This is a genomic window from Natrinema thermotolerans, from assembly GCF_031165565.1.
In the GTDB taxonomy this organism is placed as follows: Archaea; Halobacteriota; Halobacteria; order Halobacteriales; family Natrialbaceae; genus Natrinema; species Natrinema thermotolerans.
The window spans coordinates 3573641-3794413 of record NZ_CP101873.1 but is presented as its reverse complement, the minus strand read 5'-3'; the positions used below and the strand labels follow the sequence as shown (position 1 = coordinate 3794413).

227 protein-coding genes, 5 tRNA genes and 1 pseudogene (1 of these 233 running past the window's edge) are annotated in these 220773 nt (G+C 65.3%); 113 read left to right on the top strand and 120 right to left on the bottom strand.

Annotated features, from left to right (window positions below):
* A protein-coding gene (locus NP511_RS19495; protein ID WP_162834904.1) for a hypothetical protein crosses the window boundary here: on the top strand, positions 1–118 show its 3' portion. 23 nt of this gene lie to the left of the window's left edge; the window shows 118 of its 141 coding nt (coding positions 24–141); its start codon lies off the left edge, out of view; the stop codon is at positions 116–118.
* Positions 119–139: 21 nt separating this feature from the next.
* Here the strand turns inward: NP511_RS19495 and NP511_RS19490 are convergent, their stop codons facing one another.
* On the bottom strand, positions 140–1318 hold the full coding sequence (locus NP511_RS19490; RefSeq protein WP_049966753.1) for a redox-regulated ATPase YchF: 1179 nt from the start codon (positions 1316–1318) through the stop codon (positions 140–142).
* Between the two features lie 203 nt (positions 1319–1521).
* Complete coding sequence (locus tag NP511_RS19485) at positions 1522–2250, bottom strand: GNAT family N-acetyltransferase (RefSeq protein WP_049966752.1); 729 nt, start codon at positions 2248–2250, stop codon at positions 1522–1524.
* Positions 2251–2428: 178 nt separating this feature from the next.
* On the opposite strand from NP511_RS19485, the gene NP511_RS19480 reads away from it, so the two are divergent.
* Positions 2429–2878 carry a hypothetical protein gene (locus tag NP511_RS19480; RefSeq protein WP_006650793.1) on the top strand — a complete coding sequence of 150 codons (450 nt, stop codon included), beginning with the start codon at positions 2429–2431 and terminating at the stop codon, positions 2876–2878.
* 28 nt (positions 2879–2906) lie between these two features.
* Here NP511_RS19480 and NP511_RS19475 read toward each other — a convergent pair whose 3' ends face one another.
* The 3 genes from NP511_RS19475 to NP511_RS19465 all read right to left on the bottom strand — a co-directional run bounded on the left by NP511_RS19475 (position 2907) and on the right by NP511_RS19465 (position 5862).
* Complete coding sequence (locus tag NP511_RS19475) at positions 2907–3464, bottom strand: DUF7344 domain-containing protein (protein ID WP_006650792.1); 558 nt, start codon at positions 3462–3464, stop codon at positions 2907–2909.
* Positions 3465–3862: 398 nt separating this feature from the next.
* Complete coding sequence (locus NP511_RS19470) at positions 3863–4570, bottom strand: helix-turn-helix domain-containing protein (RefSeq protein WP_006650791.1); 708 nt, start codon at positions 4568–4570, stop codon at positions 3863–3865.
* A 368-nt stretch (positions 4571–4938) separates the two neighbouring features.
* Positions 4939–5862: an HhH-GPD family protein gene (locus NP511_RS19465; protein WP_049966751.1), complete on the bottom strand. Its 924-nt coding sequence runs from the start codon at positions 5860–5862 to the stop codon at positions 4939–4941.
* A 113-nt stretch (positions 5863–5975) separates the two neighbouring features.
* On the opposite strand from NP511_RS19465, the gene NP511_RS19460 reads away from it, so the two are divergent.
* Positions 5976–6299: a ribbon-helix-helix protein gene (locus tag NP511_RS19460; RefSeq protein ID WP_006650789.1), complete on the top strand. Its 324-nt coding sequence runs from the start codon at positions 5976–5978 to the stop codon at positions 6297–6299.
* A 141-nt stretch (positions 6300–6440) separates the two neighbouring features.
* Positions 6441–6569: a hypothetical protein gene (locus tag NP511_RS19455; protein WP_006650788.1), complete on the top strand. Its 129-nt coding sequence runs from the start codon at positions 6441–6443 to the stop codon at positions 6567–6569.
* A gap of 150 nt (positions 6570–6719) precedes the next feature.
* Here NP511_RS19455 and NP511_RS19450 read toward each other — a convergent pair whose 3' ends face one another.
* The 3 genes from NP511_RS19450 to han all read right to left on the bottom strand — a co-directional run bounded on the left by NP511_RS19450 (position 6720) and on the right by han (position 9582).
* The gene (locus NP511_RS19450) at positions 6720–7106 is read right to left on the bottom strand and encodes a MaoC family dehydratase (protein WP_006650787.1); all 387 of its coding nucleotides are present in this window, start codon (positions 7104–7106) and stop codon (positions 6720–6722) included.
* A gap of 180 nt (positions 7107–7286) precedes the next feature.
* Positions 7287–7577, bottom strand: a complete 291-nt coding sequence (locus tag NP511_RS19445) for an amphi-Trp domain-containing protein (RefSeq protein ID WP_006650786.1) — start codon at positions 7575–7577, stop codon at positions 7287–7289.
* Between the two features lie 97 nt (positions 7578–7674).
* Entirely contained in the window at positions 7675–9582 is a 1908-nt protein-coding gene (han, locus tag NP511_RS19440; RefSeq protein WP_049966750.1) for a Hef-associated nuclease, read from the bottom strand.
* Positions 9583–9985: 403 nt separating this feature from the next.
* Between han and NP511_RS19435 the strand changes: the two genes are divergently transcribed.
* From NP511_RS19435 to NP511_RS19425, 3 genes are all read left to right on the top strand, one after another.
* A complete protein-coding gene (locus tag NP511_RS19435) occupies positions 9986–14158 on the top strand; it encodes a hypothetical protein (protein WP_049966749.1) in 4173 nt (1390 codons plus the stop codon).
* Positions 14159–14230: 72 nt separating this feature from the next.
* Positions 14231–14725, top strand: a complete 495-nt coding sequence (locus NP511_RS19430; protein ID WP_049966748.1) for a Mov34/MPN/PAD-1 family protein — start codon at positions 14231–14233, stop codon at positions 14723–14725.
* A gap of 94 nt (positions 14726–14819) precedes the next feature.
* The gene (locus tag NP511_RS19425) at positions 14820–15248 is read left to right on the top strand and encodes an FAD synthase family protein (RefSeq protein WP_049966747.1); all 429 of its coding nucleotides are present in this window, start codon (positions 14820–14822) and stop codon (positions 15246–15248) included.
* A 15-nt stretch (positions 15249–15263) separates the two neighbouring features.
* On the opposite strand, the gene NP511_RS19420 is transcribed toward NP511_RS19425, so the two are convergent.
* From NP511_RS19420 to NP511_RS19410, 3 genes are all read right to left on the bottom strand, one after another.
* Complete coding sequence (locus NP511_RS19420) at positions 15264–15419, bottom strand: hypothetical protein (protein ID WP_162834903.1); 156 nt, start codon at positions 15417–15419, stop codon at positions 15264–15266.
* 125 nt (positions 15420–15544) lie between these two features.
* Positions 15545–17272 (bottom strand): dihydroxy-acid dehydratase, encoded by a 1728-nt coding sequence (ilvD, locus tag NP511_RS19415; protein ID WP_049966746.1) that lies wholly within the window; start codon positions 17270–17272, stop codon positions 15545–15547.
* 289 nt (positions 17273–17561) lie between these two features.
* Positions 17562–17705 carry a hypothetical protein gene (locus tag NP511_RS19410; RefSeq protein WP_158413764.1) on the bottom strand — a complete coding sequence of 48 codons (144 nt, stop codon included), beginning with the start codon at positions 17703–17705 and terminating at the stop codon, positions 17562–17564.
* A 147-nt stretch (positions 17706–17852) separates the two neighbouring features.
* Here NP511_RS19410 and NP511_RS19405 point away from each other — a divergent pair, with 147 nt between their 5' ends.
* The 13 genes from NP511_RS19405 (at position 17853) to NP511_RS19345 (ending at position 30283) form a co-directional block, all read left to right on the top strand.
* Positions 17853–18839 (top strand): beta-ribofuranosylaminobenzene 5'-phosphate synthase family protein, encoded by a 987-nt coding sequence (locus NP511_RS19405; protein ID WP_049966745.1) that lies wholly within the window; start codon positions 17853–17855, stop codon positions 18837–18839.
* 195 nt (positions 18840–19034) lie between these two features.
* Positions 19035–19871, top strand: coding sequence for an RAD55 family ATPase (locus tag NP511_RS19400; protein ID WP_049966744.1), 837 nt, complete (start codon positions 19035–19037; stop codon positions 19869–19871).
* 67 nt (positions 19872–19938) lie between these two features.
* Positions 19939–20187, top strand: coding sequence for a hypothetical protein (locus tag NP511_RS19395; protein ID WP_049966743.1), 249 nt, complete (start codon positions 19939–19941; stop codon positions 20185–20187).
* Positions 20180–20680 (top strand): DUF8135 domain-containing protein, encoded by a 501-nt coding sequence (locus NP511_RS19390; RefSeq protein WP_049966742.1) that lies wholly within the window; start codon positions 20180–20182, stop codon positions 20678–20680. The genes NP511_RS19395 and NP511_RS19390 overlap by 8 nt, the downstream gene beginning before the upstream one ends.
* 48 nt (positions 20681–20728) lie before the next feature.
* Entirely contained in the window at positions 20729–21058 is a 330-nt protein-coding gene (locus NP511_RS19385; RefSeq protein WP_006180664.1) for a transcription factor S, read from the top strand.
* A 96-nt stretch (positions 21059–21154) separates the two neighbouring features.
* Positions 21155–21886 (top strand): GNAT family N-acetyltransferase, encoded by a 732-nt coding sequence (locus tag NP511_RS19380; RefSeq protein ID WP_049966741.1) that lies wholly within the window; start codon positions 21155–21157, stop codon positions 21884–21886.
* Positions 21887–21967: 81 nt separating this feature from the next.
* The gene (locus NP511_RS19375) at positions 21968–23278 is read left to right on the top strand and encodes a DNA polymerase Y family protein (RefSeq protein ID WP_049966740.1); all 1311 of its coding nucleotides are present in this window, start codon (positions 21968–21970) and stop codon (positions 23276–23278) included.
* Between the two features lie 144 nt (positions 23279–23422).
* A complete protein-coding gene (locus NP511_RS19370; RefSeq protein ID WP_049966739.1) occupies positions 23423–24739 on the top strand; it encodes a J domain-containing protein in 1317 nt (438 codons plus the stop codon).
* Positions 24740–24829: 90 nt separating this feature from the next.
* Positions 24830–25351, top strand: coding sequence for a helix-turn-helix domain-containing protein (locus NP511_RS19365; protein WP_049905944.1), 522 nt, complete (start codon positions 24830–24832; stop codon positions 25349–25351).
* Between the two features lie 77 nt (positions 25352–25428).
* Positions 25429–26295 (top strand): alanyl-tRNA editing protein, encoded by an 867-nt coding sequence (locus NP511_RS19360; protein WP_049966928.1) that lies wholly within the window; start codon positions 25429–25431, stop codon positions 26293–26295.
* A gap of 638 nt (positions 26296–26933) precedes the next feature.
* On the top strand, positions 26934–27725 hold the full coding sequence (locus tag NP511_RS19355) for a PQQ-binding-like beta-propeller repeat protein (RefSeq protein WP_049966738.1): 792 nt from the start codon (positions 26934–26936) through the stop codon (positions 27723–27725).
* Between the two features lie 94 nt (positions 27726–27819).
* Positions 27820–29058, top strand: coding sequence for a mandelate racemase/muconate lactonizing enzyme family protein (locus NP511_RS19350; RefSeq protein WP_049966737.1), 1239 nt, complete (start codon positions 27820–27822; stop codon positions 29056–29058).
* 46 nt (positions 29059–29104) lie between these two features.
* The gene (locus NP511_RS19345) at positions 29105–30283 is read left to right on the top strand and encodes a S1C family serine protease (RefSeq protein WP_049966736.1); all 1179 of its coding nucleotides are present in this window, start codon (positions 29105–29107) and stop codon (positions 30281–30283) included.
* Positions 30284–30372: 89 nt separating this feature from the next.
* Here the strand turns inward: NP511_RS19345 and NP511_RS19340 are convergent, their stop codons facing one another.
* Complete coding sequence (locus tag NP511_RS19340; RefSeq protein WP_006650767.1) at positions 30373–30567, bottom strand: hypothetical protein; 195 nt, start codon at positions 30565–30567, stop codon at positions 30373–30375.
* A gap of 157 nt (positions 30568–30724) precedes the next feature.
* Here NP511_RS19340 and NP511_RS19335 point away from each other — a divergent pair, with 157 nt between their 5' ends.
* The 3 genes from NP511_RS19335 (at position 30725) to NP511_RS19325 (ending at position 32503) form a co-directional block, all read left to right on the top strand.
* A complete protein-coding gene (locus tag NP511_RS19335) occupies positions 30725–30904 on the top strand; it encodes a protein translocase SEC61 complex subunit gamma (protein ID WP_006180673.1) in 180 nt (59 codons plus the stop codon).
* A complete protein-coding gene (locus tag NP511_RS19330) occupies positions 30904–31341 on the top strand; it encodes a transcription elongation factor Spt5 (RefSeq protein ID WP_006180674.1) in 438 nt (145 codons plus the stop codon). The genes NP511_RS19335 and NP511_RS19330 overlap by 1 nt, the downstream gene beginning before the upstream one ends.
* A 361-nt stretch (positions 31342–31702) precedes the next feature.
* Positions 31703–32503, top strand: a complete 801-nt coding sequence (locus NP511_RS19325) for an alpha/beta hydrolase (protein ID WP_049966735.1) — start codon at positions 31703–31705, stop codon at positions 32501–32503.
* A gap of 67 nt (positions 32504–32570) precedes the next feature.
* On the opposite strand, the gene NP511_RS19320 is transcribed toward NP511_RS19325, so the two are convergent.
* Positions 32571–32858, bottom strand: coding sequence for a DUF7565 family protein (locus NP511_RS19320; protein ID WP_006180676.1), 288 nt, complete (start codon positions 32856–32858; stop codon positions 32571–32573).
* Positions 32859–32995: 137 nt separating this feature from the next.
* Here NP511_RS19320 and NP511_RS19315 point away from each other — a divergent pair, with 137 nt between their 5' ends.
* The 3 genes from NP511_RS19315 to NP511_RS19305 all read left to right on the top strand — a co-directional run bounded on the left by NP511_RS19315 (position 32996) and on the right by NP511_RS19305 (position 35562).
* Positions 32996–33748: a PHP domain-containing protein gene (locus tag NP511_RS19315; protein ID WP_049966734.1), complete on the top strand. Its 753-nt coding sequence runs from the start codon at positions 32996–32998 to the stop codon at positions 33746–33748.
* Positions 33749–33906: 158 nt separating this feature from the next.
* Positions 33907–35130 carry a mandelate racemase/muconate lactonizing enzyme family protein gene (locus NP511_RS19310; RefSeq protein WP_049966733.1) on the top strand — a complete coding sequence of 408 codons (1224 nt, stop codon included), beginning with the start codon at positions 33907–33909 and terminating at the stop codon, positions 35128–35130.
* A 159-nt stretch (positions 35131–35289) separates the two neighbouring features.
* Positions 35290–35562: a hypothetical protein gene (locus tag NP511_RS19305; RefSeq protein ID WP_136396920.1), complete on the top strand. Its 273-nt coding sequence runs from the start codon at positions 35290–35292 to the stop codon at positions 35560–35562.
* Positions 35563–35663: 101 nt separating this feature from the next.
* Here NP511_RS19305 and NP511_RS19300 read toward each other — a convergent pair whose 3' ends face one another.
* From NP511_RS19300 to NP511_RS19290, 3 genes are read right to left on the bottom strand one after another with little or no spacing between them, the layout of a single operon-like run.
* Complete coding sequence (locus NP511_RS19300) at positions 35664–36128, bottom strand: Mut7-C RNAse domain-containing protein (RefSeq protein WP_049966731.1); 465 nt, start codon at positions 36126–36128, stop codon at positions 35664–35666.
* Between the two features lie 17 nt (positions 36129–36145).
* Positions 36146–37897 (bottom strand): DNA polymerase/3'-5' exonuclease PolX, encoded by a 1752-nt coding sequence (polX, locus tag NP511_RS19295; protein ID WP_049966730.1) that lies wholly within the window; start codon positions 37895–37897, stop codon positions 36146–36148.
* On the bottom strand, positions 37894–38334 hold the full coding sequence (locus NP511_RS19290; protein WP_049966729.1) for a DUF5788 family protein: 441 nt from the start codon (positions 38332–38334) through the stop codon (positions 37894–37896). The genes polX and NP511_RS19290 overlap by 4 nt, the downstream gene beginning before the upstream one ends.
* 145 nt (positions 38335–38479) lie before the next feature.
* Between NP511_RS19290 and NP511_RS19285 the strand changes: the two genes are divergently transcribed.
* The 3 genes from NP511_RS19285 to NP511_RS19275 all read left to right on the top strand — a co-directional run bounded on the left by NP511_RS19285 (position 38480) and on the right by NP511_RS19275 (position 41533).
* Positions 38480–39439: a rhomboid family intramembrane serine protease gene (locus tag NP511_RS19285; protein WP_049966728.1), complete on the top strand. Its 960-nt coding sequence runs from the start codon at positions 38480–38482 to the stop codon at positions 39437–39439.
* 60 nt (positions 39440–39499) lie between these two features.
* A complete protein-coding gene (locus tag NP511_RS19280; protein WP_049966727.1) occupies positions 39500–40291 on the top strand; it encodes an endonuclease V in 792 nt (263 codons plus the stop codon).
* Positions 40292–40576: 285 nt separating this feature from the next.
* Complete coding sequence (locus tag NP511_RS19275; protein ID WP_049966726.1) at positions 40577–41533, top strand: SDR family oxidoreductase; 957 nt, start codon at positions 40577–40579, stop codon at positions 41531–41533.
* Positions 41534–41561: 28 nt separating this feature from the next.
* On the opposite strand, the gene NP511_RS19270 is transcribed toward NP511_RS19275, so the two are convergent.
* Positions 41562–42092: a DUF7097 family protein gene (locus NP511_RS19270; protein WP_049966725.1), complete on the bottom strand. Its 531-nt coding sequence runs from the start codon at positions 42090–42092 to the stop codon at positions 41562–41564.
* 102 nt (positions 42093–42194) lie between these two features.
* Between NP511_RS19270 and NP511_RS19265 the strand changes: the two genes are divergently transcribed.
* The 3 genes from NP511_RS19265 to NP511_RS19255 all read left to right on the top strand — a co-directional run bounded on the left by NP511_RS19265 (position 42195) and on the right by NP511_RS19255 (position 45060).
* Positions 42195–42875, top strand: coding sequence for a CPBP family intramembrane glutamic endopeptidase (locus NP511_RS19265; RefSeq protein ID WP_049966724.1), 681 nt, complete (start codon positions 42195–42197; stop codon positions 42873–42875).
* An 88-nt stretch (positions 42876–42963) separates the two neighbouring features.
* A complete protein-coding gene (locus NP511_RS19260) occupies positions 42964–43341 on the top strand; it encodes a DUF192 domain-containing protein (RefSeq protein WP_006650753.1) in 378 nt (125 codons plus the stop codon).
* A gap of 117 nt (positions 43342–43458) precedes the next feature.
* Positions 43459–45060, top strand: a complete 1602-nt coding sequence (locus NP511_RS19255; protein ID WP_371827952.1) for a (R)-citramalate synthase — start codon at positions 43459–43461, stop codon at positions 45058–45060.
* Between the two features lie 99 nt (positions 45061–45159).
* Here the strand turns inward: NP511_RS19255 and NP511_RS19250 are convergent, their stop codons facing one another.
* From NP511_RS19250 to ppc, 4 genes are all read right to left on the bottom strand, one after another.
* Positions 45160–45360: a hypothetical protein gene (locus NP511_RS19250; RefSeq protein WP_049966722.1), complete on the bottom strand. Its 201-nt coding sequence runs from the start codon at positions 45358–45360 to the stop codon at positions 45160–45162.
* A gap of 83 nt (positions 45361–45443) precedes the next feature.
* Positions 45444–47102, bottom strand: coding sequence for a 4Fe-4S ferredoxin N-terminal domain-containing protein (locus NP511_RS19245; RefSeq protein ID WP_049966721.1), 1659 nt, complete (start codon positions 47100–47102; stop codon positions 45444–45446).
* Between the two features lie 470 nt (positions 47103–47572).
* A tRNA-Ser gene (locus NP511_RS19240) sits at positions 47573–47657 on the bottom strand.
* 99 nt (positions 47658–47756) lie between these two features.
* A complete protein-coding gene (ppc, locus tag NP511_RS19235; RefSeq protein ID WP_049966720.1) occupies positions 47757–50447 on the bottom strand; it encodes a phosphoenolpyruvate carboxylase in 2691 nt (896 codons plus the stop codon).
* A 153-nt stretch (positions 50448–50600) separates the two neighbouring features.
* On the opposite strand from ppc, the gene NP511_RS19230 reads away from it, so the two are divergent.
* From NP511_RS19230 to NP511_RS19220, 3 genes are read left to right on the top strand one after another with little or no spacing between them, the layout of a single operon-like run.
* Positions 50601–50882 (top strand): DUF8044 family membrane protein, encoded by a 282-nt coding sequence (locus NP511_RS19230; protein WP_049966719.1) that lies wholly within the window; start codon positions 50601–50603, stop codon positions 50880–50882.
* A complete protein-coding gene (locus NP511_RS19225; RefSeq protein ID WP_049966718.1) occupies positions 50879–52000 on the top strand; it encodes a DUF4350 domain-containing protein in 1122 nt (373 codons plus the stop codon). The genes NP511_RS19230 and NP511_RS19225 overlap by 4 nt, the downstream gene beginning before the upstream one ends.
* On the top strand, positions 51997–53034 hold the full coding sequence (locus NP511_RS19220) for an AAA family ATPase (protein ID WP_049966717.1): 1038 nt from the start codon (positions 51997–51999) through the stop codon (positions 53032–53034). The genes NP511_RS19225 and NP511_RS19220 overlap by 4 nt, the downstream gene beginning before the upstream one ends.
* 12 nt (positions 53035–53046) lie before the next feature.
* On the opposite strand, the gene NP511_RS19215 is transcribed toward NP511_RS19220, so the two are convergent.
* From NP511_RS19215 to NP511_RS19205, 3 genes are read right to left on the bottom strand one after another with little or no spacing between them, the layout of a single operon-like run.
* The gene (locus NP511_RS19215) at positions 53047–53937 is read right to left on the bottom strand and encodes a DUF7982 domain-containing protein (protein WP_049966716.1); all 891 of its coding nucleotides are present in this window, start codon (positions 53935–53937) and stop codon (positions 53047–53049) included.
* Complete coding sequence (locus tag NP511_RS19210; protein ID WP_049966715.1) at positions 53934–54443, bottom strand: DUF8163 family membrane protein; 510 nt, start codon at positions 54441–54443, stop codon at positions 53934–53936. Before NP511_RS19210 ends, NP511_RS19215 begins: the two co-directional genes overlap by 4 nt.
* On the bottom strand, positions 54440–55951 hold the full coding sequence (locus NP511_RS19205; protein ID WP_049966714.1) for a DUF58 domain-containing protein: 1512 nt from the start codon (positions 55949–55951) through the stop codon (positions 54440–54442). The genes NP511_RS19210 and NP511_RS19205 overlap by 4 nt, the downstream gene beginning before the upstream one ends.
* A gap of 105 nt (positions 55952–56056) precedes the next feature.
* Here NP511_RS19205 and NP511_RS19200 point away from each other — a divergent pair, with 105 nt between their 5' ends.
* From NP511_RS19200 to NP511_RS19190, 3 genes are all read left to right on the top strand, one after another.
* Positions 56057–58147 carry a DUF4129 domain-containing protein gene (locus NP511_RS19200; protein WP_308986948.1) on the top strand — a complete coding sequence of 697 codons (2091 nt, stop codon included), beginning with the start codon at positions 56057–56059 and terminating at the stop codon, positions 58145–58147.
* Positions 58148–58250: 103 nt separating this feature from the next.
* Positions 58251–59360 carry a DUF1616 domain-containing protein gene (locus NP511_RS19195; RefSeq protein WP_049966712.1) on the top strand — a complete coding sequence of 370 codons (1110 nt, stop codon included), beginning with the start codon at positions 58251–58253 and terminating at the stop codon, positions 59358–59360.
* Positions 59361–59577: 217 nt separating this feature from the next.
* A complete protein-coding gene (locus NP511_RS19190; RefSeq protein WP_084158321.1) occupies positions 59578–60849 on the top strand; it encodes a glycosyltransferase family 2 protein in 1272 nt (423 codons plus the stop codon).
* Between the two features lie 204 nt (positions 60850–61053).
* On the opposite strand, the gene NP511_RS19185 is transcribed toward NP511_RS19190, so the two are convergent.
* A complete protein-coding gene (locus NP511_RS19185) occupies positions 61054–61221 on the bottom strand; it encodes an HVO_A0556 family zinc finger protein (protein WP_158413763.1) in 168 nt (55 codons plus the stop codon).
* Positions 61222–61380: 159 nt separating this feature from the next.
* Here NP511_RS19185 and NP511_RS19180 point away from each other — a divergent pair, with 159 nt between their 5' ends.
* Positions 61381–64446, top strand: coding sequence for a LamG-like jellyroll fold domain-containing protein (locus tag NP511_RS19180; protein ID WP_049966711.1), 3066 nt, complete (start codon positions 61381–61383; stop codon positions 64444–64446).
* 113 nt (positions 64447–64559) lie between these two features.
* Here NP511_RS19180 and rfbB read toward each other — a convergent pair whose 3' ends face one another.
* Positions 64560–65495, bottom strand: coding sequence for a dTDP-glucose 4,6-dehydratase (rfbB, locus tag NP511_RS19175; protein WP_049966710.1), 936 nt, complete (start codon positions 65493–65495; stop codon positions 64560–64562).
* 52 nt (positions 65496–65547) lie between these two features.
* Here rfbB and rfbD point away from each other — a divergent pair, with 52 nt between their 5' ends.
* Positions 65548–66435, top strand: a complete 888-nt coding sequence (gene rfbD, locus NP511_RS19170; RefSeq protein WP_049966709.1) for a dTDP-4-dehydrorhamnose reductase — start codon at positions 65548–65550, stop codon at positions 66433–66435.
* Here rfbD and NP511_RS19165 read toward each other — a convergent pair.
* The 6 genes from NP511_RS19165 to NP511_RS19140 form a co-directional block, all read right to left on the bottom strand.
* Positions 66432–66611 (bottom strand): hypothetical protein, encoded by a 180-nt coding sequence (locus NP511_RS19165; RefSeq protein WP_049966708.1) that lies wholly within the window; start codon positions 66609–66611, stop codon positions 66432–66434. The genes rfbD and NP511_RS19165 overlap by 4 nt on opposite strands.
* A 2-nt stretch (positions 66612–66613) precedes the next feature.
* Entirely contained in the window at positions 66614–67687 is a 1074-nt protein-coding gene (locus NP511_RS19160) for a glucose-1-phosphate thymidylyltransferase (RefSeq protein ID WP_049966707.1), read from the bottom strand.
* A gap of 3 nt (positions 67688–67690) precedes the next feature.
* Complete coding sequence (locus NP511_RS19155; protein WP_049966706.1) at positions 67691–68155, bottom strand: dTDP-4-dehydrorhamnose 3,5-epimerase family protein; 465 nt, start codon at positions 68153–68155, stop codon at positions 67691–67693.
* Between the two features lie 187 nt (positions 68156–68342).
* Positions 68343–69902 carry an asparagine synthase-related protein gene (locus NP511_RS19150; protein WP_136396919.1) on the bottom strand — a complete coding sequence of 520 codons (1560 nt, stop codon included), beginning with the start codon at positions 69900–69902 and terminating at the stop codon, positions 68343–68345.
* Entirely contained in the window at positions 69903–71345 is a 1443-nt protein-coding gene (locus tag NP511_RS19145; protein ID WP_049966704.1) for an oligosaccharide flippase family protein, read from the bottom strand.
* A gap of 93 nt (positions 71346–71438) precedes the next feature.
* Positions 71439–72365 carry a glycosyltransferase family 4 protein gene (locus tag NP511_RS19140; RefSeq protein WP_158413762.1) on the bottom strand — a complete coding sequence of 309 codons (927 nt, stop codon included), beginning with the start codon at positions 72363–72365 and terminating at the stop codon, positions 71439–71441.
* 485 nt (positions 72366–72850) lie between these two features.
* Here NP511_RS19140 and NP511_RS19135 point away from each other — a divergent pair, with 485 nt between their 5' ends.
* The 4 genes from NP511_RS19135 (at position 72851) to NP511_RS19120 (ending at position 77850) form a co-directional block, all read left to right on the top strand.
* Positions 72851–74440 carry a hypothetical protein gene (locus NP511_RS19135; RefSeq protein WP_136396918.1) on the top strand — a complete coding sequence of 530 codons (1590 nt, stop codon included), beginning with the start codon at positions 72851–72853 and terminating at the stop codon, positions 74438–74440.
* Positions 74441–74566: 126 nt separating this feature from the next.
* Positions 74567–75685 (top strand): glycosyltransferase family 4 protein, encoded by a 1119-nt coding sequence (locus NP511_RS19130; RefSeq protein ID WP_158413761.1) that lies wholly within the window; start codon positions 74567–74569, stop codon positions 75683–75685.
* Complete coding sequence (locus NP511_RS19125) at positions 75675–76595, top strand: glycosyltransferase family 2 protein (RefSeq protein ID WP_084158318.1); 921 nt, start codon at positions 75675–75677, stop codon at positions 76593–76595. Before NP511_RS19130 ends, NP511_RS19125 begins: the two co-directional genes overlap by 11 nt.
* A 118-nt stretch (positions 76596–76713) precedes the next feature.
* On the top strand, positions 76714–77850 hold the full coding sequence (locus NP511_RS19120) for a glycosyltransferase family 4 protein (protein ID WP_049966703.1): 1137 nt from the start codon (positions 76714–76716) through the stop codon (positions 77848–77850).
* A 319-nt stretch (positions 77851–78169) separates the two neighbouring features.
* Here NP511_RS19120 and NP511_RS19115 read toward each other — a convergent pair whose 3' ends face one another.
* Positions 78170–78427 carry a MarR family transcriptional regulator gene (locus NP511_RS19115; RefSeq protein ID WP_211249120.1) on the bottom strand — a complete coding sequence of 86 codons (258 nt, stop codon included), beginning with the start codon at positions 78425–78427 and terminating at the stop codon, positions 78170–78172.
* Positions 78428–78652: 225 nt separating this feature from the next.
* On the opposite strand from NP511_RS19115, the gene NP511_RS19110 reads away from it, so the two are divergent.
* Positions 78653–79075, top strand: a complete 423-nt coding sequence (locus NP511_RS19110) for a hypothetical protein (protein WP_049966702.1) — start codon at positions 78653–78655, stop codon at positions 79073–79075.
* A gap of 160 nt (positions 79076–79235) precedes the next feature.
* On the opposite strand, the gene NP511_RS19105 is transcribed toward NP511_RS19110, so the two are convergent.
* Positions 79236–79379: a hypothetical protein gene (locus NP511_RS19105; RefSeq protein ID WP_158413760.1), complete on the bottom strand. Its 144-nt coding sequence runs from the start codon at positions 79377–79379 to the stop codon at positions 79236–79238.
* Between the two features lie 266 nt (positions 79380–79645).
* A complete protein-coding gene (locus NP511_RS19100; protein WP_049966701.1) occupies positions 79646–80575 on the bottom strand; it encodes an NAD-dependent epimerase/dehydratase family protein in 930 nt (309 codons plus the stop codon).
* A 185-nt stretch (positions 80576–80760) separates the two neighbouring features.
* Here NP511_RS19100 and NP511_RS19095 point away from each other — a divergent pair, with 185 nt between their 5' ends.
* The 4 genes from NP511_RS19095 to NP511_RS19080 all read left to right on the top strand — a co-directional run bounded on the left by NP511_RS19095 (position 80761) and on the right by NP511_RS19080 (position 83728).
* Positions 80761–82083, top strand: a complete 1323-nt coding sequence (locus tag NP511_RS19095; protein ID WP_049966700.1) for an MFS transporter — start codon at positions 80761–80763, stop codon at positions 82081–82083.
* An 80-nt stretch (positions 82084–82163) separates the two neighbouring features.
* Positions 82164–82619 carry a MaoC family dehydratase gene (locus NP511_RS19090; RefSeq protein ID WP_049966699.1) on the top strand — a complete coding sequence of 152 codons (456 nt, stop codon included), beginning with the start codon at positions 82164–82166 and terminating at the stop codon, positions 82617–82619.
* Between the two features lie 2 nt (positions 82620–82621).
* Positions 82622–83146: a carboxymuconolactone decarboxylase family protein gene (locus NP511_RS19085; protein ID WP_049966698.1), complete on the top strand. Its 525-nt coding sequence runs from the start codon at positions 82622–82624 to the stop codon at positions 83144–83146.
* Positions 83147–83227: 81 nt separating this feature from the next.
* Complete coding sequence (locus NP511_RS19080) at positions 83228–83728, top strand: molybdopterin-dependent oxidoreductase (protein ID WP_049966697.1); 501 nt, start codon at positions 83228–83230, stop codon at positions 83726–83728.
* A 24-nt stretch (positions 83729–83752) separates the two neighbouring features.
* Here NP511_RS19080 and NP511_RS19075 read toward each other — a convergent pair whose 3' ends face one another.
* Positions 83753–85009 (bottom strand): cytochrome D1 domain-containing protein, encoded by a 1257-nt coding sequence (locus tag NP511_RS19075; protein WP_049966696.1) that lies wholly within the window; start codon positions 85007–85009, stop codon positions 83753–83755.
* Between the two features lie 234 nt (positions 85010–85243).
* Here NP511_RS19075 and NP511_RS19070 point away from each other — a divergent pair, with 234 nt between their 5' ends.
* The 6 genes from NP511_RS19070 to NP511_RS19045 all read left to right on the top strand — a co-directional run bounded on the left by NP511_RS19070 (position 85244) and on the right by NP511_RS19045 (position 89588).
* Positions 85244–85738: an adenine nucleotide alpha hydrolase family protein gene (locus NP511_RS19070; protein WP_049966695.1), complete on the top strand. Its 495-nt coding sequence runs from the start codon at positions 85244–85246 to the stop codon at positions 85736–85738.
* 100 nt (positions 85739–85838) lie between these two features.
* On the top strand, positions 85839–86300 hold the full coding sequence (locus NP511_RS19065; protein ID WP_049966694.1) for a DUF2267 domain-containing protein: 462 nt from the start codon (positions 85839–85841) through the stop codon (positions 86298–86300).
* Between the two features lie 92 nt (positions 86301–86392).
* On the top strand, positions 86393–86794 hold the full coding sequence (locus NP511_RS19060; protein WP_049966925.1) for a universal stress protein: 402 nt from the start codon (positions 86393–86395) through the stop codon (positions 86792–86794).
* Positions 86795–86853: 59 nt separating this feature from the next.
* Entirely contained in the window at positions 86854–87768 is a 915-nt protein-coding gene (locus NP511_RS19055) for a universal stress protein (RefSeq protein WP_049966693.1), read from the top strand.
* A gap of 151 nt (positions 87769–87919) precedes the next feature.
* Complete coding sequence (locus NP511_RS19050; protein ID WP_049966692.1) at positions 87920–88348, top strand: universal stress protein; 429 nt, start codon at positions 87920–87922, stop codon at positions 88346–88348.
* A gap of 166 nt (positions 88349–88514) precedes the next feature.
* Positions 88515–89588: a CNNM domain-containing protein gene (locus tag NP511_RS19045; protein ID WP_006650736.1), complete on the top strand. Its 1074-nt coding sequence runs from the start codon at positions 88515–88517 to the stop codon at positions 89586–89588.
* A gap of 118 nt (positions 89589–89706) precedes the next feature.
* Here the strand turns inward: NP511_RS19045 and NP511_RS19040 are convergent.
* A tRNA-Glu gene (locus NP511_RS19040) sits at positions 89707–89781 on the bottom strand.
* 120 nt (positions 89782–89901) lie between these two features.
* On the bottom strand, positions 89902–91128 hold the full coding sequence (locus tag NP511_RS19035; RefSeq protein WP_049966691.1) for a helix-turn-helix transcriptional regulator: 1227 nt from the start codon (positions 91126–91128) through the stop codon (positions 89902–89904).
* Positions 91129–91286: 158 nt separating this feature from the next.
* Here NP511_RS19035 and NP511_RS19030 point away from each other — a divergent pair, with 158 nt between their 5' ends.
* Positions 91287–91865 (top strand): MBL fold metallo-hydrolase, encoded by a 579-nt coding sequence (locus tag NP511_RS19030; RefSeq protein WP_049966690.1) that lies wholly within the window; start codon positions 91287–91289, stop codon positions 91863–91865.
* A 21-nt stretch (positions 91866–91886) separates the two neighbouring features.
* Here the strand turns inward: NP511_RS19030 and NP511_RS19025 are convergent, their stop codons facing one another.
* A complete protein-coding gene (locus NP511_RS19025) occupies positions 91887–92717 on the bottom strand; it encodes an ATPase (RefSeq protein WP_049966689.1) in 831 nt (276 codons plus the stop codon).
* On the bottom strand, positions 92714–92980 hold the full coding sequence (locus NP511_RS19020; RefSeq protein ID WP_006650732.1) for a DUF5827 family protein: 267 nt from the start codon (positions 92978–92980) through the stop codon (positions 92714–92716). Before NP511_RS19020 ends, NP511_RS19025 begins: the two co-directional genes overlap by 4 nt.
* 186 nt (positions 92981–93166) lie before the next feature.
* Between NP511_RS19020 and NP511_RS19015 the strand changes: the two genes are divergently transcribed.
* A complete protein-coding gene (locus NP511_RS19015; protein ID WP_049966688.1) occupies positions 93167–94945 on the top strand; it encodes a sensor histidine kinase in 1779 nt (592 codons plus the stop codon).
* A gap of 9 nt (positions 94946–94954) precedes the next feature.
* Here the strand turns inward: NP511_RS19015 and NP511_RS19010 are convergent, their stop codons facing one another.
* A complete protein-coding gene (locus tag NP511_RS19010; protein WP_049966687.1) occupies positions 94955–96085 on the bottom strand; it encodes an RNA ligase in 1131 nt (376 codons plus the stop codon).
* Between the two features lie 121 nt (positions 96086–96206).
* Here NP511_RS19010 and NP511_RS19005 point away from each other — a divergent pair, with 121 nt between their 5' ends.
* Positions 96207–96893: an RNA ligase partner protein gene (locus tag NP511_RS19005; RefSeq protein WP_006650729.1), complete on the top strand. Its 687-nt coding sequence runs from the start codon at positions 96207–96209 to the stop codon at positions 96891–96893.
* A gap of 219 nt (positions 96894–97112) precedes the next feature.
* Here the strand turns inward: NP511_RS19005 and NP511_RS19000 are convergent, their stop codons facing one another.
* The 8 genes from NP511_RS19000 to NP511_RS18965 form a co-directional block, all read right to left on the bottom strand.
* Positions 97113–100199, bottom strand: a complete 3087-nt coding sequence (locus tag NP511_RS19000) for an FAD-binding and (Fe-S)-binding domain-containing protein (RefSeq protein WP_049966686.1) — start codon at positions 100197–100199, stop codon at positions 97113–97115.
* A 176-nt stretch (positions 100200–100375) separates the two neighbouring features.
* On the bottom strand, positions 100376–100978 hold the full coding sequence (sod, locus tag NP511_RS18995; RefSeq protein ID WP_006650727.1) for a superoxide dismutase: 603 nt from the start codon (positions 100976–100978) through the stop codon (positions 100376–100378).
* A 286-nt stretch (positions 100979–101264) separates the two neighbouring features.
* Positions 101265–101672 carry a DUF7344 domain-containing protein gene (locus NP511_RS18990; RefSeq protein WP_049966685.1) on the bottom strand — a complete coding sequence of 136 codons (408 nt, stop codon included), beginning with the start codon at positions 101670–101672 and terminating at the stop codon, positions 101265–101267.
* A 176-nt stretch (positions 101673–101848) separates the two neighbouring features.
* Positions 101849–102313: a nucleoside-diphosphate kinase gene (ndk, locus tag NP511_RS18985; RefSeq protein WP_049966684.1), complete on the bottom strand. Its 465-nt coding sequence runs from the start codon at positions 102311–102313 to the stop codon at positions 101849–101851.
* Positions 102310–102660, bottom strand: a complete 351-nt coding sequence (locus tag NP511_RS18980) for a 50S ribosomal protein L24e (protein ID WP_049966683.1) — start codon at positions 102658–102660, stop codon at positions 102310–102312. Before NP511_RS18980 ends, ndk begins: the two co-directional genes overlap by 4 nt.
* Complete coding sequence (locus NP511_RS18975) at positions 102660–102884, bottom strand: 30S ribosomal protein S28e (protein ID WP_006064297.1); 225 nt, start codon at positions 102882–102884, stop codon at positions 102660–102662. The genes NP511_RS18980 and NP511_RS18975 overlap by 1 nt, the downstream gene beginning before the upstream one ends.
* 11 nt (positions 102885–102895) lie before the next feature.
* Positions 102896–103258, bottom strand: a complete 363-nt coding sequence (rpl7ae, locus tag NP511_RS18970) for a 50S ribosomal protein L7Ae (RefSeq protein ID WP_006182179.1) — start codon at positions 103256–103258, stop codon at positions 102896–102898.
* 308 nt (positions 103259–103566) lie between these two features.
* Positions 103567–105165, bottom strand: a complete 1599-nt coding sequence (locus NP511_RS18965) for an oleate hydratase (RefSeq protein ID WP_049966681.1) — start codon at positions 105163–105165, stop codon at positions 103567–103569.
* A gap of 330 nt (positions 105166–105495) precedes the next feature.
* Between NP511_RS18965 and tmcA the strand changes: the two genes are divergently transcribed.
* The gene (gene tmcA / locus NP511_RS18960) at positions 105496–107763 is read left to right on the top strand and encodes a tRNA(Met) cytidine acetyltransferase TmcA (protein WP_049966680.1); all 2268 of its coding nucleotides are present in this window, start codon (positions 105496–105498) and stop codon (positions 107761–107763) included.
* Positions 107764–107794: 31 nt separating this feature from the next.
* On the opposite strand, the gene NP511_RS18955 is transcribed toward tmcA, so the two are convergent.
* Positions 107795–108067 carry a HalOD1 output domain-containing protein gene (locus NP511_RS18955; protein WP_049966679.1) on the bottom strand — a complete coding sequence of 91 codons (273 nt, stop codon included), beginning with the start codon at positions 108065–108067 and terminating at the stop codon, positions 107795–107797.
* Between the two features lie 79 nt (positions 108068–108146).
* Positions 108147–108887, bottom strand: a complete 741-nt coding sequence (locus tag NP511_RS18950) for an SDR family NAD(P)-dependent oxidoreductase (RefSeq protein WP_006650719.1) — start codon at positions 108885–108887, stop codon at positions 108147–108149.
* A 77-nt stretch (positions 108888–108964) separates the two neighbouring features.
* On the opposite strand from NP511_RS18950, the gene NP511_RS18945 reads away from it, so the two are divergent.
* Positions 108965–109450 carry a DUF456 domain-containing protein gene (locus NP511_RS18945; RefSeq protein ID WP_049966678.1) on the top strand — a complete coding sequence of 162 codons (486 nt, stop codon included), beginning with the start codon at positions 108965–108967 and terminating at the stop codon, positions 109448–109450.
* 44 nt (positions 109451–109494) lie between these two features.
* A complete protein-coding gene (locus NP511_RS18940) occupies positions 109495–109659 on the top strand; it encodes a DUF8014 family protein (protein ID WP_162834902.1) in 165 nt (54 codons plus the stop codon).
* A gap of 55 nt (positions 109660–109714) precedes the next feature.
* Here the strand turns inward: NP511_RS18940 and NP511_RS18935 are convergent, their stop codons facing one another.
* From NP511_RS18935 to NP511_RS18920, 4 genes are all read right to left on the bottom strand, one after another.
* Positions 109715–111457: a glutamate--tRNA ligase gene (locus NP511_RS18935; RefSeq protein ID WP_049966677.1), complete on the bottom strand. Its 1743-nt coding sequence runs from the start codon at positions 111455–111457 to the stop codon at positions 109715–109717.
* Positions 111457–111873, bottom strand: a complete 417-nt coding sequence (locus NP511_RS18930; protein WP_049966676.1) for a hypothetical protein — start codon at positions 111871–111873, stop codon at positions 111457–111459. Before NP511_RS18930 ends, NP511_RS18935 begins: the two co-directional genes overlap by 1 nt.
* 105 nt (positions 111874–111978) lie before the next feature.
* Positions 111979–113031: a geranylfarnesyl diphosphate synthase gene (gene idsA3, locus NP511_RS18925; protein ID WP_006182169.1), complete on the bottom strand. Its 1053-nt coding sequence runs from the start codon at positions 113029–113031 to the stop codon at positions 111979–111981.
* A gap of 1 nt (position 113032) precedes the next feature.
* Complete coding sequence (locus NP511_RS18920; protein WP_006650714.1) at positions 113033–114379, bottom strand: ribonuclease J; 1347 nt, start codon at positions 114377–114379, stop codon at positions 113033–113035.
* A 357-nt stretch (positions 114380–114736) separates the two neighbouring features.
* Here NP511_RS18920 and trkA point away from each other — a divergent pair, with 357 nt between their 5' ends.
* Entirely contained in the window at positions 114737–116068 is a 1332-nt protein-coding gene (gene trkA / locus NP511_RS18915; RefSeq protein WP_049966675.1) for a Trk system potassium transporter TrkA, read from the top strand.
* Between the two features lie 127 nt (positions 116069–116195).
* On the opposite strand, the gene NP511_RS18910 is transcribed toward trkA, so the two are convergent.
* The 4 genes from NP511_RS18910 to NP511_RS18895 form a co-directional block, all read right to left on the bottom strand.
* Positions 116196–116399, bottom strand: coding sequence for a hypothetical protein (locus NP511_RS18910; RefSeq protein ID WP_049966674.1), 204 nt, complete (start codon positions 116397–116399; stop codon positions 116196–116198).
* Positions 116396–117946, bottom strand: a complete 1551-nt coding sequence (locus tag NP511_RS18905) for a TrkH family potassium uptake protein (RefSeq protein ID WP_006650711.1) — start codon at positions 117944–117946, stop codon at positions 116396–116398. The genes NP511_RS18910 and NP511_RS18905 overlap by 4 nt, the downstream gene beginning before the upstream one ends.
* A gap of 127 nt (positions 117947–118073) precedes the next feature.
* Complete coding sequence (locus tag NP511_RS18900; protein WP_049966673.1) at positions 118074–118760, bottom strand: potassium channel family protein; 687 nt, start codon at positions 118758–118760, stop codon at positions 118074–118076.
* A gap of 118 nt (positions 118761–118878) precedes the next feature.
* Positions 118879–119124 (bottom strand): hypothetical protein, encoded by a 246-nt coding sequence (locus NP511_RS18895; RefSeq protein ID WP_049966672.1) that lies wholly within the window; start codon positions 119122–119124, stop codon positions 118879–118881.
* A 200-nt stretch (positions 119125–119324) separates the two neighbouring features.
* On the opposite strand from NP511_RS18895, the gene NP511_RS18890 reads away from it, so the two are divergent.
* Positions 119325–120869 carry a TrkH family potassium uptake protein gene (locus tag NP511_RS18890; protein WP_049966671.1) on the top strand — a complete coding sequence of 515 codons (1545 nt, stop codon included), beginning with the start codon at positions 119325–119327 and terminating at the stop codon, positions 120867–120869.
* A 127-nt stretch (positions 120870–120996) separates the two neighbouring features.
* Here NP511_RS18890 and NP511_RS18885 read toward each other — a convergent pair whose 3' ends face one another.
* Positions 120997–121731, bottom strand: coding sequence for an isopentenyl phosphate kinase (locus NP511_RS18885; protein ID WP_049966670.1), 735 nt, complete (start codon positions 121729–121731; stop codon positions 120997–120999).
* Positions 121728–122714: a mevalonate kinase gene (gene mvk, locus NP511_RS18880; protein ID WP_006650706.1), complete on the bottom strand. Its 987-nt coding sequence runs from the start codon at positions 122712–122714 to the stop codon at positions 121728–121730. Before mvk ends, NP511_RS18885 begins: the two co-directional genes overlap by 4 nt.
* A gap of 134 nt (positions 122715–122848) precedes the next feature.
* Here mvk and NP511_RS18875 point away from each other — a divergent pair, with 134 nt between their 5' ends.
* Genes NP511_RS18875 through NP511_RS18860 form a run of 4 tightly spaced genes read left to right on the top strand, consistent with a single transcriptional unit; the run spans position 122849 to position 126428 of the window.
* The gene (locus tag NP511_RS18875; protein WP_049966924.1) at positions 122849–123763 is read left to right on the top strand and encodes a phosphate/phosphite/phosphonate ABC transporter substrate-binding protein; all 915 of its coding nucleotides are present in this window, start codon (positions 122849–122851) and stop codon (positions 123761–123763) included.
* A gap of 11 nt (positions 123764–123774) precedes the next feature.
* Positions 123775–124476: a phosphonate ABC transporter ATP-binding protein gene (locus NP511_RS18870; protein ID WP_049966669.1), complete on the top strand. Its 702-nt coding sequence runs from the start codon at positions 123775–123777 to the stop codon at positions 124474–124476.
* Complete coding sequence (phnE, locus tag NP511_RS18865) at positions 124469–125425, top strand: phosphonate ABC transporter, permease protein PhnE (protein WP_049966668.1); 957 nt, start codon at positions 124469–124471, stop codon at positions 125423–125425. Before NP511_RS18870 ends, phnE begins: the two co-directional genes overlap by 8 nt.
* A 58-nt stretch (positions 125426–125483) precedes the next feature.
* Complete coding sequence (locus NP511_RS18860; protein ID WP_049966923.1) at positions 125484–126428, top strand: thiamine-phosphate synthase family protein; 945 nt, start codon at positions 125484–125486, stop codon at positions 126426–126428.
* Here NP511_RS18860 and NP511_RS18855 read toward each other — a convergent pair.
* From NP511_RS18855 to moaA, 15 genes are all read right to left on the bottom strand, one after another.
* Positions 126425–126841 (bottom strand): hypothetical protein, encoded by a 417-nt coding sequence (locus NP511_RS18855; RefSeq protein WP_049966667.1) that lies wholly within the window; start codon positions 126839–126841, stop codon positions 126425–126427. The two genes, NP511_RS18860 and NP511_RS18855, sit on opposite strands and share 4 nt — an antisense overlap.
* Positions 126842–127003: 162 nt before the next feature.
* Complete coding sequence (gene rpsB / locus NP511_RS18850; protein WP_049966666.1) at positions 127004–127807, bottom strand: 30S ribosomal protein S2; 804 nt, start codon at positions 127805–127807, stop codon at positions 127004–127006.
* The gene (eno, locus tag NP511_RS18845; protein WP_049966665.1) at positions 127804–129009 is read right to left on the bottom strand and encodes a phosphopyruvate hydratase; all 1206 of its coding nucleotides are present in this window, start codon (positions 129007–129009) and stop codon (positions 127804–127806) included. The genes rpsB and eno overlap by 4 nt, the downstream gene beginning before the upstream one ends.
* Positions 129006–129188 (bottom strand): DNA-directed RNA polymerase subunit K, encoded by a 183-nt coding sequence (locus NP511_RS18840; RefSeq protein WP_006182151.1) that lies wholly within the window; start codon positions 129186–129188, stop codon positions 129006–129008. Before NP511_RS18840 ends, eno begins: the two co-directional genes overlap by 4 nt.
* 3 nt (positions 129189–129191) lie before the next feature.
* Entirely contained in the window at positions 129192–129386 is a 195-nt protein-coding gene (locus tag NP511_RS18835) for a DNA-directed RNA polymerase subunit N (protein ID WP_006182150.1), read from the bottom strand.
* A 12-nt stretch (positions 129387–129398) separates the two neighbouring features.
* Positions 129399–129797 (bottom strand): 30S ribosomal protein S9, encoded by a 399-nt coding sequence (locus tag NP511_RS18830; protein WP_006650701.1) that lies wholly within the window; start codon positions 129795–129797, stop codon positions 129399–129401.
* The gene (locus NP511_RS18825; protein WP_006650700.1) at positions 129791–130240 is read right to left on the bottom strand and encodes a 50S ribosomal protein L13; all 450 of its coding nucleotides are present in this window, start codon (positions 130238–130240) and stop codon (positions 129791–129793) included. The genes NP511_RS18830 and NP511_RS18825 overlap by 7 nt, the downstream gene beginning before the upstream one ends.
* Positions 130237–130590 carry a 50S ribosomal protein L18e gene (locus NP511_RS18820; RefSeq protein ID WP_006182147.1) on the bottom strand — a complete coding sequence of 118 codons (354 nt, stop codon included), beginning with the start codon at positions 130588–130590 and terminating at the stop codon, positions 130237–130239. The genes NP511_RS18825 and NP511_RS18820 overlap by 4 nt, the downstream gene beginning before the upstream one ends.
* Positions 130591–130718: 128 nt before the next feature.
* Positions 130719–130803: transfer RNA gene (locus NP511_RS18815), tRNA-Leu, on the bottom strand.
* Between the two features lie 129 nt (positions 130804–130932).
* Complete coding sequence (locus NP511_RS18810) at positions 130933–131682, bottom strand: DNA-directed RNA polymerase subunit D (RefSeq protein ID WP_006182146.1); 750 nt, start codon at positions 131680–131682, stop codon at positions 130933–130935.
* A gap of 3 nt (positions 131683–131685) precedes the next feature.
* The gene (locus tag NP511_RS18805) at positions 131686–132075 is read right to left on the bottom strand and encodes a 30S ribosomal protein S11 (RefSeq protein ID WP_006182145.1); all 390 of its coding nucleotides are present in this window, start codon (positions 132073–132075) and stop codon (positions 131686–131688) included.
* Positions 132076–132078: 3 nt separating this feature from the next.
* The gene (locus NP511_RS18800) at positions 132079–132600 is read right to left on the bottom strand and encodes a 30S ribosomal protein S4 (RefSeq protein ID WP_049966664.1); all 522 of its coding nucleotides are present in this window, start codon (positions 132598–132600) and stop codon (positions 132079–132081) included.
* The gene (locus NP511_RS18795; protein ID WP_006650698.1) at positions 132600–133124 is read right to left on the bottom strand and encodes a 30S ribosomal protein S13; all 525 of its coding nucleotides are present in this window, start codon (positions 133122–133124) and stop codon (positions 132600–132602) included. The genes NP511_RS18800 and NP511_RS18795 overlap by 1 nt, the downstream gene beginning before the upstream one ends.
* A 72-nt stretch (positions 133125–133196) precedes the next feature.
* A tRNA-Ser gene (locus NP511_RS18790) sits at positions 133197–133279 on the bottom strand.
* Positions 133280–134277: 998 nt separating this feature from the next.
* The gene (gene moaA, locus NP511_RS18785; RefSeq protein ID WP_049966663.1) at positions 134278–135294 is read right to left on the bottom strand and encodes a GTP 3',8-cyclase MoaA; all 1017 of its coding nucleotides are present in this window, start codon (positions 135292–135294) and stop codon (positions 134278–134280) included.
* A gap of 220 nt (positions 135295–135514) precedes the next feature.
* On the opposite strand from moaA, the gene NP511_RS18780 reads away from it, so the two are divergent.
* The gene (locus NP511_RS18780) at positions 135515–135724 is read left to right on the top strand and encodes a hypothetical protein (RefSeq protein WP_006650696.1); all 210 of its coding nucleotides are present in this window, start codon (positions 135515–135517) and stop codon (positions 135722–135724) included.
* Between the two features lie 16 nt (positions 135725–135740).
* Here the strand turns inward: NP511_RS18780 and NP511_RS18775 are convergent, their stop codons facing one another.
* From NP511_RS18775 to NP511_RS18765, 4 genes and pseudogenes are all read right to left on the bottom strand, one after another.
* Positions 135741–136004 (bottom strand): AbrB/MazE/SpoVT family DNA-binding domain-containing protein, encoded by a 264-nt coding sequence (locus NP511_RS18775; RefSeq protein ID WP_233274368.1) that lies wholly within the window; start codon positions 136002–136004, stop codon positions 135741–135743.
* Positions 136005–136068: 64 nt separating this feature from the next.
* The gene (locus tag NP511_RS22990) at positions 136069–138609 is read right to left on the bottom strand and encodes an RtcB family protein (protein WP_425608233.1); all 2541 of its coding nucleotides are present in this window, start codon (positions 138607–138609) and stop codon (positions 136069–136071) included.
* Between the two features lie 48 nt (positions 138610–138657).
* Positions 138658–138966: pseudogene (locus NP511_RS22900) on the bottom strand (RtcB family protein); the annotation flags it as partial.
* 194 nt (positions 138967–139160) lie between these two features.
* Positions 139161–139604, bottom strand: a complete 444-nt coding sequence (locus tag NP511_RS18765; RefSeq protein ID WP_049966661.1) for an archease — start codon at positions 139602–139604, stop codon at positions 139161–139163.
* A 159-nt stretch (positions 139605–139763) separates the two neighbouring features.
* Between NP511_RS18765 and NP511_RS18760 the strand changes: the two genes are divergently transcribed.
* Positions 139764–140240 (top strand): GNAT family N-acetyltransferase, encoded by a 477-nt coding sequence (locus NP511_RS18760; RefSeq protein WP_049966660.1) that lies wholly within the window; start codon positions 139764–139766, stop codon positions 140238–140240.
* 27 nt (positions 140241–140267) lie between these two features.
* Here the strand turns inward: NP511_RS18760 and NP511_RS18755 are convergent, their stop codons facing one another.
* A complete protein-coding gene (locus NP511_RS18755; protein ID WP_049966659.1) occupies positions 140268–140810 on the bottom strand; it encodes an ArsR/SmtB family transcription factor in 543 nt (180 codons plus the stop codon).
* Between the two features lie 292 nt (positions 140811–141102).
* Between NP511_RS18755 and NP511_RS18750 the strand changes: the two genes are divergently transcribed.
* The 7 genes from NP511_RS18750 (at position 141103) to NP511_RS18720 (ending at position 148169) form a co-directional block, all read left to right on the top strand.
* Positions 141103–141315 carry a heavy-metal-associated domain-containing protein gene (locus NP511_RS18750; protein WP_049966658.1) on the top strand — a complete coding sequence of 71 codons (213 nt, stop codon included), beginning with the start codon at positions 141103–141105 and terminating at the stop codon, positions 141313–141315.
* 6 nt (positions 141316–141321) lie between these two features.
* Complete coding sequence (locus NP511_RS18745; RefSeq protein WP_049966657.1) at positions 141322–143253, top strand: heavy metal translocating P-type ATPase; 1932 nt, start codon at positions 141322–141324, stop codon at positions 143251–143253.
* Between the two features lie 30 nt (positions 143254–143283).
* Positions 143284–143943, top strand: coding sequence for an FmdE family protein (locus tag NP511_RS18740; protein WP_049966656.1), 660 nt, complete (start codon positions 143284–143286; stop codon positions 143941–143943).
* A 118-nt stretch (positions 143944–144061) separates the two neighbouring features.
* Positions 144062–145237 carry a DNA primase small subunit PriS gene (priS, locus tag NP511_RS18735; protein ID WP_049966655.1) on the top strand — a complete coding sequence of 392 codons (1176 nt, stop codon included), beginning with the start codon at positions 144062–144064 and terminating at the stop codon, positions 145235–145237.
* Positions 145234–146181 carry a hypothetical protein gene (locus NP511_RS18730; protein WP_049966654.1) on the top strand — a complete coding sequence of 316 codons (948 nt, stop codon included), beginning with the start codon at positions 145234–145236 and terminating at the stop codon, positions 146179–146181. Before priS ends, NP511_RS18730 begins: the two co-directional genes overlap by 4 nt.
* A gap of 131 nt (positions 146182–146312) precedes the next feature.
* Positions 146313–146792, top strand: coding sequence for a peroxiredoxin (locus tag NP511_RS18725; RefSeq protein ID WP_049966653.1), 480 nt, complete (start codon positions 146313–146315; stop codon positions 146790–146792).
* Positions 146793–146897: 105 nt separating this feature from the next.
* Entirely contained in the window at positions 146898–148169 is a 1272-nt protein-coding gene (locus NP511_RS18720; RefSeq protein ID WP_049966652.1) for an MFS transporter, read from the top strand.
* Between the two features lie 75 nt (positions 148170–148244).
* Here NP511_RS18720 and NP511_RS18715 read toward each other — a convergent pair whose 3' ends face one another.
* Together NP511_RS18715 and NP511_RS18710 are read right to left on the bottom strand one after the other, a co-directional pair.
* The gene (locus tag NP511_RS18715; RefSeq protein WP_006182129.1) at positions 148245–150509 is read right to left on the bottom strand and encodes a CDC48 family AAA ATPase; all 2265 of its coding nucleotides are present in this window, start codon (positions 150507–150509) and stop codon (positions 148245–148247) included.
* Positions 150506–150754 carry a DUF7127 family protein gene (locus tag NP511_RS18710; RefSeq protein ID WP_006650683.1) on the bottom strand — a complete coding sequence of 83 codons (249 nt, stop codon included), beginning with the start codon at positions 150752–150754 and terminating at the stop codon, positions 150506–150508. The genes NP511_RS18715 and NP511_RS18710 overlap by 4 nt, the downstream gene beginning before the upstream one ends.
* 237 nt (positions 150755–150991) lie before the next feature.
* Here NP511_RS18710 and NP511_RS18705 point away from each other — a divergent pair, with 237 nt between their 5' ends.
* Positions 150992–151768, top strand: a complete 777-nt coding sequence (locus tag NP511_RS18705) for an alpha/beta fold hydrolase (RefSeq protein ID WP_049966651.1) — start codon at positions 150992–150994, stop codon at positions 151766–151768.
* Between the two features lie 63 nt (positions 151769–151831).
* On the opposite strand, the gene NP511_RS18700 is transcribed toward NP511_RS18705, so the two are convergent.
* Entirely contained in the window at positions 151832–152032 is a 201-nt protein-coding gene (locus tag NP511_RS18700; RefSeq protein ID WP_006650681.1) for a DUF7511 domain-containing protein, read from the bottom strand.
* A gap of 177 nt (positions 152033–152209) precedes the next feature.
* On the bottom strand, positions 152210–153022 hold the full coding sequence (gene panB / locus NP511_RS18695) for a 3-methyl-2-oxobutanoate hydroxymethyltransferase (RefSeq protein ID WP_006650680.1): 813 nt from the start codon (positions 153020–153022) through the stop codon (positions 152210–152212).
* Between the two features lie 98 nt (positions 153023–153120).
* Here panB and NP511_RS18690 point away from each other — a divergent pair, with 98 nt between their 5' ends.
* On the top strand, positions 153121–153354 hold the full coding sequence (locus NP511_RS18690) for a DUF5822 domain-containing protein (RefSeq protein WP_006182124.1): 234 nt from the start codon (positions 153121–153123) through the stop codon (positions 153352–153354).
* Between the two features lie 29 nt (positions 153355–153383).
* Here the strand turns inward: NP511_RS18690 and NP511_RS18685 are convergent, their stop codons facing one another.
* The gene (locus NP511_RS18685) at positions 153384–153923 is read right to left on the bottom strand and encodes an HAD family hydrolase (protein WP_049966650.1); all 540 of its coding nucleotides are present in this window, start codon (positions 153921–153923) and stop codon (positions 153384–153386) included.
* Between the two features lie 234 nt (positions 153924–154157).
* On the opposite strand from NP511_RS18685, the gene NP511_RS18680 reads away from it, so the two are divergent.
* Complete coding sequence (locus NP511_RS18680) at positions 154158–154931, top strand: FxLYD domain-containing protein (protein ID WP_049966649.1); 774 nt, start codon at positions 154158–154160, stop codon at positions 154929–154931.
* Here NP511_RS18680 and NP511_RS18675 read toward each other — a convergent pair.
* From NP511_RS18675 to NP511_RS18665, 3 genes are all read right to left on the bottom strand, one after another.
* Positions 154928–155851: a dihydrodipicolinate synthase family protein gene (locus NP511_RS18675; protein ID WP_049966648.1), complete on the bottom strand. Its 924-nt coding sequence runs from the start codon at positions 155849–155851 to the stop codon at positions 154928–154930. The genes NP511_RS18680 and NP511_RS18675 overlap by 4 nt on opposite strands.
* Before the next feature lie 95 nt (positions 155852–155946).
* Positions 155947–156627 carry a helix-turn-helix domain-containing protein gene (locus tag NP511_RS18670; RefSeq protein WP_006650676.1) on the bottom strand — a complete coding sequence of 227 codons (681 nt, stop codon included), beginning with the start codon at positions 156625–156627 and terminating at the stop codon, positions 155947–155949.
* 296 nt (positions 156628–156923) lie between these two features.
* A complete protein-coding gene (locus tag NP511_RS18665; RefSeq protein WP_049966647.1) occupies positions 156924–158222 on the bottom strand; it encodes an HAD family hydrolase in 1299 nt (432 codons plus the stop codon).
* A gap of 164 nt (positions 158223–158386) precedes the next feature.
* On the opposite strand from NP511_RS18665, the gene NP511_RS18660 reads away from it, so the two are divergent.
* On the top strand, positions 158387–159511 hold the full coding sequence (locus NP511_RS18660) for a glucose 1-dehydrogenase (protein ID WP_006650674.1): 1125 nt from the start codon (positions 158387–158389) through the stop codon (positions 159509–159511).
* Positions 159508–160161, top strand: coding sequence for a transcriptional regulator GfcR (gfcR, locus tag NP511_RS18655; RefSeq protein WP_049966646.1), 654 nt, complete (start codon positions 159508–159510; stop codon positions 160159–160161). The genes NP511_RS18660 and gfcR overlap by 4 nt, the downstream gene beginning before the upstream one ends.
* Positions 160162–160329: 168 nt before the next feature.
* On the opposite strand, the gene NP511_RS18650 is transcribed toward gfcR, so the two are convergent.
* Complete coding sequence (locus NP511_RS18650; RefSeq protein ID WP_308986947.1) at positions 160330–161292, bottom strand: transcription initiation factor IIB; 963 nt, start codon at positions 161290–161292, stop codon at positions 160330–160332.
* Positions 161293–161454: 162 nt separating this feature from the next.
* On the opposite strand from NP511_RS18650, the gene rnhA reads away from it, so the two are divergent.
* Both rnhA and NP511_RS18640 read left to right on the top strand, forming a co-directional pair.
* The gene (gene rnhA, locus NP511_RS18645) at positions 161455–162048 is read left to right on the top strand and encodes a ribonuclease HI (protein ID WP_006650672.1); all 594 of its coding nucleotides are present in this window, start codon (positions 161455–161457) and stop codon (positions 162046–162048) included.
* 364 nt (positions 162049–162412) lie between these two features.
* Positions 162413–163057, top strand: coding sequence for a DUF7108 family protein (locus tag NP511_RS18640; protein ID WP_049966645.1), 645 nt, complete (start codon positions 162413–162415; stop codon positions 163055–163057).
* Here the strand turns inward: NP511_RS18640 and NP511_RS18635 are convergent.
* Positions 163051–163410, bottom strand: coding sequence for a PadR family transcriptional regulator (locus NP511_RS18635; RefSeq protein WP_006650670.1), 360 nt, complete (start codon positions 163408–163410; stop codon positions 163051–163053). The genes NP511_RS18640 and NP511_RS18635 overlap by 7 nt on opposite strands.
* Before the next feature lie 204 nt (positions 163411–163614).
* On the opposite strand from NP511_RS18635, the gene NP511_RS18630 reads away from it, so the two are divergent.
* The 8 genes from NP511_RS18630 (at position 163615) to NP511_RS18595 (ending at position 170657) form a co-directional block, all read left to right on the top strand.
* Positions 163615–164145: an inorganic diphosphatase gene (locus NP511_RS18630; RefSeq protein ID WP_006182111.1), complete on the top strand. Its 531-nt coding sequence runs from the start codon at positions 163615–163617 to the stop codon at positions 164143–164145.
* Between the two features lie 140 nt (positions 164146–164285).
* On the top strand, positions 164286–164420 hold the full coding sequence (locus NP511_RS18625) for a hypothetical protein (protein ID WP_006650668.1): 135 nt from the start codon (positions 164286–164288) through the stop codon (positions 164418–164420).
* Between the two features lie 145 nt (positions 164421–164565).
* Positions 164566–165909, top strand: coding sequence for an alkaline phosphatase family protein (locus NP511_RS18620; protein ID WP_049966644.1), 1344 nt, complete (start codon positions 164566–164568; stop codon positions 165907–165909).
* A gap of 62 nt (positions 165910–165971) precedes the next feature.
* Complete coding sequence (locus NP511_RS18615; RefSeq protein ID WP_049966643.1) at positions 165972–166346, top strand: hypothetical protein; 375 nt, start codon at positions 165972–165974, stop codon at positions 166344–166346.
* Between the two features lie 60 nt (positions 166347–166406).
* Positions 166407–166820 (top strand): DUF371 domain-containing protein, encoded by a 414-nt coding sequence (locus tag NP511_RS18610; RefSeq protein WP_049966642.1) that lies wholly within the window; start codon positions 166407–166409, stop codon positions 166818–166820.
* 75 nt (positions 166821–166895) lie between these two features.
* The gene (locus tag NP511_RS18605; protein ID WP_049966641.1) at positions 166896–167819 is read left to right on the top strand and encodes an endonuclease III domain-containing protein; all 924 of its coding nucleotides are present in this window, start codon (positions 166896–166898) and stop codon (positions 167817–167819) included.
* A 99-nt stretch (positions 167820–167918) separates the two neighbouring features.
* Complete coding sequence (bluB, locus tag NP511_RS18600) at positions 167919–168653, top strand: 5,6-dimethylbenzimidazole synthase (RefSeq protein ID WP_006650663.1); 735 nt, start codon at positions 167919–167921, stop codon at positions 168651–168653.
* Between the two features lie 306 nt (positions 168654–168959).
* The gene (locus NP511_RS18595; protein ID WP_049966640.1) at positions 168960–170657 is read left to right on the top strand and encodes a sensor histidine kinase; all 1698 of its coding nucleotides are present in this window, start codon (positions 168960–168962) and stop codon (positions 170655–170657) included.
* A 118-nt stretch (positions 170658–170775) separates the two neighbouring features.
* Here the strand turns inward: NP511_RS18595 and NP511_RS18590 are convergent, their stop codons facing one another.
* Positions 170776–172710, bottom strand: coding sequence for a beta-CASP ribonuclease aCPSF1 (locus NP511_RS18590; RefSeq protein ID WP_049966639.1), 1935 nt, complete (start codon positions 172708–172710; stop codon positions 170776–170778).
* 298 nt (positions 172711–173008) lie between these two features.
* Between NP511_RS18590 and NP511_RS18585 the strand changes: the two genes are divergently transcribed.
* The gene (locus tag NP511_RS18585; protein WP_049966638.1) at positions 173009–173503 is read left to right on the top strand and encodes a DUF7984 family protein; all 495 of its coding nucleotides are present in this window, start codon (positions 173009–173011) and stop codon (positions 173501–173503) included.
* 54 nt (positions 173504–173557) lie between these two features.
* Here NP511_RS18585 and NP511_RS18580 read toward each other — a convergent pair whose 3' ends face one another.
* Positions 173558–174166, bottom strand: a complete 609-nt coding sequence (locus tag NP511_RS18580) for a hypothetical protein (RefSeq protein ID WP_049966637.1) — start codon at positions 174164–174166, stop codon at positions 173558–173560.
* Positions 174167–174291: 125 nt separating this feature from the next.
* Between NP511_RS18580 and nucS the strand changes: the two genes are divergently transcribed.
* On the top strand, positions 174292–175035 hold the full coding sequence (gene nucS / locus NP511_RS18575) for an endonuclease NucS (RefSeq protein WP_049966636.1): 744 nt from the start codon (positions 174292–174294) through the stop codon (positions 175033–175035).
* A gap of 147 nt (positions 175036–175182) precedes the next feature.
* Here nucS and NP511_RS18570 read toward each other — a convergent pair whose 3' ends face one another.
* From NP511_RS18570 to gvpA, 7 genes are all read right to left on the bottom strand, one after another.
* Positions 175183–175326: a hypothetical protein gene (locus NP511_RS18570; protein WP_006182099.1), complete on the bottom strand. Its 144-nt coding sequence runs from the start codon at positions 175324–175326 to the stop codon at positions 175183–175185.
* Positions 175327–175434: 108 nt separating this feature from the next.
* Entirely contained in the window at positions 175435–178167 is a 2733-nt protein-coding gene (gene mutS, locus NP511_RS18565; protein ID WP_049966635.1) for a DNA mismatch repair protein MutS, read from the bottom strand.
* 95 nt (positions 178168–178262) lie between these two features.
* Positions 178263–178601 carry a CHY zinc finger protein gene (locus tag NP511_RS18560; protein ID WP_049966634.1) on the bottom strand — a complete coding sequence of 113 codons (339 nt, stop codon included), beginning with the start codon at positions 178599–178601 and terminating at the stop codon, positions 178263–178265.
* A gap of 338 nt (positions 178602–178939) precedes the next feature.
* Positions 178940–179365, bottom strand: coding sequence for a hypothetical protein (locus tag NP511_RS18555; RefSeq protein ID WP_049966633.1), 426 nt, complete (start codon positions 179363–179365; stop codon positions 178940–178942).
* A 476-nt stretch (positions 179366–179841) separates the two neighbouring features.
* Positions 179842–180375 (bottom strand): gas vesicle protein GvpO, halophile-type, encoded by a 534-nt coding sequence (gene gvpO, locus NP511_RS18550; protein WP_049966632.1) that lies wholly within the window; start codon positions 180373–180375, stop codon positions 179842–179844.
* A gap of 45 nt (positions 180376–180420) precedes the next feature.
* Positions 180421–181446: a gas vesicle protein GvpN gene (gvpN, locus tag NP511_RS18545; protein WP_049966631.1), complete on the bottom strand. Its 1026-nt coding sequence runs from the start codon at positions 181444–181446 to the stop codon at positions 180421–180423.
* Between the two features lie 6 nt (positions 181447–181452).
* On the bottom strand, positions 181453–181737 hold the full coding sequence (gene gvpA / locus NP511_RS18540) for a gas vesicle protein GvpA (protein ID WP_006182094.1): 285 nt from the start codon (positions 181735–181737) through the stop codon (positions 181453–181455).
* Between the two features lie 229 nt (positions 181738–181966).
* On the opposite strand from gvpA, the gene NP511_RS18535 reads away from it, so the two are divergent.
* The 8 genes from NP511_RS18535 (at position 181967) to gvpM (ending at position 186714) form a co-directional block, all read left to right on the top strand.
* Positions 181967–182590, top strand: a complete 624-nt coding sequence (locus tag NP511_RS18535) for a GvpL/GvpF family gas vesicle protein (RefSeq protein ID WP_049966630.1) — start codon at positions 181967–181969, stop codon at positions 182588–182590.
* 2 nt (positions 182591–182592) lie between these two features.
* The gene (gene gvpF / locus NP511_RS18530; RefSeq protein WP_006650650.1) at positions 182593–182847 is read left to right on the top strand and encodes a gas vesicle protein GvpF; all 255 of its coding nucleotides are present in this window, start codon (positions 182593–182595) and stop codon (positions 182845–182847) included.
* Positions 182847–183440 (top strand): DUF7127 family protein, encoded by a 594-nt coding sequence (locus NP511_RS18525; RefSeq protein ID WP_006650649.1) that lies wholly within the window; start codon positions 182847–182849, stop codon positions 183438–183440. The genes gvpF and NP511_RS18525 overlap by 1 nt, the downstream gene beginning before the upstream one ends.
* Positions 183437–184396: a hypothetical protein gene (locus tag NP511_RS18520; protein WP_049966629.1), complete on the top strand. Its 960-nt coding sequence runs from the start codon at positions 183437–183439 to the stop codon at positions 184394–184396. The genes NP511_RS18525 and NP511_RS18520 overlap by 4 nt, the downstream gene beginning before the upstream one ends.
* A 101-nt stretch (positions 184397–184497) precedes the next feature.
* Positions 184498–185079, top strand: coding sequence for a gas vesicle protein GvpJ (gene gvpJ, locus NP511_RS18515; protein ID WP_049966922.1), 582 nt, complete (start codon positions 184498–184500; stop codon positions 185077–185079).
* Positions 185076–185420, top strand: coding sequence for a gas vesicle protein K (locus NP511_RS18510; RefSeq protein WP_049966628.1), 345 nt, complete (start codon positions 185076–185078; stop codon positions 185418–185420). Before gvpJ ends, NP511_RS18510 begins: the two co-directional genes overlap by 4 nt.
* Positions 185417–186364 (top strand): gas vesicle protein GvpL, encoded by a 948-nt coding sequence (gene gvpL / locus NP511_RS18505; RefSeq protein ID WP_049966627.1) that lies wholly within the window; start codon positions 185417–185419, stop codon positions 186362–186364. The genes NP511_RS18510 and gvpL overlap by 4 nt, the downstream gene beginning before the upstream one ends.
* Positions 186361–186714, top strand: a complete 354-nt coding sequence (gvpM, locus tag NP511_RS18500; protein ID WP_049966626.1) for a gas vesicle protein GvpM — start codon at positions 186361–186363, stop codon at positions 186712–186714. Before gvpL ends, gvpM begins: the two co-directional genes overlap by 4 nt.
* Before the next feature lie 81 nt (positions 186715–186795).
* Here gvpM and NP511_RS18495 read toward each other — a convergent pair whose 3' ends face one another.
* The 5 genes from NP511_RS18495 to NP511_RS18475 all read right to left on the bottom strand — a co-directional run bounded on the left by NP511_RS18495 (position 186796) and on the right by NP511_RS18475 (position 194824).
* Positions 186796–187011 (bottom strand): hypothetical protein, encoded by a 216-nt coding sequence (locus NP511_RS18495; RefSeq protein WP_006182085.1) that lies wholly within the window; start codon positions 187009–187011, stop codon positions 186796–186798.
* Between the two features lie 398 nt (positions 187012–187409).
* The gene (locus tag NP511_RS18490) at positions 187410–188447 is read right to left on the bottom strand and encodes a Gfo/Idh/MocA family protein (protein ID WP_084158317.1); all 1038 of its coding nucleotides are present in this window, start codon (positions 188445–188447) and stop codon (positions 187410–187412) included.
* A gap of 367 nt (positions 188448–188814) precedes the next feature.
* Positions 188815–189876, bottom strand: a complete 1062-nt coding sequence (locus NP511_RS18485; protein ID WP_049966625.1) for a zinc-dependent alcohol dehydrogenase family protein — start codon at positions 189874–189876, stop codon at positions 188815–188817.
* 692 nt (positions 189877–190568) lie between these two features.
* Positions 190569–191876, bottom strand: a complete 1308-nt coding sequence (locus NP511_RS18480; RefSeq protein WP_049966624.1) for an MFS transporter — start codon at positions 191874–191876, stop codon at positions 190569–190571.
* 692 nt (positions 191877–192568) lie between these two features.
* Positions 192569–194824 (bottom strand): NADP-dependent malic enzyme, encoded by a 2256-nt coding sequence (locus NP511_RS18475; protein WP_049966623.1) that lies wholly within the window; start codon positions 194822–194824, stop codon positions 192569–192571.
* Positions 194825–195613: 789 nt separating this feature from the next.
* Here NP511_RS18475 and rdfA point away from each other — a divergent pair.
* Positions 195614–196240 (top strand): rod-determining factor RdfA, encoded by a 627-nt coding sequence (gene rdfA, locus NP511_RS18470; RefSeq protein ID WP_211249119.1) that lies wholly within the window; start codon positions 195614–195616, stop codon positions 196238–196240.
* A gap of 61 nt (positions 196241–196301) precedes the next feature.
* On the top strand, positions 196302–198257 hold the full coding sequence (locus NP511_RS18465) for an archaea-specific SMC-related protein (protein ID WP_049966621.1): 1956 nt from the start codon (positions 196302–196304) through the stop codon (positions 198255–198257).
* Between the two features lie 422 nt (positions 198258–198679).
* On the opposite strand, the gene NP511_RS18460 is transcribed toward NP511_RS18465, so the two are convergent.
* Complete coding sequence (locus NP511_RS18460; RefSeq protein WP_049966620.1) at positions 198680–200137, bottom strand: MATE family efflux transporter; 1458 nt, start codon at positions 200135–200137, stop codon at positions 198680–198682.
* Between the two features lie 167 nt (positions 200138–200304).
* On the opposite strand from NP511_RS18460, the gene NP511_RS18455 reads away from it, so the two are divergent.
* Positions 200305–200718, top strand: coding sequence for a hypothetical protein (locus NP511_RS18455; protein WP_049966920.1), 414 nt, complete (start codon positions 200305–200307; stop codon positions 200716–200718).
* A gap of 9 nt (positions 200719–200727) precedes the next feature.
* Here NP511_RS18455 and NP511_RS18450 read toward each other — a convergent pair whose 3' ends face one another.
* Complete coding sequence (locus NP511_RS18450) at positions 200728–200868, bottom strand: hypothetical protein (protein WP_006182074.1); 141 nt, start codon at positions 200866–200868, stop codon at positions 200728–200730.
* 192 nt (positions 200869–201060) lie between these two features.
* Here NP511_RS18450 and NP511_RS18445 point away from each other — a divergent pair, with 192 nt between their 5' ends.
* A complete protein-coding gene (locus NP511_RS18445) occupies positions 201061–201546 on the top strand; it encodes a metal-dependent transcriptional regulator (protein ID WP_049966619.1) in 486 nt (161 codons plus the stop codon).
* Positions 201547–201661: 115 nt separating this feature from the next.
* Here the strand turns inward: NP511_RS18445 and NP511_RS18440 are convergent, their stop codons facing one another.
* The 3 genes from NP511_RS18440 to NP511_RS18430 form a co-directional block, all read right to left on the bottom strand.
* On the bottom strand, positions 201662–201871 hold the full coding sequence (locus tag NP511_RS18440; protein WP_049966618.1) for a hypothetical protein: 210 nt from the start codon (positions 201869–201871) through the stop codon (positions 201662–201664).
* A 151-nt stretch (positions 201872–202022) separates the two neighbouring features.
* Positions 202023–202373: a DsrE family protein gene (locus tag NP511_RS18435; protein ID WP_049966617.1), complete on the bottom strand. Its 351-nt coding sequence runs from the start codon at positions 202371–202373 to the stop codon at positions 202023–202025.
* Between the two features lie 158 nt (positions 202374–202531).
* Entirely contained in the window at positions 202532–203230 is a 699-nt protein-coding gene (locus tag NP511_RS18430) for a helix-turn-helix domain-containing protein (RefSeq protein ID WP_233274367.1), read from the bottom strand.
* 352 nt (positions 203231–203582) lie between these two features.
* Here NP511_RS18430 and NP511_RS18425 point away from each other — a divergent pair, with 352 nt between their 5' ends.
* From NP511_RS18425 to NP511_RS18415, 3 genes are all read left to right on the top strand, one after another.
* The gene (locus tag NP511_RS18425; RefSeq protein WP_049966615.1) at positions 203583–203870 is read left to right on the top strand and encodes a hypothetical protein; all 288 of its coding nucleotides are present in this window, start codon (positions 203583–203585) and stop codon (positions 203868–203870) included.
* A gap of 987 nt (positions 203871–204857) precedes the next feature.
* Entirely contained in the window at positions 204858–205631 is a 774-nt protein-coding gene (locus NP511_RS18420) for a hypothetical protein (RefSeq protein WP_049966614.1), read from the top strand.
* Between the two features lie 17 nt (positions 205632–205648).
* On the top strand, positions 205649–206179 hold the full coding sequence (locus NP511_RS18415; RefSeq protein WP_136396915.1) for a hypothetical protein: 531 nt from the start codon (positions 205649–205651) through the stop codon (positions 206177–206179).
* A gap of 343 nt (positions 206180–206522) precedes the next feature.
* On the opposite strand, the gene NP511_RS18410 is transcribed toward NP511_RS18415, so the two are convergent.
* Positions 206523–206597 (bottom strand) — tRNA-Val (locus NP511_RS18410).
* Between the two features lie 40 nt (positions 206598–206637).
* The gene (locus NP511_RS18405) at positions 206638–206913 is read right to left on the bottom strand and encodes a DUF7553 family protein (RefSeq protein WP_049966613.1); all 276 of its coding nucleotides are present in this window, start codon (positions 206911–206913) and stop codon (positions 206638–206640) included.
* Positions 206914–207049: 136 nt separating this feature from the next.
* On the opposite strand from NP511_RS18405, the gene NP511_RS18400 reads away from it, so the two are divergent.
* The 3 genes from NP511_RS18400 (at position 207050) to NP511_RS18390 (ending at position 209816) form a co-directional block, all read left to right on the top strand.
* The gene (locus NP511_RS18400) at positions 207050–208819 is read left to right on the top strand and encodes an adenine deaminase C-terminal domain-containing protein (protein WP_049966612.1); all 1770 of its coding nucleotides are present in this window, start codon (positions 207050–207052) and stop codon (positions 208817–208819) included.
* A 235-nt stretch (positions 208820–209054) separates the two neighbouring features.
* A complete protein-coding gene (locus tag NP511_RS18395) occupies positions 209055–209471 on the top strand; it encodes a DoxX family protein (protein ID WP_049966611.1) in 417 nt (138 codons plus the stop codon).
* A gap of 156 nt (positions 209472–209627) precedes the next feature.
* Positions 209628–209816, top strand: a complete 189-nt coding sequence (locus NP511_RS18390; protein ID WP_049966610.1) for a hypothetical protein — start codon at positions 209628–209630, stop codon at positions 209814–209816.
* Positions 209817–209922: 106 nt separating this feature from the next.
* On the opposite strand, the gene NP511_RS18385 is transcribed toward NP511_RS18390, so the two are convergent.
* On the bottom strand, positions 209923–210456 hold the full coding sequence (locus tag NP511_RS18385; RefSeq protein WP_006179301.1) for a cob(I)yrinic acid a,c-diamide adenosyltransferase: 534 nt from the start codon (positions 210454–210456) through the stop codon (positions 209923–209925).
* A 92-nt stretch (positions 210457–210548) separates the two neighbouring features.
* Here NP511_RS18385 and NP511_RS18380 point away from each other — a divergent pair, with 92 nt between their 5' ends.
* Positions 210549–210725: a DUF7838 family putative zinc beta-ribbon protein gene (locus tag NP511_RS18380; RefSeq protein ID WP_015298880.1), complete on the top strand. Its 177-nt coding sequence runs from the start codon at positions 210549–210551 to the stop codon at positions 210723–210725.
* 112 nt (positions 210726–210837) lie between these two features.
* On the opposite strand, the gene gcvPB is transcribed toward NP511_RS18380, so the two are convergent.
* On the bottom strand, positions 210838–212331 hold the full coding sequence (gcvPB, locus tag NP511_RS18375; RefSeq protein WP_049966609.1) for an aminomethyl-transferring glycine dehydrogenase subunit GcvPB: 1494 nt from the start codon (positions 212329–212331) through the stop codon (positions 210838–210840).
* Entirely contained in the window at positions 212328–213665 is a 1338-nt protein-coding gene (gene gcvPA / locus NP511_RS18370) for an aminomethyl-transferring glycine dehydrogenase subunit GcvPA (RefSeq protein WP_049966608.1), read from the bottom strand. The genes gcvPB and gcvPA overlap by 4 nt, the downstream gene beginning before the upstream one ends.
* Before the next feature lie 214 nt (positions 213666–213879).
* On the opposite strand from gcvPA, the gene NP511_RS18365 reads away from it, so the two are divergent.
* Positions 213880–214593 carry a DUF2270 domain-containing protein gene (locus NP511_RS18365; RefSeq protein ID WP_049966607.1) on the top strand — a complete coding sequence of 238 codons (714 nt, stop codon included), beginning with the start codon at positions 213880–213882 and terminating at the stop codon, positions 214591–214593.
* A 16-nt stretch (positions 214594–214609) separates the two neighbouring features.
* Here the strand turns inward: NP511_RS18365 and NP511_RS18360 are convergent, their stop codons facing one another.
* The 5 genes from NP511_RS18360 to NP511_RS18340 form a co-directional block, all read right to left on the bottom strand.
* Positions 214610–215725 carry an AI-2E family transporter gene (locus NP511_RS18360; RefSeq protein ID WP_049966606.1) on the bottom strand — a complete coding sequence of 372 codons (1116 nt, stop codon included), beginning with the start codon at positions 215723–215725 and terminating at the stop codon, positions 214610–214612.
* A gap of 91 nt (positions 215726–215816) precedes the next feature.
* The gene (hmgB, locus tag NP511_RS18355) at positions 215817–217154 is read right to left on the bottom strand and encodes a hydroxymethylglutaryl-CoA synthase (protein ID WP_006650617.1); all 1338 of its coding nucleotides are present in this window, start codon (positions 217152–217154) and stop codon (positions 215817–215819) included.
* 154 nt (positions 217155–217308) lie between these two features.
* Positions 217309–219018, bottom strand: a complete 1710-nt coding sequence (locus tag NP511_RS18350) for a hypothetical protein (RefSeq protein ID WP_136396914.1) — start codon at positions 219016–219018, stop codon at positions 217309–217311.
* A gap of 92 nt (positions 219019–219110) precedes the next feature.
* Positions 219111–219689 (bottom strand): DUF2150 family protein, encoded by a 579-nt coding sequence (locus tag NP511_RS18345; RefSeq protein ID WP_006650615.1) that lies wholly within the window; start codon positions 219687–219689, stop codon positions 219111–219113.
* A 178-nt stretch (positions 219690–219867) separates the two neighbouring features.
* Positions 219868–220710 (bottom strand): TatD family hydrolase, encoded by an 843-nt coding sequence (locus tag NP511_RS18340; RefSeq protein ID WP_049966604.1) that lies wholly within the window; start codon positions 220708–220710, stop codon positions 219868–219870.
* Between the last annotated feature and the right edge of the window lie 63 nt (positions 220711–220773).

The window sequence follows — 220773 nt, the reverse complement described above, 5'->3', positions numbered from 1 at the left end:
GTCCGATTCTCCCCTCGATGAAGTAATGGACGACATCCGACGAGAACTCGTCCAGCGGGTGGCAGCAGCTGACCGGGACGCGAACCGCAAGATCTACGACGCCCTCGAAAACGAGTAACGCGCTTCGACTCTACTGTTATCAGTTCGTACTCACGATCTTGATCACGTCGCCCTCCTCGAGTTCGTACTCCTCGCTGATCTCGCGGTTCGATTTCGCGTTCACGGCGTGGAGGTAGCCGTCGCCGATGTCGGAGTGGACGCTGTAGGCGAGGTCGACCGGGGTCGAGCCCTCGGGCAACAGGAAGGCGTCGGGGAGGACGTTGCCGCTGCCGTCGGACCACTTCGAGGCGTCCTCGACCGGGTAGGCGGTGAGGTGATCGAGCAGGTCGTAGACGGCGTGGTCGAGTGCCGCCTGCACGCCGGTGCCGCCCCACTCGGTCATGGTGTCTGCCAGTCCCTCGAGGGCCTCGCGCTGGGCGTCGTTGACGTCGTCGCCGACCTCGAGCGTCTCGTCGCCGGGATCGTAGTCGACCAGCCCGTTCTCGGCGGCCCGGCGCAAGGCGAGTTCGCCCTCCGCCGTGGTCGGGATCACGGGCTTGTCCAGGTCCAGCAGGCGCTCGACGTTCTCCGCGGGTGCGACGTCGATCTTGTTGGCCGCGACGACGATCGGTTTCGTTCGCTCGCGGACCAGTCGTGCGAGTTCCTCGCGGTGGTCGTCGTCCCACTGGATCGGGTCGTCGGGATAGTCCAGTTCCCGCAGGACCGTCGCGATCTGCTTGGGAGAGGCACCGAAGCCCGAGAGCATGTCCGCCAGCGCGTCGTCGATGTCGAAGTCCGGGGAGCGCGATTTGCGCTCGACGGACTCCCAGTTGCGGTCGACGATGCCGGCCAGCCAGAGATCCATCTCCTCCTCGATGAAGTCGATGTCCTCGAGCGGGTCGTGGTCGCCGATATCGACCGGTTCGCCCTTCTCGTTGGTGCCGCCGGAGGCGTCGACGACGTTGACGATCACGTCCGCGTTCGTCAGTTCGTCGAGGAACTGATTGCCCAGTCCCTTCCCCTCGTGAGCGCCGGGGACCAGCCCCGCGACGTCCAGCAGTTCGATCGGCACGTAGCGCTTGCCGTCCTCGCAGTTCTCGGCGTTACAACGGTCCTCGCGCTCGAGGCAGGGACACTCGGTCCGGACATAGCTCACCCCGCGGTTGGCGTCGATCGTCGTGAACGGATAGTTGGCGACGTCGACCTCCGCCATCGTCGCCGCGGTGTAGAACGTGGACTTGCCGGCGTTCGGTTTCCCGGCAAGCGCGATCGAAAGCATACCTCCCGATAGCGCCGTCCGGAGGAATTGTCTTTCGATTCGACCGACCTCGGCGGTCACTCGCGTCGGTCGGGCCGGCGGAAGCGGCGGACACGTCGCGTACGGCGGTCGATTCCCCTCGTCCCCCGTACTCGAACCGCGTGGGGGGCACGTCGTGCGTTCTACCCCGTTTCGGGGGCGGTCAGATAAATCGGGCTGTCAACTCAGAGTTCGGCAGCCATCATTACCTCGTCGACGTAGTGGCCGTTGAGTTTGTAGTGGTCCTCGCGGACGGCTTCCGTCTCCCAGCCGTGACCCTCGAGGAAGGCGATCGCCCCCTCGTTGGTCGAGGGAACGCTCTGGTAGAGCTTCTCGTAGCCGTTCGAACCGGCCCACTCGAGCCCCCGGGAGAGGAGATGCGAGCCGATGCCGTGGCCACGGTACTCCTCCAAGACGCCGACGGTGAGTTCGGCGGTGTGGCTCAACTTGTCGATTTCGGGCGCATAGAGGTGGACCCAGCCAACGACGTCGTCCTCGACGGTGGCGACGAAGAACATCCGCGACTCGAGTTCGTTGTGGCGGAGCAGGGCCTCCTCGTGATCGATCTCGTCGGCGACGCTCTCGGCCTCGATGTAGGTTCGTTCCTCGGCAACTTGCCGGATCGCGCCGACGATCCCCGTCAGGTCCTCCTGGCGGGCGGGTCGGATGTGGAACTCGAGGTCCGCCGAGACGTACTCCTCCTCGGCACCGGCGTCGATCGTCACCCGGAGTTTGCCGTCGCCTTTCTCGAGTCGCCCGTCGCGTTTGAGGATCGCGACGTGGTGTCGGAAGCCGCTCGGATCGATCCCCAACCGTTCCCGCGTGTCGTCGGGATCGACCGCGCCGTGTCGCTCGACGTACTCGTAGATCCGTTTGCGGTCCTCGTGACCGAACTCGAGTGTCTCAGTGGCCATGGCACTCGCTACCACGAACCAATACTTAATCCTTGCCTGGCGGATACGACCGGTCTCCGGCGTGACCTTAAGCCGGCAACTGGTACAGCCGGCCCCCCTTGCACCGGGAGTCCATCGATCCGATCGCGTGAGACGATCGCCGCCCGGTTCCCGGCGGCAGACGTGTCGCGCGCTCCCCATGATCGGATCGGACGTGGTGGTTGCTGGATCGGCCCTCGCGATCGCGGTAGCGGTCGGACTGGTCGCCCACGAATGGTCACACGCCGCGGTTCTGCGGCTCGCACGCGTCGAGTACGCCGTCTCCTACTTTCCCGGTCGTGCCGACGGCCTCGTCGCACTGGTCACGACACGGCCGTGGGCCGCCGTCCACCCCCGACCGACCGGTACCGAACCGCCCTGGGCACTCCGCCTCGCGGCGCTCGCGCCCGCCCTGCTCGCCGTGCCCGTCTTCGGACTGGGACTGTCCGGCCACCTGACCACGGAGACGCCGGTCGTCGCCGCGGCGGCGATCGGGTGGCTCGCCTGTGCCCTGCCCAGTCCGCAGGACTTCTCGGTCGCCTTTCACGCCGGCCGACTCCTCGAGCGGTCCCGAGAGCGGACCGGAACGGCCCACTCCCGCGCCGACTGACGGTCGTCGCCGGGTCGTTCCCGTCGCTCTACGAGTCGGTCCACGCGTGTGCGGCCGTTACGGCTGCGAACGAACCCAAAACGAGTCCCGCGGCGACGAGCCCGTCGATCGGAGCGAGCCCGGCCGCCACCGCGCCGAGGAACACAGTACCGAGCCCGACGGTCGCCCCGTACCGGCGGGGCCACGGGTCGCTCGAGTCCGTTTCGGTCGGCCCCTCGAGATACGGCTCGAGCTGACCGGTCCGCGGCGTCGAGTCGACCCGGCCGCGATCCTTGTCGTACTCGATGATCCCGTGATTGTCGAGTTTCGGCAGGTGGGATTGGTACAGCGAGATATAGACGCGCTGGCGTTCATCGGATCGGAGTTCCTCGACGGTCGTCTCCTGTTCCCAGGCGGCGACCTGTTCGGCGAGTTCGCGCAGTCGGACCGGCCCCTCGGCGTCCCGCAGGTATCGCAGGACGTCCCGGCGACGCTTCGTCTGGAGGAGGTGATGGACGTCGTCCAGTGACAGTTCGGCGGGGATCGCCCCTCCGTCCGCGTCTCGGGCGGCATCACCGGGGTCGTCGGTCCGGCCGCGATCGATCACGTTCGTGTGATTGTATACCAGGCGGACGGATAAACATACTGACCTCGACGGTGTGTCTCGGTGATTGACGGCAAAAGCGAACGCTCGGGTCGTGAACGACCCGGAGCGGCCGACAGCAACGCGGTCATACAGCCACGAATGACCGCGAATCGTGATTGAGTACGGGTGATCCACCGGCGCTCACAGCGACGGTCGGTCGTCGGGCGGTCGGCGTCTCGCCGACATAACTCTCATTGGGCTATCGGGCAATAAATCTATCCATTGGAACAAGAACGTCATTGTCTGCCGATAGAAAGAGGATGTATTGGGTATTACTCGGCGAGATATGTTTCACCCAGGAACCTACGAGCGCAGAGGTGCGGGAAAACTGCTAGCGTGTCGACCGAGGCCCGGCGGACTCAGGGGTCGATCGCCATCGGTGCGGTCCGCTCGGAGAGTTCGGCACTGACCAGAGCCGCGTGGCTTCGGCGGAGTCGTTCGGACAACGCCTGATGGGAGACGTCGAGTTCGGCCGCCAACTCCTTGAGTGTCACCCCCCTCGGCACGTCGAAATACCCCAGTTCGTGGGCCTTGCAGATCGTCTCGTACTGGGTTTCGGTCAGGGGAGTCTGTGCGCTCGCGAGGTCGTCGACGCCGCTGATCCGGGTGACGGTCGCCCGGTATTCGTATTGCTCGAGCAGGTCGTGACACGCCGACACCGACTCCCGGTCGTGAAAGAGCAGTTTCACCAGCCACCGACCGTTCCGTCCCCGAGCGGTCAGGATCGCGCCGTCGTTGTCGGTCACGATCTCGGTAAACAGTTTCGCCGCGTCCCCGAACTCGGTCCTGAACAGCCAGCGATCGCCCGGGCCGACGTCCGTCCCGGCGCCGTCGGACGCGCCGGTCGGCGACTCCCCGCCGTCGCCGAGGCTGGCGATTACGTCGACCGACGGATCGGCCTCGAGCGCCCGAGCGACGGCGTCCCGATCCGGACCGCCGGCCCAGATCAGCGGCGGCGAGTCACCGATCATCCCCCCGACCTGAAACTCGAACGTCGATACCCGATCGAAGGTCCGGTCGAAGCCGAGTCGCGCTGCCGGAATCTCGAGTTCGACGACTGTGGTCATCACCGAACCCCACCACGAAGACGTATAGACGGATTTCGCTACCGGTAGCCTTTCCCGCCACCCAAATCGGATGACTGTCATGTCGAATCCAATTTCAGCCGGGACGATATGCGGGGTATGACCGTGTTATAGGAGACTACCGGCCATTTGTGTGTGAATTTTAACACTCTCATCGGGGTGCGACTCTCTACGAAGAGACGAAACGACATCGATGCGTTCTCAATTCCTGTAATTTCCGGTCAAGTACAAGTCCCTCCGTGTCTTCCTTCTAGGTGGCCAAGAACCGATATTTGGCTGACAGGGAATACGAAACCACGGCGCTCCGTCGCCGCCGTTCTCGCCGATTTCTCCACACGATCGGCACGTAACTACCGTCGCAGCCGAGCGACGGGTCCGTCCGCACCGTCGCGGTCGAACTCGACCAGCCCGTCGGCCTCGAGGTCCTCGAGCAGGCCGGTCAGCCACTCACGGCCGTACTCGCCGTCGGGGACGTAGTCGACGCGGATGCGGTGACCGAGCGTATCGATCTCGAGTTCGCCGTGTTCGCGGAGGGTGCCGATCACGCGACCGCGGAACTGCCGGCGGCTCCCCTCGAAACTCGGCTGGGTCGGGACGTCGGGGGCGGTGAAGTCGCCGCTGGCGTAGGCCGAACACCATTCGCGCCACGGACAACCGGCTTCGTCACACGAGGGCGTCTGTTCGCAGGCGACCCCGCCCAGTTCCATGATCGCGTTGTTCCAGACTCGCGACTCGCCGTCGGGCATGAGATCGTTCGCCGCGTCCTCGAAGACCGCGTCGTCGTCGGGCACGTCGAACGCCCGATAGAGGACTCGCTTGACGTTGGTGTCGACGACCGCGTCCCCGTTGTTGAACGCGAAGCTCGCGACCGCGTTGGCCGTGTACGGACCGACGCCCATCAGTTCCTGTAGCTCCGCGGGGGTCTCCGGAAAGTCGCCGTCGTACTCCTCCTCGACCTGCCGAGCCGCCTCGTGGAGGTACTTGGCTCGGTTGTTGTAACCCAGACTGTGGTCCGTCCAGAAGCCAACCACGTCCGCCCGGTCGGCCGCCGCGAGGGCGGCTGTCGTCGGCCAGCGCTCGAGGAACCCCTCCCAGGCCTCGACGACCCGACCGAGCTGGGTCTGCTGGCTCATCACTTCGCTGACGAGGATTTCATAGGGGTCGTCGGTCCGCCGCCACGGGAACTCCCGATGGTCGTCCTCGTACCACGCGATCAACGCCTCGCGAACGGCCTCGCGGTCGTCGGGTAGCTGCGCCCCATCCCCTGCTGTCATCGGCTGGGGTTACGCCGTCGGCTGTAAGTCAGTGTCGCAATGGGGCGGCCCCCGGCGACGTGGTCCGACTCGAACTGGAAAGGCCTATCCGGCCCGCTCGAGTCCGCACGGGTATGAGCCTCGACGATCTCAACGACGACGTAACGGCCACCTACACCGACATCGGCGACGAACTGGCGCTCTCGCTGGACCGCGAGACGCGCAACGAACTCGCCTTGCTCGAGACGGCCCTCGAGCCCGAGGAGACCGACGAACTCGTCCGGCGGGCGATCCACATGCTCTTTCAGTCGACCGTCGACACCGGGAAACTCGACTTCCAGCTGCGGACGGCCTACGACGTGACCTACGACGAGTACCTCTCGGGGATGACCTTCGAGGAGATGACCGGCGCGGACCAGTATCCCTCGATGGACGACGAGCGACGCTACCAGTTCTGAATTCGCGTGTCCGTCGCCAGCCGGCGACCGATCGGAATTTCCGACGTTCAGGCCGCTGAACTACTATGAGTCATAGGAACACGATATGATTTCACCGTCATAATAGGTGAGCTTATCAGCGCTCGGCTCCTCGGATCGCACATGGCAATCTCCCAGCATTCACTCGAATCCGAATACCAGTGTCCCGACTGTTCGGGTGCGCTCTCGACCCGATACGAATCGCTCGTCTGTGACGACTGCGGCTACACGCCGCGTCACGGTGCCGACTGATCGGTCCGCGACAGTGTCGTAATCGAATCGATGACCGACCGCCCGGTTTTCAGTTCCCTCCACGCTCGAGAGAGTCCGCTCAGCAGTCGGGACGTTTCACGCCGCAGTCGGTGCGAAGCGCGGGCTCGATTCCCTCGGACCTTGCTCGAGTCACTCGTCTTTCCAAATGAGGCCTTCAGTCTCCGCGGTCAGGACGGTCTCACCGGCCGCGTTCTCACAGACGACGTCCGAGACGAATTCGTACCGGTCATCTCGTTCTCTAACGGTGTCGAACGTCGAGCGACACGTGATCGGTTCGCCGGTGTAGACCGGCTGGTGGAAGTTAAACTCCATCGTACTGGCCAACACTTCGTTATCGCTCCCGAGTTTCGTTGGCAGCGTCGCGGTCAACAACCCCTGGACCATCACTCGTCCATCGTCGTCCGGCTCGGTGTGGCGCGGTTGGTCGTCACCGGTGAGGTCCGCGAACCGCTGTACGTCGTCGACCGTGAACGTTCGCTCGAACGTCCTCGTCTCGCCCTCGGTTGGGTGCGTCATCGGAACTGATCTCCGCGTTGAAACTACAACAAAATAGCGGTGCCGGGACGACGCGTCGGCTGCGACCGTTTCGCCACGGTCCTCGCTCGCTCGAGTCACGCGCGGAATCCGGATCGTAACGGCCGTTCGTGTCCGCTCCGATCTCGGACAACTCTCTCGGGAACTCCGTCTGCTAATCGCTCACTCGATTTCCAACTGGCCGCCGCTCCCGCCGTCCCCCTCGTTGCCGTCCTCGTTCCATTCGAGTTCGAACTCGACACTCAACTCACCGGGCCCGCTCGTTGGCCCCTCGCGTTCGGCTTTGACCTCGAACGTCGGTCGGGCCGGCGGCTCCATCGTCACGGACTCGGAACCGGACTTGAGCGTGATTGCATCCCCTCGTTCGAGCTTGTCAGCAACACGCCGGAGATACGACGCGATGTCCGCTCGGCTCTGGTCGCTCTCCGATTTGAACAGGACTTCTTCGGGCATACAGCATCGCTACACTTCCCGTCCCGATAAATGTATTCGCCGTACGTACCGCAAGTTCTACTGGACTGAAGAGGGGCTCCTGCGACCGTCGGAGCCGTCAGTCGTCGATCGGGGCCGCGCTCGAGAGCGCCTCGTCGATGTCGGCCTCGGCCATCTTCTCGACCAAGGCGTCGATCACTTCCTCGCGCTTGCCGCTGACGAACTTGATCGAGCCGACGACGAGGTGGCCGCCGCCGGAGACGCCGCCGCCCGCGATTTCGGCTTCCAGTTCCGAAACCATGTTCGGGATGTCCAGCCGGACGCCGTCACTGCGAAGCACGGCGAAGTCGGGCCCGTAGCCGACCGTGATCACCGGATCGCCGGTCTCCTCGATCTTGCGGTCGTGGATCTCGCCGGTGGTCTTGCCCGGCGCGGGGTAGGTAAAGCGGTGGGCGTAGTTCTCGACGTCGATCCGATAGAGGTGCGCGCCGTTCTCGAGGGTCTCGTGTTCGAGGTGGGGCATGGCGGCCTCGAGTTGCTCGTCGACCTCCTCGCGGCCGCGGTCGGCGAAGAACTCGACGAGTTCGCGGTGGCGATCCTCGTCGTCGCTGTCGACCTGCAGCAGGTCCTGAATCAGCTGGTCGCCGGAGTTATACCGCAGCCAGAAGGCGGCGTAGTCGAGCGCCTCGCTGAGGTCTTGCAGTCGGTTCTCGTCGTAGCCTTCTTCGGCGGCCAGTTCGAGGTAGTCGTCCATCGCGTCGGCCTTCGAGCGGTCCGAGAGGCCGGCGACGGCGGGGACGTGGCGGAGTTCCTCGCCGAGTTCGGGATAGATCATCCGCGCGAGTTCGACACAGAGCATCCCGGTGGTGATCCGGTAGTCCTCGTCGTGGAGGTAGGGATTGACGTGGGCGTCGAGCAGGTCGCCGACCGCGTCGGGATCGGGGTGGTGGTGGTCGACGGCGACGATCGGGATGTCGTAGTGGGCCAGCGTCTCGTAGGCCGGGACGTCCTCGGCCGTCGAGCCGTTGTCAAGCATCAACAGGAGGGGAAGCTGCTGGCCGTGTTTCTCGCGGTCCTCCAGGGCGAAGTTCAGGTCCCGCGTGGCGTCTTCCATCTCGTAGAACGGCGCTTTGGCCGGCAGCCGCTTGATGAGATGGCGCGGCGCGTCCGCGTCCTCGTGGACATCGGCGATAAAGCGCTGCAGCGCGATCTGGACGGGGACGGCGGCGCACATCCCGTCGCCGTCGGCGTGGTGGCGCACCCGGATCGGGCGTCCCTCGAGGACGGTCCGGCGAAGCAGTCGCGCGACTTCCTCGAGGTCCTCGCGGAGCTTTTCGAAGGCCGGCCAGTCGATCAGCGGCTCGACGTCGTGGGGTTCGGCCCGTTCCTCGAGGGCCGCCTCGAGGCGGTCGCGCGCCTCGGTGGCGTCTTTCCCCTCGAGTTTCGAGAGGCCCTCGACCTCGATCTGGACCGAGCCCTCGCGGTGTTCCGGCGTCCCGGTGACCCGGACGACGTCGCCGACCTCGATCGAGGGATAGGCGCGGACGCCGGCCTCCTCGAAGGCGGCACAGGGGACGACGCCGTTCTCGTCGGCGACGTGGAAGATCGTCGGGCCGCCGGTCTGTTTGACCTGGGTCACCTCGCCCTCGAGGTGGACCTGGTCGCCGATCGATCCCTCGAGGCCGTCGGTGCCGGTCAGCGAGTAGTCGCGGCTGACCGACTCGGTCTCGTAGTCGTCGCTGACGTCGACCGGCTCGAAGGCCATGTCGCCGTTCTCGCGGACGCTCTCGAGTTCGACGACGAGTTCGTCGCCGACGGCGTAGGTGCCCTCGAGGACGGATTCGTGGACGAGTCCGGAGACGGAATCGGAGAGATCGACGAAGACGCCGTAGTCGACGATGCCGTTAATTTCGGCAAGATAGGAGCGGCCGGTCTCAACGTCGTCAGCGGTACAATCGGGAGCGAGATCGTAAACGACGGAACCCCCGTCGTCTGCGCCGGGTTCCCCGGCGGAGTCACGCGTCATCTTGAGTCGGATTTTGGAGGTGGTCGCGTATAACCCTTGTCAAGAAGCGATGGCGACTCGCGGCGCGGATCGCATCAAGAGCCGTTCGGTGCGAGTACGTCCGCGCCGAGTGGTTCCGGGCCCGTCGCTGCTCTGCTCGGCGACGAGGCGCTGCCAACTCGTCGCCGTCGAACCCGCCTGCGGAGCGACTGCGCGAGACGTCGAGTGGCCGGGAGCGCACGGTTGCCCCTCGGTCGATGCTCTGTCGGTGCTTCTCGGTCGCGATCGGACCACCCGTACCGTCGGGGCGAGACGACGATATCACGGCAGGTATTTTATATGAGGAAGTTTAAAATGAACAAGGTATCCCGTCGGAACCGACAGGTCGCGTTTGATCGTCGGTAGCGTCGGTTAGAGTATTCGCATGGAAACCGATATACAGGAGATTAGGCCGGTTGAACTGTCTGATTCGATCGAGTCAGGTGAGGTAACCCTCGTTCTCGGCGCACCATGCGTCGGCAAGTCCCACCACGTAGCGGCCGTCGGACACACCGTCACGCGACTGCCGGCGGCCGCGGCTGTCGACGATGACGAACTGGTGATCGTCGATGACTTCGCGACCGCGATCTGCGATCTGACCGACGAAGCCTGGTCGACGTACGGTGACGAACGCAGCGAGAAATCGTTGCTCACTCGAGCGGGCGGCGCGGCGTTCGTGACCCGACCCCGAAGTTTCGACTGGCTATGCCGGTCCGAGTCGGACGTGTCCGCGGCGTTCGTCGAGGCGGTGGATACCGTTTTGATGGTCAGAACGCCGCCTGCTGCGGGTACCAACGCGATCGAAACGATTCGAGACGCCGTCGCGTCGAGGCGAACGTCCCCACTGGGTGACGAGAGACGGGCCCAGCTCGGATCGCGGATCGCGTATCCGACGTATCGGTTCGAGAGCGACCCACTCCGTGCCCGGTTGGGCTGGTACGACGCAACGGTCACTCCCGCGGCGTTTCTGTCGCTGACTTCCGCCGGATCGACGCCGGTACTCGTCGGTGCGGACGTGCGGCGAATGCTTCAGGACCGAGACGTTTCGATCGAGCCACTCGGCAACGCACTCGTCGACATCGGCCGCCCCCTGGTACCGAGTGGCGACAAACCCGGGCGACGGTTCAACGAGCGGGCCCCGCCCGTCACCGCAGCGGCGTCGCTTATCGCTGCTGCACTGGTCGATGACGCGAACTGGTTTGGGCCGCTCGTCCGGTGTCGACCACTCCCAGCGGCCGCTGAGGCCCTCGAGGCTGCGTTCGACCTCCCGCCGGGTACCGTCGGCTTCCTCCGAACGTTCGCGGCCGAACCCGCGAGGGGAGCGATTCGCGATCGACTCGCGGCTCGAGCCGACGACGAGGCCGCAATCGCCGACTTCCTCGAAGACCGGGCCGAGGCGTTCCGTACTATCGACGCGGTGTTCTCGTCGCTCGAGGCGGTCTCGACATCGCCTGAGACGTACGGTTCGTCGCCGTTGGTCAGTGCCTGGCAGTCGGAGGGGCTCGACGAACTGCGGGCAGCGGCGACGGCGCACGAACTTCCCGATCGGACCGACGGCTCGGACGGGAGCGCCGATCGACCGGGAACGGACCCGCAGTCGGACGTCGACTCCACAGCCCTGCTTGAGGCGCTCGACGGCGGGATCGTGGTCCTCACCGGGACGAAGGCGAGCGGGAAGCGACGACTCGCCTCCCGCGTCGCCGCGGAACTGAGCGACTGGGGGGCGACGATCATGCTCCCCGATCTCCGACGGCCCGATCGGGTTCGCCGCGGGATCGATGCCACGCCCGATGCCGTCGTGGTTGCGACGTACGCGGCAGAACCGGCCCAAATCGTCGGCGACGACGGCGTTCGAGCGATCGTCGACTGGGTCGACGAGGGCGTGTGTACGGGCGCGATACTCATCTGCGATACCAGTAATCGCGACCGGTTCGATGCGAGCTGCGAGCGAGCCGGCTGTGACGAGCGGGAGGCGTGGCTAGACCGCACCGACGTTTCACTCGACGAGCCAGCCGTCCCCGCCGATCGAGACCCAGCGACGATCGCCGAAGACCTACTCGACGCGATGGACTGGAACGAGACCCAAACGCCGTCCCGCGACCCCATCGATGTCGAGCCAGTTGCCGACCAGAGTACGCTCGCGGCCGTTGCTGGCGTCCCGGACAACGCTTTGGACGAGGCGTTCCTCGGTCGGATCGTCGCCGAAACGGTCCACGGGTTCGCGACGACCCACCGGCCGAACGCGGGGTCGCCGTGGCTCGACCTCGTCGACGAACTCGTTCGCGATGTCGGGCGGAATCGGTGCGCCGATTCCGACGAGGCGATACGGTTTCGCGGCGGGGTCTACGGGACCGCGATGGCCGCCATCGCGACCGCGGATCCGACGACCGACGAGTGGATCGGTGCGATCGCACAGCACGCCGTCGCCGCCACGAACGAGACCGCGACTCCGGTGGGACGGGAATCGGTCGGCGGCGACCAAGAACCGTTCGCGACCGCGTTTGCGACGGCACTGGGGAAACTCGCACTCCCCGGGGACGAGACGAGGGTGAACATCGGTGCCGTCGCGTGCGTCGACGAGGCCCTCCACGAGGTCGTTCCGACCGACGGGTCGGACTATTGGCTTCACGTCGTGTACGGACGAACGGTGGGGGAAATCGCCCGCGAGAGCGACGACCCCGCCACGGCCGAAGCTGCCCTCGCCACCATCGAGTCGCACGTCCGACAGCACGCAAACGACATCGACGACCGGGAGACGGCACGTGTACTCGCTGGCAGCTTCGCGTCCATGCTCGGCGCTATCGCGGGCCTCGAGCGGTCTCCCGAGGAACTGCTGGCGTGGACGAACGAGTTGGAGACACGAGTCAGGGAATCGGCCACGCTGATCGTCGATCCGGACGTCCAAACGACGATGCTACAACAGGTCTACGTCGACTCGATCGGACGATGGGCGTTCGAACACGACTGTCCAGCGGATCGGGTCGGCCCCTGGTTCGAGGCGGTCGGTCGGAGTCTGCGCCGAACCGCTGCGCTCGCGGACATCGATGACTCCGACGCGTTCGTCTCCGAGGCGTACGGACAGGCCGTTCACGCCATCGTCGCGGACGGCGACCTCGAGCGGGCCGAACTGTCGTTTGCGGGCTACGACCGGCTTGTCGACGCTGTCGCCGAGTCGGACCGCTCGGACGACGAGTGGGAGAGCCGAGCGGCCCTCCACGCCGACGCCCTCGCAGCGTTCGCCGCCGTTGAGCAGGACAACCACGAGGGCGTCAGGAGCTACCCCTACGGCCACCAGACGATTCCCTCCGAGGACGCTCTCGGATTCACGGACTGGCTCGAGTTGTACGACGACACCGTGACTCGAGGGGCGGCCGCAGACGCGTCCGGAGCGACGCTCGACTCGTATCTGGCAGCGGTTTACAGCGGTGCGCTGTCGGCGCACGTGCGGGGGTTCGACGCCGATTCGTCGACCGGTGTCACGCCTCGCAGCGAGCATACCTGGTGGACGGGGATTACTGACCGACTGACCGTCGCGGCGACGGAGGTAGTCGAAGAGCCGTACTCGTTCCTGACCGAGGTCTACGGCGACGCGGCAGTGGCCTGGGCGAACGAGGGCGACGCCAGCCGCAGTCGCGAGTGGATCGCGTCCCTCGTCGAGTCGTACCGGAGCCGTCGCGACGCGATCGACGAACCAGACCGGACGGCGTGGTTCGAGGCGTTCGCAGCCACGGACGCGGCGATTCTCGCGGCCGTACTCACGCGAACCGATACCGGCGAACGGACGCACGATCGGCTGGTCGAGACGGTGCTGTCACAGATCGAGACGGCGGCGACGGCGGCGGACAATCCGTGCCGGCCGCGGGACTACGCGGTCTCGGTATTCGGCACCGCGCTGGCGCGTGCGGCCGACGCCGAGCGCGACGCGGTCCGGTTCGGGGTCAGCGAAGTAGTGGCGACCGTGATGACGGAGTCGGCGCTCGAGTGGCTCGATGTCGACCGAACGACTTTCCTCGAGCGGATCTACGGCGACGCGTTCGCGGCGGTCGGTCGCGAACACGCCGACGGGACGAACGTGGACGAGTGGCTGGCGGCCGTCGGCGAGCGGACGGAGGTGATGGCGACGAACGCGGCATCCGACGATCCCTCGAGCGTGCTCGTCGCCGTCTCCGCTCGCGCAGTCGCTGCAGCGATCCGCGACGGAGCCGACGCGTGGTGTCGCCGCGTCGACTCGACGCTTCATGGGTGGGCGACGGGCTCGCTCGTCGACGACCCGGAGACGTTTCTGGTAACGGTCTACGCGGCGGCGATCGTCGAAGTCGCAACGGACCACGACACGGAGGTCGCGATGGAGACCTGTCTCGACGCCGTCGACGACTCGATCGCGAGGGCGACCGAGGCGGGACTCGTCCGCTCCGACGAGACACTCGAGCGTACCGTCTCGCGGGCCGCGACCGCACTGTCGACGGGCGACGGCCCGGCGGACGCGACCTCGAGAGAGTCTCTCGGTCGTGCCCTTCGAGCGGCCGACGACCGGTCGGCAACCGACGGGAAGGAGTAGGCGGCGTCGGTCGGGTCGATTCCGAACCAGCGCATCGGAACGTTTAGCAACCGCAAGGCCCCAGCGTAGACCATGGGGCTGTTCGACGCGCTGTTTCGCTCGAGCGAGATCCTCGGCATCGCGGAGGAAACGCTCGAGTTTGCCCTCGAGTCCTCCGAGGAGACTCACCCGAACGAGTACATGGGATTTCTCCGGGGGACCGAGGCCGACCGGTTGGGGCTGGACCGCGAGGGGCTGGTCATCACGGACATCCTCGTGGTGCCCGGCACCGAGTCAAACAGCGTCAGCGCGACGGTCAAGACGAACCAGATTCCCAACGACGTGAAGGCGTTGGGTAGCATCCACTCCCATCCGAACGGCGTCATCAGCCCGAGTAACGCCGATCTGGACACCTTCGGTCGGGGCAGCGTTCACGTCATCATCGGCGCGCCCTACCGCCGGACCGATTGGAAGGCGTTCGATTCGAAGGGCCAGCCGACCGGACTGAACGTGATCGACGTCGACCTGCCCGAGACCGAGGACTTCTTCGATTTCACGCAGGCGGATATCGACGAGGAACTGCGATGACGAGACTCGCCATGCTCGAGACGATGCCACGTACCGGACCGACGACGGGATCGCCACGAAAACCACGTACCGCCGGATCGACCGCGGGGGCGACATGAGCCGGACCGTCATCGCGCAGGGGACCTTCGACATCATCCATCCCGGCCACGTCCACTACCTGGCGGAAGCCGCCGCGATGGGCGACGAACTCTACGTGATCGTCGCCCGCAAGACGAACGTCGATCACAAGGAGAAGCCGATCTGTCCGGCGACCCAGCGCCGGGACGTAGTCGGCGCACTCGAGTCCGTCGACGAGGCGCTGCTGGGCCACGAGGAGGACATCTTCGTCCCCATCGAGGAGATCGACCCCGACGTGATCGCGCTGGGTCACGACCAGCACCACGACGACGAGGCAATCGCGGCCGAACTCGAGCGGCGGGGGATCGACTGCGAGGTGCGCCGTGCGAGCGCCCGAGAGACCGACGACGAGCAACTGCTCTCGACCCGGCTGATTATCGATCGGGTCCTCGAGCGCCGCGGCTGAGCGGCGACGCGGAGATCAGTTCTGACGGATCACGGGCGGCGGGAGCCGCAGCGAATCGACCGTGTGTCCCGTCTCGACGAAGTGGTCGATCGCCTCTTTGGACACCTCTTTTTCGGTGTAGCCGTCGGCGGTGCTGACCTGCCAGTCGCACTCGAGACAGTATTTGCGCATGCGGGAGTCTAGCTGGTACTCGGTCTCAAGGGCGGGAAAGAGCGGTGCAGGAAATCGAAGGGACCGCCCCGCGGTCGGGACGAACACGGCCCGGACGGTGAGACGCCGCGAGCCGGTTGCGGCCGCTACTCGTCTTTGACGCCGGGGTTGGTCACGGCACCGTTGGCCGCGGAGCCAAAGGCCTGCCCGTACTTCGCCAGCACGCCGCTGGTGTACTGGCGGTCGGGCTGTTCCCGGTCCGCGAGTCGCTGCTCGATCTCTTCGTCGGAGAGGTCGACGGAGAGTTCGAGGTCGTCGATGTCGATGGTGATCGTGTCGCCGTCTTCGAGGGCGGCGATGGGACCGCCGGCCGCCGCCTCGGGGGCGACGTGGCCGATAGAGAACCCGCGGGTCGCACCGGAGAAGCGGCCGTCGGTAAAGAGCGCGACGTCCTCGGCGTGGCCCTGGCCGGCCACGGCTGAGGTGACGCCGAGCATCTCGCGCATGCCGGGACCGCCGCGGGGACCCTCGTTGCGGATCCCGATGACGTCGCCGGATTCGACGTTACCCTCCTGGACGTAGGCCATGGCCTCCTCCTCGCGCTCGAAGATCCGGACCGGTCCCTCGTGGTGGAGGTGGTCCTCGCCGGTGATCTTGATGACCGCCCCCTCGGGCGCGAGGTTGCCGGTGAGGATGCGGATGGCGCCGCGCTCGTGGATCGGGTCGTCGACGGTATGCAGGAAGTCGGCGTCGAGATCCGAAATCGCGGGCGGATCGACCCGCTCGATGGCCTCGGCCATCGTCTCGCCGGTGACCGTCAGCGCGTCGCCGTGGAGCAGGTCGGCCTCGAGCAGTTCGCGCAGGACGACCGGCACGCCGCCGACCTCGTGGAGGTCGTTCATCACGCGCTTGCCGCCGGGCTGGAGGTTGGCGATCTTCGGCGTGCGGGCGCTGATCTCGTTGAACGTCTCGATGTCTAAGTCGACGCCGGCCTCGGCGGCCATCGCCAGCAGGTGGAGGACGGCGTTGGTCGAGCCGCCGACAGCGACCTGCAGGGCGATCGCGTTCTCGAAGGAGGCCTCGCTGAGGAAGTCGGAGGGTTTCCGCCCCGCTTCGACGGCTTCGACGGCGATCTCGCCGGCCTCGCGGGCGACCTCGTAGCGCGACTCGGCTTCGGCGGGCGGGCTGGCGCTACCAAGCGGTGCGAAGCCGATCGCCTCGGAGATCGAGGCCATCGTGTTGGCGGTGAACATGCCGCCACACGAGCCCGCGCCGGGGCAGGCGTTGCGCTCCATCTCGTCGAGTTCGTCCGGGCTCATCTCGCCGTCGGCGACGGCACCGACGCCCTCGAAGAGGTTCTGGACGGTGATCTCCCGGCCCTCGTGTTCGCCGGGCATGATCGAGCCGCCGTAGAGGAAGACGCTGGGGAGATCCGTTCGAATGGCGGCCATCATCATTCCGGGCATGTTCTTGTCACAGCCGCCGATCGTGACCAGCCCGTCCATGCGCTCGCCGAACGACACCAGTTCGACGGAGTCGGCGATCACTTCCCGGGAGATCAGCGAGGCCTTCATCCCCTCGGTCCCCATCGAGATGGCGTCCGAGATCGTGATCGTTCCGAACTCGATCGGCATCCCGCCGGTGTCGTCGACGCCCTCGAGGGCGGCGTCGGCGACGTCATCCAGATGGACGTTACACGGCGTGATGTCGGCCGCGGGGTTTGGAACGCCGATCATCGGCGCGCCGAAGTCCTCGTCGTCGAACCCCATCGCACGGAACATCGCGCGGTGTGGGGCCTTGTCCGCGCCCTCGGTCACCTCGCGACTACGTAACTCCTCGTCCTTGCCGTAGTCGAATTCGGTATCGCTGCTCATGGTCTCACGTCGCATCGAAACGGTATAAGTTACCCTTTCTCGGCCAATGGTTCGGAAACTCGGAAAAAGCCGAATACGTTCGTCCGCGAGGCCAACGGCTGCGAGCAGCGACGGACCGGAACCGACGCAGGGACTCACGCGCTCAAAAGGATAGGAGCCGCTGAAACGATTGACACACTGATCGCAGCGCTGTCGTGTGATCAGGTGTGCAATGACTTTCAGCGGCAACTATAGTCCCGCGTCGGCGACCGTCATGGCAGGACGTACTCGAGGTCGCCGACCGGATACGTCAGGAACAGTCCCGCGTAGTCGACCCGCTCCTGCCGACGGGACAGGTCGGATCGTAGACGACCGTTTCCTCGCGGCGCAGCCGCAGGGAGAGGTCGGCCTCGTCACAGGCTGGCACGATTACCGAGGCGTCGGGACGCGCCATCGTGGAAGCGTGTCCGCGGAATCGGTATCGGCTGTGTCCCGCTGCCCTCGAGTCCACGGTCCCGTCGAGTGGTCCGTCAGAGCCATCGTCAGGCGTTGCCACCGTCGAAACCCCCTTGCCGGGGGGCTCCGTAGCGAGGCCACGATCATGCCGAGCGCGACCGTCAGCACCGGGGCGCGACTCCACGTCGGCTTCCAGAACCTGTCGCTTGCCCGCGGGCGGCTCTACGGGGGCATCGGCGTCGGGCTCGCGGAGCCGCGGGCGACCGTCACCGCCGAGCCCGCCACCGAGGTCGCGACCGACGACCCGCTGGTCGGAGAGTACGCCCGCCGTGCCGTCGACGTGCTGGACCTTCCCGGCGTCGCGGTGGCACTCGAGGAGCGGCTGCCGCGCCACGTCGGCCTCGGGAGCGGCACCCAACTCGCGCTGGCAGTGCTGACGGCGACGGCACGGGCCCACGGACTCGAGCCGCGGGTCCGCGAGAACGCGCCCGCGATGGGGCGGGGCGGCCGCAGCGGCGTCGGCGTCGCGACCTTCGAGAGTGGCGGGTTCGTCGTCGACGCCGGCCACCCGACGAACCGCTTTACCACGGAGCCGCCGGCGGAGGGTGACTGGACGGTGCCGCCAGTCGTCGCCCGCCACGACCTGCCCGATGACTGGCGCTTTCTGGTCGTCGTCCCCGACGCCGAGCCCGGCCGCAGCGGCGACGACGAGGACGAGAGCATGCGCGCGGTCGTCGAGCGGGCCGACCCCGCGATCGCCGACGAGATCGCCGGCGTCGTCACCCGGAAACTGCTGCCCGCCGCGGCCGGCGGCAGCCTCGAGCCCTTCGGCGAGGCCGTCGCCGAGATCGGCCGCAAGAACGGTGCCTGGTACGCCGACGCACAGGGCGGGGTCTTCCGGCCGCCCGCGGGCGAACTCGTCGACGCGCTCGAGGACTGCCCGGTCCTCTCGGGCGTCGGCCAGTCCTCGTGGGGCCCGGTCGTCTACGGCGTGACCGATACCCCCCACGCCGGGGAGGCTGCGGCCGCGGCTCGGGACGCGCTCGCGGACCGCGGGCTCGAGGGTCGCGTGATCCTCGCCGAAGCGGCCGAGAGTGGGGCTCGAGTCGAGACGGATGTCGGTCGCCGATAGTGATGGAGATATTGTCACCGCGAGCGAACGAAACCGCGGCGCTACGCGCTGCGGTAAGACGAGCGGCCGACGGCCGCGAGTCAATGAGCGAGCGGGCCGACGACCGACCTGAAGCGAGTGAAACGAGCGACGCGAGGGAGCGGAGCGCAAACGGTCGGCCGCAACCGGTAAAGGGACGCGAGCGAACGACCCCGTATGAAACGGATGCCGCTGGGCGTCTCGCGGCTCGATCGGATGATCGGTGGCGGCGCGCCAACCGGCAGCGTCGTCTTACTGGCCGGCGAGTCCGGTGCCGGCGCGCGGGAGTTCTGCTACACCAGCGCCGTGCTGAACGGGCTCGTCGAGGCCGACCCCGATCTCTTCGACCTCTACTACGGCGACCTCGCATCCGACGTGACCCTCCCCGAGGACGTCCACTACGTCTCGTTTACCGACGAACCGAGCGCCGTCGTCGACGAGATGCAGTTCGTCATGGACGAGGCCCTCGTCGACGCGGGGATGGACGACGTCCGGTTCGTCGAACTCGCCGAGGAGTACTTCCAGCTGACGCCGGTGCCGACCGACTGGTACGCCGACGGGATGGCCGACATCACCGAACTCGGCAGCCACAACGAACGTACTGACGTCCTCGAGGCGCTGGGCGAGTACCTGACCGACCACGCTACCGACAACCTCGTTGTGATCGACTCGCTCACCGATCTCGTGGCGGCGGCCGATGATCGGCTGAACTGGTCGGACCTGACCGTCCTGCTGAAGGGACTCAAACGCGCCTCACATCGCTGGGGCGGCGTCATCCTCCTGCTGGTCAACGCCGAACTGCTGGGGCCGACGGAACTCGGCCGGCTCAAGGAGGCTACCGACGGCACGCTGCTGTTCGAGTGGGAAAGCGGCGGCTCCGAACGCGCCCGCACCCTCGTCGTCGAGCAGTTCCGGGGCGTCCTCTCCCGGCTCGAGGACGAGGACATCGTCCGCTTCGAGACGGAGATCCACGACGGCGGCTTCGACATCAGCAACGTCCGCAAGATCAGGTGACCGGCGGCGCGGCTCCCCCTCGAGTTCGGACCAACGCTTATACGCTCGATATCCCAAGTACGGACAGATGTCCAGCCGAAACCACGATGAGCGCGCCGTTTCCTTTGCCGTCCCCGACGAGGCCGATGACTGGCTGGCCGACGAAGCCGCCCGGCGCGGCGAGAGTCGTGACGAGATCTGTCGGCGGCTGGTGACCGCTGCGGCCGCGGTCGCGACCGACGACGACCCGACGCCGACGGCCGAATCGACCGACTCGGCAGTGGCGACGCACAACGACGACACCGGCCCCGAGACCGGCGGTGAGTCCGATGACTGACGACACCGGAGACGACGAGAGCGAGTTCGAGACGGATGCCGGAGCTGAATCCGCGGACGGAGACGCCGGAATCGAGATCACTCACGACGCGGACGCGGCTCCGCTCGAGTCCGACGATTCCGAATCGGACGACCATGCCGATCCTCCCGATGACCTCGCCTCGACCGTCGCGGAACCGGACGACAGCGCCTCTGAGACGACCGAGTTCGACGACCTATTCGATCGGCAGGACACCGCCGATATCGACGCCGACCGACTCTGGGAGCAACTCGAGGGCGACAATCTGCCGGCACCGACGGACGCGGACGACAGCGAGGTCCGCGAGGTCGACAAGCGAGCCTACTGTCAGGGGTGTGAATACCTCACCGAGCCGCCCGACGTCGCCTGCACCCACGCGGACGCCGAGATCCTGGCGGTGCCGACGATCGAGACGGTCCGGGTCGCGGACTGTCCGTTCGTCCTCGCGGACGAGGCGGGCGACCGGGAGCGGTGACCCGCCGATCTCGAGTGTTTTTGCCGCTCGGGCACGTACCGGCCGGGTATGCAATTCTGCGACGACTGCGGCTCGATGATGAAGGCTCGCGGTGACCGCATGGTCTGTACGAACGACGACTGCGGGGCCTCGAGCGAACGCGACCGCGAGCAGGAAGACGCCTTCGTCACGACGGAGTCCCAGACCGACGACGACGTGATCGAATCCGACGAGAACGCCAACTTCGAGGGGAAACCGAAGGCAAACGACGTGATCTGTGACGAGTGCGGTGCCGAAGAAGCGTGGTACACGCTCAAACAGACCGCGTCGGCCGACGAGCCGCCGACGCGCTTTTTCAAGTGTACCGAGTGCGGGAATCGGTGGCGGGAGTACAACTGACGACGCTACCGGGTCCGTTCGGCGTTTCTGACTGGATTATCGTGCTAATCGACACCAATGGGCAAGGAATAAGCGCCGGTCCCCCGTATCGGTCGTATGGATGCGCTCGAGCGGCCGACGTTTAATTCCGAGGCCAGCCGGCGTCTCTACGAGTACGTCGAGCGCCACGGGACCGTCGAACGGCACAAACTGCGCGAGATCGTCTCCCTCCCGGTCGAGGAGTTCCAGACCCGTCTCGAGGAGCTAAAGCAGGACGGCTATCTCGCGGAGGACGGCGGGACCCTCCGACTCGCGCTCGAGTTCGGGGCCGTCGAGAAACACGAGTTGGACGAGTTCACCGTCACCGTCCGCCCCGCCAGACAGGACGACTTCGACGGGCTGGTCGAGACGATCAGGGACGTCACGGCCGAGGAGACCTACGTCGTCGCCGAGACGGTCGCCGAGCAACTGCTCTCCGACGACACCGTCACAAGACACACCGCGATCGAGACCCGCCAGTTCTTCGTCGCGACCGTCGACGGCGCGGTCGTCGGCTGGACGCACCTCGATCTCCACCGGCTCGAGCCGGTCCGGGAGGTCGCCCAGCAGACCGTCGGCGTCCGCGAGGCCTACCGGGGCCACGGAATCGGGAGTACCCTCCTGCAACGCGGGATCGAGTGGGCCGAGGCCAACGGCTACCGGAAGCTCTACAACAGCGTCCCCGTCGTCAACGACACCGCGCTCGAGTTCCTGACCGTCCACGGCTGGGACACCGAGGCGATCCGCAAGGACCACTACACGATCGACGGCGAGTACGTCGATGAGGCGATGATGGCCTACGAGTTGTAGCGGCGTCGATCCGGGCGGACCGCGGCCGCCGACGGCGGGCGCAACGTTCACGTCGGTCCGGACGAATCGACCGGTAGACGAATGTCCGACGGGCCCCGGCTGCCGGGCGTCGAGCGCGAGGCCGACGAGGACCGGATCGTCTGTCACGTCGACGCCGACTGTTTCTACGCCTCCTGCGAGCGGCTGCGCGAGCCCGAACTCCGGGGCGAGCCGGTCGTCGTCGGCATGGGGTACGAACCCGGCGAGACCGTCGGTGCCGTCGCCACCGCCAGCTACGAGGCCCGCGAGTTCGGCGTCGAGAGCGCCCAAGCGATTTCGACGGCCCTCGAGCGGTTGCCCAGACGCGCGGCGCACGAGGTCGGCGACCTCGACGGGGGGACGGACCGCGAGGAGACCGGCCACTACCGCCCCGTCGACATGGACTACTACGAGTCGGTCGCGGCCGACGTCCGGGAGATCCTCCACGACTGCGCGGACGTGGTCCGGGAGGTCAGCATCGACGAGGCCTACCTCGACGTGACCGAGCGGACGGCGTGGGAGGTCGCCGACGGCTTCGCCCGGCATATCAAGGACCGCATCCGCCGGGAAGTCGGCGTGGCCGTCAGCGTCGGCGTCGCGCCGACGATGAGTACGGCCAAGATCGCCAGCGACTTCGACAAACCCGACGGCCTCACCGTCGTCCGACCCGACGAGATCCGCGAGTTTCTCGCCCCGCTCGCGGTCGACCTGCTGCACGGCGTCGGCCCGGTAACGGCCCGCGAGCTTCGGGAGATGGGCCTCGAGACGGCCGGCGACGTGGCGGCGGCCGACCCGGAGCCGCTGGTCGAGCGGTTCGGCGAGCGCGGCCGAGAACTGTACGACCGCGCACGCGGCGACGACGACCGCCGCGTCGAGCCCAAGGGCGACCCCAAGAGCTTCTCGCGGGAGTCGGCCTTCGCCGAGGCCGTCGCGGAACCCGAGCCGAAGTACGACCAGATCGAGACGCTCGCGGCCGCCGTCGCCGACCGCGCCCGCCGGGAGGGTGCGCTGTACCGAACCATCGGCGTCAAGGCGGTCACGCCGCCGTACGACGTGAACACGCGCGAGCGATCCCTCCCCGGCCCCGTCGACGACCCCGAACTGGTCGACCGCGTCGCGCGCGATCTCTTCACCGAGTTCGAGTCCGAACCCGTCCGCAAGGTCGGCGTCCGCGTCGCCAACCTCGAGTTCGCGGCCGCCGATCAGGCCAGCCTCGAGAGTTGGGAAGGGGGCGGGAACGATGCCGACGGGGGGTCGAACCTCGAGCCGACCGACGACGAATCAACTGCCGACACAACCGACGACGAGCCGGAACCGGGGGCGCTCGGCGGCGATCGCTCGAGCGGACAGTCGTCGCTCGCGGACTTCTCGTGACTGCCCGTCCGCGTCCGATCCGACCGGCGGCGGCCACAACGCACTCGGCGCTCGAGACCGAGCCTCCGCTCGGATCGGCAATAACATTGAAACTATAACCCCTCCCCCACAACTCGGGGACAGACTACACTTCCCTACGCTCATATGACAGAGGACTTCTACGATCTGCTCGAGATCTCGCCCGACGCCGATCAGGACGAGATCAAGGACGCCTACCGCGAGCAGGTCCGTGTCTATCATCCTGACGTGAACGACGACGACCGCGCACAGGCGCAGTTCACCGCAGTCAAGACCGCCTACGACATCCTCGGCGATCCCGTCGAACGACAGGCCTACGACCGACTGGGCCACGAGGACTACGTCGCCAAACGGACCAGCGGCCTCCCCTCACCCGACGTCTGGCAGAGCGACGACGGCGACGACGAGGGAACGGAGGTGAGCTACTCGGAGTCGGAGACGGCCTCCGCGTCGGCGTCGGCCGCCGGCGCGTCGGCGGCCGGCTCCGCGAGCAGTAGCGCCGGGACCTCGAGTCACGGTTCGACGTCGACCTCGAGCGCCGGTACGAGTGCCACTAGCTCGGCCGCCGGAACCGGTGGCGCTGCCTCGAGTACGGACACGTCAGCAGCCGGCGCGACGGCCGACGCCTCGAGTGCGACCGCCACCGGAACCGCGACGGGGACCGGCGGCGGGACGGGTTCGGGAACGAGCAGTCGGACCGGCGGATCGGGTAACACTGCCGGCGGTACCGATCGATCACAGACGACCGACAGTGACGACGGGTCGACGGCCAATCCGATCGCCCGCTGGTGGCGGCGACGGAACGTCTCGCTGCCGCTGCTCTGGCTGTCGGTGATCGTCTACGCCGCCGGCCTCGTCCAGTTCGCGCTCGCGAACGAGGGCGCGCTTCGCTCGCTCCGGGCCGAACTGGCCGGGATCGGTGCCGACCCGCAAGGGCTCTGGACCGCGCTCTCGGCCGACCGTGGGGGCGTCGAGACGACCGTCGCGTTCATGCGCGGTCTCGAGGTCGTGACCCCGCCCCTCGAGCGGCCGCTGTGGTACGGCGCGCTGGTGGGCGTCGTCGCCCTCGCCGCCCTCGGACTGCTCGTCTCCCGGGTCGTCCGCCGGGAGGAGACCTGGGGACCGGTGACGATCGACGAGACGATCGTCGTCGCGCTGTCGGTGGCGGTGCCGACGACGCTGATCGGCGGCCCGCTGCTTGCCGGTGCGGTCCTCATGCCGCTGCTGTTCGGCGTCGTCGTCCGACACACGCGACGCGGCCCGGGGTGGACGCCGTCGTATCTCTACGTCCTGCCCGTCCTCGCGCCGCTCGCGGCCGTCGGCGCGGCGGCAGCGGGCGTCGCCAGCCTCCCGCTCGACATCGCGGCGGTCGTCGTCCTACCGTTGCTCGGCGGGCTGGGGCTGCCGTTGCGAGCGACGATCAGGAAACGGTTCGGGCGCTGATTGACCGACGGAATCCCCCGCGGCCCGTGTCCGTCGCGACGGCGTGTACGCTACCGAACCGTTGAAATGCGGCAGATGCCAAACGTCCGCATGGCCAAATACTCGACCGGTTCGTCCGGCGGTGGCGGCGGGACGAACTGCGAACTCTGTGGTACCGAGAGCGACTCGCTGACGCTCGCGTCGGTCGCCGGCGCGGAACTCGAGGTCTGTCCTGACTGCGCGCCACACGACGATTCGAAGGCCCACGGCGGGGGAGACCGAAAGCGAAGCGAGCAGGACGCGGGCTCGACCGACGAACCGAACCGCAAGCGGAAGGCGGCCCAGAACGTCGCGAAGGCCAATCCGGTCTGGGACGGCGACTCCGAACACTGGGAGAGCGAGGGTACCAACTACGACGACGACCCCCTTCCCTACCTCGTCTCGGACTACGGCGAGGCCCTCGTCGAGGCCCGACGGGAGGCCGGCCTCCAGCGCGAGGAACTCGCCGAGGAACTCGGCGCACCCGAGAAGGACATCCTCGCGGTCGAACAGGGTCGAGCGACCCAGGCCGGCGTCGGCGGCGGCCTGATCGACGCCCTCGAGGAGCGACTGGACGTGACGCTCGCGGAGTAAGCGACCGGTAGTTTTTCTCGCGTCGGGCGACGGTCTCGGCGGGCAGACTTTTAGTGACCGAGAACCGACTGGAACCGATGACCGGGCAACGGGCGGCGGCGGAGCCGTACGCGACGCGGTTCGAGACCGAGGTGACGTCGATCGACGGGCGACGGGTCTGGCTCGAGCGCAGTCACTTCTTCGGGGCGAGTGCGGGCCAACCGGCCGATAGGGGGACAGTCGCCGCCACCGCGGTCACCGACGTCGAACTGGTCGACGGCGAACAGGTCCACGTGCTGGCCGACGCCCCCTCGTTTTCGGTCGGCCACCGCGTTCTCTGTTCGGTCGACTGGTCCTTCCGGATGTACTGCATGCGGGCCCACACCGCCAGTCACGTCCTGCTCGGGGTCGCCGACCGACTGCTTCCCGACAGCTCTTATGCCGGCCTCGAGATCGGCCCCGAGAGGGTCCGGGTCGACCTCGAGACGGCGGCGACGGTCGACGACGAGCGCCTGCTCGAACTCGACGAGGCGGTCAACCGCGTGGTCTGGGAGTCCCGGCCGGTATCGTGGGACGACGAGCCGGTGTCGGCGGTCCGCGAGCGTGACGCCGTCGTCTTCGACGACCACGCCGACGACGCCGCCGTGGAAGAGGGCCGCGTCCGAACCGTTTCGATCGAGGACGAGAAGGACCGCCAGCGAACGGGTCGATTCACCGCGACGACCGGCTCCCCGGAGCCGTGGGACGCGCGGGCCTGCGGCGGGACCCACGTCCGCAACACCCGCGAGATCGGTCCCGTCACCCTGCTGGGTACCTCGAGTCCCGACGCGGACGTGACCCGGATCGAACTCGCCGTCGGACCGGCGGCGATCGAACGGCGAACGGCCGAAAAGCGGGCCGCCTTCGCCGCGATGGAAGCGACCGACGCCGCCCTCGAGGACGTGCCCGACGACCTCGAGTCGTAGCCGATACTGACGTCGCCTGTCGTATTTTCGCTATCATACATGATTAGTAGGATTCAATTGGGACAGTGTGTGACTGAAGCTACAAATAGCTCTGAAACGTTTTTCTCGTTTATACCAACATACGGATATCAGCTATCATGGATCGGTGAGGTAGTATAATGATACTGCACCAGTGATTTTTACTGCCTGATCTTACGTTAGATATGGTCGAAATATCGCGTCGGAGGGCGGCATTACTGCTTGGTGGTGGTAGCGTACTGGGCTACGGAACGCTCGCCATCACAGGTGGCGTCGGTTCGAATGAGCCGTTGATACCGAACTCCATCCCAGTAGACGGGTGCAGTGAGCGAGCCGCTTGGCCGACGCTCCAGCGCGATCCAAAACGAAATGCTGCCATCGACCAATCGATGAAGCGTCAGCTCGCGTTGCGAAGCGAAGGGGAGCCTGTGAATTCTATTTCGGGACGGGCAATGGTTGTGTGTACCGACGAGTACGTTATTTGGCATCTCGAGCAGGGAAAGACCGTTCATCGGTATCATATACCGTCGGGTAGAGTCGACTCACTCTCGCTGCAATCTCGGTTACGTGTCTATCCGGCAATCCACTGCTCGCTGTTGGGAGTCCACACGAAATCAGCAGTGTACTGGATCGATATCGATGAGTGGAACATCGTCTCGAAGACATCCGCGAGTACACCGCTCATGGACGTGCTTGTTGACGACGACTTCGCCTATCTTCAACTCGGCGGCGGAATCCAGACGTTTGCAGTCGACACGGGCGAGCCGGCGTGGTCGTTCGAACCCGAGTGGACGGCAGTCGGTATCAGCAGCTCGGACGAGAGGGTTTTCGTGATCGACGCTACCGCGGGCGAGGGCGGGACGCTCACTGCCCTCGAGAAGGGAACGGGGGAGATCCGCTGGACGACCGACGTGATCGGCGAAACGTATTCGTCGCCGGTCGTCGGCAACGCCGTCTACGTCCTGAACAACGAGGGAACGCTGTACGCGCTCGAGGCGGAAACCGGCGACCTCGAGTGGCGGGAGCGCGTGACTGACACGCCCGACCGGTATACGATCCCAGCCGTTCGGGACGGGACCGTCTACGTCTCGGACGAGTCCGGCGGACAGACCGTCGCCCTCGACGCCGAAACCGGCGAGCGAACGTGGGAGGCGCCGATCCCGCGCGACGACGGAACGGGCGAGTCGTCAACGACGCTGTCGGCCCCTGTCTGTACACCCGAGTCAGTGTTGGTCGGGGCTGCACCCGGCGGACTGGTCGCTCTCTCGCAATCGGACGGCTCCACTCAGTGGCAAGCGTCGTCGCACTCGATCGTCTCGAATCTCGTCATGAACGCGAACGGGGTGTACGCACTCTCGCCCGACGGGGTGGTAGCGGCGACGGACGCCGTTTCGGACGAGTCCAGTACGTGAACCGGCCAGGATACTCCGTCCCGTCCGGCACGACTGCGCAACCCCGCCCACCGCAGGTGACAGTTATTACTACCGTGCGAGTGAACGTCCGACTATGGGAGTCGATTACTCGAGGCTGCACGACCCGAACGCCGAGTACACGATGCGGGACCTCTCGGCGGAGACGATGGGAGTCACGCGCGAGCGCGGCGGCGGGCGCGATATCGAGATCACTGACGTCCAGACGACGATGGTCGACGGCAACTTCCCGTGGACGCTCGTGCGGATCTACACGGACGCGGGGATCGTCGGCACCGGCGAGGCCTACTGGGGTGCCGGCGCGCCGGAACTGATCGAGCGGATGACGCCGTTCCTGCAGGGCGAGAACCCGCTGGACATCGACCGACTGACCGAACACCTCGTCCAGAAGATGTCCGGCGAGGGCTCGATCGGCGGCGTCACGGTCACCGCGATTTCGGGCATCGAGGTCGCCCTGCACGATCTGGCCGGCAAGATCCTTGAGGTGCCGGCCTACCAGCTGCTGGGGGGCAAGTACCGCGACGAGGTCCGGGTCTACTGTGACTGCCACACCGAGGAAGAGGCGGATCCGATCGCCTGCGCCGACGAGGCCGAGCGCGTCGTCGAGGAGTTGGGCTACGACGCCCTGAAGTTCGACCTCGACGTGCCAAGCGGCCACGAGAAGGACCGCGCGAACCGCCACCTCCGAGCTCCCGAAATCGAACACAAAGCCTCGATCGTCGAGGCGGTCACCGAGCGCGTCGGCTCGCGCGCCGACGTGGCCTTCGACTGCCACTGGAGTTTCTCCGGCGGCAGCGCCAAGCGGCTCGCGAAGCGCTTGGAGGAGTACGACGTCTGGTGGCTCGAGGACCCCGTGCCGCCGGAGAACCACGACGTGCAACGCGAAATCACGCAGTCGACGACGACGCCGATCACCGTCGGCGAGAACGTCTACCGGAAACACGGCCAGCGCCGCCTGCTCGAGGAGCAGTCCGTCGACATCATCGCGCCCGATATGCCGAAGGTCGGCGGGATGCGCGAAACCCGCAAGATCGCGGATCTGGCGGACATGTACTACGTCCCGGTCGCGATGCACAACGTCGCCTCGCCGGTCGCGACGGTCGCCAGCGCCCACGTCGGCGCGGCCATCTCGAACGCCCTGGCCGTCGAGTACCACTCCTACGAACTCGACTGGTGGGAGGACTTGGTCGAGGAGACGGTCATCGAGGACGGCTCCATCGAGATCCCCGAGGAGCCCGGCCTGGGCGTCACGCTCGACATGGACGCCGTTGCGGAACACGCGGTCGAGGGCGAAGACCTCTTCGACGAGGCCTGACCCTGCTGTTCGGGGCCGATCGGCTGCCCCTGCCGGCTCCCGTTTTATGTCGCTCGTCGGGGTGGCTATCCGCGTGCCATCGAACGAACGGACGCGACGACGGTTCTTGCGGACGGCTGGAACGATCAGCACCATCGCGGCGCTGGGCCTCGGCGGGGCGGGAACCGGCGCTGCACAGGACGACGGCGACTCGAGCGCGGCGGGAGACGGCCCCAACGTCGACAGCGAGTACGCGGCGGTGTACGAGGCGGCGATCGACTCCGTCGTACTGGTGTCCGTCGCCGGAATGGGCGCGCCAGACGGTGGTGGTCGAGGCGGGATCGGTACTGGATTCGTCCTCGAGAACGGATACGTCCTGACGAACAACCACGTCGTCGAGGCTGCCAGTGAGGGCGGGATCGAACTCCAGTTCAACAACGGCGAGTGGCGGACGGCCGCCGTCGTCGGTACCGACGTCTACAGCGACCTCGCCGTCCTCGAAGTCGAGGACGTGCCGGATGTCGCCGACGGGCTCTCGCTGGCCGACTTCCGGCCGGTGATCGGGCAGGAAGTCCTCGCCATCGGCAACCCGCTGGGGCTCGACGCCTCCGTCTCACAGGGGATCGTCAGCGGGCTCGATCGGGCGCTTCCCAGCCCGACCGGGTTCTCGATCCCGGCCGCGATCCAGACCGACGCGCCGATCAACCCCGGCAACAGCGGCGGGCCGCTGGTGAGCCTCGACAACGAGGTGCTGGGCGTCGTCTTCGCCGGGGCCGGCCAGACGATCGGCTTCGCGATCTCCGCACAACTGGCGAACCGCGTCGTCCCCGCGCTCATCGAGGACGGCGACTACGAACATCCCTACATGGGCGTGGGAGTCCGACCGGTCGGCCCGAGCGTCGCCGAGGAAATCGGCCTCGAGGAGGCGACCGGCGTGCTGGTCGCCGAGGTCGTCCCGAACTCCCCCGCGGACGGCGTCCTCGAGCCGGCGGCAACGGGACGGCCCGGGACCGGCGACGTAATCGTCGCCATCGAGGGGACGCCGATCCCCACGCAGGACCAACTCTCCTCGTATCTCGCGCTCGAGGCGTCGCCGGACGAGACGGTCGAGGTCGAGATCGTCCGCGACGGCGAGCGGGGGACCGTCGAACTGACGCTTGGTTCCCGGCCGGAGCCGGAACGGCAGCGGCCCCCGATTCCGGGCGGTCCGGGCCCGGGCGAGCGACCGCCGGGCCCCCGGCCCTGATCGCCGTTGATCTTGGTCACAAAAACCGGCACGTCCCGGTTACTGCCGTTTCCGACCCGCTTTCGTCGCGGTCTGCGAGTCGTTCGGCGTTACTCCTCCTCGGCTTCGCCTTCCGCTTCCTCGAGGGTCTCCGCGTTCTCCCGGGGCGCGTTCTGCGTCCCGAGAGTACCGTCGCCGTCGTCGACTTCGTCGGGGTCGCGGTCGATCCGCTCGAGTTCGTCTTCGATTTCGGCTTCCCGTTCGGCCTCGTACTCGTCGGTTCTGTCGGTATCGTCTTCAGCCATGCGGCGGCGCTTGGGGGGCGAGCGGTTTGGACGCCGGGCCGTCGAGTGCAACGTCGATAGCTGCCTCGAGTCGGCCCGCTGAGCGGGGGGCACTCGTGGCAACACTTCGGCTGACACGAAAGACAGATAAAAGACCCCGCGCTGTGAATAGACAGATATGGACGTTCCCTACGACCTCACCTCGTACGTTCGGGTGTTGAAAATGGCGACGACACCCACGACCGAGGAGTTCCTCCAAGTGTCGAAGATCGCCGGTGCGGGGATCTTCCTGGTCGGCCTCGTCGGCTTCATCATCGGCGCGATTATGCTGTTCATCTCGGGCGGTGGTGGCATCTAATGGGGATCTACGCTGTCAAAACGACGGCGAGTCAGGAACGAACCGTCGCCGACATGATCATCAACCGCGAGGAGCCGGAGATCCACGCGGCGCTGGCCCCCGACTCGCTGACCTCCTACGTGATGGTCGAAGCCGAGGGCAACGCCGTCCTCAACCGCGTCCTCGAGGACATTCCCCACGCCCGCAGCATCGTCCCCGGCGAGTCCGACATTTCGGAGGTCGAACACTTCCTCTCGCCGAAGCCGGACGTCGAGGGGATCGCCGAGGGCGACATCGTCGAACTCATCGCCGGTCCGTTCAAGGGCGAGAAGGCACAGGTACAGCGAATCGACGAAGGCAAAGACCAGGTGACCGTCGAACTGTACGAGGCGACGGTTCCGATTCCGGTGACGGTTCGGGGCGACCAGATTCGCGTGCTGGATTCCGACGAACGGTAGTTCGTCGACGATGCGAGCGGATGCGACGCACCCGTAAACGGACAGTAACGAGCGGTCGCGGATGGGGTCGCTCGGCGCGAACGAAGTGAGCCTCGCGGACGTTTCTACGCCAGTTTGCGAGACACAGTAACGACGGAGGTGATTGTCCGCGGGCACCCGGCATCGTAATCCGAGCGGGCGAGTCACATCCGTCGTCAACCTACCTACGACATTTACCAGCGGTCGCGAAACCGATCGACTGCTAGTCGGGACGAGCCAGCCACCTGCCCTGTAATAAAAACGCTCAGTTCCGAAGATAAAGCGGTAACGACGGACACGAGAATGGGGTTGTCGTTCGCTACCACAACGCGAACGATAACTGATGACTCACGAAGCACACGCGGATTCGACTGCGGGGAACAGTGATACGACGCTCTCGCGGCGGCGAATGCTGCGGACGACGGCGGCGACGGTCGTCGCCGGGACCGGGTTGAGCGTCGCGTCGGGGTCGGTCGCGGCCGACACCGACGAGATCATGGAGGTCGACTTCCGGTATGGGACGCCGAGCATCGACGACGCGCCACAAAACGAGGACGAGGTCGTCTTCAACGTCCACGGCTATACGGGATCCTCGGAGAGCGTCAACGAGGCCGCGACCTTCCAGCAGACCGCCAGGGATCTCGGCTATACCGAGACCGTGACCGCCGTGACGTGGGACGACAGCGGCCTCCCAAGTTCCGCCGAAGCGAGCGCTCGAGACACCGGCGACGCCTTCGCCGCTTGGCTCGGCGACTACACGAACGCGAACCCGGACACGACGATCCGCATCCTCGGCCACTCGATGGGCGGAATCGTCCAGATGGAGACGCTCGCGGCCATCGGCGGCGCGTTCACTGTCGAGACAGCAGACAGCATCGGCTCCTACGAGGTGGATGACGCTCCCTGTGAGAGCGGGGACTTTGACGACGCTATCGAGTCCTCGGCCGGCGAGGTCCACAACTACTACTCGACCAACGACAGCATCGCCCGACTCGGGAGCGGACCGGCCGACTGCGGCGGCTGGTTCTCCGACGGGGAGACGGCGAGTAACTATGCCGACGTCGACGTGAGCGACGCCGTCCCCGACCATACCTCCTACAAGGAGAGTACCGGCTGCGTCTCGGCGATTATCGACAACTACTGACGCCGATACAACGTGGCTCGAGCGGACGACGAGAGTGAGGACGCCACGGCAGGGACGACGATTGTCGTTACCGCTTCAGTTCGTTCGCGATCGTTTTCATGTCCGCGACCGATTCGATCTCCTCGAGCAGTTCCTCGCGTTCCCGGACCGCCTCGGAGCTGGCACCGTAGGCGCGGACGTACTCGGCGCGACTGTGTTCGGTGAAGGCGTGTCGGATCGCGAGGTAGCCGTCGGGGACGACGGTGCCACAGACCTTACACTCGCGGCGCTGGTGTTCCGTCGCCTGATGGACGACGGCCGACTCGACGTCTTCGAAGACCGATCCACAGCCGTCGATTCCGCATTCCCAGGCCATTCGATACCGGAACTCGCACGGCCGCCCTAATCATCCTTTCGCAGCCGAGCCCATCGGTCGGAAGACAGGTGGCCGATCGGCCGCCGAATCAGAATTCATAACTCGGCTGTCCCGAAAGTGGGGGGCGTGATCGAGGAGTGACGTACCGAGTCGACCCCCACGTGAAGGTGCTGACCGATCGCGTTGTCGAGCGGGCAAAACGGGCCGGTCTCGACGCGATCGTCTACGCACCGCATTTCACCCGGCTTCCGGAGACCCGCGAGCGGGCGGCGGCCTATTCCGACGACGACCTGCTGGTGATCCCCGCCCGCGAGGTGTTCACCGGAACGTGGCGGAACCGCAAACACGTCCTCGCGCTGGGCCTCGAGGAGCCGGTTCCCGATTTCATCCCGCTCGAGACGGCGATGGCCGAGTTCGAGCGCCAGGGAGCGACGGTACTCGTCCCGCATCCGGAGTTTGCGAACGTGAGCCTCTCCGAGGCGGATCTGCGCCGGTACGCCGACGTGATCGACGCCATCGAGATCTTCAACCCGCGACACTTCCCGTGGGATAACCGACGTGCCCGCGACCTCGCCGACTCCCTCTCGCTGCCGCCCTTCACGTCGTCGTACGCACACCTCCCGCGGTCCGTCGGGGTCGCCCACACCGCCCTCGAGGCCGCGATCGAGACGGAAGCCGACCTCCTCGAGGCGTTCGACGACGGGGTCGCTCGCCGCGTGATCTACGACGACGGGCCGTATCGCTGGTCGACGACCGCTTCGGAACTCGGCAATCTCGTCTACGAGAACACCTGGGAGAAGGTCGACCGGCTCTTCCTCTCGGGAACCGAGCCGACCCATCCACAGCATATCGCCTACGACGGGCGGTTCGACGACGCCGCCGTCTATTAGTACCGCCGGGACCGCATACCGTCCGCCATCGATGCTCGAGCCGGTGGTTTGACGTGCGAACGTGTGCCAGTATTTCCCACGATGATCTCGAGTCCCCGTCTCGCCGCGTCGTCGTTCGACCGCGAACCCAGTACCACCGTCGTCGTCGGTGATCGGCGGTGAGGGATTTTTCGAACCACGCCACGGATCGCCCGGCGGGTCACGACGTCGCGATCACCGGAATCGAATCGGCGGTCGTCGACGGAAACTTCGAGTGGAACCTCGTGAAAGTCCACACGGATGCGGGCGTGACGGGGATCGGCGAGGCCTACCGCGGGGGCGGCGTCCCGGAACTGATCGAGTACGCGAACCGGTTTCTGGTCGGCGAAAACCCATTGGACGTCGAGCGGCTGTTCCGGCGCATCGTGCAGGAGACCTCGGGCCACGGCGGGACGACGGGGAAGGTCGTCACCGCAGCCTCGGGCATCGAGATCGCGCTCTGGGACGCCGCCGGGAAAATCCTGGACCTGCCGGTCTACCAGTTGCTGGGCTCGCGCTACCGCGACCGGATTCGAATCTACTGCGACTGCCACGCCGGCGAGGCCTACGCGGTCGACGACGGCGGGTTCACCGAGTACGCCGACGCGGACGCCTACACCCCCGAGGCCTACGCCGCGGAAGCCGAGCGCGTCGTCGACATGGGCTTCGACGCGATCAAGTTCGACCTCGACATGGAGCGGGACAACGAGCCCGACCCCTACAACGGGCGGCTATCCAACGCCGCGATCGACCACAAAGTGTCGGTCGCCGAGGCCGTCCGCGACGCCGTCGGACGGGAGGTCGACCTCGCCTTCGACTGCCACTGGGACTACACCGTCGAGAGCGCCGCGCGGCTCGCCCGCAAACTCGAGCCCTACGATCTCATGTGGCTCGAGGACGTCGTCCCGCCGGAGGAGACCGACGCCCAGAGAGAGGTCGCCCGCCGGACCGAGACACCGCTCGCGACGGGCGAGAACCGCTTTCGTATCCACGAACTGAGCGACCTGCTCGACGAGTACGCGGTCGACGTGATCACGCCCGATCCGGCCACCTGCGGCGGCCTCGCCGAGTCGAAACGGATCGCCGAGCGCGCCGAGGAACGGTACGTCCCGTTCTCGCCGCACAACGTCTGTAGCCCCGTCGGCACGATGGCCTGCGTCCACCTCTGTGCCGCCGTCCCCAACGCCGACGTGCTGGAATATCACGCCCTCGAGGTCGACTGGTGGGACGACCTGCTCGCACGCGAGGAGCCACTCATCGAGGACGGCTACATCGACGTGCCGACCGAGCCGGGGCTGGGGATCGAACTGGACGAGTCGGTCGTCGAGGACCACCTGCTGCCCGGGACCGACGGCTTCGACTGAGCGACGCGTACCTCCGCCATACCCGTAGCTGCTACCGGAATTTTGATTCGACGGTGGGTGTGAAACCCGCGTTCAGTAGCGGGGCATCTCGAGCAAATCGTCTCCGATGTCACGACTGATGGATACCATTATGTGTCTGGGATTCGAACTTCGTGTCACATGTCCTCCAAAAATACGGTTGGCGCTGCGCCACTGATCACGGGCATTTTGCTCGCGTTCCAATCAGCCGATGCGATGGTCCAAAGCGGACTTTCGCCGTGGTCGGTCCTCGGTCTCACTGGTGGTTGTGCCGCCATCGTTGTCGGTCTCGGAACGCTGCTCGGGACGGACACGTTCAAACGGGAAACAGTCGCAACCGACCGACTTTCGACGGCCGTTCTCGGACTGGCTGCGACCGCATTTGCCGCCGGTGCAGCGATCGCAGTCGCATAGCATATAACGACTGAGAGCGACGTCCCCCGCTATATTTTCGGACCCCCGACGCCACGTGTCGAAGAGCCCGATTTCAACCGCTTCCGAACGGAGAAACCGTACTACGCGCCACCGTCGACGTTACGGACTCTCGAGAGCGTCGCCGCGACCCGATCCCAGTGGCTCCCCCGCCAGAAGTGCTGACCACAGTCCCGACAGACCCACGTCTCGACCTCCGTCGGATCGGGCGCGTATTCCGGTGTCGAACCGGTCGGATCGGCCGGCTCGAGCGGGCCGTTACACCGCCCGCAGAAGTCGGGGTCGTCGGCGAGGGTGAGATCGACGCCCGCCGCGTCGAGTTCGGCGAGTTGGGCCTCGACGTCGCGGCTCTCGAGGAGGATCGACTCGTCGGCGCGGGCCGCCACGTCGACGTCTCGCGTGACGACGGTTCGGTCCTCCTCGCGGGCGACGGCGAGGAGGTCGTCGTCGGCCTCGAGGCCGCGGTCGCCGGCGTAGGCGGTGTCGTGGTCGCACATCCGCAGATAGGCACGGAGCCCGCCGCACATGAGATCGAGGAGGAGTCGCATGGTGTAGCGGGGACGTGTCAGTGGAGGAACTCCCGTAACGCGGCGAGCCCCCAGGTGTTGATCACGTCCGCGGGCTCGGCCCAGCCCCGCCGCGCGGTGTGGACGCCCCAGCGCATGTACTCGAGCGTCGCGGGCCGGTGGGCGTCGGTATTGACGGCGATCACCGCGCCCTCGTCTATGGCCGCCTGTACCGCGCTGCCCCAGAGATCCAGCCGACGGGGATTGCTGTTGACCTCGAGGGCCGTGTCGTGGTCGGCGGCGGCCGCCCCGAGCGCGGTCGCGTCGAACTCGAGGCCGGCGCGTTCGTTGAGCAGGCGGCCGCTGGGGTGGCCGAGGACGTCGATCGTCGGGTTCTCGACGGCCCGGACGAGCCGTTCGGTCGCGGTCTCGGCGTCCTGGCTCAGGGCGCTGTGGGTCGAGGCGACGATCACGTCCAGCGCGTCGATCACGTCCTCGGAGAGGTCGACTTCGCCCGCGGCGTCGACGTTGGCCTCGATCCCCGCGAGGACCTCGATGTCAGCGTCGTCGCCGACTGCACGGATCTCCGCGACCTGCTCGAGGATCTCGTCGTCGGCGAGGCCCATGCCGCCGACGACGCCCGGGCCCTCGGCGTGATCGGCGATCCCGAAGTAGTCGTAGCCCCGGTCCGCGGCGGCTTCGACCATCGCCTCGATGGACGTGTTGCCGTCGGACCACTCGGTGTGGGTATGCAGGTCGCCACGGATATCGTCGCGCTCGAGCAGGGTCGGTAGTTCGCCGGCCGCCGCGGCGTCGATCTCGCCGCGGTCGGTTCGGAGTTCGGGCGGAATCCACGCCAGTCCGAGCGCTTCGTACATCCCCGCCTCGGTCTCGCCCGCGATGCGGTCGCCGATGCGCTGGTCCGCTTCGTGGTCTTCGACCCCGCTGACGTCGAAGGCCCCGTACTCGTTTAACTTCATCCCGCGGTCGATCGCGTAGTTTCGCAGGGCGACGTTGTGGTCCTTGCTCCCCGTGAAGTACTGCAGCGCCGAGCCGAACTCCGCGGGGACGACGACCCGCAGGTCGACGCGGCTCTCGCCGACCCGGACGCTGGCCTTCTCGGGGCCGGACTCGATCTCGTCGTCGACCGACTCCCACGAAACGAACTGCTCGACGACCGCCTCGCCGTCTTCGGTCGCCGCGAGGACGTCCACGTCGCCGATCGTCTCGCGCCACCGGCGGATCGAGCCCGCCACCTCGCAGCGCTCGACCGCCTCGAGACCCTCGAGGTACGCGAGGACATCGTCAGCAAGCGGCCGGGCTTCCCCAAGGAGCTGGCGCTGGCCGACCGTTCGGGCGAACTCGAGGTTCTCGAGGATGTTCTGCTCCGTTTTCGGGCCAAACCCCTTGACGTCCTGTATCTCGCCCGCTTCGGCCGCGTCCTCGAGGTCGTCCAACGTCTCGACCCCGAGTTCGCGGTAGAGCTTCCCTGCGGTCTTGGGGCCGACGCCCTCGATGCGGGTGATGTCGGCGATGTCGATCGGCAGCTCGGCCCGCAGTTCCTCGAGTTCCTCGATTCCGCCGGTCTCGACGTACTCGACGATCTTCGCGGAGATGGCGTCGCCGACGCCGTCGATGTTCTCGAGGACCTCGCGGTCGCCGGCCGCGACCCGGTCGGCGATCGGCGACGGATGGGCCCGGACGTTCTCGGCCGCGCGCCGGTAGGCGCGGGGCTTGTACTCGACATCGTCGGCCTCGAGCAGGTCCGCGAACTCCTCGAACCGGGCCGCGATCTCGGCGTTGGTCGTCATCGGCCCCTCCGGGAGGCTCCGTCGTCCTCCCGTCCCAGCGCCTTCTTCAGGAAGGACATCCAGCGCTTGCGGTCCTGGGCCTGCTTGGCCTGTTGCTCGCGCTCGAGGTCCGTCGGGCCGAGGCTCTCGAGGGCGTTCAACGCCCGGTCGATGCCGATGATGCTCTGGGCGAGTTCCTCGCCCTCCTCGCGGGTGATCGCACCCTCCTCGATCCGCTCGAGTCGCTCGAGCCGCTCGCGTCGCAGGTTCCGCTTGGCCTGCTCGACGCGCTCGCGTTCGCCGGACGGCACCGTCTCGCGGCGCTTGATCTCGAAGACGAAGGTCCGGAGATCGATCTCCTCGTCCTGGACCGTGATCGTCTCCGGGATGTCCGCGCCGACGGTCGCGCCCTCGCGCTCGACGCGCTCGAGCAGTTGCTTGCGCTCGTACTCTTGCACGCCCGGATATGGGAGCCCGCCGGGCAAAAATGTACAGTCCGCCGGGAAGCGATGTGACCGCCGGGGCCGCCGCCGTACCTGACAGCTCTTCGAAACTAGTGACAAACCCCAAATCCCTTAGCGACGCCGCACATACCCCCGGTCAATGGCGAAGTGCGACGCGTGTGGGAACGACGAAAACATGCCGTACAACTGTCGTCACTGCGGCGGCACCTACTGTGGCGACCATCGGCTGCCCGAGAACCACGACTGCTCGGGACTCGAGAACTGGAACGACCCGCAGGGTGTCTTCGACAGCGGGTTCGACGACGGGATCGGTTCCGGCGGGAGTACCTCGCGGGCCTCCGGAGTCATGGACAAACTCCCGATCGATACCGGCCCGGGCGGCCCGCTGGCGTACTTCCGCGGGAACATGACCTACACGTTCCTGCTCCTGATGTGGGTCACGTACGCCCTTCAGGCCGCCGCCCTGATCGTCGGCGGTGTATCACTCCACCAGTCCCTGTTCGTTCTCTCGTCGGAGCATCCGGAGTACGTCTGGACCTGGGTCACGTCGGTCTTCGCCCACTCGCCGTTCCTTCTCCCCGGCGGGAGCTTCTTCCACATCGTCGGGAACAGCATCGTGATATTCTTCTTCGGCCCGCTGGTCGAGCGCTACGTCGGGTCGCGGGACTTCGCACTGCTGTTTCTGGTCAGCGGCGTCCTCGCCGGACTGGGACAGATCTCGCTCTCGGTGCTGCAGGGCGGCGGGACCGCGGTCCTCGGGGCCAGCGGTGCCGCCCTCGCGATCATGGGCGTCCTGACCGTTCTGAACCCCGGTCTGAAGGTCTATCTCTACTTCATTCTCCCCGTCCCGATCTGGCTGCTGACCGCCGGCTACGCCTTCATCAGCATCTTCTTCCTCACCGGCGCGACCGGGGGCGGAGGTATCGCCCACGGGGCCCACCTCGTCGGCCTCGTGATCGGCCTCGCCTACGGCCAGTACGTCAAACAGAACCGAAACGTCAGCGCGCCCAGTCGCCTCGAGTTCGGCGGCGGCGGTGGCGGTCCGGGCGGTCCCGGGGGCCCCGGTGGTCCGGGCGGTCCCGGCCGCGGCCGGTTCTGACGCCCGCACCCGTCGCAGGACCCCGCAACTGATTTTCGCCCGGCGTCTACCCTCGATCCAATGCACCAGCCCCGTCCCGACCTCGCTCCCGACGGCTCGCTCTCGCGCGCGGAGATGGAAACCCTCCAGCGCGAGATCGCTTCCGTCGCGACCTTCGAGGACGACTTCTCGTTCGATCACGCAGTGCTGTCGAACCCGCTCGAGGCGACTGCGAGCGGCGGTGAGCGACCGGTCGTCGTCGGCGTCGACCAGTCCTTCCTGACGAACGCCGAGGGCGAGCAGGACCGCGCCTTGAGCGCCGTCGTCGCCACCCGCGGCGGCGAGGTGATCGAGCGCGTCCACGCGGTGACCGACCTCGAGATCCCCTACATCCCCGGCCTGCTCTCCTTCCGTGAAGGGCGGCCGATCCTCGCGGCGCTCGAGGAGTTGTCCGTCGAGCCCGATCTGCTGCTGTTCGACGGGAGCGGCCGCATCCACTTCCGGCAGGCCGGCATCGCGACCCACATCGGCGTGGTCCGGGACGTGCCAAGCGTCGGCGTCGCCAAGAGCCTGCTCTGTGGGACTCCCCGGGCGGACACCGCTGACCTCCCCGAGGGGACGACGATCGGTATCGAAGCGAACTCGAGGGTCGACGCGCCCGACGGTACCCTACTGGGCTACGCGGTCCAGACGCGCCAGTACGAGTCGCCAAACCGGCATATCAATCCGCTCTACGTCAGCCCCGGTCACCGCGTGGGTCCCGAGACGGCAGCCGAAGTTGCGCTCGCGCTGGCTACCTCGTACAAACTCCCCGAACCGGTCCGACTCGCCGACAAGTACGCCGACGCGGCCAAGGGAGAGGTCGACGCGTAGCCGATTCGACTGTCCACCGGCTACAGCCTGCTGATCAGCCACCTGCAGCGGGTGGGACTGAAAGGGGCCGGACCGATCGACGAAGCACGACGACGGAAGCACCGCAGCGACCGTCGGGAGCGAGGAGCGCACCGAGGCGCGCGAGTCGATCGGTTCGGGGGCTTTCAGGTCGTTTGCCGTCTCGAGACGATTGGTAGAGCCGATCGAACGTGAATCCGATCCGAACAGTACGATCAGCGCGACAAACCATCGATACTTAGGTATCGTCGCACGAACCGGTCGGGTATGGCTACCGATGCGGACGTCGAGAGGACAGCCGACGATGGCTCCGACGGGACCGTCGTCGAGGACGACCCCGGCCACGAGACCGCCGCGGACGACGCGGGCCCCGCAGGCGACGAGGACCGCTACACGCGCAAGCAGTCGGTACTCATCACCGGCTGCTCGTCCGGCATCGGTCGCGCGACCGCCCGCGCCTTCCTCGACGACGACTGGCAGGTCTTCGCGACGGCGCGCAACGTCGACGACATCGCCGACCTCGCGGACGAGGGCTGTGAGACCCTCGAGCTGGACGTCACCGATCCCGAGCAGGTCGCCCGGACCGTCGAGGCGGTCGTCGACGTTGCCGGCTCGATCGATTGCGTGGTCAACAACGCCGGCTACGCCCAGATGGGGCCGCTCGAGGACGTCTCGACGAGCGATCTCCACCGGCAGTTCGACGTCAACGTCTATGGGCCCCACCGGCTGACCCGCGCCGCTCTCCCGCACATGCGAGCGCAGGGCGAGGGCCGAATCGTCAACGTCTCGAGCGTCTCCGGTCGGATCTCCATGCCCGGCTCGGGCGCGTACTCCGGCTCGAAGTTCGCCCTCGAGGGGATGAGCGACGCGCTGCGGGCCGAAGTCGACGAGTTCGACATCGACGTGGTGCTGATCGAGCCCGGCCCGGTCGAGACGGCGTTCACGACCCGCGTCGACGAGGAACTCCCGGAGAACGAGCGGACGGCCGACTACGAGTCGCTGTACGAACTCTACGACGACGCGCAATTGATCGGCGGCGGCAGCGGCGGCCCGTTCGCCTCCGAGGCCGAGGACGTCGCTGAAGCGATCCTCGAGTCGGCGACCAGCCCCGATCCGCCCGCCCGGTACCCGGTCGGTCCCCTCGCGCAGTACGGGCTGTACGCCCGGTTCCTCCCGGCCTCGATTCGCGACAGGCTCTACGGACTGGTCCGCAAGCTGGTCTGAACGCCGTCCGCCGGCCGCACGCGGCCGCCTACCGCTCCGAGTCGTCGTACCGCTCGGCCGCCGACTCGAACCCCAGTTCCGACTGTTCGCGCCCACGGCGCTGCTCGAGGGCCGCGATCGCCTCGGGCTCGGGCGCGGCGTCATCGGTGATCCGCGCCCACGAGTCGTGGACCTTCGAGTGGCACCAGCGACAGAGATAGACCGTGATCTCGTGGGAGAGGGTCTCGCCGTCGCGGTCATAGGAGAGGTGATGTTCCTCGAGCAGCGGCCGCTCGTCGTCGTGGGCCATGCGTTTTTCCTCGAGGCCACAGCGAACGCACTCCCGATCGCGGTTGCGCGACCGGAAGTGGGGGCAGTCGGCCCACGTCCAGTCGGACTCGGGGTCGACGACGGGACACTCGTAGTCGTCGGCCGCGCGCTCGCGGGCGAACTCGGGGTCGTGGTCGTAGTGATCGAAGGCGTACCGACACGTCCCCTCGCCGGTCAGGTAGTCACAGACGCCCGCGAACTCGTAGGGGTCGTCGACGCCGACCGAGGTCCCCTGCGGCGTTTTCTCCATCGTCGCTCGTCCGTCTTTGGCGGACCGACCAGTTGAATTTGGCGTCCGATAGCCACGCCGGAACGTAAAAAGTATAATATGTGTGAGGAGTAACGAAAGTGAATGAACCAATCGGATCCGATTCGAACCGTCGGCGTCGTCGTCGCCGGTTGGGTCGCCCTCGAGGTCACGCTTCGTTGGGGTTTCGTTCTGGCCGGCGCTGCCGCCGGGATCGATCCGGGACTGGTCGATGCGTTCGTCCTCGCGCTCGGATTTCCACTCATCGCGGCGGTTCTCAGCCGGTACGCGCTCGAGCGCGGGCAGGACCGCGAGACCTGGGGCTGGGGCTGGGGCTGGTCCCGGCGGACCGTCGGTGCGGGGGCGCTCGCGGGGATCGTCGGGCTCGGACTGGTAGCTGGGGCGTCCCAGGTCGACGCGGCGCTGTTCGGGTTGGGCGACGGGAGCGGGACCGGCGACGAAACGACGGTGGCGGCGGCGATCCTGTTACTCGTTGGCAACGGATTCGTCGTTCCGATCGCGGAGGAGCAGGTCTGGCGGGGCGTCGTCCAGACCGAACTCGTCGAGGCCCGAGGAGCGGTCGCCGGAATCGCGGTGACGGCCGTCCTGTTCGCGTTCAAGCACGTGATCGTGGATCTGTCGGTAGTCAGACTCACGACACTGCTGACCCTGGCCGCTCTCCTCTGCGTCGTTCGCTACCGGTGGAACACTGTCAGCAGCACGGTGGCTCACGTCGTGGTCAACGCCGCCTTGACGGTCACTCTCGTCGCAACGACTCTCGGCTGACCGAACACGGACGGGCCGACGGGCGGCATTCGCGCGGTCCGACTGCCCGGCGAGAAGGTTTTTACTGGCACCCGTACGACTCGAGGTCGTGCGACTCGTCCACGAGCCGGCTTCCGACGCCGACGACGAGATATTCGAGGAGCGGACGGAAACGCTGGCGATGACAGTCGAGGTCGCGGACACGCTCGTGAGCCAGGCCCGCGGGCTCATGTTCCGCCGATCCGTGCCGGACGACTACGCGCTCGCCTTTCGGTTCGACGACGCGGCGGTCCGGGACCTCCATATGCTGTTCGTGTTCTTCCCCATCGACGCCCTCTGGGTCGAGGACGGGGTCGTCCAGCGCGTCGAGCGGCTCCGGCCGTGGCGGAGTTTCGCCCGCGCCCGAGCCGATCTCATCGTCGAACTCCCCGCCGGCAGCGCCGCGACCGTCGACCCCGGCGACCGGGTGCGACTCGAGGACGCCTGACGGATCGGTATCCGGAACCGGCGGTTTTAAGACACCGTGATACGTTGTGACGGGATACAATGGCACGCCATACGCCATCTGACGAGGATAGAGGAAGTCGGGGCGACCCGGCTGGGCGTGAAATTCTCCGACGAGTATAATCACCGTTCCGACGACAACACCCGCAGTTCCCGCAATTCACCACTCTTGCCTGTAACTCACTCACCCGAACAGACGATCGCATCGGACCGTACAGTACGCCTGCTGGACACGACGCTTCGCGACGGCGAGCAAGCGCCGGGCGTCTCGCTCTCGCCGGACGAGAAAGTCGAGATCGCCCGCTCGCTCGAGCGCGCGGGCGTCTCCGTCATCGAAGCCGGCAGCGCCTGTACCGGTGCGGGTGAGCGACAGGCCATCTCGCGGGTGACCGACCTCGATCTCGACGCCCGCGTCACCAGCTTCTGTCGCGGCATGAAAGGCGACATCGACCTCGCGCTCGAGTGTGACGTCGACGGGGTTCACATCGTCGTCCCAGCCAGCGACCGTCACGTCGAGGGCAAGGTCGGCACCTCCCGCGCGGACAACCTCGAAAACACCGCCGAACTGGTCGCCTACGCCAAAGATCACGACCTCTGGGTCGAGGTCATCGGCGAGGACGGCTCGCGGGCCGATCTCGACTACCTCGAGGAACTCGCCGAGACCTCTTTCGAGGCCGGCGCGGACCGGTTCTGTTTCGCCGACACCGTCGGCCACACCGGCCCCGAACACACCCACGAGGCCGTCTCCCGACTCGCCGACCTCGGTCCGGTGAGCGCCCACACTCACGACGACCTCGGGCTGGGCGTCACGAACGCGCTCGCGGCCGTCTCCGCGGGGGCCGATCTGGTCCACTGCACGGTCGACGGCCTCGGCGAACGCGCCGGCAACGTCGCCTTAGAGGAGGTCGCGATCGCGCTCGATCACGTCTACGACGTCGAGACGCTCGACCTCGAGGAGGTGTACGGCCTCGCCCAGATCGTCGCCCGGGCGACGGGCGTCCAGCTCCCGCCGAACAAGGCCGTCATCGGCGAGAACGCCTTCACCCACGAGAGCGGGATCCACACCGACGGCACGCTCAAGGACGACAAGATGTACGAGCCCTACGCCCCCGAGACGGTCGGGCGCGAACGCCGGCTCGCGCTGGGCAAACACACCGGTCGCGCCGGCGTCAGGGCCGCGCTCGAGGAACACGACGTCGCGGCCGACGACGACGAGGTCGCCGAGATCGCCACTCGTGTGACGGAACTGGGCGATCGTGGCCGCCGGGTCACCGACGCCGACCTGCTGGCGATCGCCGAGGACGTCACCGGGGACGATCGCGAGCGCGTCGTCGAACTCCTCGATCTCTCCGCGACCAGCGGCGGGGCGGTCCCGACCGCGAGCGTCCGCCTCGACGTCGACGGCGAGGAGCGCGTCGCCAGCGGCACCGGCTCCGGTCCCGTCGACGCCGCCGTCTCGGCCGTCCGCGAGGCGCTGGGCTCGATGGCCGACGCCGAACTCGAGTCCTACCACGTCGACGCCGTCACCGGCGGCACCGACGCCGTCGTCACCGTCGAGGTCACGATGGTCCGCAATGACCGCTCGGTGACGGTCGCCCGCAGCGAGGCCGACATCACTCGAGCGAGCGTGAAAGCGATGGTCGACGCGCTCGATCGGCTGCTCGCGACCGACCAGCAGCCGCTCGCACCGGCCGACGACTGACGACAGCCGCCGCTGATCAGCGCTCCGGTCGCTGACGCGGCCACGCCGTTTTCCCCGATTCGACCCGACAGTAACAGCAGCGTCGACGCCCGCCGTCTCCTACTCCTGTCGGAACGGATCGCTCACGACGTTCCACGGGTCGAACGCGTAGATGGCGGCCAGAAACAGGGCGACAGCGACGACGAACAGGCGAGCGACCGCGCTCGCAGACGTGGGGACGCCGATCTCGAGGGTCGTCGCCATCACGATCGCGACTCCGATCCAGAGGGTGCCGACGATCGTTCGTTTTCGACGGTCCATAGTCGCCCGTTCGGCTCGAGTCGCTTGAATGCGTGGGGTTTCGAACGGCCCCTGACTGCCGTCTCGATCGGGGTGAGGGGAGGTCAAGACGAGTCGATCGGCCCGAGGCCGACGGTCTCCTCCTCGAGGGCGTTCTGGCGCGTATCGAGCATTCCGACGTCCTCGTACGAAACCGGCCCCCTGACCTGATGAGCTTCGGGCCCGGGTTGGTGACCGAGGTAGTCGACGTTCGGGTTCGTTCCGATATCCGCGAGCAACTCGAACTCGTTTTGGGGCGCGTTGACGTAATCCTCGAACAATTCCTGGGCGACCTCCGCCGTGTCGGCGACCTGGACGTCCTGACTCGGCCCCTCGAACTGGTCCGGCATCAGCCCGAGTTCTCGGCGCACCTCGTCGCTTTCGAGGTCGAGGCCGGTTTCTTCGATCGCGCTGACGACCTCAAGGATGCCCGCTTCCTTGTCCGGGAGCGAATCGCCCGGCGGCGCTTCCTCCTCGTAGTCCTCTTGGGTAATTTGGACCCCCGTCGCGAGCGCGATTCGCCTCCTCGTGAATTCGTCGACGGCATCGATGACCGCGTCCAGGTCGCCGCTGACGCCCTCGAGCGACGACGAAACCGAATCCGCGGACGGAAGCGCCGCATCCAGGTTGATGATCGTTCGCGATCGAGCCGGGTTCTCCCTGTACCGTTCGGGATCGCTCGCGGGGTTGTTCTTGTCGCCGAACTGGATAACGTTCGGCGGGCAGGCGACCTCGCAGGCGCTCGTGCCGATGTTGCCCTCGCCGAAGTTGCCGTCCTGACGGGCGGGATCGAAGACGCACTTCGACATGACGCCGCGAGGGGCACGACTGCTGACGCGCCGGTCACGATAGTCGTAGACCATGTCCGCACCGAGTTCGTCCTCGTCGGTTTCCGGTTCCCCCCACTGGAAGTAGTTGACGCCGTACGGACAGGCGACCTGACAGTAGCGACAGCCGATGCAGACGTCGTAGTCGGTCAGCACCAGCCCGCCTCTGTCGCGGGTATGCCGGGCCGTCGTCGGGCAGACTTTCTCACAGGGCGCGTCGGTGCAGTGCTGACACGGGCGGACGAGGTAGTTGAAGTCGTGAACGACCGGGTTGTCCCCGCAGTCCTCGGGATCGACGTCGACGGTATCGGGGTCCGGGGACTCGACCGCGCCGTCCTCGAAGGCGAGGACGTACATCCAGTTCGCCCCCTGGTCCCAGTTGTGTTCCTGATTACACGCGGTCACGCAGGCGAGACAGCCGTCACAGTTCTCGAGGTCGATCGTCATTCCCCACTGGGTCCCCTCGTCCGCGTCCTGGACTTCTCCCGCCTCCTCGACGGCGGGCTCCGGTTCCTGCTGATCGACCGCGCCCCAGCCGAGACTCGCGAACCCCAGCCCGGCCCCGGTCTTTTTGAGCATTTCACGACGGGAGCCGTCGCCGTTGGCGAATTCCAACAGCGTCGACCCGATCCCATCCTCGTTGCCGTCCACATCGTCCGGACTGGCAATCGGCCGTTCGTCCTCGCCGAACTCCGCCATCACGTCGTCGTGATACCGTTCATGGAACTCCTCTTCCGAGAGTTCGCCCTTCGTGACCCGCATGGCGTCTCTCCCCATCTCCATCCCGAGTTCGGTGTCGTACTCGGTCTCGTCGAGCATCTCCTCGAGGTCGTCCTGCCACGACTCGCCGAGGGGGTGAAACGCCTCGTCGTCCGAGGTGTCGTCGTCGAAACTCATCGTCCCCACCGGTCCGGTGTCGCTCGCGGTCCGTTCATTGTGACTCGTGTTCCCACACCTATCACAAGTCTTCGCAAAGAGGCCCAGCCTGCAAATGACGGGATCGGCTGTCCCCCGAATCGGCACCTGCCGTGAACTGCCGCCGGAGGGGGTGGGTCGAGAATCGAAGTATCCGAGCAGCGCAACCCTGCGGTGTCAGTTCGGACGATCCCGTACGTTCGGGTTGCGGTCTCCGTAAACTGTCCTTTCCGACAGGGATCACGATGGCGGATGGCTGGCTCTACTTATCGTCTTGTGCTATACCGAAAACCGAGAAGGCGAGTCGAATCACGCCGAGACGTCCCGGATCGTTCGCTCCGCTCACGTCCCGGACTGCGCCTCGTCTAGTTCAAATCGTCCGTAATCGTTTTGCAGCACCGAACATCGATTCGCACCGCTACGCGGGGCTCATCGGTTTGTTGCTGTAAAAGCGCCGAGAGGGAGATTTGAACTCCCGAGTCCGTGAGGACAGCAGATTTCGAATCTGCCGCCTTGGCCGGGCTAGGCTATCTCGGCTCACTCCTCTCTACTCGAGAGACGTTTTTACCCGTTTCGATTTTTTCGCTCCGTGCGAACGGTTCGCCCGAGGGCGATAGCCCCTCGAGCCGAGCGGCGTTACCCCGTGTTCTTCATCCCGGCCGCGATCCCCTTGACCGTCAGTCGCAGCGTTCGCTCCTCGATGTCGGTCCGGTGGGTCCGGTCGAGCAGGTAGACCTGAAGCATGTTCAGCGGGTCGACGTAGGGGTTTCGTCGCTCGAGGTTTTCGCCGAGCCAGTCGCGGGTGTGTAACTGTTCGCGCTGGCCGATCTCGGTGATCAACTCGCTTGCCCGCTCGTACTCGTCGGTCACCCGGGGGAAAAAGCGCTCCCGGAGGTCGTCGTCGGCCATTTCGGCGTACCGTTCGGCGATCTCGAGTTCGGTGCGGGACAGCGAGAGCGCGGCGTTGTCCAGCGTCGTCCGGAAGAACGGCCACTCCTCGTACATCTCTTGGAGCGTCTCCATCGAGCCGCCGTCGTCTGCGTAGGCGTCGATCCCCGTCGCGAGCGCGTACCAGCCCGGGAGGATACACCGCGACTGGGTCCAGGAGAACACCCACGGGATCGCCCGCAGGTCCTCGACGGTCCGCTCGCCGCTGCGAGAGGCCGGACGCGAGCCGAGATCGAGATTCTCGATGACCGTGATCGGCGTCGCCTGCTCGAAGTAGCGGACGAACCCGTCGCTCTCTAAGAGGTCGCGGTACTCCCGGCGGGCGGCGTCGGCCATCGTTTCCATCGCTTCGACCCACTCCTCGCGGACCTCCTCTTCGGGCTGGTCCAGCGCCTGCTTGCGCGCCCGCAGCTGGGCGTTGAGCATCTGCTCGATGTTGCGCTCGGCGATGCGGGGATTGGCGTACTTCTCGGCGATGGCCTCTCCTTGTTCGGTGAACTTCACTTGTCCCGTGACCGTACTGTTGGGCAGGGCCAGCAGCGCCTCGTTCATCGGGCCGCCGCCCCGGGAGATCGAGCCGCCGCGGCCGTGGAACAGCCGCATCGTCACGTCGTGATCGTCACAGATCTCGCCCAGCCGGCGCTGGTTCTTGTACAGCGACCAGTTGGCCGCCAGAAAGCCGTTCTCCTTGTTCGAGTCCGAGTAGCCCAGCATGATCTCCTGGGTCCGCCCGCGGGCCTCCAGCGCCTGCGCGTAAGCCTCGTTCTCGAACAGCGTGCCCATGATTCGGCGGGCCCCGGAGAGCGCGTACTCCGTCTCGAGCAGTGGCACGATGTCGAGTCCCGAGTGTTCGGGCAGGGAGACGACGCCGGCCTGATCAGCGAGGAACAGCACCTCGAGGACGTGGCTCGGCTCCTCGGTCATCGAGATGCAGTAGGTGTCGATCGCGTTGCTCCCGTACTCGGTCTGCCACGCCGCGAGGCGATCGAACAGGTCGAGGACGCGGGCGGCGTCGTCCGAGAGGGTCTCCGTCCGCTCGAGGTCGATCACGGGCTCGTCCTGCAGGACGGCGTCGGTCAGGAACTCGACGCGTTCGTCCTCCGAGAGCCCGTGGTAGTCGATCCCCTCGGCCTCGAGGGCCTCGGCGATGGCGTCGGTGTGTTTCTGCTGGTGATCCCGCAGGTCCAGACTCGCCAGTGAGAAGCCAAAGGTCGCGACCCGCCGTCGGATCGGGTCGACGTGGGCGTCGACGACGCTTTCGGCCCCGTTGTCCCGGAGGCTCTCGGCGATGACCGCGAGGTCGTCGCGCAGGCCCTCGACCGTCTCGTAGCCGCCGGGGCGAACGTCGCCGACCCGGCGGAGTCGCTCGCGCATCAACTTGAGCTTCTGTCGGTACGGCTCGTCGGGGTAGCGCTCCTCGGCCGTCCGAGCGGTCCCCGGCAGCCGCTCGCGGTCTTCCTCGAGCGAGGCCTGGAACGCCGAGCCGGCGTCGATCCGGCTGCCGTCCTGGCTCAACACGCCGGAGAGACGCTTGAGCTGATCGCGGTACTGTTCCAGGACGACCGAGCGCTGGCGTTCCAGGGTGTTGGCCGTGACCTCGGGGGTCACATAGGGGTTGCCGTCGCGGTCGCTACCGGCCCACGACCGGAACTCGAAGAGCTTCGGGATTTCGAGACTCCCGGGTACTTCCTCGTCGATCGCGTCGGCGAGTTCGTCGTAGACCTCGCCGACGACGTCGAACAGCGTGTTCTCGAGGTACCACTGGACGTTGCGCGCCTCGTCTTCGGGTTCGGGCTGGCGATTGCGGACCTGTGGGGTCTGCCAGAGGCTCGTGACCTCCGCGTCGACGTCCCGCCAGACCTGCCCCTCTTCCTTGTCGGTCAGCAGCCGCTCGTCGACGGTCTCGAGCGACGTCGAAATCTCCCGCAGTTTGGACTTGACCGTCTTCCGGCGGGCCTCGGTCGGGTGGGCGGTAAACGTCGGCTCGATCAGGACGTCGTCGAGGACCTGCCGGACGGTCTCGACGTCGGCCTCGCCCAGTTCCGCGGCCGCGGTCTCGAGGCTGTCCTCGAGGGTCCCCTCCTGAGATGCGGTCCGAATGGTCCGAACCCGCTCGCGTTCCTCGGCGAGGTTGATTAACTCGAAGTAGGTGGTAAACGCCCGGGCGACGATCCGTTGCTGGTGGGGCGACAGTCCCTCGAGTTCCGCGATCAGCGGCTCCCGGGACTCGAGGTCGCCCGACCGGTACTCGATCGCGGTCCGGCGACAGGACTCGACGGTCTCGAACGCGCGTCGGGAAGTCTGGTCCTCGAGGACGTCGCCGAGCAACGCCCCGAGTTCGCGGACGTCCTGGCGGACGTTCCTGTTGTGAAGTCGCATATCAGGTCCGTACGTGGCCGACGGGAAAAACCCCTAGTGGCCTTTCCGGTCGTCGGTTGGAACCGAACCGCGCCCATCACCGCCATCGTTCGCAGGGGACCGTAGTGACGAACCCCGAGGCTTTACGGTCACCCACTGCCCCAACTCGAGTAAATGCCGACCCAGCGCCGGATGCAGTTCGTTCGGGGACACGTCGCGTGGATGGTCGCGACGATCCTCGTCCTCGCAGTGCTGGACGCCGTCTCCTACGAGTTGGTCTTCGTCTGCTCGCTGATCGGCTTTCTGATCGTGACGGAACTCACCGCACCGTTCAACGTCACGCCGACGTGGCGACGCCGGCTGCGGTGGCTCGTTCTGCTCGGACTCGTCGGCTTCGCAGCCGTCGTCGTCCGGCGGATCCTCGCGATCCTGCCGCCGGGGGTGATGCCGATATGAGCTGGCACGCTGGCGTCCTCGATGGTGACGGGGTCGACTGGCCCCGGTTGCTACTAGCGGGGCTCGTCCTGTCGCTGCTGCTTGCACTGGTGATCGCCGCCGCGACGTCGTCGGCGGCGTTCGGCCCGTACAACCCTTCCTGGGAGGGGTCGTCCGAGCTACGGGGCGACGCCGAGTCCGCACCGGGGGTCGAGACGCACTTGCTGCGTGACACTGCCGAGTACGAGGAGTTGCCGGCGACCGAGACGGTCGCGTTCGTGATCGCGCCCGAGGAACCCTACGAGGGCGAAGACGTCGCCCGGCTCCGGGAGTTCGTCGCGAACGGCGGGACGCTGGTGGTCCTCGAGAACTTCGGCGAGCCGGGGAACGCGTTGCTCGCCGATGTCGGCGCCCAGGCGCGGGTCGACGGCCAACTCCTGCGGGACCAGCGCCACCACTATCAGGGGCCGGCGATGCCGGTCGCCAACGAGGTCGGCAACCACTCGTTGACCGACGGGGTCGATCAGTTGACGCTGAACTACGGGACGGCCGTCGAGCCCGGAAACGCGACGGTGCTGGTGTCGACGAGCGGCTTCACCTATCTCGGCCCCGAGGGCGACGACCTCGACGAACAGGACGAACTCCGGTCGTACCCGGTGGCGACAGTCGAGAGCGTCGGCGACGGGCGGGTCGTCGTCGTCGGCGATCCCAGCGTTACGATCAACGCAATGTACGACGAACCGGACAACGCGGCGTTCGTTCGGGGGCTCTACGCGGACGCCGATCACGTCGTCTTCGATCGCTCCCACGGCGGTCCGGTCCCGCCGCTGCTCGGCGCGGTGTTGACGCTCCGCGACTCGCCGCCGTTACAGCTGTTCGTCGGGGGACTCGGGATCGGCGTCGTCGCGGCTCTCTCGCGAGGACGCCCGCGTACCTGGCTCGAGGGCGTCCGAGCGCGACTCCCGGCGCGGTTCCGGCCGGTCGAGAGTAGCGAAGAGCGTCCTTCATATCCCGGTCTCTCGGACGCCGAGCGGGCCGAATTCCTCCGCCGACGTCATCCGGACTGGGACGAAGAACGGATTCAACGCGTGATAACAGCCCTTAACCATCCCCGTTCGGAAGGGGGGACTGACGAATGAGCGGGACCACCGAACCGGCCGACGAACCGAGCGCCGATCCGGAAGCCATCTACGAGCGTCTGCAGGCGGAGATCGACCGCGTCCTCATCGGAAACGAGGAGGCCGTCGAGTACCTGACGATCGCGCTGCTGACCCGCGGGCACCTCCTCCTCGAGGGGGTGCCGGGGATCGCGAAGACGACGCTCGCGAACCTCTTCGCCCGGACGAGCGGCCTCGAGTACAACCGGATCCAGATGACTCCCGACACCCTCCCGGCCGATATCACGGGGACTCACATCTACCAGCAGGGAACGGGCTCCTTCGAACTCCAGCGCGGCCCCGTGTTCGCCAATCTGGTGGTCGCTGACGAAATCAACCGCGCGACGGCGAAGACCCAGAGCGCCCTTCTCGAGGCGATGCAGGAGCGGCGCGTGACCATCGAGGGGGAAACGCTCTCCCTACCGGACCCGTTCATGGTCGTCGCGACCCAGAACCCCCTCGAGTCCGAGGGCGTGTTCCAACTTCCGGAGGCCCAGCGCGACCGCTTTCAGTTCAAACTCCGGCTCGAGCTACCGGACCGGACCGACGAGCGGGAACTGCTCGACCGGTTCGACGACGAGCCGGATCTGGGACCCGATGACGTCGAGCAGGTGGTCGAGCCGGGGACGCTCGTCGACGCCAGAGAGACCGTTTCGGCGGTCCACGTGGCGGAGTCGGTCAAGGAGTACGTCCTCGATCTCGTCGCCGCCAGCCGCGACCACGCCGACGTCTCCCACGGTGGCTCCCCGCGTGCGACGCTTGCTTTTCTCAACGGCGCCAAGGCACGGGCCGCGATCAACGGCCGCGACTACGCCATCCCCGACGACGTGAAGTCGATGGCCGAGCCGGTGTTACGACACCGGCTCGTGTTGAGTACCGACGCCGATCTGAGCGACGTCGATCCCGGCGACGTCGTCGTGGACATCGTCGACTCGGTCGAGCCCCCCAGCGCTGAGGCGGAGTTCAGCTTCGACGCGCCCGCGGCCGGCGACGGCGGGGCGGAAGTCTCCGAGTAGAGCCGGCCGCGGTCACTCGCCGCCCGTAGAGGTCGATTCTTCGTCGTCCCATCGACAGGTAATCAGCCAGTCGGACCGGTCATCACCGGCCGCGACCTGGAGTCGGACCGGTTCCTCGAGGCCACCGGCGAACCCGACCGCGAGAAACGAAGCGATCGGGTGATCGAAGCGATCGACGTCGCCGAACGCGCTGTCGGTGACGGCGACGGTGGCCCGATCGGCGGCCGCGTCGACGTCCGGCTCGGCGCCCCCGGCGAGTTCGAACTGTTCGACGAGCCCGTCGGCGAGCTGGGCCGCGAGCGGTTCGGGCGCGGTCGCGAGATCGTCGGCCAGCGCGTCCTCGAACGCCTCGAACAGCGGCCGGCCGGTGGGCTCGAGGGCGAGGCCGCGCGACTCGGGGGCGGTCAGGATCGGCCCCTCGAGGTCGTCGGGGACGTCGCCGGTCGCGTGCTGGGGAACGTACAGGCGGGTGCCCGAGGGGTCGTCGGTCGGTACGTAGACGCGGTCGGCCCCGAGCCCGAGTTCGTCGGCGACCGCCGCCTCGTTGGCCGCCATCGCGGCGTAGATGCGCTCGCCGACCTCGGCGGCGACGAAACTCCCCGGCGTCAGATAGTAAGTGAGGACGCCACCGAACAGTCCGACCCCGGCGAGGGCAAAGAGGACGTCGCGAGCCGACGGAACGAGCAGCGCCAGCGGGACGGCACAGATCCCGATCAGCGCCAGCCCCGCCGCGGTCCGGCGGTACTGTGACTGCCGTGCGCGGGCGTATTCGTCACGCAGCCGCCGGTTCTCCCGTTCCAGCAGCTCCGCCCGGGCCGCAAGCTCGAGCCGATCCGCCGGCTCGTCGCCGTCGGCGGCCGTCTCGGTCGTCGCGTCGTCGGAAGCGGTGTCGGTCGAACTCATGTGTCAGTAGCGGAGTCGGTCGTTGATTCGCCCTCGTGGGCCGGAACGAGTCCGAGCCGGACGAGTTCGTAGCGGTGGAGCCCGTAGGCGACGACGCCGAGGACGGCGACGAGCGTCGCCGCGGCCGCGGGGGTCGAGTGGGCGTCCGCGACCAGCCACGCGATCCCGGCCAGCGCGCCCGCGCCGACGACCGCGACGCCGGCGATCGCCCGGGGACGATCGACCCGGAGGACGGGCGCGAGCAGGACGGCCAAGAACGCCGCCTCGACGATGGCGAACGGGACCGGCTCGATCCCGTCGGGAAGGACCGCCACGAGCGCGACGTGGCCGACCGCCAGCGCGTACGGTGGGCCGAGTCGGTAGCCGACGGCCGCGGTTCCGAGGCCCGCGAGCAGGCCGATCGGACCCGAGACGGCGCCGAACGCCAGCGCCAGCGCGAGCAGCGCGGCGACCGTCGGCCGGTCGCGTCCGGTCGCCGCCGGCACCGCGTCGATGCGGGCGCTCACGCGGGACCACCCCGTCGGCCCGCCTCGAGGACGGTCGCGAGCCGATCTGCCGGCCCTACCTCGAGCGCGGTCACGCCGTCGGTGCGGGCGAGTTCGCGTCGGAACTCCTCGAACGCGACGTAGCGGTCGTAGGCCCGTTCGATGTCGGCCAGCCCCCCGGGTTCGTAGAGGACCGACGGGGCGAGCAGGACCAGCACCTCGTTGCCGCCGCGCCGAGCGAGTCGGACGGTCTCTCGCAGCTCCGCGGGTCGCGAGTCGTCGGTACAGACGACCGCCCAGACCGATCCCCGGACGTCCGTCAGGCCGCGCTGGACCCCGGCGTACAGCGGGTCCTCGGCGACGCGCTGTCGGCAGCCCTGCCGGTCGGCGTAGAAGGGCCGAAGCGTCCGCGCGAAGGCATCGTCGTCTCCTTCGAGGTCGGACAGCGAACGCTGGACATCGGCGGGGCTCGTCCGCCGGGGGACCCCGGTGTGGCCGCGCCCGCTCGGCACGGCGTCCGTCGGGTCCGTCCCGGACGCGCCCGCCGGGTCGGCTCGACCGGACACCGCTGTCGGCGAGGGAGCGTCGCCGGCGGTCGTCGGCTCGAGGTCCAACAGCCGCCGCCTGACCGAGCCGTAGTCGGCGGGCGACGAACCGGGCATGGAGGCGTCGGTGATGCCGTCGTCGCCGACCGTGACCAGCCCGAGCGGGTCCCCGAGCCGGCGCGCGCCCCCCGCGACGGCGAGGGCGACCGCCCGGAGCGTCTCGAGTTTCGTCTCGCCCCGCCGACCCGTCGAGAGCGCCGCGCGGTGGTCGACGACCAGCAGCGTCTGCCGATCGGTCTCGGCCTCGTACTCCCGGACGTACGGCGTGTCGTGTCTCGCCGTCGCCTTCCAGTCGATCTCCGACGCAGTGTCGCCCGGGACGTACTCGCGCAGTTCGGTGGGCGCGATCCCCGACCCGCTCCGACCGGAATCGTGGACCCCGGACGACGCGCCCGCCGGGTCGCCGCCCTCCCCGACGTGGATCGAGCGGGGGGACGGCGGCTCGACCGTCACCGCGGGTCGGGGACCGACGGTGAGCGTCTCACGGAACAGCCCGTCGGTCGCCGTCACGGTCGGCGCGGCGAACCGGTGGCGGCCGGTAACGGGCCACTCGACCGCGGCCGTTCGGTCCGCGCGATCGCGGTCCGGTTCGAGCGTGACCGCGAGCCGGTCGGCCGCGACCGCGGCGACCGGGAGGCCGGCCTCGATCTCGAGGGACAGCGCGGTGTCGGCCCCGCGGGTCGCGACGAGGGTCACCGGCATGTCCTCACCCGTCCGAACGCCGGTACGGGCGGGAGCCTGCTCGATCGCCAGCGACGCGGCCGTCCGCTCGAGGTCCGCCGTGAACCGGTACTGGTGGGCCAGCAGCCACGCGCCGACCAGCGCCGCGCCGACCAGCGCGAGCGGGCGTGCGAACACCGCGGCGAGAACGGCGAGAACGACGGCCAGCGCGGCGACCGCCCACCCCCGGCGCGTGGGATACATATCTGGACAGAGTTCGGGGGACGGTGTTCAAAGTATTGGTACACGGCGGTGACCGCCGGCCGCGTTTCCGGTCGGTCGCGACAGTCAGGAGAGAATACCTTATCTATGTGCGTTCGCAACCCTCGAGTCGTGAATATCGCCGGGAATCGCGCGGTCGTCGTCGCCCTCCTGCTCGTCGCGATGGCGATCACCGGCGGGATCGTCCTGACGGGGGGCAACGGCGCGGGCGGCGCGAGTTCGAGCGACGGGGACCGCGCCGGGACACCGTCCCACCGCGATCCCGACGCCTACTCCGAGGAGGGGGACCTCTCGAGCGTCCAGCGCCAGCTGGCGGGGCAGTTGAGTTCCCAGCTGGGACAGGGCGCGATCTCGCTCAGCGAGGGCGAGCGCGAGGCCGCCAGCCAGTTCGTCGACGAGGAGTACCGCGAGCAACTGCGCCAGTACGTCGACGTCGCGGACGAGACCGGCGAGGGGGCCGACCTCGAGCGGGAGTTCGAGCGAGCGGGCGAGACGCAGGCCAACCTCTCGGCGGCAGTCACGGCGTACCGGGAGACCAAGCCCGAGTACGAGGCGGCCTACGAGGACGGCGACGAGGAGCGCGCTCGCGAACGCGCCCGCGAACTCGAGGCGCTGTATCGGGATATCGACGACCTCGGCGACGACGCCATTGCGCGCTACGAGACGATCGAGAACCGGACCGACACCGATATGTCGGCCTCGATTGAGGCCGTCGAGAACGTCTCCGCGGAGATTCGGGCCGAACAGGCGACCGTCCGCGACCAGCAGTTCGAGGAGACGTCGCTGCGGCTAACGCCCGAGCGCGAGACGATCTCGTTCCGGGAGCCGCTCGTCGCGACGGGCGAGTTGCGGACGACGGACGGCGATCCGATCGCGAACCGGTCGATCCGCCTCGACGTGGGGAACCACACCGAACGCGTCCGGACCGATTCGGCGGGCGCGTTCACGCTCGAGTACCGCCCGACGAACGAGTCGCTGTCGACCGACCGGCTCCCGGTCGAGTACGTGCCGGCGACGCAGTCGGTCTATCTCAACGCCGAGACGGCAGTCAACGTCTCGATCACCCAGAGCGAGCCGACCGTCTCGCTGAACCGGACCACCGACGAACTGTCGTTCGGCAACGAAACGGCCGTCAGCGGCGCAGTGACCGTCGACGGGGTCCCCGTTGACAACGTCACCCTCGTCGTCGACATCAGCGGGGATCGCATCGGCACGGTCAACGTCACTGACGGCGCGTTCGACGACCCGGTCGCGATACCGGCCTCGGTCCCCGCCGGCGAGCGCGAGCTTCGGGTCGAACTGCCCTACGAAGACGAGGAGCGGGCGCTGACCGCGGCGACCGACGCGGCGACCGTCACGGTCCGGGAGCGCGAGAGCAGCGTCGCGATCGCGGAGGTGTCGTCGTCGGAGCGACGGGTCACCGTCACCGGAACGCTCGCGACCCCGGACGGAACGCCGGTCCCGGACGAACCGGTCCGGATCCGGATCGACGACCTGACCGTCGGTACCGTCACGACCGACGAACACAGCGCCTTCCGGACGACCGTCTCGGTCCCGGACTCGGTCGACGCCGGCGAGACCGCCGTCGCCGCCGTCTACGAGGGGCGGGGCTCGAGCCTCAAGTCGTCCTCGGCCGAGGCCAGCGTCGCGGTCAGCAGCGCCGGGCCGAACGCGCCGACGACCGCGATCGCGGTCGGCATGATCGCGCTGCTGGCGGGCGGCGGGCTCGCGTGGTGGTACCGCGGGGACGACGACCGACCCGCCGCGAGCGGGCCCGCGGTCGAGCAGTGGAGCCTCGCTGGGGAGCCGACCGTCGGCGACGCGCCGGCGAAACCGACGCCCGACGAGGTCGAGTCCGTCCTCGAGCGCGCGAGCGACCAGCTCGCGAACGGGCGACCGGACGACGCGGTTCGGACGGGCTACGGCGCCGTCCGCCGGGCGCTGCTCGCGCGGCTTGGCAACCGGGACGCGCTGACCCACTGGGAGTTCTATCGGCAGTGTACGGACGCCAACGACGTCGACGCGGCGTCGCTGTACGAACTCACGCAGGGCTACGAGCGCGCCGCCTTCGGCCCGGACGGCCTCTCGAGGGAGGACGCGGCGGCCATCCTCGAGCGGGCGCGATCGTTGTGTGATCTCGACGAGCCGTCGAACGGCGGCGCCCCGGCCGACGACTAATGCCGATCGAGAGCCGATCGAGAACGACGGGAGCGTACGACCGCCGCGATCCCGGAGCCGCCATCGGATCGTTTTTACCACCGACCTCGATACTAGGAGTCGAATGGTCGCGTCCCGTTCGCTGTGGTTGTTGCTTCCCCGCCCGCTCAGACGGCTGCCGGCGGATCTCGCCGGTGTCCTCGCGCTCGTCGTCGCGACGAACGTCGCGGTGCTGACTCCGTTCCTTCGGGAGACGCCGCTTCGGGTCCCGCTCGGCCTCGCGTTCGTGCTGTTCGTCCCCGGCTACGCCTTCGTTGCGGCGCTGTTTCCCGAGGCTGGCGAGTCGCCCGGCTCGACCGACGGCGACGATGCGGCCGACGGGACGGACGCCGACAGCGCGGACGGCTGGACCGACTCGATCACCTCGCGGGCCGGTATCGACGGCATCGAACGGGTCGCGCTCTCGTTTGGTCTCAGTATCGCCGTCGTCCCGCTGCTCGGACTCGTCCTGAACTTCACGCCGTGGGGCATTCGGCTGGGGCCGATCATGCTCGCGGTCAGCGGCTTCACGCTCGGGGCGACGGCCGTCGCGACCCGCCGACGGTGGGACCTCCCCGAGACGGAGCGGTTTCAGGTCCCCTACCGAGAGTGGTACGCCGCCGGTCGCGAGGAACTGCTCGAGCCGGATACGCGGGCCGACACTGCGTTGAACGTCCTCCTCGTCCTGTCGATCGTCCTCGCGGCGGGCAGCGTCGGCTACGCGGTCCTCGTACCGCCGGAGGGCGAGCAGTTCTCCGCCGTCTACCTGCTGACGGAAGACGACGACGGCGAACTGGTCGCCGACGACTACCCCAGCGAGTTCGTCCGCGGCGAGAGCCAGGAGGTGATCGTCGGCGTCGACAACCACGAGGGCGAGCGGACGGCGTATACGGTGGTGGTCCTCGAGCAGGACGTCGAGGTGATCGCGAACGAGACGACGCTCGAGAACGGGTCGACGACAACGGTCAACGAGACGGTCGTCCGCGACCAGCGCGAACTCGACCGGTTCGGTGCCACGGTCGCGGCCAACGAGAGCTGGCACTACGAGTACGACCTCGAGCCGACGATGACCGGCGAGAACCAGCGGATCGTCTGGCTGCTGTTCCCCGAGGACGACGTGCCGGCCGATCCGTCGATGGACGACACGGAGTACTCCGTCCACCTCTGGGTGTCCGTGAGCGAGTCGGACGGGTGAGGGGGGCCCGTAACTCACCGTCAGATCGGCGATCGAGACTGCGGTCGACGAACTCTCCGCTGTTCGTTGGCATCGGCCCGAGGAGCGTAGCGATTTAAACGGCTTTCGAAGACCGTTCGGCCAGTAAATATATATCCCGACACGAACGTCGAACGGGTAATATGGACGAATGGAAAGCGAACGAAACGCGTCTTTCAGGACGCCCCGGCTCGACCGCATGAGTACGTCGGACGGAGGAACATCGAGCCGGTCGGCGGGCGTCGACTCGACGTCGGGGTCGGCCGATCCGGTGGTGGCCGACAGAGAGTCCGGTACGGCAGGACGGGAGTTCCACGAGGCCGACGAACTGCTTCTCGGACCCGACAGCGATCGCGCGCCGACGATAAGCGTCGTCATGCCGACGCTCAACGAGGAGGAGGGAGTCGCCGAGTGTATCGGCCGGGCCAAGACCGCCATCGCCGAACTCGGCGTGACCGCCGAGATCATCCTGAGCGATAGCTCGAGCGACCGGACGCCCGAGATCGGCCGCGAGATGGGCGCCATCGTCTACGAGCCCGACCGACCTGGCTACGGCTACGCCTACCGGTACGCGTTCGACCGCGCCCGCGGCGACTACATCGTCATCGGCGACGCGGACACCACCTACGACTTCGAAGCCATCCCGCGCCTGCTCGACGAACTGAAAGAGCGCGACGCCGACATGGTGATGGGCAGTCGCCTCGAGGGCGAGATCAAAGACGGCGCGATGCCCGCGCTCCACCAGTACGTCGGGAACCCGCTGCTGACGAAGTTCCTGAACGTCTTCTACGGAGCGGGGGTCAGCGACGCCCACAGCGGCTTTCGTATCATCCGCCGGGAGTGCCTCGACGACCTCGAACTACAGACGACCGGCATGGAGTTCGCCTCCGAGATGATCATGGAGGCCGGCGCACAGGACAAGTCGATCGCCGAGGTGCCGATCACCTACCACGAGCGGGAGGGCGACGCGACCCTCGAGAGCTTCAAAGACGGCTGGCGCCACGTCCGATTCATGCTCGTCAACGCGCCGGGCTACCTGTTCTCGGTCCCGGGACTGCTGTTGAGCGTCGTCGGTCTGCTGGTGATGGGGACGGCGTTTACCGGGGCGTCGATCGGCGACGTGACGCTCGGCATCCACTCGATGATCGCCGGGAGCCTACTGACCATCGTCGGCTACCAGGTCTCGAGCCTCGGCGTCTTCGCGGCCGTCGCGAGCGATCCGATCCAGGTGCCTGACGATCCGATCACGACTCGCATAACCCAGTCGCTGTCGCTCGAGAACGGCGCCACGATCGGTCTGGCACTGTTCGCGGCCGGCAGCGCCTACGCCGGCTGGCTCGTCTACCGGTGGTACGCGAACGGGTTCATGACCCTCGAGTTCACCATGAGTGCGCTGCTTGCGTTTACCGCGATCGTCATCGGCCTCCAGACGGTGTTCTCGTCCTTTTTCCTGAGCGCCGTGAACCGGTAGCGTATCACGGCCTCGGTCTCGGTTCGGTTCCAGTCAGTCGTGCCCCGCGAGCCGGGTTTCCGCGACGGACCGTGAGCGGTCTGTGCGTTTCACCACCATCCGAACCGATAACCCGAAACCGGAGCAGTACGACGGTGAACCCTATCGGAATTCACCAGTCATTGCTATCGCGTGAGTAGCCGAGAACGGACGGCATCGATGCCGTCACCAGAATTGCGCGGCCGGCGTCCCGCAGTCCTCGCAGACCACAGCGGCGTTGCCCTTGTACGTGTCGCGGACGAGGGCGTTCGCCTCGCAGTACGTACACGTCCCCTGTACGATTTCGTCGAGGGCGGCCTCGCGATCCCCCGCTCGTTTCGGTTCTGCGCGCATTATCCGAGACCACTCAGCTTTCTTTTATATGTCTTCTGGCTACGTGATCGCCCGGCGGGGGCGCCCCGAGGTGAGAGCGAACGCATTACGACAGCGACTTCGATCGAACCGTCGGCCGTGCGAAAAGTCCATTAGCCCTGCCTCGAATAGCTCGGAGCAATGCAGGAGACGGACGCCGAGGCGGTTGCCGACACGACCCGGGAGTTCGTCGCCGAACGCGACGACGGCGCGGCCGCACTGGAGGCCGTCCTCGAAGCTGACGACGGCGCCGAGACGTGGACCTTCGACGACATCGAACTGGACTCCGGAACGTTCGGTGAGTTGGTGTCGCAAGGGATTGTCGAAAAGATTGACGGCGAGTACCGGCTCGCGGATCCCGCGGCCGTTCGGCAAGTGATCGGCGGTGACGAAGCGCCCGCTCGAGACGCCGACTCGGACGAGGGTGTCGGATCGCTGCTCGAAGGGGTCGGCGGGATCGATAGCGTTCGCAACGCGGTCGTCGGCTTCGCGACCCTTCGTACCCTCTTCGTCGCCCTCGCACTCACGTTCGTCGGAGCCGTCCGAACCGTGCCCGTCTACGGCGACGTCCACCGGGACGGTCTGGTCGTATTGCCCGGGAACGACCCCTATCGGTACCGCTACTGGCTCGAGCAGCTGGTCGTGAGTGATCTCCAGCCCTGGAACCCGGGTGATCTCAGCGCGATGCCGAGCGAGGTCGCCGGCAACGACGTGTTCTACTACTGGCTGGCCTGGCTCGGCTCGGCACTGCTCGGGAACTCGGCCGACGCGGTCGCGACGGTCCTGACGTGGTACCCGGTCCTCGCTGCGATGGGGACCGGGCTCGTGATCTACGCGTTAGCCATGCGGTTGACCGGGGATTTCCGGATCGGGATTGCGTCGATACTCATACTCGCGTTGATCCCGATTCACTCGACGTACACCTCGCTTGGCTTCGGCGATCACCACGCGCTGGATTACCTGCTGCTGACGCTTGTCGTCGGCAGTCTAGTGGTGCTGGTCGATCGCGATCCGACGGTTCGGCTCGCGGGCGCCGCGCTGTCGGCCCGCTGGGTCGGCGCGATCGGCCTCGGACTCGCGCTGGCCGCCCAGAACGCCGCCTGGCGCGGCGGGCCGATCTGGTTGATCGGGATCGGGCTGTACGTGCTGGTACAGACGATCGCCGACGTGACGAACGACCGCTCGCCGCTCGCGTTCGGTGGGCCCCTCCTCGCGGCCATTGGCCTGTCCGCGCTGGTGACGGGCGTGTTCTGGGGCTGGTTCGACTGGCTCGAGCAGTATCGTGCCGTCGCGCCCGTCCTGTTGTTCGTCGGGAGCGCAGTCGTTATCGCGGGCGGTGAGGCGGCTTGGCGGGTCGACGTGCCGACTCGAGTCGTCGTCGCCGGCGAAGTCGGGGTAGCCGGTTTCGTGGCCGCGATCGCCTGGCTCACGATGCCGGCGGTTTCCGAGACCGGGACGCGCGCACTCGAGTACTTCCAGCGGACCAGTGGATCGGGGATCACCGAGACGGCCTCGCTGTTCTCGGCCGAATTCAATGTCCTCTTCGGGCCAGTGATCTACCTCGGCTCGGCGTTCGTCCTCGCGGTGCCGTTTCTGGGCTGGGCGACCTGGACGGCGTTTCGGTCGGACCACCGCGGTTGGGGCGCTGTCGCGACGATCAGCTGGTATCTGCTCGTCTGGACGGCGATCCAGTTGCGGTTCGCGGCCGAACTCGCGCCTTTCGTCGCGCTGTTTGCCGGGGTCGGATTCGTCGCGCTCCTCTCGTGGATCGAGCTGATCGACCCGGCGACGATCTTCCAGGGCGAAGCCGAGACGGAATCGAAGGAGCAGTCGTTCGCCGACGGCGCTATCAGTCGGTCATCGCTTCCCTCCCCGTCCAGAAGCGCGTATATCGTCGGCGGCTTCCTCCTGCTCTCGAGTTTCAGCCTGATCTTCGTCCCGAGTCACATGGCTGACGTGACCGCCGAGGAGTCGACGGTCGAGACGGCGACGTGGCTCGAGGAGTACAGCGATGAACAGGGCTATGAGTACCCACAGAACTACGTCTTCAGTCCGTGGAGCGATAACCTGCGGTACAACTACTTCGTCAACGGCGAGTCGGCGTCGTATAGATACGCACAAGACAATTACAAGGACTTCGTTTCCGCGAGCGATCCTGACGACTGGTATCGGCAATTGCAACAACAGGGACGGTTCGTCGTCACCCACGATATCGACGGCACGTATCCGGCCTCGAGTACGCAGGCGACGTTGCACGACAGGCTGGGTAGTCGCGGGAACGGAACATCGGGGGCGGGCCACTATCGAGCGCTGTCCGTCTCCGACGACCGGGGTCGAGCGGCGTTCGAACTCGTTCCGGGGGCTCGACTGACCGGCGGCGGCCCGGCCAACGAGACGATCACCGTCGAAACCGACGTGGAAATCGACGGGGAGACGTTCACGTACGAACGGCAGGTCGAGACGAATCGATACGGCGATTACGGCGTGACCGTTCCCTACGCCGACGAGTACGTGACTGCTGGGGAGACTCGGTCGGTTACAGTCGCCGATATTCAGAATGGTGAAAACTTCGGTCAAATTCGTGCCCATTGGACATTCGACGAAGGTAACGGTAACTCTGTTTCCGACCCGGTTGGGGGTGATGTAGCAACAGTCGACAGTGCTGAATGGATTGAGGGCGTCAACGGCTCTGGGCTGCACTTCAACGGGAGTGGTTCAACTGTTATTAGAAATGATCGGACTCAAGGTGTTGCAAATGGTTCGTTCTCGGTATCACTCTGGGTGAAGGGAAATCTTACGACGAGTGGCGCAGACTATCCGACAATTTTACGCCGTAGTGGTGATGGAGGATACGGGTTTTGGGCAGGATCGAAAGCCAACTACTTCGGATTTCGAGTCTATGATGCCGACAATAATGGTGTTGATGCGTTTGGGATGAATAATACGGAATTTGAAAATTGGACCTTAGTCACAGCAGTCGTTGATCGGAACCACGAGACAGTCCATTTGTACCGAAATGAGACACTCGTAACAACCCGTAATGCAAGCACTCTTGGTCCGATTAGAGAACCAGATACATTATCCCTTGGTGGACAACCGAATGACAACTTTGTTACTGCCTCTGTCGATAGCGTACGAATCTATTCAGAACCACTCACTTCTAAGGATGTTAGCCAACTGTACAAAGAAAACAGAATTAGTACTTGAAACCGATATTAATTTCTGGTATTAGGACGAGACGATATTATTGACATATAAAAATATTCATGTCAATAATTATTCAAACTTTGCTTGTCTCTCCCTTTCCCGACAATAAAAATTTATTCATTTTTATTTTTAATATGCATTTCGGCAGTTTGCTCGAGTCCCTCCTCAAACGACCAGTCAGGTTCCCAGCCGAGTTGCTCGATCTTCCCTGTCTCGAGGGCGTACCGCTGGTCGTGGCCCGCACGATCCTCGACGAACGTGATTTGGTCTTCGGAACCACCGACGGCTTCGAGGATCGCCTCCGTTACTTCGAGGTTCGTTCGTTCTTCGCCCGAGCCGATATTGTAGATTTCGCCGACCTCGCCCTCCCGGAGGACGAGATCGAGGGCGCGGCAGTTGTCCGCGACGTAGATCCACTCGCGGACGTTCGAGCCGTCGCCGTAGACAGGGAGGTTCTCCCCCGCGGCGGCGTTGCGGAGGAACTTCGGGATGAGTTTCTCCGTATGCTGTCGCGGCCCGAAGTTATTGCAGGTTCGGGTGATGAGAACGGGGAGATTGTGCGTCGTCTCGTAGCTCTTGGCCAGCAGATCGGCGCTTGCCTTCGTCGCGGCGTAGGGGTTTCGCGGGTTCAACGGATCGTCCTCGCTGAAGGTCCCATCAAGGATCTGGCCGTATACCTCGTCGGTCGAGATCTGGAGAAACCGGTCGAGGTCAGTCTCGACCGCAGCATCGAGAAGCGTCCGGGTTCCCTCGACGTTCGTCTCGACGAAGGGAGCCGCCCCTTCGATCGAGCGGTCGACATGGGATTCGGCCGCGAAGTTGACGACCGCGTCCGCGTCCGCGACGAGACCCGCGACGAGATCGCTGTCACAGACGTTGCCCTCGACGAACTCGTGTCGCGGGTGATCGATGACACCCGCTAGGTTGTCGCGCGAGCCGGCGTAGGTCAGGGCGTCCAACGTCACGACTTCGTCGTCGCTGTTCTCGAGGAGATAGTGAACGTAGTTGGAGCCGATGAATCCCGCGCCCCCCGTAACGAGTATTCGCATACGATCACGTGTCGCCAGCATATATTTACAGTTTCGGGAACCCAGTGCAGTCATGACGATCCTGATTCTCGGTTCCGGGGGACTGCTCGGAAGCGCGCTCGTCGATCGCTGTCTCAAGCGATCGATCGACGCGGTCGGAACCTATCACTCGAGTCCGCCGTCGTTCGAACTTCCGCTCGAGCAACACGATATCCGTGACACGGAGACGTTCCGGACCCTGTTGGACGAGTATCGACCCGACGCCGTTGTGAATTGTGCGGCGATGACCGACGTCGACGGCTGCGAGTCCGACCGGGAAGCTGCCTTCGAGATCAACGGCACCGCTCCCGGCGGCCTCGCCGAGTGCTGTGCGAACCGCGGCGTCCCGTTCGTCCACGTTTCCACGGACTACGTCTTCGATGGGGTCGCCGTCGACCCCTACGACGAAGCGGCAGTGGCCGAGCCGATTCAGGTCTACGGCGAATCGAAACTCGCCGGCGAGGAGGCAGTTCGAGCGGTCGACGGATCGATGCTAGTGACGCGACTCTCGTTCGTCTACGGCGTCCGCGGCGATACGAACGAATTGGTGGGTTTCCCGACCTGGGTTCGCGACACGCTGGCCGCCGGCGACGAGGTGCCGCTGTTCGTCGATCAGCGGCTGACCCCGACTCGAGCCGGCCAGGCCGCGGCGACGATTCTTGATCTCCTCGCGACCGATGCCGAGGGCGTGTTTCACGTCGCGAGTCGCTCGTGCGTAACGCCCTACGAATTCGGCCGGGAGATCGTTCGGGTTCAGGACGCGGACGAGACGTTGCTCAACGAGAGCCAGCAGTCGGACGTCTCACGGCCCGCCGACCGGCCGTCGTATACGTGTCTCGACGTGCATAGAGTCGAGGAGGAACTGGACCGTCGCCAACCGACGCTCGAAGCGGACCTCGAGGCGATCGCGGCGCAGTTTTAGAGTTCGTACTGCTCGGCGTGGTCGAGGAAGAAGGTCCGCTCTTCCTCGGGAAGGTCGGTGAACCGGAGGACGTTCTCGCAGCCGAGTCCCGGACACTTCATGACGCGGTTCGACTCGAGTTCGTTCGCCGAGACGACGGTACCACAGGCCGTACAGGTGTGGGTGATAATACGCATTGTCAGAGTTTGAGCTGGGAGTTCTCTCCGACGACGAGACGTCGTCCCTCCGGCAGCTGGTCGTCGGCCCGGCCGACGTTCGCGCCGCGCCCGAGGAGGCTGTCCACGATCTTGCCGTTGGTCGCGATCGTCGACGCCCCGATGACGACGCTGTTCTCGATGTGGACGCCCTCGAGCGTCGATTCCGGGCCGATCGAGGTGTACGGACCGACGTACGTGCCCGACTCGACGACGGTGTTGGGACCGATCGAAACCGGGCCGCGGACGACCGCCCCGTCTTCGATCGTCGCCGTCTCGTGGAGTTCGATCCGGCCTTCGACGGTGGCGTCGGGTCCGATCCGGCCCTCCCGAACCAGATCCTCGTCTTCTAGTACGAGGCGGTTGGCCTCGAGGATGTCTTCGGGTTTGCCCGTGTCCTTCCACCAACCCTGAACGACGTGGGAGTCGATCGAGTGGCCGTCCTCGAGCAGCGTCTGGATCGCGTCCGTGATCTCGAGTTCGCCCCGCCAGGAGGGCTCGAGGCGCTCGATCACGTCGAAGACCTCGTTCGAGAAGACGTAGATCCCGATGAGCGCGAGGTTCGTCGGCGGGTCGTCGGGCTTCTCGATGAGTTGCGTGACGGTCCCGTCGTCGTCGACGTCGGCGATCCCGAACTGTTCGGGCGTGTCGACCTCCTGCAGCGCGATTCCGGCCCCGTAGTCACCGCGCTCGAAGCTCTCGACGAGGTCGGCGATCCCCTGCTTGAGGATGTTGTCACCGAGGTACATCACGAAGTCGTCGTCACCGACGAAGTCCCGAGCGCAACCAGCGGCGTGGGCCAGTCCCAGCGGGTTCCCCTGAACGATGTAGGTGATGTCGACCCCGTAATCACTGCCGTCACCGAGCAGTTCCTGAATCTCCTCGCGGCCCTTGTGCCCGAGGACGACGCCGATCTCCGTGACGCCGGCTTCCTTGAGATCCTCGATCGCGTACTCGAGGACCGGTTTGTTCGCGACTGGGACGAGCTGTTTCGGGCCGGTGTGGGTAATCGGGCGGAGTCTCGAGCCCGTTCCCCCCGACAGAAGTACGCCTTTCATCGGTTACTCGTGCGGTTCCGCCTCCCAGTCCAAAGGAATTTCGTCCGTGTCGTAGGGGATGCGTTCCTCGTCGGGCTCGTCGTAATCGTAGAGTTTCGACGGGAAGTTGAGCAGGAACGCGGGCTCATCTCCGATCGCCTTGAAGCCGTGCCAGCAGCCCCCGGGGATGCGGATCGCTTTCTGGTTATGTTCGCCGATGACGAACGTATCCAGTTCGCCCTGCGTGGGGGAGTCCTCTCTGTCATCGTAGATCCCCACCTTGATCCGTCCCTTCGGGCAAATGAAGTGGTCGATCTGGCCCCCGAGGTGGCGGTGCCAGGCACGAACAATACCAGGATAAGTCATCGAATAGTACGACATCGCCGGGTCGGGATCGTAGAGGTTCCAGTCTTCGCGGAAGACCTCCACGAGGTGACCTCGCTCGTCGGTATTCACCTGGAGATCTCGGACTTTGACGTCATGAATCATCGGAGTAAGAAACTGATTCGGGTACGTTGTGATAGATGTAATGGTTCTAAAGAAGAGCCTGTGTGTATTGGGAATATATCAGTAGTATGCCAAACAAAAATATGTTTGACTGTATAATTCGGATTGTGTGGGGTGAAATTAGGTTGTTGCTTATTCCAGAACAGGTAAACACTCTCTCATTACTAAATTATCGATAGAGGAGTGCTGTTGCAACCATTCGACGAATCGGTTTCAAATTTCTCATTACTTTCCTCTCTGAATCATGAGCATCAATGGGTAGGGTCATTGTCTCTGGCCAGAGTTTCTCAATAAGGTTATGAAAGAGTCGATTATGTCGCCGGTCTTCATATGGAACGGAAAGGGTTAATTCTAAAAGTCGTCGACAATTAAACAAAATGTGTGTGTCCTGCGCAATATCCCACTCCAAGAGGGATAGTCCTTGCCAGATACCAATACGATGTTCCCAATAATAAAGATCATATGGGTCAAATCCGGCATTTCCAGATGGATCAAAGGCGGTCTTTTCAATAAATTCTTGGAAAGCCCCACGAACAAATTTGGAATCATGAGCAATCCCATAGAGACGGGATTGCATCGCGGCATCAGCCTCAGGAAGAAAAGCATAACTATCTCGATAGAATGTTCGGCCAACCTCAGCTACATTGGATTTCAAATGGAGGCGGTTCGAGGGGTATTGTTCGAGAAGGGCTTTCCCCATTCGTGCTCGAAATGGTGAAGACATACCTGCCACATTTTCAGAGAAAAATGTATAGAACTTGTCACCTACATTATTTGGAACATTGACCGTCCTGTGGTTAAGGTCAAGTGCTGTGCAGAGTTCACGTGCAATAGCCGCCTCTTTCCGACTCTCGTCATCAAATACTAATGTGTAGTAAAGGACATCATCTGCTACGTTACGAGTCGCAGCGAGCGTAAGCCGACTGTCTAATCCAGCAGTCAGTGAAACCGCTAGTGGTTTCGAATCTGAAAGAAGTTGAACTTGTGATTTCAATAATTCAGCAACTTCACCAGCAACATCTGCAACCGATCGTTCAGTTCGCTGACTGCGAGGATAAAAGCGTTCTATCGTCATTTCTGGAATTTCTAGAAGGGTATTTGGTGTAAGTGATCTAATTGACTGGTACGGGGTCTTGATACCTGGGAAATAGCTGTCGCGGTGTGACTGATAAACGTTTGAGTCTCGGAATGCGACAGCGTCAGGGTCCTCTGACATCCCGGTTACATCGGCAAGCAGCGTGGGGTGAGAAGCGACTGCCGGTACGTCAATATTATAGAATGCCGAACGATTTGCTGTCGCATCAGTTACAATAAATGTTGAATCAGTTGAGTGTACAAGGAGAAGAAACCGCCCAGCTAAATAGTCTAACCTATCAAAAAATTTTGCTCTTGACTCTTCGTATCGTTCCCCGAGGGACATGGTAACTTTGTCTATATCGAATGTTTTCGCTCGGCAGTCGAGGATACGGCCAATGCAAACTATCTCAGTATCATCGACTGAACTCGTTGAAATCTCAAGATTAGAACTATACCTAATAGCATATCGTCCAACACTGGTTGACTTCCACGACGCTGGCACTGCTCCAGAATTGTCGTATTGCTCTTCTGTGAGCAAATAGCCACGAGAATAGAGTAAGTTATCGTATTTCAATCCCATTTTGCTCAAAAATGCATCCACGCCTATATAGTAGTATTGCAAAACCTTGGGGTATGCTAACATTGGAGACATTTATGGTATAAATTCAATCATGGGAGAAACAAGTCGCTGTGCTATTTCTCTTATTGGTGAGTACACAAGAACAATAGAACCATAGACCAGTACTCCGAAGCAAATTACGCTTCCGAGTTCAATAATGGTATTAATTTCGATATAGATCTGTACACTGTAGACACAGATCCCCATGGCGGCTGATGCGACAATACTCCACAACGCTTTTTGAACAGGAAAATCAATATTCAAGAATTGTGTGAGATAATGAGCGTGTAGGGATGTGTTCACAATGAATGATAACGTAGTCGCGATCGCTGCGCCAACAATACCGAACTTCCAAATCAACACGACGTTCAGCACGAGATTAACCAATATTGAAACTGCTGTCGCGTAGGCAGCTAAGTCCGGACGGTCAATCGCTTGGAGTGATCTGCCCAGTACGACATGGACTGCTTGGAATACTTTCTCACCAGCTAGAATTATCAGTACAAACCAAGCGACGGTGAATTCCGGCCCGAACATTATTTTGAGAAGGTCCCGTGAGAGGACTGCTATTCCGACAAAGGCTGGAGTTACTAAGAGGAAAGCAGGGAGGAGAGCTGTCGGGATGACGCTCTCAATCTGGTCAACTGCACCATCAGCGTTCCAGTGACTAACTTGAGGAAAGAGTGCTGTTGCAATCGACTGGCTGAGCAGCATCACGACAAGGGATAGCCGCCATGCATTCTCGTATGCGCCAATTTCGCCACGAGTAACTGCAGTCCCCACTGCGACAAAAACTGATAACATCGCAACATCCATCCAATTGTAGAAGTAGTCTCCGATTGATGATATTACGCTGAACTTCCCGTAATCGATCAATGAATCTACATGCTCGAGAGTGGGATTAGAGATTGGCGTTGACACTTTCCACCAACCAACAATAAGCATGAGTGTTGAACCCACGAGGTATCCATAGACTAGTGAATAGACACCGTATCCTTGTAGATAGAGTACGTATCCGGAACTAATCCAGCCAATAGGACGAAGAATCTCTACAAGCGCTGTTTCGCCGACGCGCATCTCGCCACGGAGTACAGTCACAGAGAGTTGTGCAGTTTGCCTCACGAACAGTGCTACAATGAGCGCGAGCGTAAGGTCAGCACCGAGATATTGCGTGACATATCGACGTGAGTAATGTATTAATAGGGATATTAAAATTAATGGTGGAAATTTAAGCGCTATCGCAGTTCCGAGATATTTACTCTTATCGGCACCCTCGCTGATTCGCTTCTCAGTAGCACTCGAGATGCCAAAGTCTGTTGGGATAGATAGGATGCCGACGAGAGCGATGAAAGGATAATACGTCCCGAGCGGGGCTGCTCCGAGCTTTCGCGAAAAGATAATAATAGCGAGAAAATTGAGAATAGCAGCCCCAATCTTAGCTACAAATATCTTCAGACTTGATTGGGCTAGATTCATCGGGATACCAACACCGTTGAGTGTATTCAGAGTATTGATTAATGGGTTACGTTCGAGCCATATGTGAAATTCTAATCAATTATCCGCTCTTGTTTATATGACGGATTCAACTAGTGCCTCTATTTTTGGTCGGACAGTTCTAAGGCTATATTTTTCAATACAGCGGCTCCTAGCGATTTGTCCAAGTTCTGTACGTCTGTCAGGATCATCCACGAGAGTCTGGAGACTTTGATAAAGTTCATTCGTGTCACTTGGCTCCACAACCAGTCCGCCATCACCAACAATCTCTGGAATATCCGATACAGCAGTCGTTACGATCGGCACCCCCATTGCCATTGCATCAAATAATTTAGCAGGTATCTGGCCCTTTGATGCTTCTGTCCGCTGCTGTGGGATACACGCAATATCGGATGCAGCGTACCACTTTGGAATGGAATCAAACGGCTGGTAGCCACGAATATCAACCCGGTCATTAGTTGTCTGGTTTAAACTTGCCGTATAGTCCGAATTGTCACCACCGATAATAAGAAGACGAACACGTTTATTGCCTATTAAATTCACTGCCTCAATTAGCTTCTCTACTCCTTTATGAGGTCTCGGAGTTCCAAAAAACAATATCACAATGTCTTCGCTAGGAATGTCAAACTCTTTTCGACACGAGACTTTTGAGTGCCGACTGGGTGAAAATTTTTCTGTGTCCCGTACATGTCGTATGATCTGTCCACCGAAGCGTTGCTGTAGTAGGGAATTTGAGACTGTTAGACCATCAGCCAAATCCGTGACTGATTCCAACGCACGGGTATAGTAGAATGAATTGAAATTAATGAGGCGGGGTATTCGTTCAATATAGGGCGTACTAAATGTTTCGAATTGATCAAATTGTGTCTCCCAGTCATCAATATCAAGAAGGAGCGGTTGTCCATTAAGACGCGATTTCAGTAGACCGAGGCCGTAACTTGTCATCCGAGGTTTTGAAGCATAAACGACATCACCATCTATTAATCTTAAAAGGTCACCCACATCATAGGGGAACCGATGGATGCGAGAGTTCGTTTCCAGAGATTTATATTCATGTTTCTCACACAGTGGGTCCCAGATCCCAGATTTCAATTCGGGGCCAACTATCTCGATATTATACCTATCGCTCAATAATTGAGCCAGTACATGCGCTCGACCTAGACAGTTGTGAGAGACATCATAAGAGAGTATGGATACTTTCTCTACCATCTCGATACTGGGCAAAGTGCGGAAGAAGTAATCAAGATAACGAATCCAAAACGGTTAACACCGACTAGTGTATGAAAAATCGATTGAGAATTAGTATTAAACTCATATGGAGATCAAAATAATATTTCTATCGCCAATTGAGAAGAATATTACTTAAAATACCTGGCTAAGTCATGCCGCAACATCTGTGGCCAGAAGAGGATTCGGTTTCACTACACTCAAATATCTTTAGGAGAAAGAACCTGTATGGATGTTCAGAAAGGGTCTATAATATATGCATGTATTGGATTTTCTTTTGGCTTGCTTGGTTTGGTGAGACAATCATTTTTATTAATTCTTTTTCTCTTCTTATAATACTCCTAGGTATAACTAGAACGAAGGAATGGAATCCCCTTATTGCTCTCCTTGGACTGGGAGTTTTTTGGCCAAGTATCACCTCATTTGGGCACCTCTATGGCCGAGATAGCCACCCAGCCGCCATTATTGCAGATACGATTGCTCAGACCCAAACGGAAATTCCGGTAGATACAGGATTTGAAGCTGGTTTTTCTAAGACCCCTGGTCTCCATTCCCTAGCAATCGTTACAAGTGAGGTCACAAGTCTCCCAATTGTCCCAGCAGTCAGGTGGAAGCCACTTATCACAGGTATTTTACCATTCATAATATTTATAGTGTCTTTACTGATTGTTCTATTAACTATACGTCGCTTTTATCCACATCGACCGATAGGACTTTCGGTGACGATCCTTCTATTTTGGACCCCAATGCTAGCATTTAGGAGTGCGTTTCGCCGACCAACAATTGGTCTTTTTGCCTTTAGTATGATTGTTTGCCTTTATTATTGGTACGACCAGACTGGTCAACGACGATATCTTGTTCCTCTTTTTCTAATAATCCCAATTGCAATTACTGGTCATCATCTTGCGACCGTAATGATGATTCTTTATTCAGGGATTTACCTACTAACTAGAACAAAAAACCGGCAACTCATGTTAGCATTAATAATTGGATCGTGTGTCGTCTTGTATTATGTTTTCTTTAATCTTGGCGGATCTAATATCATTATGTGGATTGCTGGTGCAGGATACCTTTTGCTTGAGGGAGGATCACTCGATCCAGTTCTGCCAACATATCGAATTCAGGGCAATTCGGTAAGCTTCTTTCAAGGAACTGTTGCTCCATGGATATATCAACTAATTCTAGCTATTGGGGTTGCATGTTATGCATTTCTATCCCGGACGCGAAGGTCATATCATTTCCTACTCTGGGGTATTTTGACTGGAATATTATCAGTCATTGCATTTGCAACTAATGTCGTAGATTATACTCGTATGATGACTTATTTTGTTATCGGCGCAGGCTGGGTGGCCCCTTGGGGATATCAAGATGCGATTAATATAGTTTCCTCAGAAAGGGCACGACATGTGACTACTGCTATAATTGTGTGTCTATTCCTCCTGGGGGCCTCAATGGTACCGTTGCATACGGTGAGTCAGAGTAATCCAGAATATCTTACTGGAGAGACGAGCCAAAACTATCCAAAACAGCAATATGCTGTAGCTAATTGGATAGATAACCATAAGACTACTCCTCCCCGAACAATAGTTGGCGATACTGATACGATAGAGACGACTGCACCATTAACCGGTTCATTCGCTACTCCTGCTATCAGAGTTATTCTATCGTCTGATGTTCCATCTGGCCATTTAGTTGTTTTATCTAAATACCGAAATAGCGTGATATTCCATGGGACTTATCAGAATGAGGTAGTCGTGATAAAGTATAATTCTATACAACAATTTGATTCATCATCAAACACCATCTATTCCAATAATGGATTTAATGTGTATGGAAATTCTAGCATTTGATTATATTATGTTGGGCATTCATAAATAGAATAGTCGGACCCATATTTTGTCACGTTCTACTTCAAACGATAGATTATTCTTACCGGAAGTATCCATAGTCAAGGTGGGATCAATATGAGGATTCTAATGTTACAAGATCACTGGTGGCCTGAGGTCGGTGGGGGTCCAAATCACGTCCGCGATCTCTCAGAGTCCATTGAACAAGCAGGTCACGAAGTCGATGTGTATACACGAGCATTACGTAGTGGAGGTGAACTATACGATAGTCGGGAACAACTCGGTGAAGATATAGATGTCGTTCGTCGAGGGCCAACTACTGAATTCCATAATCCAATAGGCCGGATTACTACTACACTTTCAATAGTGCCTTGGTCTTCTCTTTCGAAATACGACATAATACACACGCATACATTTCTGCCGGCAGTTTCCGGAAAGCTAGCCTCGCTTATTTCAGGGACTCCGGTTGTCCTCACAGTCCATGGTACGGCAATTCCGAGTGGGGTTGGCTTATCCAACTCAGGTATTAGGAACAAGATTGAGCGTGAGATCGAGAAAGTACTACTACTTCGACTGAATTACAATTATGTTATCTCTGTTAACCAAGAGCATCTCGACCTTTTATCACCAAAACATAAAAATATAGAATACATACCAAACGGGGTAGATATCGATAGATTCCAAACCGATGGAAAAGATAGTGGATATGTTCTCTATCTAGGACGATTGGCCCGCGAAAAACGGGTAGGTGACCTAATATCTGCATTCTGTGAGATTGCCAACGAACACGAGGATCTTGAGCTTGTAATTGTGGGTGATGGACCTGAGAGAGAAAACCTAGAACAGGCCGCTCGCGAAACCCCGTTCGCGGGACGGATCCAGTTCAAAGGACGAGTCCCAGACAAAGAGATTCCTGAATACTACTCAAGAGCGTCGGTTTTTGTACTGCCGTCAATATGGGAGGGTCATCCATTGACACTCTTAGAGGCCTGGGCGAGCAAAACACCAGTAGTCACGACTAACGTCGAAGGAATTCGAGAGTTCGTAAAACATGAAAGAAATGGTTATCTTGTCGAACCGAAATCGCCCGATGAGATTGCTGAAGGTATTCGATTTCTTATCGAAAACCAGAACCTGAAAGAACAGATCATTGAAAAAGCCTACTCGGAGGTCGTTCAGGAATTCTCATGGGAGTCAGCCGCACAAGAGACTATTAGGGTATACCGAGAGATCATAGATGGATACTAAAGTAAGTGTTATAATACCGACATATAATCGTCCACAAAAGTTAGAGGAAGCCTTAGATACAGTAAATAACCAATCCTACGAAAATATAGAAATAATTGTAGTTAATGACGGATCAGATGTATCCTATTCTACAGTAACAGCGTTGGATAATCCGAATGTGAGGTATTTCAAACATTCGGAGAACCAAGGAGCATGTGCAGCAAGAAACACAGGAATTAAGCAAGCCAGTGGAAAGTTTCTTGCTTTCCTAGATGATGACGATAAGTGGCGACAAAGCAAGGTTAGAGAAGGGATTAATGAGTTAGAAACATCAGATAAGGATACGAAAGTATGCTATAGTGGAGTTATACACAAAAATGGAAATGGTGATGTAAAATCAGTTAAGAAGGCTAAGAATAGAGGCTGGATAACTGATGAAATTTTGCTCGGAAACTTTGTCGGAACTTTTTCAAATGTGATCATTGAAAAAGAAGCGGTCTTAGAGACGGGATTATTGGACGAAGACTTCCCTGCTTGGCAGGATTGGGAATGGTACATCCGTCTTTCGTTAGATCATAAATATACATATAACAAATCTAATAATACAGTCCATGTCGAACATGAAGAGGAACGAATGAGTTCAGATAGCACCCGTACAGAATCTGCATTATATAAGATGATTGACAAGCATACTGATACTGCGCGTAAATATGGGTTGTCCAAAAAATTCCAATCGCGGTGTTACTCTACGAAAGCAAGGTATGGGTTAACGACAGGCAATTATGACAAAGCAATCCAATTCTCATTACTATCTCTTGTTCTTGACAAAAGTAATATGCATGGTCTGAAAATTCTGGCTGCCGCGCTTGATGATGGATTGGGATATCGAGCAATTCGAAGTGTAAAGTCGTTATTCCACTACATCCGATAATAACATCCAAAATATCCCCTAAAACTATATCTTCACAGACTTTTCATCCACTATAGTTTTTATTATAGCAGGGTATACATCGAAAGAGTGTTGATATCTAATCAACAATTAATATGCAATGAATACCGCTTTCATTTCTAACGTTGTCTTTCCGTTCGTCAAAGGTGGTGCTGAGAAACGCATTCACGAGATCGGGAGGCGGCTCGCGGCGGAGGGCCACGAGATCACCGTCTACGGCCGGCAGTTCTGGGACGGTCCGCAGGTGATCGATTACGAGGGCGTCACGCTCTACGGCGTCGCGTCCGCCGCGGAACTCTACGCCGACGACCGTCGGTCGATCACGGAAGCCATCGACTTCTCGACGCGACTGCTCCCCCATCTCCGCCGAAACATCGACGATCACGACCTCGTCGTCGCCTCCCTGTTTCCCTACTTCCCCGTTCTCGCGTCCAAACTCGTGACCCTCGGAACTGAGACCCCGCTCGTTACGACCTGGCACGAGGTCTGGCTCGACCACTGGGACGAGTACCTCGGCCACCTAGCTCCCTTCGGCAAAGCCATCGAGCGACTCACCGCGAACACGCCACACTATCCGATCGCCGTCTCCGGCGTCACCGCCGATCGGCTCACCGAGATCGGCCCGGCTCGAGACCGGATCGAGGTCGTCCCGAACGGCCTGGACGTAACCCAGATAGAAACCACCGAACCAGCCGCGGAGGGCTTCGACGTCCTCTATGCCGGCCGGCTCGCCGAACACAAGAACGTCGACCTCCTCCTCGAGGCGTTCGACCAAATCGCCGACACCCGCCCGGACGCGACGCTGGGCGTGATCGGCGACGGTCCGGAGCGAGACGCGCTCGAGGCCCGAGCGCAGACCCTCGAGCATGCCGACCGAATCACCATGCTGGGCTTTCTCGAGGAGTACGACGATGTCCTCGCTCACATGCGCGCGGCGGACGTGTTCGCTTCTCCCTCCACTCGCGAGGGGTTCGGGATCACGTTCGCCGAAGCGATGGCCGCGGACTGTACCGTCATCGCGGCCGACCATCCCGAATCGGCCGCCTCGGAAGTGATCGCCAACGCCGGGTTTCTCACGCCCCCAGCAGTCGACGACCTCGCGAGCGTCCTTGAGCGAGCGCTTGCGGGCGACCGTCCCGCGACAGACCCCACGGCTCGAGCGCGGCGATACGACTGGGACAGCGTAGCCGAGCAGGCCGAGGCGTGTTACCGGCGAGCGATCGACGGCACTTGGTAACTCGGCAGAGACGACACGATCCACGTGCGACAGCCGGCCGATCGATCCACCGCGGGTGGGACTGAAAGGGGCGACGGCGCTCGAGGTGCGAGACGACGTAAGCACCGCAGGACGGAGTCCGAGGAGCGAAGCGAGTCGCAGCGCTCGAGCGCCGTCGGGGCTTTCTGGACGTCGTCACCGGACACGACAGTACCGAACTCCTCAGAAGCAGTCGGTCTGATGTGGCTGCAACGGAGACATCGTCGTCCTCTCGCAGCCGCCATTCCACGCCGATCGATTCGTGGTCCGTCTCGGATCGAAAGGCGCGGGAGACTCGAGTTCAGTCGTCCTCGAGTTCGCTCGCGTCGAGTTCGCCCTCGAGATAGTCGTGTCCGGTATCCGTGAGTTGGTAGAGACCGGTATCGACGGAGGCCAGTAGGCCCGCGTCGACCAGCCGTCCGCATCGTTTACTCACGTACTGCCGATCGTATTCGATGTTAGCGGCGAGTACCTTCGGCGAAACCTGAATGGGATGCTCGTCAAAAAAGAGCATGATTTCATAGTCAACGGGAGCCATCCAGGACACTCGCTCGACCATCAGTGGCCAATACCACCCCAGCAGAACGGAAAAACAGGTGCTATCTACGGAGAGCATATCTACATTCGTATTTATATTTGGACGACGTACGTAGTCAAGACTTTTGTCAACGGAGTATATAATCGTAAGTGCGGAAGCTACGCGTGATCCCGACAGGGCACAAAACGGCGGACCGGTGCTTGGCTCACCGAGTCCGCGAGTAGCTCCCGTCCGACCCACGGAAGCATGACGAACGACGAGACACGGGATTGTGAAACTCCCGACCGACCGGACGCATCGATACCGACCGCTCGAGCCTGTGCTGACTGTTCGATTCGCCAGCGGCTGGCAGCGATCGACCGACTCGCACGGAGTCTCCTCGCGGACGTTCAGGCCACCAACGAGGCCCCACTCGAGGATCTCGAGCCCGAGACGCGACGGGCGGCGACGCGACGGCTCCGGGAGGTGCGGGCCGAGGCCGAACGCGTCGAACTCGAGCTGTTCGGCTCGCCGCTGGCGTCGCCCGCGGACGACCCGGCACCGGCGACGGTCGTCGGTTGCGGATCGCTCGCGACGGCCTATCGCGGTCCGGACCCCGGAGCCGGGGACGACGTCCTCGAGTCCGTCCCCGATGACGAGGGCGTCGATCCCGACCGACGGCACGGGTAGCCGAACCGCCCCACCTAGCGGTCGCCGATTTTCCGTATTCGATCGGCGACGGAAAACGCACTGCGAGACGCGACAACGGGTCCTCGAGGACGAGTACCGGCCCACCACGACCCGCCGTCAGCGCCGCCCCGATCTCGGACGCCGATCGATCGGTGTCCGACTAACCCTGGTCGTCGACGGCCCGCCCGCAGTGCGTACAGAGGTCGTCCTGCCAGGGGACCGTGATTCGGACCTCCCGTTCGGTACCGCAGTGGTGACAGCGTCTGGTCTCCGTTTCCGTGTTCTCCTGCATGTTCTCCCCCATGGTTTCGAACGCCAACCCGGCCGCGCTTGAATATTCTGGCCGAATAGCACACGATATCTAAAACGTACGTCGAATCGATAGGTCGCCGCAGGGGCGATACCGCGTCCCCGTCCGCCACGAACGGAGTATCGCGTGGGTGTTCCCCGCCCGACGAACGGCAGTCGGAGACGATCGGCCGCCGGTGAACCGCCGCTGTCGCTGCTCGAGGGACGAGCCTCCTGACCGAGAAGTGACTCCCCGCGAGACGCCACGGGTACGGGCCGGGCTCAGTCCTCGGTGTACTGCGCACAGACCCGCCGGATCCCCTCCTCGAAGTCGATCTGGGGTTCCCAGCCGATCGCCTCGCGGATCTTCGAGGCGTCGGCACAGGTGTCATGCACGTAGACATCCTCGGGGATGGGATTCTCGACGTACTCGGGCTCGACGTCGGTCCCGAGTTCGTCGTTGATCATCTCGACGACCGTGTCGAAGTCGTAGGCTTCGCCGGTCCCGAGGTTGTAGATCCCGTCGAGTTCGGCCGCTGCGGCCCCCTCGAGCCCGCGGACGATATCGGAGACGTGGGTGAAGTCCCGGGTTTGGGTCCCGTCGCCGTACAGGACCGGCGACTCGCCGTTTGCGATGTCGTCGGCGAACTGCGCGATCACGTTGGCGTACTCGCCCTTGTGTTCCTCCGCGCCGCCGTAGCCTTGATAGACCGAGAAGAAGCGCATGCCGGCCATCGACATGTCGTAGTGGTTCGCAAAGTACTCGCCGTAGCGCTCGCGGGCGAGTTTCGAGGCCTCGTAGCCGGTGTCGACGCCTACGTCCATGTCCTCGGGCGAGGGCTCGGTGCGGCTGCCGTAGATCGACGACGTCGAGGCGTAGACCACCGTGTCACAGCCGTCCTGTCGGGCCTGCTCGACCACGTTGACGAAGCCCTCGACGTTCACGCGAGCGCCCGTGGTCGGGTCCTCCTCGTGCATCGCATAGGACGACAGCGCCGCGAGGTGGAAGACGACGTCGACGTCCGTCGGCAGGTCGTCCGCGAGGACGCTCGCGTCGACGAAGTCGACGTCCTCGTCGAGGTTCTCCGGCGTACCCAGATACTGGTCGTCGACGACGGTCACGTCGTTGTTCGCGGCGAGGTGATTCGCCAGGTTCGAGCCGATGAATCCCGCCCCGCCGGTGACGAGAACGGTCCGATCGTCCAGAGTCATATCGAAAATCCCAGTTCGGTGATCCATAGGTGTTTTGAAAGCCCGAGCGGTGGCAACGACTGCGACTGACGCGACCGGCCAGCAGTCGACGACAGGCCGGCGATCGACGCTCGAGTCGCCTCGAGTGACGCCGCCGACCTACCGCTGAACGTAGCTTTAATGTATATGATACCATACCCCAAACAGTGAGACTGCTCTCGAACCCGTATCGACGGCGCTGGATCGGCTGGGGACTGCTCGTCGCGGCCTTTTTCCTCGTCAGTCTCCACCGGTCGTCGACCGCGGTCCTCTCGGGGGAGCTGATGCGTGCGTTCGACACGACGGCGACGAGCCTCGGACTGCTGCATTCCTCGTTTTTCTACCTGTACGCAGCGTTTCAGGTGCCCGCGGGGCTGTTGACGGACCGATACGGTGCGCGGGCGACCGCCGCAACGGGGACCGCCGTGATGAGCGCCGGCGCGGTCGCATTCGGGCTGGCGTCGACCTATTCGGTCGCGTTCGGCGGCCGCGTGCTGGTCGGGCTGGGGGCCAGCGTCCTCTTCGTCGCGGCGCTGCGGTTCTGTGCGAACTGGTTCCGACCCGACGAGTTCGGGACGATGACCGGCGCGACGTTCAGCGTCGGCATTCTGGGCGGCCTCGCGGCGACGACGCCGCTCGCGGTCGCTATTTCGCGGCTCGGCTGGCGGGGGTCGATGGTCGGCCTCGGCGTGGCCGGCCTCGCGGCCGCGGTCGGCATCCTCCTCGTCTCCCACGACTCGCCGGCCGACGCCGGCCTCGAGCCGATCGACGACGTGCCGGACCGACCGGACGTGACCGACGCCGCGACGCTCAAGCGGTACGTCTCGGACGCGGTCCGCGAGCCCGAGACGTGGCTGTTGGGGATCATGCTCTTTTTCATGACCGGCATCGGGATCACGATCTTCGGTCTGTGGGGGATCCCCTATCTCGTCCAGACCCACGGGATCTCCGTGACGGAGGCGTCGGTCTACCTGCTGGTGGGCAACGTCGGCGGCATGATCGGGCCGACGGCCTTCGGCTGGCTCTCGGACCGGTGGGGGCAGCGAACCGGCCTCATCGTCTTCTCGACGGTCGTGTTCGGGCTGACCTGGGCGGTCTTCGCCGCCTTCGGGACCGTCCCCCTGTTTCTCGTCGGCGCGATCTTCCTCTTCTCTCGCGTCCTGCGCGGCGGCGTGCCGCTCGCCTTTACCGTCATCAAAGAGCGCCACCCGGAGGGAGCCAGCGGGACCGTGATCGGGATCGTCAACACGATGGGCTGGATCGGCGCGGCCGTCTTCCCGGTCGTTCTCGGTGCCGCACTGGATGCCTACTGGACCGGCGACACCGTCAACGGGACGCGGGTCTACACCGAGTTGGGCTACCGGGTCGCGTTCGCCATCGCGGCCGCTGCGGGATTGCTCGCCGCGGCCTGTGCGATCCTGCTTCACGTCCGGACGCGGGCGGAACGGCCCCTCGAGACCGGGACCGACCTCGAGCAGCCGACCGACTGACGTTCGAGTTCCGGACGACCACACACCGTCGCCTGCCTCAGCCCACAGCTACTTGCCGATACGTACCACACCACACGGTCATGCGCTACTACGAGGACATCGAGGTCGGGGAGACCCGGGAGTTCGGCGAGTACCACGTGACCAAAGCGGAGGTACTCGAGTTCGCCGAGCAGTACGACCCGCAGCCGTTCCACACGGACGAAGAGGCCGCCGAAGAGTCCGCGTTCGGCGAACTGGTCGCCTCGGGCTGGCATACCGCCGCGATGTGTATGCGGATGCTCGTCGACGGGCCGATCCAGGACCGCGCCAGCATGGGCGCTCGCGGCGTCGACGAACTCCGGTGGAAACAGCCGGTCAAACCCGGGGACACGCTCTCTGTCCGGACCGAAATCGTCGACAAGCGGGTCTCCGAGAGCGATCCGACCCGCGGCTACGTCGACAGTAAGCTCGAGGGGATCAACCAGGACGGCGACGTGGTCATCTCCTGGATCGGGCTGGGCATGATCGCCCGCCGGCCGGACGGCACGGAGGAGTGAGGATGGCACGGGTGCCGCTGCTTGAGGCCGACGACCTCCCCGAGGAGTACCGCTATCTGTTCACCGAGAACGACGTGGGCGACGCCCACATCTTTCAGGCGATGGCCAACGCCCCGGAGCTACTGCAGTGGTACATGCGCTACTCGACGCGGCTCTGGGACGTCCTGCCGGCCCGCGAGCGCGAGGTCGTCATCCTGGCGGCCGCCCGCGCCCTCGAACACGAGTACGAGTGGCACCAACACGTTCGGCTGGGCCGCGAGGCCGGCGTGACGGACGCCGAGATCACCGCCATCAGCGAGGGCGACCTCGCGGCGCTTTCGGACCGCGACGCGGCGCTGGTCACCTACGCCCGTAGCGTCGCCCTCGGCGATCCCCGCGACGGGGACCACGACCGACTCGGCGAGTACTACGGCGTCGAGACCGTCGTCGGCGTCGCCATGCTCGCGGCCCACTACGTGGCGACCGCACGCGTTCTGGACGCCTTCGACGTGGCGACCGAGGAGGCGTTCGTCGGCTGGCGGCCCTGATCCCCCGCGGCGACCGCGAGTCGATTTCGGTCCGAACCCGTTCGGATCGTCTCTTATCCGATTCGCCGCCGTTCCGTCGGTATGGCCGATCTCAGGCAGTTCGACGTGCCCGAGAGCGTCGACCCCGACGAGTGGCGACTGTCGGTGACCGGCGCGGTCCGGCACCCGACCGACTTCGCGCTCGAGGACCTCACCTCCCTCCCGCTCGAGACCGATACGGACGACTTCGCCTGCGCCGAGGGGTGGGTGGCCGAGGGGCTGTCCTGGCGCGGGGTTCGGGTCGCCCGACTGCTCGAGCGGGTCGAGCCGGCCGACGCGAGCGCGTACGCGCTCGTCGACGGGATGGACGAGGGCTACGCCTGCGCGTTCCCCCTCGAGCGGCTCTCCGAAGCGGTGCTGGCCGTGGCACTCGACGGCGACGCGCTCCCGGTCGAACACGGCGGCCCGGCACGGCTCGTCCCCACCGGCGAGGCGGCCGACTGCTGGGAGAGTATCAAGTGGGTGCGCGAAATCGAGGTCCGCGAGACGGAACCGACCGCGGACGACACTGCGAAGGACGTGGCGCTGTCGCGGCTCGAGTGAGCTGGCGGTGCGACGAGGCCGGGGTCAGGGCTCCGTGGCCCGGTTACCGAGGAAGGTCCCGGTCGGGGTCTCGAGCCCGTCGATTTCGGCGGTCAACGCTCCCGTCGAACTGTCGAAGACCAACAGTTTCCCCGCGTCCCAGCAGCTGACGTAGACCGCCTCGCCGTCGCGGGTGAACTCGGGATGGAGCGACCGGCCGGGGGCCCACTCGGTCGTGTCGATGACCGTCGAGACGCGCAGGTCGTCGGGATCGATCGCGTAGATGACGCCCTCGTTGTCCCGATCCGTGTCGTCGAAGATCACGTCGCCCCAGACGTAGTCGCTGTCGGGGTGGGAGTTGCAGAACATGCCGTGGCCCGGGACCTCGATGTCGGCGACCGGTTCGCGGCTCTCGAGGTCCCACGCCGTGATCGCGTCGCTCATCACGGTCCCCGTAAAGCCGAGCCCGCGGGACTCGTCGATCGCGCCGGGGGTCGGATGCGGCGGGCCGGCCGTCGGTACCCGGTCGACGACCGCCCGCTCCCGGACGTCGAGGACGTACAGACACTCGTCTCCCTGCGAGGCGAGGTAGCAGTACCGCTCGTCGGGGCCGTAGACGGCGTCGTGGAGGGTCCGGCCGACGGCGACCTCGTCGACGATCGGGAACGAGGGATCGTCGTAGTCGACGAACCAGGCCCTGCCGGCGTCTTTCAGGACGACCAGAAAGCAGCGCTCGCCCGGCACGTCCCGGACGGTACAGATCCGCGAGGCGATCGACTGACCGTCCGGATCGACCGCGTGGGCCGGGAGCCGATGCAGCGGCTCGAGCGTCTCGGCATCGAGGACGACCGCGTGGTTGGGGTTGTAGTACCCCGCGAGGAGGTAGTTCGAGTCCGCGGAGATCGCGATGGCCCGCCCGGAGGTGCCGGCCCGGACGCGGCGGACGAGGTCGCCGCTGGAGAGATCGAGCTTGCTCACCCACCCTTGCCGGGACTGGACGTACGCGGACGCTTTGGGGTCGTTCTCGGCGAGAAACCGGTGAAAGACGATCGAATGGGGCGCTCTCCCCACGTTCTCGATGCGACCGAGCCGCTCGTGACGCGTGGTATCGATCAGCGACACCGACCCCGGCTGGCGTTCCGCAACGAGCAGCAGGTCCCGCAGGTCCGGACAGTCGTATTGTGGCGTTGCCGGTGGATCAGTCTCCTCACGGTGAACCTCGAGAGAATCGGCGATCTCCTCGAGCCCCAATTCGCGAAACGACGGCGGTCTGACGGTGCTGGCGGCGAGTTGCTCGCTCATCGAGTCTCTCGGTCCCCCCTTTCGACCTGACCCGAAAATACACGTCCGCGAAGACGTTCGGGACGGACGACGGACAGTGAGCCGAGCCGGGCCGGGGTGGATCGTGATGTCCGCTCGAGGGGGCCACGGCCCAGCCGCGGACGGAAAAGCACGCGAAACACGAGCGCGCGGCGGGCGTCCGGACGGGCGGCGATTACCCTCGGAGTTATTGGCCGCGGCGTCGAGACGGACCGTATGACCTTTGTCGTCCCGTTTGACGGATCGGAACTCGCGGAAGCCGCGCTCGTCAGAGCCGTCGAGTACGACGCTGCCCTCGAGGAGGGGGTCGCGGCCGTCGCTGTCGTCCCGGAGCGAAAAGGATACGCACGGGAGAAAGGCTGGATCGACGAGGACGAACCGTACGACGTCGATGCGGTCGTCGACCGCCTTCGCGAACGAGTGCGGACGCTCGCACCGTCGGCGGCGTTCGAGTGCGAACGGATCCGCGAGTTTCCGCCCGAGGCCCAACTGGCCGGCCACATCGAGCGACTGATACGGAACCACGATCCGAGCGTCGTGTTCCTCGGCAGCGACAACGTCGGCCGCGTCGTCACGCCGTTGACGAGCGTCGGCGTTCACGTCGCCGCCGATGAAGCGTACGACGTCTTCATCGTTCGCCAGCCGACACCGCCAGCGCTCGAGGCCCTCGACCCCCATCCCGACTTCTACCGGGACACGGAGTCGACGTAGCGATCGCGATACCCGGTGTGAGAGTCCGATCGGCGGCCTTCGACGGATCGACTCGACGTGGTGGGTTTATGCTGCCGAGCGATGTGCGATCACCGAACCTATGAACTTCGACGAGTTCACCGGCGACGTCCAGCACCGACTCGAGCTACCCGGTACCGGCGAGACCGTCCGCGCGATCAGGGCCACGCTCGTGACGCTCGGCCAACGGCTTCCCGAGGGTGCGGCCGCGGACCTCGCGGCCTCGCTGCCGATGGAAATCGACTGGTACCTGACCGGGGCAGTCGACGAACACGGCCAGCGGTTCGACTGGCGGGAGTTCGTCTCGCGGGTAAGCGACATCGAGAGAACGGACGAGTCCGAGGCCGCCTACCACGCCCGCGTCATCGTCGATCTCGTCCGGACACAGGTGCCGGCGTCCGACTTCCGTGAACTTCGCGACCAACTTCCCGAGGACCAGTCGGACGAGAACTGGGCGGAACTGTTCGACGTCGTCGACGCTGGCGGCTGGGGCGACGCCGAAGAGGCCCAGACCGGCGGCGGGCCACAACCCGAACGCGAGTGATCGCCGGCCGACTCGAGGCGGGAGGCGAGCCCGTCGTCCGAACGTCGTCACCGAGCCCAGCGATTAATGATCACGTCGACCAAGGAGACGGTATGTACGACCGAATTCTCGTTCCGACCGACGGGCGCGAGGAGACCGAACGGGCGATCGACGAAGCGATCGCGCTCGCTGCCGAACACGACGCGACGCTGCACACGCTGTACGTGGTCAACTCCGCTGCGATCGCTCCCGGCATCGACTTTAGCGATCTCGAGGACGTCGGCAGACAGGCGGTCGAATACGTCCGTGATCGGGCGACGGCCGCCGGTGTCGATCGGGTCACGGGTGACGTGACACATGGCCTTCGCCATCGCGCGATCCTCGACTACGCCGCCGACCATGATATCGACCTGATCGTTATCGGTCGCCATCGGGAACTCGACCATCTCGTTCGCGGGAGCGTCTCGAAACGCGTCTCCGAGGCGGCGACGGTCCCGGTGTTACTCGTCGAGTGACCGTCAGCCGGGCCCCCGTACCCACACCATTAATCACCGAGGAACCGAAGTCTTTCGCCATGTCACCGACAACCGATGCGATCGATTCGGTCCTCCTGCCGACCGACGGCAGCGACGGTGCGCTCGCGGGGGCGAAACGGGGCGTCGATCTCGCCGCGATGGCCGACGCGACCGTCCACGTCCTCTCGGCCGTCGACACCTCCGCGATTGAGGGCGTCGCGTCCGTTCTCGAGTCGGATCTGGACGAACAACGGGCCGCGCTCGAGGCCGACGCCGAGTCGGCCGTCGAATCCGTCTCGTCGATGGTCCGCGACCGGCGGCCGGACCTCGAGGTCACGACGGCGACCGAGCAGGGGACGCCCTTTCGGGTCATCGATCGCTACGTCGACGAACACGATATCGACGCCGTCGCGATGGGAACGAAGGGACGAACGGGTGTCAGACGAGTCGTTCTCGGAAGCGTGACCGAAAACGTCCTCCGGACCGTCGGGGCCCCGATACTCGTCGTGCCGCCGGCGGCGAGTGACGAGCCGCTTACCGAGGACACCGTCCGGAACGTCCTCCTGCCGACGGACGGGAGCGACGGTGCGGCGGTCGCCGTCGACTGGGGACTGGCGCTCGCGGCGGCCTTCGACGCGATGACCCACGCGGTCTACTCGGTCGACACGAGACGGTTCTCGCCACGGCGAGCGCCCAGTGAGGTCCTGTCCGAACTCGAGCGCCCCGGGGAGGACGCCCTCGAGTCGGTCCGCGAACGAGCGCGCGAGCGCGGCTGCACCCTCACGGGAACCGTCGCGACGGGGCCGCCGGCGAGAGTCATCCTGGATTACGCCGACGGCAACGATATCGATCTCATCGCGATGGGGACACACGGCCGCTCGGGCCTCGAGCGCCACTTCCTCGGGAGCGTGACCGAAAACGTCGTCCGGAACGCCGAGTTGCCGGTGTTTTGTGTTCCGATGAACGCCACCTGAGAGCGATAACCGGGACGCCGGATGTCCCCCGCCGACCCCGTCAACCGGAGACAGTCGGCGAGTCCGGCCGACGGGTCGCTGTCGCCGGCCGATCGGCCGGCGGTTCGAACACGGTGCCGGTATTATACCGACGGTCGTCGTAGCGGCCGGTATGAGTGACCGACTCCTCGTTCCCTACGACGGGTCAGCGCCGGCGAAAGACGCACTCGAGTACGCGCTCGAGAAGTTCCCGGATGCGGACGTCACCGCCCTGTACGTCGTTCCGGTTCCGGACGGGTACTGGACGGCGTTTCAGGACCCCGAGGATCGGGTTCCGGCCGTCGAACGCGGCCGCGATGACGGGCACGATATCCTCGACGAAGCAGTCGATATCGCCGCAGACCACGGCCACGATATCGATACCGAAATCGCGACGGGGAAACCCGACCAGGAGATCGTCGAGCTGGCGACGGTGGACGACTACGAGACGGTCGTTATCGGAAGCCACGGCCGCGAGCGAATGTCGCGTATCATGCTCGGCAGCGTCGCGGAAAAGGTGGTCCGCCGATCACCGGTGCCAGTCATCGTCGTTCGCGACTGAATCGGTCGACAGCTCTCCTCGGGACCGACGCCCGTCGGTCGAACGAGGACGGCCGGCCACCGATCGAAGTGACAGTGTACTGGCAGTGCCGCCGGTAGATACCGACGTTCCAGCCTGCCGGAAAGTAGAAGTGTTTTTATATGAACTCTCGACGAATCGTCAGTTCATGGAGCCGATCGAAATCGGCGGACGGTTGATCGCTGGCATCGCCCTCATTCTGGCGAACGCCTTCTTCGTCGCGATCGAGTTCGCGCTCACTCGTGTCCGACAGTACCCCGAGTCGGAGTTCGACGAACCGGGGCTGCGGCGTGCGTGGGAAATGACCAACGAACTCGAGATCTACCTGACCAGCTGTCAGGTGGGCATCAGCGGGACGAGCATCGCCGTCGGTATCGTCGCCGAACCGGCCCTCGCGACGATCATCCGTCCCGTCTTCGAGAACACCGCACTCGCCTCCGCAGGCGCGGGTGCCGTCCTCGCGTTCGTCATCATCAATCTCCTTCATCTCACTCACGGCGAGCAGACGCCGACCTATCTCGGCGTCGAGCGAACGAAGTTCGTCGCGAGGTATGGGGCCACCCCGCTGTACTGGTTCGCAAAACTCCTCTCGCCCGTGATCTGGTTCGGAGACGCCGTCGCGAAGTGGACGCTACACCGGTTCGGGATCGAGATGACCGGTGCGTGGCTCGAGACCGAGACGGAGATCATCGAAACGCGTGCCGAACTCCGGAACCGACTCGCGTCGGTCCTCGAGCGGGGCGACGTCCCCGACGACCGACGCGAGGAGATCATCAACGCCCTGACGGTCGGCGATCGGCCGGTCGAGGACGAGATGACGTCCGTCGAGGACGTCACGTTCCTCTCGACGACGGCCTCCACTGCGGAGAACGTCGATCGGATCGGCTCGAGTCCCCACACCCGGTTTCCACTGATCGAGGAGAGTCCGGAGTCGTTCGTCGGGATCGTCTACGCCCCGACGGTCGTCGACCGAATCGACGACCTGCGAAACGGCGACGTGTCCTTTGCCGACATCGCGACGCCGCCGATGACACTGCCCGCCGATATGCACGTCAGCGACGCGATCGACGAACTACAGGCGGCACAGCAGGAACTCGCGCTCGTCGAGGCCGACGGGACCGTCGTCGGACTCCTGACGGCGACCGACGCCCTCGAGGCGCTGGTCGGTGACTTCGAGGACCCGCTCGTCGTGAACGACGGCTTGCTACAGGGACGATCGTAGTTCCGACAGCGTTCGCTTTGGCTGTCATCGACTCGTCTCCCGTCGCAGTCGCGTCGGTAACGGGATCAAAGCTGGAGTCCGCCTCCAAATATCACTGGTCGATTCGAAGTGAGAGAAATGCTCCGACAGGGATTCGAACCCTGGTCATTGCCGTGAGAGGGCAATATGATTGGCCGGACTACACCATCGGAGCGCGCTGCGTCGTGTCCCGACGCGTCGCGAGTGCATTCCATCGTAGCGCCGTCTGACGTTTAAGCATTCCGTTTCGTCCCGGGAGTGTTGAACGCTCTCACGCAGGTATTTGTCGATCGAGCTACTCTTCGAACGGCGACTTGGTCGCCTCGGGTTCGAACCCCTCGAGGCTGATGATGTTCTCGCGGCCGACGCGGAGTTTGCTGATCGTGCCTTCCTCTTCCATGTCGGAGAGCAGCATGCTCACTTTGGACTTCGACCAGCCGGTGTCCTCGACGATGTTGACCTGTTTCATCCGACCGCCGTTCTCGCGGATGAGTTTGACGACGCGGTCCTCGTCGGTCAGTAACTCCTCGTTGGGGATCGACTCGGAGTCGTCCGCGGCGTCGGTGGCCGGATCGACGGTCGAGCCGGCACCGGTGGCCGCCCCTCCGGCAGGAGGCGTCGGTTCGGCGTCGTCAGACGCCGATTCGCCGTCGCTGATCGGGCCGTATCGTCGGTACCAGACGGCGGCCACGACGCCGACGACGAGCAGCAGGACACCGACGAGGATCGGAACGAGGTTCCCGCCGAGCAGCCCCGCGTTGCCGTCGCCGATGGCGGCCGAATCGGGACGGTCGAACACGACCCGCGGCCGGCCGTCGATGAACTCCCGTTTGCCGCTCCAGCGAACCGACTCCGCGTCCGTGAGCGAGCCGCCGGCGTACTGGGCGTCATCGGGTTCGATCGACCGGAAGGTCAGATCGCCGGCGGCTTCGATGACGATCGCCTGATCCGCGGAGAGCGGAACCCCGTCGAAGACGTCCCCGACGACGATCCGGTCGTCCTGAACGTCGGCGAAGTTCGTCCACGTAAACGACATCTCGACGACCCCGGTCGGCGTGAACTGGTCTTCGACCCGTACCGATCGCCGGAAGTTCGTCGCTTCCATCTCCCGGCCGGATTCCTGCATGCCAGCCCGGGTCAGTTCGCGTGACTGGTTGGTAAACCGATCGTAGAGGCCCGTTTCGTTCGCCCGGAACTCCTCGGCGAAGGCCTCGAAGTTCTCCCGGGTTCTGGTCGCGTTCTCGTCGTCGGTAAACCGCTGTTCGTAACGGAACGTCCAGGTCGCGCTGCCGTTCTCGTGGACGCGGATCTCGAACGTCGTATTGTCGAACTCCCGCGTCTCCTGTCTGAGCAATCCCCGTGAGTCTTGAGGTGCGATCGCGGCCCCAGTCTGTGGCTCGACCGGCGTCGTCGAGACGGCGTCGCCCGGCCCGCCGGCCGCCAGCGATGCCGTTGTGCCGACGGCGAGGACGGACGAGAGAACGAGAAGGACGACGAGTCCGACGGATCCCGGCCGATTCATTCGTCTTCCACTACGTGCCGGAGCTAAAAATGCTTGTGAATATCGCTACCGAACCGATGGGGTCGACAGTTCGGTCGGTACGCTCGGCGTACCTGTCGTGGCGGACGCCACGGCTGCGTGTCGATACCCACAAACCGATCGGCCGCGTACCGCTGGCTATGATTGCCAATCTCGCGCAGGGCGTCCAGGTGTTTACCAGCAACGTCTTCCTCGTCGACGGCGACCGACCCGTCGTCATCGATACCGGTGCGAACTTCGACGTCGTCGCGGCCGCTCGTAACCACGTCGACGACCTCGAGGCGGTGATCCTCACTCACACTCACCGCGACCACGTCGGGAACCTCGCGGCGGTCAAAGACGCCTTCGGCGTCGACGCATGGGGTTTCGACCCGTCGATCGACGGCGTCGATCACGCCATCGCCGACGAGGAGACGGTCCGGTTGGGCGACCACGAGTACGTCGCACTGCATACGCCCGGCCACAAGAACGACCACCTCTGTTTCTACTCGGAATCGGCCGGCGTCCTCTTCGCCGGCGACCTGATCTTCCAGAACGGGAGCTTCGGCCGCACCGACCTCGAGGAGGGCGACCGTGGGACGCTGGTCGAGAGCATCGATCGGGTCCGCGAGCGGATCGATCCCGACCTTGCAGAGATGCATACCGGCCACGGCCCGAGCGTGACGACGGATCCGTACGATCACGTCGAACTCTCGGGGCGGATGGCCCGACAGTCCTGACCTGCGGGCGTTTTTTGCGAGCTACGCCCGCCCGGCGGCGTCCAGCAGTGCGTCGTACGCGTCCGCATACGCGCGAGCGATCCGTGCGGAATCGTCCCGTTCGTCGCCCCCGAGCGCCGGCAGTCGAACCCGCTCGAGGGGATCGAGATACTCGAGAACGTCGGGGACGCGCTTCTCGACGGCACCGTCTCTGGGACTGGAACTGGCGACCTCGCAGGCGCGACAGTAGCGATCGCCCGGATAGAGCCGGACCCGGCCGGGTTCGACGGCCGCGACGGCCGCGATCGACGCCGGCTCGAGGGAGTCGAGCGGGAGCGCGATGTCGCTGTAGGACTCGACGACGGCCACCTCCGTGGCCTCGATCTCGGCGGCCAGTCGCTCGAAGGCGGGGACGTACTCGCGCTCGGCGAGGGCGTTGAACTCGTCGACGGTCTCGACGGGGACGGCGTCGGAAAGCGGGAGCGCCTCGGCGACCCGGTCCGGAACGTCGGCGGTGGCGTTGCGAACGAACAGCGGGTCGTCGGGGTCCCGGCCGATTCGGTCGATCACGAACTCCCGGTCCGAGCGGCCGAGCAGTCCCGTCCCGCCGTCGGGAGCGGGCCGCCACAGCCGATGGACGGGGTTGAGCCGTTCGGGCGGCCGCTCGCGGCCGCCGGCCGCCGAGAGTCGCGCGGCGTCTTTGCCGTACAGTCGCCCGTCGGCGAGTGCCCGGCGACAGTCGTCGTGGTCGAACCAGAAGTCGTTGCCGGCGCGGGGCTTGTAGCCGACCGCGCCGGTCCGCTCGAGGAGGCCGGCCGAGAACGTGGTCTTGCCGGCGTCGACACGGTCGGCACCGACCACGAGCAGGATCATTCCCGCAGGCCGTAGTAGCCGGGTTCGTCCTCGTCGCGGGGTTCGGCGACCACGAGGTCGTCGGCGTTGGTCATCACCCACGGAATCGCCCAGTCGAGCAGGATGTCCTCCGTCTCGCGGTCGATGTCGGCGTCCGGTTCGATCCCCTGGAGCAGGCGGGCGATTTCGTAGACGGTGTACATCCGGTCCTCCTCGAGCAGTTCCGCGGGGGTATAGAAGTCACACGGCGGGAGACTCTCGAACTCCGATTTGGGTACGGGCATACACCCTCGTACCGCCGGCTGACGCCTAAATGATTCGTTCGGGAGCCGGGAACCGGGCCGACGTCGATCGCAAGACCGGCGGGCTGTCGGACCCGACGACGACCGATACGGCGCATCTATCGTCCGGTCACCGGCGAGACCGGTCCGGCCGGTACACTTTATTGACTTGTGACTCGAATAGGGACGATGGTACCGAGCGTCGACTCGATCTGGTTCGTTTACGTCGTCTCGACGCTTTTCGGCCTCCTGCTCGCGGCGTTGCTCTGGAAACACCGTCACCGGACCGGCGCGATCCCGCTGCTGGGGAACGTTCTGTCGGGGACGCTGTGGTCGGCGTCCCTCGCTGGGCTGGAACTCGTCGATCGACCGTCCCTCGTGTCCCTGCTGAACGGTGCGGTGTTCCTCGGCGTTGGCCTCGCAACGCTGACGCTGCTCGTCTTCACGCTGACCTACACCGGCAGAGAACGGTACGTCACGCGGCGGACGCTCGCTGCCCTCTCGATCCAGCCGGCACTGATCACCGTCCTCGCCGCCGTCAATCCGGCAGGCCTCTTCTTCGAAACGACCGAGGCGGGCGTCGAGACCGGCGTCCTCTTCTGGATTCACCTAGGCTACTCGTATCTCATGCTAGCGCTGGTGACGGCGATGATCGTCGGCTTCCTCTTTCGAACCCGGTCGCTGTACCGGGGACAGAGCGCGGCGTTGCTCGTCGGGACGCTCGTGGCGTGGGTCGCCAACGGCGTCTTCGTCGTGGGCTACGTCGACTTCGATACCTCGCCGATCGGGTTCGTCGTCACCAGCGTCCTCTACACGGTCGCGATCCTCCGCTACCGACTGACCGACATCGTCCCCGTCGCCCGCGACCGGGTCGTCGATACCGTCTCCGACGCGATCTTCGTCATCGACGAGCGAGACCGCGTGATCGACGCCAATCCCGTCGGCCGGTCGCTCCTCTCGGCGTACGACGCGTCGCCGATCGGAAAATCCATCGGCTCGCTGTTCGCCGACGCGCCGAAACTGCTCGAGAGCTACCGCGATCTGACTGCGACCGTGGAAAGCGACGGCCGGGAACTCGAGGTCGACGGCACCTACTACGACGTTTCGGTAACGCCGATCGACGACGACCGGGACCGCTACATCGGCTGGCTCGTCATCGTCCGTGACATCACCGAGCGCAAGCGAAACGAAGTACGACTCAGACGACAAAACGAACGCCTCGAGCGGTTCGCCGACGTGGTTTCCCACGACCTCCGGAATCCCCTGAACGTCGCCGACGGCTATCTCGATCTGGCCCGGGAGGGGGACGATCCGGAGCCGTATCTCGACGAGGTCGACGAGTCGCTCGACCGCATGGAAGCGATCATCGAGGACGTCCTCGCGCTCGCCCGCCACGGTGCCGACGTCACCGATCCCGAACCGGTCTCGATCGCCGACCTCGCGGAGACGGCCTGGGAGACCGTCGACACCGGTGGTGCCACCCTGCGGGTCGCCTCGGACGCGACCGTCCTCGCGGACGGCGATCGGGTGACGCGCCTGTTCGAGAACCTGTTCCGCAACGCAGTCGAACATGGCTCGACAACCCCTACTTCGAACGCTCAGCAGGACGCCGTCGAACACGGTTCGACGAGTCCCGACTCGCTCACGGTCGAAGTGGGTGCGATCGACGCGACCGAGGACGACGGTGAGACGGGGTTCTACGTCGCCGACGACGGGCGAGGACTGCCGGACGGAGCGGACGTCTTCGAGGACGGGTACACGACGAACGCGGACGGAACCGGGTTCGGTCTGAGCATCGTCCGCGGGATCGCGGCCGCTCACGGCTGGACCGCGACGGCCACCGAGAGCGAAGCCGGGGGCGCCCGCTTCGAGTTCACCGGCGTCGAGGCGACACCGGACGCCGACAACGAGGCCGCACCTTCGGCGTCCGACCGCCCCGAGTCAGCGACGGACGCCACCTCGTCCTGACTCGCGCCGTCACTCGTCTCGCGTCCCGCCGTCGAGATAGTGTCGGATCCGATCCCGGCTCGAGTCGGCTACCTTCCGGAACGCGACGACGCGGTCGCCATCCTCGCGGCGGTCGGCCTCGATTTCGATGGTCAGCGACTGCTCGCGGAGGTGATCGAACAGCGCCTCGAGCGCGTCGGGGTCGCCCCTGACGGTGTGGCGCTGGCCGATCGGTTTACCGACGGCCACCGAACGGATCGTCGCGACCATCGGTAGCAGGATCGCTTCGCCAAGGTCGTGGGCTCGCTCCCGGAGCCGGTCGTCGTTCTCGGCGAACTCGGCGGCCCGAAACGCCTCGCGGACGATCCGCGAGAAGACGAAATCGCGGCCACACTCGAACGGCAAGGAGAACGCGTAGGCCAGTTCCTCGCGATGCTGGGATGCCGTCGTGTACTTGACCATTGATTCCCCGTCGGCCGACTTCAACACGACGCCCTCCCGGCCGGCGGCGTCGAGGTCGGCGATGGCGGCCGCGGCTATCTCGACCGCGTCCGACGGGGCCGCCCGCCCGAAACACCGCGGCTGGCCGAAGTCGAACGCCCGACAGAGCGCGCGCCGGTCGGCGACCGACATCGGCTCGCCGGACTCTCCGTCCCGAACGTCGAACACGCGGATGTCGTGGGAGTCGATCCCCTCGTAGTCGGTGGTCGTATAGGGCGTCTCCGGACCGATCAGCTCCGCACAGAGAACCCTGTCCGGGTGTGCGTCGAAGAAGGACTCGAGGTCGAGCAGGGCCCGCGCCCGGGCGGTCGTGTACGGACAGACGTAGCCGCTTCTGGTAAACGCCAGCGGCTCGCCGCCGACGGCTGCGATCCGGACGTTGAACCCGTCGAGTTTCTCCTCGACGACGACCGTCTCGGTGCCCGCGAAGAACGACTCGATGCCGGGCTCGAGAACGAGGATCCGCGGGATGCTCGGGTAGCCGCGGACGACGACGTCGGCGTCCTCGACGACGACGGTCCCGCGTTCGACCCCGTGGCGCGCGGCCGTGAGGACGTGGTGGGTCCGGCCCGCCACCGACCGCTCCTCGAAGTGTTCGAAGAGGTCCGCGGGATCGTCGGTCGTGGCCGCGAGCCGCTCGCGATACGCGTCCCGGTCCATACGTCGTCCGACCACGCACCGGCCCAAAAACACCGGGCCGTCCTCGGACCGGTCGCGAGCAGCCGGGTCACGACCCGTTTTCGGGCCGACCTCTTTGTGTCGGACCGTCGAACCCCCGCGTATGTCCGGTGACCCCCCACGCCAGCGGTTCGTCCTCGACACGTCGCTGTTCATCACCGAGGAGATCCGACGGGACGACGAGGGAATAGAGACGGCCGTAATCCGCCTGCTCGACCTCGTTGCGACCGCACGCCTCGAACTCAACATCTCCTGTTATGTCCCCCCGTCGATCCACGACGAGCTCGCGACGATGCTGCGCGAGCGCGACGTCGACGACGAGGTCTTCTCGCGGCTCGACACGTGGGTCGTCCGCAAGAGCCCCGACCGGTACGGCGTTACCATTCCGGCGAACATCGTCTACGAGTTCATCGACGAGATGAGCGACCGGGTCGATCGGGGGCTTCGCGTCTCCGAACAGGCGATCCGCGAGGTCGAACAGCTCGATCCGGACGAACTCGCCCACGGCTCGGGCGACGGCGACCGCGAGGAGTACATGACCGACGCCGACCGCGTCGTCTCGGACCTGCGCGACAAATATCGGCGGGCGCTTCGCCAGGGCGTCCTCGACTCCCGCGAGGACTTCGATCTGCTGATCCTCGCGCGCGAACTCGACGCCGGCGTCGTCACCGAGGACCGCGGGATCATCTCCTGGGCCGACGAGTTCGGCCTGCGGTACGTCCGCGGCGGTCGGTTCCCCACGCTGCTCGAGGAGTACCTGCGGGCGGTCGGCGTCGACGACGAGGGTTGATCCCCCGCGATGCGGTGGCGCGCGCTGGGCCGCGGTTCGCCCCCGTGGCGAACCGCGGCGTAACGCTGCGCGAGGGATGAGCGAGGGAGCAACGTGACCGAGCGAATCGGTTGGGGAGGGTGTGGTTACTCCGTGTTGCCACGATAGCAGGACGGCTCGAGCCGCTGTCCACTCGACGAAACCGGTAATTCACCCACCAAACCGCTGTTCACTCACCAACTACGCCGATTCGACCCCTCGAGCGAGCAGTTCGACGGGATGGACCGGCCGGTCGTACCCCTCGAGATCGCCGACCTGCGTCCGACAGGAGGTGCCGGGCGCGGCGACGATCGTCTCGCCGCCGTCGCCCGCCCGCCCGGCCGCGCTCGCCTCGAGTTGCTCCCGAAGCAACGATCCCATCGCTTTCGAGAGAGCGTAGTGTTCGGCCTCGTAGCCGAAACTCCCGGCCATCCCACAGCACGTCGAATCGACCGGCTCGACGGCATAGCCCGCCCGCCGGAGGACGCCCACGGCGTGGTGGTCCGCGCCGCGCGCTTTCTGGTGGCAGTGGCCGTGGAACGTCACCGACGGCCCCGCCGTCGCCGACTCGTCGACCGACAGGTCCTCGTCCAGTCGGCGCTCGTCGACGTACTCACAGACGCCGTAGGCGTTCGCCGCGAGCGTCTCGACCCGGTCGTCCGCGAGCAGCGATCGGTACTCGTCGACCACCATCGCCGCGTCCGAGGGCTCGACGAACAGAACCGACCACCCGCGCTCGAGATAGGGCTCGAGGTCGTCGAGCAGCTCGCGGCCCTGCTCGGCCGCGGTCTCGAGCAGCCCCTCGGAGTAGGCGGCCCGCCCGGTCGGGCCGAGATCCGGGACCGCCACGCGAACGTCCGCGGCCTCCAGCACGTCGACGGCCGCCTTTCCGATCTCGGGATTCGAGTAGTTCGTATCCGTGTCGGGAAAGAGGACGATGCCGGCCGTTGCGTCCTCGGGGGCCACCTGGGGTCCGCCGCGCGCTCGCGGCGCTACCGCTCGCGTTTCCGAGATGTCGTCGACGTCTCGCTGCTCGAACCACTCGACCAACGACTCCCGCCGGAACGTCGGCAGCGTCCGTTCGGGTGCGATTCCGATCGTCTTCTCGAGGACCGTCCGCGCGCCTGGCAGGTCCGTCGCGTGGTTCGTCACCGGCGCGAACGTACTCCCCAGCGACGCCAGTCGGTCGACGTTCGCGAACAGTCGCTCGCGCAGGCTCACACCCTCTCGCTCGTGATACCCGTGTTTGACTTCGGCCTTGAGCTTCGCGAGGTCGACGCCGGTCGGGCAGTCGCTTTGACAGCCCTTGCAGCCGACACAAAGGTCGAGGACGTCGGACTGGAACCGCTCGCTGTACAGTTCCTCGGGATCGATCTCGCCGCTAATCGCTGCCCGGAGCAGGTTGGCCCGCCCGCGGGTCGTGGCGATCTCCTCCTCGGTCGCCCGATAGGTCGGACACATCACGTCGCCGTCGGTCTGGCGACAGGTCCCACAGCCGTTACAGAGTTCGACGAGTTCCGAGAAGCCGCCCTCGTCGTCGAAGTCGAGGGTGGTCCGGGGCTCGAGCGAGGCGTAGTCGGGGCCGTACCGCAGGTTCTCCCGGCTGTCGGTCGGATCGTCGTCCCGGTAGACGACCTTGCCGGGGTTCATGCGCCAGTCCGGATCGAACGCAGATTTGAGGTCCTGAAACGCCGCCCAGAGGTCCGGCCCGTACAGCTTGGGGTTGAACGCCGTCCGCGCGAGGCCGTCCCCGTGTTCGCCCGAAAACGAGCCGTTGTGTTCGCGGACGAGGTCCGTCACGTCGTCGGCGATGGCCCGCATTTTCTCGACGTCCTCGCCTTCTTTGAGGTTCAGGACCGGCCGGATGTGCAACGTTCCGACGCCCGCGTGGGCGAAATACGCGGCCTCGGTGTCGTGGTCCTCGAGGATCTCCTGAAACCCCGCGACGTACGCTGCCAGTTCCGCGGGGGGCACGGAAGCGTCCTCGACGAAGGGGTAGGGCTTCGGATCGCCGTCCATGCTCATCAACAGCGGGATGGCGGCCTTCCGGAGCTTCCAGAGCCGATCCTGTTTCGCGGCGTCGAACGCCTCGAGCGAGTCGAACGCCGCCCCGCCACCGACGAGATCGGCCGTCGCGGTTTCGACGGCCGCAGGCAGATCGTCGACGACCTCCGAGTCGAACTCGAGCAGCAGCGTGGCCGCGGTGCCCTCGGGAATCGGCTCCGCGTACTCGGCGTACTCCGCCGACTCGGCCGCCAGCCGGAACACCTCGTCGTCCATCAGTTCGACCGCGCTGGCCTCGAGTTCGAGCGCCTCGGGGACGGCGGCCAGCGCCTCGAGCAGGTCGTCGTAGCAGTAGACCGCGAGCGCGGTCTCGTCGGGCCGGGTCACGAGCGAGAGCGCGGCCTCGACGACGACGCCGAGGGTTCCTTCGGCCCCCACGAGCAGTTTGGAGAGGTTGATGATCCGGGCTCCGTCCGCACGCTCCCTGATAACCTTCTGCAGGTTGTAGCCGCTGACGCTGCGCTTGAGGTCGGGGTAGCGCGCCTCGATTTCGTCGGCGTTGTCCTCGACGAGCGCCCGCACGGTGCGGTAGATCTCCGCCTCGCGGTCGTCTTTCGAGACGATCTCGTCCCACACCGGTCCGTCGAGGACGACGTCCCGGGTACGGATCAACGAGCCGTCGGCCAGCACCACCTCGCACTCCTCGACGTAGGCGTCGGTGATTCCGTACCGGACCGAGTGGGCACCCGTCGAGTTGTTCCCGATCCCGCCGCCGATCGTCGCCCGGTTCGAGGAGGCCGGATCGGGCGCGAAACGCAGTCCGTGGGGCTCGAGGGCGGCGTCGAGGTCGTCCTGGACGACCCCCGGCTGGACGACGGCGGTCCGGTCGTCGGGCTCGATCTCGCGGATCTCGTCCATATGCCGCGATAGGTCGAGGACGACACAGCCCGGTCCCACGGTCTGCCCGGCGAGCGACGACCCCGCACCGCGTGGCAGGACAGCCACGTCGTGGTCGGCCGCGACGGTCATCGCCGCGCGGACGTCGGCGGTGTCCCGCGGGAAGACGACGCCGGCCGGCTGTGCGCCGTAGATGCTCCCGTCCGTCGCGTAGAGGACCCGCGTGTACTCGTCGAACCGAACGTCGCCGTCGACGGCCGCCCGCAGGTCGGCCGCGAGTTCCCCGCCGGCATCGTCGCCGCCCGCTCCCGTCTCGAGCGACGGCCGGTGTCGCGTCTCGTCTCGATTCTCGACCCTCGCGTCGACGCCGCTGTCCTCGGCAGCCATAGAATGGGGGATCGTCCCACGAACAGTTAAACCATGGCAGTCATTCACAGCCACTGTCTGCGAGCGAGCGCCGGGCGATCGACTCGAGCGGGTTCGGCAATGGCGTCGGGTCGGAGCCGTCAGCGGCGGCTACCGGGACTGGCACAAGAAAAATTCGGGATCGACTGGCTCGTCGCTTACTCGAAGTGGTCGAGGCAGGTCTGGTACTCTTCTTCGGCCTTCTCCCAGTTGACGACATCGAAGAAGCCGTCGATGAACTCGCCACGGTCCGGTCCGTAGTCGTAGTAGTAGGAGTGTTCCCAGACGTCCAGCGCGAGGATGGGGTGAGAGCCCCAGAGTGCGCCCTGGTCGTGCTTGTCGACCGCGACGTTGCGAAGCTGTTTCGCAACCGGGTCGTAGACCAGCAGTGCCCAGCCACCGGCGGCACCGGCAGCGGCCTCGAACTCGCCCTTCCAGCCCTCGTAGGAGCCGAAGTCCTCCTCGATGCGGTCGGCGAGGTCGCCCTCGGGTTCGCCGCCGCCGTTGGGGGACATGTTCTCCCAGAACAGCGTGTGGAGATAGTGGCCACAGCCGTTGTGGGTGACGTCGCTGAGCGCGCCCGGCGTCGAGCCGAAGTCGCCCTCCTCGCGGTTCTGGGCGAGGGTTTCCTCGGCTGCATTGAGGCCGTTGACGTAGCCCTGATGGTGCGTGTCGTGATGCCAGGTCAGTACCTGTTCGGACAGTGCCGGTTCGAGCGCGTCGTAATCGTACGGCAGTGGTGGAAGTTCGTGGTCAGCCATAGTATACACCTCATGAATCGTATCGGTTTCTCGCCTGTTAAGTTTTGAGGAGAGAGACGATATCACACTCCATAAAGTATCGCCGCTCCCGCTGGCGATTTCCCGATACGTCACCGGAACCACTACGGACTCGGACTTAAACCTTTCAGACCGTCTCCGGTCCGTCATTGCCGGTGGGACCGCGACTGGCCTGTGGTCCCAACGGGCTCGCGACAGCAAACCGCATCAGCGACCCCAACCCGACCGCTTACCGTCGTCTCCGCGTTCGCGGTCCGTGACAGGCGGTCTACGACATCTCCTTGTGATGTGCATGCTCGAGCCACTCCTCGAGCGACGGCTGTCCCCAGTACCGCACCGTCTCGCTTCGCCGGTCGTGTTCGAGGACACCGGCATCCTCGAGTTTCGGGAGGTGGACGTGTCGGAGTTCCACCCGAACGGTTTCCCGTTCGTCGGCGGGGTCCGCGTCCCGGTCGGGCGGCGACCGTGCCGAGTCGCGGTCGGCGTCCTCGGCGGCGATCCGCTCGAACGCGACGACGTTCTGTGCTAGGGCTGCGACCGTCGCGACGCCATCGGACTGCTGATTGAGGTAGTACAGCGCGTAGCGCCGTCGTCTGTTCGAGAGGAGATCGAAAACGAGGTCCAGCGACGGCATCGCGTCGGCCTGCAAGGTCGATACACCCTCCCGTTCACGCATCCACGAACCACCTACCGTCTGTTCCCATTCGAAACCACCACGGGCGTCTACTTCGGCCGCCACATTAGACTTTACGTCTGTCTGAAAATATATGTGTGACAACGTCTCAGCTCGCCGTAACTGATACTAGCGACAGCCAAAACCGGCGGTGAAGCCGCCGTTCGGTCCGGAATGCGTTACTCGTAGAGCCACTCGGCGTCGTGCTGATCGTAGTCGATCAGCTCGTCCTCGTCGAAGTGGATCGCGATCTCGCGTTCGTTTGCGCCCTCGTCCCCGTGGTCGGCGGCGTGAACGACGTTCCGACCGAGGTCGAGCGCGTAGTCTCCCCGGATCGTTCCGGGTTCGGCCTCGAGCGGGTCGGTCTCGCCGATCATCTGGCGGACCTGCCGGGTCGCGTCCTGGCCCTCCCAGACCATCGGGACGACCGGTCCCGAGGTGATGAAGTCCACGAGGTCGTCGTAGAACGGCTTGTCCTCGTGTTCACCGTAGTGTTCTTCAGCCCGGTCGCGGGGCATGTTCTCGACTTTGATGCCGACGAGCTTGAGCCCGCGGTCCTCGAGTCGGGAGACGACCTCGCCCACGAGGCCGCGCGCGAAGGCGTCGGGCTTGACCATCACGAAGGTTCGCTCGTGATCGCTCATGCTTCCTCGGCCTCGGTTTCGGCGTCTTCGGACTCGTCGGCCGCCGCTTCCTCGGTCTCGTCGACCGCGTCGTCACCGGCGGGCGCGTCTTCCTCGTCGTCGGCGTCCGTCTCGAGGTCCTCGTCCTCGTCGGTCTCGTCGGCAGGCGTCTCGTCCTGCGTGGGACCCTTGCCGCGACGACCCTCTTCGGTCCACTCCAGGTCTCGGGGTTCGCGCCCGAGCTTGTAGTTTTTCTCCGCCTTGGAGTCGACGAAGTGGAGTACGGAGCCGTCGTTTTTGACGTACATGATGCCCGTACCGGGTTCGATCTCTTCGCCCGTGTAGTCGCAGGTTCGTTTCTCGACCATTATTGTCCTCCGATGGAGTCGGCCTCGCGGGCGGTCTCGCGAAGCTGGAGTACGTCCCCTTCGCGGACCGGCCCGAGGCAGTTACGGGTGATGATGCGTCCCTGATTCTCGCCCTCCTTGATTCGGCATTTGACCTGCATGGCTTCGCCGTGCATGCCGGTCTTGCCGACGATCTCGATGACCTCGGCGGGCGTGGAGCCGCTTTCTTCCTCTTCAGCACTCATCTTTGGTCACCTCAGTCGAGGTCCTCGACCTTGTCGGCGATGTCCTCGACGTCGTCTTCTGCCTCGCCGGCGTCGACGATCGCCGCAGCGGCCGAGCCGACCTCGAGGCCGGCGGCGTGGCCGACGTCGTCCTGGGTCTCGATGAAGACGACGGGGATGCCCTTCTCCTCGGCGAGGTCGGGCAGGTGCATGACGATCTCCTCGGGGGAGACGTCTTCGGCGACGTAGACCAGATCGGCGTTGCCGCGCTCGATGGCCTTCGTGGTTTCGTTCGTTCCTTTCTTTACGCGTCCGGTGTCTCGTGCGACCTCGAGCGCCTCGAGGGCGTCGTCGGCGAGGTCGGCTGGGATGTCGGTGTTGACGTAGACTGACATGGTTGTTCACCTCTCCTACACGTGGGCTCGCGCTCCCCTGCCGTCCGGGCACTGGGTACCCGTGCCGGGCCGATCCCGGCGGAAGTCCTGTGAAGCTAGGAGCATCATCAACCCCGCGTAGGGTGTACACTCGAATAGCGTTGCCCCCCTTAAAAGCGTGTTCAAACGGATGGCGAAGTGAGACACCTCCGCACGGACGAGGTCGGTTGGGGTCGCCATCAGGTGCGAAAAATGATAGAATCGAACGGTCGTGTTCCCCCGGCCGGCAGTGGGTTCCCACACCGCCGGTGAGTACTCCGGTATCGGGGCTATCTGAACGCCGCTTTCGCGGCGTCGACGAGAACCTCGGGTTCGTACTGGTGCGTACTCACCGGTGGCACGTCCCGATCCACGTCGAGTTGGTCGTAGACGGCCGTCATCGCGGACCGTACCGAATACTCGACGGTGAACACCACGTCCCGGGGTTGCTCCGCGAACTGGCCGATGAACGCGAGGTTGTTCGATCCCGGTGGGACGACGTCCGGCCGATCGCCGGGCGTCCGCGGCATGAAGTGACTCGTGATAAACGGCATATTACAGGGGATACAGTTCGCGTCCTCGAGGACCGACGGGAGTTCATCGAGATAGCCGAGGTGGTAGCACAGTTCCTCGAGGATCTCTTCGCCGGTGCAGTTCCCCATCTTCTTCTCGACGTAGTTCCCCTCCTCTTCGGGGAACAGGCCGTATCCCCAGAAGACCTTCACGTCGTCGGGCTGGTTCGCGAAGTGGGGCTGGGCGGCGACGACGATGGACATCAGCCAGTTCGACTCGGTGAAGGTGATCAATCCGTTCCCGGGCGCTTCGCCCGTGACCTCGACGATGTGTTCGAGCAGGTCCGGCTCGTCGAGCGTGACGGTGTAAGACGGCCACTTCGTCTCCTGGACGTGGTCGGCAAACGCCGACGGCGTCCCGAACTCGGGGTTGTCCTCGGCGATGTTCTTCCACAGTTCGAAGGACGCCCCCGTCGTGTTCAGGTCGGGCGCTTCGGTCATCGATCCGAGATCCGAGCCGTCGGTCATCGAGCCGTTGGTCACGAAGACGAGATCCGTCGGCTCGACGTCGATCGTCTCGGCTACACCGTCGGCCTCGTAGTGGATCGTTTCGACGGTCTTGCCGTCCCGACCGGGTACGATATCCATATCGGTCACTTCACAGCCGCCCCGGAACTCGACGCCGTGGTCTTCCAGCCACCGCCGAATCGGTCGGACCATCGAATCGTACTGGTTGTACTTGGTCCGGTGGATCCCCTCCATGGTGTTCAACCGGGGGAACTCGTGCATGAAGCGGTGCATGTATCGTCGCATCTCCGCGACGCTGTGCCAGGGCTGGAAGGCGAACGTCGTCGCCCAGATGTACCAGAACGTCGTCTCGAAAAAGGAGTCGGAAAACCACTCCTCGATCCGCGTGTCGCCGAGTTGCTCCTCGGGCGTCAGGACCAGTTGGAGCAAGGAGAGCCGATGCTCCATCTCGAACCCGTACGACGAGACGTCGAGGACCTCCTGTTCGTCGCCCAGCAACCGAGCGACGGCGTACGTCTGATGGTCCTCGTTGAACTCGTCCATGACGTCCTTGACCGATCGCTCGCGGTCCTCGAGCGACGGAATCGTCTCGAGCAGGTCCCACGTACACTCGTACGTCGGGAAGTTGAGCATCCGGCCGCCCCGAATGACGTATCCCTCCTCGGGCGAGCCGGCTCCGTCGAGTGCCCCGCCCATCACGTCCAGTTTCTCTAGGACGTGGACGTTCTCGCCCGGCAGTTCGCTGTCACGGACGAGGAACGCGGCTCCGGCGAGGGATGCGATCCCCCCGCCGACGAAGTACGCCTCCCGTTCCGATCCGTCCTGTCGCTGGGGTTGTTCGTTACTCATATGATCTTCCCTCCGTGTTCCCGATCGACGTCCCGTTTCGCCGGCACGGCCAGTGTGAATCCGTCCTGTCGTACATGTACAACCACACTTAGATTATTGATACGACCGGTCTTGAAATCGGACAGCAGTTCTCATAGCGTGGAAATGATGAACAGGTTATAAGTTTCCGGAAATTGCCGTCCCGATCGGACGCGGTTCGACGGACGGAGACGGCGAAAGTCGCCGAATCGATCCTCGAACCGGACACGGAGTCGCGATGGTCGAGGGCACCGTCGATGACGGCGTCCGCGCATGAGTGAATAATTATACCGGCACACACGAAGCGGCCGTATGAACGCGGACGCGGACGTCGTCACGCTCGCAGGAACACTCCATGCAGAAGCCGAGCGCGCCAACGAACGGCGGGCGTTGGTCCTTGCGGGAGACCGAGAGCGCGGGTACGATCGACTCGAGGCGGTCCTCGATACCCTGTCGGTCCCGATTACCGCGACGACGCTGGTCGGGCCCGACGACCGGCTTCGCTGCGAACAGTTGCCCCAGGCCAACGCGAGCGAATTGCTGGGAACGACGCGAGAGGTGATCGCCGTCGACGCTCACGCGGAACTCCGGCCCAACGCCGTCGGGAAAGTCGCCGGTGCGGTCGACGGCGGCGGCCTCCTCGTCTTGCTCGTGCCGCCGCTCGAGGCGTGGCCGGACCGCCGCGACGGGTTCGACGAATCGCTTGCCGTCCCGCCGTTCGAACTGGACGATGTCTCCGGCCGCTTCCGACGACGGCTCGTCGAGACCGTACGGGCGCACCGCGGCGTCGCCATCGTCGACCTCGAGTCAGGACGGATCGAGGCCGACGGCCTGACCCACCCGTCCCCGCGGCTGGCGACGGCCGATCCCGCGCCGCCGCCGGATCGACGGTTCCCGATGGCCGCCTACGAGGCCTGCCTGACGGGCGATCAGGCCGACGCCGTCGCCGCCCTCGAGTCGCTGTCCGAGGCCGATCGGGCCGTCGTCCTCGAGGCCGACCGAGGACGGGGCAAGTCCAGCGCGGCGGGGATCGCCGCGGGCGCGTTCGCCACCGCCGGCGAGGACGTCCTTGTGACCGCTCCAGCGGCACGAAACGCGGCGGAACTGTTCGATCGCGCGGGCGAACTCTGCCGGACGCTCGACGACGACGCGACGGTCGAGTCCCGCCGGATCGAGACGAGCGCGGGCGGCTCGGTCCGGTTCCGCGAGCCGACGGCAGCGGCGGAAACGACCGAAACGGCCGATATCGTCCTCGTCGACGAGGCCGCTGCGCTTCCCGTTGCGACCCTCGAGTCCCTGCTGACCGCGGACCGGGTCGCGTTCGCGACGACGATCCACGGTTACGAGGGAGCCGGTCGGGGCTTCTCGGTCCGGTTCCGGGACCGGCTGACCGAGAGCGACCACGAGGTGACCGACTGCCGGCTCGTCGAGCCGATCCGGTACGCCGGGGGCGATCCCGTCGAGGTGTGGGCTTTCCGCGCGTTGCTGCTCGACGCCCGGCCGCCGGTCGAGCCGCTGGTCGCCGACGCCGACCCCGACTCGGTCGAGTACCGCCGGCTCGAGCCCGACGCCCTCCTCGCGGACGAGCGCCTGCTCCGAGAGGCCTTCGGCCTGCTCGTCCTCGCACACTACCGGACCGAACCCAACGACCTCGCGCGCCTGCTCGACGCCCCCAACCTCGAGGCCCGCGCGTTGGTACGGGACGGCCACGTCGTCAGCGTCGCCCTGCTCGCGCGGGAGGGGAACCTGTCGCCCGAGCGCCGCGCGATGATGTACGAGGGCGGCCGGATTCGGGGTAACATGCTGCCGGACGTGCTGACCAGCCAGCTGCGCGACGAGGCCGCCGGCGAGCCCGCGGGCCTGCGGGTCGTCCGCATCGCGACCCACCACGCGGCCCGCTCGCGGGGGCTGGGCTCGTTATTGCTCGAGCGCGTTCGCGAGGAGTTCGGCGACGGCGCGGATTCGATCGACTGGCTCGGGACCGGCTTCGGCGCGACCCCCGGCCTGCTCGCGTTCTGGCGGGCGAACGGCTATCGGACGGTCCACGTCTCGACGACCCGCAACGATTCGAGCGGCGAGTACTCCGCGCTCATGCTCGCGCCGACGACGGACGCGGGCCAGCGGCTCCACGACCGCCACGCCGAGTGGTTTGCCGGCCGATTCGGGGCCTGCTGTTCGGACTCGCTCGCCGACCTCGAGCCCGACGTGGCCCGTGCCGTCCTCCGGAGCGTCGACGCCGAGGCCGCGCCGCCGCTCGAGTTGTCCGATCACGAGTGGCGGGTCGTCGCCGGAGCCGCCTACGGGCCGGGCCTGTTCGACGTCGACCCCGGCCCCTTCCGCGATCTCGTCGTTCGATACCTCGCCGACGACCCCGACGGTGTCGACCTGACCGCCCGCGAGGAGCGGCTGCTCGTCCTGCGCGTTCTGCAGGCCCGGGACTGGGAGTCCGTTGCCGACCGCCTCGAGTTCCATTCGACCAGCCAGTGTATGCGCGCGCTGGGCGACGCCATCTGTCCGCTGGTCGATCGCTACGGGACCGCGGCGGCGCTCGCGGTTCGGGAGCGGTTCGCCGACGAGTGAGTCCGCAGTACCGCGAACGGCGGGCCGTCCCTCACCCCGTTTTCACGAACTTCGCCGTCCCGTTCTGTTCGACGGTGATCCGATACCGGTGATAACTGAACTCGACCTCCATCTGGGCCTCCGGTGCCGGCGGGTTCGAAAAGAGTTCGGCGAGCATCCCGTCCACGCAGTCGTATATCGTCGGGAGGTCGGTCGAATCGACGCCCTCGAGGTCCATGATCGCCTCGATGATCTGTACCGTCGGGTTCTCGCCGTCGGGGTCGAGCGTCCGGTGAACGATCTCACTCTCGGTCTGATCCGTCATCGTCCCTGCCAACGGGAACCCCCAGTATAGATGTCCGGCATGATTCCGCTCTCCGAGACGCCGTCCCCGGCACGCACCCTCAAAACAGCCGTCGACGCAGCCGCTCGGGAAGGAGATCAACGAGCCACGCGATGGCCCGCCAGCGCCGCGTGACGTAGGCGTGCGTTCGCTTCTTCTCGATCGCTCGAGCGATCTGTGCGGCCGCCGTTTCGGGCGAACACTCCCAGAAGCCGCCCAGCGACAGCTTGGTGTCGACGAACCCCGGCTCGATGGTCGTGATCGCCACGTCCGTATCGCGATCGCCCTCCCGATAGCGAAGCCCTTCCAGATACGTCGAGACGTAGGCCTTGGAGGCGCTGTACGCCGGCGCGTCGTCGTTACCGATGTGGGCCGCCACGGACGAGATCCCCACGAGGTGCCCGTCCGACTCGCTGGCGTGGTCCGGCGTCGACTCGAAGTATTCCATCGCGGCCGTCGCCAGCGCGGTAAACCCGCGGACGTTGACGTCGATCGTCTGCCGTTCGGGCTCCCACTCGAGGTCCCGATTGACGGTCGCGACCCCGGCGCTGAGGACGACGAGATCGACCGACGGCATCGCCTCCGCGAGGTCGAAAAAGCCCTGTCTGGCGTCCTCGACTGCGGTGACGTCCATCGTCGCGACGTAGGACTTGGTCGGTAGTTCGTTCCCGATCCGCCGCATCCGTTCGGTTCGCCGGGCCGCAAGTCCGATCTCGTAGCCGTCGGCCGCCAGCCGTCGGGAAAGCGCCTCGCCGATCCCCGAGGACGCGCCGACGACGATCGCACCGCGTTGCTGTGTCATATCCACAGGTTCGGAGCCGCGTACCTAACCCTACTGAAGGCGGTAGGCATTTGCCGCAGTCCGTCGTCGCCGTCAGTATGGTCGACGTGGTCCTCGTCGTCGCCGTCGCGTTGCTCGCCGGTGCGATCGTCGGCGCGGCCGTCCCGATGGTGCCCAGCGGCCTCCTCTCGCTGGCCGGGCTCGGCGTCTACTGGTGGGGGTCCGGAACCGCGGAGATCAGCGTCCTCACGTTCGCCGTCCTGGCCGTCATCGCGGTCATCACGGCACTCATCGAGTTTTTCGGCGGGTCGATCGCCGCCCGCGCCGGTGGCGCGTCGTGGCTGACGACCGCCGTCGCCGCCGGCGTCGGGATCGCTCTCATGCTCGTCACCGGCCCGGTCGGGCTACTGGCCGGCCTCTTCGGGACCGTCTTCGTCCTCGAGTTCGTCCGCGGCGAGGAACTCGAGGGCAGCGCCCGGTCGGCGGTCTACACGACGGTCGGGACCCTCGCGTCGACGGCGGTCCAGGTGCTGTTGACGGCCACGATTTTGCTTGGCTTTCTCGTCGCGGTCTTCCTGCTGTGATCCGCGGGAAACACTGAAGTCGTGGGTATCGTTCACGGAGAATGATGGACTGTACCGAATCCGACTGTCAGCGCCAAGCGGCGGTCGAGTTACACGTTCCGTGGGACGAGAACCGGCACGTCTGTGCCGCCCACGCCCGCGTGCTGGGTCGGCAGGATGGCGTCGTCGCCGATCCGTTACCGGATCGGGGTGACGACCTGCTCGAGTAATCGGCAGGAGCGTGGGAATCCCCGACTCAGAGAGCCGTCCCGTCTCGAAACGGCCTCAGGGATGTGTGTAGTACGCGACGGTCTCCGCGTCGTCCTCCTCGTCACTTTCGTGCCGATCGATCCGCGCGAACCCGACCCGCTCGAACTGCACCAGTTCGTCGGGCTCGAGGTCGGCGACGCCGGGCTCGGCGTGACCCGTGACGTCGCCGTCGATCGTCCGCATGCGGAGGGGGACGCGGCCGTCGGCCGGCACCCAGTGGACGACGTCGACGCCCTCCTCGCGGACCACGTCGAGATCGTCGGTGGCGTACCGCAACGCGCCGTCCTCGAGTTCGAACCCGCCCAGTCCCTTCAACCAGAGTCGCGTGTCCTCGGCGGCCGGCTCGGGGAGGTCCTCGCTCTCGAGCATGACCGAGTCGCCGACGGGGATCTCTCGGACGCCCCGTTCCTCGTGGTTGGGGTGCAGCGGCGGGTTCGCCTCGGCGGGCGGGTCACCGGCGAGGGGGACCTGATTGCCGTCGCGGACGAAGAAGCGGCGGTCCGTCTCCTCGTCGATCAGGTCGCGGTTGGCGGCGTAGATCGAACTCATCGCCAGATCGACGTCGCTGGTCGAGGTGCCGAGGCCCACCATCGCCTCGACGATGGCCTCGCCCCGAATACCGCGCCGGCGCAGGCTCTTGAGCGTCGGCGCTCGCGGGTCGTCCCAGCCGTCGAGTTCGCCTCGCTCGATCAGCTCCGAGATGGTCGAGGTACTCATCTTGACGTCGTAGTCGTCGAGCTGGACGTGGCCCCAGTGGACGACTTCCGGATACTCCCAGTCGAAGTAGTCGTAGACGAACTGTTGGCGCTTCGCGGAGTCCTGCAGGTCGATCCCGCGGATGATGTGGGTGATCCCGAGCAGGTGATCGTCGATCCCCGACTGGAAGTCGAGCATCGGCCAGCAGCGGTACTCGCTGGCTTCCTCGCGGGGGTGTGGCGTATCGATCATCCGGAAGGCGACCCAGTCCCGCAGTGCCGGGTTCTTGTGTTCGATGTCCGTTTTCACGCGGAGAACCATCTCACCGCTTTCGTACTCCCCGTCGATCATGGCCGCGAACTCCTCGCGGACCGTCTCGACGTCTTTCTCGCGGTGGGGACAGGCCTCGCCGCTGTTTTTCAACTCGGAGAATTCCTCGCCCGAACACGAGCAGGTGTAGGCCCCGCCGAGGTCGATCAGCTCGCGGGCGTGGTCGTAGTAGGTCTCGAGGCGATCGCTGGCCTTGTAAACGTCGTCGGGCTCGAAGCCGAGATATTCGAGGTCCTCGAGGATCGCGTCGTAGGCCTCGAGATCGGGCCGCTTGGTCTCGGGGTCGGTGTCGTCGAAGCGCACGCAGAACCAGCCGTCGTAGCGCTCGCGATAGGTGCCGATGACGGCGGGCATCCGGGCGTGGCCGACGTGCCACGGGCCGTTGGGGTTGGGCGCACACCGCATCCGGATCTCGTCGTAGTCGTCCGCGTTCGGGAGATCGGGGAGGTCGTGTTCGTCTTCTTCTTCCTCGGCCTCGATCTCGGCGAGTTCCTCGGGAGCGAGTTCTTCGAGGCGCTCGCGTTTCTCGTCGTAGCCGAGGTCGTTGACCCGGCCGACGACGCCGCCGGCGATGCCCGGAATCTCGTCGCCGTGTTGGCGGAAGTCGGGGTTGTCGCCCATCAGCGGCCCCATGATGGCACCGACGTCGGCGTCGCTCTCGTGTTTGACGGCGTTCAACAGCGCGTGCTTCTCGACCTCGCGCTCGATGCGTTCGCGTAAGTCGTCGTCCATTACCGGGCGGTACTTCCGCCCGGGCCAAAACCCTCGCGATTCGGGCCGCAACCGACGCACACAACGGCGGCTACCCGTGACGGGTCGGGGAAGTCACTACCGGCACACCCATCCCCGTCCTGTGGTCGTACAGAAAGATCGGCACGATAGCCCGTCTCAGTCTCGAGGTCCCCCTCGTCTTCTCGGAGCGATGCGACCGGAACGTCGGTTCGCTCGACCAGCGTGTAGAACTCGCCGGCCGTCCCCTCACGGGGCTCGTTCGGCGCGACGGGGTCGATCTCGTTTTCGTTCGGGCCGGCGGTCCCGAGGACCGAGTCGAGACAGTCGGCGGTCGCGATCGCACCGACCGCCATTGCCGTCCCGAGTAGGTCGCGTCGGGAGAGCCCGCCGGCTCCGTCCGTGGAGTCGTCAGTCATATCAACCGCTCGGTGGGGAATTCGCAACAGAATCCGGGCGAAATCGAACGCCGTCTCGAGCGGTGCGTCGCCCGTGCCGACCGCCAGCGGGTGCCCGATCGAGCGTCAGTAGCCGCGTTCGATCAGGTAATCCGCCAGCTCACAGAGCAGGTCGCGGGCCTCGTTGTCCGGCAGTACCTCGAGTCGGCGCTTGCCCCGTTCGACGAGATCGGTCGCGGTTTCGTCGGCGTAGGCGATCGAGCCCGACGCCTCGAGTTCGGCGACGGCGTCGTCGATCTCGGCCTCCGTGACCGCCTCGACGTCGTCGGTATCGACGAGGTTCTCGACGTCGACGCCCTGCTCGCGGGCGTGGACGGTGATCAGGGTCTGTTTGTTCTCGACGAGGTCGCTCCCGCGCTGTTTGCCCAGTTGTTCGCTCGGGACGGTCAGATCGAGGACGTCGTCCCGGATCTGGAACGCGCGGCCGATATCGAGCCCGTAGCCGTAGAGTTCCTCGATGGTCTCGTCGTCGGCCCCGAGCAAGATCGCGGGGAGACACGCCGACGCGGCGTACAACACGGCCGTCTTCTGCTCGACCATCTCGAGGTACTCGTCGGGGGAAACGTCGGCCCGTTCCTCGAAGGTGACATCCAGCGACTGGCCCTCACAGATGTCCGTACAGGTCGTCGCCAGCACGTCGAGCGCGTCGACGATCCGATCCGACTCCGCGCCCGTCTCGAGCATGATCTCGAAGGCCTTCGAGTAGAGCGTGTCGCCGGCGAGGATCGCCGTCTCGAGGTCGTACTCCTTGTGGACGGCCGGCACCCCACGGCGGAGGTCGTCGTCGTCCATGATGTCGTCGTGGATCAGGGTAAACGACTGGATGACCTCGACGCTGACCGCGGCGGCCATCATATCGACCGGCCCGCTCCCGTCGACGGGGTCGAACGAGCGGTAGTCCGCCGACAGCGGATCGACGTCGGTCAGCGCCTCCGCGGTCGTCAGCAACACCGTCGGTCGGAGTCGCTTGCCGCCCGCATCGAGCAAGTAGCGGGAGGCCTCGTAGAGCCGCTCGGGCCGCTTGATCGGTAGCTCCTCGGGGATCGCGTCGTTGACCTGCTCGCGGCGCTTCCGGACCGCCTCGAGCACCGCCTCTTCGCGTGCCTCTGGGCTCGTCATATCAGTCGACTAGCTGGATGAGGTTCCCGTTGCGTGTCACGTGAAGATCTCGGCCCATCTTGTAGCCCTCGCTCTCACAGAGATTGACGTAGCTGGAGAAGCCGCTCATGTCCTGGTGGGCGGGGATGACGTGTTGCGGTTGGAGCGCATCGAGCATCTCGTAGTGCCCCTCTTGGTTGAGGTGACCAGAGACGTGGATGTCGTCGTAGACGCGTGCGCCCTGCATGCCGAGCAACTTCTCGGCCTGGTAGCGCTGGCCCTCGTTGGTCGGCTCCGGGATGACCCGTGCCGAGAAGACGACTTTGTCGCCGTCGTCCAGTTCGTAGGGCGTCTCGCCGCGGGCCATTCGGGTGAGCATCGCGCGGGGCTCGCCCTGGTGGCCGGTGACGATGGGCAAGTAGTTCTCCTTGCCTTCGTTCATGATGCGCTTGAACGTCCGGTCGACGGATTTGCGGTGGCCGAACATTCCCAGATCCGAGGGGAAGTCGATGAAGTCGAGCCGTTCGGCAGTGCCCGAATACTTCTCCATCGACCGCCCGAGCAGGACCGGCTGCCGGCCGATGTCGTCGGCGAACTCGACCAGCGATTTGACGCGGGCGATGTGGCTCGAGAACGTCGTCGCGACGATGCCGCCGTCGTAATCTTCCACACTGTAGAGGACGTCCCGGAGGTGTTCGCGGGCGACCTTCTCGGAGGGGGTCCGTCCCTTCTTGCTGGCGTTGGTACAGTCCTCGATGTAACACAGCACGCCGTTGCCCTCGCGACCGATCTCGCGGAACCGCTCCATGTCGATCGGGTCGCCGATGACGGGCGTGTGGTCCATGCGCTTGTCAAGCCCGTAGACGATCGCCCCCTCGGGCGTGTGAAGGACCGGGTTAATCGCGTCGATGATCGAGTGGGTGACGTTGACGAACTCGAGTTCGTTGCGGTCGCCGATCGACATCGTCTCGCCGGCCTCCATCTTGACGAGGTCGTTCTCGACGCCGAACTTCTGTTCGCCCTCGATCTGTTGTTTGACCAACTCGATCGTAAACGGCGACGCGACGATCGGCGCGTCGTATCGGTGTGCCAGCTTCGAGATGGCACCGATGTGGTCGAGGTGCCCGTGGGTCGGCACGATGGCCTTGACGTCGCCCTCGAGGTCGCTCATGACCCGGTCGTCCGGGATAGCGCCCATATCGATCAGGTCGAGACTGTGCATCCGTTCGGTTTCGACGTTGTCGTGGATCAGGACCTGCGAGAGGTTCAGACCCATGTCGAAGATGACGACGTCGTCGCCGGCGCGGACGGCAGTCATCTGCCGTCCGACTTCTTCGTAGCCGCCAATGGTTGCGATTTCGATTTCCATGGTTCGTAGCACTGAAAGCCGCGTGATGGACTCTCATCGAAACTGTCCGCGGACGCCTAGTCGTACGGCCCCGGCGTCTTGCAGCGCGTCGGCCATCCCGCTATGCGCTCGCGGGGACGATCGTCCCCGTCCGGCTCACGACATCGTGAGCCACCGAGCGCACTTGCCCGCGGGTTTCGTTGCTCCCCCCTACACGCCCGGGCATTAAAAACGCAGTGGGTTGGCCGTCCGGAGCGACCGTCTCGTGGGGGCGGTCCGGGCGGAACGCGGGGGGCTGTCACGGGTTTCGAGACACCGTAATCCATTTCTCTATTCGGCCGAAACCGGTGGGCAATACATGCTTTCGGAGGGATCGTCGTGTACGTAATCATCGTCGGTGCCGGCGAGGTCGGGCGCTCGATCGCCGCGAACCTCGAGGACGGCCACGACGTGGTCGTCATCGACCGCGACGCGAACGTCGTCGAGGAACTCACCTACTCGCTGGACGTGCTGACGATTCGGGGCGACGGGACCGACCTCGAGATCCTTCGTGAGGCGGACCTCGAGCGGGCGGAACTGGTCATCGCCTGTACCGACAACGACGAGACCAACGCGGTCGTCTGTGGCGCGGCCAAGGCCGCGACGGACGTCTTCACGGTCGCTCGAGTGCGCCGCCGGACGCTGCTGGAAACGTGGCAGGGATCGCAGGGTGCCTTCGGCGTCGATTTCATGGTCTGTACGGACCTGTTGACCGCGCGGGCGATCTTCCGTATCTCCGGCCTGCCCAGCGCACACGACGTCGACACGTTCGCCGGCGGACTGGTCCGGATGGCCGAGTTCGACATTCCGACGGATAGTCCGATCGTGGACCTGACCGTCAGCGAGGCCGACTGTTACGACTCGCTGACGTTCGCGGCGATCTTCCGCGACGACGAGATGATCGTAACCCGGGGTGACACACACATTCGGGCGGGCGACCGGGTCGTCGTCATCGGTAGTCCCGACTCGATCAACGAGTTCGCCGACGAGGTCGCGACCAAACCGGACGACGCCGAGGAGGTCGTCATCGTCGGCGGCAGCGAGGTCGGTTACCAGGCGGCCCGCGAGTTCGAGGACCACGGGTTCCGACCGCGGCTGATCGAGCGGGACCACGAACGGGCCCGCGAGATCGCCGAATCGCTGCCGAACACGATGGTCATGGAAAGCGACGCGACCAACTCCGAGTTCCTCGCGCGCGAACACGTCGGCGAGGCCGACGTCGTCGTCGCCGCCTTAGACAGCGACGAGAAGAACCTGCTCGTCTCCCTGCTTGCCGATCGGCTCGGCGTCGACCGTACCGTCGCGATCATCGAGAACCCCGAGTACGCCGACCTCTTCGAGACCGTCGGGATCGACGTCGCGATCAACCCCCGCGAGGAGACCGCCGAAGAGATCATCCGGTTTACCCGGACCGACAACACCGAGAAGATCGCGATGCTCGAACACGACCGTGCCGAGGTCATCGAGATCGAGATCGGCCCGGAGAGCGTTCTCGCCGGGCGTGAAATCGTCGACGCGACCGACGATCTCCCTCCCGGCGTCGTCATCGGCGCGATTTCGCGGTCCGGCGACCACATCACACCCCGCGGGTCGACCGTCATCGAGCCCGGTGACCACGTCATCGTCTTCGTCGATGCGACGGTCCTCGACGACGTCCTCGACCTGATCTAGCGCCGCTGTTCGTTCTCCGCAGTTTCCGTCGCCACAGCCTCCGCTCTCGTCGACCAAGCACTGTCACTCGTCTCGATCCCGGTTCGACAGTCGCCTCGAGGACGAGGCGACGGGCCACCACCAACCGTCAGCGACGGATACCGCGATAAAGGACGTATGCGACGAAGAAGAGAACGTACGCCGCTGCGAGGCCGACCGTAACGGTCGAGCGGCCGAGGAAGGCGATGACGAGTATCAGGACCGGCCCCGCAAGCAGGAGCGAATCGAAGACCCGGTCCTCCGCGCCCGACTCGAGGAGGTCGCCGACGATCGGGATATCAGAGACGGTCATCGGTAGAGCCCCCCGCGGTCGAAGACCGCCCGCAGCGTCACCAGCACGGGAATGATCTCGAGGCGGCCGATCCACATGTTAAAGAGGAACATGACCTTGCCGAGCGTCGGGAGCGACTCCGGCCCGGTGATACCCGCCGAGAGGCCGACGTTCCCCTGTGCGCTTGCCACTTCGAAGATAACGTTCTCGAGGGTGTACTCGCCCTGCGGGAGCATGATGAGAAGCGCGAAGGTGCCGAGCCCGAGGAAGAGGAACCAGAGCGCGGCGATGATCGCCGCTTCCTCGAACTCCTGGCGTATTTCCTGCTCGTTGAGCCGGCGGCCGTTGATCTTCAGTCGGCGGACGGCCGTCTCGGGGTAGAAGACGTCCGCGATACGGAACCGGATCCCTTTCAGGAGGGTGAGCGCTCGGATCAGCTTGATCCCGCCGACCGTCGACCCCGCCGCGCCGCCGACGACCATCCCGAACACGACGGTGAGCTGGGCCTGTGCCGACCAGCGCCCCAGCGCGACGTTCGTCGCGTCGGTCGCGGTCTGGAAGCCGGCACAGGTCGCCGCCGAGACGAACTGGAACGAGCCGTACCGGAACGCGGTAAACAGGGAGTCGTACGTGTCACTGACGTACACCAGCACGGTCAGCAGAACCGTCCCGATCCCCATGTAGATGAACACCCAGCGGGTCTGCAGGTCCGAATAGAGGTTCCGCAGGTCACCCTGCAGGATGAGATAGTGGACGGGGAACGCGATGCTGCCAAGCAGCATGATCGGGAGGAGCGCGAAGTCGATGGCCACGCTGTCGTAGGTCGCGATCGAGTTGTCAGTGATCGAGAACCCGCCGGTCGCCAGCCCCGTCATGCCGTGGTTGATCGCCCCCCAGAGCGGCATTCCGACGACCCACAGCAGCAGGATCGAGACGAACGTAAAGAGGATGAAGATCCACCAGATCGTCTGCACGGTCGAGACGATGCTCGGGTGGATCCGCTCGGAGCGGGCTTCGCTCTCGTAGAGGGTCAGCGAGCCGCTCCCCGGCCGGGCGAGGATCGCCGTCGTGAGGACGATCACGCCCACGCCGCCGATCCACTCGATGAACGACCGCCACCACTGCAGCGTCCGCGGCAGGACCTCCTCGTTGTCGGTCATCGTCAGCCCGGTCCCGGTGAAGCCGCTCATGCTCTCGAAGACGGCATTGATCGGGTTCGTAAACGCCGCGAGCGTCGACGTCTGGGATGGCTCGCCGAGGATCGGCGGCGCGAGTTCGACCGTCCACGCGATGAGGAGGAACGGCAGCGAACCGAAGATCGCGACACAGAACCAGCCCAGCGCGGCGATGATCATCCCGTGGAGCTTGCCGGGCCGGGCCGCGTCCCGGAACCGCGAGGTCAAGATGTAGCCGACGGCGAAGGGGACCAGTCCCGCGACGACCAGTGCCGGAATCGCGTAGTACTCCCCCCAGATGAGCGGCACGAGGATCGAAACGAACAGCAGTCCGGCCAGCGCCTGAAAGATGCGGCCCAGGTCCCGTCCGATGGTCCGTGCCGCCCCCTTCATCCGTCACCCTCCACCGGCTTCGGAGACGCCGGTACGGTGAGGGCTTGCCGCCCCGCTCGAGGCAGGGCTCCCGAAGACGGCCGTGCGGTACCAGCGGCGTCGGTCCGGACCCACCGTCGATCGACCGTCATTGGACTCGGTCTTCGGGATGGCCGAACACGTCCGTGAGTTCGGGTTCCGCACCGAACGCCGAATAGACCGTCAGGAGGTCCCCGGCCTCGATCCGCGTATTCCCCCGTGGCGTGATCGGCGGATCCTCGCCCTCGCGTTCGATCGCGACGACCAGGACGTCCTCGGAGAGGAGGTCACCGTCAGCCGCCTCGATGAGGGTCTTCCCGGCGATCGGCGCGTTTTCCGTCACCTCTATCTCGAACACTTCCGCCTGCTCGCCGATCCGCATGTAGTCGACGATCGCCGGGCGAGCGACCGCCCGATAGAGGTATTCGGCGATGAGTTCCTGCGGATTCTCCATCGTGTTGACGCCGATCTGGCGGAACACGTTCATGTGTTCGGGATCGTGAACGACCGAGACGATGTTGGGGACCTCGTGTTCCTGGGCGAGCAGACAGACCATGATGTTGGTCGCGTCCCGGTCGGTCGTACTGATCAGGGCGTCCGCCCGCTCGATGCCGGCGTCCTGAAGCGCATTGTGATCGGTTGCATCGTCCTCGAGAATCAGACAGTCGTACGTACCGGCGGCCCGATCCGCTCGTTCGGGATCGTTCTCAATGACGACGACTTCGTTTCCCGAACGCGTCGCGATATCGATGAGGGGTTGGCCGATATCGCCCGCACCGACGATGACGATATACATTAGATCGGTGTTCTTGCGTGACCGTTGAAAATATACCGCTTCGGTGACCGTCTCGGTCGCCCCGAACGAGAGGAACTCGATCCCGTGCGAATCCGTCGAGAGAGCTACCGGGACGGGATCATTTCCACGGCCAGTCCCGTTGGCGCTGCCGTCTCGATCGCTCCGTGGTTTCCGACAGAATCCGTTCGATCGCCCAACCGGCCCACAGGAAGACGACCGCGATGAAAACGGCCATCTCGAGTCGGATCACCTCCCCGTATCGGACGGCAAGGACGAGGGCCATGATCGCCACCGCGGCGGCGACGACGCCAAAGACGTCGTAGAACGTATGTGGGTGGCGAACGCTTGGTAATCGAACGTGCATAGTACTATCTACGCGCTGTCAGTATATAATCCTATTCACGAAACCGATCGATACTCCCCCTTCGAGGCCCATTTTCGAGGCGCTTTTTCGCCGGCCACAACGGTGTCACGGGTGGAAACCGTCTTACGATGGATTAATGGGACCGAATCGAAATGCGATAACTACCGTGTCTAGATGTACTTCCGCGAGCGGGGTGTTCCATGCGGCTCCGAACTGACTGGCGCGCCAGCGTCGCGCTCGTCGGAACCGTTCTCAAGTATCTCTCCGTGCCGCTGGTCCTTCCGCTCGTCGTGGCGCTTATCTATCGCGATCCAGTCGTCCCGTTCGTCGCGACGATCGCGCTGACGGTCGCAGTCGGCGAGGGTCTCGAGCGGCTCAGCCCCGAACCGGACCTCGATATCCGCGAGGCGATGCTGTTCGTCGCGATCTCGTGGCTCGCGGTCGCGGTCGTGGGGGCAGTGCCGTACGTGATCGCGGGCTGGGGGACCGAGTCGACGCTTGCCCATCCCGTCAACGCCCTCTTCGAGTCGATGTCCGGGTTCACGACGACCGGAGCGACCGTCCTGGGCGAAATTTCCCTCGAGCGCCATTCCCACGCGATCATGATGTGGCGACAGCTCACCCAGTGGCTCGGCGGGATGGGGATCATCGTGTTGATGGTCGCGATCCTCCCTGAAATCGCCGTCAGCGGTGCCCAGCTCGTCGATTCGGAGGCTCCGGGCCCCGAGCTACAGAAACTCACGCCGCGGATCGCGGAGACCGCCCGTATCCTCTGGCTGGTCTACTTCGCCTTTACCGTCGTCTATATCGCTATTCTCTACGGCTTGCACCTCGCGGGAGCGGCACCTAACATGGGGCTGTACAACGCCATCGCCCACGGGTTCACGACGCTCCCGACCGGCGGGTTCTCGCCGGAGGCCGACAGCGTCGCGGCCTTCTCGGCGGCCGTGCAGTGGACCGCCGTGCCGTTCATGATCATCGCCGGGACCAACTTCGCGCTGTTCTGGCACGTCTTCAGCGGGGAGGGCCACCGCTTCGTCCGCAACTCCGAGTTCCGCGCCTACATCACCGCGATCGCCGGACTCACTGCCCTCTTGGCCGGGATGCTCTACGTTGGCACCGCGCCTGCCTTGGCGGAACTCGGCGGCGTGACCGAAGGCGTGTTCGAGAACTCGCTGCGCCAGAGCGCCTTCCAGATCTCCTCGCTGTTGACCTCGACGGGGTACGCGACCAGCGACTTCGTCGACTGGAGTTCGACGGGGAAGATCGTCCTCCTGTTCGCGATGCTCGTGGGCGGCTGTGCCGGCTCGACGGGTGGCGGCGTCAAGGTCGTCCGATGGCTGATCATCTTCAAAGTCCTTCGGCGGGAGCTGTTTACCGCGTCCCACCCCGAGGTCGTCCGTCCGATCCGGCTCGGCGGCAACGTCGTCGACGAGGACGCCATCCGGGGCGTCCTCGGCTTTACCTTCATGTACCTCATCATCTTCGCCGGCGCGACCCTGCTGATCGCGCTGGACGTCAGTCGGGCCAGCGCGATCGCGAACTTCTCCCCGCTCGAGGCCTTCAGCGCGAGCCTCGCGACGATCGGGAACATCGGCCCCGGCTTCGGCCACCTCGGACCGTTCGGCAGCTACCTGGATTTCCCGGTCCCATCGAAACTCCTGATGATCTTCCTGATGTGGATCGGCCGCCTCGAGATCATCCCGGTACTGATCCTCTTTACCGGCGGGTTCTGGACCCGCTGAACGGATCGGCTCGCCTCCGTGCGGTCGATCCCGCTCCCTGCTCTCGCGTTCGTCCGATTCCCGTCAGTCCCGACACGGCCACGATCTGCACCACGGATGCGCCGGGACCCAGTAATAGCAACCCACCTCAGTCGATCGTCGTCCCCGGGTTCTCGCCCGCGAGGAACGACGCCAAGCCCTCGAGCCCGAAGATCGACGCCTCGGCCTCGAGACCGAGCAGCGTCCGCACCTTGCCGGCCATCCCGCCGGTCACGTCGGTCGCCTCGCTGGCTCCCAGGACGTCGGCGACGGCGTCGAAGTCGTCGATCCGGTCGATGACCGCATCCTCACCGTCCAGTACGCCGGGCACCGTCGAACAGAGCCCGACCCGATCGGCCTCGAGGGCTCGAGCCAACGCCGCCACCAGTTCGTCGCCGCTGACGACGGTCGCGCCTTCGCCTGCGTGGGCGATCATATCGCCGTGGAGGACGGGAACGAATCCCTCGGCGAGCATCGTCTCGACCTGCCCGGTCGGCAGATCGAGTTCGCCCTCGCCGTCGCGGTGGCCCGCCGAGAAGGGATGGACCGGCACCGCCTCGACGTCGCGCTCGAGCAGCCGTCCGATGACGAACTGATTGAGCGTCTTCATGGCGCCGTGAATATCGAGCGCCGCGGTCGCGTCGCGGGTCCCCGCCGTCGTGGTGACGCCGTGTTCGCTGGCGTTGTGGTGGCCGAAACTGCCGCCGCCGTGGACGACGACGAGGTCCTCATCGCCCTCGAGCGCGGCGATCGCGTCCGCCGCCCGCGCCAGGGCGTCGCCGTCGAGGGTCTCCGGTCGGTCCTTTGCGGTGATGACGCTGCCGCCGAGTTTCAGGACGATCATTCGACCCGCTTCACCCCGGTTTCTGCCAGTTCGGCGCGGAAGGCGTCCTCACAGCCCGGCGTGAACGAGAGTGCGGTCTCGGTCTCCTCGGTGGGATCGAGCGCGACGATACAGCCCCCGCCGCCGGCACCGGTCAACTTCGCGCCGTGAGCGCCCGCATCGCGGGCTGCCCAGACCATCGTGTCCAGCGAACGCGAGGAGACCCCCAGCGCGGAGAGCAGGCCGTGGTTGAAGTCCATCAGCCGGCCGATCTCCTCGACGTCGCCGTCGGCGAGGGCGTCCTCGCCGTTGCGAACCACGTCGCCGATGGCTTCGACCGTGTGGGCCGCGAAGTCGTACTCCTCGCGGAGGTCCCGGACGCCCGCGACCAGCTGGCCGGTCTCGCCCGCGCCGCCGTCGAACCCGATCACGATCGGGAGTTCCGGTGCCTCGAGCGAGCGGCAGTCGTCTCCCTCGACACGGACCGCGCCGCCGGTTGCCGAGCAGAACGTGTCGGCGCGGGAGGCCTGGCCATCCTGGACCTGTGACTCCGTTCGATAGGCTCGCTCGGCGAGTTCGTCGCGGTCCAAGGTGACGCCGAGTTCCCGAGTGGCCGCGTCGATGGCGGCGACGACGACCGCCGCCGAGGACCCCAGACCCGCCCCGAGCGGGATGTCGCTCTCGATGGTCACGTCGAAGCCGGCCTCTTCCGCACCGGTGACCTCGCGGACCTGTTCGATCGCGCCGTCGACGTACTGGGTCGCCGCCGTCACCAGCGATTCGGGGACGTCCACGTCGGGACGAGCGTCGGCTGTCGCCCCGTACTCGACGGTGAACCCGTTCAGGCTCAGGTCCTCCGCGTTGACCCGGAGTCGCCCGTCGTCCCGTTGCCGGACCTCGACGCGGGCCCGCCGCTCGATCGCACACGGGACGGCGGGCTCGCCGTACACCACCGCATGCTCCCCGAAGAGGTACACCTTGCCGGGAGCGCTCGAGAGTGTCATGGCCGGCCGTTCGTCCGACGGCCGTTAATAGCTATCTCTACCGGGCGAGCGTCGCCCGCCGCTCCATCGAGGACGGATCCCGCCGCCCGCGGCGTATTCGTAGGTGTTATACCCCGGTGATGACGACAGCGGCTGTGAACCGACGGACGTATCTCGGAGCCATCGCCGGGGGCGCGACCGCCGCCATCGGCGGCTGTCTCGGCGGCGAGAGTATCGACAGTGACGACCACCCGGTCGCCGCGTGGGCGGACGGGACGATCGAGTTCGCGCTCCCGCCGTTTCAGGACGCGGAGCAGCTCGAAGCCCAGTACGCCGGCACGTTCGAGTGGATCGCGGACGGGTTCGACGAAGTCGATTCGGTCGAGGGGACGCCGACGACCAGTTACAGCGCGGTCGTCGAGAGCGTCGTGCAGGGTCACACGGAGCTGGCGAACCTCTCGCCGGTCATCTACGCCATGGCCCGCGACGAGGGGATCCACCCGCTGGCGATCAACTGGTCCCACGGCAGTGACGCGTACCACACGTACGTCGCCACGCGGGCCGAAACGGACGTCGAGCACCTCGCCGATCTCGAGGGGAAGACCGTGGCGATGGTCGACCCGCTGAGCACGAGCGGCGGCCTGTTCCCGCGGTACATGCTCTCGGAGGCGGGTCTCGATGCCGGCGACGTCGACACCGAAGCGGCGGACTTCGACATCGAGTGGTCGTTCGGTCACGACGCGTCACTTCAGGCCCTCGAGAACGGCCACGTCGACGCCGCCGCCTACGGCGACTTCCAGCATCCGGACGACGACGCGATCGTCAAACTCGCCGAGAGCGACCCGATCCCGTTCGACCCGATCGTCGCGAAGCCCGATACCCCCGAGACGGTCCGCGAGCAGATGACCGAGCGACTGCTCGAGACGCCGGACGAGGCCCTCGAGGACCACCGGGTCGACAGGTACGGGCCCGTCGAACCCGGCACCTACGATCCCGTCCGGGACGTCGCCGAGGAACTCGGCATCGAAATCGCGGATCTGGAGGAGGAAGACGGAGACGAATCCGACTAGGTCCCGTACCGATGCTCACCGTAACCGCCCTCGAGAAACGCTACGGGGACGAGGTCGCGGTCGACGGCGTCGACGTGGCCCTCGCCCCGGGCGAACTGACGGTCCTGATCGGCCGCTCGGGAGCCGGCAAGACGACGCTGCTCCGCTGTCTGGACGGACTCACGGAACCCGACTCGGGCACCGTCCGTCTCGGGGGCGAGCGGGCGGTCCCGACCGACGTCGCGCTCGTCTTTCAGGCGGGGGCGCTGATCGATCGCAAGTCCGCGCTCGAGAACGTCCTCGACGGCGGGCTGGGTCGGGAACCCGCGTGGCGGGAACTGGTCGGCTGGCACGCCCCGTCCGCGAAGCGGGCGGCGATCGAACGGCTCCACGCCGTCGGACTGGACGGCTACGCGGCCCGGCGTGTCGGGGATCTCTCGGGCGGCCAACGCCAGCGCGTCGGCATCGCCCGCGCGCTCCAGCAAGAGCCCGCGGTGTTGCTCGCCGACGAACCGGTCGCCGCCCTCGACCCCGCGACGGGCCGCTCGGTCCTCGAGCGCCTCGCGGCCGTCGTCCGCCGGCGGGAGCTCGTCGGCGTCGTCAGCCTCCACCAACCCCGGCTGGCCGACGGCGTCGCCGATCGGTATCTCGGTCTCGCCGACGGCCGCCTCGTCCTCGACGCCGCGGCCGCCGATGTCGACGACGCCCGAATCGAGGCGGTGTACGATGACTGACCGCGGACCCGCCGATCGGGGTGACGCGGTCGAACCCGCTACGGCAGCCGAACGCACGGCGCGAACGGAACCGACCGAGGAAAGCGCTGGAAACGCCCCGTCATCGAATTCGGTCGCCGCCGAGTTCGATCGCGTCCAGCGGCAGTGGCGTCGCCGAACGGCGGGCCGCGCCGCGCTGCTCGTCGCCCTCGTCGCGGGCGTCGTCGCGATCGCGCAGTGGCTCGGGTTCGACCTCGCCTACCTCTACGCCCACCGGGAGAACCTTGTCTCGATCCTGCTCGAGGAGATGCTGGCTCCGGACCGGCTCGCGGCGCAGCTGCGCGCCGACGGCCCCTCGCTGGCCGCGGCAGCCCTCGAGACGCTCGCGATCGCGGCCGTCGGGACAGCGATCGGCCTGCCGCCGGCGCTGTGTGTGGGCGTACTCGCGGCGAGCAACGTCGCCCCGCGGGTCGTCTACGGGCCGGCCCGACTCCTCCTCGGTGGCCTCCGTGCGGTGCCGAGTATGGTGTACGCGCTGCTGTTCGTCGTCCTCGCGGGGCTGGGTCCCGTCGCGGGGACCCTCGCGATCGCGATGGGGACGGTCGGCGACCTCGGCCGGCTGTTCGCCGACGAGATGGAGGAGATCGACCCCGGTCCCGTCGACGCCCTTCGCTCGACGGGCGCAGGTATCGTCGCGACGACGGCCGCTGCCCGGCTCCCGCAGGTGACGACGGCGTACGTGGCCTGGACGCTGTTTTACCTCGAGCTCAACGCGCGGAAGAGCTCGGTGCTCGGGATCGTCGGGGCAGGCGGGATCGGCTACCCGTTGATCATGGCGTTCCGGGCCCGGAACTATACGCGAGTGATGGCGGCGATCGTGGTCGTTCTCGCCCTCATCGTCGGCGTCGAGACCGTCGCGAACGCGCTCCGGAGCGTCCTCGATGCGGACCGGCGGGCGGCCGAACGGTGAGCCGGTCGCCCCGGTGCGGGTAGTCGGACTTATGTCGATCCGCCGGCTCGTCGCTCGTATGTCGCTGGTCTTGCCGAGCGAACTCGTCGTCGACCGGTTCCTGCCGACGGTCCGGGCGATGCTGGCCGCCCGACTCGCGGATCGCGGGCTCACCCAGCGGGAGATCGCCGCCGAACTCGGCGTCACGCAGGCCGCAGTCAGCACGTACGTCGCCGGCGAGGGCGGCGGCGACAGCCGCTTTCGCGACGATCCCGAGACGGTTGCGACCGTCGACCGGATCGCGGACGGCCTCGCCGACGGTGAGATGGACGGCTACGACGCCCTGTCCGAACTGCTCTCGCTCGTCCGCAGCCTCGAGGACCGCGGGCCGATCTGTGAACTCCACGAGGAGGAGATGCCCGCGTTACGGGGACTGGGCTGTGACCTCTGTGTCCGGGGCCTCGATCCCGATGTCCGCGCCGAGCGGGATGTCCTCGCGAACGTCCGGACGGCGGCACGGACACTCGCTTCGGTCCCCGGGATGGTTGATGCCGTCCCGAACGTCGGGACCAACGTCGGGATGTCGCTTCCCGACCCGACCGACGAGACCGATGTCGCCGCCATCCCCGGCCGGATCTACGCCATGGGCGGCCGGATAGAGATCCCCGCGAACCCCGAGTTCGGCGCGTCGAAACACGTCGCGACGGCCGTCCTCGCCGCCAACGACACCGACCCCGATATCCGGGCGGCGATCAACGTCGCTACCCACGACGGCCTGCTCGCTGCGGCCCGATCGCGGGGGATCGATCCCCTCGAGTTCGATGCCGACTACGAGGACCGCGGCGAGCATCTCGGCGACCGGTTCGCGGACCGCGGTGCCGTCCCCGCCGTCGCCTACCACCGGGGCGCGTTCGGAATCGAACCGGTGACCTACGTCTTCGGGGCAACGGCCGTCGAGGCTGCCGAACTGGTCGGGGAGTTACTCGCGGCCCGGTCCACGTCGGCGGCCGACGGTTCCGCCTAGCCGCTGAGTTCGCTCCCCCGATCCCCACCCCGCCGTTCGCGTTCGAGCGTTCGACAGCCCAGGGCCAACCGGTCCGGTAACGCCCCCGCGTTCGCGTACAGGCTCTGTAGGACGAGTCCGGCGTCCTCGAAATTACAGCCGCGGTAGGCACGCAACGGCTCCCGTTCCCATTCGACGATCCGTTCCCGCTCCAGCAGCGGGAGGTGGTGATGTCGCAACCGAAGCCGTACCCGCTCGAGGTCCGTGTCGATGCTCGGGTTCGTCGCGACTTCCGGTAACGGGACCGACTCGCCGGCCGGGGCGTCCAACAGCGCGTCGACGATCTGCCGTCGCGGCTCCGCGGCGAGTATCTCGAAGATGCGATCCCATCGGTCGACGGCGTCGGCCGCCTCGCCGGACACTGGCTCGGACATGGTCGCGGGCACGGCGACGTGACCACTAAACCTTGTGGCGAGTTTCCACGCCACTATTTATACGTCGGCTGCCCCAGTCGTCGGCCGGTACGCGACCAACGCCGGCGCGGCCGCTGATCGAGGCGAGCGGTGGGAAAACGAACAGTGTCGAAACCGACCGAATCAGACGCCGCTTTCGAAGTCCTCGAGCGAGTAGGACGGCTCGGCACCGCGTCGATCGAGAACCTCGTTGGCGAGCAGCCAGTAGACGACCGAGAGGGCCTTGCGACCCTTGTTGTTCGTCGGGACGACCAGGTCGACGTTGCTGACCTGGTTGTTCGAGTCACACATCGCGATGACCGGGATGCCGACCGTGATGGCCTCCTTGACGGCCTGGGCGTCGCCGATCGGGTCGGTGACGACCAGCACGTCCGGCTCGATGTAGCCGTCGTACTTGGGGTTGGTCAGTGTGCCCGGGATGAAGCGGCCGGTACGGGCGCGAGCGCCGACGGCCTCGGCGAACTTCTCCGCCGGGAAGCGACCGTACTGGCGACTCGAGGTGACCAGGATCTGTTCGGGGTCGTAGTTCGCGAGGAAGTCCGCGGCCGTACGGATGCGGCCGTCGGTCTTCGAGACGTCCAGCACGTAGAGACCGTCGGTCCGGACGCGGTGGATGAACCGGTCCATGTCCTCGGTCTTTTGCTGGGTCCCGATGTGGACCCCCGCGCCGAGGTAGTCCTCGACGGGGATCAGCAGGTCCGCCTCCTCGTCGGACATGACGTCGTCGTCGAGGGTCGGTCCGGCGTCTTCCTCGGCGTCGTCGGCGTTGTCGGCGTCGGCCGCGGGCGTTCCCTCGGCGTCGGCGGGCTGTTCGTCTACTGGCTCGACGTCCTCCTCGGCGGCGGGGCCAGCCCCTTCGGCTGGCTCCTCGTCGATGTCCTCCTCGGCGGCGTCGAGCCCTTCTTGGGTTGCGTCGTTTTCTGTCATGTCGCGTCGTCTGCGATTCGAATGAGCTCGTTGAGCTTGGCAGTTCGCTCGCCGCCGACCGCGCCCGTCTTGATGTAGGGAGCGTCGGTCGCGACGGCGAGGTGTGCGATCGTCGCGTCTTCGGTCTCGCCCGACCGGTGGGAGACGACCGAGTCGTAGCCGTTCCGTCTCGCGAGTTCGATCGCGTCGACGGCGTCGGACAGCGTCCCGATCTGGTTCGGCTTGATCAGGATGCTGTTTGCCGCGCCGCGATCGATGCCCTCGACGAGCCGATCGGTGTTGGTGACGAACAGGTCGTCGCCACAGATCAGCGTCTGGTCACCGACCTCGTCGGTGAGATCGGCGAAGGCGTCGTAGTCGTCCTCATCGAGCGGATCCTCGACGTAGACGAGGTCGTACTCCTCGACCAGATCAGCGATGTACTCGATCTGTTCCTCGGTGTCGCGGCTCCGGTCGCTGTACTCGTAGGTGCCCGAATCGGCGTCGTACAGCTCCGCGCCGGCGACGTCGAGCCCGAAGCCGACGTTGAAGCCGACCTCGTCCTGGACCCGGGAGACCGCCTCGGCGACGATCTCGAACGCCTCGCCGTCGTCGATCGACGGTGCCCACGCGCCCTCGTCGCCTTTCCCGCAGGGAACGTCGCGTTCCTCGAGCAGATCGGCGACGGCGGCGTGAACGGCCGCGTTGGCGAAGACGGCGTCGGCGACGCTCGGCGCGCCGACGGGCGCGGCGAGGAACTCCTGGATGTCTGTCGCGTCGGCAGCGTGTTCGCCGCCGCCGACGACGTTCCCGAGCGGGATCGGGAAGTTGTCGCCGCGGAACGTCCCACCTAGATGTTGGAACAGCGGGGCACCGAGGACGTCGGCACCGGCCTTGGCTGCGGCCATCGAGATCGCGACCGCGCTGTTGGCACCGATCTCCGAGAAGTCGTCGGTCCCGTCGGCGGCATGGAGCGCGGCGTCGACGTCGCGCTGGTTGCCCGCGTAGACCTCGCCGACCAGTCGGGGAACGGCGTGTTCCCGTGCCGCGGCGATCGCTTCGCCGGGCGGCCGTTCGACGGCCTCGTACTCGCCGGTACTGGCACCGCTGGGTGCCGCGGCGCGGCCGAAGCCGCCGCTTTCGGTCAGAACGTCGGCCTCGACCGTCGGGTTGCCCCGCGAGTCGAGGATGCGACGCAGCCGAACGTCGGTGATCAGCGTCATTTCCGGTCGTACCCCCGCTTGACGGTAAAGGGCAACACGCCGGCGTCGTACTCCTCGGCGGCGATGAGGATCGGTTGGGTCTGCTCCGTCTCGATCAACACCGGCGCTCCGTAGGAGACCTGCAGCGCTCGCGCGCCGAGAATGCGTGCCTTCTCGTAGCGGTTGTGTTGTTGTTGCATGGGTTACTGGTACGGGGAGACGACGTCGACGAGATCCTCGTGACTGACGAGCATGCGCCGACAGCAGTAGCGGTCGACACCGAGTTCGTCGAGGACCTTTTCGGGGTCCTCGTCGCCCTCGTTGGCCCGCTCGTCGAACTCCTCCCAGTGTTCGCCGACGACGTTACCACAGGTGAAACACCGGACCGGTACCATCATGATTGGATCACCTCAGCGGTAGGACTTCTGGTAGCGCGCCCGAGCGCCCGGGCCGCCCCACTTTTTCGGTTCGGACTGGCGAACGTCGTTGACCAGCAGCGAGCGGTCGAACTCCATGAACGCGTCGCGGAGTTCGGCGTCGTTGGTGTGCTGGACGATCCCGCGTGCGATGGCGGTGCGGACGGCGTCTGCCTGTCCGCTGATGCCGCCGCCCTCGACGTCGACGTCGATGTCCATCTCGCCGCGGAGGTCCTCGCCGACGATGCGGAACGGCTCGAGCATCTTGAGCCGGGACGTCTCCGGTTCGACCAGCTCGACCGGCTGGGAATTGATTCGAACGCGACCCTCGCCTTCGCGCACCGTGGCGCGGGCGACGGCCGTCTTTTTCTTGCCACTCGTGTTGGTTACCATGTGACGTTAGCACCTAACTGTTCGGACACTTCGTGCAGGTGGACGAAGCGGATGTTCGACAGACGGTCCAGCGACGTACCCTCGAGAACCGTCGACTCGTGGTCGTCGTCGTGTTCGTAGGGGTTGCCGACGTAGACACGGACGCTGTCGAGTGCTTCGCGACCACGGGGCTTCTTGTACGGCAACATCCCGCGAACGGACCGCTTGAAGATCGTGTCCGGCCGGCGGGGGTAGTAGGGCCCGCTGTCCGAGCCCATCTGGAGTCGCGTACGGTACGTCTCGAAGATGTCTTCCTTGTCGCCGGTGATGACGGCGTCCTCGGCGTTGATGATCGCGACGCTCTCGCCGTCCAGCGCGCGCTGGGCGACCTCGCTGGCGACGCGACCGAGGATGCAGTCACGGGCATCGACGACGGTATCGGCGTCGAACTCTGCGAGACTCATCGAATCACCCGGACGTCGGAGCCTTCGGGGTTTGCTTCGAGCGCTTGCTCGAGCGGTACGGATTCACCGACCTGGTCGATCTTCGTCTCGGCGGACGAGGAGAAATCGACTGCAGCGACGGTGACGTTCTTTTGTAGTGCGCCCGATCCCAGCACCTTGCCGGGAACGACGACAGTCTCTTCTTCGCGTGCGTATCGCTCGATGCGGCCCAGGTTTACCTCAGCGTGGGTGCGCCGGGGCTTTTCGAGTCGATCCGCGACGTCTCGCCAGACGTCGGCGTCCCGCTCTCGGGACGTCGACTTCAGCTCGGCGATGAGATCGTTGAGCCTCGGATTGGTTTTGCTACTCATTGTATCCTCCAAATACGGTCGTCTCGGCGAGGCGAGGAAGCGTCTCGCCGATGGTGGAATCGGTTCGCTGCCGGCCGACAACGCGCCGATCGTCGCTGATCGGTGTCGGTCGGCGGTGAAGAAGTGGATGCAGGGAGCAGGATTTGAACCTGCGGACTCCTACGAGACAGCGCCCTGAACGCTGCGCCGTTGGCCTGACTTGGCTATCCCTGCTCGCACTTCCGTGTATCCGCCGCCCCTTCAAACCCCTTTCGATTCCAGTAGGCGAGCGATCGCCGGCCTCGTGGCTGACGGCACCGGCGAGCGGCTCGACCAGTTCGGGTCGGGGGCGTCGGTTCATATCTATAGCTGTACTGCGTCTTCGAGTTCGGTCGCGCGTGCCTCGAGCGTGTCCGCTGCTCGAGTCACGAGCTCTTCGATGCTGAAGGAGCCGTCCGTCTCCACGTGGAAGACGAACGCTTCGGGCACGTCCTCGACGCGGACTTCCTTGCCCGGGTATCGGTTCGAGAGATCGTGATCGAACTCGCTTGTCGGCACGAGTTCGCCGTCGTCCTCGATGACGCCGCGAATGATCCGGCGCTCTTCGTCCTCGAACTCCGGTAGGTCACCCTCGACCTCCACGCGCTGGAGGTGTCGGTAGCCGACCGCGACCCCGCCCTGGTGTTTGGCGTGGTCTTTCCCGCGGTCGATGACGGCGTCGGCCTCGGCCTCGAGGCGCTGGCCGTCCTTGAGATCGATGATCGGGACGTTCTCGTCGGCGGGTTGGACGAGGTCGTCCTCGGAGACGAGGTCGCCGGAGTAGGCGGTGTCCGGCCCTTCGACGTCGATCGAGAGCGTGACGGTGTCGTCCTCGGCGAACTCGCCGACCGGCGGCGTCGTCAGCGGGACGAGCCCCATTCGCAGGGCGAGTTGCTCGTCGAACATGACCGACGAGTTCTCGACGAACCGGACGGTATCGATCGCCATCGTCGGCACGTCGGCGATCATCGCTCGGCGGATGCCGTTTGCGAACCCGGGTGTCACGCCGCGAACGAGGAATCGCGCTTCACGATCCTCGCGTTCGACGAACTCGACGTCGTACTCAGCAGTCATGATCTAGTAGCCGCCCTTGCCTTTCGGAGCGCGCGATCCGTCGTGTGGGATCGGCGTGACGTCCTCGATGCGCCCGATCTCGATGCCCGAGCGGGCCAGCGCGCGGATCGTCGCCTGCGCGCCGGGACCGGGGGACTTCTGGAGGTTGCCACCGGGGCCACGGACTCGCACGTGGAGTCCGGTGATGCCCGCGGCCTTGACCTCCTCGGCGACGGACTCGGCCATCTGCATGGCCGCGTACGGCGACGCCTCGTCGCGGTTCTGCTTGACCGCCGTCCCACCGGAGGACTTGGCGATCGTCTCCGCGCCCGTGAGGTCGGTCACGGTCATGACGGTGTTGTTGAACGATGCATGCACGTGGGCGATACCCCACTTTTCGTCGTCCTGACTCATGGTTTACTGGCCCTCCGCGCGTTCGGGGTGGAGTTCGTCCGCGAGCGGGCTGTTCTCCTCGAAGGCCACCAGCTCCTCCTCGTCGACGTCGACGACGTAGGAGGGGACGCGGTGACGCTGCCCGTCGACCACGATGTGGCCGTGGGTGATGTACTGGCGTGCCTGCTGGGTCGTGTTCGCCAGCCCCTTGCGGTAGACGACCGTCTGGAGACGGCGCTCGAGGATGTCCTCGATCTCGAGCGACAGGATGTCGCCGAGTTCGTCGGCCTCGTCGAGGATGCCGACGCGTTTGAGCCGACCGAGGAACTCCTCGGAGCGCCGTTGGACGACCTCGTCGCCCTGGGCCTGGCCGAGCAGTTCCCGGGCCTCGCGCCGGTAGGAGCGAAGCTCGGATTGGGCGCGCCAGAGTTCTTCCTTGTTCTTGAGGCCGTAGCGGTCGAGCAGCGAGTGTTCGCTGGCGATGCGTTCACCCTGGTAGGGGTGGTTCGGCGTCTCGTATTGTTTGGTGTCAGTGCCGAGTGGCATTATTCGCCCTCATCCTCTTCTTCGGCAGCCTCTTCGGCCTGTTCCTCGCGGATCTCCTCGACGTTGACTCCGATGGTGCCCTCCGTTCGGCCGGTGGACTTGGTCCGCTGACCGCGGACCTTCTGGCCGCGCTTGTGGCGCGTGCCCTTGTAGGAGTCGATCATCTTCATCCGGTTGATGTCGTGCTGACGCGTCAGCTGGAGGTCGTTGCCGATCTCGTGGGTCGTCTCGCCGGAGTAGAAGTCGTCCTGACGGTTGTTGAGCCAGTCGGGGACTTCCTCGGCGTAGTTCTCTACGAGTTCGACGACCTCGTCGATCACGTCTTCGTCGAGCCGACCGAACGTGTCCGTTCGGTCGACGCCCGCTTCCTCGGCGATGAGCCGGGCGGTCCGGTGACCGATCCCGTTCATCTCCGTGAGCGAGCGCTCGACGGACTTCGTCCCATCGAGGTCGGTTTGCCCGATGCGGACGAAGTAGCGGAGATCTTCGTCGTCTTCTTGCTCTTGAGGTTCTTCCGCGCTCATGTTGTCGTGTATGTGTGTCTAGTCTGCGTGCGTTGCAAATCGACTGGCGGGAAAACGCCAGCTGAGTTCCGACGTTGTGGCGGGGATTCGAACCCCGGAGGCTTGACGCCACATGGTTAGCAACCATGCGCCTTGGGCCGCTTGGCTACCACAACACCGTCGGTCTATCGTCGCCCTCTCGGACTCGGGGATCGCTCCCCTACACGTATCGCACCCGGACCTACCCCTGTCTGCTACTTAAGGGCAACGAAAGGCGGCCGGTTCGTATGCGATGCGCTCGCACGGAACCGACCGAGCAGCGGATGGAGAACCGACCACAGTAGGACCAGTCGTCGTAAATACGACGCTCTGTTTGCCGGACTATCGGGAGGGGGCGACACATGTCCTTCGGTCCGTCGACTGGACTAATCACCCGCTACGCGGTGGCGCGCGCTGATGGTCGACCGAGCGCTAGCGAGGGCGACCGTCGATACTGCGCGAGGGATGAGTGAGTGACCAACGGGAACGAACGAATCGGCTGGGGAGGGCGTGGCTACTCCCTGTTGCCACAATAGCAGAACACCTCCTCGAGTACTCCGTCAAACCGCGTACCGAGCAGTGGTGTCCGCGAGTCCCGTCTTCCGCCTCGAAACCCGTTTATAGGCTGAACAGGCGCAATACCACGGCCTTCAGGCCGTGGATACGCGCCGTCACTCTGGGAAACGTCCCACCGTTCAAACGCCCGCCGTGAGTTTCCCACAGTGACGTTTAAGTGACAGACCGCCCTACTGAAGAGCAGGAATCGGTCGGAACGGAGCGGATTCCGAACCGTCCTTCGGAGGCGGCCTGTCCGCCCACGTAACGAGGCAGTGTCCGGAAAGGGCAGTCGGTGAACGCACATTCCAGAAGAGTGTGTCCGTGCCGACTGCTCAAAGCGAGCATCACGATACCCCCGACTCTGCTGACGCCTGCCGGCGTCCCCGTGGCAAAAACAACACCGGGACGCCGTACACGGTTGAGGATAGGGGTAACAGCGGTTTGGCACCGCCAGCAGTCCACCAGTCCGACGTTGTGGGACTACCCGCGCCCGAAAGGACTGGTAGTCCGGTGACTGGACTGCAGACCTGAAACTCCCACCGCTCGGGATTCCTCCGCGTTCACGCGGAGGAGGATGTCAAGCGCCGGCGTACTCCTCGATGTACTTCTCGTTGATCTCCCACTCCCCGTCGTCGTTTTGCACCATGTACTCCCCGTAGTAGGGTACTCGGTTGGCGACGACCTCGCGGAAGGCGTCCCGGATTTCGGGTTTGGTCATCTCGCCCATCGTCTTGAGGTCGTCGTTGCGGTTGAGACACCCCTTCAGGTAGCCCTCGTGGGTCACCCGAACGCGGTGGCAGTTCGCACAGAAGGTGGGGTTCTCGACGGGGTCGACGATCTCGATCATCCCTCGACCTTCGGCGTTCGACCCGCTATCGTTCGCATCGCTCGAGCCGTCGCTGACCCAGTAGCGCCTGCGGTCGTGCATCTCCCGGTGTTCGATCTCGTCGGCCTGCTCGGCCAGCCAGTCGTGGACCCGCTCGATGTCGATGTTCCACTCGGGCTTGCCAGTCAGCTCCGGCATGTACTCGATCAACTGGAGTTGGAGGCCGTCGTTTTCCGCGACGTGGTCGACCATTTCCGGGACGTAGCCCGCGGTGTGTTCGAAGACGACCATGTTGAGTTTGACCGGGTCCAGCCCTGCCTCGAGCGCGGCCTCGACCCCCTCGAGGACCTTCTCGTACGCGCCGCTTTTGGTCACCGCGGCGAAGTCCTCGGGATCGAGGGCGTCCTGCGAGACGTTGACCCGCTCTAACCCGGCGTCGACGAGGTCCTCGGCCCGCCCCGGAAGGAAGGTGCCGTTCGTCGTCAGCGAGACCTCCATTTGATCCGGCGTGCGCCTGATGATCTCCTCCAAGTCCTGCCGCAACATCGGTTCTCCCCCGGTGAACTTGACCGCGTCGACGTCGAACTCGGCGGCGACCTCGAGAAAGCGGACGACGTCGTCGGTCGACATCTCGTCGTCCTGTGGGTCCATCGGCCCGCGAGTGTCCCCCAGCCCTTCGTTGTGACAGTAGACACAGTCGAAATTACACCGGTCGGTGAGGGAGACGCGTACCCCGGTTACCTCCCGCCCGAACTCGTCGGTGAGCATGCCAACGAGTTGCAGCCGGATCCGCTTAAACGCGCCGGGAATTTCGACCCGACGTAACCGGTTTCGGTTCGCAAACCCTGTCAGCCCGCTACGAGGATCGGCGACGCCGACCGGTCGCCGCTCGCTGCAACGCCAGTGTCGAGAGACGAACATTTCGCGACCCGCGACTCACGCGCCGACCGGCGGAAGGTCTACGCCGCTCGCGCTCGAACGGCGGCCCATGGACGAGGACATGCTCGAGGACCAGCGACGGCTGGTCGAACTCATCGAGGACGAAGGCTGGGACGTGACCGATCTCGAGATCTCGGCCTACGACAGCCCGTGGGCCGACGAGGACGACCCCGAGGCGACGGTGACGATCACCGCGCGAAAGCCATACGACAGCGAAGGCGACGGCGAGGACGAGGACAATCCGTACCGACTGAAGTGAACGCAAGCGGCGACGGTCAGTCCGTTTCTTCGAGTTCGGTTCGTCCCGCTTCCTCGAGGGTCGCGTCCAACGCGCTCTCTTTGAGTTCGTCGGCCGTTTTTTCGCTCCGTCGCGCTTCGTCGCGAAGGGCCTCGAGCGGCTCGTCCGGGACCGGAACAAGTACGAGTCGATCCCCGCGATCGATCAGTTCGAACTCGTCCCCGAATTTTCCCGGATCGATTCGGGAAGACGGATACAGCCGTCGTCCGTACTGACCCGCATACCTGCGTTTACGTGGCAAAATCGCATTATTCTTCCGATGGGCAGCACGGAACGAGTCTATAAAAGCAGCAGACAGTTCCCAATCAGCCCTTGATGTTACAGACGGGGAACGTCCGCGCGACTTTGTCGCCGATCCCGAGCGCGTCCGAGACCCGGACGACCTCGTCGACGTCCTTGTAGACGCCCGGGGCCTCCTCCGCGACGGTCGCGCCGGACTGGGCCTTGACGTAGATCTGATTCTGCTCCTCGAGGTCCTGCTGAACGTCGCCGCCCCAGAACTCGTTTTTGGCCTGGGTACGGCTCATCAGCCGGCCCGCACCGTGGGCGGTCGAGCCGAAGGTGAGATCCATCGAGTTCTCGCCGCCGCGGAGGACGTAGCTGCCCGCGCCCATGCTGCCTGGGATGATCACCGGCTGGCCGACGTCACGGTAGGCAGATGGGACCTCGGGATGACCGGCGGGGAACGCCCGCGTCGCGCCCTTGCGGTGGACGTAGAGTTCGCGTTCCTCGCCGTCCTCGCCGACCGTGTGGGTCTCTTTCTTCGCGATGTTGTGAGCCACGTCGTACAGCAGATGCATGTCCATCTCTTCCCAGGAGCGATCGAACACGCGCTCGAAGACCTGCCGCGTGCGGTGCATGATCAGCTGGCGGTTGACCCACGCGAAGTTGATCGCGGCGTTCATCGCCGCGTAGTAGTCCTCGGCCAACTGCGAGCCGGCGGGCGCGGCCGCCAGCTCCGTGTCCGGCAGCTGGTTCAGCAGCCCCTCGTGTTGCTGCTCGATCTTCCGCAGGTAGTCGTTACAGGTCTGGTGGCCCAACCCGCGCGACCCGCAGTGGATGAGGACGACGATCTGGTCCTCGGAGAGGCCGTAGGCCTCGCCCACCTCGCCGTCGAAGACGTCCGTGACGCGCTGGACCTCGAGGAAGTGGTTGCCCGAGCCCAGCGAGCCGATCTGGTTCTTGCCGCGGTCTTTGGCCTTCTGGCTCACCTTATCCGGGTCCGCACCCTCGCGCATGCCCTCGTCCTCGCAGTGCAGGAGGTCTTCCTCGACGGCGTGGCCGTTCTCGAGCGCCCAGTCGACGCCGCGGGCCAGGATCTCCTCGACGGTGTCGACGCCGGCCTCGACGATGCCGCCGCCGCCCAGGCCCGACGGGACGTTCGCGAAGAGGGAGTCGACGAGTTCCTCCTCGCGGCCCTGTACTTCGTCGTAGGTGAGGTTCGTCCGCATCATCCGGACGCCGCAGTTGGAGACGACAAACCCGTTAGCGACGAAATTGTGCGCATCGTGAGCGACGCCGATATCGTACACCGTTTGCGCTTCGTCAACCGTCTCAATGGATCTGATCCGGGTGGAAACGGTGTAATCCTCGCCGACTTCCGTCGTTTCACAGTAATCCTCGAATCCGGGAAACTCCGCCGGCGGTCGCGGTCGTCCGCTTCGTCCACCCCAGATACTCCGCTCGATGAACCGCTCGTTGATATCGAATTGCGATTTGATGTCGCTCGCTGGCGTTCCCCCATCGGCCATCGCTTTCGCTTCGCGAGCGATCGTCGCTCGACGATCGATCACCGCCTCTTTCGTCTTGAGATACTGTATTGCTTTGGCTGCCTTTTTCCTCTTTTCGTGGTTATAACGGTAGCCGACGGTCGAGAAGAACTCGATCAGGTTCTCGGAGTCGTTTTTGATTCCGAGTCGAAGTCTGATCGTCTCTCGATCCGAACTCGAGTCCGTCTCGAACCGTTCGATCTCGTTCGTCTCGATACCGAGATCGTCGAGGAAGGAAGCCAGTTCTACCATGAATTCCTCACCGGCATCGGCGACGTCAGCGACGCGCGTCTGTGACACCTTCGGACAGTACAGGTTCTTGTCGTGCTGGGCCGCAGGGGCGTTCATCTCGGCGCCGAAATACGCCGAGACGTACAGTGCTTTCTGCCAGCCCGTCAGTCGATCGAAGTACCACGGCGTCGTGAAATCGGATTCGATCTTCCGTCCGTCGGGTGCCCCCAGCGCGAGGAGTACGCGCTGGAAGGCCTTCGAGGTCGATCGGACGCTGAACTCCGTCGTCTCGAACGTTTTCCCGTCGATCTCGTGCGATCGGTCCCGCTCGTAGATTTTCGAGGGCGTGAACCCGATCGCTTTGATATCGTTTTGAATGGATTCGAGATCCGCGGGTTCTCCATAAAACCACGTCTGTCCGCCGCTTCCGATCGCACCGTCGCCGGTATGGAACCCGACGAGTTTGAGAAACCGATTGAACGCGTCGTCGGTCGACTTCAATGGGAGGAGATCGCGCTCCTCGAGCGCGCGGACGAGTTGCGAGTTCTCGTCGGCGAAGTCTTCCTCGCTGAGGACGGTGAAATCCTCGGGTTTCTCGTCGGGAACGCCGCGGAACGGTTGGAGATGGATCTCGTCGCCTTCGGAGAGTTCCTCGAGAGGCTGCATCCCCTCGGGCGTCCGGAACGGGTGGTCCGCAGTCGCGGTAATACGGTCGCCGGTCTCGGTCTCTACTTCGTACACGGCCGCGTTCTCGCGTTCGGTGAACAGCTGAATCGGTGACGGCGTAAGGTCATCATCGGCGACCATCGCGTTCTCCGCTTCGAAGCGGTCCTCAAGGGTTTCGATCGGGGTGCGACGGCCGTATTCGAGGAGTACTTCCGAATCGCCTGTAAGGCAATTGATGTCGTAGCCGACCGCTCCCGGCGAAATACAGCCGGTTTCGGCATCGAGCGCACCCACCCCACCGACGGGGAAGCCATAGCCCTGGTGTCCGTCAGGCATACAGATCGCGTGGTCGGTGATCCCCGGCAGGTGAGTCGTGTTTTTGATCTGCGCTAAGGTCTTGTCGTCCTCGATCTGCTCGAGCAGGGCCTCGCTGGCCAACACTCGCGCCGGGACGCGCATGTCGCCCTCCTGTGGGATCTCCCAGACGTACTCGCGGATCCGCTCTAACGTGATGCCGTCGGCGTCGTAGGTAGTCATACCCGAGCATCCGACCCCGGCGATGAAAGATGTTCGTCTTGCCAGCGACCTCGAGAGTCCGTCTCACCGTCCGATCACGGCGGTTCGCGGACGGAATCGATCGGCCACTGGTCAGACGGATTGCTGTAACGGTTTCCCGGCGCAACCGCCGCCCGGGTCGCGGTTGCGCCGGTAATGACTCACAGGAAACCGTATCAGACGTCGAAGACGACGTAGGCCTCCCAGCCGTCCGCGACGGACTCGAGGCGCATCTCCGAGTAGGTCACGGCCTTCACCTCGCGGGCGTCGACCGCGGCCAGCGGGACGCCGCGGGCGCTGGCCTCGAGGGACCACGCGGTCGCGTCGGCGTCGTCATCGCTCCCGTCCGCAGGCGCATCGATGCTCTCGACCCGGTTGTCGACGGGCAACTCGGCGCGGACGTCCCGCAGGTAGATCAGTTCGCCGAGATAGTCGAACAACAGCGCCTCGCGTCGCTCGGCGGTCACGGTCAGGGAGAACCGCTCGCCGGTCTCGGGCGGGATGTCGTCGGAGGATGCGGCCGCGAGGCCGTCGGCCGTCGCTTCGAAGACCGCCTCGAGGGAGTCGCCGGTCGCAGCGACCGCGACGTCGGCCGTGTGATCGCGCAGTTCGAACCCCATGTGGCGGTCCTTCGCGGACGGGGGTGGTATGACCGTCGGTTCGGCCTCGAGGACGGCGCCACCAACGGCGTGTCGAGGAGGTACCACACCCCGTCGTCCGACGTTCCCGAGACCGTACTGCCGGTGGAATTATAGTGGACAGGCTGGTAGACTGTGATAGTGAGCGTCAACATCGATAGTCGCGTCGTCGCGCCGGGGAGCGACGATTTCGTCGACGACGCCTGGGAACTCAAAGAGGAGATCCGTCGCGAGGAGGGCGTACTCAAACAGCGCTACGACTTCTTTACCGACGCGTACCGACGGTCGAAGGTCCACTGCTACGTCCGGAACGACGAGTTGATCGGGTTCGCGGCGGTGCGACGCGACGGCTATATTCTCTTTCTCGCGGTCGCACCCCGTTATCGCAGCGAGGGGATCGGGAAGCGACTCGTTGCCCGCGTGGCCGACGACCACGATACCATCACGTGTCATGCCCGGACGAGCAACGAGAACGCCCTCCAGTTCTACGAGCATCTGGGCTTCGAGATCAAGCGCCGGATCGACGACTACTACGAGGACGGCGGCGATGCCTACTATCTGAAACTGGGTGCGGACGTCGGGATCACGGACAAGATCTCGGATCTGATTCGGCGGTAACGACCGGTTCTGCGGCTCGTCGACGCGCTATCCGTCAGCCGCCGGCCCATCCCTGACGGTTCCCGCGACGAACGCCCGGCGGAGGACCGTCGACAGCAGGTAGGTCTCGTACTTCTGTGTGCGGCAGTGTTCGCAGGGGGCCATCTCCCCGACGATTCGATCGATCTCCTCGCCGTACTCCTCGCGTAACTCCGCCACGAGGGCGGCGACCTCGGGGGTGATCTCGTCGGCCATCGCCGCGACCGCCGCGTCGGCGTCGTCGGGCAGCGCGTACGAGAGGACGATCGTATTCGCGCGGTAGTACTTCGTCGTCGCGCCGCCCTCCTCCTCGAGGCGGGCGACCTCGACGAGGCCGGCGTCGCGGAGTTCGTTGACGTGGTGGCGTACCGTGTTCGGCGTCCGGTCGTATCCCCGCTCGCCCAGCGCCGCGTGGATCTCCGCGACGGAGCGTGCCCGTTCCGCCAGCATGTCGAGGATCATCGCGCGCAGCGGTTCGTCGACGGCGCTCGAGACGTTCGTGTCCCGGACCGCGATGTCCTCGATCGTCACGTCCGACGTGAATTCGGCCATTGAGTGGTCGTGGTTGGGTGTCGAACGGTAAAAGTGATTCAGCCGAACGCCCTCGAGGGAGCGCACCCATGTTCAAAAATTGATGGTTTCTTGATTCGTCGACGGACGGATCCGAACCGAGACAGTGTTCTGCGATCGGTACAGCAGAAGCGACGTCCCACAGTGTGTCGGTCGAGACCGGCCCGCCGTCTAGACGAGTCGTTTCACCGGCGGAATCCCCCGTCCGTGCGCCCAAACAAGTCATTTGGGTGATGTATTTACGAACGGGGCTCCGACACGCATTCGAGCAACGATGTCTGAGATCGAATACCGCGTGACCGACTTCGACTGTCCGACCTGTGCGAGCAACGTCGAGCGGGCGCTGTCGAAAACCGACGGCGTCGACCGCGTCGAGGTCCACTACACGACCGGCCGCGTCGAGATCGAGTACGACGACGGTGTCGTCGAGACGGACGACCTCGAGCGAACCATCACGAAACAGGGGTACACCCCCCGGGTGCGGTGACGAAACGTGAACGCCAAGCGATACGTTCGCGCCCACCGGCAACCGATCGTCGTCGCGGCGAGCGGCCTGTTGCTTTCGCTCGGCTGGACCGTCGGGACCCTCCACGACGTGGCCCTGCTGAGCGCGGGACTGATGATCCTCGCCGCGGCCGTCGGCGGCTACGACGTCGCGAAGAAGGCCTTCTACACCCTTCGAAGCGGCACCGTCGGCATCAACACCCTCGTCACACTGGCCGCGGTCGGAGCGATCGCCATCGGCGAGTACTGGGAGGCCGCCGCCGTCGTCTTCCTGTTCTCGCTCGGCAACTACCTCGAGGCTCGGACGATGGCCAAGACCCGGTCGGCCCTCGAGGAGTTGCTCGAGTTGGCCCCCGATACGGCGATCGTCCGCCGCGACGGCGAGACTGTCGAGGTTCCCGCTCGCGAGGTCGAACCGGGCGAGACCGTCGTGATCAAACCCGGCGCGAAAGTCCCCGTCGACGGCGAGGTCGTCGACGGTGAGAGCGCGATCGATCAGTCGCCCGTGACCGGCGAGAGCGCGCCCGTCCGCAAGTCCGCGGGCGACGAAGTCTACGCCGGGACGATCAATCAGGCGGGGGCACTCGAGGTCGTCGCGACCGACACCGGCCGGGACACGACCCTCGAGCGGATCATCCGCCGGGTCGAGGAGGCACAGGAAGCGCAAGCGCCGACGGAGACGATCATCGAGCGTTTCGCGAGGTACTACACGCCCGCGATCGTCGTGCTGGCGGTCGGAACGTACGCGATCACCGGAAACGCCGTCACGTCGCTGACGCTGCTTGTCATCGGCTGTCCCGGCGCCTTGGTCATCGGGCCGCCGGTCAGCATCGTCAGCGCCATTGGCTCGGCGGCACGGGCCGGCGTCCTGCTGAAAGGCGGGGAACACCTCGAGACCGCCGGGAAGATCGACTGCGTCGCGTTCGACAAGACCGGCACCCTGACCAAGGGCGAGCCGGCCGTCGCGAGCGTCGACGGATTCGGGGTCGCCGATGACGACGTGCTTCGCGCCGCGGCCATCGCCGAGAAGAAGAGCGAACATCACCTCGCGGACGCGATCCTCGCGGCCGCTCGAGCGGGCGACGCCAGCGCCCGCGAGACCGCCACCGACGGCGGCGTCGTCACCGACCACTCGGCTGATTCGGCGGGCCCCGAGCCCGACGAGCCGGCGATCCCCGATCCCGAGGCCGTCGACGTCGTCGCGGGCAAGGGCGTCGTCGCCCAGTACGACGGCCGGACGATCGCGGTCGGCAACCGCGCGCTCCTCGCCGACCGCGGCCTCGAGGTCCCGTCCGAGATCGCAGCTCATGCTCGCGAACGCGAGGCGGCCGGCGAGACGGCGGTCTACGTTGCCCTCGAGAGCGAGGTCGTCGGCGTCGTTTCGATACGGGACGAACTCCGACCCGCAGCGAGCGACGCCGTGGCGACCCTGGAAGCTGCCGGTGTCCGCACGGTAATGCTGACCGGCGACAACGACCGTACCGCGCGGTCGGTCGCCGAGGCGGTCGGAATCGAGGACTACCGGGCCGAACTGCTGCCCGAGGAAAAACGAGACGCCATCGAGTCGCTCCGGGCTGAGGGCCACGTCGTGGCGATGGTCGGCGACGGAATCAACGACGCGCCCTCGCTTGCGGCCGCCGACGTCGGGGTCGCGATGGGCGCTGCAGGCACCGATGCGGCCATCGAGACGGCCGACATGGCGCTGCTGGCCGACGACCTCGAGCGGGTTCCCGAGGCCGTTGGGCTCAGCAAGGCGACCCGCCGGAACGTCTCGGAGAACGTTGCGATCGCCGTCGCGACGGTCGGCCTGCTGCTGGCCGGCGTCGTCGCCGGGGCCGTCCACATGGCCGCCGGGATGCTGCTTCACATCGCCAGCGTGTTGCTGGTGATCCTGAACGGGATGCGGTTGCTGCGGTACTGACTACCGACCGATACGACCTTCGAATCCACAATGACAGAGACGACCAACGACACCGACCGAACGAACTGGGCGATCGACTACGACGATATCGAACCGATTCGGCTGCGCGACCCCGCCGCGGAGGCGCTGGCCGTCCTCGAGCCGGGCGATCCGATCGTCATCACCTACGAGGACGTGGTGAAGGCGGCGGGCCACTCCTGTCCCACGGCGGCGGGGGCGTACCGAATGGCACGGGACGGCCTCGAGGCGCTGTACCCGGACTCGCTGCCCGTCCGGGGCGAGATCGCCGTCCTCGCGGGCGGCCCGCGGACCGATCCCGGCTACGGCGTCACGTCGCGGCTGCTCTCGTACGTGACCGGGGCCGCCGGCGAGGACGGCTTCGCAGGCTTGGCAGGCGGCCACGGCGGCCGGAAAGACCTGCTCCGGTACGGGGCGATCGGCACCGACGGCGTCGCCTTTGAGTTCACTCGCACCGACACCCACGAGACCGTCCGGGTCACCTACGATACGACGGCGATTCCGGAGGCCGGGCCGGGCACGCGCCACCTCCAGTCGCTGATCGACGGCGAAGCGACGGCCGAGGAACGCGCGGCCTTCGCCGAGGACTGGCACGGCCGCGTCGAACGGATCCTCCGCGGCGACGGCTTCGTCACGGTCGACGGCCCCGCGACTCGGCCCGGCGACGACTGAGCGCCGCTCGAGCCCGTGACCGCCGCCGTCGGCGAACCGCTCGAGCCGCCCCGTCCCGGCCCGCCGCGCGGACAGTCCAATACAATTATACCGGCCCCTCCCCGAGTAGGCCAATCGTATGGAAGAGCGAACGAGGGCCTACCTCCGCGGGCGATTTCGCGACCACTACCGACGGACGGAGATCACGCCGCCGCCCGCGGCCAACGAACGCGAGTGGGGCTTCATCCCGTGGACGGAGGGCCCCGACACGACGATGGTCCGCCACCGTTCGCTGCTCGAGTTGGGGGATCTCTCCGAGTTTCTGGTCCGGAAGCGCCCGCGCCACGTCTACTTCTCGGCGGGGCGCTTTCGCGACCCCGGCGCGAGTTCGATGCACGAGAAAGACTGGCAGTCCGCGGACCTCGTCTTCGACCTCGACGCCGACCACCTGCCCAGCGTGACGCTCGGCGAGGACAGCTACGCCGAGATGCTCGCCAAATGCAAGGACGCCCTGCTTCGGCTGCTCGATTTCCTCGAGACCGACTTCGCGTTCGAGGACCTCGAGATCGTCTTCTCCGGCGGCCGAGGATATCACGTCCACGTCCGCGACGAGAACGTCCTGGGCCTCGATCGGGAACACCGCCGCGAGATCGTCGACTACGTCCGGGGGATCGGGCTGGAGTTCGACGAACTGATCGAGACCGAGACGGTGGCTGGATTGGGACGGAAGACCCCGACCGAACGCCGAACCCTCCGGATCGAAGGGGGCTGGGGGGCGCGGATCCACGCCCACTTCATGGCCTTCGTCGACGAGTTGCTCGAACTCGAGGAGGAGGCTGCCCTCGAGCGGTTACAGGCGTTCGACGGCATCGGCAAGGGGAAGGCCAAAGCGACGCTGAACGCCGCGCGCAACAACCGCGAGGGACTCGAGGCGGGCAACGTGACCGTCCACACCGCGATCGCGCAGTTGGCCGAGCGGTTCGCGAACGAGGCCGTCGAGCGCGACAACGCGCCCATCGACGAACCCGTCACGACGGACACGAACCGGCTGATCCGACTGCCGGGCAGCCTCCACGGCGGCAGCGGCCTGAAGACGGTACGGCTCGAGCGCGACGAGATCGCGGACTTCGATCCCCTCGTCGACGCCGTTCCCGAGACCTTCGAGAGCCACGAAATCACCGTCGACGTCACCGACGGCGGCGAGGTCGAACTCGGAGGAGATAGCTTTACGGTCGCGGAGGGTGACCAGTCACTACCCGAGTACGTCGCCGTGTTCCTGATGGCACGCGGCCGCGCCGAGAAGGAGAAAGAATGAACTTGGACGAACTGCGCTCGGTCCAGAGCAAGGAGCGCCAGAAGGACAGCCTCCAGAACCTGCGTCCCTCGTTCTACCAGGAGGTCGGGGAGTACATCGCCGATCTGGAGGCCGAACGCGACCGGGTCGCCGAGGCGTCCGAGGACCCCTTCTCCTCGCCCGAGGTCCGTCGGCTCTCCGACGAGATCGAGACCGCCAAGGACGTGGTCGAGGCGATCTACGAGCGCCGGATGGGAAAACTCGTCAAGCAAGCCAGCCTCGCGGCGGCCGGCATGGCCGCCGACGACGAGGGACTGACTGCCGAGGAGGCGGACCTGTTCGACGACCTCGTCGACCGCATCGGATCGAACAAGAGCCGCGTCCTCGACGTTCTCGAGGGCGTCGAGGAATCGACCGGTGGCGGCGACGCCGTCCCGTCGAACGACACACCTGCCCCGAACGACGCAGATCCGGGACGCCCCGGTTCACCCTCGAGCGAGCCGGCACCCGAGCCCGACGACGACGCCCCACCGGCACCGCCCGAGGAGCCGCCTGCCGGAATCGAGTCCGGTCCGGACGACGGCGACTCGAGCGGCGTCTCCCCCGCGGACGTCATGGGCCGCGACGGACCAGCGGTCGACGACCCTGCTGACGTGGGCGGTTCTCCGGACACGGCGACTCCCCCGGAGCCGTCCGGCGAGCCCGGTTCGGAAGCCACTCCCGAACCCGACCCGTCGCCCTCGAGCGACGGTGCGGACGGAGCGGCCGCCGATCCTGACACGGCCGACGAGCGCGCGACGGCCGGCGACGTGGACCGGACGACCGTCCGAATCACCGACGACATCGGGTCGATCTACGGCGTCGACGGTCGCGAGTACACGCTGAGCAGCGACGACGTGGTCGAACTCCCGGAACAGAACGCCGCCCCGTTCGTCGATCGCGGCGCGGCCGAACGCCTCGAGTGACCGGCCCTACCCGGCCGTTTTCCGCTCGCCCGACTTTCCATCCCTTGCTGACCGTCACGGACCGATCGGCGGGCACGGCACTGACCGTGTGAAACCGTAACGCCTACAGTAACCCCCGCTAACTCGAACCCATGCTCGACGTCGGCGACGACGCACCGGAGTTCGAATTGCTAAATCAGTACGGCGAGACCGTCTCGCGGTCCGATTTCGACGGCCAGCGGCTCGTCGTCTACTTCTATCCCCGCGCCAACACCGAGGGCTGTACGCTCGAGGCCCGCGGGTTCGACGAAGCGCTCGCGCGCTTCGAGGACCGCGACGTCGGCGTCGTCGGTATCAGCGACGACCCCGTCGACGACCTCGAGTCGTTCGCCGACGAGTACGACTTCGGGTTCGACCTCCTCTCGGACGAGTTCGGCGAAGTCGCGACGCTGTACGACTCCTACGGCGAGAAACAGATGTTCGGGAACACCTTCGACGGCGTCTTCCGCAACACGTACGTCGTCGGCCCCGACGGCCGCATCGAGGCGGTCTACGAGGACGTGACCCCCGAGGGCCACGCCGAAGAGATCCTCGCGGACCTCGCCGACACGTCGGCGGAAGCCACACCGTAGCCGGGCCGGCGCTTGCCGTCCCGTCACCCGACGAACCGCTCGCCGTTCGTTTCCAAGTTCTGAAGTAGCCGGGCGCGAACCGGCCAGTATCAACCCTTCGACGATATGACGCTCAACGACAACGACCGCTCGATCGCGGCCTTCGCCATGCTCGCCCACGCGACCGTCCACTGGTTCGAACTGGCGATCCCGATCTTCCTGGTCGTCTGGCTCGAGGCGTTCGACATCTCCATCGCGGTCGCCGGGATCGCGGTCGCGGCCGGCTACGCGCTGTTCGGGCTCGGCGCGTTGCCCGCCGGCTTGCTCGCCGATCGCTACGGGCCGAAACGGCTCGTTCTGGCCTGCCTCGTCGGGATGAGCGTCTCCTTCGTGGGACTGTCGCTCGCGACCTCTATCTACGGCATCGCTGCGGCGCTGGTCTGCTGGGGCGTCACCGCGAGCGTCTACCACCCCGCGGGGCTGACGCTCATCAGCACCGGCGTCGAGGACCGCGGGACGGTCTTCGCCTGGCACGGCATCGCCGGCAACCTCGGTATCGCGCTGGGTCCCTTCGCGACCGCGACGCTGTTACTCGTACTGGACTGGCGGCTCGTCGCCGTCGTGTTGTCGATCCCCGGCGCGGTCGCGACCCTCTACGGGCTGCGGGCCCGGTTCGATCCGACTGCGGCGGTCGCGGACGACGGCGAGGAATCGGGGTCGCTCGCCGCGAGCGAGTTCGTCGACACCTCCCGATCGCTGTTTGCCGGCTCGTTTCTGCTGGTCTTTGCCGTCGTCACCGTCGTCGGTCTCTACTACCGGGGCGTCCTCACCTACCTGCCGGAACTGCTCAACGGACTGCCGGCGCTCGCGGGGATCGAGCCGCCGGCCGCCCTCGAGGAACTCTCGCTTGGCGACTACTTCTACGTCGCCCTGCTGGTCGCGGGGATGGCCGGCCAGTACGTCGCCGGAAAGCTGACGAGTCGCGTGCCCGTCGCCCGCGGACTGGCGGTGGTCTTCGTCGGGCTCGCGGTCCTCGCGGTCGCGTTCGTGCCAGTCTCGGGGCTGGGTCTCCTCCCGATCCTGCTATACTGTGGCGTCCTCGGGTTCGCGCTGTTCGCGATCGAGCCGTTCTACCAGGAGGCCGTCGCCGTCTACACGCCCCCGGACGCGCGGGGCCTCTCCTACGGCTACACCTACCTCGGCATGTTCGGACTGGGCTCGCTCAGCATCGCACTGGGCGGCTACCTGCTCGATCACGCGACGACGGCGGCGCTGTTCGTGACTCTCGCGGCGATCGCGCTGCTCGGTGCCGGGATCGCAGCGCGGTTGCTGTTCAGCCCGACGCCAGTCGCGAGCGGGTCGCCCGACGCGGCGGACGCGAGCGCGGGCGACGACTGAGATCGGTGCCGTCGCTCGACGTTCGGGTCGCCCTGAAAAATTGAAACGGTCGGCGGGCCACGGACCCCAGTTCGCTTACTGGAAGGTGCGGCCGAGTTGCTCTTCTTCCTGAGCCGGTTCGGCGGTGTCGAACTGCTCTTCGATCTCCTCGTACTGCTCGCGGGTTTCGGGGGTCACGCTCGGGTTGACCTCCTCGAGGGCGTGTTCGAAGTGTTCCTTGCTGATGCGGACGTTGCCGACGGTGTCGGCCATCTCCTCGGGATCGACCGAGTTGATGAACTCGCGGCTGGCGGCCATCGAGGCCTCGCGGGTGACCGCTTCGATGTCGGCGCCCACGTAGCCCTCCGTCTCCGCGGCGAGCCAGTCGAGATCGACCGCGTCGGCCAGCGGCTTGTCGCGGGTGTGGACCTCGAAGATCTTCCGGCGGCCGCCCTCGTCGGGGACGGGCACGTGGACGTGGCGGTCCAGGCGTCCCGGACGGAGCAGGGCCGAATCGATCAGGTCGGGCCGGTTGGTCGTCGCGATCACGACGACGTCCTCCAGTTCCTCGAGCCCGTCGAGCTCAGTGAGCAGTTGACTGACGACGCGTTCGCCCACGCCGGAGTCGCCCTGTTGGCGGCCGCGCTGGCCCGCGATCGAGTCGATCTCGTCGAAGAAGATCACGGTCGGTGCGTTCGACCGCGCCTTCTCGAAGACCTCGCGGACGCCCTTCTCGGACTCGCCGACGTACTTGTTCAGCAGCTCGGGGCCCTTGATCGAGATGAAGTTCGACTGGGCCTCGTTGGCGACGGCCTTCGCGAGCAGGGTCTTCCCGGTGCCCGGCGGGCCGTACATCAGCACGCCCTTGGCGGCCTGCATGTCCAGCTCGTCGAACACCTCGGGGTAGTCGAGCGGCCACTGGACGTTCTCGCGGAGCCGCTCTTTGGTGTCTTCTAAGCCACCGACGTCGTTCCACGTGACGTCGGGGACCTCGACGAAGACCTCCCGCATCGCGGACGGTTGGATGCCCTTGAGCGCCTCCTTGAAGTCGCCCTCGGTGACCTCGAGCGTCTCCAGCACTTCGGCGTCGATCTCGTCCTCCTCTAAGTCGAGGTCGGGACGGATGCGACGGAGAGCGTTCATCGCGCCCTCGCGGGTCAGGCTCTCTAAGTCGGCCCCGACGAAGCCGTGGGTGTTCTCGGCGTACCGGTCGAGGTCGATCCCCTCTTGCAGGGGCATCCCGCGGGTGTGGACCTGCAGGATCTCCTTGCGGCCGTCCTTGTCGGGGACGCCGATCTCGATCTCGCGGTCGAAGCGACCGCCCCGGCGGAGCGCGGGGTCGATGTCGTCGATGCGGTTGGTCGCGGCGATGACCGTGACCCGGCCCCGTTCCTCGAGGCCGTCCATCAGCGAGAGGAGTTGGGCGACGACGCGGCGTTCGACGTCACCGCCGGCGTCCTCGCGCTTGGCCGCGATCGAGTCGAGTTCGTCGATGAAGACGATCGCGGGCGCGTTCTCCTCGGCTTCCTCGAAGACCTCGCGGAGCTTCTCCTCGCTCTCGCCGTAGTACTTCGACATGATCTCCGGCCCGGAGATGGTCTCGAAGTGGGCGTCGATCTCGTTGGCGACGGCCTTGGCCATCAGCGTCTTCCCGGTGCCCGGCGGGCCGTGCAGCAGGACGCCCTTCGGCGGCTCGATGCCGAGCTGCTGGAACAGCTCGGGGTGGCGCATCGGCAACTCGATCATCTCGCGGACCTGGTCGAGTTCGTCGTCCAAGCCGCCGATGTCCTCGTAGGTGACGTTCGGGACGCCCTCGGCGGACGCGCCGCCCCCGGACTGAACCTGTTCGGCCGGCGTCTCGGAGATTTCGATGCTGGTCGAGTCCGTGATGACGACGGTACCCGACGGCGAGGTGCTGGCGATCTTCAGCGGGACCGACTGGCCGGAGCTGGCCATCGGGCCGAACGAGAGCGAGAACGGCACCGTCTGGCCCTCGGTGACGGCCTGTCCGGAGAGCTTGTCGCGGACGAGCGGCCCGATGTCGCCCCGGATACGCAGGTTTTGCGGGAGCGCGACCGTGACCGATTTCGCGGGTTTGACGTCGGCGGGTTCGATGTCGACCGTGTCGTCGATCCCGACGTCGGCCTCCTGACGGAGGCGGCCGTCGATCCGGACGATGCCCCGGCCCTCGTCCTCCGGGTAGCCCGGCCAGACGCGAGCGACGGCCTGTCCCTCGCCCTTGCCCGAGATGACGATGTAGTCACCGTTCTCGAGGTCGAGTTCGTTCATCGATACCCGGTCGATCGCGGCGAGTCCGCGGCCGGCGTCCTTCTGTTTCAGTGGTTTGACGGTAAGCTTCATCGTTCCTCCTCTAACTCGATAGTGAGCACGCCGTTTTTCATAAACGTGTGCGCGTCCCCGGCAGCGGCCGGGAGTTCGATCTCGTACTGGTCGTCCGCAAGGACGACGATGGCGGTGTCGTCGACGACGTCGACCGAGACGTCCCCGACGTCGGTCCCGAAGTCGACGGCCATGACCGTGGCGTCGTCGTACTCGTACCGACGGGCTAACTGCCCCTCTTCGCGGGTGAATTGGTCGAGAGTCATGCTGTAACTAACCCAAGGTAAGTGTCGCTAGTATATAAACCTTTTGCCGATAGACCGCATGAAGGCGGCGGGGTGGATAGAGAGATCGTTGTTCGTAGTTCACGGTGTGCCGGTCGGCGAGGCAGCCGCCGGCCCGGGACGCGGTCGTTGGACCCGAACGGGGATATCCCTCGTGCCGGCGTTCTCCGGTGAGAACCGCCTCGAGTCTTTATGCCCGTCCCCCTCGTGTCCTCGCGTATGGAAACGGTAACACATCACGGCAGGGAGACGGCGTACGAGGTTATCGACCGAGGGGCCGACGGACCGACGATCTGTTTCGTCCACGGCAGCGGGGGATCGCGCGACGTCTGGACGGGCCAGCACGCGCTGGCGGAACACCGTCCCGTCGTCGCGATGGACCTCAGCGGCCACGGCGACTCGGACGATATCGACGCCAGCGCCGGCTACAGCACGTTGTCGGCCTACACCGACGACGCCCTCGCCGTCGTCGAGGCGACCGGGGCCGAGGTCTTCGTCGGGAATTCGCTCGGCGGTGCGGTCGTCCTCCAACTGCTCCTCGAGCGCCACGTCGATCCCGACGCCGCCGTTCTGACCGGGACGGGCGCGCGGCTGGGCGTTCTCGACGACCTGTTGACGTGGCTGCAATCGGACTTCGAGCGGGCGATCGAATTTCTGCACGGCTCGGACCGGCTCTTTCACGACCCCGACCCGGCCGTCCGCGAGCGATCGATGGACCGGATGGCCGACACCGGACAGGCGGTCACGCGACGGGATTTCTTGACCTCCCACGAGTTCGACGTCCGCGACCGCCTCGAGGAGATCACCGTCCCGACGCTCGCGCTCTATGGGGAACACGACCAGTTGACGCCGCCGTGGTTCCACGAGTTCCTCGCCGACGAGATCGAGGGAGGCCGGCTCGCCGAGATCGAGGATGCGGCGCATCTGGCGATGATCGAGCGTCCGGACGCGTTCAACAGGGTCATCGAGGCGTTTCTCGCGGATCTCGAGGGCTGATCGGGAGCGGCGACAGCCACCCGTACTACCGGAGGAGAACGGCGACCGTCCCGCGAGAGGGAGCTAACGGCGGTCCTCGAGCGCGACGAACGAGTCGGTCGTGGCGGTGAGCCACGCCGTCGATATCGCGTCCTCGTCGATATTCTGTGGGAACATCGTACACACTGCGATATCGTCGTGTTCGACGGTGACGTGTTGCAGTTCCGATCCGTGGTCGCGAGCCGACTCGCGTTCGCCGGTGGCGCGTTTCGATGATTCGGACATGATACCGATCCTCCGCGGTCTATCCGCGTCTTCCCCGTTCTGGCATATAACTGTCTGCCCTAAACCGAGAGTACAATACTATGTGGTATTATCACCCTTATACATTTGCCGTCGAGCGACCCATGGGATTGCGAGCGGACCGATCGGGCTCGGCCGCGCGAGCCGAGAACGGAGCCGTCAGTAGAGTTCCTCGAGATCGCTCTCCTCGTGGCCGTGTTCCGCGGCGGGGAACTCGCCCGATTCGACGGCCGAGACGTAGTCGTCGATCGCCGACTCCATCTCCCCGCGGACGTCCCCGAACTGTTTCGAGAACGAGGGAGTCCACTCGCTCAGCCCGACGGCGTCGTCGACGACCAGTACCTGTCCGTCGCAGTCCGGCCCGGCGCCGATCCCGATCGTCGGGATGTCGATGGCGTCGGTGACCTCCGCCGCGAGGTTCGAGGGGACGTGTTCCAGCACCAGCGAGAACGCACCCGCGTCCTCGTGGGCCTCGGCCAGCTCGAGGATGCGTGCTGCGGCCTCCTGGTCGGTTCCCTGCCGGGGATAGCCGCCGTACTGATTGACGTGCTGGGGAGTCAGCCCGAGATGTGCCATCACTGGAATCCCGAGCTGGACCAGCTTTTTCGTGAGGTCGACGGTGTGGGGACCACACTCGAGTTTGACCGCGTGGGCGTCCTCTTCCTTGAGCATCCGGCCGGCGTTCTCGACGCTTGCCGCCTCGTCGACGCCGATCGAGAGGAAGGGCATGTCGGCGACGATCAACGCGTCCTCGGTCGCCCGCGCGACAGCGCCCGTGTGGCGAGCCATGTCGTCGACGGTCACTGGCAGGGTCGTCTCGTGGCCGAGCGTCGTGTTTCCGAGGCTGTCCCCGACCAGAATGATGTCGACGCCGGCCTCGTCGACGATCGAGGCCGTCGGCGCATCGTACGCCGTCAACATCGTGATCGGTTCCTCGCCCGCTTTCGACCTGACATCCCGTACGGTAGGCATACCCATAGCTTGACCTCCCACGATTAAACCTCGTTGTTCTCCGGCCGCGCTCGGCCGGACCCGGCGCGCTTAAGAGGGACCGGTCGCCATACCCACGCGTGCCAGAACGCGTCGAAACGACCTCGCCCGACGGCGTCGACTACGGCTGGGTGATGCAGACGACGTTCGTCGCCACCATCCTGGTCGGCGCACCGATCGTCGTCGCCCTCTCGACGACCGTGACCCTGCCGTCGTGGGCCGACCGGGCCGAGTTCGCGATCCGGGTCGGGGCCCCCGTTTGGTTAGTCACGTCGCTCGTGGTCTTTGCCTACGCCAAGCGAAAGCAGACGTAATCGGAAGATTCGGCCGCCGCCGGTCGGTCTCAGACGCCCGACGGTCCCTCGCCGACGTATTCGAAGTCCATTCCCGCTCGTTCTGCGGTCCGGAGATCGCGCTCGGAGTCGCCGATGAACAGCGCTCGTCCCGGCTCGACCTCGAGCCGGCGCGCCGTCGCGAGCAACGGCTCCGGATCCGGCTTCCACGTCCCGACCGTGTCCCGACCGACGACCGCCTCGACCGCCGCCAAGAGGGCGTGTTCCTCGAGCGCGATCCGGCAGGCCCGCTCGCAGTTCAACGAGCAGACACCCGCGGGCAGCGACCGGTCGAGCAGATCGTCGGCGTGTGCGAGCCGCTCGGAGGACCGCGCGCCCTCGTGTTCGTGGGCCGCGATGGCCGCCTCGACCTCCTCGCGCAGTCCCACCTCGGCCGCGCCCTCGAGCATGGCCCAGAGCCCCTCACCTGGGGGGTCGCGGTTCGCGCCGTCGTACACCTCACGGACGTCGGTGGCGACGGCGTCCCAGTCGACCACGAGATCGACGAGGGTCCCGTCCAGATCGTAGACGATGGCGTCGTACTCGCTCACGGACGGCCGTACGGGCGAAAGGAGAATAGGAGCTTCGGTGCGGTCGGCACTCGCCGGCTGGTCACCCCGGTCCCGAGCCGTGAGCGGCCGGCAGGGTCTCGCGGACCGCTTCCCGTTCCGCGATGAGTTCCATGGCGGCCGTTCGACGGCCGTGGTAAAAGGCCCCGCGACGATCGGGATGAACGGGGTCAGAACGGTCACAATATTAAATATGTTCGGAAGGTGAAAGCGACTGTGCAACGGAGAGATCTGTTACTCGGTGGGGGAGTAGCGCTTTCGGCGACGATCGCGGGCTGTAGTTCGGACGGAACCGACTCGAGCGACGGGGAGTCGGGGAACGGCAACAGTAGCGACGACGGGGCCGGTTCCGACTGGGAACGAACTGAACTGCTCACCGAGGGGTCGGACCTCGGACTTCGCGGTAGCGGGCGATTGACGAAAGAACAGGAGGACATCGGCTGGGAGATCGAGGACGCTTACGTCGATGCGTACGTCGACAACGAGGGGAGCGGGCCGTCGGGGACCGCGACGGTCCGCTGTACCTGGTACGACGAGAGCGGCGGAACGATCGGAACCGATACGACCGAGATCGCGACGATCGCCGCCGGCGAGACCTGGAAAGCGCGGGTGTACCACCACGGCACGGATCCCGGCGCGGTCGAGGGCTTCGACCTCGAGGTCGTCGACGAGACGCCCGCGGAGCCGGTCAATTTAGACGTCGGTGGCATGACAGTCGCGAACGTCGATCGCTATTTCGACGAGACCGGAGTTCGGTACACGGCCGGGTTCACCAACGAACGCGACGAGCCGATCGAGTCGGTGTACGCCGTCCTCAAACTCTACGAGGACGAGTTCCTCCTGAACACGGAAGTCGGTCACCTCGAGGACTTCCCCGCGGGTGAAACGAAAAGCGGCTACCCCTTCGACTGGAAGGACCGACGCGCGGACGCAGTGAACGACCGCGAGTTCCTGTTCGCCGACGGAGTCCCGTCGGCCGAGGAGGCCTAGACTCCCTCGAGGGGAACGTCGAGGTCGCGAAGCCGGTCGCGCATCTCGGCGGCGGACTCGTCGTCCGCGAGCCGCAGCGGACTCCGGAGCGGTCCGGCGTCGAAGTCCCGCATGCGAAGCGCCGTTTTCACGCCGGACATGTAGGAATCGCCGGTCTTGAGGGCGTCCCGAACGGCGAAGATATCGCTCTGTAGCTCGCGAGCGCGCTCCCGTTCGCCGGCGTCGTAGGCCTCGTAACAGTCGACGACCAGTTCCGGGAAGACGTTGGCGACGGCGCTGACCGCGCCCGAACAGCCGACCGCGAGGCCGGTAAAGACCAGCGAGTCCGACCCCGCGAGGAAGGTCAGTTCCGAGTGGGCATCGGTCGCCTGCGCGAGCCACGGGACGTCCTTGCTCGAGTCCTTGACGCCCGCGAGCGTGTCGATCTCGGCGAGGGCAGCGAGCGTCTCGAGGGAGAGTTCGTTGCCCGTCTTGCTCGGGATATGATAGACGTAGACCGGCAGGTCGACGGCCGCGGCGACCCGGCGGTAGTGTTCGATCGCACCCTCGTGGTCGAGCGGATAGTAGTAGGGCGTGACGACGACGATGCCGTCGGCGCCGACCGATTCGGCGTGTTCGGCGCGGGCGACGGTCCGGTAGGTACTCGGCGCGCCGACGCCGGCGATGACCGGCACCTCGTCGCCGACCTCGTCGACGACCGCCTCGATCACGCGGTCGCGTTCCGCCCCTGATAGGAGGGGGAACTCGCCGTTGGTTCCGAGCGGAAAGACACCGTGGGCACCGCGATCGACGACGAACCGTGCGTGTGCAGCCGTCCGCTCGTAGTCGACGGACTCGTCGTCTCGGAACGCGGTGACCGTCGGCGGGACGACGCCGCGAAGCGACAGCGGATCCCCAGCGCCGGGGTCGTGCTGAGCCATGGACGATCGTCCGCCCGGCACGGGCAAAAAAGGCGCGCCGTCCGCTGCGCTCGGTGGTCAACAGCGGTGGCGCGTCGCTTACGGCGCGACGCGATTCAGTCCGGCGTCGCCACCTCGCCGGCGGGCTCGTCGAGCTGTTCCCCCGCGAGGACGCGGTTCGCCCGACGGAGCCGTTCGGACAGCGCCTGATGGGAGATATCGAGTTCGTTCGCCAACTCCTCGAGCGAGATCTCGCGGGGGACGTCGTAGTAGCCCTGCCGGTAGGCCTCGGCGATGGCCTCCTGCTGGGGTTCGGTCAGGGCCGCCGTCGTCTCGAGGTCCTCGTCCGTGCCGGCCTCGACCATGCGCCTGACGTCGATTCGGACGCCCTGTGCCTCGATCCCGGAGACGGCGTCGGACAGTTCCTCGCGGTGGGGAAAGAGCAATCGGAGGGTCCACTGCCCGTCCGCGACGCGGGCGTCAAGAACCGTCCCGCCGTGTTCGTACACACAGCAACAGACCGACCCGACCGCTTCCGTGTACGTGACGCGGTAGAACAGGTCGCCGTCCGCGGTGTTCTCGAGGAGTTGGCGGTAGTCGTCGACCGTCGAGTCGGCCTCGAGCGCCGCCTCGAGGGTCTCGCGGTCGACCTCGGAAAACCAGACCAGCGGGACGGTCCGGGTCGGCCCCTCCGCGACGACGCTCTCGACGCGGACCTCGAGGGCCGGTAGTTCCTGAAACGTCTCTGCGAGTGCGAACTCGTCCGTCGAAAGCGAGAGTTCTGCGATCGTCGTCATTGGACGGTCACCTCGGAACGTGCGGTCGAACCCGTTCGGCGACCGCTGTCGCCGTCAGGGGAGCAGTGTGACTCGAGTGGTCTCATTCGTATCCAGCCGATCCGCAGCGGCGTGGGACGCGGCGTCGAACGGCTCCGACAGCCGCTGACGACCACGCTCGACCGGATCGTGCTGGGAGAACGGAGGACTCCAGGACGCTTGATGAGCGGCCCTTCCGATTCCGGCCGTTTAAGTCGGCACGTCACCGGTTGAGACGGTCAAAACCACGTGGCGGAACGGCGATCGCGACTGTTCGCTCAGCCCAGTCGGGCCAGCCGATTGAGCGCGTACACCGTCCGAAGGACGTCGACGCTTTTCCCCCGATCGAAGACGAGTTCGTCCGTCTCGAGGACGTGTTCCAAGGTATCCCGCGAGGCGTGTTCGGGGGCGGCCGCGATGCCGGCGTCGGTGTCGGCGACCCACTGCATCACCCGTAGATCGCTCTTTGAGTCGCCCATCACCAAGGCGAACGGGTCGTCGACGCCAAGCACCTCCAGCGCGCGCTCGACGCCGATCACCTTGTTCAACTCGAGACTGCCGATCTCGGCCGCGTCGGCCTCGTAGTAGGCGACGTCGATGCGCTCCAAGACCGCCGCGAGGGAGTCGGGCACATCGTCAGCGTTGAGGTCGGGATAAGCCCCCTCGCTCTCGAGGACGCTCCTGATCTCGGGGTCCTGCGCTGCGTAGAACGCGCGGGTCCAGGCGGCGACGGTCTGCCCGTCCAGCGTCAGCCCGTCGCTTTCTCCCGCTGCATCGATGCCGGCGTCGGTCGCCGCCCCCTCGAGGGTCCGTCCGACGGCGTCGGCGAGCAGGTCGATGAGATAGACCAGCGCCTCATCGATGGTGTCGCGGGCATCCGCCGAGCCGGTCTCGTAGTTGGGCTTCATCGTGACGTTGAACTCGTTGCCCTGCAGGTGACAGCCCCGGCGGAGTTCCTCCGGGGCTTCCGGCAGGACCCGTGACCGTACGTCATCGAAGACCGAGCGGATGGTCTCGTCTAGGTCCTCGTAGAGCAACTGTTTCGTCGCCGCGCCGTGGCCCGGCGTGAATACACCGGTCCCGGCCTCGTAGACGATCGAGAGGTTCCCCGAATGGACGATCTCGCTGCCCAGCCCCTGGATCGCGAAGCCCTTGACGTTCTCCAAGGTCTGGCCCGTACAGATGACGATCGGGACACCGGCGTCGTGAAACTCCGTCAGGAGGTGCAGCGTCTCCCGGGGGATCTCGTTGTCCGTGCCGCCGGCCGACCGCAGCGTCTCGTCGACGTCCAACACGAGGACGTTGACCGCCCGGCCGTACTTCGTCTCGAGGTCCAAGGCAGTAAAGGCCTGATCGCGGGTCGCCCGCGCGGCGATCTCGGCGAAGGTCTCCCCGGCCGCGAAGTCCGACCGGATCTCGTCTTTCCGGGCCTCGAGTTCCTCGGTCGCCTCCTGCCAGTGTTCCAACGCGACTCGGGAGTCGACGGCGGGGAAGACGTCGACGAACTCCTGGTACTCGCGGAGGGTCTTCGTGTCGTACTCGTCGTAGAGTCGGTAGACGAGATCGTACCGTTCCATGTGGTTTACAGGCATGGGCAGGCGGATAACCGTTTCCGGAATCGGTCGGTGCGAGACACGGTTCGGACTCGTTCGTGTGAGCGTGAGCGTTCGATCATCCGATAGTACAGTAGTTTACTCGGATAGAAATAAATATTTATCCTCGCAGCCCCTATCGAGTTCACATGAAAGCCATCGCAGTTCAGCCCGGAGCGGGCGGCCCCGACGTCGTTTCCCGACCCGTTCCCGAACCGGCTCCTGGCGAGGCCCTCGTCCGAATCCATCGTGTGGGCGTCGATGGCACCGACTACGAGGTCATCGAGGGAACGCACGGCGGCGTCCCCGACGGTGACGATCGGCTCGTCCTCGGTCACGAGGCCGTCGGCGTCGTCGAGGACCCGAACGGCACCGGACTCGAGGCGGGCCAGTACGTCGTACCGACGGTCCGCCGGCCCCCGCCGGGCGTCGAGACCAACGACTACTTCGAGCGCGGCGACCCGGACATGGCCCCCGAGGGGGAGTACGTCGAACGCGGCATCGTCGGGGCCCACGGGTTCATGGCCGAGTACGTCACGAGCCCGGCAGCGTATCTCGTCCCGATCCCCGACGAACTCGCGCCGTGGGGCTTTCTCGTCGAGCCGATCAGTATCACCGAGAAGGCGATCGAACACGCCCGCGCGTCCCGGTCGGCGTTCGACTGGCGGCCCGAGTCGGCGCTCGTGTTGGGGACCGGCGCGCTGGGGCTGTTGACCGCCGCAATGTTCACCGAGACGCTCGGCTACGAGCGGGTCTACTGTCTCGGGCGCAAGGATCGCCCGCACCCGACGATCGATATCGTCGAGCGACTCGGCGCGACCTACGTCGACTCCCGCGAGACGCCGGTTGACGAGGTCGCCGCCGCCTACGAGCCGATGGACGTCGTCTACGAGGCGACCGGCCACGCCACACACGCCTTCGAGTCGATCGACGCGCTGGCACCCAACGGCGTCGCCGCCCTGCTCGGCGTTCCCACCGACTGGACGTTCGAGATCGACGGCGGCCGTCTCCATCGCGACCTCGTCCTCTCGAACAAGGCCCTCGTCGGCAGCGTCAACTCCAACCGCCGCCACTTCGAGGCCGCCATCGATACCCTCGCGGCGCTGCCCGACTGGCTCCTCGAGTCGATCGTGACCGGGATCTACGGGCTCGACGAGATCGAGCGAGCGTTCCCATCGGCGACGGCCCCCGCCGCGACGACCGACGGCGGTTCGGGTGTGGGCCCCGATGACGATACGACTATAAAAACGGCGGTCGAATTTATGCCCATATGAAAAACGTCGACGACCTGATCGAGAGCGCGGCCGAACTCGCGGCTCGTGGCCTCTCGAAGGGCGAGATCGCCGACGAGTTGAACGTCTCGCGGGAGACCGCGAGCTGGCTCGTCGAGCGCAGCGGGACGACGCCCCAGCCGGCCGACCAGCAGACGGCTCAGCCCGACAACGGGGCGAGCGGGCCACAGGACATCCACGTCGACTGGTCGGCGATCGGCCGGGACAGCAAACGCATGAGCGCCATCGCTTCTGCGATGGCCGACATGCTCGCCAAACACGGCGAGGACGTCGATCTCACGATCGGCATCGAGAAAGCCGGCGGCCCCATCGCGACGCTGGTCGCCCGGGAACTCGAGACCGATCTCGGGACCTACACCCCCGCGAAACACCAGTGGGAGGAAGGCGACATCGACGATCTCGGCGGGACCTTCTCCCGGAACTTCGCCGGGATCCGCGACCGCGAGTGTTACGTCGTCGACGACACCATCACCAGCGGGACCACCATGCGCGAGACCATCGAAGCGATCCGCGCCGAGGGCGGCACACCCCTCGCCTGTATCGTCCTCGCGGACAAACAGGGCCTCGAGGAACTCGCGGGCGTCCCCGTCTACTCGTTGTTGCAGGTCATCAGCGTCGGCAAGGACGACTAGGCGACCGCCGGCCGCTGCCGTACGACTCGTTCGATCTGCCCGATACGTACTCGAGCGACGGCTCGGTCCGGCGGGCCGATGCCCGCGCTCCGTGCGTCTCGTGACCCCGGGCTGACCGGTTACTGTCGAGCGAGTGACCCAAAAAAGCGACTCGGAGACGGCGAACCCCTACCCGTGAATGCCCATCGCTTCGATCTGTTCCTGATACCGGTTGCGGATCGTCACTTCGGTCACCTGCGCGACGTCGGCGACCTCGCGCTGGGTCTTTTTCTCGTTACAGAGCAGCGAGGCGGCGTAGATCGCGGCCGCGGCGTACCCCGTTGGCGACTTGCCCGAGAGCAGTCCTTCCTCGGCCGTCTTCTCGATAATCTCGTTGGCCTTGGTCTGGACTTCCTCGGAGAGTTCGAGTTCAGAACAGAAGCGCGGGACGTATTTTTTCGGGTCGACGGGACGCATCTCGAGGCCGAGTTCCTGCGAGATGTATCGATACGTGCGACCGATCTCTTTGCGTTCGACGCGGGAGACTTCCGAAATTTCCTCGAGGCTTCGCGGGATGCCCTCCTTTCGACAGGCGGCATACAGCGCCGAGGTCGCGACGCCCTCGATCGAGCGTCCGCGAATGAGGTCTTCCTTGAGCGCGCGCCGGTAGATCACCGACGCGACCTCCCGAACCGACCGCGGGACGCCGAGCGCCGAGGCCATCCGGTCGATCTCGCTGAGCGCGAACTGCAGATTCCGCTCGCCGGCGTCTTTGGTGCGGATGCGTTCCTGCCACTTGCGCAGGCGGTGCATCTGACTGCGTTTCTTCGAGGAGATAGAGCGGCCGTAGGCGTCCTTGTCCTTCCAGTCGATGGTCGTCGTCAGTCCCTTGTCGTGCATCGTCTGGGTCGTCGGCGCACCGACGCGGGGCTTCTCCTGTCGTTCCTGGTGATTGAACGCCCGCCACTCCGGGCCAGGATCGATCTGTTCTTCCTCCACGACGAGCCCACAGTCTTCACAGATGAGCTCACCCCGGTCGGAGTCCTTAACGAGATTATCCGATTCACATTCGGGGCAGGCACGTACCCCCTCTTGTTCCTCGGTCTCGTCCGTCTCGCGCGTTCGCTCCCGCTGGCGGGTGGACCGTGTCATCGCACTTTTATAGTAGTATCACGACAGTATATAAACTTTTGGCCACTCGTTTCGGCCGACTACCCAAAACGCCCGAAAACAGGCAATACGGGTGTCGAGAGTCGAGGTTTACCATTCGGAATCGGAAACTCTTTATCCGGCTCTGCCCCACCTCGGGGACGAATGCCGGTCATCGAGTGCGACGTCGAGACGGCTCGCGAACGGCTCGAGGCAGCGGGGGTACCCGTCGAGTCGGGTAACACCGACCACGAACGCTGGCGGGCGAGCCGCGGCTCCGCGACCGCCGTCGCGTACGACGACAAGGTCGTGATTCAGGGGGCAGAGCCCCGTGAAATCGAGGCACTGCTCCGCGAGGGCGGGGGTCGTGCCCACGTCTACTTCGACGGCGGCTCGCGGGGCAACCCCGGTCCGGCCGCGATCGGCTGGGTGATCGTCACCGGCGACGGCATCGTCGCCGAGGACGGCGAGACCATCGGGACGGCCACCAACAATCAGGCCGAGTACGAGGCGCTGATCGCGGGACTGGAAGCCGCTCGCGACTACGGCTACGACGAGGTCCACGTCCGCGGCGACTCCGAACTCATCGTCAAACAGGTCCGCGGGGAGTACGACACCAACGACCCCGACCTCCGCGAGAACCGCGTCACCGTCCACGAGTTGCTCCGAGCGTTCGACGAGTGGACCCTCGAGTACGTCCCCCGCGAGGTCAACGACCGCGCGGACGGGCTGGTCAACGAGGCGCTGGATCGGGCCTGACTCCACACGATACATCGTATCGGCCCGACCGGGCGATCTACGGTGGCGCGCGCTGTCGATCCGTCCGAACGCCAGTGAGGGCGGATCGATGACATCGTGCGAGGGATGAGTGAGCGAGCCTCGCGAGCGTTAGCGCGGAACCTTCGGTTCCGCGAACCATGCGAACGGGCGCTGTGCGCCCGTGAGCAGAAATCGGCTGGGGAGGGCGTGGCCGTTCCCTGTTGCCACGATAGCAGAACGCTTCCCCCGAATTCTCGCCGCGGCAATTCCGTCGGGATCCGGTTCCACCGATCGACTATCGATCAGAACGAACCGTCGAAACGGATCGGCAAGCGGAAACCCGCCCGCGTCCATACACACCCCTATGACCGATCCGAACGCGATCGATGCCGACGGTGCGGCCGACGAGCGGGACGAAGACGCCACCGACGACGAACCCGACGGGGACCTCCCGCGCGGCGTCGTCGACGAAGTCGAGCGACTGACCCGCCTCGAGCGCACCGCGGTCGACGACAACGAGATCGAGGCCTACGAGCGGCGGCGCGAGGAACTGCTCGAGAACCACGACTTCACGTCGCGGATTCGCGACGACGACGGCGACGACGTCCTCGTCTGTCACCCCGAAGAGTGGCACGACGACGAAGCCGGCGTCATCAGGACCGACCGCATCGAAGACATCGATCGCGCCGTCGAGATCCCGCTCGAGGGCACCGAAGACCCCGACGACTGGGCGGCCGTCGACGACCGAAACCGGGATCTCGTCGCCGCGGTCAGGGAGGCCCACGGCGACGTTCACGGGGACAACGCGGCACTGCTGGCGGACTTCGCGGGTAATCACTACGCGAAACCGATCGCGTCACTGACCGCCGACGAACTCGCGGAGTTTCGGGAGGAGTACCTCGTCAGGAACGCCTGGCCGTCGGAAAAACAACGGGAAGTGATCGCGGAGTCGATCGAACTCGTCTTCGAGGCCACCGGTGAATCGGCCCCGACCGTCGGCTCTCAGTAGCTCTCGTCGACGATCTCGCGGATCTCGTCGGCGCGGTCGTCGCCCGTGACGACCTTCGAGAGGGTCCACTGGATGCCGTCGAGGACGGCGTCGTAGCCGTCGTCGGTCAGCGAGTACTGGTTCGTTCGCTTGTCGAGTTCGCTCTTTTCGACCAGCCCCAGATCGACCAGTTCGTCGAGGTTGGGGTAGAGTCGACCGTGGTTGACCTCCGTCCCGTAGTAGTCCTCGAGTTCGCGTTTGATCGCCAGGCCGTACATCGGCTCCTTGGCGAGGATCACGAGGATGTTATTCTGGAAGGCTGTGAGTTCGCGCGCAACACTCTGCTCGTCGGTGATTGATTGTGCCTCTGACATGGCTATGTAAATGTCACCAGACTATTTAAGACTTGTCAACCATTCCGTCGTTTCAGCGGGTTGGATGGGCCGTACGGCCGCGATGCGGCCGGACGCCGGTGAAACGGGCCCGTTCGTCGTCTGTTCCATAGCTGGCAACCGTCAACTGACTAGTGACACTCGATTACGAAAGTACTTTTTGATCGACCGTCGATCCTCCGGTACATGGTCAACCTCTGGGAAGACCTCGAGACCGGACCGAACCCGCCGGAAGAGATCTACGCCGTCGTGGAGTGTCTCAAGGGCGAGCGAAACAAGTACGAGTACGATAAGGACGTCCCGGGCGTCGTACTGGACCGCGTCCTCCACAGCAACGTCCACTACCCGAGCGACTACGGCTTCATCCCGCAGTCGTACTACGACGACGAGGACCCCTTCGACGTCCTCGTCCTCGTCGAGGACCAGACGTTCCCCGGCTGTGTCATCGAGGCCCGCCCGGTCGCCCTGATGAAGATGGACGACGACGGCGAACAGGACGACAAGGTCATCGCCGTCCCCTCGGAGGACCCGCGCTACGATCACATCGAGGATCTCGACGATATTCCGCAGCAGCAACTCGATGAGATCGACGAGTTCTTCGCGACCTACAAGAACTTAGAGGAGGGCAAGGAAGTCGAGACGCAGGGCTGGGAGGACAAGCAGGCCGCCTACGACGCGATCGAACACGCCCAGGACCTCTACGACGAGAACTTCTAAACGGGACCCGCCGCACTCGCGGCTCCGCCCGTTTTCTCTCGCTGCCGCGAACGGATACCCGAGAGTTATCCGTGGCCGACCGGCTGATTCGTTATGAGCATGGGTAATTTTATCCCCGTTCCCGCCGTAGTCGTTCCCGTATGGCAGCATCCGACTCCGCCCCGAGAACGTCATCGTCGGCCGACGACGCGGACGAGTCCGCCGCCGGTATGGCCCATCTCACGGTCGTCCCGGCCAACTTCGATCCCGACGACTCGAGCGCGACCGACGAGTAGGGACGACGGTCCATGACCCGTCGGTACGCTGCGTGTGCTACCGTCGTGTCCCCGCCCGACGGGCACCGCCGGTTCGTGCCTCGGCCGTTCGGAAAACAGTGTCTCGAAACGAACCTTCTTGTATGCGGTCGAACTACGTCCGTCCATGGGTCTGTTCGACCGATTACGGGGCGACGGTGACCCCCGGGTCGCGTTTATCGGGGTCGACGGCGTACCGTATAGTCTCCTCTCGGAGAACGAGGAACTGTTTCCCAACTTCGCTGCGATCGCCGCGGACGGAACCGCCGGCGAGATCTCGAGTATCGTCCCGCCGGAGTCAAGCGCCTGCTGGCCGTCGCTGACCACCGGGATGAACCCGGGCGAAACCGGCGTCTACGGCTTCCAGGATCGTGAAAACGGCACCTACGACACCTACGTTCCGATGGGACGTGACGTCCAGGCCGACCGCGTCTGGGACCGCGTCCAGGAGAACGGCCGTAAGGCCACCGTGATGAACGTCCCCGTTACCTTCCCGCCCCAGCGGGACGTCCAGCGGATGGTCTCGGGCTTTCTCTCGCCCGGCCTCGACAAGGCCGCCTACCCCGACGACGTCCGCGACTACCTCGAGACGCTCGATTACCGGATCGACGTCAACCCGAAACTCGGCCATCAGGACGACAAATTCGAGTTCATCGAGGACGCTCACGCGACCGTCGACGCCCAGTACGAGGCCTTCCAGCACTACATCGAGGAGGACGACTGGGACCTGTTCTTCGGCGTCTTCATGACGACCGACCGGGTCAACCACTTCCTGTTCAAAGACTACGAGCGCGACGGCGAGTACAAAGACGAGTTCATCGAATTCTACAAGAAAGTCGACGACTACATCGGCCGGCTCCGGGAGTCGCTGCCCGACGACGTCACGATGATCGTCGCCTCCGATCATGGCTTTACCAGTCTCGACTACGAGGTCCACTTCAACGAGTGGCTCCGGGAGGAGGGGTGGCTCTCCTTCGGGACGGACGACCCCGAGGAACTGGGCGACATCTCCGACGATACCAAGGCCTACTCGTTCATTCCGGGCCGGTTCTACATCAACCTCGAGGGCCGCGAGCCCCGCGGTGCCGTCCCCGAAGACGAGTACGACGCGGTCCGCGATCAACTCAAGGCCGACCTCGAGGCGCTCGAGGGCCCCGACGGGAACAAGGTAGTCGACCGCGTCGTCGAGAAAGAAGAGGCCTTCCGCGGCGACCACGACGACATCGCGCCGGACCTGGTCGCGATCCCGAACAACGGCTTCGACCTCAAATCCGGCTTCAAAGGCGAGGGCGAGGTCTTCGACACCGGCCCGCGCAACGGGATGCACAGTTTCGACGACACGTCGCTGTACATCGACTCGCCGGACGCGACGATCGAGGATGCCGACCTCTTCGATATCACGCCGACGATCCTCGACCTGCTGGACCTCGAGTACAGCCGCGGCGAGTTCGACGGCGCGAGCCTCGTCTGACCACGGCTCGTCGCATCGACGACCGACGAAAGACTATTTTCGCCGCGGAATGATCAGAACGTATGAGGGACGCTCTCCTCGTCGGGGGCTGCTTCGCCTTGGCGCTGCTGTGTGCCGCCGTCGCGAGCGCGATCACCGAGAGCCCGGCCCTGCTCGGAATCACGCCGATCGGGATCGCGATTTACTTGATCGTCGGCGTCGGCCTACCGCAGTCGCTGTTAGCCCGCCGGACCGGGTCCGATCTCCAACTCGGGCTGGCCGCGCTGGCCGTCGCCGGCGGGGCGGTCGCAGTGATCGCCGGGATCGCGATGGGCTCACCGAACGCCGAACTGAGCGGTGGCGTCGTCGCAATCTTGCTTTTCGTCGTTCTGGGCAACGCCATCGGGGCAGTCGTTCGACAGTTCCGCGACGGCTATCGGTCGTCGACCGATGAGTGAGACCACCGCTTCCCCGCCCCGATTCGATCCCGTTTTCCCGGCGGCGACGAACCGCCGTCCATGGAAGAGGTCATTCACGCTCGCGGCCACGAGAACGTCACCGCCGAACACGCCAGCACGTTCGAGGTGACGACCGACGACTACCTCACCCCCGCGGGCGACTGCATCCTCGCGATCGAGGCTGACCGCGCGCCGGCCGACTTCGATCCCGACTTCGTCGCGGCCTGTCGGGACGCCGACGCGACGATCACCGTCACGCTCGAGGCCGACGGCCATACGGAGTCCGTGACCGGACGGGGCGATCCTGCCCTCGAGTTTACGAACGAACGCAGCGCGGTCGGGCGAACGAGCGACTACGTCGACGACCGGACGATCGTCAACAGTGCCGAGTTCGCGGCCGAGGGGTTCGACCGCGACCTCGTGGCGGCGCTTTCCGACGGTGCCGAGGCGACGGTGACGATCACCGTCGAGTAGGCGGGTCCCGGGCCTCAACTGTCGGTCCGCCGACCGTCCGCCGCGGTTTTGGGGTCGAAGTCCAAACGGGACAGTATGACTGACGATTCGGAGCCAGCGGTCAACATCAGCGGCGGGACGGCCGGTGGCGGACGGACCGCCGAGTTCGATCCGGCGACGGCCGACACCCGCGCCGAGGAGGTCGTCGACCGGCTGGGCGAGCTGTTCTGGCGGAAGGAGTACGGTGGTCGTGACGCCTTCACCTGTCTCGTCCGGACGATCCTGAGTCAGAACACGAGCGACAAGGCCAGTCAGCCGGCCCACGACGCGCTGATCGACCGGTACGACGGTGGTGCGTCGCACCGCGACGCAAACAGTGCGAGCGATGCGAGGCACGAACGACGTGAGGGCCTCGATAATGCGAACGGCGAAGCCGTGAGCGGGCAACCGCGAGCCAAGGACATCGACCTCGCCGAATCGCTCGCGGCCGCCGAACAGTCGACGCTCGCCGAGACCATCAGCGGCGCGGGCCTGTACAACCAGAAGTCCGAGACCATCATCGACACCGCCGAGTGGGTCCTCGAGGAGTTCGGCTCCGCTGCGGCGTTCGACGCGTTCGTCAAGGACGAGCCGCCGGCCGAGGTCCGCGAGACGCTGCTCGGCGTCCGTGGCGTGGGGCCGAAGACCGCCGACTGCGTCCTGCTTTTCGCCGGCGGTCGAGGCGGCGTTTTCCCCGTCGATACCCACGTCCACCGGATCTATCGACGCATGGGGATCGCGCCGTCGGACGCCGACCACGAGGCCGTCCGCGAGGTTCTCGAGCGCGACGTTCCCGCAGCCAAGTGTGGCTTCGGACATACGGCGACGATCCAGTTCGGTCGCGAGTACTGCCGGGCGCGCACGCCGGCCTGCCTCGAGGACCCCGACGCCTGTCCCATGGCGGACCGCTGCGATCAGGTCGGCGTCTATCCGGAACCGGGCGAGGTCGTCGACCCGGCCGAGGCACCCGAGGCGGAGTGACGGACCCGACCACGGTACGGTCCCGACCCGTCTCGCTCGAGTCGATGACGTAACGGGCAGTCAGCGCCTTTATACAATCGAACTTTCATTCGTGAAACAATGGTTGCGTTCAGCGACGCGGAACGGGACGCAGTGTACAAGGCGATCTTCACACGGCGGGATATCCGGCGGTTCCGCGACGACCCGATTCCCGATGGCGTCCTCGAGCGACTCCTCGAGGCCGCCCATCACGCCCCGAGCGTCGGTTTTTCCCAGCCGTGGGACCTCGTCGTCGTCCGTGAGACGGAGACGAAAGCCGAAATCGCCGAGATCGCCGACCGCGCTATCGCGGCCGCCCGCGAGGGGTACGAGGAACCGCGGCGAAGCGAGTTCGCCGACCTGAAACTCGAGGGGATCCGCGAGTCGCCGGTCAACGTCTGCGTGACCTGTGATCCGACGCGGGGCGCGCCCCACGTGTTGGGGCGAAGTTCGATGCGGCGGACCGACGTATACTCGACCTGTCTCGCCGTGCAGAACCTCTGGCTGGCCGCCCGTGCGGAGGGGATCGGCGTCGGCTGGGTGAGCGTCCTCTACCCTCACGAGGTCCGGGAGGTTCTCGACATTCCGGCCCACGTCAAGCCGATCGCGTATCTCTGTCTGGGCTATCCCGAGGACGGGTTCCCCGACGAACCCGTGCTTCAACAGGAAGGCTGGCGCGAGCGACTCGACGTGGAGACGCTCGTCCACGAGGGCCAGTGGGATCCGGATCGGGCGACCAACGCTGCTCGCGAGCGTGGCACTGACAGCGATCGCGGCCACGAGCCGCGTTCTCGCTCCGAATCACAGCCACGGTAGCACCGTCCGGCAGTGGATGGCGGCCGGGAGTGCCCGCCGAGACGTCGACGGTGGACGCCAGTCGAGACCGGCTCCCCGCGAGCGACCGGTACAACTCCACGACTGCCACAACGTTAATGCAACTCGACGGTTGATACTCGGTGTCAAACGAAAAACGCCGTGTTTTACGTTTCCGCTCTCGGCCGGTACATCGCGAGGATGCCCGAGTCCGAACGGCCAGCGCTGTCAACCGGCCGACGGAAACGCGCGACAGCTGTCGCCCCCTCGAGGAGACGATACTGACCAATACAGGCCCTCTACCGAAATATGACGTACGAATACACGCCGATAGCGCTCCCGTATATCATCGCGGCGGTCGTCTGTACCGTCCTGTTGAGTACGATCTGGCAACGCCGCGACCGGCGGGGAGCCAAAGGGTTCCTGCTGGACATCGCTGGCGTGATCATCCTCTCCGTGACGGTGTCGTTGCAGTTGTTCGCGACGGCGGAGTCGACGAAACTCTTCTGGTGGAACTGGCGGTTCGTCGCGGGGTCGTTCATGGGGATCGGCTATCTGCTCATGGCGATCGAGTACACCAACAACGAGGAGTACATAACGTATCGAAACGGGGTGTTACTCGCCGTCGTTCCGGTCCTGATCCAGTTTGCGGCGTGGACGAACGACCGTCACGAGTGGGTGTACACCGCATCGGTCGATCCGGCGACTGGACTCCTCGTGCCCACGTTCGAACCGCTGTACTGGATCTACGCCGTGACCATGTTGGCGTATCTCGGGCTCGCAGTCTACCTGCTGATCCGGCTGCTCCGCTCGCTTCCGGGGTTCGAAAAGCAAGCGGGCGTCCTCATTGCGACGATCCTGTTCGTTACGGTCGGGCTGCTCGTCTGGTGGCTCGGGTACGTCCCCGTCGATACGCTCGCTCTGACGAGTACGGTGAAGGTCGTCGGCTTCTACGTCGCAGTGGATCGCTTGCAACTCCTCGATATCGTTCCCGTCGCGCGGACGAAAGTGATCGACAACATGCAGGACGCCGTCCTCGTCGTCAACGCGGCGAATCGGATCGTCGATGCGAACCCCTCGGCCAAACGACTCGCCGACACCGAGATCTCGATCGGTGACTCGCTCGCGGCGGCGTTTCCCTCGGCCCCGTTTGCCGAGTATACCGACACCGCCGACGCCCGAACGGAATGGGCGTTCGAAACCGACGGTGAGACGCGACACTTCGCCATCCAACTGTCGCCGCTCACGGACTCCCGAGGGAACCAGACCGGCCAGTTGATCGTCCTCCGAGACATCACACAACTGAAAAATCGGGAACGGGAACTGACCGTCCTCAATCGGATCGTTCGCCACGACATTCGAAACGAGATGAACGTTATCATCGGTCGTGGCGACCTCCTCGCCGATTACGTCGACCCCGACGGCGAGGAACACCTCGAGTTGATGCTCGAGAGCAGCGATCATGTCGTCGACCTCACGCAGGTCATCGGCGATCTCGTTGAAACGCTAACGACCGACGGCGATCTGGACCTCGAACCCGTTCACCTGCTGCCTGTCGTCTCGAATCAACTCGAGAAAGCGCGAACCAGCTACCCCGACGCGTCGTTCCGTCTCGATGACGAACCGCCGGCCGACGTGACGGTACGGGCCAACGAGATGTTGTCGTCCGTGTTCACGAACCTCCTCAACAACGCTGTGCTACACAACGACGCGGACGACCCACGCGTGGTGCTTTCGATCGCGGACCGGGACGAAACCGTCGCGATCCGCGTCGCGGACAACGGCCCCGGTGTTCCCGAGGAGCAACGCGACGAAATCTTCGGGCGCGGTCAGAAAGGCCTCGAGAGCGAGGGCACCGGAATCGGGCTCTATCTGGTCGATACCCTCGTCGAAGGCTACGGCGGCGACGTGTGGGTCGAAACTGCCGAGGAGGGTGGCGCGGCGTTCGTCGTGGAACTCCCGAAAGTCGAGGCGCGTCAGGAGCGTCCAGCGGCGCTTCAGGAGTGACCTGCGGCGTTCGCGTCACGGACTCGAGCGGGTACTGCCCCGGGAAAGGCAGCACAATCACGGAGCGAACACGCGCGGCCTCGAAAATCGCGACGTGATTTTCTGTTTTCGAAGCCGATCAGAGGAAGCGGAAGGTCTCCAAGTTCTTCGGCGCGAAGGTCCGCATATCGTACTCGTGGTAGAGTGCGGACGAGAGGTCCTGCGTGGAGCGTTCGTCGCCGTGGACACACAGCACCTTCTCGGGACGGGGGTTCATCGTCTTGACGAAGTTCTCGAGGCCGGCGCGGTCGGCGTGGCCGGAGAAGCCGTCGACGGTTTCGACGTTCATGTTCAGCGAGAGGGTGCCGCGGCCGCCGCCGTTGCCCATGGCACCGACCTCGCTGGTGGGGATCTCGTCCCAGCCGTTCTGGATGCGACGACCAAGCGTCCCCTGAGCCTGGTAGCCGACGAAGACGAGCGAGGAATCCGGATCGGGGCCGATGTGGGAGAGCCAGGACATGATCGGGCCGCCGGTGACCATCCCCGAGGTCGAGAGGATGATACAGGACTCGCCGTCGGCGACGTCCTGCCGTTCTTCCTCGCCGCCGTCGATGTGGTTGAACTCGTCGGCGAGGAACGGGTTCTCGTCCTCGTGGAAGATCCGGTCGCGCAGGTCGTCCCGGAGGTACTCGGGGTAGGTCGTGTGGATCGCAGTCGCCTCCCAGATCATCCCGTCGAGATGGACCGGCATCGACGGAATATCGCCGTTGCGCATCGCCTCCTCTAAGACGAGCATGATCTCCTGTGATCGCCCCACGGCGAAGGCGGGGATGACGACCTTGCCGTCCCGCTCGTAGGTCTCGTTGATGACTTCCTTGAGGTTGCGCTCGGAGTCTTCCTGATCGGTCTGGTAGTCGTTGCGGCCGCCGTAGGTCGACTCGAGGACGAGCGTCTCGACGCGCGGGAAGTCGTTGACCGCGCCGTTGAACAGGCGGGTGTCGTCGTAGTGGATGTCGCCGGAGAAGGCGACGTTGTAGAGGCCGTCACCGATGTGGAAGTGCGAGACGGCCGAGCCGAGAATGTGACCCGCATTGTGGAACGTGAGCTTGACGTCGGGCGCGATGTCGGTGACGTCGCCGTACTCGAGCGGGATGCAGTGTTTGATCGCCTCGCGGACCTGCTCGCTCTCGTAGGGCGGGCTGCGGCCCTCCTTGGCCGCGACGTCGAGGTAGTCGAGCGTCAGCAGCCCCATCATGTCCCGGGTGGGCTCGGTGCAGTAGATCGGGCCGTCGTAGCCGTACTTGAACAGGAGCGGGATCAGTGCGGAGTGGTCGAGGTGGGCGTGGGTCAGCACGACCGCGTCGATGGTCTGTGGGCCCGCGCCGAGCGCCTCGGGCGCGTGGAGGTACGGCACTTCGCCTTCCGCGCCGGGCTTGTCCCCGCAGTCGATGAGGATCCGCGTCTCGGGCGTCGAGAGGATGAAGGAGGCGCGACCGACCTCGCGACAGCAGCCCAGCGTGGTGATGCGGACGTACTCGTCGTCGGACATCTCCTCGCGGTGGATCTGTCGGCCGACCTTCTCCAGGATGTCCCGGCGCTCGTCGCGTTCCTGCTTGAGGAAGCTCCGAACGTTCGAGACGGTCGAGGACTCGATCGGCGGCGTGCGGACGACTTCGGGCGTCCAGCCGACGTTTTTCGTGATTTCCCGGAGCGTCGACCCGTGACGGCCGATGACCATGCCGGGCTTTTCGGCCTCGATGACGACCTCGCCGGTGTCGGCGTGGAAGTCGAGATCCGTGACTCCGGCGTCGTCGGGGATCACGTTCATGATCTCCTCGCGGGCCTGTTCTGGCCGCGAGAGGACGCTCGGATCGGGACGAACGGTGATCCGTTTGCGAAGCTTGCTCGCCAGTTGCCGAATGAGGTCGCCCTGCTGGGCGAACTTCTTCGGGTCGCGCGTGTAGACCACCAGTTCTGGGCCTTCGTATTTCACTGAGGAGACCGAGATATCGCTCGGTAACTCGCTCGTGATCTGTGCTTTGAGATCGTCGAGTTGCTGCTCTACAGTACTCATAGGTCGCCGAATGTGGATTGCGTGAACTCGCCGTCCAGAACCGAGTGTGACGTCAGATGGGTGGGGGAGATCGGGATCGGGGTGTCGGAACCGAGCGCCCGCGGCGGACGACGATTCGCGTGCTGTTTCGTCTCCCGAATCATCGTTTCGACACCACGCCTGACGAACACGCTCCCGGATCGGTTATCCTGGTTCGTGCGGGAAATTCCAGGGAGAACCCGCTTACTCGAGGCTATTCTTTGCGGAGTATAAAAGCCTTCGCAAAACCCAGGGCACTCCGGACGGTAGTTGTCGTTCCATGCACGTCACGCCGACACGGGTCGTCGAAGAGCGAGACTGGGTCCGTGACCGGGCCGAGACAGTCGTTCCGATCATCAACGACGTTCGCGACGATCTCGGCGAGATCTTCGATACCGAGGTCGACTCGATCACGACCGAGCAGTACCGCACGGAAGTCGACGTCGTCTTCGCCGACGGCGATCTGGCCGTCAACGTCGCCGCGATGGTCGCGATCCTTCGGGAGTTAGACGTCGAGGGCGATTATCCCGGGTTCGTCGTCGACGAACTGCTCGGCCGGGAGTTGGCCGCGACGATCGCCGGCCGCCAACCCCTTCGGACGCTGGGCGAGGCGACCTTTCACTACGCCGACCTCCACGTCCACGGCGACGCGAGCGAGAACGCGGGCGTCGACGACTGCGAGGCGGCGCTGGCCGCCGGCTTCCAGGAGCGACTGCCCGGCTGGAACTGGACCGACCGGGAGAGCCCGTTCGGCGTCCGTTATAGTAGCTCTTGAAAGTCAATGCACACCCGATCGCAGGACAACATTGCGATCGGTGTGTAAATCGTTTCAAGAGCTACTATAGCCGTCCGTCTCGGACTCGTTCGTTGAGCCGTTCCCGTCGGTCGATTCGTTGGTGTCCCCGGTGGACTCGTTCCCGGTTCCGGACTCGTTGCCCGTGCCGTCGCCTTGCTCGTCGATCGCGCTCTGCTGTTGCTCGAGTCGGGCCTGTTGCATGGCGAACTGCTCGTAGCTGTCCCCGGGGTAGATCGCGCTGATGTCGCCGTTCTGGAGGGCGGCGACGATCGTCTCGGCGGGTGCATCGACGAGGAAGAAGCCGTACGCGGGCGAGGCCTCCTCGATCGAGACGTCGCCGTTCGCGTCTGCCAGGTCCTCGACCGCGGTCGCGGCCTCCTCGGTCAGTTCGCGCTGTTTCTCCTGATAGCGCTGGCCGGCTTCCTGTTCGCTGATGTTGCCGTTCTCGATCGACTGACGAAGCTCCTGCTGGAGGCTCCGCAGCTGCTCCTGATCGGGGGTGACCGTCACCGTCAGGGGTCCGTCGGCGCTTCCCGAGTCGTCCTGTGTCAACGACTCGAGGGCGGAACAGCCGGCCAGTCCCGTGGCAGCACCGGTGCCGGACAGTGCGAGGAACCCGCGGCGGGTCGGTAGGTTCGACATCGTGTCGTCGGCGGGGGGCGATGCGGATATACCTTCTGCGTCGGCCCGACTCGAGCGCGTGGCGTCGGCATCGTCGTCGGCCGAGGGCGCGCCCCTTTTGGTCGTCGCGGCGCTACCTCGAGCCAGTGACCGACGCAGCGCCCCGCCGACGGACGGAAACGCTTCAGGAGCCGACGCCGCCGGTCGCCCGCGACGCCGTCGCCCGCGGGATCGACCGCGAGGCGATCGTGACCGTCTACGGCCGCTGTACCGTCGACTACGACGGCCGAGCGACGAGTTACCTCGAGGCGGGGGATCGCCACCTCATGCTCAAGCCCGACGGGGCGGCGCTGGTCCACACCGACGAGGGCCAACAGCCGGTCAACTGGCAGCCCCCGGGCTGTGACCACGCCGTCAGCTGTGCGGAGGGCGAACTCGTCGTCGAGAGCCTGCGGTCGACGCCCGACGAACGGCTCGCCGTCCGGTTCAGCGAGGTCCTGCAGGTCTCGGCCTTTTCCGGGACCGACGAGACAGACCTCGCACTGACCGGGACCGAGGAGGACCTCCGCCAGCGCATCCTCGAGGAGCCCGCCCTGCTCGAGGCCGGCTTCACGCCGCTGGCGACCGAACGCGACACGCCGGCGGGAGCCGTCGACATCTACGGCGAGGACGAAGCGGGCCGGGCGGTCGTCGTCGAACTGAAGCGCCGTCGGGTCGGCCCGGACGCGGTGAGTCAGCTCCGGCGGTACGTCGACGCCTTAGAGCGGGACCTCCACGCCGACGCGGCGGTCCGCGGGATCCTGGTCGCCCCCTCGGTGACCGACCGCGCCGGCCGGCTGTTGACCGAACACGGCCTCGAGTTCGTCTCGCTCGAGCCGCCGGCCGAGTGATCCGACGGGCCGCGTTCGGTCGGCTCCACTTCGTTCCCGTCTCTCCTCGCGGTCGTCCTCGAGCGGCGGTTTTGCGACCGTCCGCCGGGCCGCCCGGAATTGCGGAGAAAGGATCGCGCGTTCGAACTGGTCGATGTCGACGGCCGGCTACCGGCGAACGGTGAAGATCACGACTCCGAGGACCAGGAGGCCGACACCCCACCACCACGACTTCCCCGGGAGATACGCCAGCAACAGCGTGACGATACCCGAAGTGATGAGCGACCAGCCGATCGTCGTTCGATATGTCATGCTGTCAATCAGTGGGGGGAGCGAGTTGGGCGTTGTGCCGGAGGCTGCAAGATGGGTGTCCCGCCCGGACGGGACGCAAGCACCGGTCGTATCGTCCCGAGAGGACAATCACTCCTCGAGCAACCGCTTCAGCCGGTCGAGTTCCGTCAGCGCCTCGACGGGGGTCAGGTGGGCCAGATCGAGCGCGCGTAGTTCCGCAGCCACGTCCGTCGGCACGTCTCCTCCATCGGCGGTCGCAGCTGCCGTCTCGGCGGCCGGAGCGTCGCTCGAGGCAGTGGCGGTGTCGATCGCCTCGTCCCCCGGCTCGGTGTCCGCGTCGGCCGCCGCGACCAGGTCCCGCGCGCGGTCGACGACTGAATCGGGGACGCCGGCGGCGGTCGCGACCTCGACGCCGTAGGACCCCGTCGCCGCGCCGGGTGCGATCTCGTGGTGGAAGACGACCTCGCCGTCGACCTGCTCGACCTCGAAGTGCAGCGTGAATGCGGCCGCGAGGTCGTCTGCGAGTTCGGTCAGCGGGTGGTGGTGGGTCGCGAACAGGGTCGTCGCGCCGACCCGATCGTGGAGGTGTTCGGTGATCGCCTGCGCGATGGCCATCCCGTCGGCCGTCGAGGTGCCTCGGCCGACCTCGTCCAGCAGGACCAGCGAGTTCTCGTCGGCCTCCCGCAGGATCGTCGCGAGTTCGTCCATCTCGACCATGAACGTCGAGCGCCCGCCCGCGATGTCGTCGCTGGCCCCGACGCGAGTAAAGATTCGATCGACCGGCGTGAGCCGGGCGGCGCTGGCGGGCACGAAACTGCCGACCTGTGCCAGCAGGACGATCTGGGCGACCTGTCGCATGTAGGTCGACTTCCCCGACATGTTGGGGCCCGTGATCACCGCCAGCCGGCGGTCGTCGGTAAAGCGGGCATCGTTCGGGACGAACGACTCCTGCGTCCGCTCGACGACGGGGTGGCGACCGCCCTCGATCTCGAGGACGCGGCCGCCGCCGTCCGCACCGCTCCCACGCTCTTCGATCTCGGGTCGGCAGTAGTCGTACTGCGCCGCGGCCGTCGCCAGCGAGACCAAGGCGTCGAGCGCGGCGAGGGCCTCCGCCAGCCCCTGGACGCGCTCGACCTCGGCGGCGACTTCGCGGCGCACCTCGCAGAAGAGGTCGTACTCGCGTTCGTCGGCCCGCTCCTCCGCGCCGACGATCTCGTCCTCGCGTTCCTTGAGTTCCGGCGTGACGAACCGCTCGGAGTTCTTCAGCGTCTGGCGGCGCTGGTAGTTCTCGGGCACCGACTCGAGGTTGGGGTTGGTCACCTCAATGTAGTAGCCATGCACCGAGTTGTAGCCGACCTTCAGCGAGTCGATCCCGGTCCGTTCGCGTTCGCGTTCCTCCAGATCGTCGATCCACTGTTTGCCGTCGCGGGCGGTTCCCCGGAGGTCGTCTAAGTCCGCGTCGTAGCCCTCGGCGACGACCCCGCCCTCGGTGATCTCGATCGGCGGGTCGGCGACGATCGCGTCGTCGATCAGTTCCCGGACGTCGGCCAGCGGATCGAGGGCGTCGTGCAGCCGCCGGAGCCGATCACAGTCGGCGTCGGCGAGTTCCTCACGCACCTCGGGGACGACGGCCAGCGTGTCCCGCAGCGAGCGCAGGTCCCGCGCGTTCGCCCGCTCTCGGGAGATGCGACCGATCAGCCGCTCGAGGTCGTAGACGTCCCGCAGCAGGTCGTGAAGCCGCTCCCGGGTCCGGACCGCACCCGTCAGTTCCTCGACGGCGTCGAGCCGGGCCTCGATCCGGTCGGGCTCGAGCAGCGGTCGCCGGAGCCAGTCCCGGAGTTTCCGGCCGCCCAGCGCGCTCGCGGTCTCGTCTAAGACGCCGACCAGCGTCGCATCGTCGCGGCCGTGGACCGTCCGGGGCTCGAACAGCTCGAGGCTCCGCAGGGCAACGGCGTCGAGTAGGAGGTATTCGCGGGGATCGTACCGCGTGAGATGGGTGAGATACTCGAGGTGGTGGTCCTCGTCGTCGAGTGCGTCGTCCTCGGTCTCCGCCTCGTCGGCGGTCTCGCCGCGTTCGCCCTCGTGTGCCCCGCCGCGGACGTACTCCGCGTAGGACAGCAACGCGCCGCAGGCCCGAATCTCGGCATCGCTGGCGAGCAGGGCATCGGGGTTCCGGAAGTACGCCGAGAGCTTCGCTCCCGCTCGGTCGCGGTCGAAGGCGGTCTCGTCGTAGGGCGTGACCATGCAGTTCTCGGGGAGGAGGTCGGCGGGGGCGTCCGGGTCGACGACGGCTTCGGCGGGGTCGAACCGGCTCACCTCGTCGGCGATCGCCTCCCGCGAACTCGAGCTGGTCGCGAGGAAATCGCCCGTGGAGACGTCGAGCAGGGCCAGTGCGATCTCGTCGCCGTCGCTGCCGGCACCCTCGCCGCGGGCGACCGCGGCCACGAAGTTGTTGTCGTCGCCCGCCAGCAGTTCGTCCTCGGTGAGCGTCCCGGGCGTGATCACCCGCGTGACCGCCCGCTCGACGACCCCCGACGACTCGCCGGGCTCCTCGACCTGATCCGCGACGGCGACCCGGTAGCCGGCCTCGAGCAACTCCTCGATGTACGACTCGGCGTTGTCGATCGGGATGCCGGCCATCGGGTACTCCCCGGTCGAGTCCTCGCGGCTGGTCAGCGCGACCTCGAGCAGTCGCGCGCTGCGTTCGGCCGCGCCACAGAACGTCTCGTAGAAGTCCCCCACCTGAAAGAGAACGATCGCGTCGTCGTAGCGCGCACAGAGATCGTGGTACTGACGCATCATCGGCGTCAGCTCGTCGCGTTTCTCGGCCATCGCCTCGGGCGGGCCAAGCGCCGGATCCATACCCGGAATCGGCCGCCCGACGCTGAAATACCTTGCTGGATCGGCCGTCCCGCCGCCGGCTCGAGGGCGGTTCGCGAACCGGGTCGGGGAACGCTTCAGGCGTCCGTCTCGAAGTACAGGTCGGCGTGCTTCGCACAGCCGGGATTGAACGCCGCGTCGCAGGCCGGACAGCGGTAGTCGGCGGCGCGGTAGTCGGGGACGGTGAGCGCGGTCCCGCAGACGCCACAGAGAACCGACGGCTCGTCGAACCGGTCGCGCGGCCACGGCACGGCCTCGTGGTCGGTCGTCTCCTCGTGGCAGCGGAAACAGGGAAAGAAGTCCTCGCAGCAGGCGAATTTGAACGCGACGACGTCGCGGTCGGTGTCGTAGTGGGCACACCGCGTTTCCGGACCGACGTCGACGCCGCGGACCGTGTGGCCGCCGATCGATTGCACGCGTGGCTCGAGGGTCGGCGGGTGCTTCGGTGTTGCGGTGGCGGCCAGATCGGTGGTCGGACTCGAGGGGGCAGCTTGTTTGATGGGGCCAGCGCTCGAGTGCCCTGAAGGGTACAGGGCAATTGCGCGCCGCGCTGAGAGAAAGACGAACTGACCGGTGCCAGACGGTACAGTAGTGCTACTTCAGCAGTAGGTGTAGATGGGACCTGGATAACGACTACTGTCGAGTTCCGCTTAGGCGGGGAGAGATTAGATTCTGACTGACGGCCAGTACAGCGTGTGGATTCAACGAGAAAGCAAAGGTGATCGGTGAGACAGTCTGCTGACGCCTACGTATGTCAACCCTTAGTCGCTTTCATGCTAGTGAAGGATCTAAAATCGCCGATAATGAACGGCTCCCCCTCGAATGGCCCAACATAGACGATCACCTCTCCCCAGCCGTCGGTGGGTTCCTCGGTCGGTTGGTATGGAACCCAGATCTCCGGTAAAAAGCCGCCGGTATGGTGGACCAGAGTGATTTGTTCTGCGTCGCCGCCAAACGCCTCCGCGTCAGGCACGAGATTAGCCACTTCTTCCCCTCCTAATTGTCGCTGCTCGCCGTTTTCGCCGGAAAACGTGAACGTGGCAAACTCGGATACGGACAGTTCGGTAAATTCACCGAGGGACACGTTGACTCCCTCTCGGCTCATTCCCCGATCGTTCTGCATCGTCTCTGTCAGTTGCTCGACCGACGCTCCATCTCCCGATCCCTCGAGCTGTGTCATCGATAGACAACTGGCTGCTTGTTCGAGATCTCCATTCGCAGCCGCTGTATAATACTCTTCGACGAGTGATGCCGCGGCGGAACTTCCGTCGCTATCGCTCCCGGGGGTATTGCCTTGGCCAGAACGTCCATCGCTGTCGTTCTCCGGGGTATTGCCTTGGCTAGAACTACATCCGGCGAATGAAAGCACTCCCCCTGTCCCAAGCGTTGCAAGTAGAGTTCGTCGACGAGTCATGATGGAAAGCAAAGAACAGAATCTGATAAAACTACTTGAATATTCCATTATGTTGGTCTGGTTGGCAAATGTTCCGTTCGATATGCACACGCAATTATCGGGACGTTCACTTCTCCTTCTCGAGCGGGGAATCCGAAACCCCGCAAAATAGCACGTCGTGCGTGCGAATCGCTCGATGAGATGGCCCTCCGACGGCGTTGTCACTCGAGCCGAAAAGCGAGTCGACGCCGCGCTCGAGCGAGTCACTCGAACTGGGCGGTGTCGCCGCGCCGGTAGCGGTCGACCCGACGGTAGCCGTGGACGGTCGCACCGGGGTCGAGTTCGATCTCGTAGCGGCCGATGATGTCCTGGGTGTCGGGGACGGCTCTGCGTTCGACCACTTCGACGACGGCGCGCCAGCCGTCGTCGGTCGGCGAGATCTCGCTGACGCCGTCGAACTCGTGGCCGATGAGTTGGCCGGCGGTCGACTGGACCGTCTCGCGAACCGCGAGGATGCCCGCGATCTCCTCCTGCTCGACGTCGACCTCCTTCTCGACCTCGTCGGGGTCGGTCATCTCGTCGGCGGTCATATGGGTCGTGCCGCGAGAGCGGGGCTCCTCGATCTCGTCGCTCTCGTCCTGTTCCTCCTCCTGACTCGCTTGGCTGTCGCTCACTGTTGGATCATTCTCGTCGTGTTGGTAGCAGAAGCCGTCCTCGCCGGCCGGCCGCGAGCAGCGCTCGCCGTCCTCGGTGCGGGCCTTGCACTGCTCTCGTGATTGTGTTTCGGCTTCGGCCATTGGTCTGTGTTCGGTCGGTGACTCGTTCGATCGCCTCCGGGTCGGTTAGATGGTCTCGCCGATCCGCGTTCGCAAGTCGTCGATGTCGTCGCCGTCCTCGCCGGCGACCTTCGGCGCGAGGACGTCCGTGAAGACGTGGGTCAGCGTCTCGTCGTCGAACTCGCCGTCCCCGTCGTGGCCGTCGAAGACGGCCACCCCCTGCGCGGCGGTGATCGCCGCCCGGGTGCCGACGACGATCTCGAGTTCGTCCCGGAGCGCCCGCGTCTTCGCGACGATGGCCGCGATATCGTCCGCCGAGAGGTCGACGTGTGCGCCGACGATCTCGCGTTCGGTCTCGTCGTCGTAGTAGTCGACGTGGACGCCGATGAACCGATCGAGCAGGGCGTCCTGCTGTTCGTGGACACCGGCGTACTCCACGTCGTTCGAGGTCAGGATCGCCCGGAACTCGGGGTGAACGTCGATCGTCCGGTCCTCGCCGCGCTTGCCCGGTCGCTCGAGGACGCCCTCCTCGAAGACCGAGAGCAAGACGTTGTGGGCGGCGGGATCACTGCGCGAGAACTCGTTGTAGACGAGCGTCGCACCCTCCCGGACGGCCACGGAGAGTGGGTTGTCGACCCAGCGCTCGCGAACGATCTGGGTCTTCTTGTCGACGCCGCTAACGTACCGGTCGTGTTCCTCGTAGCGTTCGCCGCCGGCGTGGGAGCCGACCAGCGCGGCGGTGTCGACCGACTCGTCGCCGTTGAGCCAGACGACCGGGCGACCGCGCTCTGCGGCGGCCGACAGGGCAAGCGCCGTCTTGCCACAGCCGGTCGGCCCGATCAGGTGGACCGGCTGGTCCGCCTCGAGCCAGCCGTTGATCCGGTCGCGCAGCGACCGGACGGCGTCGGTCTCGACGAACGGCTCGGGGACGACGTCGTCGGGGTCGGAAAGGGGACTGTCGCCGTTGCGTTCGCCGACGCTCGATGCCGTTCGCGCGAGCTTTTTCTTCGCTTTGCGACCTTCCTTCTGCTCGCGACTGGCCCGGATCTTCGTGCCGCGGACCGTTCGCTTGCGCGACGTGTCGTCGGCCATGGGGAGTTACTCCGCCGACTTCGGCGACGACTCTGGGCGGGGCTCGACCTCGAGTTCCTCCAGCTCGTCGAGGTCGCCCTCCGCCGTGGCCTGCTCAATTTTTGCGATCTCCTCCGCGTAGTGCAGGAAGGTGTCGACCGAGGCGACCACGACCCGGGCCTCGATGGTCAGGAGTTCGATCCCGACGACCGAGATCCGCGCCCAGACGTCGATGACGACGCCCTTGTCGAGGACGCGGTCCAGTACCTCCGCGAGGCTCGAGGAGTCGGGTCTTCGTTGTGGTTGTGCCATACACCCGCTCTTCAGCGGGAGTTCGTAACACGGCTTGGACTGCGACTGCAAGCCGGCGGAGGCGAGTCGGCCGTCGACGCGACGCGAGCGGGCTCGCCGGCGGGAGGGCGACGGGGGCTGCGACTGCAAGCACCACGGTAACCCGGGACGGTGGTGTAGCCCCGACGACGATACTCGCGTACTCCCGCCCAGCGTTCGGACGAGTACCGCTATCGCCCCCACTGAAACGATGAGTAATCGATACGTCTACGGCGTCGTCGAAGCCGACACCGTCGAGTTCGAGACCGAGGCCGTCGCCGGTGCCGATCGCGTCTATACGATCTCGCATCGCCGGCTCGGAGCCGTCGTGTCGGACGTCGACACCACCGACCCCGAGGAGACCGACGCGGACGCACAGCGCCACGACGAGGTCCTCCGCGAGATCATGGACTACGACGGCGGGACGACCGTCGTCCCGATGCAGTTCGGCATGGCCTTCGAGAGCGACCGGGCACTGAAGAACGTCCTGCGCGGCGCGCGGCCCGCGTTCCGGCGCGCGATGAACGACATCGAGGGCACGGTCGAACTCGGGCTCAAACTCGTCAGCGAGGACGGGGCCGAGGTCGACCGCGAGGCGATCGCGGCCGAGGTCGCGGACCGCCTCGATCCCGTCGCCGCACAGGTCGTCGAGAACGACCTGTTCAGCGACCGGCTCGTCTGTAACCGCTCGTATCTCGTCGCCGAGGACGACCGGGCGGCGTTCGACGACGAGATCGCCCGCTTCGAGGACGATCACGACGAGCTCATGGTCCGGTACACCGGGCCGTTCGCACCCTACAGCTTCGTCGACGTGAAAATCGGCGCCCAACAGTAACCATGTTCATCCTCGACGACCTCCTGTTCCGACCGTTCGTCGGCATCATCAACGCCCTCCACTCGATCGCGCTCGACGAGCTGTACGACGTCGAGGCCCTCGAGGCCGATCTCAAGGAGAACCAGCTACTGTACGAACTCGGCGAGCGTGACGAGGACGAGTACCGGCGTCGCAAGGAGCGACTCGAGGCGGACCTCGAGGTCGCCCGCGACGTTCACGAGCGGCTCTCGAGCGGCCGCGTAGAGGTGAAACGATAATGACCGACAGCACCCCCGACGACCGCGACGAATCGGCCGACGACGGCGACTACGAGAGCGACAGCTGGCTCTCGAGCCTGCTGTCCGCACTGGAGTCTTTGGAGGGCGACACGACGTCGACCTCGGGCCGTCGCCGGAGCGACCGGGCGGTCTTCGATTACGATATCTCGATCCGATCCGGCGACGATCTTACCGCCGACCCATCGCCGTCGGAACGGCGTTCGTTCGGCGGGTGGCCGGGCGAGGGGACGGCCGGCCGCGACCGATCGCGGAACCGCCGCGTTCGGTCCACGAGCCCCTCGAGCGATCATCACGTCGCCACCCGGGAACACGAGGACGAACTGCTCGTCACGGCGGACGTCGCCGGGGTCGATCCGGCGGACGTCACGGTCGGGTTCGACGACTCGACGCTCGTCGTCGCCGTCGACGGGACCGAACTCGATCGGGTCAAGGTTCCGTGGGCGGAGCGGACCGCCGAGGCCGAGATGAGAAACGGTGTACTGACGGTTCACGTCCGAGCGCAAGCGGACGACGCCGCTACTGACGACGAGACAGCCGCCGACGATGGGACGGACGGCGGAGGCGACACATGAGCGACGCCGAGTCCGAGGAGAGTCTCGAGGCGCTGGTCGACGACGCAATCGAGAGCATCGGGCGACTCGAGGGGACGCTCGCGGACAGCGAGACGATCGACGACCTCGACGACGACACCCTCGAGACGGTCGTTGGCGACCTCGATACCCTCGTTCGGGTCGCCGAGGAGGCCGCCGAACTGCTCGAGGCGATCGACGTGAGCGAACTGCCCGACGCGGTCGACGGCGACGAACTCCTCGACGCGATCGAACTCGGGGAGATCCCCGACGCGGTGGCCGACGAGGAGACGGGCGCAACCGACCTCGTCGACTTCACGGAACTCCTCGGCGCGATCGACCTCCTGAACGCTTGGAACGCCGCGGACCTGACCGACGTCTGGGAAAACAAGCGCGAACTCGACGCCGCCCTCGACGACCTCGAGGACGGCGACGACGCGGGGATGCTCGAGGACGCGGTCTCGGACGTCGCGGACGGCGGGGACGACGGCGAGGGCCTGCTCGGCGACGACGAGGATGGCGTCCTCGACAGCGGCATGGACGCCGGCGCGGCGGCCAAGGAAGCGTTGGGCGACATCGACGTCGCCGAGGACCCGGAGGCCTATCAGGTCGCCATCCAGCAGCAGGCGATGCGGGGTATCGACGCCTTTCGGGCCGCACTGCTCGAGACCCACGAGAAGTTCGAGCGACTGTACGAGTTCAACCGCGAGAAGATGCGCCGCCAGGACAGGGGGACGAACTCGCGGAACCCGACGGCGTCCTCGACGATGCCCGTCGACCGGCGCGATCTCGGCGGCGGGGCCCGCTACTCGACGGTGCCCCAAGACGTGAAGCTCTCGACGGCACCCAGCCGCAAGCGGATCTACGGCCGCCGGTTCGAACTCGAGCGCGAACGGCAGCGACAGAACGAACGGCCGGAGCGCCAGCGGCGAAACGAACGGCAGGAGCGGCAGCGATGACCCGACAGGAGACCCAACGATGACAGACCCACCACTCCGCCGACCGACCGACAGCGAGGTGCGTGCGACGACCGACTGCGCCGCGACGACCCGTCACGGAGGTGATCGCAGTGCCCGATGACTTCCAGCCCAGCCGCCAGAAGGCCGATCTGGCCGAGGTCGTCGAGATGTTACTCGACAAGGGAATCGTCATCAACGCCGACATCGCCGTCTCGATCGGCGATACCCAACTGCTCGGCGTCCAGGTCCGGGCCGCTATCGCCTCCTTCGAGACCGCGGCGAAGTACGGCCTCGAGTTCCCCGAAGGAACCGATATGCGCCGGGTCGCCGAGGCGGTCGACGACCCCGCGATCGCGGAGCAGGATCGGCCAAACCCAGTGATCGATCCGACTCGCGGCGTCAACGTCACGGCCGAGGAGGACGCCGACGGTGAGGCAGCCTCGGCGGACGACGGGCGAGGCGGCGAATCGACCGAGAGCAAGCTTGCCGTCGGCGACGAGGAACAGGTCAGCGAACGACTCGGTGCCAGACCCGACCCCGAGCGGCCCACCAGCGGCGGGTTCGATCTGCTCAGTGACGACGAGGCGGACTCGAGCGACGCCGACTCGAGCGACGGAGACGCAGACGACGAGGCCGTCCCGGACGCGGAGTCGGAGACCGAATCGGGGGGTGACGACCCGTGACGGCGATCGACGTCGGCGACGGCGAGGACGCTCGCGACGGGCTGATGACGCTCGTCATCGCTGTCGTCGAGATCCTGATCGACGCCCTCGAGCGCGAGGCGGTCCGGCGCATGGAGTCGGGCAATCTCACCGACGAGGAGATCGAGCGGCTGGGCGGCCAACTCGCCAGAATCGAGACCGAGATCGAGCGGCTCAAGGACGACGAGGGGATCGAGGATGGCGTCGACGACCTTCGAAGCGATCTGGACGGGCTGGTCAACGACGCGATCGAACAACTCCACGGCCAGCCGACGGCGACGACGCAACCCGGCCACTCCGTCTTCGGGGGAGAGTCCGAATGAGCGACCACGATCTCGAGGACCCCGCCGACCGGCTCGAGACGATCGAGGGGGCAGGGACCGCGGAGCCGGCCGACGCCCCGTCGATCGACGAGGGGCGGTACCTCTACTGTCTCGTTCGGGCCGACGGGGACGCCGCGCTCGAGACGACCGGCGTCGACGGCGAGCCGGTGTCGGTCGTCGTCGCGGACGGCATCGGCGCGGTCGTCCACGCCTGCGACGGCATCTACGACTCCGGAGATCTCGCCCAGATCAGGCGCTGGCTCGTCCGCCACCAGACGGTCGTCGACGAGGCGGGCCAGGCCTTCGGCACGCCGATCCCCTTCCAGTTCGATACGATCCTCCGGGGCGACGACGACGGCCTGCGCGAGTGGCTCCGCGAGGAGCGAACGATCCTCGAGCAGGCCCTTGAGGGCCTCGCCGGCCACTGGGAGTACCGCGTCGAGGTCGTCGAGATCGATCCGATCGACGACGCGGCGCTGATCGAGTGCGACGACCGCCTGCGCGACCTCGACGAGCGGATCGCCGACGCCGAGGAGGGAACCGCCTTCCTGCTCGAGAAGCAGTTCGACCAGCGGCTGACCGAACTTCGGGCGGCCCGCCGGGAGTCGGTGACCGCCGACCTGCAGGAGCGACTGGCCGCGAAAGCCAGGGAGGTCCACGCCCTCGGGCGGTCGCCGAGCGCGGGGCTGTCGGACGACGTGGCCGGAAGCGGGTCGGACTCGAACGCGAGCGCAGGCCGCGACGTGGACGGCGGTGAGACCCTCACGCGGCTCACCCTGCTGGCCCACGAGGACGACGAGGGTGTGATCGGCTCGATCCTCGACGACGTGGCCGCAACCGACGGCCTCGAGGTCCGGTTCACGGGGCCGTGGCCGCCGTATACGTTCGCGCCCGAGCTGGGAGGCGACGGAACCGACGGCGAACACACGAACCCGAACCTATGAGACCGCGAAAGGACGACGAGACCCTCGTCGATGTCCTCGATGTGTTGCTCCGGGACGGAGCGATCCTCCGCGCGGACGTGATTGTCTCGATCGCCGATATCCCGCTGGTCGGCATCAAGCTCACCGCGGCGATCGCCGGCATGGAGACGATGAACGAGTACGGGCTCTTCGAGGACTGGGACGCCCACCGGCGGATGGCGGCCGCCGGTCGCCGCACCCACTACGACGATCCGAACGCGGACCGGGAGGACACCGAGCCGGACGCGGCCCTCGAGGGGCTCGAGGAACTGGGAATCAGCAGTTCGAACGCCGGCATCGACGAGACGGAAGAAACGAACGAGAAGGACTGATCAGGATCGCGCGAGGACCGCCCTCGTGATCGGCGAGATCATACGGTTCGCGGTCGGACGCCCCCGAACGGGGGCGACGGGTCAGGCGTACTTCGGGCGCTCGGTCGTGTGTTCGACCTCGCCGGTGACGGTCTCCTCGTCGCGGTCCTCGTCGTAGACGTACTTCCCGGTCGCGCCACAGAGCGTACACTCGTAGGTCTCGGAGATCTCGTTGATCATCTCGCCGTCCTCGAAGTAGACGCGGCTCTGCGTGATCTGCAGGAACTGGGCGGTCTCGCAGTTAGTGCAGGTGATCATACCCGTTCGATAGCCACGACCGGTTGTAGTTATCCGGCTTGTAACCGAAAGCGACGGGAAGCTATCGCCCTCTTACCCCGGTCTCGGCCGCTCGAGGTCCACCGTGGCGATGCCGTCGGCGCTCCGGCTCCCGAACGGCCGGGTAATAACACCGTAACCACCGGACAGAAGTGGGAACGCGGAACGACGAACCCGTCGCTGTTCGACGGACGAAAAATCGTCTTTCCTGACGAAATACCGTAATTACCGGGCACCGATTCGGCGGCTCCCGACCGGCGTCGAACCGGACTCGAGGCGTGGCCACGACCCGGGAACTCAGACGGTCTGCTGTACGTCATTTCCGGTGCGACCGTAGGCTGTGTCGCGGTCGCACCGATACATCGGTACAGCAAACCGTATCAGTCGCCGACGGGGACTCGTTTTCCGGTCCTCGCCGCCTCGTAGGCCGCTTCGGTCAGGGCCGTCACCCGGAGGGCGTCCCGGACCGTCGCCGGCGGCTCGGTCCCCTCGCGGACGCTCTCGAGGAAGGCGTCGGCCCGGGACCGCTCGCCTCGGGGGTCGACGTAGGGAGTATACTCGCCGGCGTCGGCGTCGATCTCGCGGACCTCTCGGGGGCCCCACTGGGTCCCCTCGAGGTAGACCGCGCCCGCGTCGTCCCACAAATGGACGTGTTCCCGGACCGACGGCGCGTCGCCGTGGAACGAAAACGTCCCGGTCGCGCCGTTCTCGAACGCGACGTCGAGGTGGGCGCGGCGGTCGACCCGGCCGGCCTCGTCGTGGAAGTCCATGCTGGCGGCGACCGAGGCGGGCTCGAGCCCGGTCGTCCAGAGAACGCCGTCGAGGACGTGACTGCCCGTGTCGTAGAGGAAGCCGCCGCCCGAGCGGTCCGGATCGAGCCGCCAAGTACCGCGGGAATCGTCGATCCAGTCCTGCGTGATCGAGGCGGTCACCCACTCCGGGTCGCGGTCGGCAAACCGCTCGCGGGCCCGTCGAAACGCCGTCTGGAGGTGGCGCTGGTAACCGACCATCACGGTCCGGTCGCTCCCCTCGACGCGGTCGGCGAGGTCCCGGGCCCGCTCGAGGTCTGTCGTGAGCGGCTTGTCGCAGTAGACGTGACAGCCCCGCTCGAGGGCGGCGACGACCTGTGTGTAATGCAGCGTGTGTGGCGTCCCCACGAGGACAGCATCGAGGGCCGCCTCGGCGAGCATGGTCTCGTACTCGGCGAACCGGCGGTCCGCGGGGACTCCGAACTGATCGCCCACCTTCTCGCGGACCGAGGACTCGAGGTCACAGATCGCGCCGACGGTCGCGTCCGCGTGGCGGTGGAACTGTCCGCCGACGGTCCTGCCGATGTAGCCCAGCCCGACGATGCCGATCCGGACCGGCCCGGCGTCGATGGCGTCGTTCATGGGGACCGACACGGCGTCCAGTGCCATCCCTTTGGAACCGTCGCAGGCAAGCCCGGGACCGACCGTGCGGAGAACCATCGGTCCGTAGTAGCCGGCTACACCGGCGTTAGACGCCACCTGCGTTCGATCAGAGGGGGCTACCGCCACCCAAGTGACTGCATAACAATGTCCACTGCCTGCATTGTCCGGCCTGCGGGGAGGAAAGGCCCCGCCGGGTACGCGTTCGGTCAACGGCGACGCGCTAAGCAGCCGATTGCGTGCGTTCGTGCCCGGATCGCTCGGATGTGGACTCGCCCCGCTTCGAGTACGCTCATGTCTCTCACGCCCAGGGCGGTTCCCGCCCCGCCCGGGGTTTCCGACGCTCGAGCCGCCAGCGGCGGCTACCTATCGCCGGTTAGAACTCCGTGACGACCGGAATACCGACCGTCTCGTAGTCGTCCATCGAGGCCAGCGTCTCCGGTAGCTCGTCGAGCGAGAGTCGCTCGCCGATGATCTTGCTGGGCTCGAGGGTGCCCTGTGCGATCAGCTTGAACAGTTCCTCGTAGCGGACCAGCGGCATTCCGAAGGAGCCGTGGAAGTCGATCTCCTGCATCGTCATGACGTCGACGGGGAGTTCGATCTGGCCCTCCTCCTCGCCGGTCGTCAGCCCGACCTGGACGTGGCTGCCCCGCGTGCCGAGGCTGTTGACCGAGTTCTTGCAGGTGTCGGCGACGCCCAGCGCGTCGATGGAGACGTCGGCACCGCCGTCGGTGATCTCCTGGACCGCCTGGGCCGAACTGTCGACCTCGGTCACGTTGACCGTCTCGCGGGCGCCGAGTTCCTCGGCGCGCTCGAGCTTGTCGTCGACGAGGTCGATCGCGATCGGGTGGGCTCCCAGCGCGTCCGCGATGTGGATCGCCGAGAGGCCGACGCCACCACAGCCGTGGACGGCGACCCAGTCGCCCGGCCGGAGGTCGGCGCGGTCGGCCAGCGCGTGGTAGGCCGTCATGAACCGACAGCCGAGGCCGGCCATCTCGTCGTAGTCGACTTCGTCGGGGAGCTTGACGCAGTTGAAGTCGGCTTCCCGGACGGCAAACGCCTCCGCGAACGCGCCCTGGGAGAACTCCGACAGCCCCAGCGGGAGTACCGTCTCGCAGTTGTTGGCCCGCCCCTCGCGACAGTGCGGACAGGTGCCGTCCCCGAGGTGGAACGGGACCGCGACGCGGTCGCCCGCCTCGAGGGTCTCGACCTCCGAGCCGACCTCGGAGACGACGCCGGCGGGCTCGTGGCCGAGGATCTGCCCCTCCGGGACGCCGGCCCCGATCCAGTTCCAGTCGCCCTGCCAGGCGTGCCAGTCACTGCGACAGACCCCACACGCCTCGGTCTCGACGACGACCTGATCCGGTTCCGGTTCGGGATAGTCGACGTCTTTGACCGCGAGCGGTTCCCCATGTTCTTCGAGTACGGCTGCTCGCATGTCCTGACTGTTCGGTCAGCGAGTACAAAAGTGTGTGCGGTACGTGACCGATATGTCACAAACCCGTGTTGAGTTTCTCTCCGTTTTTCGCCGAGTCGATCCGCGGAACGGCCACGCTCGCTTCGACCGCGAACGGGGACGACGGTCGGAGAGTGACAACCGACGGCCGATGTATTCGGTTCGACGAATATGTGTCGTGGTACACTGTATCGTATCGATCGTCAATGGCCATCGGTCGTCAGAGTGAGGTGTCGACTCGAGCGCCCTCGACGGAGTCGTCGACCGACGACGTCCCAACTCGCAATACTACTCGAAAATAGTATATATACGTCTGCTCAGCAACCGTCCACCCGGCTCGGAAATCGCAGAGTAGAGCGATAATCCGCCATCGAAACCACGGCAGAGCCATTCGTGACGCGATGTTCGATTACGAACTGCGAGGAACTCGCGGTCCGACCCGAAACCGAACGCTGGGGAGCAAAACCGCCTCCGAAGCGCCGAGCAACCGGCCACGCATCGGCTCAGTTTTCCGGCGGTACCGGCGAACGGCGCATTCGGAGTTTCGAACAAATATGAAATAATTCTTATAGAACGTGCTATCTATCGGACCGATATCGATTGCTGGTCGGATGAAGGCGTTCTCGAGGCGGCCCGGACGTGCCGGCTGAACGCAGCGGCCACACGACGCCGGGTCAGTCCGCCTCGACGGCCGCGACGGTCGAAACGTCGGGGTTGCGAAGCAGCGGCGCGGAGACGAACAGCAGACAGCTCGTGACGAGGGCCGCACAGAGGACGTACGTCCACTGATACCCGAACCAGCTGTCGACGGCCGGGATCGCCACGAGCGGCCCGAGACTGAGTCCGATGTCGCCCATCACGTTGTAGACACCGCCCATTCGACCGAGTTCGTCGCCGGGCGTGAGGTCCCCGAGAATGGCCATCAGCGCGGGTGCGGCGACGCCCATCCCGCCGCCGACGAGCGCGATCGCGACCAACAACGCCTCGATCGTCGGGACGGAGCCGATGAGCAGAAAGCCCGCAGCCATCGACAGGAACGCCGGCACCGTCAACAGCGTCCGGTCGTTCATCCGGTCGGAGATCCAGCTGGTACCGAGCGTCGTCGCTCCCGAGGTGAGAACGCCGACCGCCATGACCACGCCACTTACCCCCGCCGCGCCCAGCAGTGCGATTTCGAGGTCGTAGACGTTCGCGTACCGGGCCAGTGTCGAGAGGATGATCCCGCCCCAGAGGAACTGGACGGTGAAGTTGCCGAAGCCGATCAGGAGGACGGTGGGGCGACCGGCAAGCAGCGACGGCAGTTCGCGCAGGCCGGTCGATCGGGTGTCGGTGCCGCTGTGGACGTTGGGAAGGACGAGCGTCGCGATCGTGCCGGCGATCAGCGCGAGGACGCCCGCAGCGAGGAAGGCGGTCTCCATGGTGGCGAGGTCAGTCAGGACCCCGCCGACGATGAGCCCGGTCGGGAAGCCAAGCGACTGGCCGCCGCGCATGTAGCCGATCCAGCGGCCACGGTTGTCCGCGGTCGTCACGTAGGTGATGGTAGCGAAAGCACCGATGAAGACGAAGGCGCTGCCGACACCCCAGAACAGTCTCGAGAGGACGAAGACCAGACCGGGCAGCGACACCTCGCCGAGCCCCGGAACGGAGCCGAGGATCGTCGCCGGCGCGTTCAGGCCGAGAATGTAGCCGAAGGGCGCGAGCGCCTGCGTGAAGAGCCCGAAGATCATCGGTTTCCGCGCGCCGTAGCGGTCGATAATCGTTCCGGCAGGCGTGTTCATCAACAGTCGGGCGATGCGGTTGGCCGACAGGATGAAACTCAGCATGACCGCGGAGATGACGAGTTTCTCGTCGAGCAAGGGCAGCGTCGGGAACGCGACCCCGGTCGCCACCCCGCCGAAGAAGATGCCGGCGATGACCGCGAGCGCGATCGTTCGGATCTCACCGGCCGTATGCGCCGTCTCCTCCGTCGACGCTTCACTCATCGTCGCCGCCGATCACCCGGTTCGTCCATACGCCCTCCCGTTTCGAACACGCGGCCTTCAACCTGCCTAGGTCGGACTCGCCCGCCGGCCCCGACAGCTGGTCTCTCGAGCGTCTCGAAAGGTAATAAATCATAGAGAAATCCCGAAATGGCAATAAACGTATGTACTGGCGGACGAGGTTAGGCGAGTAGCCGCTCGAGTATCGATCTAGCGCGTTCAGTAGCGGAAGAGTGCCGAAGTCGCGGTCGGTACGGCCCGGAAGTCGTCTTTCGTCGACCGGAGACTGGATAGAAACTGTGTGGGGCGCTGGTGGGCAGGTACGGGGAGACCACTGTATCAACCACCGTATCGGTCGGTTATGAGGGTGCTTTTCAAAATCCACGTATCTGTACTGCTACACGGAATTGAACCCGTTCCGCAGCTGTGAATCGATACATGTCTTATCACACATCAGTTGGGTATGCGTATGTATTGGTTACCAAGCAATTCCCGAAGTCCGAACTTGAATACCCCGTTACACGCTTATGTCTGTAATCAGGATCGGGAGGCTCACGCTGTCTCGAGCGTTCGTCGGCCGACCCGGGCCGGCAGACGTACAACGGTTCGAGGTGCTGCACGTATCGACGGCCCGAGACGGGGCGATCGAACTGAACGCGACGCGTGCCGGCCCAACGGACGGCCGGGAGAGCCGATCAGGACTCGTCGCCTTGCGCGTCGACCGTCGCGACGGCCGCGAGGTTTACGATGTCTTTGACCTCGTCGCCCCGCTGGAGGACGTGGACCGGTTCGTCCATGCCGACCAGCATCGGGCCGATCGCCTCGGCCCCGCCCAGCCGCTGGAGCAGCTTGTAGCCGATGTTACCCGCCTCGAGGTTCGGGAAGACCAAGACGTTCGCGGGCTTCTCGAGGTCGGTGAACTCGTAGGTGCCGGTCAGCATCTCCTCGACGACGGCGGTGTCGGCCTGCATCTCGCCGTCGACGGGGAAGTCGACGGCGGGGTCGTCGTGGAGCCGCTGGGCCGCCTCGCGGGGCTTTCGCGTCCCCTCGTTGTCGACGCTCCCGAAGTCCGAATAGGACAGCAGGGCAGCCCGGGGGTCGACGTCGAACCGCCGGGCCAAATCGGCGGTGTGACGGGTGACCTCCGCGAGGACGTCGGCGTCGGGGGCCTGATTGACCGTCGCGTCGGCGACGAAGACCACGCGGTTCTTGAACGTCAGCATGTAGACGCCGGCCGCGTAGTCGGCGTCGTCGGCCGTCCCGATCACCTGCAACGGCGGCCGCAGCGCCGAGGGGTAGTGGTTCGTCAGCCCGGTGAGCATCGCGTCGGCGTCGCCGCGATCGACCATCACGCTGCCGAAGTAGTTCGTGTCGTCGCGGATCATCGTCTCGGCCTCGCGGCGGGTCACGCCGTTGCGTCGACGGCGCTCGTAGAGGTGATCGACGTACTCGCCGTAGTCGCCGCTCCCGGGATCGACCACGTCCGGATCGAACTCGAGGGCGAGGTCCGCGACCGTCCGCTCGATCTCGGCCGCATCGCCGATCAGGACCGGCTCCGCGACGCCCCGATCGGCCATCTGGGCCGCCGCGCGGACGATCGTCTCGTCGGTCCCCTCCGCCAGCGCGATCCGCTTGGGGTCGGACTTGGCCTTGTTCAGCACCACGCGCATCATCTCGCGGGACTTGCCCAGTCGGGCCTCGAGGCGTTCGACGTACGCGTCGACGTCGAACTCGACGCGGGCCGCGCCCGAGTCGATAGCCGCCCGCGCGACTGCGGGCGCGACCTCGAACAGCACCCGCGTATCGAGCGGTTTCGGGATGATGTAGTCCGGGCCGAACTGCAGCGGCTGGTCGCCGTAGGCCTTGACGACCGCATCGGGGACGTCCTGTTTGGCCAGCTCGGCCAGGGCGTGGGCCGCCGCGACCTTCATCGCCTCGTTGATCTCGGTCGCGCGCACGTCGAGCGCCCCGCGGAACAGGAACGGGAACCCGAGGACGTTGTTGACCTGGTTCGGGTAGTCCGACCGGCCGGTGGCCATGATGACGGTGTCGTCGCGGGCCGCCTTGGCGGACTCGTAGTCGATCTCGGGCTCGGGGTTCGCCATCGCGAAGATGATCGGGTCCTCGGCCATCGAGCGGACCATCTCCTGGGAGACGATGCCGCCGGTCGAGAGCCCGACGAACGCGTCCGCGCCGACCATGGCGTCCGCGAGTTCGCCCTCTGGCACGTCGCTTGCGAATTGGCGATTGTACTCGTTGAGATCGCCGGCCTCGGCCCGTTCGGTCGTCAAGATGCCGTCGATATCGACCATCGTGATGTTCTTCCGGCGGACGCCCAGTGAAACGTAAAAGCGCGCCGTCGCGACCGCGGCCGCGCCCGCACCGGCGACGGTGACCTCGAGGTCGGCGAGGTCCTTCCCCGAGATCTCGACGGCGTTGAGCAGCGCCGCGCCGGTGATGATGGCGGTGCCGTGCTGATCGTCGTGAAAGACCGGAATCGAGAGTCGCTCGCGGAGTCGCTCCTCGATCTCGAAACACTCCGGCGCGGCGATGTCCTCGAGATTGATCCCGCCGAAGGTCGGCTCCATGGCCGCGACCGCCTCGACGAACGCGTCCGTCTCGTCCAGCTCGAGTTCGATATCGAAGACGTCGATGTCGGCAAAGCGCTTGAACAGCACGCCTTTGCCCTCCATGACGGGTTTGGAAGCCTGTGCGCCGATGTCACCCAATCCGAGGACTGCCGAGCCGTTCGAGACGACGCCGACGAGGTTGCCCTTGGTCGTGTACTGGTAGGCGTCGGTCTCGTCCTCGTCGATCTCGAGACACGGTGCGGCGACGCCCGGCGAGTACGCCAGCGAGAGGTCACGCTGGGTGTTCGTCGGCTTCGTCGTCGAAATCTCGATCTTGCCCGGTGGATCCGTCCGGTGATACTCGAGCGCGTCTTCGTCCATTGTTGTGATCGAGTGTCTTTGCCGGACCGACAAAAGTGTACGGCTGTGGCACTCGCCGCCTCGAGATTCGATCAGTCGACAGCTCGCCTGGGTGCATGGCCACGATCACCACACTGCACGAGCGGTCGTCGAACGCGAGATCCCCCCACAGTCCAGGCATCGGTCCGCTCGTCCGACGAGCGGCTGGTGAGCCGTCATTACCCGCCGCTGACAGGCGATAGACCCCGTCTCCCTGTCGGGCCGACCTATCGTAGCCACTGACAGTTACTGCACACCTGATCGCACGACAGGAGCGCGGTTCGGAGCGAGCGACGTGAGCGAGAACCGCGGACAGTGCGATCAGTGTGTCAATCGTTTCAACGGCTACGAGAGACACACGGCCGTTGCCCACTGGAAAACGAGACCCGGCCGATCGATCGGTAGTCCTTACAGGCATATTCGTGTAATAGGGGGCGCCACGATCGGGCTCGGCCGCCCGCTCGTCGGACCGCTTGTCGATACCCTCCCTGAATTGATCGATAAACAAAAAACTGTGTTACTGTTATCCGACATTTCGGTCGGTTTCAGTTCGGTTCACTCCTACCGAACTGGTCTCCATCCGTCGGATTTCGGTGCCGACGATGTCGACGTCCTCGAGGTGGCAGCTGATCGTTACGTCTCGTGAACGAATGGGGATAGTTCCGACCGCGACCGGCCGGTCAGCGGCGGTGGTTCGTTCGGTGGCCGCCGCCCCCGACCGAACCGGTGACGACCACAACATTTGTAGGAGAGGCCGCGGTGCCATCCGGTATGGCAGACGACTCGCGTGGTGGGCGGCGAACGAAAGTCGAGCGAGTGATGGACCAGTACGGCCTCGAGGAGTGGGGGGAGCGCCTGGAGGCGGAGTGGATCGGCGACGGCACGGACCGAACGAGCCTTCGGGACCTCGCGACCGAGTTCAACGAGGCCGTCCTCCGTGCCGCTGTGCGCGAGGCAGGTGGTTCGGCCCTCGATACGGACGTCGGGTCGCTCTATCGAACGCTGACCGACGACGATGCGTCGCGATCCGTCGCGGTTCGGCGACGGCGCGAACTCGAGCGGGCGGGCGTCGACGTCGACGCGGTCGAGTCGGACTTCGTTACCCACCAGACGATTTACTCCTATCTCACGAACGTACGCGAGGCCTCCCTCCCCGAGGAGGACACCGAGGATCGCATCGAGCGGAAGAAAGAAACCGTCCAACGGCTCGCCGGGCGGACGCAGGTCATCACGGAGTCGACGCTCGAGGAACTGGGGAACGCCGACGAAATCACCGACCGGGAGTACGAGGTGTTCGTCGACGTCCGGACGATCTGTGGGAACTGCGGTGCCGACTACGGAATCGCGGAGTTGCTCGAGCGGGGCGGCTGTGACTGCGACGTACCCGACGCCGCGTGACGCCGATGCGAAACCGGCCGTAACCACATAGCATTTAGTTCAGCGGCGTGAAAGGGCGCTCGTGTCATCTCAAGAGTCAGTCACCTCGTCGATTACCGTCGCGGCGGAGAATATCGGCGGAATCGATAGCACCGAGGTCACGCTCGCGCCCGGCGTGAACGTCCTGACCGGACGAAACGCGACGAACCGCACGTCGTTCCTGCAGACGATCATGGCGGCGCTCGGCAGCCGTCGGTCGTCCCTGAAAGGAGATGCGGACGACGGCCGCGTCGAACTGACCTTCGACGACGAGCGATACATGCGCTCGCTGACGCGGCGCAACGGCGAGGTCGTCTTCGACGGTGACCCATATCTCGACGAGCCGGAGCTGGCGGATCTGTTCGCCTTCCTGCTCGAGTCCAACGAGGCCCGCCGTGCGGTCCGGAGCGGTGACGATCTCCGTGAGATCATCATGCGGCCGATCGACACCGACGAGATCGAGGCGGAGATCGACCGCCTCGAGGCCGAAAAGCGCGACCTCGACGGCCGGCTCGAGGAACTCGCCCAACTCGACAGCGAACTGCCCGACCTCGAGTCCGACCGCGTCGCGCTCGCGGACGAGATCGAGGCGACCGAGGAGCGGATCGCCGATCTCGAGGCCGACCTCGAGGAATTCGATCTCGACGTCGAGGCGAGCCGCGAACGGAAGGACGCGATCGAGTCGGCCTTCGCGGACCTCCAGGAGGCCCGGACTGAACTCGAGTCGATCGAGTACGATCTCGAGACCGAACGCGAGAGCCGCGCCGAACTCGAGACCGAACGCGACGATCTCGAGACCGAACTCGAGGCGTTCGACGACGACCCCGAGTCGCCGGATCGCCTCGAGGGCCGCGTCCAGGAGCTGCGGGACCGAAAGCGGTCGCTCGATACGACCGTCAGCGAACTCCAGAGCGTGATCCGGTTCAACGAGGAACGGCTCGCAGAGGACGGCTTCGACGTCGATCTCGAGGTCGACGACGGAGCGGCCGCGGACGACGACGGCGACGTGACCGACCAGCTGCTGGCGGACTCGGACGACGTCGTCTGTTGGACGTGTGGCTCCCGGGTCGACCGCGACCGGATCGAGGCGACGCTCGACCGACTGCGCTCGCTCCGCCAGCGGAAACTCGACGAGCGCAGCGATCTCCAAGAGCAGATCGACGACCTCTCCGACCGGCGAAAGGAACTGCGCGAGCAACGCCAAAAGCGCGGGGAGATCGAAACGCGACTCGAGGCCGTCGAGGACGAACTCGAGCGCCGCACGGACCGCATCGAGGCCCTCGAGGCCGACCTCGAAGAGCAGCGGGCGCGCGTCGAAGACCTCGAATCGGACGCCGAAACCTACGAGAACGCCGAGTACGGCGAGGTTATCGATACCCACCGCGACCTGAACCGGCTCGAACTCGAACTGGAGGACCTCGAGGCCGAACGCGACGAGGTCGAAGCGCGAATCGCGGAGATCGAGGAGAAGATCGAGGAGCGAAGCGACCTCGAGCAGCGTCGCGAGACGGTCGAGGACGAACTGACGGACCTTCGAACACGGGTCGACCGGATCGAAGAGAACGCCGTCGACGCGTTCAACGACCACATGGACTCGATCCTCTCGATTCTCGAGTACCGTAACATCGACCGCATCTGGATCGAACGCCGCGAGCGGACGGTCCGGGAGGGCCGGCGGAAGGTCTCGCGGACGGCCTTCGACCTCCACATCGTCCGGACGACCGAGGACGGCCGCACCTACGAGGACACCGTCGACCACCTCTCGGAGAGCGAACGCGAGGTCACCGGGCTCGTCTTCGCGCTGGCCGGCTACCTGGTCCACGACGTCTACGAGATCGTCCCGTTCATGCTGCTGGACTCGCTCGAGGCGATCGACTCGAACCGGATCGCCGACCTCGTGGCCTACTTCGAGGAGTACGTCGACTGTCTCGTCGTTGCCCTGCTCCGAGAGGACGCCGAGGCGCTGTCGGAGTCGTACACGTACGTCGAGGAGATCTAGCGCTCGGCGATCGCCGACGTCCTCGTTCCGTCGCCGCCTTCCGACCGATATCGATCGACCGGCCTTTATTCATCAGACATCGAAGTTTTTCGATATACTTTCGGAATTCATACGTGAATTTCGATCGATCGGTTCCTCGGCCGGTTCGCCGGCGCCGCCCATCAGCCCTGAACGGAAAATCGACGGAACCGACGGACAGGGGCCATCTCTCTGGGGTATGATTCAGTTCGACCGGGACTATACACACGATGAATCAGCCAGTTCGTAATACACCCGTGGCCGGTGATATCGGCTCTAAGCCCGTTTGAGTGATCGTCGGCGATTCGCTCGAGCGATACCGACGGCATCGAGTGAGTCCTTGCCTACTAGTTCGACCGAAATCGTACCAGATTAGAATGATAGTGACAAGGCTGGTATTTCTATCAATCGCCGGGCGAGGAGTCGGGCCGGTAGCCGCGGCTGATGGCCTTCCAGTGGCCGGCGGCGAACCGGTGGTAGGTGACGGCGGCCGGGACGAGCGTCTCGAGGATCAACGCAGCGTACAGCGCCCCGATTCCCAGCGGCGTCACGGCCTCGAGACCCGGCAGGGGGACGGCGACGGCACCGAGGGCGGCGACGGGAAGCGCGAACGCGTACAGCCCGAGTACCTGTCCGTAGAACGGCCAGCGGGTGTCGCCGCTGGCACGCAGCGGGCCGGTCGCGCCGCCGCTGATTCCGCGGAAGACGACGCTCACGCAGGCGACGACGATGAACGTCGTCACGAGCGGGAGGATCTCGGTGTCGTCGACGAAGAGCCGGCCGACCCGCTCGGCGGAGACGAGGACCAGTGCCGCGCTACAGAGGTAGACGGCGGTGCCGAACCACAGCACCTCCCAGCCGTAGGTGTCGGCGTCGCCCTCGTCGCCGGTGCCGAGTTCCTGGCCGACGAGGCTGCTCGAGGCCAGCGAGAACCCCCAGCCGGGCGTGTCCATCAGATCCCGAACGCGGCGCGCGACGACGTAGGCGGCCACGACGTTCGGGCCGAAGAGGGCGACGATCGCGAGCATGGGGAACTGCGCGCCCCGGCGGGCGACGTTGGTGAAGACGAGCGGCGTCCCGATCTCGATCACGTTCCGGACGTCCTCGAGGGTCGTGTACGGCCGCGAGACGTCGATCCTGACCGGGAAGTCGCCGATCACCGGCAGCCGGCCGAACGCGAAGCCGGTGACGAACGCCGCCAGCACGAGGACGTTGGCCAGTACCGTGCCGATCGCCGCGCCGACGACACCCAGCTCGAGGACGAACAGCAGGACGGCGTTGACCGCGACGTTGACGACGGCACCGCCGGCTCGCAACGCCATCGGCGTCCAGGCGTCGTCGGCCCCGACGAGGGTCCGGCTGCCGATCAGGTTCAGGGCGGCGACGGGAACCCCGAGGGAGACGACCCGGAGGTAGTCGGCACCGTAGGAAACCGACGCGGCGTCGTCACCGACGAATCCGATCAGCTCCGCGGGAACGAGCCAGAACAGGGCCGCGAGCGGCACGGTGATCGCGACGACGACGAGCGCGCTGGTCGTCACCGCCAGCGAGAGGTCCTCGGTCGCGCCCGCGCTGAATCGCTGGGAGACCAGCCCGATCGTCGCGCCGGCGACCCCGCCGCCGATCCCGAACGCGAGCGCCCAGAACGGCGTCGCGAAGCCGACGCCGGCGATCGCCGCCGGCCCCAGCGCGATGCCGACCATCGCCACGTCCGCCGCCGACTTCGACATCCGGGCGATCCCCGTGACGATCCGCGGCCACGCGAGGTCCGTCGTCCGCACGACGCGCTCCCGGTCGACGACGCCGGCCCGCGCGAGCAGGAACCCGATCGATAGCAGGAGCCACCGGAGCGGATTCGGCACTCGAGAAACCACGCCTCGCGGTTCGTGATTCGACGCTAAAACGCTTTATACCGCCTTCGTTTCTCATGGACGATCGTTCGAATCGACCCCGTAGTGACGGTGTTCCCGGCCGACCGGTGGTCGGATTTATCCGACTCGAGCGCGTCGGATCGAGTCGACCTGAACCGATGACCAGCGACGATCGATACAAACTGTTCGGCGTCTACGTCTCGCCGCCGGTCTTCGACGCGCTCGAGACGATTCTCTACGAGGAGGCGGGCGTCGTCGACTACGCGAACTACTTCGAGCCGACCGGCTCGACGGTGCCGGTCGGCGATCCGGGTGCGGACGCGACCGCCCAGCTGGTCGCCGACCTCGTCGCGGACTTCGCCGGCCTGTACGACGCGGCGGACTTCGGGGCCGCTCGCGCCGTCGACCCCGAGGCGTTCGAACTCGCGCAACTCGCCGCCGAGCCGGAGACGGTGGCCCGCGCCCGCGAGCGGTTCCAGGCGGCGGCCACGATTCAGGAGACCGACAGCCGAACGGTCCACACCGCGATCCTGGCAGCGGCGCTCGAGGGGGTCGACGGCCCCGGAGAGTGAGCCGTCCGCTCAGGCTTCCTGCAGGTCGACGATACGCACCCAGTGATCGCCGTGTTCCGCCTCGTGATCCCTGGCATCCCTGTTTGCGTCCGCCCAGTCCGCGTGTTCCCGCTCGAAATCACAGCCGTCACACCGCAACTGGTACACCATGCGAGGAGCTACCACTCGTGGTGAGTTAAGTTTCGTCGCTACTATCTCCGGTCGGAGTTCTCGACGGTTCGATACCGTTCGATTCGCCGATACACGTCCGAACCCTCGGAACACACGTTCGTCAGTAATTGAATTGAGGAACATATTCGGGGAGTATGATTCGTGGGTACCCGTGGTACGGTGTTTCGAACGATGACTGCCGCAGACGTGGCGATGGATGCCGCCGAGACGGCCGGACCGTGTACGTTACGCAGCCCGACCGCAGGGTGGTACCTCCTCACCGTCTCCCGGCTCGCCGCTCGGGGAACGGGACGGGTCGGAACCGGTGAACTCGCCGAGCAACTGGACACCAGCCCCGCAAGCGTCACCGAGATGGTCGGACGACTCGCCGAGGACGCCGTCCTCGAGTACGAGAAGTACGCCGGCGTCGAGCTGACGCCCCGCGGAGCGGCGATCGCCGAGTCGCTCGCGTGGCGACAGTGCGTGGTCACGTCCTTTTTCGATCGCGTCCTGGCGTACGATATCGACGACTACACCGCCTATCGGATCGGATACACGATTCCCGAAACCGGCGTCCACCGGCTGCAAGAGCGGATCGACGACCCCCGTGTCGACGCTTGCCGACGCATCGGTGAGGGGTCCGACGGCTGTCTCGTCGAGGCTCACGCCGAGGGTTAGCGGGACCGCCTTCCAGTCCCGACCACCGATGGCGGGCGCTTGGCCCGACGGCGAATCGACAACGACGACCGGGACCGAACGGTCGTCAGCCGAGTTCTCGCCCTTCGAAACGCCGTTAGTCGGATCGGTGTGATTCCATCGCCGCACCGTCCTCCTGTGGCCACATCGCCCAGGCTAGGAGGGCGATGACGACCGCTAGCCCGACTACACCCGTCTCGAGGACGGACAGCGTGATACCGAACCACGAGAGGGCCGTCCGGAACTCGATGACGAACGGGATGAGGACGGCGATGACGACGAGAAGCGCACCCTTGGAAAGTCGCATATTTTGGTTCCCGTCATATGTTGGGCCCGAAACCGCCAAAGGTTGGTGGTGAACATGTTCGCCACCGGTTGCCCGTCGTCGAGCGACCGCCCACGATCAGCGACGCTCGGCTGACGTCGGTCCGATCGATTCGTCCCCGCGTCGCGGTCGCTCAGACCGTGTGGATCTCGTAGCCCTCGTCCGCGAGGGCCGCGACGTCCGGTGTGTGTTCGGTCCCGTCGATCTCGAACCCCTCGGCCTCGACGGCCGCCGCGACGCCTTTGAACGTCGCACAGTGGTCACAGACTCCGGCGATGAGGTCCTCGTCTTTCGCCCGTTCGTAGGCCTCTCGTGCCGGCGCGGGCCGGTCCTCGATATCTTCGAACCAGTACGTCGCGGCCCCGTCGAAGTAGACCCGCGCCTCGTGGCCCGCCGCGTCCAACTGCGCGGCGTAGGTCAAGGGGTTCGCGAACTTGCCCGGTCGCTCCGGATGCGAGAGGAGGATGAACGCGTGTTTCGTCATAGCCGGTTCGGGAGACGGCCGCGACCCGGATAGTAACCGTCTCGAATACCTTCCCCGGATCGACTTCGGGGGTCCGACACGCGGTCTCGAGGCGGCAGGGCCGTCGGCTGCGGGCGTCGGGATCCGAGGGCGCTTCCGGTCGCGAGACGCGGGACCGTTCAATCGGCGCGGATGGAGATATCGGGCTGGTGTTCGCAGTCCCCCGTCACGAACTGTTTCAGGACGCGCTCCTCTAACCGGTGGAGCGTCTCGCTACACGTCGACTTGGCGATGTCGAGTTCGTCCGCGAGTTCGACCAACGTGATCCGGCGCGGCGTGTCGTAGTAGCCGCGATCGATCGCCTCGTAGAGGAGCCACTGCTGTCTGTCGGTGAGCAGCGACTCGGAATCGGCCTCCGGTTGCACCCGCTCGAGCGAATACGTGATCCCGGAGTCGGTCAGGCTCTCGCCGAGCCGCGAGAGTTGCTCCTGGGGGATCGTCGTCTCCAGGGCCATCCGCCCGTCGCTGATCTCGAAGGGGGTCCGAAGCGGCACGCCCGACGACTGGATCGCGGTCAACACCACCGGCGACGTCGTCTCGAGCTGGAGACGCCGCCGGTGACAGGCCGTCTCGAGGACCGTCAGATCGGTCACCGAGTCGTCGGCCCGGAAGGCCTCGCAGATCCGGTCAGCCGCCGTCCCGAGGACCTCGAGCCGGGCGGCTCCCGTCCCGTCGGTGGCCGTCGCCGCGAGGACCCGAAACCGGGCGTCGGGGTAGTCGCGCGATATTCGGCCGATCCATGCGTCCGCTGGAATCGTGACGGTGAGTTCGACGTAGGGCATGATGTGGGGCGGTCGCGATCGGCGTCGGTACGACACCGGTCGGACTCGAGCTACCTCACTGTTTTAGGCACACCTAAGAATAGGTTGGTGCGGATATGTTCGCCGCTCACGTAAATACCCCAGTCGTATGACGGGGTCGTCGGCTCGGTCGGACCCACGATATCGGCGGTGTTCGCGGTAGTGCCGAACGGCCGTGTTCGAACGAGCGGGCGACTCGAGTCCCGCGAGATCGACGCCCGACTCGAGGATCGACAGCCCGTCGATAGCCGTGTCCGGCCCTCGAGTGTGGGACGGCCCGTTCGACCGCGAGCGGCGAGCGCGTATTTAAACGACGATCCGGATCGATTCGTCAGAGTCCCTATCCGCGGTCTGCGTGTGAGAACGACCGATGACTGATCACGACTCCGGCGTCGCCGTCACGTTCCACCCGCAGGAATGGACCGATTCGGCGGGCGCGGCACACGATTGGGACCGGAAACAGTTGATCCCCGCCGAGGGGCGGGACCCGGTCACCTTCGTGGTCCCGCTCGAGGACGGGACTGACGAGGACGGCACCGTCTACCCGGACGAGTCCTACGAGGCGAATCAGTTGCAGGCCCACCCCGTGGCTCCGGACTGGGTACGCGAGTGGGACGGGCCGTACTACGTCACGACGGAGTCGGTCTCCGAGAGGTGAGCGATTCCCGGTCGGCGGCCGTCGCACCTCATCTATTCATGGACTTTCCAATAAATATAAGTTTCTTACCGCGGTATCAGAGAGTGGAAGCGCTCTCCCAGGGACTACGCGAAAGTCCCGGGTGCTGGAACACCCGAGACGCGCTTCCAAACCCCAGCGGTTTGCAAGCATGATTCCGTACTTACTCACGAGGCATAAAAGTCTCGCACGATACGCAGCGCGTCGGTATTCGATTGGATTTGGGTCACGCAGGCTCGAGCGATGCGATCAGTGCTGTCCGAAATCGCCGTCCAAGAACTGCGGCACGCGGGGTGGCGGGCGATGAGTGACGACGGTACGCTCGGGACGTGTTCACGCTGTGGCCGCGATGTGCTGATCACCCACTGTCTTGGGCCCGGTGAGTGCTACGCGTGGCCCTGTGGCTGTCGCCAGCCACCTACGCCGACAGCGGACGGAGAGGGCACGTAATCCGGTAGTCGATCACCGACCCTCACCGAGGTCGTTCTCGAACCCAATTCGTCGGGAACAGGAATCCGAATGGGTTAGTAGCGATTAGACCTATCGTGTGGGAAGCGTAATCACAGAACTCCCCAACTCCCTGTTTTCAGTTTACCTAACACGGCTGGTTTCTTCGCCTTGAGCAACCTGTGATTCCTGACCTCAGACGAAAAATTCGCGGAGCGACCTTAGATAGCTCTAAATCAGTGTTGACTGATCTCAGACGGGCGTTTTCTGCTGTATAGACGGAATTCCATCATTCATTTCGTGGTCTGTTTTTCGTGTCCCGGCCTGCTTTTTGATTCTGGATATAAAGTACTGCTTGAATCGGACACCCCAAACAATCCTCGACCCCTGTTTATTTGGATTGTATTCCAAAACAAGTCGATTGAAGCGCTCTATGCCTCTAATTCCCCGGACAGAGTTAGATGGGACATTATGATGCCCGGCGCGTTAGGTTTAAGGCGGGGGAATCCAAACGTGTTTGTAATGGCTTCCGTCGAACTCCCCAGTCGAGCAAAACCCAAGGCGCTACACACACTCTGCCGCCACCTTCATGAGGTTAGCGGCTCCGAAAAGATTGAGCTCTATGACCAACTAGATATTGACCAGCGGCAAGTTCGATCTGCTATCAATTATGGCGCGAAGCTCGGCTTCTTGACTGTTGAGGACGACTACATTCAAAACACAAATCGAGGTTCGGGTATTAGTTACTCCGAGAATATTGATGAAAAGCCCGTACAGACCGCATTTCAGGAGGCGATCGAGTTCTATGAACCTTACCGAGATACGCTCTTGCGTATTCACGCCGGAAACTTAGTGGAGAAGATCAATGGCAATCCGGCGATTAAACAGAGTACCTTCAAGGAGAAGGCCGAAGCATCGACCGGAGATGAACATACGGACAGAGAAATCAATCTCCTGATTAAAACCGCTCAGGCGTCTGGAATTGGGGAGTTCGTTACCGGAAGAAAGGGCTTCGAGACACGACTCGAAGTGTCTGACCAGTATGGGGCGTTCATTGAGGAACTTACTGAGGAGTACCCCACCCCCGAACCCGAGGAAACCGTGGAGGAGGAGTCAACGGAGGCTGACGCTGATGCTGGTTCTGTGGCTGATAGCGTATCCGCCGAAGTGGACGAAATGGCTCTCAAAGCAGACGGGGCCGGTGAGAAATTGAAGTTGAAAGTCGAGTACGACGTGACCGACAGAAGCGAGACGCAGATCATCAATCTTGTCCAACACATTCGGAGTACCGAGTAAACCCACGAGGTTTCCACATGGTCAGCCTACTACATGTACTCGGCGTCCTCATTCCGACAGCAGTAGGCTATGCCACTTGGCTTGGAAACGTTACAGAAGCCCCCCGCGAGAGACGAGACCGAATACGAGACTACATCGACGAAAGGGAGTTTTCTTCGGGAGAGATTGGATTTCAGGTCGAATGCGTGACTTTCTCGGAGAAACAGTCATATCGATACAAGCTCCGCAAATTCGTGCCAATAGCACGGAAACTAGACGGGGTAACAATTGTCACGCTCCGCTCCGATGGTGGCGAAATCTCTATTCGAGCAGATGGATTTGGACCTACAGAGTATCTGAGTGGAACTCTCAAGACTAATGATCGTCTTGGGAACGGCCACCCCGATTTTGAATGTGAACAGGGTTTCCGGGAAAGCGACAAGGTGAAACTCCACATTGAGTCATGGAGCGGATCGAAGATCTTGGAACTGCTAGAAGATGTACCCTTACACCTCCACGAGACGTTGAACAACTATCCAGGTAGTTCGGAATACGACTTCAACAAGTAAGAGCCATTGGGACAGGCCGCACAGCCCTCCGAATCCTTAATCTCGGCTTCCTACAGTCAGGGCAGAGGTTCGGCTTCTCATCGTTGTCCACGCGGGTCGTGACACCTGTTTATCCGGAGAGCCGTTCCGGTAGACGGTGAGAACCTTGTTAACCGCGCCACATTTGTCCATGCCGAGCGTAGAGAACCAGATTCTAGCACATGTTGGATTACTTATTGGGTAACAGGGACGCTGTACTGCGATTCTACACAGAACTGAGAAGCAACTCAGTGGATTACTAGAAGGGATAACATCAACACCGCTCTCTGATAGTTTACCACTTCACGCAACGGAAGGAGCGTAATGGGTTGGGGCGGATTTGAACCGCCGGCTTCCTCCGTGTGAAGGAGGTATCATAACCGGACTAGATCACCAACCCGCACGAGGCCCTTCCCGTGCGTCTGACTTAAGACTTCCTTTCAGCGGTCGTCGGCGTCACTCGAGCGACCCCCATCAACGCGCCCACGCACGTCACCAGCGACCCCACGAACCCGATGGGCCGCACGCCGCTCGAGGCCGAGCGCATCCGCCTGGACCGCCTCGAGCCGACTCGGCTCGGGTTCGGCTTCGACCGCGAGCCCGAGCCGTGATCGGACGCGATCGACGTGGGGCTCGAGCGTTTCCGCAACGCCCAGACGGGCGTGTTCGGCGGCGCGAGCGAGGTAATACCGGCTGTCGTGGAAGTGGTTGTTCATCGGTTCTCTCCCGTAGAAAGGTTAGCTGCGTATATAGTCCTATCGTAGAGGACGAATTTCGACGCCGCTCCCGCGGGCGATCCCGAGCCCGACACGCGATCGATTGACATACGTCACTCCGTGAGAATTCCCGGCTATGAACGAGTTCCAGTCGGTCGCGCTCGAGCGCGAGGGGGCGACCGCCGACCTGGTCGTCGAGGGCGGGCAGGTGTACTGTTCGAACCGCCGCGAATTTCTCGACCGCGATGTCGCGATCGTCGGCGACAGGATCGCCGCCTTGCTCGCGGACGCCGAGTCGGTCACCGGCCCGGAGACGACGGTCGTCTCGGCGGCCGACAGCATCGTCTTGCCGGGGCTGATCGACGCCCACACCCACGCCGACATCCAGCTGCTGTTCGACCGCGAAGTGCCCCATCTACTCGCATCGGGGACTACCTCGATCGTCACCGAGAGTTCCGGCCTCGGGCTGCTCTTTGGCAGCCGCGGCGTGGAGACCTTCCTCGAGCGGACCGCCGACTGCCCGGTCACGACCTACGTCTCCCTGCCGCCACAGGACTTCGTCGACACCTTCGAACCGACGACCGGCTCGCCGGCCGAACTCGAGGCGCTCTCGGACCTGCTGGACCGCGACCGGGTCGTCGGGATCGGCGAGATCGACTGGATCCACGTCGTCGGCCAGGACTCGCCGCTCGAGGACCTCTGTGAGCGCGCCCGCGAGCGCGATCTCCCGATCGTCGGCCACGGCGCGGGCTGTCGGGGCGAGGCGCTGCGGGCGTTCGCGACCGTCGTCGACAACGACCACGAGGCGATTTCGGCTGACGGGATCCGCGAGCGCGCCGCGAACGGGATCCACGTCGTCGGCCGCTCCGGCTCGATCCGAGACGACCTCGAGGCGCTGATCGATGCCTACCCGGACCTCGACCCACGGAGCGTCTCGCTGTCGACCGACGGCGTCTGGCCCGGCGACCTGCTCGAGGGCTTTGGCATGGCCGAGATCGTCCGCCGGCTGATCGACGCCGGGATCGAGCCCGCCGACGCGATCGACGCCGCGAGCCGGAACACCGCAGCCCACTTCGGACTCGCGGACCGGGGCGTCGTCGAACCGGGTGCCGTCGCCGACCTCGTCGTCGTCGACGACCTCGAGTCGATGGCCGTCGAGACGGTCCTCTCCGAGGGCGAGGTCGTCGTCGCCGACGGCAAGCCCCTCGTCGACGCCAGGACCGATCCCTACCCCGACTACGTCTACGACACGATCTCGGTCGACGTCTCGGCCGAGCGCTTCACCGCGCCGCTCGAGGCCGCGCCCGAGGGCCGTGTCCGCGCGATGGCGGTCGACCGCGGGCTCGTGACGACCGAAACGACCGCCGATGCCGCCGTCGTCGACGGACCGGACGGCTCGAGCCGCCGGCTCGGCCCCGACCCCGCCACCGACGTCCTCACCGCGACGGTCCTCGATCGCGACCCGGCGACCGAGAAACGGGGCTTTACCGGCTTCCTCACGGGCTTCGGCCTCGAGTCGGGGGCGCTCGCTACCTCGGCCGTCTGGGAGGCGACCGGGCTTGTGACCGTCGCCGCGGATACCGACGACGCCGTCGTCGCCGCCGACCGCGTCGCCTCGATGGGCGGCGGGATCGCAATCGCCCGCGACGGCGAGGTGGTCGCCGACCTCGCCATGCCGGTCGCCGGGGCCGCCGCCGAACTCCCGCCCGAGCAGTTCGCCGCGGAGTTCGAGGCGCTCGAGGACGCCCTCCGCGAGGCCGGCGTCGACATCGACCGGCCGCTGTTGACCGCGCAAACGCTGACGTTCCCCGGCGTTCCGACGCTGAAGCTCACGGCGTCGGGCTACGCCGACGTACTGGGCCAGTCCGTCGTCGGCCTCGAGCCGGCGGCGGACACCGACGACTGAGCCGCGCGGATCGCGCTTCGGTCCCCGCCGGCCGAACCGACCCCGTTCTCGGCTCCATCTACCATTATAATTCTACGGATAACCGGCGCTTCACCCGGTAACACTCCCGTTAGCGAGAATATAACCGGTTCTGGAACGAACCGGATACCGTCATGCAACGACGAACGCGGAACGCGGATCGAACCGACTCACGACCGATCGGACCGGCCGGCGCGGCGACGGCGGTGAGCCGCTGATGGCATTCGAGAGCGGCCCCGCCGCCGTCGTGTTGCTCGTCGGCCGACTGCTGTTCGGCGGGCTGATACTCTACCAGGGAATCAACCACTTCCTCGCGCCGGACGCGATGGCCGGCTACGCCGAGGCCAAGGGCGTCCCGGCGCCCACGTTCGGCGTCGTCGCCTCGGGCGTCGTCCTCGTTCTCGGTGGTCTCGGCCTCGTCCTCGGCGTCTACCCCGTCATCGCGGCGGGGGCGCTGGCTGTCTTCTTCCTCGTCGCGACGCCGCTCATGCACGACTTCTGGGCGGTTCCCGACGACCAGAGACAGAACGAGATGAACCACTTCACCAAGAACGTCGAACTGTTCGCCGCGTCGCTGCTCGTGCTGGTGCTGGCGAGCCAGCCGTGGGGCTACGCGCTGAACGTCGGTCTCTGAGCAGGATTCTCCACGAGACGACGTCTCGCGGCTACAGGACGGTAGTACGAACGGCGGGCTCTCGGCCGACTCACCGGCTCGAGCGATGGGTTCCGACCCGGACCACCAACGTGGTTCGGCGAACGGTTCAAGCGGTTCGTCGCCGACCGGTCTCGTATGGCAACGAACGAACCGACCGCGGGGGCCGCCGAGACGAAGCAGTTCCTCGTGACCTGTGACAGCTGTTCCTACGAGCGGTCGGCGACGGGCCGTGCCGAAGCGACCCGACTCGGCACCGATCATCACCGGGAAACCGGTCACGACCCCGTCGCCCTCGAGGTCCCGGCATCGGCCGCCGGCCCGTAATCCGGGCCCCGCCGGTAATACGGATCGCACCCGCGTCGTCTCTCGAGTACTGCGTGTGGCGGCCGCTCTCGTCGTGTCCTCGAGCGACGGAAAACACCGATTCAGGTCAGTACTCCGGCGATTCTTCGGGTTCGCCGTCGCGGGCATTGACGACGCGCGCGATCGTGAACAGGCCGTCCGAGAGCCGGTTGAGATACTGCACCGCGTCCTCGTTGATCTGTTCCTCCCCGGCGAGCGCGACCGCGCGGCGCTCGGCGCGCCGACAGACCGTGCGGGCGTGATGGAGCGCGGCCCCATCGTCGCTGCCGGTCGGCAGGACGAAGGAAGTCAGCGGCTCGAGTTCCTCGTCGTAGGCATCGATCCAATCCTCGACGGTCTCGACGTGGTCGGGCCGGATCGCGGGGTCGTCCTCGTCGGGGTCGGGATTGGCGAAGTCCGCCTGGACGATGTGGAGGTGGTTCTGGATCGCCGACAGGTGGTCGTTGACGTCGTCGTAGTCGGTCGGGCGGATCGTCCCGAGCAAGGCGTTGAGTTCGTCGACGGTCCCGTAGGCCTCGATCCGGGCGCTCGCCTTCGAGACGCGGCTCATGTCGCGGAGGTCCGTCTCCCCGTCGTCGCCGCGGCCGGTGTAGATCGACATGACTGGACCGACGGACGGCGACCACTTAATTTCCGCGTCGAACGCACGCCGGAACCAGTACGTTAAACTCGCTCGATCCGCTATCGCCGCGTATGGCTATGGAACTCGACCACGAGTGCCCCGACTGCGGGGGCGAGAAGACCTTCTACCGCGCCGCCAGCACGTCGCTGCACCTCGGCGAGAAGGTCAAGTGGCACTGCCCGGACTGTGACTACGGCTTCGTCCGGATCGGCGACAACGGCACCGCCGTCGACTCGAGTACGGCGTAAGCCCGACCTGCGCCGTCTCCTTTCGTCGTTCGATCCGTCGTTTTTCACTTCACGGCACGGATGCCAAACGTGTACTCGTAGCGGCACCGACGCCGCGGACGAACAGTGCGTACTACTCGTCCTCGAGGTGGTGCCACGACAGCCGCGGGGTCCGCGCGGCGCTGGTCTGGTCGATCCGGCGGGCTGTCGTCCGTTCGGGCGCGTCCGCGAGCGTCGCGTCGTCCTCGCCGGCGACGGCGTTGAACGCGGCGGCGAGCCGATCTAACGTGGCCTTGCTCTCGACCTCGGTCGGCTCGGTCATCAGGGCCTCGGGGACGATCTCGGGCCACTTGGTCGTCGGCGGGTGGACGCCGTAGTCGAGCATCCGTTTGGCCACGTCGGCGGCGTCCTGCTCGCCGGCGCTGGCGACGAATTCGTGGTGGAACGGGCCGTAGGGCACGTCGTACTCGATCCGCTCCGCGAGGTAGTTCGCGTTCAGTACCGCGGAGGCGCTGGCGTCCGCCAGCCCCTCGTCGCCGAGCCGCGCGATGTAGGCGAAGGCCTTGAGCAGCACCAGCCAGTTGCCGTGGAAGCCGTGGACCTTCCCGATGGTGTGGTCGGGCTCGAAGCGTTCGTACCGGGGCTCGCCGCCCGCGGACTCGGCCTCGCGCTGTCGGACGCGGGGCGCGGGCAGGAACGGCGCGAGGTCGTCGACGACGCCGACCGGCCCCGCACCCGGCCCGCCGCCGCCGTGGGGCGTCGCGAACGTCTTGTGGACGTTGTAATGCATCACGTCGAAGCCCATGTCGCCCGGCCGCGCGCGGCCGAGCAGGGCGTTCAGGTTCGCCCCGTCGTAGTAGAGCAGTCCGCCCGCGTCGTGGACCAGCTCGGCGATCTCGGTGATATCGCGCTCGAACAGTCCGAGCGTGTTGGGGTTCGTGAGCATGAGCGCCGCCGTGTTCTCCGAGAGGGCGGCCTCGAGCGCCTCGAGGTCGACCCGGCCCTCGTCGTCGCTGGGCAGGGAGACGACGTCGTAGCCACCCAGGGCGGCGGTCGCGAAGTTGGTCCCGTGGGCGCTCTCGGGAACGATGACCTCGTCGCGGTGGCCCTCGCCGTTGTGTTCGTGGTAGGCCGCCGCGACGCGGATGCCGACGAACTCGCCGGCGGCCCCGGCGGGCGGCTGCAGCGTCACCGCGTCCATGCCGCCGATCCGACCGAGGTAGTCCTGCAGACGATAGAGCAGTTCCAGATTGCCCTGTACCGACCCCTCGGAGCGGTCGGGATGAACCGCCGCCGACGGCAGCGCGGCCACGTCCTCGGTGAATTTCGGGTTGTACTTCATCGTACACGAGCCAAGCGGGTAGGGCCCGCTATCGATCCCGTAGATCATCTGGGAGAGTCGCGTGTAGTGACGAGCCAGTTCGGGCTCGGAGAGTTCGGGTAGCTCGAGCGAGTCACGGGTGAGGTCGTCGGGCAGCGGCGACTCGCCGTCGGCCGTCTCCTCGCCACCGCCGATCTCGACCCGCGTCAGATCCTTCTCGGAAAGCAGCGGCTCGTACTCGCCGTTCTCGACGTAGCGGGCCTGATCGTACCGGACCTGCGGGTCGTCCGGTCGCTCGTCGCTCATCGGACCACCCCCTCGAGCGCCTCGACGAACCGATCCAGCCGCTCGTCGGGCACGCCGGCGACGCAGACCTGGATCTCGTGATCGCCGACGACGTGGACCGCGAAGCCCCGTTTCTCGAGGGCGTCGGCGACGGCGCGGGCGGGCTGGTCGACGCGGGCGACGAACTCCCGGAGGTGGTGTCGGTCGTGGACCGGCGCTTTCACGCCGACGATCTCGTCGAGTCGAGCCGCGAGATCACGCGCGCGTCGGACGTCGCGCTCCGCGAGATCGACCATGCCGCTCGGGCCGAGGACGGCAGCGTGCATCGCGGTCCGGAGCGCGACCCAGGCCTGGTTCGTACAGATGTTGCTCGTGGCCCGCTCCCGACGGATGTGCTGTTCGCGGGTCTGAAGCGTCAGCGTGTACGCCCGGCGGTCGGTCGCGTCCTCGCTGGCCCCGACCAGCCGGCCGGGGACTTGCCGGAGGTAGTCCTCCCGCGTTGCGAACAGGCCCAATCCCATCCCGTAGCTCGTCGGGAGCCCCAGGACGCTGGCGTCGCCGATGACGACGTCCGCGCCGACGTCGGCGGGGCGCTCGAGCAGGGAGAGCGCGATCGGGTCCGAGCCGAGGACGAAGAGCGCATCGTTGGACTCGGCGAGGTCGCCGACGGCCTCGAGCCGTTCCTCGATCGTTCCCCGTACCGTGGGGTTCTCGGCGTAGATCATGACGACCTCCTCGTCGGCGGCGGCCTCGAGTCCCGCGAGTTCGACGGTCCCGTCCTCGACGGGGTAGGACTCGACCACGAGGTCGGTACCGGCGACGTAGTTCTCGAGGGTGCTTCGGCGCTCCTCGCGGAGCAGCTCGGGGACGAGGACACGGTGGCCCGTGGTGTCGCGGATGCGGTCGGCCAGCGTCGCGGCCTCGCCCAGCGCCGTCGCGGCGTCGTACATCGAACAGTTCGCGACCGGGAGCCCGGTCAGCTCGACCAACAGCGACTGGTACTCGAACAGGGCCTGCAGGAACCCCTGTGAGACCTCGGGCTGGTACTGCGTATAAGAGGTCAGAAACTCCGAGCGGTCCGCGAGGTGATCGACCAGCGACGGCACGTAGTAGCCGTAGTGGCCCCGTCCGAGCAGTTCGGTCACCTCGTCGTTGCGGGCCAGCAGCGAGCGTACCAGTCGCCGCGTTTCCCGTTCCGATCGCGCGTCGATGTCGAAGCGCCCGTCGAACGCGACCTCGGCCGGAACGTCGAAGAGGTCCTCGACGGAGTCCGCGCCGACCGCCTCGAGCATCGCCGTGCGGTCCTCCTCCGTGTGGGGAGCGTAGGGGCTCCCCGTAGCGTGTGATCCGTGCATAGCTAGCCGTGGTCCCGGTCGATCGACCCGATCGGTCGCCCCCTGCAGCGTCGGCGGCGTTCGATCCGAGACACGATACTGGTCTCTAGCGGAGGGGGCATAATGAACGCACCCGTTTCGGTGCGATCGCCGGTGACCGTGGCCGCGCTCGCCGTCCCGGCCCCTGCAGTCGCCACACGGGCGACTATACGCGGCGGTGCTGTCGAGAGGTGCCATGACCGACAGCGACGACGCCGACGGAGGCGGCCCGCTCGACCGCGACGACCAGGAGATCGGCGCGGCGGTCGCGAACGAATCCGAGTTCCTGCTCGACGTCCTGCCGCACTTCTACCGCGGCGAAGTCAGTCAGGCCAACAGCGCGCAGGATCGGATCGACCGGACGACCGACTGGGCGATCACGCTGCTTGCCGCCCTCCTCTCGATCGTGTACTCGAGTCGGAACATGCCCGCCTTCTTGCTGCTGATCGGAATGTTCGCCCTTTCGATCTTCCTCTTCTACGAGGTGCGTCGGTACCGCTTTTATGACCACTGGCGCGCCCGCGTCCGGTTCGTCCAGGAGAACGTGTTCGCGAACGCTCTGGAGCCGACCGGCACCGAACACCCCGCCTGGCGCGAGGAACTGAGCGACGACCTTCGCCGGCCGACGTTCAAGGTTTCGACTCGAGAGGCACTCTCACGCCGGATACGGCGCGTGTACGGGCTCCTCTTTGCGGTGGCTGGCGTCGGCTGGGCGTTCAAGGTCACGCTGTTTACCCCGGAACAGCAATGGACCGAGGCCGCCGAACTGCCTGGAGTCCACGGCGCGCTCGTCGCGGCCGTCCTCGTCGTGTTTTTCGCGGCCGCGTTCGCGATCGGTCTGTGGCCCGACGAACGGGAGGCGAAAGGCGAAATCCACGGCGTCGAGCCGGGCGACTGGAAGAACGACTGAATCGGCCGCCGACCGATCAGGAATCGTCGTCCGCGCCGCTCGAGTCGGCTTCCCCCTCGGCGTCGGTGACTAGCCCGCCGGCGTCGGGAGCTGCCCCGTCGATGGGGTCGTCCGTTCGGGCGCGCGCGAAGCAGTCGAGCGTGAGTTTCGCCCCGCCGAGGACGACGGGTCCGATGAAAAGGCCCACGGCACCGAAGACGATGAGGCCGCCGAAGATGCCGACGACCACGATCGCGGAGTTGAAGGCACTGGACCGGCCGATCAGCGCGGGCCGGAGGTACGAATCCGAGAACGTGACGACCAACCCGTAGACGAACATCGCGACGCCGGCGCTCAGTCGCCCCATCGCGACCAGATAGAGGGTCGCCGGGATCCAGATCCCGAAGGCCCCGACCAACGGAAGCAGCGTCAGGATGAACGTCGCGACGGTCAGGAAGATAACGGCCGGAACGCCGGCGATCAGCAGTCCGACGCCGAGCATCACCGACTGAATGGCTGCGACGGCGACGTTTCCGACGACCGAGGCCCACATCAGCCGGTCCAGCCCGGCCTCGAGTTCGTCGAGGACGTCGTCCTCGATCGGCAACACCCACCGGAGCCACGAGACAAGCCGCTCCCCGTCACGCAACAGGGCAAAGAGGACGAACAGCGTGACAGTCAGCCCGATGAACATACTCGGCAGACTGCCCAAGAGTGCGATCGCCCCGTTCGTGACCTCCTGAACAGCCGTCGCGATTCGGTCTTGGTTCGACTCGTACAGCGCGACGAGATCGACGGCATACCCATTGCTCTCGAGCATGGACTCGATCATCTCGACGTCGATCTCGCCTTGCCTGATCGACCGGACGAGTCGGAGCGACTGGCCGACAGCGAGCGAGAGGACGTAGATCAGGGGCAACAACACGACGAGTAGGGTCGCCGCCACGACCGCAAGCGCCGCGATCGTCGGCCTGACGTAGGCCTCGAGGCGTCGCTGAACTGGCAACAGGATGTACGCGAGAACGACGCCGAAGAGGACGTACTGGAGATACGGCAGGAGAACGACCAGTGCGAGCAGGGAACTCGCCAGTGCGAGCGCGGTCAATCCCGGCCGCTCGACGAGCCAGTTCGGGGGATCGGGCCTGTCGGACATAGACGGATATGTCACAGCCCGTCAGATTAGTCTGCTGATACGACGTCCGAGCGGCGTCGGAACCGCCGCCTCCTCCACGTACCGGGACTTGCTACTCGACGTATCGGTACTTCCGCTCGCCCATCCGGCCCCAGCCGTCGAAGACGAACTCCTCGTCGGGGGTGGTAAACTCCTCGACGTCGACGTCCATCTCGTGGTTGTGGGCGTCGTGGATCTCCTCGTAGTCGTCCCACGACATCTCGTAGCGGTCGGAGAGCTGTTCGTCGATGTTCAGCGCCTCGATCTCCTCGACCCAGCCGTCCCGGACCGTCTCGGAGTGGATCTCCGCCTGCGCACCGCTGCCGTAGGACCCGATGAGCAACTTCTCGCCGACCATTTCGCGGTCGTTCTCGAGTGCGTGTTTGAGCGCGCTCGCACGGGCGACGTGGACCGAGCCGGTGTACCAGTTGCCGACCTCGCGGGAGATCGTCAGCGTCGGATCGATCGTGGCGTCGTACCACTCGGCGTAGCGGTCGGTGTCTTTGAGCGCGTCCATGTACTCCCGGAGCGCATCACGGTACTCGTCGTCGGAGTCGAACGCCTCGGGACGGGGCTGGCGACCGATTTCCTCGGCCAGTTCGTCCTCGACCGCCGTGTTCCGCGTGACGTGACGGAACGCGAGCAGGGCGGCCTTCCGGACCATGCCCGGGAAGGGGGTGTGGAACGGCGCGTAGGCGAAGTCCTCCTCGTGGACCTCGCCGGCGACGCTCTCGAAGTCCTCGAGGGCCTCGCGCATCCGAGCGAGATAGACCTGCACGGAGCGTTTGCCGTCGACGCTCGGGAACTGCTGGTTGGGCTTGAGGAAGTCCGTCTCGTCGGCCGAGCCGTAGCCCTGCTCGGCAGAGAGTTCGACCAGATTCGGATCCTCGCTGATGAGCATCGCGACGGCACCGGCACCCTGTGTCGCCTCCCCGTCGTCACCGCGGGCGTACAGCGCCGTGTCGGTCGCGATGACAAGCGCCGAACGGCCGCGGTTGCGGCCCGCTCGGATCCAGTTGTACGCGTCATCCAGGCTCTGGGTCCCCGCGATACAGGCGAACTTGCGCTCGCCCTTGTTCGCGTGGTGGAAGTCGCCCTCGTAGACCTGCTCGAGGCAGCCAGCGACGTACGTCGAAACCGGCTTCGAGTTGTCGAAGGCGCTCTCGGTCGCGACGTCGATGCGGCCGATATCGTCGGGCTCGAGGCCTTTGCGCTCCATTAGCCGGTGAGCGGCGTTGGCCCCCATCGTGACGATGTCCTCGTAACTGTCGGGGAAGGAACTGGCGTTCAGTCCGAGTCCTTTCGTGTACTTTTCCGGATCTTCGCCCTTCTCAGGGGCGAACGTGCCCGGAAGGTCGAGTTTGAGGTTACCCGTCCAGATCTCGACGGCGTCGATGCCGACTGCAGTCATACTTTCTCAATGTAGGTGACGGTACAAGATATTGTCGTTCGTCGTTTCGACGGTTGACGAAACTTCTTGAGATAGGCCATAGTAATTTATCTCTGGAAGATGCTCATTCTATATATCTATATGCGAAAATGGCCGTACAGGTGAGGAAAGCGTATCAGGTGCCTTCCGGTGGCGTGAACGTAATCGTCACCTCGTCAGTCGTTCCATCGTCGTACCGATAGTCGACTGTCGCAGTAATCGACCGCCCAGTCATGTCGATCGCCGTATTCGTATTCCGTTGTTGTTGGAACTCAGTGAGGATCACGCTTACCTCTTGATCCTCCTCGACAGTGGCTGTGTCGTCCAAATCGATACGGTCTCCGAGTCGGTATCCTCCGCTCCCAAACTGCCACGCGAATCCATTGTCTGTGCTTTGGACGAACACTTCGGGAACGGTGAACCCAACATCGTCGCTCCGAATCTTATCGGCTGGGCCGGTTTTCTCCACCGTAACACCCTCGACCGTTACTGAATCGGTACCCGTATTCACGAGGTCGAACGCGACCCGTGAATCGGTTCCAGACTGGGATCCCTCGGATGTCCGTGCCGTGCCAGCATATTCGAGACCCCGCTGCTCAGCAGAGTCCTCGTCTTCGACAGTGAATTCCATGACACGACCATCAACGGATTCATTCGTCCAGACACCACGGGTATCCTGTGCGCGAACACCTACGGTGTAAGTAGTGTTCGTCTCGAGGGTTTCCGTATCGATCGTCCCGTTTGCCCACAGGGTTGTCTCTCTACTGAACTCTTCGGATGAGAGGAACCCGTTGCGGTCGTTCTCAACGAGATACCACTCCGCATCGACGATGGGCGTCCCACCTCGTAGATCGGTGGCGGTACCCCTGTTGTCGAATTTGCCTGCTATGTCGACCGTCTCTCCGCGAGTGACGGTAACCGGATCGAGTTCAAGATCGGTCACGTTTGGACCAGCAAGCGTGGTTCCGTCCCTCGAGTCTGCCTCCCCGTCGATATCGAAGTCCTCACAAGTGGTGTCGCTGTCTCCGATTGCAACGCAGGCCATTTGAAGATCGTACGGTTCTCCTCTTTTCGCGAGTTCGATCGGTAGCTTCCCGTCGGCATAGCCGGACGGCACGACTCTCGCGTTCTCCTGTCCAGATTCCGGTCCAAAGTCGGTTCCGATGGTCTCGTTCCACACGTCCGGCGACTGCGTCGGAACCGTAATCGTAATGTTATCGTCGGTCGATTCGAGACTGACCGGATCCGTAGGGCCACTCAGCGATCTGGAATCGACGGTCGTCGCGCTGCTTGAGGACGTTGATAAGTCTCCGTCGACGAGGACGATGGTGACTCGGTCACCGTCGATCAGCGGTTGATCGGTGAGTTCGACCGTAGCGTCGCCGAAATCGTTGAACGCTAACCCGTGTTCGATTCGAGTTGCAGGAGCGTCCCGATATTCGTTGTAGTGTGGTCTGTAAACAACCGTTCTCGTCTCGTGAGACCCGAGTAATCGATCCTCCAGTTCCCTCTCACTGTACCCACCGAGAGGGGCAGTCACGTCCGCATTATTGATTGTAAGGGGACTCGGATCGGTCGTCTCGAGCGTCCCCGTCGGGTCCGGTGGATTCGTCAGAAAGGTCCGGGTCGGATACTGGGTCCCGAGGGTTACCGAAATCGAGGTTGAACCACCCGTAGTCCCGGTGTTTTTGATCGCGTTTCGGAGTTCTTGCATCTCGCCGTGGATCTGCCGGTTGTGGTCTATTTCGACCGCCTGGTTCTCCGCCGGCACGGCGTTGACCTGATAGAGCGCGAGCGCAGTGAAAACGATCGCGAGCAAGAGTATGGCTCCGATCTGCACCGTCACTGCGCGCTCGCCGTACCGCCGTCTCATAACGATGGATAGTCACCGGCGGTTAAACGTCTGGTGGCCCGACGCGGCGAAAACGAGACCCCGTCCTACTCGTCTTCCTCGACGACTTCCGGGTCGCTCATCGCGCTCTGGAGGCTGTCGAGGCCGTTGATCCACTCCGTGACGAGGCCGTACTCGAGGTCTTGTGCGACACCCATGTCGAGTTCCTCGCCGTCGATGATGAGCGTCCCTGCCTGGGCGGCGTAGCCAAGCGCCGCGTCGAGATCCTCTTCGGCCTCGGCGTCGGCCGCCGCGCCAAGATAGTCCCCGACGCTGCCGTCCTCGGCCGGCCCGTTGGCGACGTACTCCTCGGCCGCGAAGAAGACACAGACCAGGCTCGTCTGGACGCCGTCGACCAGGATCAGTTTCTCCTCGTCCTCGATGTCGACCTCCCCGAGGACGATCTCGCGGACGTCCTCGATCTCCGCGAGGGCGTCCTCCCCCTCGAGTTCGCCGTCGTCGTAGGCGGCAACGATCTTCGCGATCGCGATCGCCGTGTCGTCCTGCAGGTTGAGCAGGAGTCGAGCCGAGTCTTCGTCTTCCGGATCGATGTCTTCGTCTTTGATGCGACCGATCCAGTTCTGCCAGCGTTCCTCCGAGTAGAACTCGGTCGGGGGATTGCTCATACAGACACCTACACCGGCCGCTTGAAATGCCTTTCTCTACACTAGCCGCCGAAAGTGAATGTTTGGACCGGCATGATGATCGGCTAAAACGCTTTTACAGCCGCTCATGAGAAGTCAGGTGCCGTTTCAGCTCGTCGGATAGAGCGGGCGTTCGACGGTAAGAAGGAATTACCCGTTCTCACTCGAGCGTCGCTTCGGTATCGATCCCGTAGACAGCCTTCGGCGTCTCGACGTGTGCGATCTCGACCGCCTCGTCGTACCCGTTCTCGAGCAGCCAGCGGACCCGCCGGGGGACCGTCTTGGGACCCAACACTGCGCCCGGCCGGTCGGGGTCGTCGATGTAATCGGTCTCCATCAGGAACGGCTCGCCCCGCTCGGCGGCCGTCTCGAGCCGATCCTTGTCGCTCATCACGCTCGGCGTCGGTCCCTCGAGGCGGCCGCTCGCGTAGTGTTTGACGACCCGGTGGGGCACCATCCCGGCCGCCTCGGCCCAGTCGGCCACCTCGGTCATGTCCTCGCTGGCCTCGGCATGGAGCTGGACCGCACACTCGAGGGCGGCCCCGTGGTCGAACGCCCGGCGCATGACGTCGTTCGAGGCCGCCCAGACGTCGTCGTCGACCTCGTAGTGAGGGCGGCCGGACTTCAGCGCCAGCGCGTCGCCCGCTTCGACGTACTCCGCCGCCACGTCGATGCCGGCCTGCATGAGATCGCAGGCCTCGTCGGGCGCAAAGCCGCGCTCGTCGACCAGCCGCGAGATCAGCCCCGGATGGACCCCGAGGACGGGCCAGGCCCGGCCCTCGAGTTCGCTCGAGGCCGCCTCGACGATGTCGATGGTGCGTTCGAAGACCTCGCGGAAGTCCGCACCGGTCTCGGCCTCGACGCCGAGATGCCAGGAGGGTTTGTTCACCACGAGCAGGTGGGTGCCGCCGACGCGGGCGAAGTCGCGGACGGCGTCGATGCCCCGGTGGTTGTCCGGATCGAGGTGGAGGTGGTCGTCCAGCACCGGCCGGTCGTCGATCATACGCGTGGCTGGGCGGGCCGCGCCCGAAAAGTCACCGGGTTCGGACCGCCCGGGAGTGGACTG

What these genes read in the sequence shown, in the direction of transcription:
- NP511_RS18700 (WP_006650681.1), bottom strand. Translation starts at nt 152,032, where the DNA reads ATGTCCGAATCATCGAAACGCGCCACCGGCGAACGCGAGTCGGCTCGC.
- NP511_RS19300 (WP_049966731.1), bottom strand. Translation starts at nt 36,128, where the DNA reads ATGCGACTCCTCCTCGATCTCATGTGCGGCGGGCTCCGTGCCTATCTG.
- idsA3 (WP_006182169.1), bottom strand. Translation starts at nt 113,031, where the DNA reads ATGACGAGCCCAGAGGCACGCGAAGAGGCGGTGCTCGAGGCGGTCCGG.
- NP511_RS19400 (WP_049966744.1), top strand. Translation starts at nt 19,035, where the DNA reads ATGAAACGGATGCCGCTGGGCGTCTCGCGGCTCGATCGGATGATCGGT.
- NP511_RS19465 (WP_049966751.1), bottom strand. Translation starts at nt 5,862, where the DNA reads ATGACAGCAGGGGATGGGGCGCAGCTACCCGACGACCGCGAGGCCGTT.
- NP511_RS18920 (WP_006650714.1), bottom strand. Translation starts at nt 114,379, where the DNA reads ATGGAAATCGAAATCGCAACCATTGGCGGCTACGAAGAAGTCGGACGG.
- NP511_RS19065 (WP_049966694.1), top strand. Translation starts at nt 85,839, where the DNA reads ATGAACTTCGACGAGTTCACCGGCGACGTCCAGCACCGACTCGAGCTA.
- NP511_RS19070 (WP_049966695.1), top strand. Translation starts at nt 85,244, where the DNA reads ATGACCTTTGTCGTCCCGTTTGACGGATCGGAACTCGCGGAAGCCGCG.
- NP511_RS18625 (WP_006650668.1), top strand. Translation starts at nt 164,286, where the DNA reads ATGGCAGCATCCGACTCCGCCCCGAGAACGTCATCGTCGGCCGACGAC.
- NP511_RS18585 (WP_049966638.1), top strand. Translation starts at nt 173,009, where the DNA reads ATGCACGTCACGCCGACACGGGTCGTCGAAGAGCGAGACTGGGTCCGT.
- NP511_RS19025 (WP_049966689.1), bottom strand. Translation starts at nt 92,717, where the DNA reads ATGATCCTGCTCGTGGTCGGTGCCGACCGTGTCGACGCCGGCAAGACC.
- NP511_RS18935 (WP_049966677.1), bottom strand. Translation starts at nt 111,457, where the DNA reads ATGGACGACGACTTACGCGAACGCATCGAGCGCGAGGTCGAGAAGCAC.
- NP511_RS18360 (WP_049966606.1), bottom strand. Translation starts at nt 215,725, where the DNA reads ATGTCCGACAGGCCCGATCCCCCGAACTGGCTCGTCGAGCGGCCGGGA.
- NP511_RS18740 (WP_049966656.1), top strand. Translation starts at nt 143,284, where the DNA reads ATGACAGAGACGACCAACGACACCGACCGAACGAACTGGGCGATCGAC.
- NP511_RS19160 (WP_049966707.1), bottom strand. Translation starts at nt 67,687, where the DNA reads ATGAAAGGCGTACTTCTGTCGGGGGGAACGGGCTCGAGACTCCGCCCG.
- NP511_RS19365 (WP_049905944.1), top strand. Translation starts at nt 24,830, where the DNA reads ATGGCCAAATACTCGACCGGTTCGTCCGGCGGTGGCGGCGGGACGAAC.
- NP511_RS19100 (WP_049966701.1), bottom strand. Translation starts at nt 80,575, where the DNA reads ATGACTCTGGACGATCGGACCGTTCTCGTCACCGGCGGGGCGGGATTC.
- NP511_RS19285 (WP_049966728.1), top strand. Translation starts at nt 38,480, where the DNA reads ATGGCGAAGTGCGACGCGTGTGGGAACGACGAAAACATGCCGTACAAC.
- NP511_RS19360 (WP_049966928.1), top strand. Translation starts at nt 25,429, where the DNA reads ATGACCGGGCAACGGGCGGCGGCGGAGCCGTACGCGACGCGGTTCGAG.
- rpl7ae (WP_006182179.1), bottom strand. Translation starts at nt 103,258, where the DNA reads ATGTCAGTCTACGTCAACACCGACATCCCAGCCGACCTCGCCGACGAC.
- NP511_RS18710 (WP_006650683.1), bottom strand. Translation starts at nt 150,754, where the DNA reads ATGACTCTCGACCAATTCACCCGCGAAGAGGGGCAGTTAGCCCGTCGG.
- rfbD (WP_049966709.1), top strand. Translation starts at nt 65,548, where the DNA reads ATGACGATCCTGATTCTCGGTTCCGGGGGACTGCTCGGAAGCGCGCTC.
- NP511_RS19430 (WP_049966748.1), top strand. Translation starts at nt 14,231, where the DNA reads ATGGGGCTGTTCGACGCGCTGTTTCGCTCGAGCGAGATCCTCGGCATC.
- NP511_RS19435 (WP_049966749.1), top strand. Translation starts at nt 9,986, where the DNA reads ATGGAAACCGATATACAGGAGATTAGGCCGGTTGAACTGTCTGATTCG.
- NP511_RS18675 (WP_049966648.1), bottom strand. Translation starts at nt 155,851, where the DNA reads ATGGCTCAGCACGACCCCGGCGCTGGGGATCCGCTGTCGCTTCGCGGC.
- NP511_RS19195 (WP_049966712.1), top strand. Translation starts at nt 58,251, where the DNA reads ATGGTCGCGTCCCGTTCGCTGTGGTTGTTGCTTCCCCGCCCGCTCAGA.
- NP511_RS18535 (WP_049966630.1), top strand. Translation starts at nt 181,967, where the DNA reads ATGAGTAATCGATACGTCTACGGCGTCGTCGAAGCCGACACCGTCGAG.
- NP511_RS19130 (WP_158413761.1), top strand. Translation starts at nt 74,567, where the DNA reads ATGTTACAAGATCACTGGTGGCCTGAGGTCGGTGGGGGTCCAAATCAC.
- NP511_RS18755 (WP_049966659.1), bottom strand. Translation starts at nt 140,810, where the DNA reads ATGGCCGAATTCACGTCGGACGTGACGATCGAGGACATCGCGGTCCGG.
- NP511_RS19230 (WP_049966719.1), top strand. Translation starts at nt 50,601, where the DNA reads ATGCCGACCCAGCGCCGGATGCAGTTCGTTCGGGGACACGTCGCGTGG.
- NP511_RS19000 (WP_049966686.1), bottom strand. Translation starts at nt 100,199, where the DNA reads ATGGCTGCCGAGGACAGCGGCGTCGACGCGAGGGTCGAGAATCGAGAC.
- NP511_RS19250 (WP_049966722.1), bottom strand. Translation starts at nt 45,360, where the DNA reads ATGGACCGTCGAAAACGAACGATCGTCGGCACCCTCTGGATCGGAGTC.
- NP511_RS19325 (WP_049966735.1), top strand. Translation starts at nt 31,703, where the DNA reads ATGACTCACGAAGCACACGCGGATTCGACTGCGGGGAACAGTGATACG.
- gvpO (WP_049966632.1), bottom strand. Translation starts at nt 180,375, where the DNA reads ATGGCCGAAGCCGAAACACAATCACGAGAGCAGTGCAAGGCCCGCACC.
- NP511_RS18590 (WP_049966639.1), bottom strand. Translation starts at nt 172,710, where the DNA reads ATGAGTACTGTAGAGCAGCAACTCGACGATCTCAAAGCACAGATCACG.
- NP511_RS18570 (WP_006182099.1), bottom strand. Translation starts at nt 175,326, where the DNA reads ATGACATATCGAACGACGATCGGCTGGTCGCTCATCACTTCGGGTATC.
- NP511_RS18455 (WP_049966920.1), top strand. Translation starts at nt 200,305, where the DNA reads ATGACCAGCGACGATCGATACAAACTGTTCGGCGTCTACGTCTCGCCG.
- gvpN (WP_049966631.1), bottom strand. Translation starts at nt 181,446, where the DNA reads ATGGCCGACGACACGTCGCGCAAGCGAACGGTCCGCGGCACGAAGATC.
- NP511_RS18390 (WP_049966610.1), top strand. Translation starts at nt 209,628, where the DNA reads ATGGCAACGAACGAACCGACCGCGGGGGCCGCCGAGACGAAGCAGTTC.
- rfbB (WP_049966710.1), bottom strand. Translation starts at nt 65,495, where the DNA reads ATGCGAATACTCGTTACGGGGGGCGCGGGATTCATCGGCTCCAACTAC.
- NP511_RS19060 (WP_049966925.1), top strand. Translation starts at nt 86,393, where the DNA reads ATGTACGACCGAATTCTCGTTCCGACCGACGGGCGCGAGGAGACCGAA.
- NP511_RS18910 (WP_049966674.1), bottom strand. Translation starts at nt 116,399, where the DNA reads ATGACCGTCTCTGATATCCCGATCGTCGGCGACCTCCTCGAGTCGGGC.
- NP511_RS19075 (WP_049966696.1), bottom strand. Translation starts at nt 85,009, where the DNA reads ATGAGCGAGCAACTCGCCGCCAGCACCGTCAGACCGCCGTCGTTTCGC.
- rpsB (WP_049966666.1), bottom strand. Translation starts at nt 127,807, where the DNA reads ATGACAGAAAACGACGCAACCCAAGAAGGGCTCGACGCCGCCGAGGAG.
- eno (WP_049966665.1), bottom strand. Translation starts at nt 129,009, where the DNA reads ATGACGCTGATCACCGACGTTCGGCTGCGTCGCATCCTCGACTCGCGG.
- NP511_RS19150 (WP_136396919.1), bottom strand. Translation starts at nt 69,902, where the DNA reads ATGTCTCCAATGTTAGCATACCCCAAGGTTTTGCAATACTACTATATA.
- moaA (WP_049966663.1), bottom strand. Translation starts at nt 135,294, where the DNA reads ATGCTCACCGACGAGTTCGGGCGGGAGGTAACCGGGGTACGCGTCTCC.
- NP511_RS18480 (WP_049966624.1), bottom strand. Translation starts at nt 191,876, where the DNA reads ATGAGTGAAGCGTCGACGGAGGAGACGGCGCATACGGCCGGTGAGATC.
- NP511_RS18720 (WP_049966652.1), top strand. Translation starts at nt 146,898, where the DNA reads ATGACGCTCAACGACAACGACCGCTCGATCGCGGCCTTCGCCATGCTC.
- NP511_RS18450 (WP_006182074.1), bottom strand. Translation starts at nt 200,868, where the DNA reads ATGGTGTACCAGTTGCGGTGTGACGGCTGTGATTTCGAGCGGGAACAC.
- NP511_RS18580 (WP_049966637.1), bottom strand. Translation starts at nt 174,166, where the DNA reads ATGTCGAACCTACCGACCCGCCGCGGGTTCCTCGCACTGTCCGGCACC.
- gvpF (WP_006650650.1), top strand. Translation starts at nt 182,593, where the DNA reads ATGTTCATCCTCGACGACCTCCTGTTCCGACCGTTCGTCGGCATCATC.
- han (WP_049966750.1), bottom strand. Translation starts at nt 9,582, where the DNA reads ATGACGCGTGACTCCGCCGGGGAACCCGGCGCAGACGACGGGGGTTCC.
- NP511_RS18835 (WP_006182150.1), bottom strand. Translation starts at nt 129,386, where the DNA reads ATGATGGTACCGGTCCGGTGTTTCACCTGTGGTAACGTCGTCGGCGAA.
- NP511_RS18900 (WP_049966673.1), bottom strand. Translation starts at nt 118,760, where the DNA reads ATGTATATCGTCATCGTCGGTGCGGGCGATATCGGCCAACCCCTCATC.
- NP511_RS19395 (WP_049966743.1), top strand. Translation starts at nt 19,939, where the DNA reads ATGTCCAGCCGAAACCACGATGAGCGCGCCGTTTCCTTTGCCGTCCCC.
- NP511_RS19145 (WP_049966704.1), bottom strand. Translation starts at nt 71,345, where the DNA reads ATGAATCTAGCCCAATCAAGTCTGAAGATATTTGTAGCTAAGATTGGG.
- NP511_RS18950 (WP_006650719.1), bottom strand. Translation starts at nt 108,887, where the DNA reads ATGACACAGCAACGCGGTGCGATCGTCGTCGGCGCGTCCTCGGGGATC.
- NP511_RS18660 (WP_006650674.1), top strand. Translation starts at nt 158,387, where the DNA reads ATGAAAGCCATCGCAGTTCAGCCCGGAGCGGGCGGCCCCGACGTCGTT.
- NP511_RS18635 (WP_006650670.1), bottom strand. Translation starts at nt 163,410, where the DNA reads ATGTCAGAGGCACAATCAATCACCGACGAGCAGAGTGTTGCGCGCGAA.
- NP511_RS19010 (WP_049966687.1), bottom strand. Translation starts at nt 96,085, where the DNA reads ATGGACCGGGACGCGTATCGCGAGCGGCTCGCGGCCACGACCGACGAT.
- NP511_RS18715 (WP_006182129.1), bottom strand. Translation starts at nt 150,509, where the DNA reads ATGAAGCTTACCGTCAAACCACTGAAACAGAAGGACGCCGGCCGCGGA.
- NP511_RS19245 (WP_049966721.1), bottom strand. Translation starts at nt 47,102, where the DNA reads ATGAGTTTCGACGACGACACCTCGGACGACGAGGCGTTTCACCCCCTC.
- NP511_RS18615 (WP_049966643.1), top strand. Translation starts at nt 165,972, where the DNA reads ATGAGGGACGCTCTCCTCGTCGGGGGCTGCTTCGCCTTGGCGCTGCTG.
- NP511_RS18490 (WP_084158317.1), bottom strand. Translation starts at nt 188,447, where the DNA reads ATGGCACTGGACGCCGTGTCGGTCCCCATGAACGACGCCATCGACGCC.
- NP511_RS19020 (WP_006650732.1), bottom strand. Translation starts at nt 92,980, where the DNA reads ATGCCCGTACCCAAATCGGAGTTCGAGAGTCTCCCGCCGTGTGACTTC.
- NP511_RS19115 (WP_211249120.1), bottom strand. Translation starts at nt 78,427, where the DNA reads ATGGTCGAGCGAGTGTCCTGGATGGCTCCCGTTGACTATGAAATCATG.
- NP511_RS18595 (WP_049966640.1), top strand. Translation starts at nt 168,960, where the DNA reads ATGACGTACGAATACACGCCGATAGCGCTCCCGTATATCATCGCGGCG.
- NP511_RS18445 (WP_049966619.1), top strand. Translation starts at nt 201,061, where the DNA reads ATGACTGCCGCAGACGTGGCGATGGATGCCGCCGAGACGGCCGGACCG.
- rnhA (WP_006650672.1), top strand. Translation starts at nt 161,455, where the DNA reads ATGCCGGTCATCGAGTGCGACGTCGAGACGGCTCGCGAACGGCTCGAG.
- NP511_RS19135 (WP_136396918.1), top strand. Translation starts at nt 72,851, where the DNA reads ATGTATTGGATTTTCTTTTGGCTTGCTTGGTTTGGTGAGACAATCATT.
- NP511_RS19450 (WP_006650787.1), bottom strand. Translation starts at nt 7,106, where the DNA reads ATGACGCACCCAACCGAGGGCGAGACGAGGACGTTCGAGCGAACGTTC.
- NP511_RS18965 (WP_049966681.1), bottom strand. Translation starts at nt 105,165, where the DNA reads ATGAGTAACGAACAACCCCAGCGACAGGACGGATCGGAACGGGAGGCG.
- NP511_RS18980 (WP_049966683.1), bottom strand. Translation starts at nt 102,660, where the DNA reads ATGGTCGAGAAACGAACCTGCGACTACACGGGCGAAGAGATCGAACCC.
- NP511_RS19220 (WP_049966717.1), top strand. Translation starts at nt 51,997, where the DNA reads ATGAGCGGGACCACCGAACCGGCCGACGAACCGAGCGCCGATCCGGAA.
- NP511_RS18475 (WP_049966623.1), bottom strand. Translation starts at nt 194,824, where the DNA reads ATGGACGAAGACGCGCTCGAGTATCACCGGACGGATCCACCGGGCAAG.
- NP511_RS19165 (WP_049966708.1), bottom strand. Translation starts at nt 66,611, where the DNA reads ATGCGTATTATCACCCACACCTGTACGGCCTGTGGTACCGTCGTCTCG.
- NP511_RS18340 (WP_049966604.1), bottom strand. Translation starts at nt 220,710, where the DNA reads ATGATCGACGACCGGCCGGTGCTGGACGACCACCTCCACCTCGATCCG.
- ndk (WP_049966684.1), bottom strand. Translation starts at nt 102,313, where the DNA reads ATGAGCGATCACGAGCGAACCTTCGTGATGGTCAAGCCCGACGCCTTC.
- NP511_RS18525 (WP_006650649.1), top strand. Translation starts at nt 182,847, where the DNA reads ATGACCGACAGCACCCCCGACGACCGCGACGAATCGGCCGACGACGGC.
- NP511_RS18605 (WP_049966641.1), top strand. Translation starts at nt 166,896, where the DNA reads ATGACTGACGATTCGGAGCCAGCGGTCAACATCAGCGGCGGGACGGCC.
- NP511_RS18555 (WP_049966633.1), bottom strand. Translation starts at nt 179,365, where the DNA reads ATGACACAGCTCGAGGGATCGGGAGATGGAGCGTCGGTCGAGCAACTG.
- NP511_RS19120 (WP_049966703.1), top strand. Translation starts at nt 76,714, where the DNA reads ATGAATACCGCTTTCATTTCTAACGTTGTCTTTCCGTTCGTCAAAGGT.
- NP511_RS19380 (WP_049966741.1), top strand. Translation starts at nt 21,155, where the DNA reads ATGGATGCGCTCGAGCGGCCGACGTTTAATTCCGAGGCCAGCCGGCGT.
- NP511_RS18610 (WP_049966642.1), top strand. Translation starts at nt 166,407, where the DNA reads ATGGAAGAGGTCATTCACGCTCGCGGCCACGAGAACGTCACCGCCGAA.
- NP511_RS19200 (WP_308986948.1), top strand. Translation starts at nt 56,057, where the DNA reads ATGTGCGTTCGCAACCCTCGAGTCGTGAATATCGCCGGGAATCGCGCG.
- NP511_RS19015 (WP_049966688.1), top strand. Translation starts at nt 93,167, where the DNA reads ATGGTACCGAGCGTCGACTCGATCTGGTTCGTTTACGTCGTCTCGACG.
- NP511_RS18345 (WP_006650615.1), bottom strand. Translation starts at nt 219,689, where the DNA reads ATGAGCAATCCCCCGACCGAGTTCTACTCGGAGGAACGCTGGCAGAAC.
- NP511_RS19390 (WP_049966742.1), top strand. Translation starts at nt 20,180, where the DNA reads ATGACTGACGACACCGGAGACGACGAGAGCGAGTTCGAGACGGATGCC.
- NP511_RS19420 (WP_162834903.1), bottom strand. Translation starts at nt 15,419, where the DNA reads ATGCGCAAATACTGTCTCGAGTGCGACTGGCAGGTCAGCACCGCCGAC.
- NP511_RS18990 (WP_049966685.1), bottom strand. Translation starts at nt 101,672, where the DNA reads ATGCGTGAACGGGAGGGTGTATCGACCTTGCAGGCCGACGCGATGCCG.
- NP511_RS18385 (WP_006179301.1), bottom strand. Translation starts at nt 210,456, where the DNA reads ATGTCGATCTACACCGGCCGCGGCGACGACGGGGAGACGGACCTCCGC.
- NP511_RS19055 (WP_049966693.1), top strand. Translation starts at nt 86,854, where the DNA reads ATGTCACCGACAACCGATGCGATCGATTCGGTCCTCCTGCCGACCGAC.
- NP511_RS19305 (WP_136396920.1), top strand. Translation starts at nt 35,290, where the DNA reads ATGTCCTCCAAAAATACGGTTGGCGCTGCGCCACTGATCACGGGCATT.
- gcvPB (WP_049966609.1), bottom strand. Translation starts at nt 212,331, where the DNA reads ATGAGCGACGAGCGACCGGACGACCCGCAGGTCCGGTACGATCAGGCC.
- NP511_RS18705 (WP_049966651.1), top strand. Translation starts at nt 150,992, where the DNA reads ATGGAAACGGTAACACATCACGGCAGGGAGACGGCGTACGAGGTTATC.
- NP511_RS19460 (WP_006650789.1), top strand. Translation starts at nt 5,976, where the DNA reads ATGAGCCTCGACGATCTCAACGACGACGTAACGGCCACCTACACCGAC.
- NP511_RS18955 (WP_049966679.1), bottom strand. Translation starts at nt 108,067, where the DNA reads ATGACGGATCAGACCGAGAGTGAGATCGTTCACCGGACGCTCGACCCC.
- NP511_RS19410 (WP_158413764.1), bottom strand. Translation starts at nt 17,705, where the DNA reads ATGGCGCGTCCCGACGCCTCGGTAATCGTGCCAGCCTGTGACGAGGCC.
- NP511_RS19490 (WP_049966753.1), bottom strand. Translation starts at nt 1,318, where the DNA reads ATGCTTTCGATCGCGCTTGCCGGGAAACCGAACGCCGGCAAGTCCACG.
- NP511_RS18940 (WP_162834902.1), top strand. Translation starts at nt 109,495, where the DNA reads ATGGACTGTACCGAATCCGACTGTCAGCGCCAAGCGGCGGTCGAGTTA.
- NP511_RS18520 (WP_049966629.1), top strand. Translation starts at nt 183,437, where the DNA reads ATGAGCGACGCCGAGTCCGAGGAGAGTCTCGAGGCGCTGGTCGACGAC.
- NP511_RS18860 (WP_049966923.1), top strand. Translation starts at nt 125,484, where the DNA reads ATGTCGCTGGTCTTGCCGAGCGAACTCGTCGTCGACCGGTTCCTGCCG.
- NP511_RS18415 (WP_136396915.1), top strand. Translation starts at nt 205,649, where the DNA reads ATGGTCAGCCTACTACATGTACTCGGCGTCCTCATTCCGACAGCAGTA.
- NP511_RS18800 (WP_049966664.1), bottom strand. Translation starts at nt 132,600, where the DNA reads ATGCCACTCGGCACTGACACCAAACAATACGAGACGCCGAACCACCCC.
- NP511_RS18895 (WP_049966672.1), bottom strand. Translation starts at nt 119,124, where the DNA reads ATGCACGTTCGATTACCAAGCGTTCGCCACCCACATACGTTCTACGAC.
- hmgB (WP_006650617.1), bottom strand. Translation starts at nt 217,154, where the DNA reads ATGACTGCAGTCGGCATCGACGCCGTCGAGATCTGGACGGGTAACCTC.
- NP511_RS18440 (WP_049966618.1), bottom strand. Translation starts at nt 201,871, where the DNA reads ATGCGACTTTCCAAGGGTGCGCTTCTCGTCGTCATCGCCGTCCTCATC.
- NP511_RS19330 (WP_006180674.1), top strand. Translation starts at nt 30,904, where the DNA reads ATGGGGATCTACGCTGTCAAAACGACGGCGAGTCAGGAACGAACCGTC.
- NP511_RS18930 (WP_049966676.1), bottom strand. Translation starts at nt 111,873, where the DNA reads ATGACTGACGACTCCACGGACGGAGCCGGCGGGCTCTCCCGACGCGAC.
- ppc (WP_049966720.1), bottom strand. Translation starts at nt 50,447, where the DNA reads ATGCGACTTCACAACAGGAACGTCCGCCAGGACGTCCGCGAACTCGGG.
- NP511_RS18825 (WP_006650700.1), bottom strand. Translation starts at nt 130,240, where the DNA reads ATGAGTCTCGCAGAGTTCGACGCCGATACCGTCGTCGATGCCCGTGAC.
- NP511_RS18725 (WP_049966653.1), top strand. Translation starts at nt 146,313, where the DNA reads ATGCTCGACGTCGGCGACGACGCACCGGAGTTCGAATTGCTAAATCAG.
- panB (WP_006650680.1), bottom strand. Translation starts at nt 153,022, where the DNA reads ATGCCTACCGTACGGGATGTCAGGTCGAAAGCGGGCGAGGAACCGATC.
- NP511_RS19470 (WP_006650791.1), bottom strand. Translation starts at nt 4,570, where the DNA reads ATGACCACAGTCGTCGAACTCGAGATTCCGGCAGCGCGACTCGGCTTC.
- NP511_RS19045 (WP_006650736.1), top strand. Translation starts at nt 88,515, where the DNA reads ATGGAGCCGATCGAAATCGGCGGACGGTTGATCGCTGGCATCGCCCTC.
- NP511_RS19370 (WP_049966739.1), top strand. Translation starts at nt 23,423, where the DNA reads ATGACAGAGGACTTCTACGATCTGCTCGAGATCTCGCCCGACGCCGAT.
- NP511_RS18495 (WP_006182085.1), bottom strand. Translation starts at nt 187,011, where the DNA reads ATGATCACCTGCACTAACTGCGAGACCGCCCAGTTCCTGCAGATCACG.
- NP511_RS18780 (WP_006650696.1), top strand. Translation starts at nt 135,515, where the DNA reads ATGGACGAGGACATGCTCGAGGACCAGCGACGGCTGGTCGAACTCATC.
- NP511_RS18620 (WP_049966644.1), top strand. Translation starts at nt 164,566, where the DNA reads ATGGGTCTGTTCGACCGATTACGGGGCGACGGTGACCCCCGGGTCGCG.
- NP511_RS19110 (WP_049966702.1), top strand. Translation starts at nt 78,653, where the DNA reads ATGACGAACGACGAGACACGGGATTGTGAAACTCCCGACCGACCGGAC.
- NP511_RS18420 (WP_049966614.1), top strand. Translation starts at nt 204,858, where the DNA reads ATGGCTTCCGTCGAACTCCCCAGTCGAGCAAAACCCAAGGCGCTACAC.
- NP511_RS18890 (WP_049966671.1), top strand. Translation starts at nt 119,325, where the DNA reads ATGCGGCTCCGAACTGACTGGCGCGCCAGCGTCGCGCTCGTCGGAACC.
- NP511_RS19445 (WP_006650786.1), bottom strand. Translation starts at nt 7,577, where the DNA reads ATGCCCGAAGAAGTCCTGTTCAAATCGGAGAGCGACCAGAGCCGAGCG.
- NP511_RS19265 (WP_049966724.1), top strand. Translation starts at nt 42,195, where the DNA reads ATGAACCAATCGGATCCGATTCGAACCGTCGGCGTCGTCGTCGCCGGT.
- NP511_RS19335 (WP_006180673.1), top strand. Translation starts at nt 30,725, where the DNA reads ATGGACGTTCCCTACGACCTCACCTCGTACGTTCGGGTGTTGAAAATG.
- NP511_RS19385 (WP_006180664.1), top strand. Translation starts at nt 20,729, where the DNA reads ATGCAATTCTGCGACGACTGCGGCTCGATGATGAAGGCTCGCGGTGAC.
- NP511_RS18905 (WP_006650711.1), bottom strand. Translation starts at nt 117,946, where the DNA reads ATGAAGGGGGCGGCACGGACCATCGGACGGGACCTGGGCCGCATCTTT.
- NP511_RS18670 (WP_006650676.1), bottom strand. Translation starts at nt 156,627, where the DNA reads ATGACGACGATCGCAGAACTCTCGCTTTCGACGGACGAGTTCGCACTC.
- NP511_RS18365 (WP_049966607.1), top strand. Translation starts at nt 213,880, where the DNA reads ATGACCGACAGCGACGACGCCGACGGAGGCGGCCCGCTCGACCGCGAC.
- tmcA (WP_049966680.1), top strand. Translation starts at nt 105,496, where the DNA reads ATGAACGCGGACGCGGACGTCGTCACGCTCGCAGGAACACTCCATGCA.
- rdfA (WP_211249119.1), top strand. Translation starts at nt 195,614, where the DNA reads ATGGCAGACGACTCGCGTGGTGGGCGGCGAACGAAAGTCGAGCGAGTG.
- NP511_RS19485 (WP_049966752.1), bottom strand. Translation starts at nt 2,250, where the DNA reads ATGGCCACTGAGACACTCGAGTTCGGTCACGAGGACCGCAAACGGATC.
- NP511_RS19180 (WP_049966711.1), top strand. Translation starts at nt 61,381, where the DNA reads ATGCAGGAGACGGACGCCGAGGCGGTTGCCGACACGACCCGGGAGTTC.
- NP511_RS18400 (WP_049966612.1), top strand. Translation starts at nt 207,050, where the DNA reads ATGAACGAGTTCCAGTCGGTCGCGCTCGAGCGCGAGGGGGCGACCGCC.
- NP511_RS19320 (WP_006180676.1), bottom strand. Translation starts at nt 32,858, where the DNA reads ATGGCCTGGGAATGCGGAATCGACGGCTGTGGATCGGTCTTCGAAGAC.
- NP511_RS18765 (WP_049966661.1), bottom strand. Translation starts at nt 139,604, where the DNA reads ATGGGGTTCGAACTGCGCGATCACACGGCCGACGTCGCGGTCGCTGCG.
- NP511_RS18870 (WP_049966669.1), top strand. Translation starts at nt 123,775, where the DNA reads ATGCTCACCGTAACCGCCCTCGAGAAACGCTACGGGGACGAGGTCGCG.
- NP511_RS19270 (WP_049966725.1), bottom strand. Translation starts at nt 42,092, where the DNA reads ATGGAGAAAACGCCGCAGGGGACCTCGGTCGGCGTCGACGACCCCTAC.
- NP511_RS19215 (WP_049966716.1), bottom strand. Translation starts at nt 53,937, where the DNA reads ATGAGTTCGACCGACACCGCTTCCGACGACGCGACGACCGAGACGGCC.
- NP511_RS18885 (WP_049966670.1), bottom strand. Translation starts at nt 121,731, where the DNA reads ATGATCGTCCTGAAACTCGGCGGCAGCGTCATCACCGCAAAGGACCGA.
- gcvPA (WP_049966608.1), bottom strand. Translation starts at nt 213,665, where the DNA reads ATGCACGGATCACACGCTACGGGGAGCCCCTACGCTCCCCACACGGAG.
- NP511_RS19105 (WP_158413760.1), bottom strand. Translation starts at nt 79,379, where the DNA reads ATGGGGGAGAACATGCAGGAGAACACGGAAACGGAGACCAGACGCTGT.
- NP511_RS18630 (WP_006182111.1), top strand. Translation starts at nt 163,615, where the DNA reads ATGGTCAACCTCTGGGAAGACCTCGAGACCGGACCGAACCCGCCGGAA.
- NP511_RS19085 (WP_049966698.1), top strand. Translation starts at nt 82,622, where the DNA reads ATGGCACGGGTGCCGCTGCTTGAGGCCGACGACCTCCCCGAGGAGTAC.
- NP511_RS18435 (WP_049966617.1), bottom strand. Translation starts at nt 202,373, where the DNA reads ATGACGAAACACGCGTTCATCCTCCTCTCGCATCCGGAGCGACCGGGC.
- NP511_RS18805 (WP_006182145.1), bottom strand. Translation starts at nt 132,075, where the DNA reads ATGAGTCAGGACGACGAAAAGTGGGGTATCGCCCACGTGCATGCATCG.
- NP511_RS19340 (WP_006650767.1), bottom strand. Translation starts at nt 30,567, where the DNA reads ATGGCTGAAGACGATACCGACAGAACCGACGAGTACGAGGCCGAACGG.
- NP511_RS19275 (WP_049966726.1), top strand. Translation starts at nt 40,577, where the DNA reads ATGGCTACCGATGCGGACGTCGAGAGGACAGCCGACGATGGCTCCGAC.
- mutS (WP_049966635.1), bottom strand. Translation starts at nt 178,167, where the DNA reads ATGGATCCGGCGCTTGGCCCGCCCGAGGCGATGGCCGAGAAACGCGAC.
- NP511_RS19280 (WP_049966727.1), top strand. Translation starts at nt 39,500, where the DNA reads ATGCACCAGCCCCGTCCCGACCTCGCTCCCGACGGCTCGCTCTCGCGC.
- NP511_RS19185 (WP_158413763.1), bottom strand. Translation starts at nt 61,221, where the DNA reads ATGCGCGCAGAACCGAAACGAGCGGGGGATCGCGAGGCCGCCCTCGAC.
- NP511_RS19035 (WP_049966691.1), bottom strand. Translation starts at nt 91,128, where the DNA reads ATGAATCGGCCGGGATCCGTCGGACTCGTCGTCCTTCTCGTTCTCTCG.
- NP511_RS19225 (WP_049966718.1), top strand. Translation starts at nt 50,879, where the DNA reads ATGAGCTGGCACGCTGGCGTCCTCGATGGTGACGGGGTCGACTGGCCC.
- NP511_RS19190 (WP_084158321.1), top strand. Translation starts at nt 59,578, where the DNA reads ATGAGTACGTCGGACGGAGGAACATCGAGCCGGTCGGCGGGCGTCGAC.
- NP511_RS18380 (WP_015298880.1), top strand. Translation starts at nt 210,549, where the DNA reads ATGGCTATGGAACTCGACCACGAGTGCCCCGACTGCGGGGGCGAGAAG.
- NP511_RS19005 (WP_006650729.1), top strand. Translation starts at nt 96,207, where the DNA reads ATGTCCGGTGACCCCCCACGCCAGCGGTTCGTCCTCGACACGTCGCTG.
- priS (WP_049966655.1), top strand. Translation starts at nt 144,062, where the DNA reads ATGGAAGAGCGAACGAGGGCCTACCTCCGCGGGCGATTTCGCGACCAC.
- NP511_RS19080 (WP_049966697.1), top strand. Translation starts at nt 83,228, where the DNA reads ATGGCCGATCTCAGGCAGTTCGACGTGCCCGAGAGCGTCGACCCCGAC.
- NP511_RS19050 (WP_049966692.1), top strand. Translation starts at nt 87,920, where the DNA reads ATGAGTGACCGACTCCTCGTTCCCTACGACGGGTCAGCGCCGGCGAAA.
- NP511_RS18945 (WP_049966678.1), top strand. Translation starts at nt 108,965, where the DNA reads ATGGTCGACGTGGTCCTCGTCGTCGCCGTCGCGTTGCTCGCCGGTGCG.
- NP511_RS18730 (WP_049966654.1), top strand. Translation starts at nt 145,234, where the DNA reads ATGAACTTGGACGAACTGCGCTCGGTCCAGAGCAAGGAGCGCCAGAAG.
- NP511_RS18855 (WP_049966667.1), bottom strand. Translation starts at nt 126,841, where the DNA reads ATGTCCGAGCCAGTGTCCGGCGAGGCGGCCGACGCCGTCGACCGATGG.
- gvpM (WP_049966626.1), top strand. Translation starts at nt 186,361, where the DNA reads ATGAGACCGCGAAAGGACGACGAGACCCTCGTCGATGTCCTCGATGTG.
- NP511_RS18750 (WP_049966658.1), top strand. Translation starts at nt 141,103, where the DNA reads ATGTCTGAGATCGAATACCGCGTGACCGACTTCGACTGTCCGACCTGT.
- NP511_RS18830 (WP_006650701.1), bottom strand. Translation starts at nt 129,797, where the DNA reads ATGGTAACCAACACGAGTGGCAAGAAAAAGACGGCCGTCGCCCGCGCC.
- NP511_RS18405 (WP_049966613.1), bottom strand. Translation starts at nt 206,913, where the DNA reads ATGAACAACCACTTCCACGACAGCCGGTATTACCTCGCTCGCGCCGCC.
- NP511_RS18665 (WP_049966647.1), bottom strand. Translation starts at nt 158,222, where the DNA reads ATGGAACGGTACGATCTCGTCTACCGACTCTACGACGAGTACGACACG.
- NP511_RS19345 (WP_049966736.1), top strand. Translation starts at nt 29,105, where the DNA reads ATGTCGCTCGTCGGGGTGGCTATCCGCGTGCCATCGAACGAACGGACG.
- NP511_RS18810 (WP_006182146.1), bottom strand. Translation starts at nt 131,682, where the DNA reads ATGACTGCTGAGTACGACGTCGAGTTCGTCGAACGCGAGGATCGTGAA.
- bluB (WP_006650663.1), top strand. Translation starts at nt 167,919, where the DNA reads ATGGTTGCGTTCAGCGACGCGGAACGGGACGCAGTGTACAAGGCGATC.
- NP511_RS19425 (WP_049966747.1), top strand. Translation starts at nt 14,820, where the DNA reads ATGAGCCGGACCGTCATCGCGCAGGGGACCTTCGACATCATCCATCCC.
- NP511_RS18640 (WP_049966645.1), top strand. Translation starts at nt 162,413, where the DNA reads ATGACCGATCCGAACGCGATCGATGCCGACGGTGCGGCCGACGAGCGG.
- NP511_RS19205 (WP_049966714.1), bottom strand. Translation starts at nt 55,951, where the DNA reads ATGTATCCCACGCGCCGGGGGTGGGCGGTCGCCGCGCTGGCCGTCGTT.
- NP511_RS19375 (WP_049966740.1), top strand. Translation starts at nt 21,968, where the DNA reads ATGTCCGACGGGCCCCGGCTGCCGGGCGTCGAGCGCGAGGCCGACGAG.
- gvpL (WP_049966627.1), top strand. Translation starts at nt 185,417, where the DNA reads ATGAGCGACCACGATCTCGAGGACCCCGCCGACCGGCTCGAGACGATC.
- NP511_RS18820 (WP_006182147.1), bottom strand. Translation starts at nt 130,590, where the DNA reads ATGAGTAGCAAAACCAATCCGAGGCTCAACGATCTCATCGCCGAGCTG.
- NP511_RS19350 (WP_049966737.1), top strand. Translation starts at nt 27,820, where the DNA reads ATGGGAGTCGATTACTCGAGGCTGCACGACCCGAACGCCGAGTACACG.
- NP511_RS19480 (WP_006650793.1), top strand. Translation starts at nt 2,429, where the DNA reads ATGATCGGATCGGACGTGGTGGTTGCTGGATCGGCCCTCGCGATCGCG.
- NP511_RS19090 (WP_049966699.1), top strand. Translation starts at nt 82,164, where the DNA reads ATGCGCTACTACGAGGACATCGAGGTCGGGGAGACCCGGGAGTTCGGC.
- NP511_RS18840 (WP_006182151.1), bottom strand. Translation starts at nt 129,188, where the DNA reads ATGCAACAACAACACAACCGCTACGAGAAGGCACGCATTCTCGGCGCG.
- NP511_RS18485 (WP_049966625.1), bottom strand. Translation starts at nt 189,876, where the DNA reads ATGCGAGCAGCCGTACTCGAAGAACATGGGGAACCGCTCGCGGTCAAA.
- gfcR (WP_049966646.1), top strand. Translation starts at nt 159,508, where the DNA reads ATGAAAAACGTCGACGACCTGATCGAGAGCGCGGCCGAACTCGCGGCT.
- NP511_RS18795 (WP_006650698.1), bottom strand. Translation starts at nt 133,124, where the DNA reads ATGAGCGCGGAAGAACCTCAAGAGCAAGAAGACGACGAAGATCTCCGC.
- polX (WP_049966730.1), bottom strand. Translation starts at nt 37,897, where the DNA reads ATGACGACCAACGCCGAGATCGCGGCCCGGTTCGAGGAGTTCGCGGAC.
- NP511_RS18650 (WP_308986947.1), bottom strand. Translation starts at nt 161,292, where the DNA reads ATGACACGGTCCACCCGCCAGCGGGAGCGAACGCGCGAGACGGACGAG.
- ilvD (WP_049966746.1), bottom strand. Translation starts at nt 17,272, where the DNA reads ATGAGCAGCGATACCGAATTCGACTACGGCAAGGACGAGGAGTTACGT.
- NP511_RS18975 (WP_006064297.1), bottom strand. Translation starts at nt 102,884, where the DNA reads ATGAGTGCTGAAGAGGAAGAAAGCGGCTCCACGCCCGCCGAGGTCATC.
- phnE (WP_049966668.1), top strand. Translation starts at nt 124,469, where the DNA reads ATGACTGACCGCGGACCCGCCGATCGGGGTGACGCGGTCGAACCCGCT.
- NP511_RS18425 (WP_049966615.1), top strand. Translation starts at nt 203,583, where the DNA reads ATGACTGATCACGACTCCGGCGTCGCCGTCACGTTCCACCCGCAGGAA.
- sod (WP_006650727.1), bottom strand. Translation starts at nt 100,978, where the DNA reads ATGGCTGACCACGAACTTCCACCACTGCCGTACGATTACGACGCGCTC.
- NP511_RS18395 (WP_049966611.1), top strand. Translation starts at nt 209,055, where the DNA reads ATGGCATTCGAGAGCGGCCCCGCCGCCGTCGTGTTGCTCGTCGGCCGA.
- mvk (WP_006650706.1), bottom strand. Translation starts at nt 122,714, where the DNA reads ATGACACTCTCGAGCGCTCCCGGCAAGGTGTACCTCTTCGGGGAGCAT.
- NP511_RS19155 (WP_049966706.1), bottom strand. Translation starts at nt 68,155, where the DNA reads ATGATTCATGACGTCAAAGTCCGAGATCTCCAGGTGAATACCGACGAG.
- NP511_RS19030 (WP_049966690.1), top strand. Translation starts at nt 91,287, where the DNA reads ATGATTGCCAATCTCGCGCAGGGCGTCCAGGTGTTTACCAGCAACGTC.
- gvpA (WP_006182094.1), bottom strand. Translation starts at nt 181,737, where the DNA reads ATGGCACAACCACAACGAAGACCCGACTCCTCGAGCCTCGCGGAGGTA.
- NP511_RS19455 (WP_006650788.1), top strand. Translation starts at nt 6,441, where the DNA reads ATGGCAATCTCCCAGCATTCACTCGAATCCGAATACCAGTGTCCCGAC.
- NP511_RS19125 (WP_084158318.1), top strand. Translation starts at nt 75,675, where the DNA reads ATGGATACTAAAGTAAGTGTTATAATACCGACATATAATCGTCCACAA.
- NP511_RS19405 (WP_049966745.1), top strand. Translation starts at nt 17,853, where the DNA reads ATGCCGAGCGCGACCGTCAGCACCGGGGCGCGACTCCACGTCGGCTTC.